The following is a 230686-nucleotide window of genomic DNA, read 5'->3' on the forward strand; positions in this document are numbered from 1 at the left end:
ACTCTCCGATGATGAGTTGCGCCAGCGCACAGAGGAAGTACGTGGCCGGATTGATGCCCATTTGAAAGGCATCGACGACCAGATTGCGAGCCTGCACCAGCAGATCACCGATCAGCCGAATCTGGATGTAACGCAGAAAGAGAAGATTTTCGATCAGATCGACGAGCTTGAAAAGCAGCGCAACAAAGATCTCGAAGTTGTGCTGCTGGAAGTGCTGCCGGTGTCTTTTGCAATCGTGAAAGAAACGGCTCGTCGCTACAAAGAGAACGGCCAGTTGGTCGTGACGGCTACGGACTACGACCGTGCGTATGCTGCCACCAAGCCCAACGTTCGCATCGAAGGCGACAAAGCTATTTGGGCCAACAAGTGGATCGCCGGCGGTGCCGAAATCACTTGGGACATGGTGCATTACGACGTGCAGCTAATTGGCGGCGTTGTGCTCCACCAAGGCAAAATTGCGGAGATGGCCACGGGTGAGGGCAAAACGTTGGTATCGACGTTGCCTGCCTTCCTCAACGCTTTATCGCGGCGCGGTGTACACGTAGTAACCGTCAACGATTACTTGGCCAAGCGTGACTCGGAGTGGAATGCTCCGTTGTTCGAGTTTCACGGCATCAGCGTCGATTGCATCGACAAGCACCAGCCCAACACGGATGCTCGGCGCAAGGCCTACTTGGCCGATATCACCTACGGCACCAACAACGAGTTCGGCTTCGACTACCTGCGCGACAACATGGCGCGCGACCCCGAAGAGTTGGTGCAGCGCAAGCACCACTACGCCATGGTCGACGAAGTGGACTCCGTGCTCATCGACGATGCCCGGACGCCGTTGATCATTTCCGGCCCGGTACCGCGCGGCGACATCCACGAGTTTTATCAGCTGAAGCCCCGCATCCAGATGCTGGTCGATGCCCAGAAAAAGCTGGTGCAGGACTACTTGGTGCAAGCGCGTAAGCTCATCAAAGAGGGCAAAGATGGTCCGAAAGAAGGCGAAGGCGGCTTGATGCTGTTCCGTGCTTATCGGGGTTTGCCCAAGAGCAAGCCACTGATCAAATTCCTGTCGGAAACAGGGATGCGTGCCATTCTGCAGAAGACGGAGAACTATTATTTGCAGGATAACTCGCGGCAGATGCCCGAAGCCGATATGCCGTTGTACTTCACCATCGACGAGAAGAACAACCAAATCGAGCTTACCGAAAAAGGCATTGACCTGATCACGGCGCAGGGCGAAGATCCGCACCTGTTCATCATGCCCGATATTGGCGCTGAAATCGCTAACATCGAAAATAGCAAGACGTTAGGTAACGAAGATAAGCTGCATCAGAAAGAACATCTGATGCAGGAATACCAGGAAAAGTCGGAGCGGGTGCACACCGTAAACCAACTCCTGAAAGCGTATACGCTGTTTGAACGCGACGACCAATACATCCTGACCGACGACGGCAAGGTGAAGATCGTGGACGAGCAAACGGGCCGTGTAATGGAAGGCCGGCGGTATTCCGACGGTTTGCACCAAGCCATCGAAGCCAAGGAAAACGTGCGCGTCGAAGACGCCACGCAAACCTACGCTACCGTAACGCTGCAAAACTACTTCCGCATGTACCACAAGCTGTCCGGCATGACCGGTACGGCCGAAACCGAGGCGGGCGAGTTCTGGGAAATCTACAAGCTGGACGTGGTGGTAATTCCCACAAACAGAAGCATTTCCCGCAAAGACGAGCACGATAAGGTATACAAGACGGTGCGTGAGAAATACAACGCCGTTGCCGAAGAAATCCAGACGCTGGTGCAAGCCGGTCGGCCAGTACTCGTCGGTACGACGTCGGTAGAAATCTCCGAGCTGGTGAGCCGCATGCTGAAGCTGCGCGGCATCCAACACCAAGTCCTGAACGCCAAGCAAAACCAGCGTGAAGCCGAAATCGTGGCCAACGCCGGCTACCCCGGCACCGTAACCATTGCTACCAACATGGCTGGTCGGGGTACTGACATCAAGCTGAAGGAAACTTCGCGCGAGTCGGGTGGTCTGGCCATCATTGGTACCGAGCGCCACGAATCTCGCCGCGTCGACCGCCAGTTGCGTGGTCGTGCCGGTCGCCAAGGCGACCCAGGTTCTTCCCAGTTCTTTGTGTCGCTGGAAGACAACCTGATGCGTTTGTTCGGCTCTGATCGCATCGCCAAGCTCATGGACCGCATGGGTCTGGAAGAAGGCGAAGTGATTCAGCACTCCATGATTACTTCGTCCATCGAGCGGGCGCAGAAGAAAGTGGAAGAGAACAACTTCGGCACCCGGAAGCGTCTGCTGGAGTACGATGACGTGATGAACGCCCAGCGCGAAGTAGTGTACAAGCGCCGCCGCAATGCCCTGTTTGGCGAGCGTCTGGAGCTGGACATCTGGAACATGATCTATGACGTGTGCGAAGACATCGCAACGGGTCATAAGCTCACCAACGACTTCGAGGACTTCAAGCTGGCCGTGATTCGTGTGTTCGGCTACGATACGCACCTCACGGCGCAGGACCTCAGCAACTTGCAAGCGCCTGCGCTCACGCAAAAGCTTTATGATGAGGCACTTGGCTATTACGAAAGCAAAAATGACCACATCGCTGGCAACACGCTGCCGCTCGTCAACGATTTGCTCTCGCAGAATGCCCCATACGAGAACATCGCCATTCCTTTCACAGATGGTCGCAAGCAGGTAACGGCCGTAGCCAATTTGCGCAAAGCGCAGGCCAACGGTGGTCACGAGGCGCTGCGGGCGATGGAAAAGGTTGTGGTTCTGTCGGTTATCGATCAGGCCTGGACGCAGCACCTGCGCTCCATGGACGACCTGAAGCAAGTGGTACAGAATGCCGTGTACGAGCAGAAAGACCCGCTTTTGGTGTACAAGTTCGAGTCGTTTGAGCTGTTCAAAAACATGATTGGCAAGGTGAACGAGGAAACGGTTTCGTTCCTGTTTCACGCCGATATTCCGGTGCAGCAAAGCCAAGACGGCTACGCTGAGCCCGAATACTTCATGGAAGATGAAATGCCCAAGCCTGCGCCGGCTCCCAAGCTGAAAGCGCAGAAGGAAGTATCTTCGGTATCACTTGGGGCGGGCCCTGAAGACATAGCGCCGGAAGCGCCGGTGCTGGAAAAGCAAGTGCCCATCCGAGCTCATAAAATTGCCAACCGCAATGAAAAAGTAAGCGTGCAGTACATGGACGGCCGTATCGTGCGCGATGTGAAGTACAAAACCGTGGAAGACGACGTGCTTAACAACCGTTGCGTGCTGGTAGACTAGCATTTTGGCTTCGCGAGAAACCAACTTTTAAAGGTGGCAGGCAGATTCCTCAGGATTTCTGCCTGCCACTACTAGTTTTAAAACGATTGATTAGCGTATAAGCCTGAGCTTACGTAGGTTGGGAAATTATTGCTCACGCTCTCCTGGCCACCTTATTGCTAACCACCCTCTTCCCATGATTCCATCGTTTACGGACCTCGCCTCGCGCATCGACCACACGCTACTACGACCTGATGCCACCCGCTCACAGATCGTGCAGTTGTGCGCCGAAGCCGCTTCCGCCCAGTTTGCTACGGTATGCGTGCCGCCTTGCTACGTACGCTTCGCCGCCGACGAACTCCGCGAAACGAGCGTGCTGGTGTGTACGGTAGTTGGGTTTCCGCTGGGGTATCAGATCACGAAAGTGAAGTTCTTCGAGGCTCACCAAGCGCTGACGGACGGAGCCAAAGAGCTGGACATGGTTATGAACATTGCCGCGTTCAAATCGGGACGGCTGGAGGAAGTAGAGGAGGAGATCGGGCAGTTGGCGGAGCTTTGTCATTTCAAGAATGCCCTTCTCAAGGTCATCATTGAAACGGCTCTGCTGAATGAAGAAGAAATTGTAACGGCCTGTAAACTATGCGCTTCGGCCGGTGCCGATTTCGTGAAGACGTCCACGGGATTTGCTAGTCGGGGTGCGTCGCTGGCCGACATCGAGCTGATGCGCCGCAGCTTGCCCTCCAACATTCGTATCAAAGCGGCCGGGGGCATCCGTACCCGCGTGGCCGCGCTGGCCTTGCTGGCGGCCGGTGCCGACCGTCTGGGTTCGTCCAATAGCCTAGCTTTGCTGGAAGAAAATGAAACACCTGCTTTGTAAATTGCTGACTATCTGCATATTGTATTCTTTGTCGGCCTGCGCGGCATCCGCTCCGAGTGCTTCTTCGCGTAGCACTGCATCCGGCGATACCACCAAAAGCCGCCCGGCCCAGCAAGCGGCACCCGCGGAGGATCTGAGTCGTTACCGGCCTGTGTTTACGCAGCCGAAAACTACGGTTGCGGCGAGCGCCGCTGCCAAACCATTGGTGGTGCCCACCAACCACGTAAACGCCCAGATTGAGCAGCGTCTGCGCGACCAGGCCTACACCAACCAAAACGTGAAGTATGCCCAGGGATTTCGTATTCTGGCGTATGTGGGGCTGGAGCGCGATCAGGCTATGGCGACGCGCCGGGCCATCATTAGTCGGTACCCGGAAGAGACCGATTACATGACTTTTAAGCAACCCGTGTTTCGCCTGTGGATTGGCGATTATCTAACCCGCCTCGAAGCCGAGCAAGCCATGGTGCGCATCCGGCCGTTTGCACCCAAAGCTGAGCTGCAACCAGCGCAGGTAGTATTAAACAAAACGACGTTCTAGCGTCTGATTCCCCTAATTTCGTGGAGCACCTCATTCCTCGCATTCACCAATTGGCTACCCAGGTGGCGGCCGATGTTGTGGCGTTGCGCCACCACCTGCACGCGCACCCTGAGCTTTCGTTTCAGGAATTTCAAACGGCTGCTTTCGTAACCGAACAGCTTCAGAATCTTGGGCTTAAGCCGCAAGCTATGGCCACAACCGGCGTGGTGGCCCTGATTGAGGGGCGCAACCCCGAAAGCCGCGTGGTGGCCTTGCGTGCCGACATGGACGCGCTGCCCATTCAGGAGCAAAATGAAGTACCGTACCGGTCGCAAAACGCCGGGGTGATGCACGCCTGCGGCCACGACGTACACACGTCGTCGTTGCTGGGCACGGCGCGCATCCTGTCGCAGCTACGCGACGAATTTGAAGGCACGGTGAAGCTTATTTTTCAGCCCGGCGAAGAAATCGTGCCTGGTGGCGCTTCCATTATGATTGAGGAGGGCGTGCTGGAAAATCCGGTGCCGGACAGCGTGTTTGGTCAACACGTATTCCCGATGCTGCCTGCTGGCAAAATCGGCTTGCGCAGTGGCCGCTACATGGCCAGCGCCGACGAGTTGTACCTGACCGTTCGCGGCAAAGGTGGCCACGGCGCCATGCCCGACATCAACATCGATCCGGTATTGGTCACGGCCCACCTGATTGTGGCCATGCAGCAGATTGTCAGCCGGCGCGCCAATCCCAAAATTGCGTCGGTGCTGTCGTTTGGAAAAGTGATTGCCAACGGCGCTACCAACGTGATTCCCAACGAGGTATACGTAGAAGGTACCTTCCGCACGCTCGATGAGAAATGGCGTGAAGAAGCCCATGTGCACCTGCGTAAGCTGGCCGAAGGCTTGGCTGAATCGATGGGCGCTACTTGCGAGCTCGAAATCCGGCGCGGTTACCCGTGCCTCGACAACGAGCCCGAGCTGACGGCCCGCGTAAAAGCCGCTGCCGAGGAATATTTAGGTGCCGAAAACGTCATTGAAATTGACCAGTGGATGGCAGCCGAAGACTTTGCGTATTATTCGCAAAGCGCCAATTCGTGCTTTTATCGCCTCGGCACTCGCGCCGACGACGGTCGCTTTGCCTCATCGGTGCATACACCCACCTTCGACGTCGACAGCAAGGCTTTGGAAATTGGGCCGGGCCTGATGGCGTGGCTGGCTGTGCGCGAACTGACGGCTCCAAGTAGCACCGAAAAGGCTTCTTTATAAATATCTGTATATCAATTATTTGTGAATAATACTTATTCGTTCCTAATCCCATTTCTCATTATTGCCAGCTGTTTCACTTGCGTTGAGCGCAGCCAAGCGCAAACCCGGCGGGCAGTAAACGAAACGCAGCTCCAGCCGGAAGCACAGGCAGAAATAGCGCTGGAAGGCGACGATTACGTGTACGGCGCAGTAAACCTGTTGCACTCGACCGGCAACAGCGCCTCCAATAAGTTCGAGCAAACGCAGTTGCACTTCGGCTACGAGCACTTCTGGAACGACCGCTGGAGCTGGGGCGCTACGCTACGCGGCGTGTCCTATGGTAGCGGAAGCAACGGATTGGATGGTGCAGTACTACCCGAGTTGCTGATCCGACACTGGAACGCCTTGGGTGGCTTTAACTTCCGCCAGCGGCTGGGGCTGCGTTATCTGGTGCCTTTGCAATCGGGATCGAGTCGGGCACAAACGGCCCTGCGCTTCGAACTCGATCGGCTGGTGCCCTTGGGGGAGCGCGTGGCGTTACGGCCCCGGCTGGCATATGAAGGAGTCGTGTACCTGCGTTTGCAGCGCGACCTCGACGTGCCCAAGGAACGCTTCATCGACTTCTCAAACTGGCGGGCCGAACTGGGCGTGCGGCTAACCGATCACGTTGATTTTACGCCTTGGTTTGGCCACCAAACTACCTACGCCTTCGCCCTACCCCAAACCGACGGCACTGGCAAAGTAGTGATCCCCGGCGGCCGCCTGAATCTGGTAACACCAGTCGTGGGGTTGGATGCGCGTTTTACCATTTTCTCGGGTGCGCTAAACGCAGTACGACGCCAGTTGCCTACCCAACACTAGTGGAATGCGTCATATTGGCATGAGCTTGGGTTTATACAATATGGCGTTTAAATATGTTGGGCTGACAAAATCACACTTGGGGCTATTAGTGTAATTTTCGCAATTCTAGCTTTCCAGACTTTATGGCAGTCGTTAGAGTCTGTTTTTGCCTTGGTACAGATTTTATAGAAGTAGGGCGTACCGACAACGGTACACTCAACTTCTGACTTTGAAATCTGCTTATCACCATGGCAACTCTTCTGTATAACAACCGTCCTGCTCTTCGCCCTTCGCGCGCTTTCAATTCTGTGCTAAACGAGCTACTCCGCGACACCTTACCAGCCGTCAACGAACCCGGCAAAAGCTTTGTGCCACAAGCCGACGTGCTCGAATCGGCTCAAGGTTTTGAACTGCAATTAGCTGTGCCCGGCGTAGCTAAAGAAGACGTTAAAATCGACTTTCAGGAAGGCCGCCTCGTAATCAGCGGCGAGCGCAAGGCGCCTGCAGCCGATGAAAATGCTCCCAAATTCCGCCGCGTAGAAACGGCCTACGGCACCTTCACACGCTCTTTCCGCCTGCCCGAAACGGTGGACGTATCGGCCATCAACGCCGAACTCACCGACGGCATCCTGCGTGTGAGCTTGCCCTTCGATACCAACAAGGTAACAAAGCACCACATTGAAGTGCGCTAAGCGCCTTCGGAAGTAAAAAAAAGGCACCGCTTTGGGTGCCTTTTTTATTCGCTCCGTTGTTGTACGCATGCAACCACATACTAGTCTTTTAGGCTCTTGCGTTAGTGAAGTACGAATTCATTCGGAATTCACGATTGTATTGTAACTTAAGGCGACTTCTTTCTAAATAAACCATCATTATTACCCATGCAAGCAAAACAAATGATGCTCGGCCTGCTCGGTTCCGCTATACTGGGCGGCGGTGTGGCCGTAGGTGGGTACAAGCTGCTGGAACCCGAGCGCATCAACGCGCCACAGGTGATAGCTGCTGACCCCAACGTTCGGTATACCAGCGAGTTGCGCAGTAGCAACTACGTGGTGCCCGAAGGCCTGAACTTTACGGCGGCGGCAGCCTCCGTGACGCCGGCCGTAGTGCACGTGATGACGGAGTATGCGCCCAAGATGGGTGACAACAGCACTGCCCGCATGGACCCCTTCCTGCGGCAGTTCTTTGGCGACGACATTGAGCAATACCACGGCCGTTCGCAAGGCGCGCAGATGGGCTCCGGCTCGGGCGTTATCATTGCCGCCAACGGCTATATCGTTACTAACAACCACGTTATCGACAAAGCCGACAAAATTGAGGTGGTGCTCGACGACAAGCGCAAGTTCAAAGCCGAACTGGTCGGTACGGACCCCAACACCGATTTGGCGCTGCTGAAAGTGCAGGCCGACAACCTCCCTTTCGTGCGTTACGGCAACTCCGACGACGTGAAAGTAGGGCAGTGGGTACTGGCCGTCGGCAACCCTTTCAATCTGAACTCTACCGTAACCGCAGGTATTATTTCGGCTAAAGGCCGGAATATCAACATCTTGCGTCGTGAAGATAACATGGGCATCGAGTCGTTCTTGCAGACCGATGCTGTCGTGAACCCTGGCAACTCAGGCGGGGCGCTCGTCAACCTCAACGGCGATCTGATCGGCATCAACTCGGCCATCGCTTCCCAAACCGGCGTGTTTGAAGGCTACTCGTTTGCCGTGCCGTCTTCAATCGTGAGCAAGGTGGTCGACGACCTCCTGAAATACAAGGTGGTACAGCGGGCGTTGCTCGGCGTAAACATCCGCGAAGTTGATGCTACGCTGGCTTCGGAGAAGAAGCTGAAAAACCTCAACGGCGTGTACGTGGTAGGCCTGGGCAAAAACAGCGCGGCTGCCGACGCTGGCTTGCAGGAAGGCGACATCATTACCGAAATCAACGGCGTGAAAGTAAACACGGCCTCGCAATTGCAAGAGCAAGTGGCCCGCTTCCGTCCCGGCGATAAGATCAAAGTAGCGTTCCTGCGCGACGAGAAAGCCCGCACCGTAAGTGCAACCCTGCGTAATGCCACCGGCACAACCGAAGTCGTGCGCGAGGAAGTTGCCAAGGCCATCAAGTACGAAGGCGCGACGCTGGCCCCAGTTAGCCGTCAGGAAATGAACAAGTTGGGTTTGGAAGGCGGCGCTAAAATCAGCGGCGTGAAAGACAGCAACTTCCGCGAAACCGGCATCGACGAAGGCTTTATCATCACCCGCATCGATAAGAACAAGGTGACTAAGCCTCAGGATGTGCAGCGCTACCTCGAAGCCGCCAAGGACAACCAAGGCGCCTTGGTAGAAGGCATTTACCCCGACGGCCGGAAAGCCTATTACCCAATTGGGCAATCTGAGTAACTGTTTAATAATCAGATATTTGCAAATAAAAGCCTTCGCCTGTCAGCGAAGGCTTTTTTGTTAGCTTTGTTTGACCAAAACGATCGGCCTTTGGCCTTGTTGGAGCGAAACAGGGCATTTTACAAACCAACCACCCCATGAAACAAGCACTCGAAGAAGCTACCGCTACCGGCGACGCGCCTGCGCACGCCGACCCGCACGGCATCCAAACCATTCTGCGCGAACTCGGCATTCGGGCGGAAAATCCTGCTTACAGCACCGGCCTGAACTGGGGCGGCGAGCACGACCGGCAGCAACGCACCATCACGTCGCCAGCCGATGGCAAGCGCATCGCCACCATCAACCTGGCCACCACCGAAGATTACGACCAAGTGGTGCAGACGGCGCAGGAAGCTTTCAAAACGTGGCGCTTGGTGCCCGCCCCGAAGCGCGGCGAAATTGTACGCCAAATCGGCAACAAGCTGCGCGAATTTAAGGAGCCGCTGGGCAAGCTGGTGAGCTACGAAATGGGCAAAATCCTGCAGGAAGGCCTAGGCGAAGTGCAGGAAATGATCGACATCTGCGACTTCGCCGTGGGGCTTTCGCGGCAGCTGCACGGCTTCACGATGCACTCCGAGCGCCCCGCGCACCGCATGTATGAGCAGTACCATCCGCTGGGCGTGGTCGGCATTATTTCGGCTTTCAACTTCCCGGTGGCTGTGTGGAGCTGGAACGCCATGCTGGCCGCTGTATGCGGCGATGTCAGCATTTGGAAGCCTTCGGAAAAAACGCCGCTGGCCGCAGTAGCAGTGCAGAGCATTATTCGTAATGTGTTGCAGGAGAATGAGATACCTGAAGGTGTATTCAGCCTTGTGCTGGGCGATGCTACCGTAGGCGCGGCCATGGCCGCCGACGTACGGGTGCCGCTGGTATCGGCAACGGGCTCTACGCGCATGGGCAAAAAAGTAGGCGAAGTGGTCGGGGGCCGGTTGGGCCGGGCGCTGCTGGAGTTGGGCGGCAACAATGCCATCATTCTCACCGAGCACGCCGACCTGGAAATTGCGATTCGGGCCGTAGTATTTGGTGCGGTGGGCACGGCCGGCCAGCGTTGCACTACTACGCGCCGCCTCATCATCCACGACTCGATTTATGAGGAGGTAAAGCAACGTTTGTTGGCCATTTACCCGAAACTGCCCATTGGCAATCCGTTGCAGGAAGGCACGTTGGTCGGCCCGCTGATTGATCAGGAGGCGGTAGCCGGCTTCACCAAGGCGCTGGAAGCCGTGCAGCAAGAAGGTGGCAAGGTGTTGATCGGCGGCGAAGTACTCGCTGGCGATGCTTATCCTAGCCCCACATACGTGCGGCCCGCGCTGGTAGAGGCCGAAAATCACTACCACACAGTGCAGGAGGAAACGTTTGCCCCAATTCTGTATCTCATTAAATATCAAGGAGATGTAGAAGCCGCCATTGCGCTGCAAAACGGTGTGCGCCAGGGTCTTTCGTCGGCTATTTTTTCACTGAACATGCGCGAAACCGAGACTTACCTCAGCCATGTCGGCTCCGACTGCGGCATTGCCAACGTAAACATCGGGACCTCCGGGGCTGAAATCGGCGGGGCATTTGGTGGTGAGAAGGAAACCGGCGGCGGCCGCGAGTCGGGCTCCGATGCTTGGCGCATCTACATGCGCCGCCAGACAAACACTATCAATTACTCTACGCAATTGCCTCTTGCACAGGGAATTAAATTTGACGTATAAACTCAGTGACTACTTCGAGCGCTTGTCTTTGGGTGAGCGCTCGAATTGTTTATTGGGTGGTCTCTTGTTATATTGAAAATTAAAATTAGATTTGTACAGTATCAATAACCTATTGCAATTGCTCAGAGCGGTATGATCTTGCTGTTGCTGGCAGGCATGTATGCGACGTTAGTGCCGTTAGGATGGGGCGTGTGGTTTGTGCAAGCCATTCGCCTAATCTTTCGTGGCCGCTTGCCCGATGCACCCGTTTCGGCCCTGACAACCTGGCTAGGCGGGCTGGCGTTGCTGACCGTGCTGCTACAGCTGTGGTCGGTGGCTGGGCCTATCCATACCGGCGCCCACATTGTTGCCAGCCTGCTTGGGGTCGCCGGACTGCTTCATTCGGCCGGCCGGCGCCTGCTTCAACAGCTCGTGACCCGCGTGCAGGAAATGCACAGATTAGTACAGGGTTTGAGTATATTATTGATATTCAGTGCGTTGCTGGTGAGTAGCATGCCACCCCTCAACGTCGATACTGGCCTGTACCATGCCCAAGCGGTGCGGTGGCTGGAAGAAGTAGGGGTAGTGCCCGGTCTGGCCAACATCGACATTCACATCGGCTACAATCCCGCGTGGTTTGTGCCCGAGGCCCTGTTTAGCTGGGGGCGCTACGTGGGCTACCCCTTGCACCTGCTGGATATGGTGCTGTTCTGCCTGTTCGGCGTGTACGGGCTGCTGGGCTTGGAGGGGCTGATTCGGGGGCAGTTCCGACCGGTGGATGTGCTGCGCGTGGCCCTAACGGCCACCATGACGCTCTGGCTGTTAGAGGAGTTGCCTTCGCTGTCGCCCGACCCGCCCGCGGCCATCATCGTGTTCTTTTTGCTCCTGCAAGCTATTCTGCTGCCGCTGCCTGCGAAAGGCGACCTAACCATAGCGCACGTCGCCGTCATGCTGCTGTGCGTATTTGCAGTTACGCTGAAGCTGTCGGTGGTTCCGGTATTGCTGTTGCCGGCGTGGTGGCTTTTTCGCTCCCGGCAGGGTAGGTCGGGCTATTTTCTGGCGATGATGGCGGCGCTGTCGCTCGTGATTGTGGCGCCGTGGTGCATTCGCAACGTACTCATTAGCGGCTATCTGATTTTCCCGCTGGCGGCCATTGACCTGTTTAATCCCGACTGGAAATTTCCGGTGGCCGAGCTAGAAAAGCACGTCGTATATATCCGCGAGTTTGCCCGCAACGAGCAGTTTTACAGCGAGATAAGTATTCACGGCAAACCCATGAGCTTCTGGCTGCCCTTGTGGTGGGTACGCCAGAGCTTACACAATAAGCTGCTGGCTGTGGCTCTACCGCTGCTGTTGGTGATTGCCGTACCGTTTGGCGTTCGGCAATACCGACAAGGGCGTTTTCCGCAGGCCAAGGCCCACTTGGGCATGTTGGCAATCGCAGTAGGCGGGATTGTTTTTTGGGCGGTCTCGGCGCCTTCGTTCCGCTTTGGTTACGGCTTTTTGCTGTCTACACTGTGCCTGCTGCTACTGCCTTTCATCTGGGAAATCGCGTTGCGCAACAGCCGGCTGCTGGTCAAAATGTTTTCCGGGGCCCTGGTGAGCATCATCGTCGTGATTGTATTCAGCATCGAATACCGCAATTTTCTGCTGCCCAAAACCCTAACGCCGCGCGAATACACCACTTTGCTCAGAGGCATTGTGCCCACCCCCGACCGTACCTTTATTCAAACGCACTACCTCTACGTTCCGGCCAACCACCTGTTTGTGCTTGATGCCCTGCCCATCCGGACGAAAATGCACAGCATCGGTATTCTCATTAATAGCGGTAAGATCCATAATACCAAGGGGTTAATGAGTATGGCGAATTATTGGTTTCGGCCCGCGCCGTATTCGGTCAATGAGTTTCGGCCCTTGCAACTGGGCTCGTTGCACCTGTGGCAGGTCAAAATAGACGAGATTCCCTGGTATGCGCCGTTTCCGTACGTGGCGCGCCCGCAGCTGTGCTATTCCAGAGGCAACAGCATCGCGGCTGGTTTTCGGCCGCGCGAGAAGCCCAACATCCGAAACTGGCAGTTTGAGTGCAATTGGTAGCCCACGGAGGCACAAAGCCCGCTCCATAAGGTGGGCGGGCTTTGTGCCGGATTATTTATCGATTTTGATGTCGCCGTGGCCTTTCTGATACAGCGTACCATCGGCGCCGTAAAACGCATAGTACATGCGGTAGACGTGGCCACTGCTGAACTTGTCGGGTGGGAAGGCCTGCATAAACGATAAGCGCGGGGCGTCGATGGCAATCTCCTGATTCTGAATGACTTTGTATTGTTGATCGACAAAAACCAGCTTGGCTTTGATAGCCGTCATTTTGGAGTCGAAGTGAAATTGCCCAGCGCCACCCGCCGCAACGGGGTTCGGAAAGAAGCTCATGTTGGTGAGGCCACCGAGTTGGCTGCCGTTCAGCTCGATCTTGGTGGCGAAGGAAAAGAGGGCCTTTTCTTTCTTGTTCCAACTGCCGTCCGAAGTCCAGTCGGTGGGATCGTCACCATGCGGATAATTGTGCGCGTCGCGGTACGTAATGCCCGCATCCGGGCCGAAATCTATCTTCTCGGCGCAGGTGGTCAGCAGGGCCAAGGCGAGCAGAAGCATACAAGGTCTTTTCACTAAGTCCTGAGTATTAAAACGTTGTAAAATACCAAAGCAAGCCCGCAAGATAGCGCCTGGCCGGAAGAAGTGCGCGCCGGGGTGCAACCTTGCGGAGCGGTGGGTTGTCTTTTCGTTGCTTACTCGCCTAGGTTAGCAGCTTCGCCCGAAAAGCGGTAATTTACCGTTCCTCATTCTCATCACCGCAACCACGTATTGCATGGAAGCAGTTGCGTACACCGACATCAATGCCCCCCTGGTGGAGCGCTGCCGCTTGGGCGACCGGCGCGCCCAGGCCGAGATCTATAAACGCTACTCCAAGGCCATGTTCAACGCGAGCCTGCGCATCACGGGCGACTACGCCGAGGCCGAAGACGTGTTGCAGGAATCATTTTTGAGCGCCTTTCGGGAGCTACACAGCTACAAAGGCGATTCGTCGTTTGGAAGCTGGCTGAAGCGTATAGTTATCAATAAGAGTATCAACTGCTTACGCAACCGACGTCTGCAACTGGTGCCTTTAGCCGAGCAGCACGACGGCGTAGCGATCAGCGACGAAACCTTCGGCGGGCCCGATGCAGAAGAAATCAGCTGGCGGGCCGATGTACTGCGCCGTTGCGTGCAGGAACTCCCAGATGGCTACCGCGTTGTGTTGTCGCTGTACCTGCTGGAAGGCTACGACCATGCCGAAATCGCCGACATTTTAAACATTACCGAGTCCACTTCTAAATCGCAGTACAGCCGTGCGCGTAAGAAGCTTTTGGAACTCGCTCGCCAACACGGATTATAACCTTGCCATTTGCCGGGCCTCGCTCACTGCCCGCCCCACCTCCTCGACGGTGAGCGAGTGACCTGATACCAACTGCGCGTTTGACCACCTATATGAACGAGAAGAAAACCGGACTTGAAGCCTTTGTCGAGCGCCAGCGCGCCGACTTCGATGCTTTTGAGCCGCGCCCGAATTTATGGGACGAAATTGAGAGTCAGCTTGCGGCCCCCGAGGCGCAGGACGAGGAATCGGTGCGTATTGTAAAGCTCGAACCCGAAATGGCTGCCCCAGAGAAGGCGGCTAAGCAGGGCTTCCGCTATCGCATTGCGGCCGCCGCCGCCGTGTTGTTGCTGGCGGGCGGTGGCTTCTGGTTGCAGCGCGAAGTGCCGTTGCAGCAAGTAGGCGCCATCTGGACCAAGAGCAAAACGGTACCTGTGGTGAAAACCCCGCCAGCTACCCAGCCCCAATCCTTCATGTACGTAGGGCCGCCGCCCGCCCCTATGCAAGCCGCTGAGGGCCCGGCTCAGCGCCTTACTTCGGCGGTACAGCGCATGGAGACCTACTACGCCAACCAGATTACGGAACGCCAAAGCGAGCTGCGCCAGCTGGACAAAGAAGCCGCGCTGACCCCCGGCGCCGATTGGCGCAACGAATTGGCCGAGCTTGATTCGACGTATCGGCAGCTCAAAGTTGAGCTCTACCGCAACCCCGAGCCCGACGTGGTGCTGGATGCCATGAACCGCAACCTGCAGATCCGGCTCGACATTCTCAATCAGCAATTGCGCACCCGTGAGCGTATTCAGGATTATCATTCCCCTGCCACTGAACCGGCGGCTACCGCTGCTGCCCACTAACCCATATGAACTCCTTGCTCATCAAGTGTAAATTCTGGGCTATAGCAGTGGTAGCGCTGCTGGCTTCTGCCCCTGCGGGCAAGGCGCAGGGGCAGGAGGTAACCCCGGCTCTCTCGAGCGCCACCCAGATACAGTACTATTGCGACCCCAGTCCGGAAGGTCCTACGCTGATCTTGACGGAGCAACCGCATGCGATTCAAAGCGATAACCAACAACCCAGTACCGAAGGCCCCGACCAAGATGGCGCCGGAACGGTGCCGGCTGTAGAGAAATCACGCCACCTGAGCCGCACGTTTCCGGCGGTGGCCGGCCGGCTCTACGCCTTGGATACGCGTTACGGCCGGGTTCAGATTAATACTTGGGGCCGCAACGAGATCCGGACCGATGTGGAAATCATCACCCGGGCCGATACCGACGAGAAAGCCCAGCAGCTTCAGGACATGATTCAGGTGCTGCTGATCGCCAACGACCCCGCTACCGGCGGCATTTCGGCCAAGTCGCGCTTCGGCCTGATGCCCCGCGCGTGCTGGAGCCGGCTGCGGCTGTACGAAGTGAACTATACCATCTGGATGCCCAAAAACACGCCGTTGCGGGCGTATACCAGCTTCGGCGAGATCAGCATCAACGGCGACCTGACCGGCCCTACGGAGCTAGCCGTCGAATACGGTGTGCTCCATACCGACCGCCTCGAAGGCGCCCAAAACCTGGTGCGGGTGGGCAACGGCCAAGGCACCATCGCTTACGCCCGCAAAGCCGGTATCGATGCCTCGTACTCCAAGCTGCATCTGGAAGCAGGTCAAACCGTGGATTTGCGCAACAACTACTCTGATATTGACATTGGTTCGGTGCAGAACCTGACTGTGCACAGCAAGTACGGCGAAGTCGCGCTGGGCACCGTGCACAACCTGAGTGGCACTTCGGGGTACAGCAAGTTCAGCATCGACAAGCTGCGCAATCAGCTGGACATGACCCTGCAATACTGCCCCGCCTTTGAAGTGCGCAACACCGGCAAAAACTTCCAGCGCATCAACCTAGCCGGCGGTTTCAGCACCATACTGCTCAACTTCCCCGACGACGCCGGCTTCAATTTCGACGTGAACACCGAACACGGCAAAGTGGACATCGATAAGCGGTGGGTACAGTTGCAGCCCACGGCCATCAGCGCCTCCGCCAGCGACCTGCAAGGCAAATACGGCGCTGCCCTGACCAAAAACTCCGGTAACGTCAACATCAAAGTACACAACGGCACGGTGAGCTTTAACAAGTAATTGATTGATAATCAATGGGTTGTGTGTTTAAGATATTGTGATATTTCCTCTGAAAAGGCCGGCTACACCCGGCCTTTTTCATTGTAGTGCGGCTCGCGCTACAGCTAAAAAGCGCTATGTTTAGGCGGCCGGAAGCGTACGGCATTCCTGCGTTTCTGAGCCCGAAACTGATTGTATGCGTTGTTTCATTGTGGTAGTGTGTTGGCTGGGGCTCGGTGCTCCGGCTGTTTTGGCTCAAAAATCTATGTCTACGCCTGCTACTGCGGTTGCCTTGCCTTCGTCGATGCGCACGTTTTCCCTGCGTTTGCAGCCGGGGCAGGATTTGCAGAAGGAGCTAACGGCTTTCGTGGAGGTCCATCAGGTGCGGGCCGGGGCCGTTGTAACGTGCGTGGGCAGCCTTACCACTACCACCCTGCGGCTGGCTAACCAACAGGGGGCCAGCGTGTACCGCGGGCATTTCGAAATTGTCTCGTTGGTGGGCACGCTCTCCGTAAACGGCAGCCACCTACACCTGGCCGTGTCCGATTCGACGGGGCGCACCATCGGCGGGCACCTGTTGCCGGGCAACATCATCTACACCACCGCCGAGCTGGTGATTGGCGTACTGGACGAAGTAGATTTTCGGCGCGAGCTCGATCCGGTTTCGACGTATAAAGAGTTGAAGATCTATCCGTTGCCGGATAAAAAACGTGCGGCCAAAAAAGGTACTCCGTAGACTCGCTAGGAGCCGAGGGAGTCAGGAGCAAGTAATTGAGAATCAAGCGGTATCTTATTGTATGACCACCACCGATACTCCCCAGGCCGTTGCTTTCCGGCGGACCATCCAGAATCCGACCAAGTTGCGGCTGTTTATGCTCCGCAGCTTGCCGATGGCGTACCTGGCCGGCCTGCGTGTGAAAGAAATGACGCCTGAGCACGCTGTTATAACGGTGCCCTTTAAGTATCTGACCAAGAACCCGTTCCGTAGTATTTATTTTGCGTGCCTCGCTATGGCGGCCGAGTTGGCCAGCGGCGTGCTCTCGATGATGTACGTGAGCAGCGGCTCGCCCGTGTCGATGCTGGTGGTGAAGATGGAAGCCGAGTTTAGCAAAAAAGCCGTCGGCCTGATTTCCTTTACCAGCTCCGACGGAGCCGCCATTGGGCAGGCCATCGCCGAAAGTCGGGCCACAGGCGAAGGCCGCACCGTGGTGTGCACCAGCACCGGCACCGACGAAGCCGGCGACGTGGTGGCCGTCTTCCGGATTACGTGGTCGTATCGGGCCAAGAAAGGATAAATCTGTTCTACCCTGGGCTTGTCTTATGGCCACTCGCCGCCACTTTTTGCACACCGCCAGCTTGGCTACGGCCAGTCTCATCCTGGGCCTGCCCGCTGTGAAAAGCATGGCCAAGGAGAATTTCACGAGTCGGCGGCCCGCCCCGCCGGATCGTAATTTCACCAGCGAAGCGGTTGAAAGCACCATCCGACGAGTTCGCAAAGACATTAAAAGCGAAGAGCTAGCCTGGCTTTTCGAAAACTGCTTCCCTAATACCCTGGACACGACCGTGCGCACGGGCACCCGCGCCGGCAAGCCTGATACCTTCGTCATTACCGGCGATATCGACGCGATGTGGCTGCGCGACTCGTCGGCGCAGGTGTGGCCGTATCTGCCTCTGGCTAAGCAGGATAAGAAGCTCCGGACTTTGCTGCAAGGCGTGATTCACCGGCAGGCCGCTTGCATCCTGCTCGATCCGTATGCCAATGCTTTCTATGCCGATGCCACCAAGGTAAGCGAGTGGAAAGACGACGAAACCACCATGAAGCCCGGCGTACACGAGCGCAAATGGGAGGTCGACTCGCTTTGCTACCCCATCCGGCTGGCCTACGGCTACTGGAAAGCCACCGGCGATACATCGCCCTTCGATGCCGAATGGCAAAGCGCCATGCAATTGGTGCTGCAAACCTTCCGGGAGCAGCAGCGCAAAACCGACCGCGGGCCTTATAAATTTGGCCGGCGCACGAGCTGGCAAACCGATACGTTGGCTGGGGGCGGCTATGGCAATCCCGTGCACCCCGTTGGCCTGATTTGCTCGATGTTTCGCCCTTCCGACGACGCGACGCAGTACGCTTTCCTTATTCCCAGCAACCTGTTTGCGGCGGTGAGTTTGCGGCAGCTTGCCGAGCTGTTTGGGCAGCTGAAGCAGGCCCCGGCTTTTGCCGCCGATTGCGTAGCACTGGCTCAGGAAGTAGAAAATGCAGCCCGCCAACATGCCCAAGCTGAGCACCTGCGCTACGGCCGGATATATGCCTACGAAGCGGATGGGTTTGGTAATCAATCGTTTATGGATGATGCCAACGTGCCTAGCCTGTTGGCGTTGCCGTACCTGGGGGCCGTCGCCGTTTCGGATCCCGTCTATCAGGCTACGCGCCGCCTAGTGCTCTCGCCCGACAATCCCTATTTCTACCGCGGCAAGGCGGCCGAAGGCGTCGGCGGGCCCCACGTCGGGGCCGGGCAAATCTGGCCGTTGGGTATTATCATGCGGGCGCTCACCAGCCAAGACGCGGCTGAAATTCAGCAGTGCCTGACGTGGCTGCGCACCACGCACGCCGGCACGGGCTTCATGCACGAGAGCTTCGATCAGGACAACCCCAGCAAGTTCAGCCGAAAGTGGTTTGCGTGGGCCAACACGTTATTTGGCGAATTGATCTTGAAAGTGCACGCCAACCAGCCCCACTTGTTGCAAGCCTAAGCAGTGGAAGCAGGGAAATTATCGGCTTTATAACACCCGGAGGCGCAATCCTGCGTACACCGGAGCTTGTTAGAAGCAATCGGCCGTGGAGAAAGCCAAGGCTTCGCCTTACACCTATAACTGCACTGATAATGAGCGCAAAGCCAACTGAGTACACGTTCGGCATGATCGGCCTGGGAACCATGGGCCGCAACCTGCTACTGAACATGGCCGATCATGATTTTGCCGTAGCCGGCTACGACAAAGACGCCAGCAAAATTCAGCTGCTGGCCGACGAAGGGCAGGGCAAGCGGGTACAGGGCTTCACGGCGCTGCCCGAGTTTATCCAGAGACTGCACGTGCCGCGGGCCATTATGATGCTGGTGCCCGCGGGCGTCATCGTGGACAGTGTAATCAACGAGCTGCTGCCGCTGCTCACCCCCGGCGACATTCTCATCGACGGCGGCAACTCCCACTTTACCGACACCAACCGTCGGGCTGCTGACTTAGAATCGAAGGGCTTTCACTTCTTCGGAATGGGCATTTCGGGTGGAGAAGAAGGCGCTCGCCGCGGCCCCAGCATGATGCCGGGCGGCGACAAAGAAGCCTACCAGATCATGAAGCCCACGCTGGAAGCCATCGCCGCCCGCGTCGACGGCGTGCCGTGTGTCACCTACATTGGGCCAGGAGCCGCAGGGCACTTCGTCAAGATGGTGCACAACGGCATCGAATACGGCCTCATGCAGCTCATTGCCGAAACCTATGAAATCCTGAAAAAAGGCTTAGGTATTGATAATGAGGCCATTGGCAAAGTGTTCAGCAGTTGGAACGAAGGCCGCTTGCAGTCTTTCCTGCTCGACATCACCAAGGATATTTTTGCCTTCGTCGCGCCCAACACCGATCACCTGCTGCTCGATGACATCAAGGACGAAGCCCGCGCCAAAGGCACCGGCAAATGGACTTCGCAGGTGGCCATGGACCTAGAGCTGCCCATCCCGACCATCGACTCGGCCGTGGAAATGCGCGACTTGTCGAAATACAAAGCGCTCCGCGAAAAGCTCGCCGCCCTGTACAGCCCCGAAGAGCCGCATCTGGAAGTTGACAAAGATGCTTTTCTAACTAGCTTAGAGCAAGCCTTTTACTTCAATATGATCATCAGCTATGCCCAGGGCATGCATTTGCTTTTGAAGGCGTCGAAGGATTACGAATATGGGTTGCAGCTAGGCGAGATTGCTAAAATATGGCGCGGCGGCTGCATCATCCGCTCGAGTTTTCTCAACGATATTTTCAATGCCTACCAGCAGACGCCCGATTTGGATCATTTGCTGCTCGACGAACGCGTGAAGGCGTTGGTGACGGAGGCCGTCCCCGGCGCGCGCGCGGTGGTGTCGCAGGCAATAGCGGTGGGCCTTGCAGTGCCGGCTTACGCGGCTTCGCTGGGCTATTTCGACGCGTTCCGCAGCGCGCGCATGCCTTCTAACCTTATTCAGGCGCAGCGCGACTACTTCGGGGCGCACACGTACGAACTGGTCGGTCATGAGGGCGTATTTCACACCCAGTGGACGCCGGAGCACGAAGATGCGGCTCACAAAATGGATACGCACGAAACGTCGAGCACCGGCAACGAGAAGAAAGTCATTCCGAACAAGTAGGCTTCTGGCCCTTACCCCATCTTCTGCCCCAACCCGCGCATGATTACCAACAAGCAAATCGCGCCCACCATCTTCGTCATTTTTGGTGGTACCGGCGACCTGAATGCCCGTAAGCTGGCCCCGGCGCTGTACAATCTGTATCTGGAAGGCTGGTTGCCCGAGCAGTTTTCTATTATCGGCACGGGCCGCACGCAGCTTCAGGACGAGGATTTTCGCAAGAAGCTCCTGGAAGATATCAACCAGTTTTCGCGCAGCGGCAAAGCCGAAAAAGAGAAGTGGGAAGCGTTTTCGCAGCACCTTTTCTACCAGGTTTCCGACCTGAACGACTTCAAAACCTACAAGGAGTTTGGCACCCGCATCAAGCACTTGGAAACGGAATGGGACACCAAAGCCAACGTGATTTATTACTTGGCGGTAGCTCCCAACTTCTTTCCCATCATTGCTGACAACTTGGCTAAGAGTAAACTGGCCGACGATTCGCAACGGGTGCGCATTGTGATTGAGAAGCCGTTTGGGCACGATCTGGAGTCGGCGAAGGAGCTGAACCAGTTGCTGATGCGCACCTTCGACGAGCGCCAGATCTACCGCATCGACCACTATCTGGGCAAGGAGACAGTGCAGAACATCATGGCCTTCCGGTTTGCCAACTCCTTGCTCGAACCGACCTGGAACCGCAACTACATCGAGCACGTGCAGATTTCGGTGACCGAGCAGCTGGGCGCGGGCGAGCGCGCCGGGTATTACGACGGTTCCGGCGCCCTGCGCGACATGATTCAGAACCACTTGCTACAACTGCTGTGCTTGGTGGCAATGGAGCCGCCCATCAGCTTCAACGCCGACGAAGTGCGCAACCGCAAAGTGGACGTGCTGCGCGCCATGCGTCGCTTCTCACCCGACGACGTGCGCCTTTCTACGGTGCGCGGGCAGTATGGCAACGGGTGGCTGGAAGGCAAAGAAGTGCCCGGCTACCGCGAGGAGCTGAAAGCTGAGTCGAACACCGAAACCTTCGCGGCCGTGAAGTTTTTCGTCGACAACTGGCGCTGGCAGGGGGTGCCGTTTTACCTGCGTACGGGCAAGCGCATGCACCAGTCGGCTTCCGTGATCAGCATCCAGTTTAAGGAGGTGCCGCACTTCATGTTTCCGCCCGAAACGGCCGATAGTATTCACAATAACCGTTTGATTATCAGTATACAGCCGGAAATGAGCATTCGGCTGCAAGTGCAAGCCAAGCGGCCGGGTCTGGATATGATTCTGAACACCGTTGACATGGTGTTTGACTACAAAGGCACCTATTCCAGCGAAGCGCCCGAAGCCTACGAAACGCTGTTGCTGGATACGATGCTGGGCGACCAAACGCTGTTTATGCGCGGCGACCAGGTAGAGGAGGCTTGGGATCTGATTATGCCCATCCTGACCACGTGGCAAGGGCGCAAGAGCCTCAACTTCCCCAATTATTCCGCCGATTCGTGGGGGCCCGAAACGGCCGAAGCCCTCATTGCCCGCGATGGCTTTCACTGGTTTACGCTGCCGCTCAACGGCAAAAAATAATCGCCGATGAAGCTTACTATTTTTGCTACGGTCGAGGAGCTGCTGCAAGGCTTCGCGGAATATTTTGTGGCTACGGCCAACCAAGTCATCGCCGAGCGCGGCCAGTTTGCGGTGGCGCTTTCCGGGGGCAACTCGCCCAAAAAGCTGTTTGAGCTGCTGGCCTCGGATGCGTTTAAGGCGCAGGTAGCGTGGGAGAAGGTGTATTTCTTCTTCGGCGACGAGCGCTACGTGCCGCATACGTCGCCCGACAGCAACTACCTGATGGCCAAAAAGGCCCTGCTAGACCCACTAAACATCGACTCGTCGCATATTTTTCCCGTCGATACCAGCGTACCTCCCGTGCAGGCGGCGCAGCGCTACGAAGCGACCATTGACCAGTTTTTTCGGGGGCAGCCGGCGCGCTTCGATTTGCTGTTGATGGGGCTGGGCGACAATGCGCACACGGCGTCGCTGTTTCCGCACACGCCCGTGCTGCACGAAGAAGCCGCGGGCATTCGGGAGGTGTATCTGGAAGACAAGAAGGTGTACCGCATCACCATGACAGCCCCCCTCATCAACCAAGGCCGCAACGTGGCTTTTTTGGTGTACGGCGCCGACAAAGCCGCTGCGCTACGGCGGGTGCTGGAAGAAGCGCGCAACATCGAGGAGTATCCGGCGCAGCTCATCGCGCCCACCGACGGCGACTTGCACTGGTTCGTAGACCAAGCCATCGCTTCGGAGTTGAAAAATAGCTATAATACATAAATTATTGATAATCAAGTATTTATATATTATGCATTACCTAAATTCCGCAGTGCTTAACGACTGAAGCAGATGGTTACGCTTGCTCTGGATCTCCGTTTTGAGCATCCCATTATCCAAGCGCCGATGGCGAGCGTCTCTACGCCGGCGCTTGCGGCAGCGGTATCGCAGGCGGGTGGGCTTGGCTCAATTGCGGGCGGTATGTCGTCGGTAGAAGCGCTGCACCAGGCGATTGCGGCCGTTCGGGAGGCCACTGACCGGCCGTTCAACGTGAATTTGTTTTGCCACCGGCCCGCCTCCCCCGATCCGGCGCGCGAAGCTGCGTGGCTGGAGTATCTGCGACCCTTCTTCGCGGAGTTTGGCAGTGCGCCGCCTGCCGTCTTGCAGGAAACCTACCCCAGTTTCGTTGCCAACGATGACATGTTGGCCATGCTTCTTGAAACAAGGCCACCGGTCATCAGCTTTCATTTCGGTTTGCCGCCCACTGATAAGCTTGCTGCCTTGCGGGCTGCCGGCGCTACGTTACTGGCCTGCGCCACCAGCCTTGCCGAAGCACAACAGCTAGAAGAAGCAGGGGTGGACGCCATCGTGGCGCAAGGCGTGGAAGCGGGCGGACACCGCGGGTTATTTGAGCCCGAACAAGGCGATGCCGGCCTTTCAACCTTCGCGCTCACGCGCCTGTTGGTCCGCCGGTTGCGCACGCCCATCATCTCCGCTGGCGGCATCATGGACGGCGCCGGAATAGCCGCTGTGGTGCGCCTCGGGGCAGTAGCGGCCCAAATGGGCACTGCTTTCGTCGCATGCCCCGAGTCGGCGGCCGATGCGGCCTACCGGACCGCGTTGCTAAGCGATCCGCCCGCGGCTACGGCTATTACGGCCGTTATTTCCGGGCGTCCGGCGCGCGGGCTGGTCAACCGGTTCGTGCGTGAAGTAGACCAGCCTGGCCGGCCCCCTGTAGCTCCATATCCGCGCGCTTACGATGCCGCGAAGGCCTTGATTACGAGTGCCAAACAGCACGGAAATCTTGGCTTTGCCGCGCAATGGGCCGGGCAAGGTGCGCCGTTGGCCCGCGCGTTGCCTGCTGCCGAACTTGTGCAAGTGCTTGTCAGCGAAATGCAAGCGGTTATTTAGCTTATAACAGTCTGTATAAAAGAGGTTTATAGCGAAAGCTAATCGCCTCCTTCCAAGCTTTCTTTCGTAATCACATCCACCAAGCCGTCTTCACTGACCACGATGGCCATGCACGGATACGGGCTGCTCTCGACGTAGCGAATGGCCGAGTTGTAGCGGGCGCCGCGGGTGCTGGTGCCCCGGCCCGAAGCCTTGCCATCGAGAATGACGCCAATGGAATAGCAGTACGATTCGGGATCGACGAGCACGGCCCCGTCGATGGACGTGACCAGCCGCGTGATGAGCGGCGTAAGTGGAACGGGCTCAATCAGTGTGCATTGCAGTTTGAGCCGGTCGGCTTCGGCGAGGGCTTCCGTAGTCACCACCACCAAGGTGCCGTGGGGCTGGCGGCTGGCTTCCACCATCACGTCCCAGAGCCGCTCTACTTTGGCCGGGTCGGTGAGGTTGAAGGTAGTGCGCAGGTCCTTGCGGAATTTGGTCCGGTTGAGGCGCGCGCGCGACAAACTAGGTAGCCCGTACACAGCGCGCATCAATACCTTGCTATCGTGCTGAAACTCCCAGGCGTAGTGGTTGATGAAATTAACCACGAACAAGTCTTCCCGCGCCGGGTCGTAAGAGCCGATCTGGCGGCCGAGCGCATACACGTTTTCGCCATCAGCGAGCAAGCTCACGTCGGCCGTGGTCATTTCCAGCAGCTTGCGCACGGCGCGGTAATCGGTAAGCGGGGTAGGGCAGGTGAGGGCAAAAACTTCCTCCAGATTGGGGTGGCGGCGCCGGGCCAGTATCAGCTTGCCGACGCCCTCGGCGCCCTCGTAGCGCAACGACGAGATGGTGTTGCAGGTCGCAAACAGCTTGGCCGTGGCCGGGTCCATGCCCAGGGCCTGCGCCGGCGTATCCATAAACAGCTTGCCCGCCGCCCGGATGAGTTCGTCGGTTTCGCGGGGGCGCAGCATCAGGCCCGAACCCGGTTCGGGCTCCGTCAGGGATTTCATGCACTCCTCGTGAAAGCGTGCTGCCGCTGCCACCAACAGCGACGAGGCCAAGGGCTTGCCATTGGTGTAGTAGCGGTTGGGCTGAAGAGAATTATGGGCCTTCAGAACCTTCCGATAGAGGCGAAGCACCGTCACGACGTAATATGAACCAACCTGAATGGGCCAGCCTGCAAAAGAAAGAATCTTGCCTTTCGGGGCATCCAGCGTATCCAGAACCTCCTGCACGGCCAGGCGCAGCCCTAAGCTGTGCAAGCGACGGTGCAGTACCTCCTCCGGAATCTGGTCGCGGTCCCAAGTGGGCGTCCACAACTGCAAACGCTGCAATTCCTTGCCGCGGGCCAGCACGTTGCCGAAATGCGAAAAATCGAGGCCGCAGTCGGCTGGTTCGAGGCACACGGCCGGTGGCTCGGCGTGGTCATGCGCTTCAACCGGAATGCCCAACAGCAGCACAGAGGGCTGCAAGTCATCGTCGAGCGCATCAAACAGGCTTACCGCAATGGCGTGCGCCGCCTGCTGGAAGCGCGTTTGGTAAGGCCAGATTACCTGTTCAGTCACCAGAAAAGGCAACGTAGGCGCTACGGGTGGCGCAGAGAGCAGGGGCAGCGGAGTAAGCATAGCTGGAAAGGGAAAGGCGGAAAGAAAGGAGGTGCGCAGCAACAGATCGGGGAGAGGCGGCAACAGGCCTCACAAAAGCAGACCCTCTAAAGAGGCAGACGGATGAGCGGCGGTTGCACTTTAAAAATTCTTCCGCGCTGCCAAAAATTACAGCTGAAAAACCACTGGTAGAACCATCTTCTGCCGCATTGGTTGTCCCTGATAATGAGCAGGTTGCCATTTGGGTGCTGCTTTGAGCAAGCGAATGGCTTCTTCGTCGCAGCCCGAACCCAGGCGCTTGGTAGGTTTTATGTCGGTGAGCGTGCCGTCTTTCTGCACGATGAACTCCATCATCACGCGGCCTTCTACCTTGCGTTGGCGGGCCAAGGCTGGGTAGCGCTGGTTTTTCTGAATCCACTCAAAAAAAGCGTCGGTGCCGCCCACGGGCCGGGCAGGCTGGTCGGGCTTTACGGTCTGGGGTTGGTCGGGGGTGCCACCGGCAGTTGCCGGGGCACTGGCGGCGTCGGCCGCGCCCGCCGGAATGGCGAAGGTGACGGGCACCGTCACGCGTTGGCGCACGTTGGCGTTGCGGTGCTGAGCGGGCTTCCATTTCGGGCCACCTTTAATCAGGCGAATGGCTTCGGCGTCCAGCTCCGGGGCCAACGGCTTGTCGACGGTAACGTTGGAGATCACGCCGGTTTTCTCCACCACAAACGTGACGGGCACCGTGCCCTGTACGCCTTTTTGCAAAGCAGCAGTCGGATATTGCTGATGCTCAGCCAGATACTGGGCATAGGCCTCGACGCCGCCCAAGGGCACGGCGGGCTTCTCTACGGCATCAAAAATCTCATCGGCCTGGGGCTTGGGGTATTTCAATTTTTGTTGGGCCTGAGCGGTAGTCAGGCCGGCGGCGCTAAGGGCGAGGAACAAGGCCAGTCGGCGGGCAGTAGAACGCATACGAAACAAGATAGAGAGGGAGAGCGGGAGTCAGAAACAGCAAGCTGCCTAGGCACAACAACCGCACCAGCGGACGCGCAAGTTCAGTAGCGGCACGATGCGTCCGAATTGGGTAGATTTGGCACTATGGCAACTGACGAAACGGCAACCCACTTTCATTCTTCCCGCGCTCCCGAACCGGTGGGGCTGTATCCGCACGCCCGGCGCGTGGGCAATCTGTTGTTCTTGTCGGGGGTGGGGCCGCGCCAACGGGGCCAGAAACAAGTGCCCGGCGTAGCGCTGAACGCCGATGGCAGCATCCAAAGCTATAACTTCGAGCAGCAGTGCCACGCCGTGTTTCAGAATGTGCGCTACATTCTGGAAGAAGCAGGCGCCCGTTGGGAAGATCTGGTGGATGTGACTGTCTTTCTGACGAATATGAAAGACGACTTTCCCACGTACAATCGGCTCTACGCCGAGTATTTCCAACGCAATCAGCCGTGCCGCACCACCGTGGAGGTCAACTGCCTGCCCACGCCCATTGCCATCGAGCTAAAGTGCATTGCGGCGCTAAGCGCCTAGGCGAGAGCTTGGGTGCGGGCCGCAGCGGCTGCAGCGTTATATCTTTGACGGAAACCTGCTGTTATTGTCTGTGCCCAACGCTACCGCTTTTCGTCCGCTCAGCATCGCCCCCGCTGAAATCTTTGCTGAAAATCTGGCTGCCCATTCGACCCAGGAAAAGCAGTACGCCGCTCGGCATCAGGCTGTGGCCTGGCTACGCATCGTGGTGTTTGGCGTCACGATTGCCGGCGGGTACGGGCTCTTCAGCCGCGGGCATTACGAGCTGGGCTTTGGCTTGCTTTTCTTGGCGTACCTAGCTTTTCTGCTGCTGGTGCGCTGGCACAGCAAAGTAGGCTACCTGCGCGAGCATTACCGCCTCCTGGCCCAGCTCAACCGCGACGAGCTGGCCCGCCTGGAAGGTAAGCTCACCCAATTCGACGCCGGCACTCGCTACCTCACCGTCGAGCACCCATACGCTGCCGACCTCGACGTGTTTGGGTCGCATTCGCTGTACCAGTTGCTCAACCGCGCTACCTCGCGCCTGGGCCACGATTGGCTGGCGGGCTGGCTGCTGGCTGCTACACCGCCCGCGGGTATCGTGGAGCGGCAGGCTGCTGTCGCTGAGCTGGCCCCCGACTTGGCGTGGCAACAAGAATGGCAGACCCGCGCCCGTCACTTTCCCAAGCAAGATGCCGACCCGCGCTACTTCACGGCTTGGCTCCAGCAACCCGATTTTTTCAGTGGCAAAGGCTGGCTGAAAATCTGTTTGCTCGTGCTGCCGCCTTTGATTGCGGTGAGCCTGGGGCTGTGGTTGCTGGGTTTTTCAGCGTGGCCGGTATTGGTGCCGATTCTGCTGATCAACGCCCTCAACTACACGTTTCGGCAAAGCATTCAGGAATACTCCCAGCACAGCGCGGCCATGCGCGATGCCCTGCGCGCCTACCACGACCAATTGGCGCTGTTCGAAGCCCGCACGTGGCAATCGTCATTGCTGCTGCGCCTGCATCGCACGCTGCACGCTGCCGCTGGCTCGTCGGCTTCGGTGCTGATCGGGCAATTGTCGCGCATTGCGGGGCAGTTTTCCTTGCAACACAGTCCGTTGGTGGGAGTTGTAGCTAACAATCTGATATTGTGGGACTTACATTGTATGTGGCGATTGGAGCGCTGGAAAAGCCGTTTGCAGGGCCGCCTCGACGTGATGCTGGAAGTAGGGGCCGAGGTAGAAGCCTTGGTTAGTCTGGCTGGCTTTCAGTTTGCCAACCCCGCGTACGTCGTACCCGAAATCAGCACGGCGGCTCTGGAAGTGACGGCCGAAGCGCTGGCTCACCCGTTGATCTTTGCTTCCGAGCGCATCAGCAACGATTTCAGTACGATAGGGTTGGGGCGCACGGCCGTAGTGACGGGCTCCAACATGTCGGGCAAAAGCACTTTCCTGCGCACCGTCGGGCTGAATATGGTATTGGCGCAAGCGGGCGCCGTGGTCAGTGCCCATCGGATGCGGGTGAGCCCGGCGCAGGTGTACACGGCCATGCGCACCCAGGATAATCTGGCCGAAAGCACATCGTCGTTTTATGCCGAGCTCAAGCGCCTGCGCCTCTTGCTCGAACTCACGGCTACGGGTCAACCGGTGTTTTACATGCTCGACGAAATCCTGAAAGGCACCAACTCCCGCGACCGCCACCGTGGTGCCCGCGCCCTCATCCGCCAGCTGCACCAGCGCCCCGCCAGTGGCCTCATCAGCACCCACGACCTGGAGCTGGCCGCCATGGAAACCGAACTGCCCGGTTTCGTGACCAACTTTAGCTTCAACAGCACCATCGAAGGCGACGAAATTCTCTTCGATTATCGCCTTACGCCCGGCGTGTGCCGCAGCTTCAATGCCAGCAAGCTGATGCAGCTCATGGGGATTGTAATTGAGGAAAACTAAGTGCCTCGCCTCGTTGCAACCTTTCGGCGCGCAGGAATCTCTTGAGAACAGTTACGTATTGTTTGTCAAGTAAATACCTCCGCGTATGCTGCGAAAATTACTCTTACCGGCGCTGCTTTTGCTAGCACCGCTTTTGCAAAACTGCGAAACCAGTTCGGACGAAACTGCGCCGGCTTCTGGCGGCGCAATGTATTCGGCCGCGCCATGCCCAAGTTGTGGGGGCACCACTGGTTCGTCGGCGCCCGGCGGCACGGGCTCACCAGCACCAGGCGGCTCGCAGGCGACCGCGGGCGTGCTGACGGCCGGCGAATGGAACGACTTGGCAAACTGGAGTTTCTGGCAAGGCCTCCAGAAGAACACGGAGTGGGAGGGCTACCAGAACAAGTGGGGCCTGTATACGGCGGCGCATTACAGCGTCACGCTCACGGATGAGTCCGGCTTGCCTCTGTCCGACGCGCGCGTGATTGCTAGCACTTCGCCTACCGGAACGCCTTTGTATGAAACGCGCACCAATCAGGAAGGACAAGCCGACTTGTTTCCGGTGTTGTTCCAGAAGGAAGCCGAGCCACCTTGTTTTCTGCGGGTTGAATACCAAAACCAGAGCTTCGATTTGGGCGCGGCCTCGGTCGGGCAAGCGGAAAAGCACCAACTGCCCGTGCAAAGCACTGCGCTGTCGGCCGTGGACCTGATGTTTGTAGTGGATGCTACCGGCTCGATGACCGACGAAATTAATTACCTGAAAGCCGAGCTGCGCGATGTTATTGCGCGGGCACACGCCCAATTGCCTAGCGCTCAGCTCCGCATGAGCAGCGTGTTTTACCGCGATAAGCAGGACGAGTACCTAACGCGGGTGCAACCCTTCAGCAACGACGTGGACGCCCTGCTGAACTTCGTAAATGCGCAACGCGCCGATGGCGGCGGCGACTTCCCCGAAGCTGTGGAAATTGCCTTGCAGGAAGCCCTAAAACAGTCGTGGAGTAGTTCGGCCCGCTGCCGGTTGCTGTTTCTGGTGCTCGATGCGCCGCCACACGACGAGGCCAAGGTGCAAATGCAAGAGCTTATGCAAAAGGCTGCTAAACAAGGTGTTAGAATTATTCCCGTGGTCGCCAGCGGCATCGACCGCAACACCGAATTTCTCATGCGCGCCACAGCGATAGCCACCAACGGCACCTATGTATTCCTGACTAACCACAGCGGCATTGGCGATTCGCACCTCGAGCCGACAATCGGCAGCTACCAGGTAGAATTTCTGAACGACCTGCTTGTGCGTCTGATACTTAAGTACAGCAAATCCTGAGTCCAGTGTTTCCCCTAGTGTGTGCCCGGAGATTGCCGAACGTGGCAATCTCCGGGCTTTTTGATGTTACGGAAAGGCCGCTATCCGCAAATTTTCGGCGCTACCGGCAGCTTCTTGGGCAGGTCAACCGTAGGTAAAGACCTAATACGGTCTTTATGTATGTTCGGAATAATCTTCGCTGGCGGGTCGTCTGGAAATATGCTTGGCGCAACGTCCTGATTTTCACTGCCTATTCTTTGCTGATTTGCCTTGTGTACGGGCCCGTCGGTTTCAGGTCACTCTCGATTCCGTGGCAGCCGGTGGCCACGCTCGGCATCGCGGTTTCGTTTTATGTGGGGTTTAAAAACAACGGTTCTTACGACCGTTTCTGGGAAGGCCGCCAGCTGTGGGGCGGCATCGTCAACTACAGCCGCACGTGGGCGGTGCAGTCGCTGGAATTCATCACTTCCCGCGTGGATGCCCCCGACGTGGAAGCGCCCGCCGCTTCGGCTTCGGAACTGAGCGACCGCCACCGCCGCCTGCTTTACCGCCACATTGCCTGGATAAATGCGCTGCGCCTAAACCTGCGCCGCCAACCCGACCAATGGGATGCTGCCGTTGCGCCGTTTCTGGACCCGGACGAGTCGGAAAAGATGCGCGCCCGGCAAAATCCGCCCGCGCATCTGCTGCGCCAGCAAGCCGCCGAGCTGCGCAAGCTGCGCGAGGAGCGCGGCCTGCTCAACGATTTTCAGCACGTAAACATGATGCAGACCATCGAGCAGCTTTTCAACCTGCAAGGCGGCTGCGAACGCATCAAAAACACGCCGTTTCCGCGGCAATACGCGTTTTTTAGCTTCGTTTTTGTGTGGTTATTTGCCGGGCTGCTGCCGCTGGGCCTTATCGGCGAATTTGAAAAAATGGGCCCCGATCACATCTGGCTGACGGTGCCGTTTTCGGTGTTGGTATCGTGGGTGTTCAACACCATCGAGATTGTGGGCCACACCAGCGAAAACCCGTTTGAAAACGAGATGAACGACATCCCCATGACGGCGCTGTGCCGCAGCATCGAAATTGACCTGCGCGAGATGTTGGGCGAAACGCTACTGCCATCCAAGCTGGAGCCGGTAGACGATATCCTGTATTGATGCTGTAGGCAGCGCTCTTTGGGTTATTTGGGCCTTAGTTGTAAAGGCTAAGAAGCGCATTTCAGCAGGCATTTGTGAAAGTAAATAAGTAGAAATGCGGAGGCGCTTTATCGGTAAATACGGAGTTGCTTGGTTTAACTACACGGGCTTGCTGGGCGTACACGAAGCAGCTACAACTCCGTCATTCTACACCCATCCGCTATGTCCAAAAGCCTCACGCCCAACCAGTCTTCAGGTACCACCCCAACGTCGTGGTTTGCTACCGCACCCAGCCTTCCGGTTTTCGGGGCATTGGAGAAAGATATGTCGGCCGACGTAGTCGTAATCGGGGCCGGTATCGCGGGCCTGACCACAGCTTATTTGCTTGGGCGCGAGGGCAAAAAAGTGATTGTGCTGGAAGATGGGGAGATAGCCAGCGGCGAAAGCGGCCGCACCACGGCCCACCTGTCCAACGCCCTCGACGACCGCTACACCACGCTCGAAGAGCTGTTTGGGAAAGAAGGCGCAAAACTGGCGGCCGAAAGCCACGGCGCAGCCATCGACCAGATCGAAAAGATTGTGCTGGAGGAAAAAATCGACTGTGACTTCACGCGCCTCGACGGCTACTTGTTTTTGCCTCAAAACGGTACCGAGAAAGAGCTGGTCGACGAGCGAGAAGCCGCCCACCGCGCCGGCCTCACCGATGTGCACCTAATGCCCGATGCCGGCGTGATTGGATTTGAAACCGGCCCTTGCTTGGTATTCCCGAACCAGGGCCAATTTCATATCCTCAAGTACCTGAGCGGGTTAGCAGAGGCTATTGGGCGGCAAGGCGGCCAGATTTTTACCTGCACGCACGCCACCGAAGTGCACGGTGGCAGCCCGGCGCGCGTCACGACGGCCAAGGGCCATGAAGTAACGGCCAAAGCCGTTGTGGTGGCCACGAACACACCGTTCAACGACCGCGTTGTCATGCATACCAAGCAGGGGCCTTACCGCACCTATGTGGTCGCGGCGAAGGTGCCGAAAGGCTCGGTTACCAAAGCCCTGTACTGGGACACGGCCGATCCGTATCACTACATCCGGGTGCAGGAAGTGGCGGAGGGCCCGCGCGGCGGCCAAACCGATTACGACCTGCTCATTGTGGGCGGCGAAGACCACAAAACCGGGCAGGAAGACAACCCCGAAGAGCGCCTGCGGTGCCTGGAAGAATGGGCGCGCGCGCATTTTAAGGCCATCAAAAGCATTGAGTACCGCTGGTCGGGGCAGGTGATGGAACCCGTTGACGGTCTGGCGTATGCGGGCCGCAACCCCCTAGACGATGACAACGTGTATATCGTCACCGGCGACTCGGGCCACGGCATGACGCACGGTACTTTGGGGCCCATGATCATCACCGATCTCATCCAGGGGCGGTCCAATCCGTGGGCGAAGCTCTATGATCCGGGCCGGGTCACGGTAAAGCCCGAATCGGCCAAGGAATTCATCCGTGAAAACCTCAACGTGGCCAGCGAATACACCGATTTGCTTACCAGCGGCGATGTGTCGAAGGAAGAGGAAATCGAGCCGGGTACCGGTGCGGTACTGCGGCGCGGCATCACGAAAGTAGCCGTGTACCGCGACGAAAAGGGCGCTACCCACGAGTGCTCCGCCATTTGTCCGCACTTGGGCTGCGTGGTGCATTGGAACAAGCTGGAAACCAGCTGGGACTGCCCTTGCCACGGCTCGCGCTTCGATGCTTTCGGCAAGCTGCTCAATGGGCCGGCTAACTCAGATTTAGCGCCTGTTAAGTAAATATTTGATTATCAAGTATTTAACAAAATAGCTTTGTTTCTGGCTAATCCACCCACTTTCCTCTGCTGAGGATATTTGTATGCCAACCAAAAAGAAAAGTGCCGATCCCCTCACCAACACGCACTGTCCGCAGCCCAAGGGCACGCTGATTGCCATTGGCGGACACGAAGAAAAAGAACGCACCCAACAAGACGACGGCAAGAGCCAGACCGACGAAATGGCGAACGACGCCATTCTGCGCCGCTTCGTCGACGAGCTGCGAAAAAAGGATCTGGTGGTCGTCATTCCTACGGCTTCCAGCGAACCGGAAGAAGCAGCCCAAGACTACGTGAACGTATTCACCGACCTGGGCGTGAAGCGCGTAGAAGTGCTTAACATCAAGACGCGCAACGAAGCCGAAAGCATGGAATGCATCGGCCTGATCAAGGAAGCCGACGGCTTTATGTTTACGGGCGGCGACCAGCTGCGGCTAACGGCGCTGCTGGGCGGCACAGCCATGCTGATGTGCCTGAAGCAGCGCTACGCCAACGAGCGCATCGTGATTGCGGGCACCAGCGCCGGTGCCACGGCCATGTCGACGCCGATGGTGTACCAAGGCCGCGACGATGCCGGCATTCGGAAAGGCGAAATTCACATCACCACGGGTTTGCAGTTTATGCACGACGTGGCCATCGATACGCATTTTGTGGCCCGCGGCCGCATCGTGCGCATGGCCCAGATCATTTCTACCAATCCCGGCTGTTTGGGCCTGGGGCTGGAAGAAGATACCGGCGTCGTCGTGACGGAAGGGCGCGAGCTGGAAGTCATTGGCAGCGGCATCGTTGTCATCGTCGATGGCACGCACAGCACCTACACCAACATCCACGAAATCGCGCCGGAAACTCCCTTCACCATCCGCGATCTGCGGGTGCACCTGCTCAGTTGCGGCGAGCGCTACACGCTTCCCATTCAGGAGCAGCTATACCTGTAGCGCCACCGTTCTCTTCTGCCCAGTGCTTCAAGCCTCAGCCCGCAAGTGCTGGGGTTTCTTTTTGGGTGGGGTTTTTGCCAGCACCTTGCCCGGCTGGTAGCGCCAAAATGCCTTACTTAAAGCAACTATTCCGGGCCGAACAGCTCAGCCGGTACAGCGTATAGCTGAAACAAAGTTGGCGCCGATGCCCGGCGCTTTTCTACCGTTAAACACTCCATTTTGTCAATCCGAACTTTTGAGTATCCGAACGCGGAGATGAAAGAGCAGACGCGAAAAATCCAGTATTTCCTCTTTAGTCAGGACTTTTCGGATGGTTTGCGCATCACACTTTCGGTCCTGATTCCGGCGCTGCTGTTCGCGCAGTTCGGCCAGCTCGAAACCGGCCTTACTCTTTCCGAAGGCGCTCTGTGCGTGAGCATTATCGATACGCCAGGCCCGGTGCTGCACAAGCGCAACGGGATGCTGCTGGGCAACCTCTGCATTTTTGTGGTGGCCGTGCTCACGGGCTTTGCGCGCCTCCACGTCGTCACGATGGGGCTGGAGGTGCTGGCGCTTAGCTTCTTGTTTACGATGGTGCAGGTCTACGGCAACCGGGCCTCGGCCCTAGGCTCGGCGGTACTGCTAATCATGATTCTGACGATGGACAAGCCGCTGGAAGCGCCCAAGGTGCTAACGCATGCCTTACTGGTGCTGGCTGGCGGCGTGTGGTACATGCTGCTGGCCTTGGCGTTTTTCGAAGTGCGGCCCTACCGACCGGCCCAACAGGCGCTGGGCGAGTGCATTCATGCCATTGCCCAGTTTATGAAAGTCAAGGCGGCGTTTTACCGCAGCGATACCGATCTGGAGGAAGACTACCGGCGGTTGGTGGCTCAGCAAGTTATCGTAAACGAAAAGCAGGACGCCGTGCGCGAAGTGCTGTTTAAGAGCCGGCAGGTAATAAAAGAATCGACGAATACCAGCCGCCGGCTGGTGCTCACGTTTGTGGACGTGGTGGATCTGTACGAGCACATTACGGCCACCTACTACGATTATGCCGCCCTGCGTGAACGCTTCGGCCGGTCGGGCGTGCTCGACGATGTGGCCGAGCTTATTCAGGTGATGGCCAACGAGTTGGATCACATCGGCGTAGCCATCCAGTCCAATCGCCCCTACAAAACCCAGATCAACCTGAGCACCCCGTTGGAGCGGTTCAAGGCTCGTATTGATGCCACAGCTGATGAGGAAGGTAACAACTTGGTGCTCAAGAAGATACTAGTTAATCTGCGCAACCTGACCCAGCGCGTCAATGATATTCTTAACTACTTCAATGCCAAGGAGGTAGCCAAAGAAATCGGCAGCTACGATCTGGAGTATTCGCGGTTTGTGTCGCACCAAGACTACAGCCTGAAGGTGCTAGCCGACAACTTCACGTTCAGCTCGGCCGTGTTTCGGCATTCCATCCGGATGGTGCTGGCCTGCGGCGTGGGGTTTCTGGTGGCCAAGTTGCTCTTTGCCGGCCACCACAGTTACTGGATCGTGATGACGGTGGCTTATATGCTGAAACCCGCCTTCAGCTTCACCAAACAGCGCAATTACGAGCGCGTAGTTGGTACGCTCGGCGGCGGGGCCATTGCTATTTTCTTTCTGGTATTGGTGCACGACAAAACAGCGCAATTCATTGTGTTGCTGTTCTTTATGGTGATGGCATATAGCTTTCAGCGCAAAAACTACATCGTGTACGTCACCTTCATGACGCCCTTCATCCTGATCCTGTTCAGCTTCCTGGGCGTGGGCTACCTCACCATCGCGGAAGAGCGGGTGAAGGACACGGTGATCGGTTGCGTTATTGCGTTTGCGGCCGGCTATCTGCTGTTTCCGAAGTGGGAATCGGAGCACCTGACGGACTTTATGCGCGACGTAATCCGGGCCAACGTCAAGTACTTACAGAAACTGGCGGAAACGCTGGCCGGCAAAAGCATCCACATCACCGATTATAAACTGGCCCGCAAGGAAGTGTATGTGAGTTCGGCCAACCTGGCTGCGGCTTTCCAGCGCATGCTTTCCGAGCCCAAAAGCAAGCAGCGCAACAGCAAAGAAGTGCATCAGTTTGTGGTGCTCAACCACATTCTCTCGTCTAACATCGCCACCATCACGTCCACGATGATGGCGAAAAACGCCCCGTCGGCATACCCCACTGAGGATTTGCGTGCCGTGCGGCGCTCGCTCAAATCCCTGAACAACAGCCTCAAAAAGCTCGACCCCCAATACGCCGAACCCGCTGCTGAAGCTGCGGCGCCTGCTTCGGAGGCCCGCCAAAAAACCGAACCCTCCGCCGACGACCGTCTACTGATGGAACAGCTGGAGTTCATCCAAAAAGTAAGCAGCGACATCGGCAAGGTGACGGAAGCAGTGGTGGCGTAAGCTGCTGGATTTCGCCGCGAAGCACAGCCAACGCCCAAGGTTTTTTGTTACACATATTCCAGCGAAAACCTGCTCCACGTGCGTGTTCCTGTACTCAAAGAAAGTGTCGGGCTGCGATACTTTACGTTTTTCTATCTCTACGTCATGCAAGGCATTCCCGCAGGGTTTGCCCTAACTGCAGTATATAACTATTTGATAGGCAATGGGTTATCTGCAAAGGCGGTTGGCTCCTTCGCAGCTGTTGTGGGCATTCCCTGGACGTTTCAGTTTGTGTGGGGGCCGTTGATTGACAAATTCCAATACTCCATCATTGGGCACCGCAAGCAGTGGGTGGTACTTACGCAAACGGTAGCGTTTCTGGCGTCGCTGTCGCTGTTGTTGGTGCGCAATCCGGTGGCGCAGCTGTCCCTGATGGGACTGGTATTTTTTGTGCACAGTGTGTTTGCTTCCATCCAGGACGCCAGCGTCGATGCCATCGCCATTGCCACCGTGCCCGAGGCCGAGCGGGGGCGCGTGAATGCGTTTATGCGCGGCGGCTTTTTGCTGGGCTGGGCAGCAGGTGGCGCGGTTTTGGCTTATATGCTGCACCACGGCAGCTTTTTCAGGGCGGCTTTGTTGCAGTCGTTGGCATTGCTGGTATTCACAGTGCTGACGTTCTTTATCAAGCTCGATCGCCACGACCGCTTGCTGCCTTCCTTTGGGCGGCATCCGCGCCCAGTGGTGCCGGGCACCGACCTTAACGAGAATCCGTCGTTGGGCTGGCTGTTTCGAGAGCTCTACCGCGCCATGACCGAGCGCTACAGCCTGCGGGCTTTCGGCATCATTCTGCTGGCTTATTTGAGCAGCTACGTGTTCGGGGCGGCCTATTCTTTCCATTTGATTCACAATCTGCACTGGCCCGACCGCGACGTGTCCATTTTGCAGGGGAGCTGGGGCAGCCTGGCCTCGTTTGGTCTGCTGCTGGGCGGCGGGTTCTTGGTCGACCGTTTGGGAACGGCCCGCCTACAACGCTGGATTATGATAGGCTTGGGCGTTTTTTTGCTGATGTTCAGTTGCTTAGCTCCGTTCTGGCACTACAAGCCGTTGGCCTTTGGCGGGTTAGTGCTGCTGAACATGGCCGATCCGCTCATCAGCGTGGCGGCTATGCCGGCCTTGATGGCGTTTTGCCAGCCCAAAATCGAAGGTTCGCAGTTTACAACTTACATGGCTCTGGTCAACTTATGCGGTGTGACCAGCAGCTACCTCAACGGCTGGCTGCTGGAAGTGACCACAGCGCCCATGATTGGCTTGGCTTGCGGCACGCTGGTGCTGGGCTTGCTGATAGTGTTGTGCCTTCAGCCGCAGCGGCAACTGGCGTAAAAGCGTGAAATGAAAAAAGGCTCGTTCAAGTTTAACGAGCCGTTTTTAGGTGGTTACTTTGCCGTTTCCGGCTTCAGATACCGCGCCAGCCAATCGTAAAATACTCGATTCCAGAGTACTGAGTTTTGCGGTTTTAATACCCAGTGGCCTTCGTTGGGGAAATACAAGAACCGACTCGGAATACCGCGCATCTGGGCCGTACCGAAGGCTTCCATGCCTTGCTCAACCGGCACCCGGAAATCGACGCCGCCGTGGATGACGAGGATGGGTGTGTCCCAGTTTTTGGCGAACAGATGCGGGTCGAACTCCTGGTAGGTTTTATTCAGCGATGCATCCCACGGCGTGCCGCCCATGTCGTGCGTGGCAAAGAACATTTCTTCCGTCGTCGGGTACCAGCTGGCCAAGTCGTAGAGCCCGTCGTGCGAGATGAAGGTTTTGAAGCGGCCCTGGTGATGCCCGGCCAGATAATACACCGAGTAGCCACCGTAGGAAGCGCCCACGCAGCCGCGCCGGTCTTTGTCCACGAAAGGCTCTTGGCTCACCGCATCAATGGCCGAGAGGTAGTCGCGGATGGGCTGGCCGCCCCAGTCGCCGGAGATGCTGTTGTTCCACTCCGTGCCGAAGCCCGGCAAGCCCCGGCGATTTGGTGCCACAATAATGTAGCCGTTTGCCGCCATCAGCTGAAAATTCCAACGATAGCTAAATGCTTGTGTGATAGGTGATTGTGGGCCGCCTTGGCAATACAGCAGGGTAGGGTACTTCTTGCTCGGGTCGAAGTCGGGCGGGTAGATGACGTACACCTGCATCCGTTTGTTGTCGGTGGTAGTCACGCGACGATCTTCGACTTTGCCCATTTTGATGCCCGCCAATTCCTGCTGGTTGAGGGTAGTCAGGGGCGTAGCGCGGCCGGTTTTCAGGTCGACGCGCACCAAGTCGGCGGGGCTGCTGATGGTGGTGCGGTTGCAGATGGCAACGCTGGGGCCGGCCAGTTCAAACGAGTTGTAATTCTGCTGCCCTTTGGTCAGCTGCTTGAGTTTGCCGCCCTGGCTCGGCACCGAAAACAGCTGCTCAGTGCCTTGCAACACGCTCACAAAGTAGATTGTCTTGCCATCGGGGCTCCAGCGAATGTTGCTGGCCGTCTGCTCCGAACCTGCCGTGATGTCCGCCCGCTTCTTGGTTTTGAGATCGTAGACCACAATGCCGTTGCGGTCCGACTCGAAGCCGGGCGTAGCCATGCTCAACCACGCCACTTGGGTGCCGTCGGGCGAGAAAGCCGGCTCGGTGTCGTAGCCGCCCAAGCCTTCGGAAAGGTTCTGGGTTTGGCCCGTCCGGATGTCGTAGAGGTAGATGTCGGAGTTGGTGCTTTCCGCTTCGGCCTTGCCCGTGAGCTTGCGCGAGGTGTAAGCCAGCTTGTAGCCATCGGGCGCAAAAGCCAACTGCTCGGCACCGCCCAGCGGCTGCAACGGCGAATCGAATTTCTCGCCCGCCATCACGTCCTTGCCGTAGCCGGTGAGCGAGCCGTTGTCGGCGACGGGCTGGAAGAAAACGTGACTGGCTTTAAAGTCGTCCCAAGTGTTCCAGTGGCGGTAATTCAGGTCGTCGATGATGCGGGCGTCGGCTTTGGGCAGGTCGGGGTAGAGGTCCTGCACCGATTTGCCCACTTTCACGTCCTGCGAGTAGAGGACAAACTTTCCCGTCGGCGCGTACTTCAGGTTGGCAAAACCGGCCTCCGAAAACTCACTGATTTTCTGCTTCCCCGATCCGTCGGGGTTTATTTCGTAGAGCTGATCGGTGCCGCTTTCGCCCGATACGAACGTGAGCTTTTTGCCGTCGGGGCGCCAGTTGATCGTGTTTTCGCTGCCGGGCGTGGTGGTTAGCTGCTTTACTGCGCCACCCGCCACAGGTACGGTGTAAATGTCGGCGTTGCCTTTGTTGGCCGCTAAATCATAGCGCGTGACGGTGAAAGCCACGGTTTTGCGGTCGGGCGACACCTGGGTTTCGCCCAGCCGCCCCAGCTTCCAGAGCAATTCCGGCGTGAGCACATCAGACGGGGCAGATTGGGCGGCAGCGACCAGCGGCAAAAACGCGAGCGCCGTGAAAAAATGCTTTTTCATCGAAACAGAAAGAAAGAAAACAGGCCGGGAAAGTTAGGCAGGAAATGCGCAGGAAAGAACGCTCTGCCCCCCAACCGGCGTACCGCTAAGCCGCCTTCAGCGCTGAAACAACCGGCGGGACAGGTGGCTGTATGCATTTATTAAGTATCTTATAATCAAATATATATAAGATATGGCCTTCGATGAATTCCTTCATCTTGCCTCAAGCTTTACCACTATGAAAGCCTTCGTTATAAGCCTAGTGCTGCTGCTCGAGGTGTCGGGAAGCGCCGCGGCACAACAGCCTACGCCTCAGCAACAAACCGAACTGGAGCGGCAACGGTGGAACAAAGTGCTTACCGGCAAGCAGCCGGGCTACGTGTTCAACCAACAGCCAAATGCCCTGTTGGCCGAAAGCATCAAGGGGCGCACGCCCGGCGCGGCCCTCGACGTCGGGATGGGGCAGGGGCGCAACGCCATTTATCTGGCGACGCAGGGCTGGGACGTCACCGGCATCGACATTGCCGACCAAGCCGTGGCGCTGGCGCAAGAAAAGGCCAAGCAGGCCCACGTCACCATCCATACCGCGCTCCAAAGCGACGCCGACTACGATTTCGGTACCAACCGCTGGGATTTGGTGGCTTTTATTTATGCGGGTGGCCGGCAGTACGTCGAAAAAGTGCGGCAGTCGTTGCGGCCCGGCGGCATTGTCGTAATCGAAGGCTTTCACCGCGACGCTACCCAAGGCCGCCGCATCGGCGAAGACGTGGTATTTGATACCGACGAGTTGAAAAAGCTCTACGCCGCCGCAGGCTTCAAGATCCTACGCTATGAGGAGCCCGAAGGCATCGGCGATTTTGGAATGCAGCGCGTGCGCCTCGTGAAACTGGTAGCGCAAAAACCTTAGCCTGAGGCTGCCTTGCGCGTACGCCCGGTCCCTGTCATCAAATAAGAATATTCTGATAAGTATTTGGTAGATAGATGCTTGTAAAAAAGCGCCGGACTCCTACGCGAGTCCGGCGCTTTTGCTTTTCGCCAAAGTAGGCTTAGGTCTAGCTCGATTTTTTACGGCCGGAGCCGCTTTTCTTGCCGCCACCATCGGCTTTGTTGACGGTGGCCCAAGCCCGACGTTCGGCTTCGTCTTCCGAAACGCCACGCTTTTCGTAGCCTTCTTCAATGTGTTCGGCTTGCCGTTTTTGCTTGTCGGTATACGCCGATTTATCTCCTCTGGGCATGATGTGGTAAACTAGAGAGTGAAACAAAAAAGTACGCAGCTTGCTAGTTTACGCAGCGGGTGCGGGTCTGTTTCGCAGGCTGCCGACGAAGTAGTAGGGCGGGGGCGCTATCTTCGCCTTTTCCTTGCTATTAATTGCTCCTGCCATGCGTCACGTTGCCGATATTCCGCATCCTGCGGCCAAAATCACGCTGTTTTCGTGGAACGGCAAGTACCTCATCAAGCTGGAAAAAGGCCCGCTGGAACAAACCTACAAGGTGAGCGAGATGGACGTCAGCAGCGATGCCGACGTGCGCGAGCTGCTCGACGAAGAGTTTCTGCAAGCTGCCGTGCAACGCTTCGACCTGATGTGGCAGGATTTGCAGGCGGCCATGGAGCGGCACGACCTTTTTTAGCTCGACCGTAAAAAGTAGCTTATCTTAAGCTTCAAAACGTATCAATTTGATTATGAAACACTTGTATTTTCTGGTATTCGGTTGCCTTCTCGGGTGCATTTCGGCTACATCGGCTTCGGCGCAGCTCTACGACGTGCGCACCAACAGCGTCAACTACGAACGCAAAGAGCGCGACGCCCTGAAAGTGCAGGTAGAAGGCACCGCCCAATGGACGCGCGATTTCTGGGTGTCGTGGCTGAAGGATACCTATAGCATCAAGCTGAAGGGCGAGGGCGTGTTCGGCGTGGGTAAAAAAGACCTGTTAGTGGCCAAGCAAGCACCCGTGTCCAGCGTCTCGGGCAAGCTGCTGGATCTGTATTCCACCGTTACCTCGCCTTCCGATACGGTTTCGGAGCTGTCGGTGTGGGCTGCTATGGGCCCGGACGCGTTTTTGAGCCCCGACCGGACTCCATCGGAATTCGCGGCCCTGCGCAACATCACGCAGAACTTCGCTACGGCGGCCCGGCTAAAAGCCTTTCGTGAGCAGATAGCCGCCGCCGAAAAGCAGTTGAAAGACGCAGAAAAAGAGAAGGAAAAGCTGGAAAAGGAACGCGTCAGTCTGCAAAACAACACCACCAGCAACCTGGCCAAGATCGAATCGCTGAAAAAGCAAAACATCGAAAACACCCTCAAAGCCCGCGAAGACTCGGTGAAGCTCATCACCAACGCCCAACTGCTGGACCTGCGCAAGGCCCGGCTGCAAAGTCGGCGTGACCGTTTGTCGGCCCTCGACCGTAAATAGTCCGCATGCATTTTGCATTGCTTCTCCTAACGCGCCGCTTTTGCCATGGAAAAAGATCCTTCGCCTCTCGACACCCTGCGCCAGCTCAAAGAATGGCTGGATGCGGGCGCTATTACGCAGCAGGAGTTCGATACGCTGAAGCGCAAATTGGTCTTCAGCGATACGGAACCGACTTCGCCCGCTTCGCCTCCTGCGCCGCCCATAGCATCTACTCCTGCTTCGACTCCGCCGCCCGCCCCGGAATATCCTACGTTGATTCCGCCCGTGGAAGAGAGCTTTTTGCCGCCTTCCGCAACTCCAAAAGCGGAGGAGCCCACGTTCTTGCCGCCCAAGCCCCTGACACCGCCCCCGTCCGCTACTGTGCCGCCATGGGAGTCAACTGCCCCGTTGAGAACGCCATCGACCTTCACGCCGCCTTCGCCCGAAGTGCCAAAAGATGAGCCACTTACGCCTCGTGCTTCCTCGCCCGGAACTCCGGTCTCGCCGATTGATTCATTTATTCGGGAGCAGCAGGAAGCCAAAGCGCCACGTCCGACCGAGCCCGTGCGGCCTATAGTGCCTCCGCCAGCTCCCGAAACTACGTTTCGGCGCGCTCCACAGCCCATTGTGGAAGAGGAGGAACCGTATGTAGCGCCCCCATCCGGTCGTAGCCCTTTAAGCACGATCCTGATTGTTGGTGGCATTGTGGCGCTGCTTGCGTTGGTGGCGTATCTGGTGCTCGGCAATCGGCAATCGGAAAGGCTCACCAGCACCTCCAAAACCGAAGCCGACAGCGTGGTAGTGCAGCCAGAGGTGGGGCCACAGGATGCGCAAATTGATTTGCCAGCGGCCACGGGGCCGGAAACGGTACGCGTAAGGCCCGCCATCCCCCCAGCTGTTTCGACGCCTGCCACCCGTGATTCGGTCAAGGCACCCGCTACGGCTCCGGCGCCCGCTACTACTCCGGCGCCTGTGCAAACGCCTGCTAATGAGCCTGATACGCCCGCGGCTGAAGACAGCGCTACTAAGAGCGATGCATCTGTCACGTCGCGGGTGCAGAGCCTCTTAGCAGCGTATTACGAAGATTTGAAAGCGCCGCCCTTCGCAGCCGCGCAATATCTTGCGCCCAATGTAGAGCGCTTTTACACGCTGCAAAACGTGACGCCAACCGCCATCAACGAAGAGTTGACGCGCAGTCATTTCCCTGAATTTCAGGAGGCACAAACGCAGATTGAGCCGGGAAGCCTAAAGGTAGGTCCGGTTGCCAACGACGGCTCCCGCGTGATTACTTTCCTGGAAAAAAGCAGTGCTTTTCGGACGTCGCTGAACAAACACCAGCAAACCCGGGCTCAGGTACGAATGCGCCTCGACCGGAATATGAAAATCTCTTACCTCCGGCAGGAGCGGCTGTTGGAGAACACTTTTACTGATTAACTAGAATATTCCCGCGTCATTTGGCTCTTCGTCGCGGTTTTTGAGCTTTCCATGTTTCGTTCTTGCTCTATCCTGATTCAGTTGTTGCGCTCATCGGCGCTCGTCCTTCCCTTACTGCTAGCTTCCTGCATTGGCGTTATCCGGCCTAGTCGCGATTTCACGACGTATCAGCCGGCGGCCGAACCCGATTATGCCATGGCGGCCAACTGGGCGGCGCTGCCCGATCGCCGTGATTCGGCCGACGCGGTGCCGCGCAATACCGATTTGCACGACCGCCAGCGCGACGCGCCAGTAGATGTGTTCTTTGTTCACCCGACTACTTTCTATCGCCGCGGCGCTTGGAACGCTGATTTGAGCAATGAATCCGTAAACAAATTCACCGACGCCAGCACCATTCGCAAGCAGGCAAGCGTCTTCAATTCCACGGCCCGAATCTACGCGCCGCGTTACCGACAGGCTACATTGTTCTCCTTCTTCGACGACAAGAGCGAAAGCGGCAAGCGGGCGCTCGACTTGGCATACAGCGACGTAAAAGCGTCCTTTCAATATTACCTGAGCCATTATAATATGGGTCGGCCGATCATCATTGCCAGCCACAGCCAAGGTACCTTGCATGCTACGCGCTTGCTGCACGAGTTCTTCGACAACGATCCGAAGCTGCGAAAGCAGTTGGTCGCCGCTTACCTCATTGGGTTCAACGTCAAAAACAATGAATACCAGAGTATTAAGCCCTGCGAAGATTCGACGCAAACCGGTTGTTACGTAAGCTGGAATACGGTAGAGTGGGGCAATGATTATCCGCCCTTCGAGGGCGGCGTAGCGACCAACCCCCTCACTTGGACCCGCGACACTGCTACCGCGCCCACCGCCCTGAACTTGGGCGGTACCCCCTATAGCTTCACGGGCCTCGATAAAGCAGTGGTAGATGCCAAAGTGCACAACGGCTTGGTGTGGGTGCATCCGCCCAAAGCTGCGGGCTATCCGCGCTTCTTGCTGCCGGGGCGCCCCGAGTTGCGTCATTCCTTCCACATCGCCGACTACGCGTTATTTTACCTGAATATCCGGCAAAATGCGGAAGCAAGGGTACGAGCTTATCGGATGCACATGGCAGGTAATTAACTAATAATCAAATATTTGTGATGGGAGGCGAAATGAATCTGTCGGTGCTGCTTATGTCGATGCAGCCGATCTTGCGGGAGGAAGAATTTGTTTTCTGTACTACACGTAACGCACCGTCTACCGCTTTGCAAGAGGCTATCTGCTGGTTTCGCGAAGAGGAAGGCTCGACACTTATCCTGACTCGGGCGCAAGCCGATGCCGCGCAGCTTTCTTATGCTTCTGCATTCCGGATGATTACGTTAGCAGTGCATTCTAGCCTCGAAGCCGTCGGCTTTTTAGCTGCCGTCACCGGAAAGCTTGCGGCAAATAGCATCAGCGTAAACACCGTTTCTGCTTATTATCACGATCACTTATTCATCCCAATAGATCGCGCCGCCGAGGCGATGGAGGTACTCTGGGAATTATCACGCAACTCGCTCCAAGAGTAAATAAAAAAGCCCGCTGGTATTACACCAGCGGGCTTTTTTAGTAAGTACGGATTCTAAGCTTAAGCACCAATAACTACGCGCTTGAAGTCGCTGACGGTCATGCCCTTCTGCTTGTTGTCGAGCAGTTTGGCGATAGTTACCGAGTTGTCCTTCACAAACTCTTGGTTGAGCAGGGTATTGTCTTTGTAGAACTTGTTGAGCTTGCCCTGAGCGATTTTCTCCAGCATAGCTTCTGGCTTGCCTTCGGCGCGAGCTTGCTCTTTGCCGATTTCAATTTCGCGCTCTACAGTAGCCGAATCTACACCGTCTTTGTCAACGGCAACAGGCTTCATCGCCACGATCTGCATTGCTACGTCGCGGCCTACTTCGGTAGTGTCAGCACCACCTACGTTCTTCAGTCCTACCAACACGCCTTTCTTGTTGTCGGAGTGGATGTAGGAAGCAACTTTCTCAGCGGTCAGTGTTTCGTAAGCAACTACGTCGATCTTCTCGCCGATTTTGCCCATCAGGTCGGTGATGTGCTCCTGTACCGAACGGCCATCCGATTCTTTAGCAGACAATAATTCTTCTTTCGAAGCTGCATTGCTCGATACGGCGGCGTCCATTACTTGCTTAGCCAAATTGCGGAAGTCTTCCACTTTGGCCACGGGCTCAGTTTCGCAAGCCAAAGCGACCAACTTGCCTTGAGTGCCATCTTCGCTAACGCTTACCAATACAATGCCTTCGGCAGTAGCATTTTCAGCACGCTTGTCGGCAATTTTCTGACCTTGCTTGCGAAGAATGTCGCGAGCGGCTTCGAAATCGCCGTCAGCTTCAGTCAACGCTTTTTTGCAGTCCATCATGCCTGCGCCGGTCATGGCGCGGAGCTTGTTCACGTCTTGGGCGGTAATAGCCATTACTGTGAGATTATGGGTGAGGAGGTTTTAAATCTTTTCAAGCCGCAGATCCTTTTGCGAAAAGGAAGCAGTTGGCCCCGTATTCCACGGATTGTACCAACTCTGCATTTCCGTCATTCTGACAGGTTGCGGGTAAAGAAAAAGGGAACACCGGAGCCGAGTGCTTCGCATGTTCCCTTTTTATAATGGTCAGCAAGCCTATTCGTCGGCGTTCTGCTTTTCTTTGATGCCTTCTTCTTCTGACTGCTTCTTGTCAGCCTCTTCCTTGTCGACTTTGCGCTCCGACAGGCCTTCTTCAATTGCTTTAGCCATTGCGCCAACAATCAGCGAAATAGACTTAGAAGCGTCGTCGTTAGCAGGAATTGGGAAGTCTACCAACTCCGGGTTCGAGTTGGTGTCGCAGATTGCAAATACCGGGATGTTCAGCTTTTGCGCTTCTTTCACGGCAATGTGCTCGCGCTTCACGTCTACCACGAACAGAGCGGCAGGCAGGCGGCTCAGGTCGGCAATGCCACCCAGAACGCGCTCCAGCTTTTCGCGCTCGCGCGACAGCATGAGGCGCTCGCGCTTGGCCAGTGCCGCGTAAGCTGTATTTTCTTTCACCATCTTGTCGATGGTGCTCATTTTCTTCAACGACTTGCGAACCGTAGCGAAGTTAGTGAGCATGCCACCCAACCACCGGTCGGTTACGAAAGGCATTTTCAGGCGCTTGGCCTCTTCGGTTACAATTTCCTGAGCCTGCTTCTTCGTTGCAACGAACATGACCTTACGGCCGCTCTTTGCAATGTTGCGGATGGCGTTGGTAGCCTGGTCCAGCGAAACAAGAGTTTTGTTCAGGTCGATAATATGGATGCCGTTCTTCTCCATGAAGATGTACGGCGCCATTTTCGGGTCCCACTTGCGCGTAAGGTGACCAAAATGGGCACCTGCGTCGAGCAGGTCTTTATAAGTGGTGGACTGAGCCATGATAGATTTCCTCTGGGATTAGCGTTTCGAGAACTGGAACGAGCGACGAGCCTTGCGACGGCCGAACTTCTTGCGTTCTACCATGCGGGGGTCACGGGTCAAGAAGCCTTCTTTCTTCAACGCTGGCCGAGACTCAGCAGTTTCTTCCACAAGGGCTTTCGAAATGGCCAAGCGGATGGCTTCAGCTTGGCTAGCGATTCCGCCGCCGCGCACGTTCACCTTTACATCATACTGCCCGAGTTTCTCGAGCGTAGCGAAGGGCTGGTTCACGATGTTTTCCAGGAGTTCGTTGCCGAAATAGGCTTTCATTTCCCGGTCGTTGATAGTGATATTCCCTTGCCCGGCCTGCATGTAAATGCGGGCCACCGAGGTTTTTCTTCTACCAGAGGTGTTGGTAATTTCCATTAAATGAAGAAGTTAAGAAAAAGAAAGTCAACTGGTGACTTAGAGGTTCGTTAGTTCAACAGCTTTGGGCTGCTGGGCTTCATGTGGGTGCTCAGCACCGGCATACACAAACAGGTTACGGAACTGCTCACGGCCCAGACGGTTGCCTTGCAGCATGCCTTTTACTGCGTGCTCAATTACGCTGGCCGAGTTTTTGGCCTTCTTATCGCGTAGATTGATACGCTTCTGGCCGCCCGGATAGCCCGAGTGCGTTACGTAAATTTTGTCGGTCATCTTCTTGCCGGTCACGCGCAGCTTGTCGGCGTTGAGAACAATGACGTTGTCGCCGCAATCGGAGTTGGGCGTGAACGAGGGCTTGTGCTTGCCGCGCAGGATGTTTGCAATTTGGCTAGCCAAGCGGCCAAGCGGTGCAACACTGGCATCAATCACGACCCAGCCCTTATTGGCGTTGGCTTTGTTGACGGATTGCGTCTTGAAGCTCAGATGATCCATTGGGGAGGAGGATAAGCAGTTGGAAATGAGAAGAATCCGGATACGGTCCGGCAAAAACGGACACAAAGTTACGGTCTTTCGCTGGATATGCAAGTCAGTGGTTAAGAATTGTATAGTGCAGCAAACGCCAAAGCGCGTTCTACTTGTACTGACGTAGGTTTTCGACCAGCACGCGGAAGTCTTTTGGGTAAGGAGCCTCCACCGTAATCGGCTCACCGTTAAGCTTGGCGAAGCTCAATTTAGCGGCGTGCAGGGCAAAACGCTTGATAAAAGGCTGCTCTTCTTCGCCTTCCTTCATATTGAATTTCTTCTTGATGGAGGATAGGTAAAAGTCCTCGCCACCGTAGAGTGTATCCCCCACGATGGGCGCCTGTAAGTACATCAGGTGCAGCCGAATCTGGTGCATGCGGCCCGTAACCGGAACGCATTGTACCAAGGTATGCCGGGTATAGGTTTCGAGCGTGGTGAAGTAGGTTTCAGCGGGTTTGCCTTTGTAGGCCAAACGAGCTTTGCCTTTGGAAGTTGTTTCGATGCTGCGATCAACCAATTGGTTGTCAAACTGATGGATGCCCCAAGCGACGGCATGGTATAATTTGCTGACCTCGCGGTTTTCAAACTGCATCGAAAGGTGACGATATGCCTCTGGGTTTTTGGCCAGCGCCAAAGCCCCCGAAGTTTCCTTGTCTAAACGGTGGCAGGCCTGCACGTCGTCGTGGTACTGCCGGGCCATGCGCAAAATGTTAGGGGCCGTTCCGATGCGCTCGTCGAGGGTAGCCAGGTAAGGCGGCTTGTTGATGACGATGTAGTCTTCGTCTTCAAACAGAATTAAGTCTTGAAAATCAGGATGCTTCATAGCGGGCCGCAAAGGTACGCCGAAGTCACGGAAGCTTATGCCTCGGTTGGGGTATCTTTGGGAGGCGCCGGGATATTTTTGGGCCGTGGAAGCTTGAATTCCAGCGTGGTACCGTGCCCAAGCTCACTGTGCACCCGAATGGCCGATTTGTGCGCTTCTACAATATGCTTGCTAATGGCCAAGCCTAAACCCGAACCGCCCGAATCGCGCGACCTGCTTTTGTCGATGCGATAAAAGCGCTCGAAAATGCGGTTTTGGTGTTGCTTCGGGATGCCCTCTCCGTCGTCGCGCACCGAAATTTTGACCACCTTGTTTCCCTCAATGAGGGTGACAGTTACGTGGCCGTTCTCACGTCCGTATTTGATGGCATTATCTATCAGATTGACAAGCACTTGGCGGATTCGGTTGCGGTCTGCGAGCACGTAGATACCCGTAGCCGGAATCGTCGGTGGAAAGAGTACCAGTTCGACGTTGCGCTGGGCTGCTTTCAACTCTAGTAGCTCAAAGATTTCCCGCACCAGTGCCGCTAAGTCGAAGGCCTGGCGACGCATGCGCACAACGCCCTTTTCCAGCTGCGATATCGTCACCAAATCCTGCACCAAGGCATCGAGCGCGTCGAGGCTGGCGGCGGCTTTGGTCAGGAATTTCTTGCGCGTAAAATCGTCTACCTCATCGTCGTCCAGAATGGTGTGTACGAAGCCCTGCGCGGCAAAAATAGGTGTCTTCAATTCGTGCGAAACGTCGGCTAGAAATTCGCGCCGCAGGGCTTGCAGGCGCTTGAGTTCGTCGATTTCCTTCTGGCGGCGCTCGGCCATTTGCAGGATTTCGTCGCGCAGGCGCTTAAGGGGCTCGGGGCGGAACAGAAATTTGTTGGAAAGGCGCTTAAATTCCTTGCGCTTGACGTTTTCCAGACTTGCGTAAATGTTGTTGATCTCGCGAAAAATCAGCGCTTCAAACGACAGATACACCAGCAGAAAACACGCTGCTACCGTAATGCCCCCAGCCAGAAAGGCTTCCCGAAAGGCCATGGCGGGCACCACCCACGCAAACGTAGTCAGCACGCCGGCTACCAGCAGCGCAATCAGGATGGCAATAGACCGCGATGAAAGGTCCACTTTGGAAGGTTAAATTACAAGTGTCTTATAATCAATATGTTATAAGCAGGTATATTAATTTGCGTCGGCTTAGTCGGTGTTGAATTTATAGCCCACGCCCTTGATCGTCTGGATGTGGTGATCGCCTACTTTCTCGCGCACTTTGCGCACGTGCACGTCCACGGTGCGAGCCAGTACAAACACGTCGTTACCCCAGATATTTTGCAGTAGCTCGTCGCGGCCAAACACTTTGTGCGGTGTGGCCGCCAGAAAGGCGAGAAGCTCAAATTCCTTTTTCGGCAGCACAATTTTGCGGCCGTCCTGGTACACGGCAAAACCCGTGCGGTCGATGGTGAGGCCGTTTATCTCAATGGTGTCCTGCACGGCCTGGGGGTTGCGGTCGCGGCGCATGAAAGCGGCGAGGCGGCTAAGCAAGGCGCGCGGCTTGATGGGCTTGGCAATGAAATCGTCGGCACCGGCTTCGAAGGCCGCTACCTCCGAAAACTCCTCGGCGCGGGCCGTCAGGAATACGATATACGTGTCTTTGAACAACGGCTGCTCGCGCAGCAACCGGCAGGTAGCGATGCCATCAAGGTGCGGCATCATCACGTCGAGCAAAATAATATCGGGGCCGAACTGTGGAGCTACTTCCAAGGCCTTGCGGCCGTCGGTGGCGCTGGCTACTTCATAGCCTTCTTTGCGCAGGTTGTACTCCAGCAATTCGACGATGTCTGGGTCATCATCTACCACGAGAATCTTGTAGGCGTTGGGCGAAGGCGTAGGCTGCTGCACGGTACGAGGGGATTGGGGGTAGAAAAATATACGCGACGACAAAAATACCGTCTGACGGGCGGCAGGACGTGTTACCATTTTGTGAAGCGTTTGCGGTTCGGGCATAAAAAAAGCGACTCACCAGAGTCGCTTTACTAAAAGGGTCAGTTTTGAGCCACCAGATTCAACCGGTTCCTCAGGCCTTGGTATTTATACATATCCACTTTCACGGAGCCTACAAACATCTCGGCCTGAATGAGTACCGGAATCTTGTTGCGGTCGTCGGAAAGGTAAACGGAGATGGCATTTTCGCCGCGGAAAAGCTTGTTGCTTGGCATTTTCGGTACCAGCTTGATGGCGCGGATGTTGCCGGCTTTTGTCTCCACGGTTTCCCGGCCTTTGTAAATGACATCCATGTTGAACACTTCTTCGTCAAAAAAACCTTGCACCCGGATGACTTCGCCAATGCGGCGCTGGTCGTAATTGATGGTGCGCAAAAAGTAGACGCCGCTGACTAAGTCCTGCACGTTGTTGGGAACTTTATAGGTACCCTGCTTGGGCGGGTCCTTCTCTTTTTTCCGTACTTCCACCATCACTACGTCCCGGGCGTGGTCGAAATCTACGGTTTCTTTTTTACGGTAATGGTTTTCTTCGATGTTGCGAAAAAAGCGTTGCGGCAGAATGCTGGTCGTATCGATATACGAACGCCACGTATCCCGGATGCGCAGAAACAGGTCGAAGGAGCCGGTTGTGCGGCCAGTCACGGTGGCCTTGTAGCACGGCCGATCGTTGATGCGGTGAATGTCGTTGGCTACTTCAATGGTCGCTTCAGCGGCATTAATTAGCCCGTAATGAACTTTATAATTGAGTACTTCGCCGCGGGTAAAGCTGGTATTGGGCACAGCCCGCATTACATCATTCGGGCCAAAAGAAGTCAACAGACCCGCTACGAGGGTCAATAGAGAGACAAGCGCAAGCCAGCGGCGATTCATAGAGGCGGTAATGATAGTTTTAGCCGGGGCTTACTCAAACGCGATGCCAGCAAATATAAGCAGCCGACCTCATACCCCTTCCGAATTCAGCAGGAACGCAAACTGAGCAGTGAGGTTGGCTAAAATTCCCTGACCGGCTTGATACCAAGCAAACAACGGAAGCCGGGAAAAAGATACAAACACAAGTATTTGATAGTCAATTGGTTGTAAAAAAGCCTCCCCAGCTAGCTGGGGAGGCTTTTTGAAGGAAAGCGTCGAGGTTTATTCGTCTTCGTCCGCGATCGACTCGTCGGTAGGAATCGCAGCTAAGGCAGCAGCAGGCTCGCCTTTCACCATGTCGCGAATCTTCTTCTCGATTTCGTCGGCCAGTTCGGGGTTGTCGTGCAAGATGGTTTTCACACCTTCACGGCCTTGGCCCAAACGGTCGCCGTTGTACGAGAACCACGAGCCCGACTTAGCAATAATGCCCATGTCAACGCCCAGGTCCAAGATCTCACCGATTTTGGAGATGCCTTCGCCATAGATGATGTCGAACTCGACCACTTTGAAGGGCGGCGCTACTTTGTTCTTCACCACCTTCACTTTCGTGCGGTTGCCGGTTACGTTGTCTTTGTCTTCCTTGATTTGGCCAATCCGACGGATGTCGAGGCGCACGGAAGCGTAGAATTTCAGGGCGTTACCACCGGTCGTCGTTTCGGGGTTGCCGAACATCACGCCGATCTTTTCACGCAGCTGGTTGATGAAAATGCAGCAGCAGCCGGTTTTGTTGATCGTACCAGTAAGCTTACGCAGGGCTTGGCTCATCAAACGGGCGTGCAAACCCATTTTCGAGTCACCCATGTCGCCTTCCAGTTCGCCTTTTGGCACCAGAGCAGCTACGGAGTCAATTACAATGATGTCGATAGCGCCCGAAGAAATCAGCTGGTCGGCGATTTCCAGCGCTTGTTCGCCATTGTCAGGCTGCGCGATGAGCAGGTTTTCGGTGTCGATACCCAACTTTTCAGCGTAGCTCTTGTCGAAGGCGTGCTCGGCGTCGATGAAAGCGGCAACGCCACCTTTTTTCTGCGCTTCTGCAATGCAGTGCATCGTGAGCGTAGTCTTACCCGACGATTCTGGGCCGTAGATTTCAACAACACGGCCTTTGGGCAAGCCGCCAATGCCGAGCGCAATGTCGAGGCCGAGTGAGCCCGTGCTAATCGACGGAATGTCGCCGATCTTATTGTCGCTCAGCTTCATCACGGTGCCTTTGCCGAATGCCTTGTCCAGCTTATCCATGGTGAGCTGAAGGGCCTTCATTTTCTCGGAGACCGGATTGGCAACGGCTTTGTCTGTGGTTGCAGCCATTTGGGAGGGGGTTATAGAATTTCTTAGGTTTGGTGAAATTACGCTTTTTTGGCCGGTCGTCCAATCGCTCGGTACATCTCATGTACCGAGTGCAGCCGCTGTTTCGGGCCGGCTTTTGTTAACACGGCGGCTCTATATTTTGTGCCCGCAATGCTAAAAAAATTTGCCCGAATTGAAGGTAAGCTTCTATGCTAAAATTTTTGTCAAACCCGCCGTTGCGTACCATCTTGATACTGACCTTGCTAGGTTGGTTAGGCAACTCAAGGGCAGTTTTGGGACAACTGGACAACCGGGCATTTGTCGAACCCAGACCAGGTGCAGCGCGGCAAATACACTATACGCGCGATCCGGATTATGGTCAGCAGGTAGCAAAAGATTCTGTAGGCGGCGTAATTCCCAAAACATATCCGGTGGCAGAAGCCGGTGACTTACGGCTCTCAGTTTACTGCTTCACCTTTTTTAAAGACAACGAGTATTTCAACAAAATAGCCGATGGCTACACGCTTTTCGGCACCCAAATCAATCCGCAGCTTGTTTATTATCCGACGCCTAATTTGAGGCTGGAAGGTGGCGTGTTTCTGTGGAAAGATTTTGGCAACCCGCGGCTGCAACAGGTAAGGCCCACATTCAGAGCGACCTACACCAAGAACCGCAGCGAGTTCCTGTTTGGCAACATTCGGCCGCACCTTAGTCACGGATACATCGAGCCGTTGTTCAACTTTGAGCGTGTGATTCTGCGGCCGCTGGAAGAAGGCTTGCAATACCGCTACACCGGCGCCCGGGTTGGACTGGATGTGTGGGTCGATTGGCAACGGCAGCAATACCGCTACAGCAACTACCAAGAAGAGATTGCAGGCGGACTGAGCGGCAACATCCGCCTTACCAGCGACGACAGCCGCGTAACTCTGACATTGCCCGTGCAATTCACCGCCACGCACCACGGCGGCCAGATTGACACCATTGACCGACCGTTGCAAACGCTATTCAACGGTGCTACGGGTCTTGTTGCGCGATATCAGCCCAGAAACAGTAAAACCGCCTATCGTATAAATGCTTATGTAACAGGGTATTACGACAAGTCGTTTGCGTACTTGTTGCCCTACAAGCGCGGGGCCGGCCTCTATCTCAACGCCACCGCCGAGACACGCTACCTCGATGTAATGCTCAGCTATTGGCAAGGCAATAAATTTATTGCTCCCCTGGGCGGCGACTTATACCAGTCCGCGTCGCGCACGGTGGCCAACCCCACGTACACCGAAGCCAACCGCCGCATCCTGATTCTGAGGCTAATGCGCGACTTTTCGTTGGGCGAAGCGGCCGCCATCACAGTGCGCGTAGAACCGGTATACGACTTCCAGGCCCGTAGCACCGAGTTTGCGGCCGGCATCTACCTGAACTTCCGGCAGGAATGGCTGCTGGGGAATATCGGCAAGCGGGTTCGCTTCGCTCAGTGAGCCTGCTGGTAAGCGGCTTTGTGGAGAGAAAAATGCAGAATCTCCGGTTTGGCATCCGAGCGTAACGGCCAAAGCCGCGGCCTGATTGCCAATTGCTTAAAGCCTGCATGCAGCGCCACCGCAAAGCTGCGCGGGTTGTCGGCGTAGCACCGGATGGTAAGCCGCTCGGCGCTGATGGTGCTGGTGAAGCCGAAATGCACAGCCGCTTCGAGGGCTTCGCGGGCGTACCCGTTTCCTTCGGCGTCGGCGTCGAGGTAGTAGCCAATCTCAGCCGTAACTGGCCGGGCCCAGTTTGGCTTCAGGCTGATATCACCTATATATTGAGCAGTGGCTGCGTTCCAGATGCCAAATGCATACAAACGACCTGCTTGCCAGTCATGCGCAAAACTGCGCAGCACGCGCTGGGCATCTGTAACGGCTTTTACCGCCGCCACCCGCGACGGAAAAGCGCGGTGCAGCCGGCCCCGATTCCTATCGAGCAAGGCAAAAAATACGGCTTCGTCCAAGGCCGTATAAGGCCTTATCGTCAGGCGCGACGTGTGGATGGGCGACAGCGACGGAACTGGAGGAGGCGAGACAACAGAAGGCATAGAAGATGACGCGCGGGTCCGTTTGCTTACGTCTAAACAAGGCGTTGGGGGCAGAAATGGTTTGGGCCAACTCAGTAACCTGCCGTGCGCCTGCCCGTTAAGTTCTACGGTTGGCGGCGCTTTCGGCTCGCTGATTTTATACGCATCCTGTTCTACCAAACCTTAAAAAACACTAATATGACTATGCAGGGAAGACTCGAAGGCAAAGTCGCCATCGTTACGGGCGGCGGCGCCGGTATTGGCGAGGCCATTTGTAAGAAATTTGCGCGCGAAGGGGCGGCCGTGGTGGTCGCAGGCTTCGTGGAAGATCCGGTGCGGGCAGTAGTAGATGAAATTACGGCCGCTGGCGGCCGGGCTGTGGCGTTCACTGGGGATGTTTCGCATCAGCAGACGGCAGAAGCGTGCGTAAAACTGGCCGTTGAGCAGTTTGGCAAGCTGGATATCTTAATTAATAATGCGGGTGTTTTTCCAACTACTTCTACCATAGATACTTATCCGGTGGAAGCATTTGAGTATCTCATCAAAAACAACGTGTATTCGACTTTTATGATGACCAGAGCCGCTATGCCGCATTTGCAGAAAACCCGCGGCAACGTCGTGTCAGCCGGTTCCGAATCAGGTGAGATCGGGCTGGCGCAGAACTCGCCTTACGGTGCCTCCAAAGGGTGGGTTCACGCGTTTATGCGCGGCGTAGCCGTAGAGCAAGCCCGCAACGGCGTACGTGCCAACTGCGTGTGTCCAGGCCCTATTGATACCGCCTGGACGCACAAAGAAACTGGCCCCATGACTGCCAAAATGGAAAAAGGACTGGTGGCCGGTACGCCTATGGGCCGCCGCGGCACTACCGAAGAAGTTGCCAATGTGTACGCATTTATCGCTTCCGACGAAGCCAGCTACGTGACCGGTGCCCTTTACTTCGTGGACGGCGGCACTACCGTATCTAAAGGTCCCGACGGCGACGAAGTACCAAGCGAACTAAAGCAAGAACCAGAAGGTCAGTTGGCCGTCGAACATTCCAAAGATGGGCACACCAAAATCCGCGAAGCGGATGCAGGGCACATGGTCTGAACCGCGGATTGGACGGAATTCGCGAATTTTGTAGCTGTCTTATTTTTATTAACCCTACGTTGAGAAACAAAAAGCCACTGCATCCGCAGTGGCTTTTTGTTTAGCATAATGTGCATAAGACACTGGCTGGCAACTGATTGCGAATTAGTCACAAAATCCGCGAATTCCGTCCAATCCGCGGTTCAGACTACTTTTTCACAGCCAGCCCCTGCAAATGGGGATGTTTGTATTGCACAGGGCTGCCCAATGCCTGCTGAGTACGCATGACGTTGACGAGGCGCGCCGTTTCGTTGAAGTACTCGAGGCGGCGAATGAGCATTTCCTTCGTCAAGACGCGGCCTTCGGGCGTGCGCATGAAAGACTTTTTATCTTCCAGAATGCGACGCATAATGGCCTCGGTTTCGGACTCATGCTGCATGTACTGTTGCTCAAACTCAGCCAAACGGGCTAAACCGTCTGTAGTGAGGCGGTATTGCGCGCCACCAGCGTTGAGCACTTCGCAGAGCACGTATACTTCCAGCGGCAAAGACACTTCCAGTGGCGTAGTGCGCACATCGAGCCCGGCACGCAAAGCATCCAGAATGATTTCAACGTTGCGCTCGAACTGTTGGTAGTAACCGGGAACTTCCATGAAATTTTTATTTAACTGTTTGCAGGTGACTGCTAACTGGCTTAAAGCAACTCTTTTATGATTTGTTCTACGGTAATGCCCTCGGCTTCGGCTTTGAAATTGCGCACCAAGCGATGACGCAAAATAGGCAAGGCCACTGCGCGTACGTCCTCAATATCCGGCGAATATTTACCGTTGAGCAGTGCATTGCATTTGGCCCCCACAATGAGATGTTGCGAAGCCCGTGGACCAGCGCCCCATTCTAACAGTTGACTTACGCGTGCGCCTGCCCGATCGGTATTGGGCCGCGTTTTGTGCACCAAGCTTACAGCGTATTCCACCACATTATCGGCTACCGGCACGCGGCGCACCAAGTGCTGATACGCCTGAATATCATCGGCGTGCAAAATCTTGCTGATCGTGGGCTTGGTATCGGAAGTGGTGTTCTTTACAATCTGAAGCTCAGCTTCATAGCTCGGATAGCCCAGTTCGATGTTGAACATAAAGCGGTCGAGCTGAGCTTCGGGCAGCGGGTACGTGCCTTCCTGCTCAATGGGGTTTTGCGTGGCCAACACAAAGAACGGGCGCTCCAGCGAATATCGCTTGCCGGCCACCGTCACGGCGTATTCCTGCATGCTTTCCAGCAGCGCCGCCTGCGTTTTGGGCGGCGTCCGGTTGATTTCGTCGGCCAGCACGATGTTGGCAAACACTGGTCCGTGCACGAACTGGAAATCGCGCTGTTGGGTAAGTGTCTCAGAACCAACGATATCCGAAGGCATCAGGTCGGGCGTGAACTGAATGCGGTTGAACGAAAGATCAAGCGAGTCGGCAATGGTCTGGATAAGCAGCGTTTTGGCCAAGCCCGGCACGCCTACCAGCAGGCAATGACCCTGCGAAAAAACGGCCGTCAGCACGAGGCGCACTACTTCGTCTTGGCCGATGATAACTTTGCCGATTTCCTGGCGCAGCGTACGATACGAGGCAGCCAGCGCGTCGGCGGCTTCTTTGTCAGAAGAGAATGTGCGCATCCGGGGTAGTTATCGGTAAGTAATTGCTAACAGTCAGAAAATAAGCAGGTTGTGGGTAGCGGGTCAGAAGGCTTCTGACCCGCTACCCACAACCTGCCGTGTAACTTAAAGCGCAGAATTCAGGAGCTTACAATCGGCGTATTGCGGATCGACGTCGATGAATACGCCGGTGCGGTTCTTCTCAAACCACTCGTCCAACGCCTTGTTTTTCTTCTCGTTCAGAGCGGCGGCGGCTATTTTCTGGTAGTCGTCGGTGAGGTTGGCTTGGTGCGGCGGGCGGTTTGCCTTCAGCCAGATGATGCGCATGGCATCTTTGCCGTCGTCGGTACGATAGGGCAGGGGCTTGGTGATGTGCCCCACTTTCATCGTGTCGATGGTGAAGAAAATAGCAGGATCGATCTTGTCGAGCGGCAAGTAAGAGCTGTTGTCGGCGCGGTTTTGCAGCAAACCGCCATTGCCGCTGGTGCTTTTGTCGTCGGAGAAATCCTTGGCAGCTTTTGCAAAACTAATGCTGTCGGACAGGATGCGCTTCCGGATCTTTTCGAGCTGGGTAGCGGCTTCGTTGACATCGTTGCCGCCCGTTTCCGGCTTCAGCAAGATATGTCGTGTGCTAAATGTTTCGCCCTTGCGCTCAATGAGTTGGATAAGGTGGAAGCCAAACTGCGACTCTACTACCGGCGACATCTGACCGGGCTCTAAGCGTAGCGCCGCTGCTTCGTACTCCGGTACCAGTTCATGGCGCTTGAAGAAACCCAGATACCCGCCTTCTGCGGCCGAGCCGGGGTCTTGCGAAAACTGCTTGGCCAGCGTAGCAAAATCTTCTCCTGCTTGGATGCGGGCGCGTAACTCGTTGAGTTTGGCAATGGTAGCCTGCTTGGCTTTCTGATTGACCTGCGCAAACTTAATAATCTGACCTACTTCTACTTCCGTAGAAAAATAAGGCAAGCTGTCTTTCGGAATGCGGTTGAAGTACTGTTTTACTTCGCGAGGCGTCACGGTGACCTTGCCCGCAATTTGCTCTTGCATTTCCTGCTGCACGAGCTGTTCCTTAACCTGCGGGCGCAAATCCTCCTTCAATTGCCGCAACGGCTTGTGATAGTATTCTTCCAGCTTCTGCTCCGAGCCGATCTGCTGCACAAAATACGCCATCCGACGATCGAGCTCGCTCTTTACTTTGTCGTCGCTGACGACCACGGAGTCGGTTTCGGCCTTGGCTAGCATGAGCTTGTTGAGCACCATGCCCTGCAAAATGCGGCACTGGGTATCGGGGGGAAGCGGTTTGCCTTCAGCCCGTGCAACTTCTTGAGCGTAAGCACCTTCCAAATCGGAGCGCAGTACAATCTGGTTATCGACCTTCACGATGATGCCGTCTACGATTTTGCGCCCCACCGGACGACCCACGCCGAGCTGCGCAAAGCTTGTAAACACCGTGCCAGCTAGCAGCCCCACACTGAGCAGAACCACACGAACCGACAAACGAAAAAATTGAGTCATGGAATCTAAAAAAGTAATGATCGTGCCGGTGAGTTTGCCGCACGAACCGACCAGCTTTTGAAACGCAAAAAGCCGCCCGTAAATTTCAACATAAATCCTTTCTCTGACAAAAACAGCAAGTTAGGCTCCAATGCGGCTCGGGCTACTTTAGTAAAGAGACCGCCCTTTGCGTATTCGTTGCACGGAAGAGTATTACCTATTCGCTGCTCCATAACAAAAGAGCTCCGGCATTTGTCGGAGCTCTTTTGTAAATTATTGATTATCAATCAATTACTTGGTAATTAATTTATCTGCTTCGGCCTGGTTGATGGTAACCGGGTAACGCTGGCGTAACTGCGCAATCCATTCCTTCTCCAGATAATTCTGGTAATCGGAAGTGGCCTGGCCACGGGCCTCCGCCAATGTTTTAGGACCGGCGGGCAATACCTTTTCAATCGTGACAGCGTAGTAACGTCCGTCTTTCTGCACGTTGTAAGTGCCTGGACCTTTGCTTGTTACTTCGTCTACGGCTTTGTTATCGCCCTTCTGAAAGCTGCGCTGCATGATCTGCACAGCCAGCGGGTTCTGCTTATTCAAAGCGTCTTCCAAAGCAGCTGTGTTGGTGCTGGTAAGCGCAAATGAAGTGGTGGCTACAGTCGATTTTGTTGCCGCAACCGTCCGGATACGCGTTTTGTCAACTCCCTTTGTGGTCAGATAAGCGGCTACTTTATCGGCCCGGCGACGTGCTAAGGCAGGGGTTTCGCCGCGCTTTACGTGGCCGGTTATCTCTACCATAAGTGCTTCGTCGGTGGCCAAGCGGTTGGCGAGTTGGTCGAGGTTGAGCGAGCTACCCGAGGCTAGGTCCGTGCTTCCGGTTTTGAAAGTAGCAACAGCCGGCACGTTGCGCACTACCTGATAGCGGCCTACGGCAAGCGATGACTTGGCTTGCGCCAGTATTTGAGGCGTCGCCGCACTGATTACGGTAGCCTGCACGCGGGGCTCCCATTGGTAATTAGCTTGGTTGGCGGCGAAGAATTTTTGCAGACCTACCGTGTCTTCAATCGCCTTCGACCACACCTTCTCATCCATGAGCTGGAACAGCAGAATGCCGTCGCGGTACTCTTTCACCAGCATGCGATAGTCCTGGTACTTATTTTCGAGGTTGGCCTTTTCAAAATCCGTCAGGCTCTGATCAACATACTGATCATAAAGTAGTTGCATGGCATAGCGCGGCTCTGAGCCTGCGCGGGGACGCTGGTTTTGCTGTGCGTAGGCCAGAAAGTCTTTCGTCAAGTAAGGTTTGCCCTTAATGGTGAAAAGCGAGGCATTAGCCAGCTTATCTTTTGGGGCTGGCGTGTACTTAAATCGGCCGCTGGTCAGCGTAGTGTCGGCTTTCGCAAATACGTAGTCTTTGGCCGCGGCATTCTCTGTGAAGTTGTTCTCCGTGCGAATGCGCTTGAGGAATGCCGTGCGGTTAAGCTCAGAGCGCGAATCTTTGGAAACCTTGCTTTTTAGCGTCGGCTCCATGGCTTCGAAACTCGGAACGGTCTGTTTTTCAATGAGTTTGATGATGTGCCAGCCATAAGGCGTTTGCACCGGAGCCGACAAATCCCCTTTTTTCTGGAGCTTAAAAGCCGCTTCTTCAAAGCTCGGAATCATGCGATTGGTGCCGAAAGGGGGCAACTCGCCGCCGTTGGTCGCGGAGCCGGCATCTTCCGAAAACTGCGTAACCAGCTTGTCCCAGTTTTCGCCGCGCTTGAGGCGTGCATACAGTTCGTCAATCTTCTTCTTGGCCGTAACCGAGTCGGCAGCCGGCATGCCCGGCGTCGCCCGAATCATAAGATGCGCTACTTTGATCTCGCCCTGAGCCGGGCGCGCATCGTTGACTTTAATGATATGGTAGCCGTATTTCGTGCGAATGGGCTGCGAAACTTGGCCTACCGGCGTTTTATAAGCCGCCGTTTCAAATGGATACACCATTTGCATAGCCGTGAAATAACCCAACCGGCCGTCATTTTCGCGGGCCGAAGGGTCTTCAGAAGTTTCGCGGGCCACTTTGTTGAAATCCTCGCCGCCAAGCACGCGCTGCCGCAAGGCCACCACTTTCTGATAAGCCGCCAGCGTGTCTTTGGGGTCGGCGTCGGGCGTAACCCGGATCAGGATATGCGAGGCGTTGATTTCCTTGCTCATCCGGTCGTAAGCTTCCCGCACCAGTTGGTCGGTGACGCTTTTCTCGGTCAGGTAAGGTTGGGCCAGCTGTTGCTTGTAGCCATCCAACTCTCGCTTAAAAGCCTGGGTGGTGTCGAGGCCGCGTTGCTCGGCTTCCAGCACTTTCAGCTTGAAGTTGGTATACAGGTCCAGATATTCCGTAACGCTGGCCCGCGTGCCGAAGTCGGGTGCGGTGCTGTTGTTTTTGCGGTAGACGTAAGCAAATTCCGCCGCTGGCACCGGTTGGGTACCCAGAGTTTCGATAACAGGCTGTTTAGCGGTGGTAGATGACTTGGAAGCCTGGCATCCGGCCAGTAGCGCGCCGGCCATGAAGCCAGCGTACAGAACGCGTTTGTGCATACAGGGAAGAAGAAACTTCGATGTGCCAAGCACTCCGGCAGCATACGCCGGACTACTGACTGATGCAATTTTACGGATTTTTTTCGGGCCGGCGCGGCCGAAAGATCAGCTACTTAGATACAAAACGAGCACCCCGTAGCTGAGGTGCTCGCCATAAGCAATGCCTGTAAGTAGAGTTAGCTTATCCGTTTGTACAAACGGCAGACGTTATGGGTTCCCGTTGTGACGAATTCTACGCGGTCCATGATGCGGTTGACCAAGGCCATGCCTACTCCGCCTTTGCGCCCCGTGCGGATGTACTCCTGTAGGTCGGGATCGCGGAAGGTAGAAGGCACATAGGAAATAGTGCTGTTGTCCTCGATCTCAATCTCAATGGTCTGATTATCAACGTCTAGCGTTAAATTCAGAAACTTGTTTTCATCTTCGCCATTCGCATGGATGATGAGGTTGGCCACTACTTCATCTACGGCCAGCACGATTTGGTTGATGTGCAAATCCGACAGCTTGTAAGTCGATAAATATTCGCTCACAAAATCGCGCACGACCTTCAGGTTTCGGCGTGTGCAGCTTACTCGGATTGCATTTTTCATTCCCGCGATACCCCTCTGGTAATTAAATGGCGGTAGCCTCGGCCTGCGATGGAACGATAGTCATCAAAGAATCCAGCCCCAAAATCTCGAACACATTGTGGACCTTTTCCTGCATATTGAAGAAGATCAGCTTTACAGACGCGTCCTGAAAGCGCTGCAAGTGAGAGATAAACACTCCCAATCCGGCAGATGAAATGTAGTTAAGGCGTTGACAGTCAATCAGAACCTTCTTGTTATTCAGGATTTCAGATTTCGAAAGCTCAGTATCAAGTAGTACGGACGAGCTAGCATCTAGTTCGCCATCCAGGCTGAGAATAAGGGTGTCGTCGGTGGGTTGTTGCGTTATTTTCATGCCTCGTCTCTACGTTAACTTAAACTATCGGGTTGAGCCGCTCTGAACTTGATAACCAGCAGCGTTTGGTCGTCGTGAATGGGCTGGCCGCGGCTAAACTCGGCCAGATCGGCCAGAATGCGTTGTTTGATCTCGTCGGCCTCTAAATAATAGGCGAGCTCCAGCATTTTTTTCAGCCGTTCTTCGCCGTATTCTTCTTTGTTGGCACCTCGCGCCTCCACAATGCCATCGGTGTAAATCACCATGACGTCGCCGGGGTTGTAATCGTAGAACTGGTTTTTGATGTGCTTCTCGTAGCTGTCGTTGCGAATGATGCCCAAGCCCAGCCCCGCCGTACGGAAATACGAGACTTCTTCCTTAATGGAATGGTAGTACAACGTATGGCAGTGCCCGGCGCGGGCAAAGACAAAGCCACCGTTTTCATAATCAATGATGTACAGCGCCGCCGTAATAAACGACGAACGCTCTAGGCAATGTACCAAGGCACGGTTGGCCTGTGACATAAACTTGCTGGGCGCCAGAAACTTTTCGCGTTCGTCGCGGGCCAGTGGGTTTTCCTGCATCAGCGCGTGGAAGATGCCTTTCATCTGAGCCATGTGAAAAGCCGCCGTGATACCTTTCCCCGAAACGTCGCCGATGAGGATGGCCAGCCGTTGGCCGGGCAAGTGCAGAAAGTCGTAGAAGTCGCCACCTACTTCTTTGGCCGCCAAGGCGTGCGAACTGATCTCGAACCAGTTGTCGATAGGCAAATCCTTGGGTATCAGGCTTTCCTGAACGGAAGAAGCAATTTTAAGCTCCTCCTTTACGCGCTCGTTCTGGATGGAAGCTGCCACGAGTTGCAAATTCTCAATACTCAGAATGGTCTGACTAGTAAAGGTTTGCAAAATCCCTAGGTTTTCCCGGTCAAAGCCCTGCCGTTGCTCCTTGAGCATGTACAGTGACCCGTATTGCCGCTTCGACGACCGCAAGGGCATGACAATCAGCGACCCAAACGGCAACTCCAGGGCTCGAAAGCCGGTGCTGTTGGTCAGGTCGTTGTTGAGGTATTCGATGTGGCCTAGGTTGTAGTCGGCGAGCAGGGCCCGGATGGCATTGCTTTGCTCAATGCTGATGTTGTAATGCTGGCCGCGGTAGGTGTCGCTTTCGTCTACATCAAGCCAAGCCGCATCGGCGTCCACCGTCTGGATCGCCGAGTCGAAAAGCATGCTGTACACTTCCTCTTCGGTTTGGCCTTTCTGAATGAGTTGCGTAAGGCGCTGCAAACTCAGGATCTCTTCCCGCTTCTGTTCGAAAACACCCGCCGTCGGCAGATTGAAGAACGTGACCAGCAAGCCCGTCAGAGAATAGAAAGCGGCAAAAAATACCGTGAGCAGCAAAAAGGCATGCTGCGGCGCGGGTGCCACAAGCTTGGGGTCGTGTTCGATGCGCAGGAAATACACTACGAATACGCCCATGCAGAGCAGCAAGGCCAGTTGCAAAAATACCACCTCCCACTTCTGCCGCCGGTTCAGATAGGCAACCCACTTTTGGTTGCCGCTCAAATACACGCCATACAGGGCCAACCCGCTAACAATGGTGTATGCGATTGGCGCTGGCGGTGCCCAGTTGAGCAGGCGAAACAGAAGCGTAGCACCCAGCAACAATTCAAATAGCTCCCATTCGCGCCGCAAGCGCTGAGTAGAGCGAAACAGAACCAAACAGCGCCAGGAGTAAGTGGTGTAGGCCAGCAGCACCACAAATAACCCTAGGTTAACGGTATAGATAATAGAGAAGAATACCTTGCTATCGGTTGGTAGCTTATACTGAATCAGGCGCTCCAGCAGGTGCAGTCCTACGCATACGCTTGCCAGCAGCCCCGGGCCTAACACGAGGCGCCGCAGCAACCCCACGAAATCGGTGCCGCGAAGAGTTTCGGGCTGACTGCGCTGGTATATGAAAACGCCGGCGGCAAAAGCTGCCTGCGCCACCAACGTCACCCACTCCGGAGATTGGCCGAATCGACTGGCCACCGCAGAACTGGTGTGAAGCAGCGTGCTGATTAACAACACCATCCAACTCACAACCGTGAACGGCAGCATTGCATTACTCAGCGTCTTGCGAAAAGGCATCGAACTAAATTAAGTGCAATAGGATGCACAGAGCAGAGGAAAAGTTTAAAAGGACTGCCAAGATACAGCGTCTGTACCAATTCAGCAGTTGTTAAAGGCAGCAATTGCTTGAAGCTAACAGGAGGACAAAACTAAAAAACCGACGGCTTTGTCGGCCATCGGTTTTTTAGGCGTTACACAGAAGTGAGTTTAACGGCTGCTGTAATTTGGGGCTTCGCTGGTGATTTGTACGTCGTGCGGGTGGCTCTCCCGCAATCCGGCATTGGTAATGCGCACCATGCGCGCTTGTTGAAGCGTTTCGATGGTGGCGGCGCCGCAGTAGCCCATGCCAGCCCGCAGGCCGCCCGCCAGCTGGTAAAGCACTTCGCCGGCACCCCCTTTAAACGGTACGCGGCCCACAATGCCTTCCGGCACTAGTTTCTTGATGTCGTCTTCGGCATCCTGGAAATACCGGTCTTTCGAGCCGTCTTCCATGGCCTCTACTGAGCCCATGCCGCGATACGACTTGAACTTGCGGCCCTCGTAAATAATAATATCGCCGGGAGCCTCCTCAGTGCCCGCTAGCAGCGAGCCGATCATGATGGAAGAAGCGCCTGCGGCCAGCGCTTTCACGGCATCGCCGGAGAATTTTACGCCACCGTCCGCAATCAGCGGAACGCCAGTGCCTTCCAGCCCACGAGCGGCTTCGAGCACGGCCGAAAGCTGCGGCACCCCAATGCCGGCAATAATGCGGGTGGTGCAAATAGAACCTGGCCCTACGCCGACTTTCACGGCATCGGCGCCGGCATCGGCGAGGGCGCGAGCGCCTTCGGCCGTGGCCACGTTGCCGGCAATTACTTCGAGGTTGGGGAAGCGCTGCTTGAGATTGCGCACGGCGTCGAGCACGCCTTTGGAGTGGCCGTGAGCGGTGTCAACGCTCACCACATCAACGCCAGCCTCAACCAGCGCCGTGACCCGCTCCATCAAATCAGCCGTTACGCCCACGGCGGCGCCTACGCGCAGACGGCCGTAGGTGTCTTTGCAGGCGTTAGGGGTGCGGCGGCGCTTGCGAATGTCTTTGTAGGTGATGAGCCCGGTGAGGCGACCGTTCTGATCAATGACCGGAAGCTTCTCGACCTTAGACTCTTGCAGAATGTCCTCTGCCACAGCCAGATCGGTGCCGGTGGCTGCTGTGACCAGATTTTCTTTGGTCATCACTTCCAACACCGAACGCCCCATGTTCTTCTCGAAGCGCAGGTCGCGGTTGGTCAGAATGCCTTTGAGGCGGTGCTGCTGATCCACAATCGGAATGCCGCCGATCTTGTGTTCGTGCATGAGCTGCTTGGCGTCGCCGATGGTGGCGTCTTCCTGTAGCGTGAAGGGGTCCAAGATCATTCCGCTCTCCGAGCGCTTCACCCGGCGCACCAACTCGGCTTGCTTGCGGATGGTCATGTTCTTGTGAATAATGCCAATTCCACCTTCCTGCGCCATGGCAATGGCCATGTCCGCTTCGGTCACGGTGTCCATGGCCGCCGAGACAAACGGCAGCTTCAGGCGAATATTCCGGGTGAGTTGGGAGCTGGGATCGGCGTCGCGGGGCAATACCTCCGAATAGGCAGGTAGCAGGAGAACGTCGTCGTACGTGAGGGCCTCGAAGGCAATTTTGGCGAGCTGGTCAGCCATGGCAACAAGAAGGTTAGGTTCCGCTTATTGCCGGGTAAAGCTACGGCGAAAAGTTGGCTTCTTCATTATCAACCTGTTGTCTTCATGCGCAAACCAACATCATTCGGCCGGCCGGCCGTGCTGGTTACACGTAAAAAACCAGCTTCGGTGGGGTGCGAAAACAGGCTTTGCCGAAGGCAATCGGAATGAAAAGAAGTCGCTACTGCTAAACCGATTTGAATAACCCAGTAAGCCTGTTCAAATCGGCTTATTAGATAACGAAGCATTGTATATAAATAGTTGATTATTAAGTAGATGTGTTAAGTGCTGAAACTTGCTTTCTCTCCCAGAGTTTAACTTACCGGGTTAATCTTTTGAGAGCTTTTACAGGCTCTTCATCCAACAATAGCTTTTTATTTCAATGGCAACCGATTCTAAAGTTTGGTTTATCACGGGAGCTTCTTCCGGTTTTGGCGAGGCGCTCACCCAAGTATTACTCGAAAAGGGCGACCGCGTGGTGGCTACCTTCCGCAAGCCTGAACAGGCGGAAGAATTCACGAAAAACGCCAAAGGCAACGGCCGCGGCGTAGTGGCTGACGTCACCAACCCGGCTCAGGTAAAAACAGCTGTGCAAGAGGCGCTTGATGCGTTCGGTCACCTCGATGTGGTGGTCAACAATGCTGGCTATGGCTCGTTGGGAAGCATCGAGGAAATCTCTGAAGAAGAAACGCAGCGGCAATTCGACGTCAACGTGTTCGGACCGTTGCGCGTGCTCCGGGCCGTGTTGCCACACCTGCGTGAGCGCAAAACGGGGCATATTCTCAACATTACTTCCGTTGGGGGCCTCATTGGGCTGGCGCACGCGGGCATCTACAACGGCTCCAAGTTTGCCTTGGAAGGCATCGGCGAGGCACTGGCCGCGCAGGTTGGGCCGCTGGGCATACACGTTACCAACGTCGAGCCGGGACCCTTTCGTACCAACTGGGCCGGGGGCTCGGCTACTTACACTCCCAATACCATCGCTGATTACGAAAGCACTGTAGGCGAAGGACTTAAGGCCTCGCAAGCGCGTAGCGGAAACCAAGTCGGTGACCCCATGAAAGCGGCTGAAGCCATGTACGCCCTCGTGCGCCTCGAAAAGCCGCCGGTGCATTTGGTGCTCGGCGGCCCAGCCTACCAAATGGCCCGCAAAAAACTCCAGGACATCACCCACGAAATCGAAGCCTTCGCTCATCTGGGCGAGCCTACTGATTTTTCGTAATAAATACTTGATTGTCAGATGTTTAACAAGAAGCCCGGTTCAATGCAGAGCCGGGCTTCTTGCTGTTCCAGTAGGCTCCGCAGGATACTCCTGCGATCTTCTAAGCAAGATTGCTGTAAAGGCGTGACAGTTAGTAAAGCAACGCGATAAGGGCGTCTTACTTCATTCCGTTTTGCTTTTTCGTCCCGCGGATGGGCTCGGCCTCCAGCGGATTTTCGGGCCAATAGTGTTTGGGGTAGCGGCCGCGTAAGTCTTTGCGCACTTCGAAGTAGCCCGTGGCCCAAAAACTGCGCAAGTCGCGTGTGACCTGTACCGGCCGTCGGGCCGGCGAAAGCAAATGAATCGTAAGCGGAACGCTGCCACCCCCCACCCGCGGCGTATCCAGCAGCCCAAATACCTCTTGCAGACGCACGGCCAGCACAGGAGCGGCGGGCTCACTGTAGTCTAAAGCAATGCGGGAGCCCGTCGGGACTTCGAGGTGCGCGGGCGCCAAGCGGTCGAGCTCCTGGCGTTGTGACCAGCCACCGGGCAACCAGTTGAGTAGCGCTTCGCTCAGGTCGGTTTTATTGATGTCAGTTAAGGTGCGGGCGTTGGTGAGGTAGGGGCCAAGCCATTCGGGAAGGGCCGCGAGTAGCGCATCGTCGGCCACATCGGGCCAAGCAGCAGGCTGCCAATGGTGCATAAACGCCAGACGTTCGCGCAGTTGCTGGGCCGTTTCGCTCCAGGGTAGGCGCGCAATACCGCGGCTGCGCAACCCATCGAGCAGGGCGGCCGCCAAAGCCTCGGGATCGGGTTGGGCCAACTGATTTTCGGAAAGAACCAACGCCCCCAATCGCCGAATGCGGCGGGCCACTACCCGGCCGTTCTGCTCGTCCCAGCGCACTTCTTCCTGGTTTTCAATCAGATCGGCGAAATACGTTTCTAGCTCCGCCCGATCGAGAGGGGCCGCCAAGCCTGCGCGCGGTGCGTGTGGTGGTCCATCGATGTAAGCTGCAGCAAAAAATACATCGCTTGGGCTGAAATACTCGGCGGGCAGCGCCGCACGCTGCCCCGTGACCAAGCGCACGCGCTCCGGCGTTTCGCGCTGGGCAAGCCGATCGGGGTAGGCGAGAGCCGCCAGCAACCCGGCTATATCGGGTTCAAGAGCCGCGCCGGCCGGCACGCCCGCGCGCTTGCTCAGAACTGCTGCTGCTTCGCGTACTCGGCGTAAGGCCCCCGCATCGGGCACCAAACCGGGCAGGGGGGGGCGGCCCGTAGCCAGAGCTTCCAGGCGCAGGCGCAAGTCGGGCGGCGTGGGGGTGCCGTCGTTGAGCCGCAAAATGTCGCGTTCGGTCAGGAGTGCGGCCAAGGCACAGGCCGTGGCGCCGTAGCCTGCCTCCCGGCCTCGCACCACCAAATGCCCAAGCCGCGGAATTAGTCCCAAACCTGCTAGCATGCGGCCGTGAGGTGTCGGTTGGCCGGTAGGCAACAGCGCACCCAATCGCACCAATAAGTCACGGGCCTGGGCCAGCGGTGCCGACGGCGGGGCATCGAGCCAGCGCAACGTGTTGGCATCGTAAGCGCCCCACAGCGCCAGCTCGATGGCTAGGCTGCTGAGGTCGGCGGTAAGAATTTCGGGAGGCAGATGCGGCGGTAGCAGTGCGTGTTCGGCCTCCGTCCAGAGGCGGTAGCAGGTCCCGGGGCCCAAACGCCCGGCCCGCCCCCGGCGTTGGTCGGCGGCGGCTTGGCTAACCGGAACGGTAACGAGCGTAGTCAGGCCCGTGCGCGGCTCAAACTGCGGCACCCGGGCGTAGCCGCCATCTACTACTATCGTAACCCCTTCGATGGTGAGACTGGTTTCGGCAATGCTTGTGGCCAATACAATTTTGCGTCGGCCAGCCGGCGCGGGGCGCAATGCGGCATCCTGTTGCTCGGCTGGCAATTCACCGTGCAACACATGCAACTCGACGGTAGGCGGCAGCGTGCCTTCCAGCCGCTCTGCTACGCGGCGCTGATCGGCAAAACCAGGCAAAAACACGAGCACGTCGCCGGTAGCGTGTCGTTGGAGGGCTTCGCGGATGATCTGCGGCGTGAGTGTGGCCAGTCGCTCGTGTGGCCGGTTGCTCACGGCCGCCGCGCGGGTAGGAGTGAGGTATTGCGTACCGACCGCGTGCTGCAAGCCCGCGCTGCGTACTACGGGCGCCTGAAGCCAAGTGCCTAGCCGTTCGGCTTCCAGGGTGGCGCTCATTACTAGCAGGCGCAGATCAGGCCGCAGTACTGCCTGCGAATCCAGCGCCAGCGCCAACCCCAAATCGGCCTGCAAGCTGCGCTCGTGAAACTCATCGAACAGCACTACCGCTACGCCTTCCAGCGCCGGGTCGTCCTGCAATTGCCGGGTCAGAATAATTTCCGTCACGACCTCAATGCGCGTCTGGGCTGAAACCCTGCTTTCCAACCGCATCCGATACCCGACCGTCTGCCCCACCGGCTCGCCCAACAGCTTGGCCATGCGCGCCGCCGCCGCCCGCGCCGCCAAACGCCGCGGTTCGAGCACAATGATGCGGCCCGTAGGCGGCATCCACGGCGCTTCGAGCAACGCCAGCGGCACCACGGTAGTTTTGCCGGCGCCAGGCGGCGCCTGCAAAATCACGCAGTTGGCGGCGCCTAGCGTAGCCAGCAGCTCGGGCAGGGCCGCCCGGATGGGAAGATCAGGTAAGTGCAAGAAAATGAACTGGTTAGAGAAACAGCCAATTAATAGATAGGCACCGAAGAATCGACGCGTACGGACCACGCGTGAATGCCGCCGCGCAGGTTGAGCAGGTTCGTAAAGCCATGACGATGCTGAAGATAAGCCAGCGCCTGCGCCGACCGCACACCGTGGTGGCAGATTAGCACGACGGGCCGGTCGGTGGCGATCTCCTCGATATGCTGTGGCAAATCGCTTAAGCTAATCAATTGACTGTCTGATAGTTGGCAATACTCGTATTCTTCTGGCTCGCGCACGTCGATGAGCTGAATGGATTCGCCGTTTTGAAGGCGAGCGTGCAGGTCTTCGGGCGTAAGTTCGGGGAGCATGGACAAAGGAAAAAGCGGTTGCAAAGGCAAAAATAGTCCGTGGCTCGTTAGCTTTGGCGTTGCCCGACCGCTGGTGTGGCGGGCAACGCTTCATCCTCTGAACTTCTGGTCTTGCTGCATTCGCTCTACGAGTTTTGGACTTCTGCCGCCGGCAACACTCCGTTGGAGTGGGTAGCCGTGCTCACCGGGCTGGCCTGCGTGTGGCTGGCGGCCAAAGAATCGATCTGGAATTTTCCGGTGGCAATATTTAGCTGCGCACTCTTCGTAGTGGTTTATCACCGCGTCCACTTGTATGCCGATCAGGGTTTGCAGGTATTTTTTATTGCCATGAGTGTCTACGGTTGGTACGAATGGCTTTACGGCGGTGCTCGCAAAACCGAGTTGCCAGTTTCACGCACCCGGTTGGTAGAGTGGGCCTGGCTGGTACTAGTAGCCGTCGGGTTCACTGTCGCGTACGGATATTATTTACACCATTACACGGATGATTCCGTACCCTACTGGGATAGCTTTACCACTGCTGGCAGCCTCGTGGCACAGTATCAACTTACGCGTAAGCGACTGGAAAACTGGCTGTTGTGGATAATGGTGGATGTTATTTATGTGCCCATTCTATGGTATAAGCATCTGTACTCGGTCAGTGGGCTGTACGCTGTGTACCTGGTGCTGGCGATTTATGGCTACTTCGAATGGCGCAAAACCATGCGCAAGGAGCAACTGGCGGCGCAAAGCGCAGTAGCAAATTAACTTCTGGCCGCCCAAAACGTATCTTGGCCTATGCTGCGCGTCGCTCTTACTGGCCCCGAATCGACGGGCAAAACAACTCTTAGCCGCCATTTGGCCGAGCACTACCACACCACCTGGGCTCCCGAATACGCCCGCAAATACCTGGAAGAGCGCGGACCGCACTACACCCTTGATGACCTGGAGGCCATCGCCCACGGCCAGCTCGCCACCGAAGAAGTAGCAGCGGCCGGGGCTTCGCGTATCCTCTTCTGCGACACCGATTTGTTGGTGATCAAGGTGTGGGCAGAACATGCCTTTGGGCATTGCCCCGAGTGGATCAAGGACGAAATTCAGCAGCGCCACTACGACTTGGTGTTGCTGCTGAACGTGGATCTGCCCTGGGAAGCCGACCCCTTGCGCGAGCATCCGCACCTGCGTCACCATTTCTTTGCCGTCTATCAGCAGGAGCTGCGCCAGCTACACGCTCATTTTGCGGAGGTCAGCGGCACGCCGGAACAGCGCCTAGAGCAGGCTTGCCGCTTGGTCGATGAGTTGCTAAAAGTATAGGGATGCGCCTCACCAAGCCCCGCAATTTTCGTTAAGCCCACCATGACCTACACCCTCGAAAACGACCTCTGCCGCGTAAGCGTAAATTCGCACGGTGCGGAGCTAAGCAGCTTTATCCGCAAAAGCGTCGACGAACGCGCTGAGCTGGAGTACATGTGGCAGGCCGACCCAGCCATTTGGGGCCGCCACGCGCCGGTGCTGTTCCCGATTGTCGGGCGCTTGCCACAGGACACGTATTTGTATAACGGCCAGAGCTACAAGCTGTCGCAGCACGGTTTTGCCCGCGACCGCGAGTTTGCCTTGGTGCGCCAGACGCCCACGCAACTGCGCTTCGAGCTGCGCGCCGACGAACAAACTCGCGCTGTGTATCCGTTCGATTTCCGCTTGGCCATCACCTACCAGCTCCACGACCGCACGCTTACCGTAGGTTGGGACGTGCAAAACCCGGCTGCCGATCAGGATTTGCTGTTCAGCATTGGCGCGCACCCGGCGTTTCGGTGCCCGATATTGGAGGAAGAAGAGAAGTTCGAGGATTACTTTTTCCACTTCGATCACCCTGTCACTGTCGAGCGACATGTGCTAGAAGGCGGCCTGCTCAACGGCCAAACCGAAACCGTGCTTCGTGAGCAAACGGAGCTGCCGTTGACTTACCAGCTTTTTGAGCAAGACGCGTTGGTGCTCAAACACTACGATTTTACGCACATCACTTTGCGCAGCTTCCGCTCCGATCGCAGCGTTCGGATGCGGTTTGATGGTTTTCCCTACCTCGGCCTCTGGACCAAAGGCGAAGGCGCTTCATTTGTGTGCATTGAGCCGTGGCACGGCGTGGCCAGCGCAGTAGGCGAAGTGCAAGAACTGGCTGATAAAGAGGGTATTATGACCCTGGCGCCCGGCCAGAGTTTTTCCGCCAACTACGACATCACCGTAGTATAAAGCCATCAGCTAAAAGCTAGAAAGCTGAGCTCCCCTCCTTTTTTCAAGGAGGGGCTGGGGGTGGTTGGGCTAGAGTTAAAAATTAGGTCTAGCTGTCGTTCTAACCGTTTTACCACCCCCAGCCCCTCCTTGAAAAAAGGAGGGGAGCTTAGCTTTCTAGCTTTAGTTTTAAAATGCATATAGATTTGATAATCAAAAGCATATACCCGGAGGATACTTATGATTTGCGGCACTCAGTCTTGTGGCCCGACAAGTCGCAGAGCTACGTCATGATCGCGGAAGATGCAGAGGGGTATCACTACGGCGCTATTCGCGGCGAGGAGTTGGTGTCGGTGATTTCGTTGTTTTTGGAGGGCGACGAGGCGCGCTTTCGCAAGTTTGCCACGCAGCCCGATTGCCAGCGCCAAGGCATTGGTTCTGCGTTGCTTACGCATACCTTGCAGGAAGCGCGGCGCTTGGGCGCCCGCACGATCTGGTGTGATGCGCGGGCCGAAGCGGCCGCGTTTTACCAGCGGTTTGGGATGGCTGTGGAAGGCGAAAGGTTTTACAAAGGCCCGATTCCGTACGTGCGAATGCGCAAAAGTCTCCCGTAGTCTGCTTCCCACACACAAGCGCGACCCTCTCTACTTTGCTTCTGTTTCAGCCACGATGAACAGAAGGCAAAAGGTAAAGAGGGTCGCGTTTTTGTAAGTGTTTGTTAGTTAAATAGTTATAAGAGCATTGGCTCTGAAGGCTGAACGGGCGATTTGGGGCGGCGGTTGTAATCGGGCTCCCAATCGTTGATGGGGCGTGTAATGCCAGGGGGCAAATCCAGGTCGGGGAGGCCATCATCCAGTGGTTCGCCGCCATCGTCGTCGTTGTCCGGGTAAGGCGGACGTTGAAAACGACGGCGCGGAATCACCATGAAGTAGGCCAGAATGGCAAGGACCACGAGCGTATAAACAAGGCTGATCATGGCGAGGCGAAGTGTAAGTCGACAATAGCGTAAATCCGACGAGCGCTGCTGAGATAACGATGCCGGGGGCAGAGTTGTTTTCGCAAAATCATGCTTTTCGCTTCGCCTCCCTGCGGTATATCTTATCTCCTAAGATAGTTGATTCTCAAGCGAAAGTAAAGTATACGGGCCGGTAGTTTGGAACTGGCCCAGGCAGGCTCTAGCTTTGCAACAGAGTTTAGGGGTGCCCGGAATTTCAGATGGAATCGGCCGGGCTGAGATCATACCCATTGAACCTGATCCGGGTAATGCCGGCGAAGGGAACAAACGATCCGCGAACGTACAACCTGTTGCGCCGACCCCTGGCGTTGGGTCCGTTCCACCTTTCCATTTTTACCACTTGAAAAAAGTACTGGGTTTCGGAGCCGCGCTGCTAGCGTTGCCTCTGACCACGGCATGGGCGCAAGGCCCCGTGTCCGGCTCCATTACCGACGCCCGCACGGGGGCTGCATTGCCCGGTGCGAGCATCGTGCTCGACGGCACTGCGACCGGCGCCGCCACCGACGCCAGCGGCGCGTTTACGCTGCCTGCGGTGCCTGCCGGGGCGCACGAGCTGCGCATTTCATTCATCGGCTACCGGCAGCTGGTGCAAGCAGTGCAAGGCCAGCCAGCCGCGCAGCAAGTGCGGTTGGCCTTGGCTCCCGCCGACTTCGTGACCGGTGAGGCCGTTGTGACGGCTACGCGCGCCAACGAGAAAACCGGCACCACCTATACCAACGTGTCGAATGAGCAGCTTCAGGCCCGCAATTTTGGGCAGGACCTGCCGTACCTGCTCGACCAGACGCCTTCCGTGGTGGTTAATTCGGATGGCGGCACAGGTGTAGGCTACACCGGCATTCGGGTGCGTGGCACCGACAACACGCGTATCAACGTGACGCTCAACGGGGTGCCGGTCAACGAAGCAGAATCGCACGGTGTGTTTTTCGTTGATTTGCCCGATCTGGCTTCTTCGGTGCAAAGCATTCAGGTGCAGCGCGGCGTGGGCACCAGCACCAACGGCGCGGGCGCGTTTGGTGCCAGCCTGAACGTCGAAACTACCGGTTTGCGCACGCAGCCCTACGCCGACGTCAACAATTCGGCCGGCTCGTATGGCACCTGGAAAAGCACCATCGCCGCCGGTACCGGCCTGATTAATAGCCACTTTACACTGGATGCGCGCGTATCGCGTTTGCAGTCAGAGGGTTATGTAGATCGGTCAGCTTCGCGGCTGGGGTCGTTGTATTTGGCGGGCACGTATTCGGGCAAAAACACGCTGGTACGCGCCATGGTCCTGACCGGGCGCGAAAAAACCGGCCAGGCCTGGTACGGTTTGGCCGATTCGCTGCTGACCAAAAAGCGCCGTTTAAACGAAGCCGGCACCGATTACGGGCAGCACTTCCCTGCGTATCGCAACCAAACCGATAACTACCAACAGGATTATTACCAACTGCTTGTCTCTCATCAGTTTGGGCCGAACTGGAACTTAAGCGTCACGCCTTTCTGGACGCGGGGCGGCGGCTACTACGAGGAGTATAAAGTGGGTCAGGATTTTGCCAAATACGGCATTAGCGGTCCCGTGTACGCGGCGCGTGCGGCGGGGGGGCTCGATACGATTACCTCCACGGATGTCATTCGTCGGCGCTGGCTCAAAACGGATTTGTACGGTGCCACCTACTCCCTGCAATACCGCCCCGAAACGGGCCGCCTGACCGAACTTACGCTCGGCGGCGCGACCATCGGCTACCGCGGGCAGCACTTCGACGAGCTGACGTGGGCGCAATACGGCCTGAATATTCCCGAATCGGGTTACCGCTACTACAGCGAGCCGAACGCCCTCAAGACGGATGCAAATGGCTATGCACGAGCCGTTTATCAGTTGGCTGAACCGCTAAGTGCGTTTGTCGATCTGCAATACCGTTACGTGAAGTACACTTTCTTTGGTCCGCTCGCCAGCGGCGAAAAGGGGCAGCAGAGCACGTATTTCCACTTTTTTAATCCCAAAGCCGGGCTCACGTATATTTTACCGCACAGCATTACGGCATACGCCTCGTACGCCGTTGCCCAACGCGAGCCTACCCGCACCGACTATACCGATACGCCCGCTGAGCGGCGACCGGTTTCGGAGAAGCTGCAAAACGTAGAAGCCGGTTTGCGGCGCAACGCGGGCGTTTTCCAGTGGTCGGCCAACTATTATCTGATGCTTTATCGCAACCAACTGGTGCTGTCGGGCAAGCTAGATGACGTGGGCAACCCCATTCACAACAACGTGCGCGACAGCTACCGCACGGGCGTAGAGCTAACCAGCGCTGCCCAGGTGGCTAAGCAACTCACCATAAGCGCAAACGCGACGTTTAGCCGCAACAAAATCAAGAACTACATCGACTACCTCGCCGACTACGACAACGGCGGCGAAGCAGCCACGCGCTATCGCGAAACGGATATTTCTTTCTCGCCGGCCGTGATAGTGGGCAATACGCTTGAGTACCAGCCGGTGAGCGGGTTACGCTTGGCGGTGCTGAGCAAATACGTAGGCAAGCAATACCTCGACAACACCGCTTCCAACGACCGCAGCATCGACTCGTATTTTGTCAATGATCTGCGCTTGCGGTACGCTTTCCAGCCCGGAAAACTAGGGCTGCGCAACGTGGAAGTGGCGCTGCTGGTGAATAACATCTTCAGCACCCGATACGAGAGCAACGGCTATACCTACGGCTACATCGAAGGCGGGCAGGCGCAGTATTTCAACTATCACTACCCACAAGCGCCGCGCAATTTTCTGGCGTCGTTGAACCTGCATTTCTAACAGCGCTGCTGTTGTAGGCTGCACAAAAAAATAAGGTCCGCGCTAAATACTTAGCGCGGACCTTATTTTTTATTTTATCATAATGTATTGATGATCATATAATTAGCCTAACGCCACCCAGTTCGGAGATTTGATACGGGAAGCGGTCGCCGGGGGAGCCGATGAACATGAAGTTCTTGGGGATTTGCCACTCGTAGGACAGCTTGTTGATGAGTTCCGGACCGAATTCGCCGTTGAGGGAGACAAATTCCACTTCGATTTGGTCGTAGGCGCGGTCAAGCACGTCGATGTCGGTGAGCAATTCTTCCGAGTAGCGTTCGCCGTCCTTGAGCAGCGTCACGATTTTTAGGCGGTTGGTAAACTCGTTTTCCACTACGTAGGTCATCACCTTATTCAGGTTCGCCACGTTGTCGCCTTTGGTGAAAAACACGAATTCCTGCTTGGCCAGCTCGCGCAGCTGCCGCCGCACCACCACGCGGCTCACCCGCGAAAACCGGGGCAGGTGCTCGGCCAGCGACTCGGCCGCGATCAGGGCCAAATTGAGAATGGCCATGCGATTGAGCATTACATACACGATCACGATGGCAGGCACAAAGTATTGCAGAAACACCACCAAGTAATCGGGGTGAATCTTGATGTTGCCATACAGCGCCGTTAGCACGCCTGCTAGCGCCAGGGCTACGGTTACAATGCCCGCGTACACGGGCCGTGGGAGCTTGGGCCGCTTACTTTTCAACAGAAAATTGCCAATGGCAAAGAACGCCATCACCGACAGAAACGAGATGGTGTACACGCCCGCCAGCGGCCCTAGTTCGCCCTGCGTGATGAGGAGCACCGAAATGCACAGCACGAAGAAGGTAATGAGAATGATGTAGTTGCTTTTGCGCCGGTTTTCTTTCAGAAAGGCCTGGGGCAGAATGCGGTCGAGGGCCATGCGCTGCATCAGGCCGCTGACGCCCACAAAAGACGTCAGCACCGCCCCGCTGAGCACAGCTACCGCGTCCACCGAGATTAGCATGCCCAGCCACGGGCCGCCCGTCTTGGTGCCCATGTACGACAACAACGTTTCGGTATGCGTCCCGACCTCGGCCAGGGGCAGCGCCGCAATGGCCAGAAAAGCAATCAGGGGGTTGAACACACTCACCACGACCCACATGTTGCGCAGGGTTTTCTGAAAAACGCCAGGCGCCTGCTCTTCCACGAAGTTAGCCGAACTCTCGAAGCCCGAAATGCCCAACATGGCCGCGCTGAAACCATAAAAAAGAGCGGTGGGCAGGCTGCCGCCTTTGATTGAGCCGCTAAAGTTAAAATGCAGATTATCAAATCCTTGTGTGAATAAGAACCACGCCGCAAAGCCCACTAGCAGCGTTAGCGACACAATGTGCGTGAGGAAAATAGCCACCGCCACCTTCGCCGACTCCGATATGCCCATAATTGTGAGCAGCAGAAACAGCCCCAGCAGGCCGATAGTGGCCGTTTGGATGGGCAGCGCGCTCCACAAATTGTGCAAGTAGTGCATGGCTTCGCTGGCCGAAATCACGGCCGTGGCCATGTAGGAAAGGATGGTTAGGCAGGCTGCTACAGCGGCGTTGCGCTTGCTGGTGGTGTTGAGCAGCACGTTGTAAGCGCCCCCGTTGAGCGGCAGCGCGCCCACGACTTCGCCGTAAATTTTGCGAAACAAAAACAGCACGGCACCTACCAAAATCAGCGCCAGCCAAGCGTACTGGCCGGCGTAGGCAATGGCCAACGCCGACACGTACAGGCAGGAGGAAGAAATGTCGTTGCCGCAAATCGCCGTGGCTTCGAGTTCGTTGAGTTTCTTCGCGTGGCTCATTGGGACGGGTGGGATGGGTTGACAAAAGCACTGTACGGCAGAAAACGGAAAGTGAATAGCCCCGCCCGTCAGCACAGCACCGGCGGCCGAACCAACCCCGGCCAGGGCCTGTTGTCCGAGGCAAATATTCTATCTTTGGAATCATTGCCCACCCACCCCATCGCTATGTCATCGCAATCCGACGTTCTCTCGCCTAAGGCCAAAGCCAGCCAGCACCACGGCTCGACCAACGCCGCCGGCTTCACCGATTATTTCGACCTCGACGGCCTGCTCACCGAAGAGCACAAGCTCATCCGCCAGAGCATCCGCGACTTTGTGAAACGCGAAATCTCGCCCAGCATCGAAAAATGGGCGCAGGATGCGCATTTTCCTTCCGAAATCGTGCGCAAGTTTGGCGACGTGGGCGCATTCGGCCCGACCATTCCGGTCGAATACGGCGGGGGTGGCCTCGACTACATCAGCTACGGCCTGATCATGCAGGAGATCGAGCGCGGCGACTCCGGCATGCGCTCTACGGCCTCGGTGCAGGGCTCGCTGGTGATGTTCCCGATTTACCAGTACGGCTCCGAAGAACAGCGCCGCAAGTACTTGCCCAAGCTGGCCTCCGGCGAGTGGCTCGGCTGCTTCGGCCTCACCGAACCCGACCACGGCTCCAACCCCGCCGGCATGGTTACCAAGCTCGAAGACAAGGGCGATTATTACCTGCTCAACGGCGCTAAGCTCTGGATTTCGAACTCGCCCGAATGCCAAATTGCGGTGGTTTGGGCCAAAAACGAACAAGGCCGCGTGAAAGGCGTGATCGTGGAGCGCGGCATGGAAGGCTTCACGACCCCCGAAATTCACAACAAATGGAGCCTGCGCGCTTCCTGCACCGGCGAGCTGGTGTTCGACAACGTGCGCATTCCGAAGGAAAACGTGCTGCCCAACATCGAAGGCCTCAAAGGTCCGCTGAGCTGCCTCGACTCGGCCCGTTTTGGCATTGCGTGGGGCGCCATCGGGGCCGCCATCGACTGCTACGAATCGGCGCTGAAGTATTCGTTGCAGCGCGAGCAGTTTGGCAAACCCATTGCCTCGTTTCAGTTGCAGCAAAAGAAGCTCGCCGAAATGATCACCGAAATCACGAAGGCGCAGCTAATGGCTTGGCGCTTAGGGGTTTTGAAAAATGAAGGCAAAGCCACCTCGGCCCAGATTTCCATGGCCAAGCGCAACTCCGTGGACATGGCCTTGCAGGTAGCCCGCGAAGCCCGCCAGATTCACGGCGGCATGGGCATCACCGGCGAATATCCCATCATGCGCCACATGATGAACCTGGAGTCGGTAATCACTTACGAAGGCACCCACGACGTACATCTGCTAATTACAGGTGCGGATATAACTGGTATTCAGGCATTTAAATAAAATTTTCTTGCCAAAAAGATACAAAAAAGGGCCGCTCCATTTAAGGGCGGCCCTTTTGCATGGCACATACTATGCTTACTGCTTCTGCAGCAGGTAAATAGTTTGACTGAAAACAGTAGTGCCCGCCGTTGCTACGCCATTGGGAGCCGTGCTCACCAAGCGCCAGCCGTTGCGGGTGTACTCGTTGATGGTGGCAAGGGCCGCTTTGTGCACTACCGTCGTGTTGGCGGCTAGCTGCTTGGCGCTGCCCCGGCTGAAATCGATTTCTTTTTCCTGCTGCGTGCCATCGGGGTTGATGGTCACGATGGAAGCTTGTGCGTTGAGGCCAAACGACAAGTTGCTGATCACCATCATGCTGTTGCCGGTTTCGGCTGGCTTCGGATAAAATGCCCAGGAGCAGATGGCTACGAGCAGTAAAGCGGGGAGATAGTAGAGCTTTTTCATGCAGCAAGAAAACCAGATTTTCTGCGACCGCAAAAAAAGTATAGCCTCTCTCGGCCCGACAAACAGTGCCGCCCTTGGCCCTCGAGAGATCAAATAAATTCTGGCCTACTGCTTGGCCTTCTGATAGCGGCCGAACGTTCGCACAACTGCAGTCAGGCCAAAGAAGATCATGAAATAGATGCCCACGTTGCTTTGGCTAAAGCCTTCCGTAGCAAACCCCAGCAACCCGACGCCAAGCAGCCAAACGGCAGCCATGAGGATAACGGTTTTCTTAGTCGGGTTACGGAAAGCAGAATCCAGAAAATTCATCGGAATAAGGCAACGCGTGAAACAGGTATTGCAATCAAAAGAACCGGTTTTCGGGAAAACGTGCAACAGTCCCCGCAACTAAAAAGGGAAATCTGCGGCAGCGTTGTATTTTGGCCCCATGAACACTGCCGACGCCTCCGCTCCCCTCGTGCTGCTCGAATGCCTTGTGGCCGGCACCACGCACCGCCCCAACCTCAAACAGCACGAGCCCGGCTTGTACCTAGGGCAGCCTCTGCGACTCATCCGCGAGGCCGACAGCAAATACGACGACTGGGCCGTGCAAGTACATACCGAAGCCACCGACTCGGTGCCATCGGTGTGGCTTGGCTACCTGCCCGAAGGTCGCAACGAAACAGTCGCGCGGCTGTTGGAGGCTGGCAAAAACATCACGGCACGCTTGGTGCACAAATCCTGGGAAGAGGATTGGCTGTACCTGGAAATTGAAGTTTTGTTAAACGATTGATTAGCAATAACTTATAAATACAACGCCTGCCCGATTTTTCGGGCAGGCGCTTGCAAAAAGGGGCGAAGTAGTAGCTATGGTTAGCGGGACGACGTGCCGGCCCGGCCGAGCGCTTCCTCGTTTTTCTGCAACAGATAGCGCACCGTGGTTCCTTCCTGAAGGGTGTTCACCAATACCCAACCCTGCGTACCCAGTTCGTTGAGTTTTTTTACTTCTGCCTGGTACAGCAGGTTGCTGACGTAGCGGTTGCGGCGGAGGAGGTTTGTAGTGGAGTCGATGCGGCCACTCATGGAGGCATTAACTACCTTCTTCGAATAAGTACTGCCGCGAAGCGTAGGTAGTTCGACGGTCGTGAAAGTTCCGTCCTCAATTACCGTCAGGGTCGGCTTGGTTGCCAAACCACCAGCATCGAGATCTAGGTCGCGCACTAGCATCAGATAACGTGGCGTGGAAGTGGATTTTTGCGCATGGACGGGCGCCAAGGCCACGAGCGATAGCAAACAAATTGAGCAAAGTAGTTTTAGCATAGCTGTAAGGATTTAGGGAACGGAATATGTGGTGGAAAGGCAGTTGCGGCCTGTAAAACGTATACAGTTGAGCTAAATATAAGTGTATATCTAAGAATATTGTTATTCTAACGTAGGTCTTCGAATGCGTATTGCGCATTGCTCCAAAACTCGTCCAGCGCGATCAGGCGCGGCTTAAAAAAGGAGATTAGTTGCGGCCAATCGTCGCGGTTGAAGAGGTTGACGGGCTGCAACTCCCGGAAGATACGGGCGAGTGGCTGGCCGTTGGCGTCCAGCGCGTCGGGTACCCACTGCCAGGGCTCGCCCACCGATTCGTGCAAAACATTTTTCAGCGCCTGAAACTGCTCAAAAAACAAGGCCCGTATGTCGGCATCGGGGTGCGTCAGCTCGATGGCGATGGCGGCGCGCCGACCGTCGGCGTGCATCCGAAACTGCACGTGTTTGAGGCCCGTTTTGTAGTTGATCCAGTTGGTGCGCACACCTTCCGCCGAGGGCACGGGCAGCATATACTGGCCGAACGTAGTCCAGAAAGCCTGTCGGAGCTGAGCAACTTCGGTTTTGCTATACATTTATAAAATATTGATTATAAATTAGTTATAAAAGATCGGTGAGCGCTGCGACCTCTTGTCGGGCCTGCTGCACCTGCGGTTGGTGGCCAAACTCCCGCTGCACCCAATTGGTAAAACCGGCTACCAATGCCCCCACCGCCTGTCGGCTGGTGCCGAGCGGCTCGGCGGAGGTTGTCGGGGACTTTGCATCGGTCGGAAAAGCGTTTTCCAGCCCCAGAATGCTCAGGATATCCGACACAAAAACTAGCCCGCACACTTGCATGGCTTGGTAGAGCAGCGTCAGTTCGGGAAGTGAAAGACCCAGTCGTTCGTTAGGCTGCACGGCCCCGAAACGAGCCAGCAGCGCCGCCACGGCGTCGGGCCGAAAGCTGGACAGCCGAGCTACCGCTTGCACAAACGGATGATCGGTTTCGGATTGCGGCAGCGTTTCGGCCAGCAGCAAGGCCAGCCGCAGCATTTGCAAGCGCGCCTCGTCGAAACCCAGCGTCACGACGGACGGCAACTGCGGGTGCAGGGTTGCTTCAAATTGCGTAAACACGGCTTGTAATTGCTGCTGTCGGCGGCGCAAAGGCGCCAGCGCTGCTGCTCCGCTCGGCCCGGCAAGGTGTTGTTCCAGAGCATGTTGCAATTGCTCGCTCAGGTGCAGGCAGTACGAGAGCAACGTCTGTAGCTGCGTGCCATCGATTTGCATCTGGTGCTGCACAAAGGCCAGCACCGGCCCTTCCAAGGGACTGCGCAAACTTAGCTGGCCGACCAGCACAAAATCGTAGAGGCGCAACGGCCGTTGTAGCAACAGCTGTTGCAGAACCGGAGTCGAGTCGATGGCATTTAGGTCGGCTACTACGCTGCTATTCAGGCCGGTAAGCGCTGTTACATGCTCCGGTACGGGGCCGTGCGATTGGCTGAACAGGTGCGTGCACGCCATGCCCAGCAGCGACAAACAAGGCGACAGCCGCTGATAAGCATCGGGCGGAAGATTGTGAAGGGAAACCAGCGGTTGCTCAGACGAAAACATGCAGAAAAATCAGAAAAACGAACGCAAAGAACGGAGCTTGCGCGCATTCGCGTTCCCAAGCGCTTCTTTTAAGGTTGAAAGGTGGAGCTTGAGCCTAAGTAAAACGTCCAAAATACCATAGGCAACCAGGTTTTACACTGGTTTTTGCTAATGCAAATAGCAAAACATCGATATGAACAGATTTTTTGCTAAAAACGGAGCTATTTCCTTGCTCTAGGTGTTACCTTCCCGCTACCAACTTCTCAATTTCGCCGTCTTATGCGTGAAACATACCTGACCGGTGACAGCAGCCACATGGACGCCACCGACAAAGAAATAGACAAGGCCCTTCGCCCGCTTAGCTTCGAAGATTTCACGGGGCAGGAGAAAATTCTGGATAACCTGCGCGTATTTGTGGCCGCCGCCAAGCAGCGCGGCGATGCCCTCGACCACGTGCTGTTGCACGGGCCTCCCGGCTTGGGCAAAACGACGCTCTCGCACATCATTGCCAACGAGCTAGGTGCCGGCATCAAAATGACGTCGGGGCCGGTGCTCGATAAGCCTTCCGATCTGGCGGGTTTGCTCACCAACCTCGAGCCGCACGACGTGTTGTTCATCGACGAGATTCATCGCCTCAACCCCGTGGTGGAAGAATACCTGTACTCGGCGATGGAAGATTACCGCATCGACATCATGCTCGATTCGGGTCCGAATGCGCGCTCGGTGCAGATTTCGCTCTCGCCGTTTACGCTCATCGGCGCCACCACGCGGTCGGGTTTGCTAACGGCTCCGTTGCGGGCGCGCTTCGGCATCAATGCCCGTCTGGAATACTACGACTCGAAACTGCTCACCACCATTGTAAAGCGCTCGGCCGAAATTTTGGGCACGCCGATTTACGACGACGCGGCCTTTGAGATTGCCCGTCGTTCGCGGGGTACGCCGCGTATCGCCAACAACCTGCTGCGCCGCACCCGCGACTTTGCCCAGATCAAAGGGACCGGCACCATCACCGTCGATATTGCGCAGTTTGCCCTGAACGCTCTTGACGTCGACCACCACGGCCTCGACGACATGGACAAGCGCATCCTGACCACCATTATCGATAAGTTTAAGGGTGGCCCCGTGGGCATCAGCACCATTGCCACGGCGTGTGGCGAAGAAGCCGAAACCATCGAGGAAGTGTACGAGCCGTTCCTGATTCAGGAAGGCTACATCATGCGCACGTCGCGCGGCCGCGAGGCTACCGAGGCAGCGTACCGGCACCTGGGCAAGCTGATGCCCCAACATTTGCGCGGCAACACTACTGACTTATTTGATTCGCAGGTATAAATAACTGATTATTAAGTATTTGTGTATAATGGAACGCGCCGGCAACCCCGGCGCGTTTCTTTTTGCTCCTGCGCCTCTAATGCTTCGGCCTGGCTTTCTGCCGATCTTTACGCACTCATTCTGGTCGTCATGCTCCCAACTGCTGCTTATACTGCCTTCATCAAGCGCCGCGCGGCGGAGCTGGGCTTTATGTATTGCGGCGTGTCGAAGGCAGAGTTTCTGGAAGAAGAAGCCCCACGGCTCGAAACCTGGCTTAGCCGCCAGATGAATGGCAAAATGGCCTACATGGCCAACCACTTCGACAAGCGCCTCGATCCGCGCCTGCTCGTGGATGGCGCCAAGTCGGTGGTCTCACTGTTGCTCAACTACTATCCGCCCCAAGATGAGCAACAGCCCGACGATACGCTTAAAATCAGTAAGTATGCGTATGGTCGTGATTATCACTTTGTTATAAAGGACAAGCTCAAAACCTTGCTAGCCGATATTCAGGCCGAAATCGGAGAAGTCGGTGGGCGCGTGTTCGTCGATTCGGCGCCAGTCATGGACAAGGTGTGGGCGAAGAAAAGCGGCTTGGGGTGGGTCGGTAAAAACAGCAACCTCATTACGCCCGGCGTAGGCAGCTTTTATTTCATCGCCGAGCTGATTTTGGATTTGGAACTGGAATACGACGGTCCCATCAAAGACTACTGCGGCACCTGCACCAAGTGTATGGACGCCTGCCCAACGGATGCTATTTCAGAAGCCTATGTAGTAGACGGCAGCCGTTGTATCAGCTACTTCACCATTGAGTTGAAAGACCAGATCCCGACCGAAGTGAATGGGAAGTTCGGCAACTGGGTCTTCGGCTGCGACATCTGCCAGGATGTGTGCCCCTGGAATCGATTTGCCAAGCCGCACGCCGAGCCACAATTCAACGCGCATCCGCAACTCAAGGAAATGCGTGCCAGCGATTGGCAGGAAATTACGCACGAGCTGTTTTCGGAGCTGTTCCGCCAATCGGCCATGAAGCGGACGGGGTATGCCGGTTTGGTACGTAACATTCAGTTCGTAACCGACGGGCCGGAGCCTGTCGGGCCGGGCGAAACCAACAGCGCCGAACTGCTCTGAGCAGTTCGGCGCTGTTGGTTAAGAGGCCTTGTTGTCTAGGATTAGGCCGTGGTAGATTGCGTAAACACGCGATTTAAAATACGGCGATACAGCCGGGCAAATTGTTGATAACACCATTCCTTCAACTCGACTAACTCGGTAGGGGCCAGCATGCGCAAGGCTTTGCGCAGTTCCTTTTCGAATAAGATTTTGTCGAAGCTGACCTTGAGCAGGATGGTTTTTGCGTATTCCAGCATCGTAATAAGAATGTTTTCTAGCGGGGTGTAAGGTTGAGTGTGGTTGGTTGCAGTACGTATACGGCTGCCCTGTAAAAAGGCTTCCGACCAAGGAGCGGCATAAAACTGATCTACTGAAATATACAATAAATACTCATGCCAGTGCAACTATTCGAAGAATAATTGCTTCAGCAAACGTTTGCTGTGTATAACAACAAAGGAACGGTTTTGGCCGTCCCTTTACTGTATAAATTATGTTAATTCGGTGTTAAAAAATGAAAGCCGACGCCACCGCCGTAGCAGAGGCGGCCGTCAGGGGCTCATCGAAGGCTTCGGCTACTTTTACTAAGATTGCCGTACCAACTTTGTCAATGTCAATAGGCAGGCTGCTGCCCGAATTATCGAAGGGCACCAAGATGTTGCGGGTCGAGCCATCGGAGCTGGCCAAGGTTACAAGCTGCTTAGTAGACTCTTCGCCAGCATACGCCGCGTCCGTTTTGCCCGGCACCGTAATGACCTCGTCGTTGCTGCTGATCCAGCTTTTGACGTTGGCCCCGCGTCCGCGCCGCAACGTGCGAATGTGGGAGGCATGCCGTGCTTCCATGCTGTGAATGCGCACCGCAGCTTCGACGATGGCGTTGTCGTAAGCAAGGTTGGCCACTTGGCCTTTGTAGGCCCGCACGCCGGTATCTTCCAGCGTCTGGGCTACTTTCAGAAACGTATCGAAGTTGGTAAACACGTCGCCAAACGGTGCCGACTGGCTGCCGTTTTTGCTGCCCGTAAAATCGAAGTTGGGCTTAGCAGGCAAGTCGCCACCGGAAGACTGAATTACAAGCTTCAGTGTATCAACGTGTTGCTGCTCGTGGCGGTAAATCGTTTCGATGCCTGCTCGCGCATCTGCCGGAATGAGTCCTGCTGCTACGGGCGAGTTGCTGGGCAATACACCCAGAGCCCGACCGTAAAATTCACTCTCTAGGTATTCCAGGGTCAGCGCCAAACGCAGGGCATCGTAAATCGTGTCTTTGGGCCCGCCATAGGCTTGTTGCAACAGGGTGCCAAAAGCCATCGGGAGGGCTGCCACCGCCGTTTTACCGCTGAGCTTGCCTAAACGGTTGAGTACGTCGCGGCGCGGACTGAGGCGTTCGGTTATTTCCGGGTCAACTTCGGCCAGATCGGCCAGTAGCTTCAGAATGTTCATAGGAGAAGAAAACCGCCCTTACGAGGTAGGTAAGCTGGCAACGGAATAGGTGATTTTGAAAAAAGGCTTTGCCGCTTCGAGTACCTGCGTCGGTGTCAGCAGCAGGTCGAGGCCAGCGCCGTCGCCGCTCACCGGCGATACGGTAGTGTCGGCAAACGCACCGGGTTGCTGCAAATCACGGATCAGGGCGGCGTGGCGGGCTTCCACCGACGAAATTTTGCTGAGCATGGTCAGTACTACGGTGTTAGCGACCAACTTGCCCACGCCGTTGTAGGCGGCTACGCCCAAATCTTCGATTGTTTTGGCTGCTGCCAACACTCCCGCGCGGGTTGTGAGAGTGAGCGTGCTGAAATCGAATTCCTGCGTTTGAATAGCATCGGTAGTGCCCAAAACATACTTGAAGAACTCGCGGTGAATGACTTCGTGATCGCGCAGGTCGATGAGGTAGGCCAACTCGCCCGTCCGCAGATCGGAAGGGGGCGTGTCGATGATTTTTTGGTAGAATGCCGCTTCCAGCTGTTCCAACAGGTAAGCGTAGTTCATAATGCCCGTGTCGCCGCTGCCCAAACTCAACACAGGATCGGTGGCAACGGGCGTCGGGGTGTTGGTGTCGCAGCCCGCCAGCACCAGCGCGGACGTCACGGCCGTGGCACCGGCCACGCGAAAAAAGGAGCGGCGGCGCATCACGCGGTCCGCAAAAGAAGCAGAATCAGACATCAGCAAAGGTTACTGGCAAGCAATTGGCCCCGTAGCGGCCTCTACAAAGATACTCCGATAAACTCGGATGCACCAACGACAAGAGAGGCACGCGCGGGAAAGGGTTGCGTGGTGGCAAAACAAAAAGGACTGATCCGAAGACCAGTCCTTTTTAATAAGCGGAAACAAAGGGGCTGCGTATTAGCTAAACAACGTGCTACCCGTAATCGTGAACGTGCTGGCAATAGCCGACACCGTAGGAACGGGGAGAGGCTCATCGAAAGCTTCCGAAAAGGCCAGCGTTGGGAAGTTCAGCGACGACAGAGCCGTTTGCAGGTTTACACCGCCTTGGGTTACATTGTCCTCAGCCGGAAATGTAATACCGGTTGGAGTGTAAGAGGGAGCAGTGCCGGCGTCGTAGATCGGCGCCGTTTGGGTTGGCGAGGCACCGCCGTTGTCTTTGCCCGAAATCCAGCTTTTGGGCGATGCGTTGCGGCCGGCTTCGGTAGTACCAGCAGGTGCTACAGCAGAGGCCGTGTTGTTGTTAGCACCAGCACGGCGCATCGTGCGCAGACGCGAAGCGTGACGAGCTTCTACTGAGTGAATGTTCAACGCAGCTGTCAATACATCTTTGTTGCTCATCAGATAAGGAGCACCGCCTTTGTAGGCCCGCACCCCGGTGTCCTCCAGCGATTGCGCAACTGCCAGGAACGTGGCTGGATTCAGGAATACGTCTGCGAAAGGACCCGTGCCAGAGCCCTTACCGCCTGTAAAGTCAAATTGCGTGCGCGCCGGAGCTGCGATCGCGTTGGCACCCAGCGCAGTAGCCAGATACTTTACATGGTTGGCTTCGTCGGTGCGAATCTTGTCGAGGGCCGACAGGTTGGTAGCGCTAAACAGAGCCCGGAAAGTGGTCTGAGCGGCAGTAGCCGTGGAACCGGCAACGCCTAAGCCCGCATCGTAGAAATATGATTCCAGATACTCCAGCTTTAGGGCGAAGTTGAGTACGTCGTTTACGCTGGGGGCCGAAGTCGTCTGGCCGTAGGCTTTGTTGAAGATGGAGCCCAGCGCCAAAGGCAACGCCGAAGCCGCCAGCGTCTTACCAAAGCCGGTCATGTGTTTGAACACGCGGCGACGCGAGTCGAAGCGTTCGAAAACCTCCGGATCTGTTTTCTCGAGCTCAGAAAGTATTGCAAAAATATTCATAGTGAATGTGCGGTTTGGATGTGGGAAAGGGCCGAAAGCGACCTGCCTTACTTGATGCCGGAAACGTCCAGCTTCGAACCGTCTTTGAGGAACGTGTTAGCCGTAGCTACCACTACCGAAGGCTCTTTCGAAAGCTCTAAGCCCGTCGAGCCGATTGCAACAACGTCGGAATCGACAAACGAAGCTTCGGCAACCAAGTCACGGATGATAGCCGCATGGCGCGCTTCCACCGATACAATTTTGCCGGCAATCACCAGATACTGAGCCGATTGAATATAACGTCCTGCTCCATTATATGCCGCAACACCGAGGTCCTCAAATGCCTTGGCCGTTCCTAGTACACTGGTGCGGCTGTTGAAATCGATTTTCGAGAAATCAGGCTCCAATGCCTTGATGATCTGGGTAGGTGCCGCCGCCGTGATAGCCGCCTTGAAGAACTCGCGGTGAATAACTTCGTGGTAGTATAGGTCGTCCAAGATCTGCTTCTCGGCGCTGGTAGCCGCTAAGCCAGTGTAGTAAGTACCTGTACGGACTTGCGTGTAAAAACCGGCCTCGAGCTGCTCCAGGGCGTAAGCGTAGTTCAGAACACCTACGTCGCCGGTTCCGACGCTTACCATGCCAGGGGTAGTAGGAGCAGCCACGTTGTTGTCTTCGTCTTTGCAACCTGCTAATAGCAAGGCAGTGGCACCAGCGGTGGCACCGGCGTACATGAAGAAAGAGCGGCGTTTGATCGGTACATAAAGCGGCTTGGCGAATTCCGCTTCGTCCGTCCCATTTTGGGTGATTTTGGACATGAGAACAGAGGTTAAAGTGAACAAAAGAACTAGGTGGATAATACGCTACCAGCACACTCCCAAAAGGCCGTTTTGGAGGTTGCCAAATCAAAAAGTACTAGTAGCTGTATGTCACTTACGGTGCAGGTAGGGCCGGAGGTTATGTTTTTTAGGTAAACTTTATAGGTGGGTATGGTTTTCTGAATATTCATGCTGCTTGAAACGCACCCGTGCATATGGCCTTAAGCAGAACAATAAATCTATAGTAAATTACAGTTGATGAGGCCTTATGCCTTTGTAATTATTTGATAGTAAATGTGTTATGTAAGTATTTGTTCTTGGGCATAATTATAAAAGCAAGAGCTGCAAGAGGCAGGCTACAACCGAGTATAGAGGGCAAAACAGAAGAGGGGTAACGCTAAAGTGTTACCCCTCTTTTAAACCTAAATCTTGGTGTGTGCCGACGCAAAAGCGCCACCTCACGCCATAATGGAAAAATGCTATTGTGTAGCTTTTAGGTGTTTGTTGATAAAAGACTCATGGAATCCATAGCTCAATCACCTCGTTCAAAAATCACAAGTGGCAAAGAATTTTCCTGTTATAAAAAAAGGACCAGCAACACGCCAGTCCTTTTTTGTCGTTAAGTAAGAAATGCAAGGATCTAGCTTTGGACCAAGCCGCCAGCGCGCGACATATCGAGCACTTCGGCTTTGGTCAGGATTTCGTCGAATGCTGCAGCGGCATCGTCGGCCGAGTATTTTAGCGCCGATACTACTTCCACGCCGGCTTGCGTCGTGTTGCTTTCCGGAGTAGAGCCCGTGTAAACCGGACCAAGGGGAGCAGGCAACGCAGAATCCGAGGCCGGAATCCAGGCGGGTTGCTGGCGCATACCGCGAATGTGGGCCGCATGACGTGCCTCTACCGAGTGGATCTGCAAAGCAACAGTCAGCAAATCGGTGCCCAGCAATTCACCGGCCCGGCCTTTGTATGCCCGTACGCCTGTGTCTTCAAGTGCTTGTGCTACAACAAGTTGTGTTGCGTAATCGGCGGGGAAAGCAGATTGCTTAAAGGTCACGCCCGTAACGGGAGTGCCGTTGAGGCCTTTGATGGCGTTCGTCAGCAAGGTGACGTGCGCATCTTCGTGCTTCTTGATCTGCGTAATGGCCCCAAGCGGAGCGCCGGCCGGTATCGTGCCGGCGGCCAAGAATTTCTTGTAAAAGTCAGCTTCCAGCAATTCCAGCGTCAGCGCATAGTTCAGGATCTGAACTGGCGTTTCGGCCGCGGTTTGAGCATAGGCTTTCTGGAATAATGCTCCCAAAAACAACGGCGTGGCCGATAAAGCCGTCCGCTTGGCCATAGAGCCCAGCGAGTTGAACACAGCCCGGCGCGAGTCAAAACGGTCTAGGACGTCCGGGTCAACGGCGGCAAGCTTATCGATGATTTGAAATATATTCATGGCGAGTGTTTCTTTATTCGGTGGGAGAAATTACATGCCGACTTTTGAGCCGTCGATCGTCTGCTTGATGTACTTCTGCGCGATACCGAGCACTTCGCTGGGCGTACGAGCCTTGTCCAAGCCTGAAGTGGGGTCCACAATGTCGTCGGCGGCAAAGCTACCGGCCGTCATCAGGTCGCGTACATAAGCAGCATGGCGCGCTTCCACCGACACAATTTTGCCCGCTACCAGCAGGTAATCTACCTTTTTGATGAGTTTGCCGGCCCCGTTGTAGGCCGACACACCCAAGTCCTCGAATGCGACTGCGGCGGCCAATACGCCGGAGCGCTTCGTAAAGTCAATGGACGAGAAGTCAGGCGTCAGGTCGGCGATAATTTGGCCGGGCGCATCGCGGTTGATGGCAGCTTTCAGGAAATCGCGGTGCAGCGCCTCGTGTGAAGCAATATTGGTAAAGTACGCTTTCTCAGCCGTAGAGAGGTCGGCTGCAGGATTGGCTTTTACTTGCGCATAAAATGCGGCTTCGAGTTGTTCTAAAGCATAGGCATAGTTCAACACGCCTACATCGCCCGAACCCAAGCTAACCGAGTTGCCATTGGTAGGAGAAGGATTGTTATCGTCATCTTTACAGCCAGCCAAAAGCAACGCAGTAGCGCCAGCAGTGGCTCCGGCATACATGAAGAAGGAACGGCGCTTGATCGGTACATAAAGCGGCTTGGCGAACTCCGCTTCATCCCCACCGGTTTGGGTGATTTTAGACATGGGAAAAATGTTAAGGGTGAATTGAAAAGTTTAGGCAATAGAGTTCTAGCACGCGCTAAAAAGCCGTTTTTTGAAATCTGAGCCAGAAGGTTTCGGGTATTTGAAAGGCACTTACGGCGGTGCTGAAAGTTCGGATTGAACTCAACCATAAATTTTCGAGATGCCAAACCGTTCGGCTAAGGTTGTGCTTAACTACTTCCCTTGAGCAAAACGCGATTCAACTGCTCCGCTTGGGTTTTTGTGTAGTTTTAAGAGTGCTGAGAATGCTTCCGTTTATTTTTCGCTTCCTGCTGCTTTGTGTGCTCTTAATGGGGTCATATTGGGCGGAGGCACAAGTTGATGCCACCGGGCAAGCCGAAATCGAGCTGGGGAAAGTTGCTTTCCCGGTTAACGAATATTTCACCATCAGCTTCCACCTGCGCGGTGCGCCGCTGGAGCGGTATTCGGCCTTTCCCGACCTCGAAGGGTTCAAGAAAAGCGGCAAGTCGAGCACCACCACCACCCGCATCACCGGCGGACAAACCACTACCGAGCTGACCATTACGCAGCGGTACGCCGCCTTTGCCGAAGGCGAGTTTGTGGTTAAGCCCTTTACCATGACCGTCAATGGGCAGGTGGTACGCTCGGCAGGCGCTACGCTGAAGGTAGGGCCGGTAGCTGCGGCGCAGGCGCCCTCGGCTACTGCACCGCCCGGGGCGGGACCGTTGCAGGGCATTGGGTTGTTAGATCAGCTTTTTGGCAAGCCACGCCCGCAGGACTACATCGAGCCGCACGACAACGCTTTTCTGGCATTGGTGGCCGACAAAAACAGCGTGTACGTAGGCGAGGGCGTGCACATTGGGCTGTATTTCTACCTCACGCCCAGCGATCAGGGGCTGCTCGATTTCCACAATTTTGCCGGCCAGCTCCCGGATCTGTTGCGCCGGATGCGGCAGCGCACGGCATGGGAAGAGCCCTTCGAAGAGCAAGAGATTCTGCCCGAAACCATTGTCGCAGGCGGCAAAACATACCTGCGCTATCGCCTCTATGAAGCTGAATACTATCCGCTTAATAATCAGTCACTTGTATTTCCGGCTTTGCCCTTGCAAATGGTGAAATACCGCGTCGCCAAAAAGCCCGAGGCAGGCTCTGATAACCGCTTGGAGGGCTACAAAATCTATTACTCAGATGCCCGTACTGTGACCGTGAAACCATTGCCGCCTCACCCCTTGCGCGATCAAGTGCCGGTCGGTAATTACCAGTTGCGCGAGGCCATCGACCGCACGACTTTCCGCACGGGGCAGGTGTTTACGTACACTTTTCGGGTAGAGGGCGAAGGCAATCTGGCGGCCCTCTCGGCGCCGGTTTTGCGTGCCCGGCCCAAGCTGGAGGTCTACGGGCCGGATGTGCAGCAGGACCTGACGCGGCAGGGCGGCCGCGTGGGCGGGGCCAAGGTATTCAGCTACCGCATGGTGGCCCAACAGCCCGGCGTGTTGCCGCTCGACAGCGTGTTGTCGTTGGTGGTGTTCAACCCCAGCACGGCCCGCTACGATACGCTGCGCCCGGAAATTCGCCCCGACATTGGAGGTAGCGCCAAGCTGGCTTCGGGCTTTCACGGCAATCCCGATGACCCATTTTACGCCGACGTGCTCAACAACGCCGACAACCACTTACAACCGCTGGACGAGTACCGCAATGTGCGTCTGTACGCCAATTTGGTGCTGGTGCTGCTAGCGGCCATCGCCGGATTTGGCTGGTGGAGAAAGAAAATGTAGCGTTAGCTTTGCCGGCGCTGTCACGCTATTCTTTTGCTTATGAACTCTTTCGGCACTCTTTTCCGCATAACCACCTTCGGCGAATCGCACGGCGTGGGCATTGGCGTTACCATCGACGGGTGCCCGGCTGGGTTGCCTGTGACCGCCGAAACCATCCAGACGGCTTTGGATCGGCGGCGGCCCGGCCAGTCGGACCTGACTACGCCGCGCCGGGAGGCCGACCGCGTGGAAGTACTCTCGGGCCTGTTTGAAGGCCAAACTACAGGAACTCCTATTGGGCTTTTCATTCGCAATCAAGATCAGGCCAGCCACGATTATTCGCACATCGAACACGCTTACCGCCCTTCACACGCCGACTACACCTACGACGCGAAATACGGCCGTCGTGATTACCGCGGCGGCGGCCGAAGCTCAGCCCGCGAAACGGCGGCCCGCGTGGCGGCCGGGGCCGTTGCGGCCGAGCTGTTGGCGCATTACGGCATCAAAGCGAGCAGCTATGTGTCGCAGGTAGGCGCTGTGCGCGTGCCCGTAGGCTACGAGGAGCTTGATCTGGGCCTTATCGAAAGCAACACGGTACGCTGCCCGCACCCCGAGACTGCCGAGCGCATGGCCGAACTCATCCGCCAGACTCGCGACCGGCACGACACCGTTGGGGGCATCGTAACGGGCGTGGTACGCGGGGTGCCCGCCGGTTTGGGTGAGCCCGTTTTCGACAAGCTACACGCCGATCTGGGCAAAGCCATGCTGAGCATCAACGCTGTGAAAGGCTTCGAATACGGGTCGGGCTTTGATGGTACGCTGTTGTTTGGCTCGGAACACAACGATGCCTTTTATACCGACGAAAGCGGCGCCGTCCGGACGCGCACGAACCACTCGGGTGGCATTCAGGGCGGTATTAGCAACGGGCAGGATATCTACTTCCGCGTTGCTTTCAAGCCCGTTGCCACAATTTTACAGCCCCAAACCACCATCAACGACCAAGGCGAAGAGATTACACTGGCCGGCAAAGGCCGCCACGACCCATGCGTGCTGCCGCGTGCCGTGCCCATCGTCGACGCCATGACCAACCTTGTGCTCGCCGATATGCTGCTGCGCAGCCGCAGCAGTAAGTTGTAGGTTTTTTATGTAAGTAATTGATTGAAAGGCATTTGTGTTTAAAAAGCGCCTCTGGCCTAATCGCGATCCACGGATAAATTAGGGCGGGCGGTGCTCGGCCAGATTTACAGTAGGCGAAAAAGGACATGGCAAGCCGCGATGCATAACCCCGGATGGGCAAACGCTGCTGTAGCTAGCGTAAAAAGCGCCCGTCCGGTTGCGCTTGCCTACGTAGGTGCTACCAAAGCGTTAACAACCAACCGATTAGCAATAGCACAAGCAGTAGATACGGAATGGCGTATCGGACGATGTAGCCAAAAAACGAAGGCATGGGTACCCCTTCCTTTTCCGCAATGGAGCGCACCAAAAAATTGGGTCCGTTGCCGATGTAAGTGAACGCGCCAAATAAAACCGCGCCGCTGGAAATAGCCCGCAACAGCGGCATAGTCAGATACGATAAGGCAAAGGCCTGTACATCAGTGTCTTGGTTTATGTTGAGATGATGGCTAGCCATACTCAGCGACAGGAAACTGGCGTACGTGGGCGCGTTATCCAGAAAAGCGGAAAGGCTGCCCGTTAGCCAATAAAGGGCAGTAGGCGTCAGATGACCGGCCACCGAAGGCTTGGAGGCAACGGCCGCCGCCGTCTGCAAGGCGGGCATCATGGTCAGGAAAATGCCGAAAAAAAGAAAAGCCACCTCGTGCATCGGCTCGAAAGTGAAGTGATTGGCACTTAAGGCTTTGCGGTCGGCGGTACGGTAGCAGCCCCAGGCGGCCAATAGCTGGAGCATTTCGCGCACGAAGGAGAGGTGCAGCCCAAAAACATGGAGCGCCGGTACCCACGACACGCGCGCAGGGTCTAGGAAAACGCTGACCAGCACCAACAGCAGCCACGGAAGGTTTTGTGCCCCGTTGAAGTCGTAGAGCGGCAGGCCTTTTTCTTGCCGTTGGCGGCGCCTTTCGTTGCGGGAGAGGCGGCTGGGGTAGGGGTTACGGCGGTCTTTCAGCCAAAATAGCAGTAAAAGCGCGCCGGTAGCCACCAGCCACGGCAGCAACAAGTGCCAGGCAGTCCAGAAAAAAGGCACGCCGCGCAGGTACCCAATAAACAGCGGCGGATCGCCGAGCGGCGTGAGCAGGCCTCCGGCATTGCTGACCAGAAAAATGAAAAAAACGATCTGGTAGGGCTTAACTCGTTGGTCGTTGAGCCGGATAAATGGCCGAATAAGCACCAGTGAGGCGCCGGTGGTGCCAATGACGCTGGCCAGTATAGCCCCAGCCAGCAGCAAAATCACGTTACGGCGAGGCGTGGCTTCTAAGTTGATATTCAGATACATAGTGCCGCCGGCCACGTATAATGCCGTGAGCAGCACCACGAACGAGGTGTATTCGGCCAAGGTCTCGACGGTGGTGTGCCAGTCGTGGCGGACGAAGCCGTAGTAGCCCAGCATCAGCAGGCCCAAGCCAACGGCAATGGACGCGTACCAGCGCGCCCAGAACTTAGGAAAGAACAATGGCCCGGTGGCAATCAGGGCTAACAGACTAAAAAAAGGCAGCAACAACCAGTAAGCCACTGGCCAAGAAGCGCCAGCATCCAGGAACATCGGCGCAAAACCAGGGACGGCACGGTTAAATTCGATCATAGACCCGGCAAAAGTATCTTATTCTCAAAAGGCAGAGGTACTGCTGCGAGGATGGGATATCGCTTATATATAGCATTTCTAAATAAAGCTTCCGGTTGTTGTGTAACTTTGCAACTTCTGGTGCCGATCTTGGTTTTATAATCGATACCAGCCGCAAATCCGTATGAGGAGGCGCGCACTGTACTCACGTTTTCAAGACCACTACCATGGCTGATCATATCACCACTCCCGCTGCGCCCATTTCGATCTACGCTGAGGCCAGCCCCAACCCCGAATCCATGAAATTCGTGCTCAATACCACGCTTCTGAGCGAGGGGGTGAGCGTCGATTACCCGAATGTGGAGGCGGCGGCCAACTCGCCGCTGGCACAGGAGCTGTTCAATTTCGACTACGTAGGCCGCGTTTTCATCGCCGCGAACTTCGTAACGGTTACCAAAACCACCGATTTGCTGTGGGCTCAGCTCATCCCGGAGCTGCGCACGTTCCTGAAGTCGTACGTGGAGTCGGGCGGCCCGATTTTCACCGTCGATCCGGCTGCTGAGCAGAAAGCTGCGCAAGCCGCTGCCGCCGGCGACTCGTCGGAAGCCGACCAGCAAACCAGCCAAAAAATCATCGACCTGCTCGATAACTACGTGCGCCCCGCCGTAGAGCAAGACGGTGGCAACATTACCTTCCGTAGCTACCAAGATGGCGTCGTGACTGTGAACCTGCAAGGCTCGTGCTCGGGCTGCCCTTCGGCGACGGTTACCCTGAAGTCGGGCATCGAAAACCTGCTCAAGCGTATGGTACCCGAAGTAAGAGAAGTGGTTGCAGAAGGCGTTACGGCTTCTTTCTAAACAACCTCAAGTCAGAAACTAAAAAGCCCGGCCAATTTTGGCCGGGCTTTTTAGTGGGCATAGCTAAACGGATATTTACACAAGTATCTGAAAATAAGATAGTTAATAAAGCGCTGGGAAAGGGTTGAGAACGGCGGGTTCGAGAGAGGCGGGCCAGAACTCGGGCTATCTGGCCGGGCCTCGCGAAGCGTCTGGGCCGCAAGCGCTGCAACGAATCGGCTACAGACCTTCGCGCAAGGCAGGCGTACCTGCGGCACCGACCATTCCCAACCCACTTCCACAGCACACCTACTTGGTGTAGAAAAAAGCACAGTAGCGCAGGCTCGCCGTCCGCGTCCGTCGGATAGCATCCGGCGGCGTGGGGCACGCAGACCAACAAGTCCGCACTACTGGCTTAGGAGAGTATAGGCGTGGTATTTGATTGTTTATCAAGCCTTTGGTTTAAGCGTAAAGGCCCTGGAAATATTAAAGCCAAAGTAGATGTCGCCTTTCTGCCACTTGCCGGTGGTTTGGGGAATGAAAAACTTCTCGATCATGCCGCGGGAGTTGGTGAAGTGCAGCTGAAACACGTGCCCCCCGGTCTCGATGTCGAAGCCCGCCGACAAGGAATTGCGAAACTCATCGGCCGTGTGGCCGGGCAGTAGGTAGTAATATTCCATCGTGAGCGCCACGCGCTTGGTCAGCTTTTGGCGGCCTGCAAACCCCAGCGCGTACACGTCGTTTTGCTCCGCGCGGGTATCGACCAGGTTGCGGTGCACCAGCGTGGGCATCAGTTGCAGCGATAAATTGGTGCTGAACTTCCGCGCAATCAGCGCCTGGTACGTATAAGTGAAACGCGTATCGGTGGGGTGCTCCGGCCCCGTAAATTTCAGCGAATTCAGTGCAGCGCTGGCAAATACCGTTACCGAAACGGGCATGGTGTGCAGGCCGGTGCTTTGGCGCAGCAGCCGGTATTTGCCAAACCCGTCGAAGGTTTTCTCCAGCGAACTGCGCCCGACGCCCACCGTCAGCTTGTCGGTAAGCCCATACTCCAGGCCCAGACGAATCGTGGCTTCGTCCAGGCCGAAGAAGTTGTAGGCGCCGCTGTTGAGCGTCCCAAATCGGTGCGAAATCAGAAACAGTAGCGTGCCCTGCCCCGGCGTTTCCACCGAGTGCCCATTGATGACGCGCGTGCCCTTGAAGGTGGCCTGCGTGTAGTCGGTGTGGAGGCTGTCGGTGGTTTGGGCTTCCAGCTTTTGCAGCAGGTCATCCTGGGCCCGCGCTTTGCTGCTGCACATCAGCAGCAAAGCCACTGCCAGCCCATACGCGCCAAATGAAGAAAAAAGGTACTTCATATCTCGTTGATATTAAGGCTGTTGTGGAGCAGGGTCGCAGGCCAGCGACACGGTTACTTCCACAGTTTTGGCAATGTTTTCGCGGACCAGCGCCGGAATCTCGATGTTGTAATCGGCAGGGGCCACGATGAACTTCGACTTGGCCAAGAGCTGGTTGCCCTTCAGCTCCAGCGTGCCCGGTACCTTGATGTGGCGCTTCACCCCATGAATGGTCAGATCGCCTTCTACCTGCACCTCCTGCGGACCCGGCTGGTTGAGTTGCGTAGGCTGAAAGTTGAGCAGCTTGCCTGCAAACGTCGAACGCGGAAACTTGTCCGATTCGATGTAGTTCTCGTTGAAATGCTCCTGCATGAGCGTGCGCTTAAACTGAAACGCCTTCATCGTCACCGAAAAAGCCACTTGGCCACTTGTCAGGTCCAGCAGGGCACCCACTTGGTTGTTGTGGGCTTCAATATCTTCGATGAACGTGCTGGAGAAGAAGGAAATCATCCCGGTTCGGGTCGAATATTTACTCGCCGCATCCGGACGCGCAAGCGGGAGCAGATACAGCACCAGTAGCAACCAGTAGTTCATAAGCGTAGCCGTTAGGGTGAGTTTCAGTTATTCGGAGCGCCGTCGTCTACCCACTTCTTGATGCGGGCAATGTCGCAGTCGGCGAGCTTGGGCAAGCCAAAAGGCATCTGCTTGTAGCCCGGCGCGTGGCTGACGACGCCCACCAGCAAGCCGCTGCTAGCGATGCGCTTCACGTCGGCGTAGTTTTCCAAGTTCACATTGCCATTTGTGATCTGACTGTTGTGGCAAACGCGGCAATTCTGCGTCAGAATCGGAGAAATGGTGCTCGCGTACGTGACGGCCGAAACGTCGCAAGTGACCGCGGGCTGGTCTTTGAAAAGATCCTCGGCGTTGTCGTAGGCACAGCCGGCCAGCACCGCCAGCGCACCCAGCAACAACCCGCGTATTGAGCGACGGCTTCCAAATGGCTTGTTCATAATTATTTATAAATCAATTAATTATGGAGCGGCCGCAAACCACAGATCACCCGATTCATTCAGGTCATGCCCTTCGACGCGCCCGCGGGTGTCGTTGTCGGCGATGTAGTAATAGAGGGGTCGGCCCTTGTAGGTCAGCTGCAAATTGGCCTTGCTGGTATTGCCGTAAGGCCCGGAAGCAGAGCCCGCATCGGTGCGCGTAATGGTGCCGAAGTCGCTGGCTTTCAGCGAGGAAGGCACGGTAGGCGCGCTCATGTACACAGGCGGCCAGGTAGTGGCGCAGCTGCCGGTGCAGTTGGTCGCGAGCGTATTGGGGTTTTTGGTGTCTTTGGCAAACACGTACATCGTACGCCCTTGTGTGTCAGTTAGATAGGTGCGGCTAACGGTCGCATTGGTAGTTTTGTCAACCACGCTCTTGCTGGCAATCACCACCGAATACCCGGGATTTACGACGTGCCAGATGGTACCCACGCCGTTGCCGCGGGTTTCGCCCGGTAATTCGCGCACGTTCTGACCATTGACCGCTGGAGCGTAGTAATACAAAGGCCACCCTTTGTAAGTCGTTTGTTGGCGCCCATCGGGAGTAGTTTTGGAGCCAAAATCCGAGGTATTCAACGCCTTTGTAACCAGTACGTTAGGCTCGTAGTACACGGGCCAGGTAGGCGTGCAGCCGCCAGTGCAAGCATTGGTCCCGTCGACGTCGCGGGCAAAGAAGTACAGCGTGTTGCCTTGCGAATCGGTGAGGTAAGGCCCGAGAGTAGCGGAGGTTGCCAGCTTCACTGTGGCTTGCGCATCGGTGATTTCGACCGGCTTGTTGTCGTCCTTGTCGTTGCAGCTAACAACCAGCAACGAAACCGAGCTAAGTAGTGAGGCGCCTAGTAAGAAGGTGAGGCAGCGCATCAGAGTAAAATAAGAGAGTCTTGACATGGCTGGTGGATTAATTGTCTGTAGCTCAATGGTTTGGAGGTGAGTCGCTGGCCTCGGATAAGGCACAGCAAGGACTGCTCGGGTGCACACAGAGTGTCCGGGGAAGCAGGCTTTGTCGCGAGCAAAGCCAAGGCAAGAGTTAGGAAAGTGGGTGGCAGCGCTACGGCTGCACGAGGGGCTGCATGGGTAGCAAGCTGTATTTAAGCGAGAAGAAAGCGCCGGCGCTGCTGAGCTTGACTTTGCCAAAGCCCACCCCGCCCAGTGGGATTTTCACGTAGGGTTCGCCCTGCACCGACCACCGGCCGCCCAGCGCCCGCTCGTACCCCGCCGACAGATTGAGCACGCTGAAGAAGTGGTTGGAGCCGTTGTGGCGGGTCCACTCGCGGTTCAGGAGCTGCCCCGCCGAGTAGTATGCATAACGGTATCGTTCGTTGCGCATCAGCAAGGACGACAGGCCCGCCCCGGCAAACAGCGCGTATTGTGGCCGGCTCACGACGTCGTAACGCAGGTTGAGCGGCAAATCCAGGATGCGGCAGTTAGCATATACATCCGTGAGCTTGAGGTAGTTAGTCCAGTAATGCTGCGGTGGGTGGTAGTCGCTGCCCTTGGCGTCGTATTTTTTCACTGACTTGATCAGGCCGGCCGCTACCCGCAGGCGAGGCGTGATCCGATACTCAAGCATCAGGCCCAGGTTGCTGCCCGGCGACGTCAGGCTGGAGGAGCGTACTTTACTGAGTTCAGGGGCGTATAAGAAGTTGGCACTGAAGCGATAACCCAAGCGTGGCGCGGGTTTTTCCGGCTCTTTACGAGTCGCCGAGTCCGGTACGGGCGCGGTGGGCAGCGGCCGAGTACGAGCTACGGAATCACTGCTGACACTAGCCGGCAACGCTTTGTTTGACGCTTCGGAAGGTTGGTCGACCGTGACCAGCGTTTCCGAAGGGGCCGCCGCTGTAGTTGGGTTTTCGTCAGCTTCAGTAGAGGCTTTCGAAGCCGCTGCGGTTTGCGAACTGCTTGTATAAGAAGGTTTTGGGGATAAGTCGGATTCCTTTTTTTCTAGATCAGATCGTGACCGCGATGCTTTACGGCTGCCAGTTGCCAGTGCAAAAGTTGGCGAGCGCCGAACAACCGTCCGATTCGAGCCGGTAACTACGCTGGGTTGAACCGTAGCCTTAGCCGATTCTACGGCCGGTTGCGTTGGCGTTGCGGGCGTGATGGCCCTACTACCAATCCCTGGGAGCGGTGGCTGAGTCGGGCGGCCGGATTTTGCTTTTGTAGAAGAAGCAACAGCAGCGGAGGCTAACTTCTTGGTAGTGACGGCTTTATTATGGTTATTGACAACTATTTGGTTATCAGGCGCTTGTGTATTAGGAGAAGGGCTGATTCTCGGGCTGAAATGTACCCAGAGCACTGCCAATAAGGCGATCAAGGCTATTTCAGCGGCAAAAAAACCGGCGATTTTCCGGTAGACAAGTTGTTGAACAGCAGCTGCTTCCAGCTTTTGTTCCATTTGCAACCACGCGTTGAGGTTGTGTTCCTCCGGGTAGTTTTCCGCGCCCTGTCTGAACAGAGCGTCAAGCTCTTCATCCGACATTTCCGGCGTATGCATGGTGGCTAGTTTTTTTTAATAAATCCTTGAGGTGTGCCCTCGCTTTCGACAGGTTCGACTTCGAAGTGCCCACCGAAATGTGTAGGCGGTTGGCAATCTCTTCGTGCGTGAAACCGTCGATAACGTACAGGTTGAATGCAGTGCGGTAAGCCGGAGGGAGTTGGTGAATCATATGCAGCAGCTCGTCGTAAGAAAGCGAGTCCAGGGCTGAGCCTCCTTCGTCGGCGAGGGCGTAAGCAGTTTTGTCCAGATCCTGCTGATGTTGGTGCTTTTCTTGGGCGCGGTAGTGGTCAATGGCCGTGTGAATCATGATTTTGCGAAGCCAGCCGCGGAAAGAGCCGCTGGTTTCGTGCTTCGTGGGATCGAAATGGCTCACGTCGCGGAATACTTTCATAAACCCGTCGTTGACCGCTTCCATCGCTTCGTCGCGCGTGCCGGCGTAGCGTAGGCAGATGCTCATGCTGTAGCTATAGTACAGCGAGTACAGACGGCGCTGACTTCCCCGGTCAGCACGCCGGCACCCGGCCAGTGTGGCCAGTAGCATCTCGAGGTCGTGTTCAGGTTGGGGCACGGTCGCGGGGTTTATATCTAACGACTCGGACGGACGGACAAAAGGGTTGCCTGTAGCTACACAAAAGATAGCGAAATAGTAATTCTTTATTTCAAGCTGTTGATAATGAAATAGTTGTGGCGTAAAGTTGGAATGCTGTTTATTCAGGATGAATTTGACTACAACAAAAAAGGCCGCTCCCAGTGTGGGAGCGGCCTTTTAAAAGCCGGAAATCGGGACTGCTTACTTAACAGCCGTCGAGAGCTTGGGAGCGTCGGCGCTGGCTACGCTAGGCGTGTTGGAAGTGCCACGTTCGCGGGCTTCCTTGCGGCCATAGGTGTCGAGGATCAGCGGGGTCGCAATGAATAAGGACGAATACGTACCGAAGACGATACCCACCAACATGGCAAACGAGAACGAACGCAGCGTTTCGCCGCCGAAGATGTAGAGCACCAACACCACCAAGAATACCGTGGTGAACGTGATCATCGTGCGGGAGAACGTGCTGTTCAGGGCCGGGTTTACAACCTGCGCAAACGTCAGGTTGGGGTTCTCACGCAGATATTCCCGGATGCGGTCGTAGATAACCACCGTGTCGTTCATCGAGAAACCAATAACCGTTAGCACAGCCGCCACGAATACTTGGTCCATTTCGTAGTTCAGACCCAACGCGCGGGCAATTGGGAAGGCCGCAATCACGAGCAACGCATCGTGAAACAGCGCTACTACCGCTGCCATGGAGTACTGCCACTTTTCGAAGCGCAGTAATACATACACGAAGATGCCCAACAAGGTCAGGCCCAGGCTCAGAATCGAGGTTTTCTTGATGTCGTCGGCAATAGTAGCACCTACTTTCGAAGTGCTGAGCACTTTCGGATTGTCGGCGCCATATTGCTTCAGGCCGGTAGTCAGAGCAGCCAGCACTTTCTGGTCGCCGGCAGTGCTTTCGTCTTCCGCCAAATAGCCCGTGGTGATGCGCAGACGATTGGCGGCGCCAAAGGTTTTTACCTCCGTACCCGCACCTTTAAAGTCATCGTTCAAGGCTTCTTTTACATCCGAAGCCGCTTCTGATTTGCTGAACTCGACGAGGTAGCTGCGGCCACCGCGGAAGTCAACCCCTAGGTTCGGGCCGCCTTGGATTGCCATCAGCACGAAGCCAACCACGATAACAGCGGTTGAGAAGGCGTAGGCGATTTTGCGCTTGCCCACGATGTCGAAGTTGACGTTCTGGAACAGGTTACGCGACAGGAACGTGCTGAAGGTGATCTTCGACGTGTCCTTGCCTTTAGTCAACCACTCAATGATGAGGTGGGAAATGTAAACTGCTGACAGGAAGGAAGTTAATACGCCAATACCCAGCGTGATTGCAAAGTTTTGTACCGGGCCCGTGCCGAAGAAGCCGAGAATCACGGCAATCAGCATCGTGGTTACGTTGGAGTCGAAGATGGCCGAGAACGCCCGCTTATAACCGGCGTTGATGGCATCTTTCAAGCCGTGGCCGTGGTTGAGTTCCTCGCGAATCCGCTCGAAGATCAACACGTTGGCATCCACCGACATACCGAAGGTCAGTACCATACCGGCAATACCCGGCAGCGTGAGGGCCGTGCCAAACTGCGCCAACACACCCAGAATCAGGAACATGTTGAACAACAGAGCAGCGTCAGCTACCAAGCCCGCGCGGCCGTAGTAAATGGCCATGAACACCATGATGATGATCAGACCGGCAACCGAGGAGTAAAGACCTTGGTTAATAGCTTCTTGACCCAATGACGGACCAACTACCGCTTCTTCCACAATGCGCGTAGGAGCAGGAAGTTTACCGGCCTTAAGTACGTTGGCCAAGTCTTGCGCTTCTTCAATGGTGAAGTTGCCCGAGATGCTGGAGTTGCCACCAGCAATCTCTGACTGCACAACCGGGGCCGAGTACACATAGTCGTCGAGCACGATGGCTACCTGACGGCCGATGTTGGCGGCGGTCAACTTCTGCCACTTATGGGCACCGTTTGGCGACATCTGCATCGACACTTCCGGGCGACCGTTCTGGTCGTAGTCCTGACGCGCGTCGGCCACTACATCACCAGCTAGTGGCGGCGTAGCTGCGCTCGATTTGCGGATAGCATACAGTTGGAGGTACTCCTGGCCTTCGATGGTCGTCGGCTTCACGTCCCACAGGAACGTCAGGTTTGGAGGCAATACAGCGCGTACTTCCTGTGTTTTGAACAGCGAGTTTACGCGAGCCGTGTCGCGGACATTACTGCCCAACGCGCCTGGCATCGTGAACAAGCGAGCTAACAGGCTGCTTTGCTGAGGATTAGCTGAGTCGGCTTTCGCAACGTTTTTCGCAGCATTCTTCTTGGCCAATTGGCTAGCCAATGAAGTCGAGTCGCCCGTGGCAGCGGTGGCGGCAGTAGCCGTGGTATCCTTTTTTGCGGTTGGAGCGGCGGCAGTGCCTTGCAGCTTGTCAGCTTCTTCTTTGGCCGACAATACGCTGTTGAGCTGGTTGAAATACGGTGCGAACTCATCCGTGCGCCACACTTCCCAGAACTCCAATTTGGCTTGGCCCTGGAGCAGTTTGCGAACGCGGTCGGGGTTGTCGACGCCGGGCAGTTCGATTTGCAGACGGCCTGTGCCTTTCACACGCTGAATGCTGGGCTGGTTTACGCCGAACTTGTCGACGCGGGTACGCAGGATGTTGAATGAGCGGTCGATGGCTTCTTCTACTTCCTTATCGATGGCGCCGATCACTTTCTCGTTAGTCGAGTTGATGTCGATGCCGCGGCTCTTGTTGGTAGTGTTGGCAAACAAGCGAGCGAGCTTGTCGTTAGGCGCTACCGTGCGATAAGCCTGCGCAAACAACGCCGTGAAAGGCGTCGAAGGATTGGTTTTCTGAAGCTCCTGTGCTTGGGCCAACGCCTTGTTGAAGTTGGCATCTTTGGAGTTGCCGGCCATCGCTCGTACAATCTCCACGGGAGATACTTCCAGCGTCACGTGCATGCCGCCCTTCAAGTCAAGGCCCAGGCCGAGCTCGCTGCCGCGAACGTCGCGGTAGGTATAATCAACACCCAAGATGTTGGCAACAGGCGCGCGCCATACCGAATCGAGGTAGTGCTGGCGTTGTTGCTGATCCACCGTGCCATTGTGCGTGGCATAGGTCACGGCGTTGGCTTGCACCCGCCGCGAGATAAAGGTGAATGTGAAAAAGTAGGCGCACAGCAACGACACGATGAGTGTCAAAGCAATGATAAGTCCTTTGTTACGCATTTATAATAAAGAAAGGTGGTTACCTAAGAATGCCGAAGACGCATCGTCTGGCGTAGTTAATCTGCTTATAAATCAGGCGCTTATGAATGGCTAAATGCCAATTCATCGTTTTTAATTCCTGACTTCGGTGCGAAAGCTAGGGCGCCTGCGGCGACAACGCCGCGAGCAGCAACCGCGAGCGGAACAAATCCGGCACGGCACACGGGCGGGGACGCGGCGCAGCCTGGCTGCGAACGGCTACGGCCCAGGTTAGTGGTTCGGGAGCAGGCAACCAAGCCTCAACGGCTGGTGCCAGCCACGGGGCCAGCGCGGCCGTGGCTTCCAGGGTAACTTTTTGCTTCACCACGGCTGCCTTCGGAGCAGCGCCCACGTGCGCAGCCTTGCCCACCGGAACCCGGAAGGTAGCCACGGCCTGGTGGTTCAGCGACAGCACAAACAGCAGCGTGGCTGTGAGCATCGCAAAACGCAGGCGGGGTAAAAACGTGGTGACGGACAAGAACATGGTTAGGGTAATGGCTACAAATATAGCCAATTGCGCGGGCCAACGAAATAAGAACCTGTAGGCGGCGGCTGGTTTGGGGGTAAACGCAAGGCGTGGGTGGGGCGCCGGTAAACAAAAAGCGAGCGCTGCCGGTCCGGCAGCGCTCGCTTTGGCAACAGCCTAAAGCTGCTTGCCGGTGCTTGCTACTTTGATTTGGTTTTGGTCGGAACCTTGCTTTTTAAGAAGGTAACGAGCACTTCCAGCCCCTTATCAAAATGCCGATTGTTCGGGATGATAAGGTCGGCGTCGTGCTTAAACGGTTTGATGTATTTCTCGTACGTGGGCGCTACGTGGTTGGTGTAGCGGTAGAGTACGTCCTCCAGATCGTAGCCGCGTTCGTCGCGGTCGCGGACGATGCGGCGTTGCAACTTCACATGCTCGCGGGCATCGATGTACACTTTCAGGTCGAGCAGTTTGGCTACTTCTTCGAAGTAAAAAACGAAGATGCCTTCCACAACCACAATAGGAGCCGGATGAAAAACAAGTTCGCTAGGCGTGGCGTTGGGGTTGTTAAACGTGTATTCCGGTCGGCGTACCTCCTGGCCCTGGCTGATGCGCAACACGTCGGCGGCGTAGGCTACGGAGTCGATAGAAGAAGGCAGATCAAAGTTTGTAACTCCTTGAGAATCAACCTGTTGTGTTTCGCGTGGGTGGTAATAATTATCCTGCGAAATTAGACAAATGTCTTCCGATGGGAAGGCAGCCAGCAGCCGGCGCAAAAACGTGGTTTTGCCGGAGGCGCTGCCGCCCGTAATACCGACGATGAAAGGATGTTGCATGGGGTGGGGAAACGGCCCGTACCGGAAGGGCCAACCGTGCAAATTTACGAATGCGAAACGAGGAATTAGAAATTCGCCGCAAACTGCCCCTTATTTCTCTGCCCCAACGCTGCCCGCCGTCTGGGTATTGAGAAAGGCAACCAACTGTTGCACAGCCCGGGCGCGGTGGCTCATCGTATTTTTTTGCGCCAAAGTCATCTCGGCAAAAGTTGCGTCGTGGCCTTCCGGCCGAAACACAGGATCGTATCCAAAACCATCTTTGCCCTGTCGTGTGTCGGTAATCGAGCCGCGCACTTCGCCGGCAAACTCATGCACTTCGCCGCTTGGCAGTATCAAGGCAATGACCGTCCGGAACTGCGCGCTGCGGTCGCTGGCCGTGCCCAACTCGTGCAGCAGCTTCGTCACATTATCCGCAGCCGAGCGCTGTGGCCCCGCATAGCGCGCCGAATACACACCGGGTTCTCCGTGTAAGGCGTTTACTTCCAGGCCGGTATCGTCGGCAAAGCAGGATACGCCATAGTGCTCCCACACGTATTCGGCCTTTTGGCGAGCATTGCCGGCGAGCGTGTCGCGGGTTTCGGGCAACTCCTCTTCACACCCGATGTCGCGCAGGCTGACTAGTTCGATGAAAGCAGGCAACAGCGGACGTACTTCGGTCAGCTTGTGCTCGTTGTTGGTGGCAAAGCAAATGCGCATACTTGTTTAGAAGTAAATAAGGGTAATTAGCCGCGTGAAGGCACAAAAATTGGCGGCACCAAACTACAACCTCAACTTGAAATGCCTTGCGCATCGTGCGCTCATACGCCGCGTAACACAGGATAGCGCGCTTGCACCAGCATGTAGAAGCCATACGCCATCAAGCCCAGCGCTACTACCCCGAGCACAGCCGGCCCCATCGTTGCCAGCAAATCAAAGGCTTCGTCGGTGGCACCGACTGCCGATGCTCGGGACTCACGGCCTGCTTGCACGAAGAAGTACCCGATAATAACCAGCACAATGCCGCGGGCTGTGTAGCCAATTTGCCCGGCACGGTATACAACGTTCTGCTGATTCGGCGGGAGGTTGCTGGCGTTTATATACTGTTGAAACCTGCCGGAGTAAGCATTGATGAGCTGATAAATGCCAACGCCGATAATAATCAGGCCTAACAACAACACCAGCCAGTCGCCACCGGGCCAGCTGAGCACTTTGGCTGTGAGCGTTTGTTGGGTGTTGCCGCCACTGTCGGCGGCCCCATTCCAAGCTAGGCGCGCGGCAAACCACGCCAAACTAGCGTACACCAAGCCGCTGCCAATGTAGCTAAGCCGTTGGCCGATGCCTTTAGCACCGGAACCTTTGCTTTCCGTATCGCGCACGGCCTGCACGATTCGCCAGATGATGTAGCCAAGCAGCCCAAACGCAATCAGGCCCAAAAGCACTGGGCCGCCGGGTAGGCCCTGTAGCGTCTGCACGGCTTGTTTTTTATCGGCGGTTTGGCCACCCCGTTGGCCCAAAGCCGCTAGCAAAGCCAGAATGCCCATCAACAGATACACCACCCCAATGGCCGCAAAACCAAAGCGGGCCAGCATCCGGATGCCAGGGGAAGGGGAAGCCGGAAGCGCAGACGAAATGGAATCGGTTATGGACATAGGTAGGAGATCTGGCAGAAGGTGCCTCCTCCCGTACGCAGAAATCCCATAGCAAGGTTAAATGGCCGCCTGCCTGATACGCAGCTTGATTTCCCAGATCACACCAGCCTGTATCGAAAGCGTCTTACGTTAATGAAATAACCACTTGATAATTAAACAGTTGTATCTACTTGAATATAAGCTTGATACTGGCCCAAGAGCGCTGCACGGCTCTGGGAGCCTTTGCTAGCACGCTGGTATACGATCGGTCGAGAGGCACGCTGCGCACCACCAAACGGTAGGCGACCGGGCTGGCTATCGTCGGGCCAACATCGAGGTAGCGGTAGTGCTGCTGGCCCGTAGGTGCAACAGAAGCCAAACGGATATAGCCGGATTCGTGGTTGGTTTTGCGGTACAAATCGTAGGCTTGCACCACCGGCTCGCCGGCTACTTGCCACTCCAGCTGCACGTTGTTTCCCACGTATTTTGAGTGGAAGGCCGTAACGGTCGCAGTCCCAAACAGCATGGCCACGCTTGCCAACACAAGGCCTGCTACCAGCAAAAGTTTGAAGGTGAAATGCATACGCTCCGCAATCTGAAACCAAGAAGATAACGCCAGCGCAGGATTAAAAGTATGTAAGTGCCGGGTGTGGCCTTGGTTTACAAGCAGTTTCGGGGAGCTTTGGTACGAAATCGGGTGGTAGGTTTTTGATTTACAGGGATAACACGTACTTTTGCAATCCCTTCCGCAAAATCGGCAGGCCCTGAAGGTTTTAACGGTATTACGACCATGAAAAAAGACATCCACCCCGAGTATCGCGAAGTCGTGTTTCAGGACACGTCTAGCGACTTTAAATTCATCACGCGCTCGACGATGACCTCCAACGACACTATCACGATGGAGGATGGCAAAACCTATCCCGTCATCAAGGTGGAAGTTAGCAGCGCATCGCACCCTTTCTACACCGGCAAAAACGTGTTCATCGACACCGCTGGCCGTGTGGAGAAATTCCGCAACCGCTACCAGAAGAAGTAATTATTTGGTTGTCAGCTTGGAGCGGCAACCCAGTAAGCAAAATATTTGGAACTCCCGCTGGCAAGTCTGGCGGGAGTTTTTATTTGTGCCAACTTGCCGTTGCTAGGCACGCGCAACCCGGCGCCTGCCTCCGGAAACGAACCACAGTCGATTTATTGCCATGACCGTTCTGCTCTTCGACGACCCCGACATTCGGCAAAATCTGTTGCCCTTTACCTTCACGCGTCCGGTAGCGGCTCTGCGTTGTGGCATCCTGACAATCGCTGAAAAGTGGCAGCATCGCTTGCGCCAGGAAGTTCATTACCTGACGGAGCCTTACTTGCAGGCAAAATACCCCGCCGGCCCCGTGGCAGGTGCCGCGCTGGTTATCAACGGCGCCATTTGCCCCGACGACGTGCTCGTGCAGCAGATCGAAAACCTCCAGCCGGGACAGGCCCTTTTTTGCAGCGAAACCCTAGTGGCAGCGCACTTATCCGACGCCTCCAAGGTGGCAGAGCTGATCCAAGATGGTTTTGCAGACGAGAAGGAAGTTGCTGAACCCGTGACACTTATTCGGGAGGTGTGGCATTTGTTTCTGCGCAACGGCCGCGAAATCCGGGAAGATTTTGACATGCTCACCCGCGGTCGGCAATCCCAGCCGATCACCGATCCGCATACCATCGTCTACGGCGCCGAGAATATCTTCCTTGAAGAGGGCGTGAAAATCCGCGCCGCCATTCTGAACGCCGAAGACGGCCCGATTTACCTGGGCAAGAACTCGCAGGTACACGAAGGAGCCATTATTAAAGGGCCGCTGGCATTGGGCGAAGGATCTCATATCAATGCCGGCGCCAAAATGCGCGGCGACAACACCGTGGGGCCTTATTGCAAAGTAGGCGGCGAAGTCGGCAACTCCATCTTGTTTGGCTATTCCAACAAAGGCCACGACGGCTACCTCGGCAACTCCGTGATTGGCGAATGGTGCAACCTGGGTGCGGATACCAACACCTCCAACCTCAAGAATAACTACGCGCCGGTCAAGATCTGGAGCCACGCCAGAAGCCGTTTCGTGAACACCGGCCAGCAGTTTTGCGGCCTAATGATGGGCGACCACAGCAAGTGCGGCATCAACACCATGTTCAACACCGGCACGGTAGTAGGCGTGGGCGCCAATGTCTTCGGAGCGGGCTTTCCGCGCACGTTTATTCCCTCGTTCAGTTGGGGCGGGGCGGCTGGTTTCGAAACCTTCAAAATGCCTAAAGTAGCCGAAGTAGCTGAGCGCGTGATGGCCCGTCGGCACTTGGCATATGATGCTGTGGAACAAGGCATTATGCAGCACGTCTACGATGCCACGGCAAAAGATCGGGTGTGGGAGCGGGCCAGTTAAAGCCTGCTGTCTACTTTCGCTACCCCAACCTTTCTTTGCGCTGAGCACAGCAAAGGTACTTTTTCGATTCGGGATGGCAGGTTGTGGTAATTTATTGATAATCAATTGATTGTAGTATAATGCGTTTTGCTGAAATTCCGGGCCAGAATGCGGTGAAGAAGCTGCTGGTGCAGTCGGTGCAGCGGCAGCACGTGGCGCACGCACAGCTGTTTCGCGGGGCTGAAGGCTCGGCGGCAATGGCGCTGGCTTTGGCTTACGCTACGTTTCTGAACTGCGAGGCCCGCCAACCCAACGACGAAGATTCATGTGGGCAATGTGCTAGCTGCCAGAAGATTGACAAGCTCATCCACCCCGACCTGAATTTCATCCTGCCCGTTACTTCAACCAAGCAAGTGCCGAAGGACGCGGTCAGCAGTAAGTTTGCGGCCGAGTGGCGCAGCTTTGTGCTCGAAAATCCCTACCAAGGTCTCAACGACTGGATGCAGCACATTGGCGCCGAAAACAAACAAGGCAGCATTTCGAAAGAAGAAAGCCTGCAATTGCTGAAGCTCGTGTCGCTGAAGGCGTTTGAAGCTCAGTTCAAGATTGTGGTGATCTGGCTACCGGAACTGATGCACCCGGCCGCGGCCAATGCCGTGCTCAAACTGCTGGAAGAGCCGCCGGCCGCTACCATTTTCTTGCTGGTGAGCCACGCGCCCGAGCAACTGTTGCCCACCATCGTGAGCCGCGTGCAACCCGTGGTAGTGCGCGCCTACTCAGAAGAGGAACTAGTTGATTATCTGAGAGATGTGCAAAAAGTGCCCGAGGTGAAAGCCCGGCAGTTGGCGCAAATTTCCGATGGCAACCTGGGTGCCGCACTCGCCGCCCAAGATTCGGCCGACAGTGACTATTTCGCTTTGTTTGCCGAGTGGATGCGGTACTGCTACGGTCTGAAAGTAGATAAGCTGCTCGCCACCAGTGACGAATTTCAGAAGATGGGCCGCGAAAACCAGAAAGAGTTTCTGCAATACGCGCTGGGCCTGTTGCGCAAGGTGCTGCTGTTTGGGATCGACGCGAAGTTTGTGCCGCATCTGCCCGCCGCTGAGCAGCAGTTTGTCACGGGTTTCAGCCGCTTTGTGAGCCTGCACAATGCCGACCCGATTACGCGCGAACTTAACGAGGCTCACTACCACATCGAACGCAATGCCAACCCGCGAATGGTGTTTATGGATACCTCGCTGCGGGTGGCCGAATTGCTAAAAATGTAGGCCTAAAGGCTTCAAACGCCGAAAATACAGTTTGGTAAGTTGCTATAGCTAGTGCTAAATCAGCTATAGCTTATGCAAAGCGCGGGGGTGTTGTAGCTTTGTATTTCGCGGAAGCGTAGGCAAGAAACGAAATGCTATTGGTTTGGCCGCGGCATTATTTTGGCCTCCGTGGATGTTCAGGCTTCTGTATTGATTGAAGACTTATTTATGCCTACTACTCGTCCGATTCGCATTGGTACCCGCGGCAGCAAGCTTGCGCTGTGGCAAGCCCACCACGTTGCTGCGTGCCTGGAGCAGGAGCAGATTGCTTCTGAAATCGTCATCATCACGACTACCGGCGACGTGATTCAGGATCGCTCACTAGCCAAAATCGGGTCGAAGGGCGTGTTCACAGAGGAGTTGGAAGAAAGCCTGCGCACCGGCCACATCGACGTGGCCGTGCACAGCGCCAAGGACGTGCAAAGCACCATTCCCGACGATCTGGAGCTGCTGGCCTTTATGAAGCGCGAACGGGTCAACGATGTCGTCCTGAGCTTCGATTCGACATTTTCTTTAGATCGGCCGGGCATTACATTGGGCACCAGCAGCACCCGCCGCAAGGCGATGTTCCGGCGTTTTTATCCCAACGCCAGCACGGCCGAAGCGCGCGGCAACCTGCAAACGCGGCTGCGCAAGCTCGAAGAAGGCCAGTACGATGCCTTGGTGCTTGCCTACGCCGGCGTGCATCGCATGGAGTACGACAAGCTTATCCGGCATATGCTGCCCGAAAAGCAGTTTGTGCCGGCAGCGGGCCAGGGCAGCGTGGCCATCGAGTGCGCCCGTTCCCTGGACGGTAAGCTGAAAGCTACCCTGCAGCGCATCCTCGACCACCCGGCCACGCACACCTGCCTGCTGACTGAGCGCGCGTTTCTGCGCACTATGGAAGGCGGTTGCAGCATTCCTTCGTTTGCGCTGGCCACTTTCACTACGGCCGGCACGCTACAACTCCACGGCGGCCTCATCAGCCTCGATGGGAAGCAGTACATCGACGAAACCTTTTCCACCGTTGACGCCCAACAGGCTGAGGCCATGGGAGTTCGGCTCGCGGAAAGCGTGCTAAGCAGGGGCGGCCGGGAAATACTTGACGCCATCCGGCATCACCGCACCGAAGCCTAAATTCTGGTAATTACTTACAAAAAAGCCGTCTGACATCAGCCAGACGGCTTTTTTTGTAAGTAATTGATTGCTAATTATTTATGATTATTGGAAGATTTGCTTCGTAGCCAATAAATAATCAGGGCGAAGACAGCGCCACTAGTATCGGCGAGCATATCTTTTTGGGCATCCCAAATGTCGCCTTGGCTACCCAGGAATGCAGCGCCGGCCGATGGATCGCTTAAATCGGCGTATAGCCACTCGATAAGCTCGTAACTCATGGCGATGGTGGCAATGGCGAACAGCGCAAACAAATACGAAACCGCGCGGCTGCGGATGGTACCGTTGAGGTCGGTGAGCTCGATGATGGCAAAGGCGTAGAAACCCACGCTGAAATGCGCTACGCGGTCGTACATGTTGCGCTTGAAGCCAAAAAGGTTGTTAAACCAATCAAAAGGCACCTTTTCGAAAGTGTAATAACCGCCAATGGTGTGCAGAAAGAGCAGCACGCTCATCAGCACATACGCCAAATTGGAGAAGCGCACGCCACGCATATACAGCACCACTAGCAGCACCACAATCGCCACGATGGGCGTATTTTCGGCCACCCACGTCCCGCGCTCTGCCGGGTGAATAGCCAAAGCAGTAAATAAGAGCACGTAAAGGCCAAGCAAAACTTTGGGCAGCCACTGGGGCTGAGCGACGGGCGTAGAGCGTTCGGGCATCAATAGGGGAGTTGGGTACGGTGCAGCTTACGTGGATTTTGGCATTTCGCCTCGGTTTGACGCGCGGCCAACCCGGGATTTTCTCGCCTCTCCGGCCGAAAGCGCGTAATTTCGCTGTGTTATCTTTCAACTCTTACGCCTTTATGAAATCAATATTTCGCGTTACGGTGCTGCTGTGGGCCTTGTGGCTGGCGGCATCACCGGCAGTGTTCGCTGCGAAAGCCCCGAAGAAAACCAAGAAAGACGAGGTGGTGACCATCAGCACTTCGTTGGGTGACATCAAGCTGATTCTGTTCGATCAAACGCCGCGGCACAAATCTAATTTTCTGAAACTGAGCAAAAGCGGCTTCTACAACGGCACTACGTTTCATCGTGTTATTCAGGACTTTATGATTCAGGGCGGCGATCCTAATTCCAAGGATGCGGATGCTGCCAATGACGGAGCCGGCGCTGATAACGAGAAAATGATCCCGGCCGAGATCCGGCCCGAGCTACATCATCAGTACGGGGCCGTTGCCGCCGCCCGCCAGGGCGATTTTGTGAATCCCGAGCGCGCGAGCAGCGCCTCGCAGTTTTACATTGTGCAAAACCACCGTGGCACGCCGCATCTCGACGGCGCCTATACTGTGTTTGGTCAGGTGATAAGCGGGATGGATGTGGTTGACAAGATCGCTATGCAGCCCAAAGATGAACGCGACCGCCCTACCACCGACATCAAGATGACGGTGAAAGTAGAAAAGCTGAAAAAGAAGAAAATCACGGAGCTGTACGGCTATCAGTATCAGTAAGCATGAAAAAGCGCATCCTGATTACGGGCTCGAACGGATTGCTTGGTCAGAAACTTGTGGCGCTACTTCGGGAGCATCCGGAGGCGGAACTCATTGCCAGCTCGCGGGGGCAAAACAAGCTTGCCGACCTGTATCCGGACGTGAAGTTCGTGGCGCTCGACGTGACCAACGGCCCGCAGGTGCAGCAAGTGTTGGCGCAGGCGAAGCCAACGCACGTCATCCACACCGCCGCCATGACCAATGTAGACGAGTGTGAGCTGAAGCAGGAAGCGTGCTGGCTGCAAAACGTGACTGCTGTTGAGAACTTGGTAGCGGCTTGCGAAGCCTTGCGCATTCACTTCGTACACGTCAGCACCGACTTTGTCTTCAGCGGCGAGGAAGGCCCGCTGACGGAAGAGGCGGTGCCCGCACCCGTTAATTTTTACGGTCAGAGCAAGCTGGCTGCTGAAAAGGCGGTGCAGGCCTGCAAAACGCCTTGGGCTATTGTGCGTACGGTGCTGGTGTATGGCATTGTGCACGAATACGGCCGTACCAACATTGTGCTCTGGGTGCGCGACTCGTTGCGGGCCGGCAAACAGATAAAAGTCGTCAGCGACCAGTTCCGTACGCCCACGCTTGCCGAAGACTTAGCCGAAGGCTGCTGGTTGGTAGCCAAGCACAATGCGACGGGCATTTACCACATCAGCAGCAGCGAACTGCTTACGCCCTACCAAATGGCGTTGCAAGTAGCCGATTACTTTGGGCTAGATAAGTCGCTCATCGTGGAGGTGGATGCTACCACGTTTACCCAGCCTGCCCGGCGTCCGGCTCGAACCGGATTTATCATCTCGAAGGCACAACAGCATTTAGGCTATCGGCCGCATACGTTTCAGGAGGGTATTGCTTTGCTGGCGCGTCAAACGCAGGATGTATAGCTTTGATAATCAAAAGTATAGACGCAAAAAAACCGCCGGCAAAGCCGGCGGTTTTTTTACACACCTATTGCAACAACCTTAAGGATATTGAAGCAGTCCGCATGTGGTGCGGCAACTTCAATCCTATTTTTTATCTTTAAAAGTAAGATCCTGTTGATCCTACCAGCAATCCTCCCACCATAATGGCGGTACCGTTGCGCAGCGCTGCCTCCGCCGACTCAGGTGATACTAGCTCCCCACCTAAAGTCAGGCAACCAGTAGTCTTTGTGCGTTGCCGTGAGGGCATATCCAGCAAAACCAGATCCAGAGCCAAGCTCCGACGACGACGAGTAAGCAAAGAGCAATTCATTATAAAATCACGAGCTGTGACAAGCAGTATTCAGAGGATTCTTGCTGTTATCTGTTACAAATATATAGTAGCAGTATAGCGAGATAAAGGAAGATATCGCAGCAGTTGTGACTACCCCACCAAGAGCGTTGGTAGCCTCAAAATCACATTCAACAATCTGTGGGTATTATACAATTGATTGACTAATAATTGGTTGTATTGCGTGCTGCTCGGTGTTCTCCTCAGTAAAAGTCTAGTTTCAGCGTGATTCGTGTGGCGATTGTGGAGTTAGTTTGTGACATTGCCTTGAGCAAGACCGGGAGATTTTATTGCCCTATTCATGCCGAGTTGCCGCAGCGCCAATACAGTCAAGACCAACGCCGCGCCGGGGAATAGAACCAGCCACCAGGCGGAGGTATCGAGGCGAGCGGTAGCCAGCGTTCGGCCCCAACTGGGCACTTCGGGCGGCAATCCAATGCCAAGGAAGGAGAGCGTTGCCTCCAGCGTGACTAATGCGGCCACACTCATCGGGAAACCAACCCATATCGGACGCCAAGCATTGGGCAGCGCATGACGCCACAACAGACGCCAAGTTGGCAAGCCAGCAGCTAGCCCCGCCTCCATAAAAGGCAGCGCACGCACGCGCAGCAGTTCCGCTCTTATCAGGCGAGCCGGTGCAGTCCAGGAAGTACCGATCAGGATTAAAAGCAAGCTGCCCAACGATGGTTGGAGCACAGCTGTGAGCGCCAACACCAAAATGAGTTGTGGCATTGACGAGAGCAGTGCCACAAGTCCCAAGAACAGGCTGTCGGTTGGAAGAGCCCAGCGTTTGGTAGCAAGTGGGGTACGCGATAAGATAAAGTATAGTATTGTATATAAAGTAATGATTGTCAATAATTTATAAAACAAACCAATAGGTGGTATAGATCCGACGGCTATAAGAATAATTGGTAAAATCAGGGCACTGGAAACCCACCAGGGTGCGGCGATTTTTAGCGTGTGGTCGCCCCAGAAACCGGACATGCTACCGAGTGCAATACCTAGAAAAGTAGCGAGTAAGGCAGCAGGCAAACTCACCAGCAGCGTCGTCCGGGCGCCGAAGAGGAGCATGGATAATACATCGCGGCCCAAGGGATCGGTGCCCAGCCAATGAGGTGCATCCGTTCCGGGCCTTACAAGGCTGGAAGGTGCCACCGAAATGGATTGCTGGTCTGATACGTCGGGTGGGTAAGGTATTGGTAGATAAGAAGTTGCGAAGGAAATAATAACAACAAACAGCAGCCAGCACCAAGCCAGCTTCTGCATCCCCGAAAGCGAAGCCCAGTAGCGCCTCATGCCTGCAGACGAATGCGCGGATCGGCCTGAACATACAACCAATCCGTTAGCAGTTGCGCTGCCAGTCGAACCAGCGTGGTCAGGACAACGCCCCCCATAAGTACTGGGTAATCGCGGGTGGCCGCTGCCTCGGCTAACAGCAGGCCCATGCCGGGCAAGGCGAAAATCATTTCGACGATCACAGCTCCCGCCACCAGCGACGGCAAAAATTCGGTGATCAGCGTGAGCGTTGGCAGAAGGGCATTGCGAAAGGTGTGCCGCCAAATCACTTGTGCTTCCGATAAGCCCTTGGCGCGCGCAGTAGTGGCATAGTCGGTGCCGCGCTCGTGTTGCAGGGCCGCCTCGAGCTGCACAACCAGCCCCGGCAAGCTCACCATCACCAAGCTCACCACTGGCAACACCAAATGATAAGCAAAATCAGCCAGCGCACTTAAGCTGCTTTCGTCTGAAGATTGGCTGCCTAATCCGTAGGCCGGAAACAGAAGCAGTGCATCCGGGTTAGCAAACAGCAGCAACAACGCCGACGCCACCACAAAAAGTGGCACCGCATCCAAAGCATATATGGTAGTCAGAACGGTGCGGCGCCCACGCCCCGGTTTGGCCAACCAGGTACTTACTTGAATTGCTAAGCCAATGGCGACGACCGCGGCAACCAGCGTAAGGGGCAATGTGTAGCGCAATGCATTGCCAATCGTTTCGAGCACTGGACTGTCGTCGCGGTAAGAATGGCCTAAGTCGCCCCGCATAAGGCTACTAAACCAAACATGGTATTGGTTAGCTGCGCCATGCCATCGCCAATGCCTGGTAGCTACGCTTTCCTCTAGAGTAATGTAAAATAAGGGCAAGTCAAGCCCTAGGCGGTGGATTAGCTGACGTTCGGCCGCCTGTTGTTCGGCGGCGGAAGGCGTAGATAGCCCACTGTTGTCGGAGAGGCTTTGAAGCTGCTGCGGAACCGACAAGGTTCGGCTTAACAAAAAGATGATCGACACAATACCCCATGCCGCAAGCAGGGTCCGCAGGAGCCGTTTGAGCAAGTAGCGCTTCATGGCTCTAATTGCTGGGGTCCGTCTTCGAAATGATGGTGGTAACGTAATAGTAGGGCTTCAGGCCCGATACGTTTAGCTGTGCCAAGTGCTTGGCAGCCGCCAACCGGTTACGCATAAAGTACAAGACCACAAGCGGGCTTTCCTGCTGCATCAACTTCTGAAAACGGCGTAGCAAAACCGCTTTGCGCGTAGAATCCTCCTCCTGGGCTATCGCATCGATCAGCTGGTCGCTGGCGGCAGTGCCAAAACGGGAGTAATTACCCAAGCCAATGCTTCGGGAATGGAGGATGGCAGCAAAGTTAAAGTTGAACGGATTGCCGTACAGCATACGTAAATATACGTCCACATTGCCCTTGCGAAGTTTGCTCGACATCAGTGTGGCCTCCGTAGGCTGTAGCTGAACCGGAATGCCAAGAGCGCCTGCCGCTGTTCTGAACTGCAATGCTGCCGCTTCAAAAGCTGGCTCGTTGATGCGGTAGCTGATAGTGAGGCTCAAGCGCTGGTCGGATTCGCCGGGTTTGGAACGCCGCACCCAACTGTTGTCGCTTTGTTTGCGCCAGCCAGCCTGTTGCAACAACGCAACCGTCCGATTGGGAGCGTAAGCAACCGGAGCCAAGCTATCGTTATAATACCGCTGATCGTGCGGATTAATCAGGCCTACACTTGGGTAAGCCATGCCCTGTTGCGAGCCTTGAATAAGAGAAGTAACGTTGACCAAATGGCTTAGCGCCTGGCGTGTATAGCGATCTTGCAGCGCCGGATGGCTGGTATTGAAGCCCAGTGCCACCATATCGTACGAGTCACTGGTGTAGAAAGCCAAGCGCTGGCTTTCCTCGCTTTGTTTCAGGCGGTTAAAATCTTTCGCTGGCAACATCGGATAAATGTCGATGTCGCCGCGGCGCAAAGCCAGGAGGCTCGTTGCGTTATCCGGAATTATCTGAAAATCAATGGATTGCGGGTTGGCCTGCAATTGAGGTGGGATGGGCTTTATTTTATGGCCCCACCAGTTGGCCTTCCTTTGAAATGTTAAGTAACGTCCACTTTGCCAAGCGGTTAGATTGTATGCCGTACAGCCCGGCAACCGTGAAGGGTTACGGCTAAGCTGTGCAGCCGAGTAACGCTGAACCAGAGCCGCCAACACAGGATTTGCTGCCGATTCGTGCTCTGAGAGAGCCTGCACCGCCCGGAGGCTAAAGCTTCGCAGCTGCCGTTGCGGATCTAGCGCGTGCTCGGGTAAAATAGGAAAGTCGCCAGAGGACAAAACATACTCCAGCGACCGGCCCTTACATAAAAATGTAAAATTCTGATAATCAGCAGTATCTATTTGAACATCTTGGATAAAACCAAATTTAGCCCTAGCTGCTTCGTTTGGCAAACCCGGCAAGTTCATGAGTTTCAGCGTGAAAAGCACATCAGCACCCTGCACCGGACGGCCATCGTCCCAAACCGCTGCTTTGCGCAAACGATAGGAAAGAAACGTAAATGAATCTTGGCGCTTTACTGTGGGCAGGGCTTCCGCCAGCCAAGGCACGTACGTCTGCTTCTTGGGGTCGACGGTGAGTAAGCTGCAGTATAACAAGTTGTTAGCTTGCAGCGCATTGCTGTTGGCGGTCAAAGTCGCCAGCGGATCAAGATTTTGAGGATCAGAACTCCACCGGATACGAACAGCGTGTGTTGAAGACGACGAAGGGGAGCAAGCCGTAAGTCCAACGCCGCTCAGTAGCAGCAAGGCAATAATCAGTTGCTTCATTACTGGGCAGATGAACGCAAGTAGTGCCTCGGCAATTTAGCCAAGATTTCTACAGCAAAGCTTCTGCCGGCCCGAAGTATCTAGTTACAATCTACGCAACATCACCACCCCAGCCGCCGGCACCGGTCTCAACGCTGGCGAGGTCACCGCCCCAGCCACCAGCACCAGTTCCTTGGTAGGCAACATCGCCACCCCAACCACCAGCACCCGTCTGAACGTGGGCGAAGTCGCCGCCCCAGCCGCCCGCGCCGGTTTCTGCACGGACGATATCACCACCCCACCCGCCAGCGCCTGTCTCAGCGCTTTTGTAATCACCACCCCAGCCACCGGCACCGGTATAGTTGGACGTCTGTTCGGAAGGCGCAACACTAGTCTGGGAAGTCTTGGCAGCTGAAGGCGAAGAAAGGCTCAGGAGCTGAAAGAAGGCGATGGCTAGGATGTCAAACATGACGCAGGTGATTTGATGTGTTTCAAGTAATTGAATGACACAAAGTTGGGCTGCGTCGCTGCGGAAGCAAAGGAAGAACCCCGTATAAAATAGACTTGTACTTTGCGGGCTTTAATTTATAATATATTTATTGTCTGTTAAGTTCACACATTACTTTCAGCACCATTACACCGCAGAGCTATCAATAAATATATATTTTTAAACTGATTTGTGACATTAATCGTACTAAAAGTCTATAGAATTATATTTTACAAAGATTAACTCAATAAATTCCAACGAAAAGGAAAAAAGGCGTTTTTTTGTGACACGAGCCGCCCTATCTTTTACCAGCTTAAAGCTTTTTAACGAACCTAAAGAGGCGTTTCCTGGATGGATGAACTGAATATTTTAACCCGAATTGTGACAGGAAGGAAAATACCCGTCACACCATTATTAGATTTCAGTGATCGGAAAGGGACTAATAAGGAAGTTCGTCTTATTAGGTTGCTGGAGAAGTCGCCAAATTGTACTCCTCTCCAACTTACGAAACTTTTATATACAAAGACAACTCCGGCCAGCCAAGCAGCATTTCGGAAGCTGAAATCGCGTGTCCAGCAAAAGTTGCTGAACAACCTGTACTTCCTAGAACATACCGACCCTCGGCACCCGGTTTGGCGGCGATACGAGCTCCAATGCACGGAACTCTACCACCAGGCAAACGTGCTCAAACTGGAAGGCGAGTACACGCTCTCGGAACGGATGATGCGCAAATGCTTGCGGATCGCGCAGGAGGCAGAGTTTACGCAGTACGCCGTCATGAGTGCGCAGGCCCTGCGGACTCTGTATGCCGAGCTGCGTCAACCGGCTCGTTACAAGACCATTAGCGCCGAACTGATGCGTTTGCAGACGCTGCTGACGTTGGAAGAAACCGCCGCTCAAGTGTACTGGGATACCAAAATTGCTCTTGCTCACTCGGTGAAATCCCGGCGGTTTTTGCTGAACGAATTGCCAGCACATATCAAGGAGTTAGAGAAGCTGCATCAGCAAGCTGGGAGCTTTACCACTTTTAACTACTTGTATAACAGCCTGTTGTTTCAGCAAGGCTTAGTGGGCGACTACGACGGCATCATTCGCCTAACCGCAACCACGGCCAAGGACTTTGCCAAAGGCAAGATCAATGCGAAACGCTTCGACAAGCGCTTTAATAACTTCATGAGCGTATATGCCCACCTGCGCTGCCGACGCGTGCAGGAAGGGCTGGTGCTGGCCGAGCATTACCTCCAAGATTTTCACCACTCTTCCGGCAACTGGTTTTATTTTCTGGAGCATTACCTGTTGTTGGCCATGCACGCCGCCAACTATGCGCAAGCGCGCGATCTGATTAATATGGCGCGCAAAAATCCATATTATCGAAAACAGCGGGTGGCGGCGCAACAGCGCTGGGATCTCTACGACGCGTATCTGCAGTTCGTGCTGCCGGATCAGTCGCCGTTGCGGGCCATGCACTTTGCCCAATTTGTGCAGACTGTTCCGGATTATAGCCGCGACAAGCAGGGCTACAACGTGGCAATCCTGATTTTGCAGTTTCTGCACTACCTGCGGCGGCGCGATATCGAAACCCTAATGGCACGCTTGGAAAGCTTGCGCAAATACCAGCAAACGCATTTGCGCGACCCAGCTACCTTGCGGAGTCAGCTCTTTTTTCGGCTGCTGGTACTTACTGTGAAGAAAGATTTTGATTCAAAAGCCAGCGAAAAGCACGGGCAGGCATGGCTGGCTCGCTTGCGCGAAGCGCCTCAGCCCGGCGAGGCATTTGCCGAAATCGAAATCATTCCTTACGAAGACCTGTGGGCCCTAACCCTCAACATTCTGCGTACAGCGGAAGTTAAACACTAGTTCATAACTATTTGATTCGCAAATTGTTATGAACTAGTGCTATGATTGATGAGCAGGTTTACGGATGCTGCTGCCAACGCGGGGTTTGGAAGGAAGATCTTTTGTAGGGGCAACTTTGAGCTTGGCTTGCGGGGCTGTTCTGGCTTTGGCTGGTGGTACAAGCGAAGTGCGAGATTTCTGTACTTGTTGGGTAGCAGGCGTTACTGCCACAGCCGGGGGCTGAATGGCTGCCGCAGCCGAAGGATTCAGGGCCAAGTAGCGACTAAATTGTGTTTCGTTGACCACCGTCTTGAGTTCCAGAGCGTAATCGTGCTCGATCTCGCGTAGTTTGTTGCTGCGCATGGCTGGGTCGTTGCTATATAGCTGCTGTACTTCCGATTCTTTGATTAACCGATCATAAATTAGGCGGCGAACCTTGATAGTGCGGGCATCGTCGAGCGAAATATGGCCTGCTAACTGGCGAGTTAGCTCTGTGGCCTGCGTACGCAACTGATCGGAATTCTGCTGGGCCAAACCAGCATGGGCAGAAAATAGTATGCCCGTCAGGAACAATAGAAAGTAGAGTCTTGGCATGTGAATATTCGTTAGAAAATAATGCAAACGCCCAGCCTAGCAAATACCGAACCTAAATAGAATAGAGAGGAATAAGGTGGCTTAATTATTTGTTAATCAAATAGTTATAATATAAAAAAGGACGGCTTTTTCCTTGCTAGGGCCAGTGCTAAACAGCAAGCCCACCCGCCAAAACGTTGGCGGGTGGGCTTGCTGTTTCAACAGTTATTTACCCGTGACTTTGAACTCCGTCCGGCGGTTGAGTTGGCGCCCTTGTTTATTGGTGTTTGGGGCCACCGGTTGGGTATCGCCGTAGCCCGCAAAAGTAAGGCGGCCTTTGTCAATGCCTTTGCCAATGAGGTAGTCAACTACCGCTTTCGCCCGCCGTTGCGAGAGGTCTTTGTTGTAAGCCGCATTGCCTACATTGTCCGTATGGCCCGAAATCTCGAGGCGCAACGCGGGCGTTTCGGTGAGTAGCTTTTGCAGCCGCTCCAATTCTGAGGTGCTTTCCTTGCGTAGAGTCGCCTTGTCGAAATCGAAGAAAATGTTGTTCAGAACGACTTTGACGCCTACTTCCAGCTTTTTCAGCGCAATGTCCTTCACCACTTCCGAATAAGCCGCGCCACTGGGCAGATCGAAGTTTTCGGAGTGGAACAAGTAGCCTTCCTGCCGCACCACAATGCCGTAGTTGACGCCCGAGGGCAGCGACACCAAGTAGCGGCCCGACTGGGCGTTGGCCCGGAAAGAGGCAATTACTTCATTGCGTTGATTATCAATTACATCGATGGTGGCTTCCAGTGGTTGCTTAGTCGCTTCATCGGTTACTACACCTTTCAGTATCGTTACCTGAGCCGACGCAATGGGCACCGGTGGGGCTAGCAGCGCCTCTTTCACCGGTTGAGCACGCGAAGCCAGCAACTGGTCTTCTTGGCTCAGCACAGGCGGTTTTTCGGGCCCTAGAAAGGTGATCTGGTAAATGTCTTTGCTGCCCAAGCCATCGTCGCGAAACGAGGAATAGTAGCCGTGGCGGCCGGAAGCAGAAATCACAAAAAACACATCGTCGTCGGGCGTATTGATAGGCCAGCCCAGATTCTCGGGCTCGCTCCACTTGCCGTTTTCCAACACCGATTTGAAGATGTCATAGCCGCCCATCGAGTTATGGCCTTCCGAACTGAAATACATCGTTTTGCCGTCGGGGTGCAGAAATACGCCTTCCTCGCCGTAGGGCGTATTGATGACCGAACCGACATTCTGGGCCGGGCCGCGCCCTTCAATCTCGATCTGGTAGATGTCACGGCTGCCCAAGCCGCCTTCCTTGTCACTCACGAAGTATAGGTTGCGGCCATTGGGTGTGAAGGCCGCGGATGATTCGTGGTACTTGCTATTGATGCGCGAACCGAGCTTTTGCGGCTTGCCCCACGTCGCGCCCCGCAGGTTCGATTCCTGCAAGTCGCCGCCGTTGTCTTCTACATACACCAGCATGCGTTGGCCGTCGGGGGCCAGGCCCACGGTGGCATCATGGCCTTCGGTATTGACGGGGGCGCCCAAATTGCGGGCCGGCGACCAGCCTGTGCTGGTGCGTGTGCTTTGGTAAATGTCCTCGAAGAAACCGCCGGTTTCTGGGTCGTTTTGCCCCCCTGTCGAATTGTTGCGGCGGGACGTAAACAGAATCACCGACTCGTCGGCAGAAATCACGGGGCCGTAATCGGCGTAGGGGGAGTTAACGCCAGGCCCTGCGTTGTCAATAAAGACGCGTGAGGGCTTCTGCATCAGCTTCTGGCCGTTTTCGCACTCCGTAATCTTCTTGCGGATATTGGTCATGAAGGCCGCCGTATTCTTGCCACCCGCAGCCGGTTGCGCCGCTTTGTATTCGACAATAGCCTCTTTCCACTTCGCATTCAAGTGTAGTCCACGTCCCAGTAAGTAGTGGATTCGCGGGTCAACATCCGCGTTCAGCTTATACGCTTTCTGCAAATACGCGAGGGCCCGCGGCTTGTAGCCCGAGTGCAAGTAGCAGTCCCCGATTTTCAGGTTTAGCTCGGCGTTGTTTGCGTTAAACTTCTGGGCTTCCAGGTAATGGGGCAGGGCCTGCTCGTAGCGGGGTGGGTCGTTTAGGTACCATTCATCCCCCTGCTTGAGCTCGCGCAACGCCGCCTTGAGGCCATCTTTGTCGTTGCCGAAGTGGTCCTTGCTGAACTCCACATCTTGGGCATAAGCCGCGTGTGTGAGTAACAGTAAGATTATCAAGTATTTATACATAGTATCGTGCTGTTGTTCAGCAGTCGCTCTTGGTAGAATTCGGCAAAGAGCGACTGCTGGGGTAGGCAGGGGTTATTTCCAATTCCTCACGTTATTCTGCACCACAACCCGAATTGGCCGCGTGGGTAGCTCCCACTTCGAGGCCGAGCTCAGCTGCTTTGCGCCAATCTTGGCAGGCGCCGTCGGCCTCGCGCAACATCTCCCGGGCGTGGCCGCGGTTGAGGTAGGCTTCGGCATACTGTGGGTTCAGCGCAATAGCTTTGGTGGCGTCGGCCGCAGCTTTCTGGTAGTCTTCCAGCTTGAGATACGCGGCAGCGCGGTTGTTCCAGGCGAAGCTGTACTTGGCATCGAGCTCTACGGCTTTGCCAAAATCCTCAACGGCCCCGCGGTAATCGCCGGCTTCGTAACGCGTGCTGCCGCGGTTGGTGTAGGCAATGGGGTTATCTGTTTTCTTCTGCACGTACTCATTGTAATCTGCCAAGGCGCCTTTCAGATCGCCGGCTCGCCGCTTGGTAGCCGCCCGGTTCAGCAGGGCAGGGAGCAAGTCTGGCTGTAAGCTGTAGGCATTGCTATAGTCCTGAATAGCAGCCTGATAATTACCAAGCTGGCGCGAAGCACTGGCCCGGTCGTGGTAGGCATACGCGTAGCTCGGATCGACTTTGATGGCTTGGTCGAAATCGGCGCGGGCAGCTTGGTACTCGCCTTTCTCAAAGCGCAGCGCGCCGCGGTAATACCACGCCGGCGCGTAGTCGGCTTTGGTTTCGGTGGTTTTGGTGTAGTCCTGTTGGGCCTCGTCGCGTTGGCCAAGCGCTTCGCGGGCTTGTGCCCGCCCGAAGTAAGAAGTGAAACTCGGCTCGAGGCGCAGGGCTTGGTCGTAGTCCTGAATGGCTTGCTGATACTCTTTCAGCTCGTAACGCGTGGTGGCGCGGTTGTAGTAGGCCTTCGCAAAATCGGGGCGTACGGCCAGCGCTTTGTCAAAATCCTGCAAGGCGGCTCGGTAGCTTTTGCTGTTGTACTTGGCTACTCCGCTGTTGTAGAGCTTCTCCGCCTGTTGGGCCGGGGGCAGGGTAGTAGCCCGCACAGAATCTACTTGGGCTTGTGCGGCTAAGCTGAAAAGGCAGCTTATCGCCAAAAGAAAAAGTTTTCGCATAGCTTCCCGCCGCTAATCATCGACGCAGGCTAAATGTAATTTTATTTGTCGGAAACCGGAACCTTAAGTTGAAAAATTAGTAGTCAGTATAATTTTATAAAGAATTGTTATTCTGGATTTTATAAAACCTGAACCATTGAAGTTGAGTCGAGGCCATCATTCTTTCTGTAGCTGCGCCAGTAGCATTTCCCGAAGCTCATCGGCTAAAGTTCCCTGAAACACAGGGCGGCTGGCTCGCCGGTACCAGTAAGCCGCGTTGCTTCGGTCGCCTTCTAGGCGGTGCAAATACGCGTGCAGCCAATTGTGAGCCGCATCCGATTCATTTTCCTGTGCCAACTCGTGCGCCTGTTTCCACTCTGAGCGGGCTGCGTGCCACAAAGCGCGCAAAAGAGGGGAGAAGCTGGCCGGAGGTGCCGAAGCCGTAAGCGAAGCCGAAAACTGGTCGTAAGTCATGGCAGAGCAAGTCAATCAAAAAATTGTACGGGTAGTATAACTAATGTGTGGCCGGTAGGGTTAAGCAGAAACGAAAAGATAGAACCGGACTTTGCGTATTTTTGCAGGGCCTCCGGGCAGTTACTCCTTACGTTTTCTCACTTTCAGTCCATTCTGTACCATTACAATGGCAACATACCCCGAATACATGGTGGCTCCCATCCGGCAAGACCTCGTCGAAGCTGGCTTTGAGCAACTGATGACCCCCGAAGAAGTTGATTCTGTGCTGCAGCAAGATGCTGGTACTGTGCTGGTTGCAGTAAATTCAGTATGTGGCTGCGCAGCCGGCAAAGCCCGACCGGCGCTGAAGCTGGCTTTGGCTAGCTCCGAAAAAAAGCCCGCGAAGCTCGTGACGGTTTTTGCCGGCATGGAGACCGAAGCCGTAGCCAAGGCGCGTGAGCACATGCTGCCCTACCCGCCTTCGTCGCCGTGCATTGCGTTGTTTAAGGACGGCGAATTGGTGCACATGATCGAGCGTTATCACATCGAAGGCAACGACATGATGCGCATCGTCGACAATCTGCAAGGCGCTTTCGAAGAGTATTGCTAGGTTAAGGTGCCAAATGCATTTTCCTGAGAAAACGGCCTGCGGTTGCTCCGCAGGCCGTTTTCTTTTTATTTAAGCGCTCGCTTATGTTAGAAGCCATCCGGCCGCTGGCCTGGGACAGTGAGTTTTTGGGGTTCCTAGTTGGGCGGATGCACGGCACACAGGTCGCGCGCCAAGAGCTAGAACAGTTGCTGGCCGTCGCGCATCAGCAGGGCTACCGGTTGCTGTATTACAGCGTTGCCCCCGATGACGACGAATCTGAGGCTAGTGCGAGCGCGCTTGGGCTGTTGCTGGCCGACCGCAAAGCGACCTTCGTGCAAGATATTGACTGTGAGATAGATACACTTTTGCCTCCTGCAATAAAACCTGTTTCCACTATCAGTACTGATGTCATAGCGCTGGCCCTGCAAAGCGGCGCCTTCTCTCGCTTCCGGCGCGATCCACACTTTGCGGCCGGGACTTACGAGCGGCTTTATACCCACTGGATCGAGCAATCAGTGGCTGGCGAAAGGGCTCGCGAGGTGCTGGTGTACCGTCAGGCCGCCGCCGTGTGTGGGTTGATTACCCTGAGCCCCTTGCCTGCCGCGCCAGCACCCAATTCGTGCGTAAGTATCGGCCTCCTTGCTGTCGATGCCAAGGTGCGCCGGCAAAGCATTGGTACACAGCTGCTTGTGGCTGCTCGGCAACGTGCCCAAGCTTGGGGCTACGGCCGCCTCCGCGTAGTGACTCAACTGGATAATGAAGCCGCCTGCCGTTTCTACGAGCATGAAGGCTTTCATCTGGAGCAAGTCGAACACTTATATCATGTTTGGCTATAACTAATTGATTGTGAATATATTATAAAAAGAGCCGCCGTCTGTATAGACGGCGGCTCTTTTTATATTTAGAAGATGCGCTTGGGTTAGTTTGCGTATTCGCTTAGAAACTTGATGCGCATCAGCCGCAAATCTTCCTCCGTATAATCGTCGGTGCCGAGCTCTTTCAAGGCCACCGCAATGTTATCGGTGTTGGCCTGCATGAAGTAGTCGATGATTTCGTCTTGGCGCTCCTCGTCCAGCACCCCGTTGATGTAGTAATCAAGGTTGAGTTTGGTGCCGGCGTAGCAGATGTGCTCAATTTCCTCAATCAGCTCCCGCATGTCGATGCCTTTGGAAGAAGCGATTTCTTCCAAATCCATCTTCTTGTCGATCTGCTGAATGATGTAAATCTTGATTTTCGACTTGTTGACGGCCGATTTTACCACCACATCGGCGGCCGTCATGATATCGTTGTCCTCGACGTACTTCTGAATCAGCGCCAGGAAGGGCTGTCCGAATTTCTGTGCTTTGCCATGGCCCACACCGCCCACGTGCGAAAGGTCGTCCATCTTCACCGGGAAGGTGGTGGCCATTTCCTTCAGCGACGGATCTTGGAAGAGGACGTAGGGCGGCAGGCCTTTTTCCTTCGCGATTTTTTTACGCAAGGCCTTCAGCATTTCAAACAGCGTGGCATCGTGGCCGGCTGCTTGCTGCACTTCTTCCTGCTCCTGCTCTTCCTTAACCTCTTCCTCGTAGTTGTGGTCTTTGGTGAGCTTAATGGAATGCGGGTTGTCGATGAAATCAAGGCCCTTCTGCGTGATTTTCACCACCCCGAAGTTGTCGATGTCTTTTTCCAGAAAGCCGTTGAGCAGCACCTGGCGCAGCAGCGAGTGCCAGAAAGCCGCGTCATGCGCTTTGCCCTGCCCGTAGATAGACAGTTTATCGTGGCCGTAGCTCTCAACATGGGCGTTGTTCATGCCCATGAGTACGGTGCCGATATGATCCAGACCGAAACGCTCTTCGGTTTGCACCACGGCTTTAAGCGCCATGATTACTTCGTCCTTGGCTTCGAAACGCTCTTTCGGGTGCAGGCAGTTGTCGCAGAAACCACAGTCTTTCTCGAAGGTTTCGCCAAAATAATGGAGCAGTTGCTTACGGCGGCACACCGCCGAATCGGCGTAGTTGGCCATTTCCTGCAACAGCAGCTTCGAGTTGTCGCGCTCGGTTACGGGCTTGTCCTTGTTGAATTTCTCCAGCTTCACGATGTCATCGTAGCTGTAGAACATCAGGCAGTTGCCTTCCAAGCCATCGCGGCCGCCGCGGCCGGTTTCTTGGTAATAGCCCTCGATGCTTTTAGGCGTATCGTAGTGAATCACAAACCGCACGTCGGGCTTGTCGATGCCCATGCCGAACGCGATGGTAGCGACGATGACGTCGGCTTCCTCGTTCAGAAACGCATCTTGGTTTGACATCCGCACGTGCGGATCCAAACCAGCGTGATAGGGGAGGGCTTTCACGTCGTTAACGCGCAGTAGCTCAGCGATTTCCTCTACCTTTTTGCGGCTCAGGCAATACACAATGCCCGCTTTGCCTTTGTGCTGCTTGACGTAGTGAATGAGCTGCTTTTTGGTGTTATGCTTTGGCCGTACCTCATAATAAAGGTTGGTGCGGTTGAAGGACGTTTTGAACACCGAAGCGTCGTCCATTTGCAGGTTTTTCTGGATGTCCAGCTGCACCTTGGGCGTGGCCGTAGCCGTGAGCGCGATGATCGGTACCTGCCCGATGTTGTCGATGATGCCGCGAATCTTGCGGTACTCCGGCCGGAAATCGTGGCCCCACTCCGAGATGCAGTGCGCCTCGTCGATGGCGACAAACGACACCGTAGCCTTCTGCAAAAAGTCGATGGTTTCGTCTTTGGTCAGCGATTCAGGTGCCACGTACAGCAGCTTCACGTCGCCGCTAATCACGTCACGCTTTACCTTGTTCATTTCGGCCTTCGACAGTGTCGAATTCAGAAACTGAGCATTTACACCGAACGCGTTCAACTGATCCACCTGATTTTTCATCAGAGCGATCAGGGGCGAAATCACAATGGCGGTGCCAGGAAGCACCAGGGCAGGCAGTTGGTAGCACAACGACTTGCCAGCACCCGTAGGCATTATGACGAAGGTGTTATTTCCTTCGATGACATTCTGAATTACGGCCTCTTGGGTGCCCCGGAACTGGCCGTACCCAAAAACTTCTTTTAACTTGCCTTTCAGATCAGCCCCTTGCTTGACTGCTTGTTTTACGGCTGGCATAGACATCCTCACTTGCTCGATTGGGGTTCAGACTTGAGCACCAACACCTCGGTGTTGCATTCTCAATCTAGACAAATTTAGATTGAAACAGCAGAACGATATCAATACAATTGCAAAAAAAGTGCTTCTGCTAGAAGCAGAAGCGGTTAGGGGAGTAGCCGATGCACTCGACCAAACACCCGATTTTGCACAATGCGTAGCTGCAATACTCTCTTTACGGGGTAGGGTAGTCGTGACTGGCATTGGGAAGAGCGCGCACATTGCCGGCAAAATCGTGGCTACGCTCAACTCTACGGGCACGCCAGCGCTGTTTATGCACGCCGCCGACGCCATTCACGGCGACTTAGGCATGATTCAGCCAGAAGATTTTGTCATTGCCATCAGCAAGAGCGGTGATACGCCCGAAATAAAAGTGCTGGTGCCGCTGCTCAAGCGAAAAGGCGTCCCGCTGGCGGCCTTGGTCTCGAATGCCGATTCGTACCTTGGCATCCAGGCCGACTACATTCTGCATGCGCCGGTTACGCGCGAAGCTTGCCCGCATAACCTAGCCCCAACCACCAGTACTACCGCAGCCCTAGCGCTGGGCGATGCTTTGGCAGTGTGTCTGCTGGAAAGCCGCGAATTTTCATCGGCTGATTTTGCGCACTTGCATCCGGGCGGTACGCTGGGCAAGAAGCTATATCTGAAAGTCGGCGATTTGAGCCGTCAAAACCAGATGCCTCAAGTTCAGGAAGATGCGCCGCTCAAGGATATTATTCTGGAAATATCGGGCAAGCGCTTGGGGGCCACGGCTGTGCTAAGCAACGGCGACGGAGCGCTGTTGGGCATCATTACCGACGGCGACCTGCGCCGGATGCTCACCAACTTTACGCGCCTAGAAGACGTAAGGGCCCGGGACATTCTGACCCCTTCGCCCGTAACCATCGACGTAGATGATTTTGCGGCCGAAGCCCTGGCTCGCATGCAGGCCCGTAACATCACCCAGCTCATTGTAACCGAGGGTGGCCGGTTCAGCGGGTTTATTCACTTGCACGATTTGCTGCGTGAAGGACTTGTATAATACCTATATTGTCATTTTTACGGCGCCTAGTTCTTCCTTCTAATTCCACTAATCCGTCTGTCGGCTGTTAAGTCGTTTGTTATGGAAAATACTTATCTCGTAGTAATGGCGGGCGGCATTGGCAGCCGCTTCTGGCCTTTTAGCCGCACGCATCATCCTAAGCAATTTCACGATGTGCTCGGTGTGGGCCGTTCTATGCTCCAACTGACCGTCGATCGCTTCCACGGCATTTGCCCGCCTCAAAACGTGTTTGTCGTCACCAACCGCGACTACACCGACCTCGTGCAGCAGCATCTGCCCGATTTGCCCGCCGATCAGATCTTAGGCGAACCCATTGGCCGCAATACGGCGCCTTGCATAGCTTATGCCAGCTACCGCATTATGAAGCGCGACCCCAAAGCCACCATCGTCGTAACGCCCGCCGACCATGCGGTGATGCACGAAGAGGAGTTCCGGCGCGTCATTCGGCAGGCCGTGGATGCCGCACGGGCACACGAAGTGCTGATTACGCTGGGCATTCAGCCTTCGCGGCCCGACACGGGCTATGGCTATATCCAGTTTATGGACGACGACACCAGCGGCTTGGCGGGCGGCCTGAAAAAGGTGAAAACCTTCACGGAGAAACCGAATCTGGAGTTGGCCAAAATGTTCGTTTCCAGTGGCGACTTTCTCTGGAACTCCGGCCTGTTTGTGTGGCGTGCCGACGTGATTGTCAACGCTTTCCATCAGTATCTCAGCGACATCGCTGAAGTATTCGACGAAGGTGCCCAACAGCTGGGTACTGACCAGGAAATCGACTTTATCTCGCGCGCTTATACGCGCTGCCGCAACATCAGCATCGACTATGGCGTGATGGAAAAGGCTGATAATGTGTACGTTCTGCCTGCTGACTTTGGCTGGAGCGACCTCGGTACCTGGGATTCGCTGCACCGCATGGGCCACCACGATGCCGACGACAACGTGGTCGATGGGGATGCCTTGCTCTACGATACCCGTGAGTGCGTGATCAAAACGCCTCTCGAACGCTTGGTTGTGGTGCAGGGTCTGGAAGGCTACATTGTGGCCGAGTACGACAACGTGCTGCTCATCTGCAAGCGTACGGAAGAACAGCGTGTAAAAGAATTTGTAGCGGATGTAAAGGCCAAAAAAGGCGCTGGCTACAACTAGAATAACTATCTGATTACTAAATATTTATTAAAAATTAAAATATAAAAAGTCCTTTCTCTGCTACGCACTACGCGAGCAGGGAAAGGACTTTTTATGTTGAAATGCGGCTTCTGAATTTGTGATTGCCTTCGGGCATTTTACGCCTTACGCAGGCGCTGACGAAGCACTTCAAAGAGCATAATGCCGCTGGCCACCGACACATTCAACGAGCTGATTTGACCCGCCATCGGGATGCGAACCTTGTAATCGGCCAGCTTGAGGTATTCGGGCGAAATCCCGTCTTCTTCGCTGCCCATCAGCACGGCTACCGGCCCGGTGAGGTCCACGGATTCGGCTTCTAGACTGGCCTCCGCCTTTTCAGTACATGCAACTATCTGTACACCAGACTGTTGCAGAAACGTGATTGTATCTTTCAAATTTGACTCGCGGCAAACCGGAATCAGGTTCAGGGCGCCGGCTGAGGTTTTGAGGGCGTCGCCGTTGATTTGGGCGGCACCGCGGCTGGGCACCACAATGGCGTTGGCACCCATACATTCGGCGTTGCGGGCGATGGAGCCGAAGTTGCGTACGTCCGTAATGCGGTCCAGAATCAGCAGAAGCGGCGTTTTGCCTTCCTCAAACAAGCCGGCCAGAATGCTGTCCAGCGGCGCGTAGTCGATGGGCGACACGAATGCCACGGCGCCTTGGTGATTTTTGCGCGTCAGGTCGTTGAGCTTCTCAATCGGAACCAGCGATATCGGGATCGTACGTTCGCGAGCTAACTCGTTGATTTCCTGCGTGACGCTGTTTTTGGTGCCGCGCAGCAAAAAAATCTTATCCAGGGTGCGTCCCGCGTGCAGTGCTTCCAGAATGGGACGCAGGCCAAACAGCATGTCGATGCTGCGGTCGGCGGCCGGACGCTGTTGGTACCGGGGCTTTGCGTTGTCGCGGTCACCGCGGTTTTCGCGCCGTCCTTCGCCGCGGTTGTCGCGGCCGACGGGGCGATTTTCGGCATCATAGTATTGCCGCCGCTCGTTCAGCGGCTGGTCTGGGCGATCAGTCCTTTTCTCCATTGCTCGACGGCGGCATACCAGAGCAATTCGTACTCGGGGCGGCGCACCAATTCATAGTGTTCGGCCGCAAAGGTACTGGGTTTGGAGCGGAACACGTACGTACCGCCGCTGACTTCCACGTTGCGGTACATCCATTGCTCTTCGCCGGCACTTCTATACACGACATCGGGCGGACCCAACACGACGTACAGCATGCCCCGATCCGTCATCCAGCCGTCTTTGTGCGCCGAAAAAAGCTGGTTGGCCTCGGCCACGCGGCCGTAATAGGTCCGGATGAGCAGTTTCGCTACACTCTGCTGTCCAGCGGCCAAGTCAAGCCAGAAGCGATCGACGGCGCGTTTGGGCTCGGGCGCGTCGTAGAGCTTTTTGCGCTCGGCGGACGTAGTAAGGTAAATAAGAGGCTGAATCAGTTCGGCAGCGGACGTGAGCGCCGGGAAAGAAGAGTCCTCAACCAACAGCCCCGTGGACGTACCGTCGGCTGTGCGCAGGTTGTAAAGTCCGGCCGTGGACAGCACCAGCAGCTGGCCTGCCCGGAACGCCAAGGTGTCCTGAACGCCCAAGGTCGGTGGCGGGGCAGGCTGCGTTTTGGGGTCGGTCATGGGAGGCAATGCTGCCCCAAAAGTAGCCGTGTACCGCTTGGCCGCAATGGGCTGGTCGGGACCGTAAGTATCCAACAGAAAAGGCTCTTGCACGCGCACGTAGCGGCGCAGCAGGGGCGAACCAGCCGAATCGGTCAGCACAAAGGTGCGCCCGAGGGTTTCCGGAGTCACTTGCAGCCACGCCGAATTCTCAACGGCTTCGTCCTTGCTAACCGGGCTCGAACTTACCTGTACCACTTGGCCCGGCACAAGCCGAGCGACGGGCAAGCAGAACTCGACCCAAGTTGCCGTTTCTGCACGGCGTATCCGCCAAGCCGACTGCCGAACTGAATCTAGGCGCATCGGCCGTTTGGCGTCGAAGCTGCTCCAAAAAGCAATGTACAAAGCCCGTTCTGGGGGCAGAACAGTGCTTTCCGGGAAGCGCAGATAAATTCGAACGCTGTCGGCCTCCCGGCGAGTATCAACAGCTACCCGCTGCCCCAACCGATACAAAAAGGCAAAATTGCGGCGAGGCGCTGCTTGCAATGGGTTGATTACCAGAATGCTAGTAATGCAAATCAATGATAAACACAACCAATTGATTGTCAGATGTTTATAAGAGAAATTGGCAAAGTTGCCAAGCCAAACAGCAGGTCGGAAAATTGAATTAACGCGCATACCTCAACCGAAACTGTTTTCCTGACAACGTTCAGGATATCTATAACATACGTGTGAAAACAAGAAAAGCCAGTTTCCGGCCGGAAACTGGCTTTTTTAAGCATTGTCGTAATCTGCGTGCGGCTTATTGCTGCTGACGCGGATAGTACTGATTGAGTAGCTCCACCGCCTTAGAAGCCCGCTGCTGATCCTTGATTTGGTCGGCCGCGCGGTACACATTTTGCAGCGTAATCAGGTTCATCGTGATCTCCGAATCGAACAAGCTGCTGTTGTGCGTGCTGTAGTACGCCAACGCTTGCTGTGCCCGGCTGGTCATCAAATCCATGATCTGATTAGCCTGTTGCTGCTCACCTACTGCTACCATGATGGGCACAAACTGTGGCACATAATAGTCGTAAGGGATTGATTTATCGGGCATTACCGCAAAGCTCTTATCCACAATCTCTTTGGCTTTGGCCTTGTCGCCGGCTACCAAATACGATTGTGCCAGCCGCGCCAGCTTGTCGCGGTAGTTGGACGGAAAACGCAGGCTGTTTTCGTCGTAGTATACCTTCGGGTTGTCGAGGCTGCGGTACGCGAACTTCTTCATGAGATTCTCGAACATCAAATCCTTCTCCACAAACCCATCATCCTGACCTTTAGGGTCATAGTTCGGATCTTTGGCGGGCAAAATACGGTACGCCATGCCCTCGAGCTGGAAGTACGGCATCAGGTTCATGAAGTCGGCCGCGAACACCGTGCTGGAGAAGTAGATGGGCCGCTTCCAGTTGTTGGTCGCCAGCATATCCAGGATTACCAGATTCTTCTTTTCGATAGCCCGCTTGCCCATGTCCCACTCCATGCGCGTGACAAGCTGCTTGCGACGATCTTTGGGAATGATGCCAGTGCTAGCCACCGCCGCCGTGTCTACGTTCAGGAAGAATTTATTCGTAGGGAAGGAAGTGAGGGTCGGGCCGCCTTCGCCATAGCTTACCTGTAGGAGTGGGCTTTTTTGGTCAACTAACTGAATGAATTCCTGTAAGTTAACTTCGCTCACGGCTGGGTTGGCGGCGTAGGGCAAATAGTCGTTGGTGCCCTGCGTGTAGCTTTCGCTCTTCATCGAAATGGGCAGCGGCTGCGAGGCGTAGCTGCGGCGCTTCATCTGTTCGATGTACCAATCGGTGTTGAGGTAGCTCAATACAGCCACGCGCACGTCGGTGCGGAAGCCTTCCACCTCCTGCGCGTACCACAACGGGAACGTGTCGTTGTCGCCGTTGGTAAACAGAATCGCGTTGGGCGCGCAGGAGTTCAGCAGGTTCTTAGCCGAATCGACGGAGATGTAGCGGTCGGAGCGATCGTGGTCGTTCCAACCTTGCGCTGCCATCAGCCCTGGGGCCAACAACGCCAAAACGGTGGCCACGCCCGCGCGCGTCGTATCGGATTTGATAACGGCACGCAGCATTTCAGCTAACCCAATGACACCCAGGCCAATCCAAATGGCAAAGGCGAACGTGGAGCCTGCAAATGTATAGTCACGCTCGCGCGGCTCGATGGGCGGCTGGTTGAGGTAGAATACAATGGCGATGCCTGTAAACAAAAACAGCAGCCCCACGATAAAGGCGTTGCGTCCGTCGCGGCGAACGTGGAAGAATAAACCTATCAGCCCCAGAATCAGGGGGATAGCAAAAAAGTTGTTGCGGGCTTTGCTATCGGCCACGCGCTCGGGCAGGCCGTTTTTGCTCGCATCCCAGGGCCAGACTACGCCGGCTTGCTGGATGTCGCTTTCGCGTCCCACATAATTCCACAGGAAGTAGCGCCAGTACATGTGCCCGATCTGGTAACGGAACAAAAACGCCAGGTTCTGGCCCATCGTCGGTTTCACACCCTCCTGAATATCAACCCATTTCTTGTAGTTGTAGATATGATCGGGCTGCGAACTGTAGAGGCGCGGGATCAGCATTTTGTCCTCGTCGCGGTAGATGGTTTCCAGGCGGCGCTCGGCTACCACGTACTTATCGCCCTTGCGCACGTAACGCGGCGCGCCTTCCACCTGATCAATAGGCTGGGCGTTGAACTGCGGCCCGTAAAGCAGCGGACGGTCGCCGTATTGTTCGCGCTTTAGGTAGCTTACAAACGACAGAATATCCTCTGGATCGTTCTCGTTGATGGTTGGGTGGTAGCTCGACCGGATCGGCACGATTAGGTACGATGTATAGCCGATCAGAATAAATACCAAGCAGAGCATGGCCGTGTTTACCAAGCGGTTGCCTGTGCGGAACGAATAGCGGAAACCAAACCAAAGCAGCCCGATGAACAACAGCAGGAAGAAGATCAGGCCGGAGTTGAAGGGCAAGCCGATGCTGTTGACGAAGAACACCTCAAACCAGCCCGCCAGCGACGGCAATCCCGGAATGATGCCAGCCAAGATGAGCCCGACAATTACGCTGCTCACTACCAACGTAATAATGCCACCCAAGAGCGTAGGGTTGGCATGCCGACGGTAGTAATAGATAAAGCCCAAGGCCGGTACTGCCAACAGGTTGAGCAAGTGTACGCCGATGGAAAGGCCTATTACATAGGCAATTAGGATAAGCCATTTGTCCGAATCAGCTTCGTCGGCGCGGTTGTCCCACTTGAGCATGATCCAGACCACAACTGCGGTGCACAGCGATGACATGGCGTATACTTCGCCTTCAACGGCATTGAACCAGAACGAATCGGAGAAGGCGTAAGCCAACGCCCCGACGGCCCCGGCGCCCAGGACCAATAGAGTTTGGCCGAATGTTGGTTCGAGGCCGCGATCGTCGTGCATGCCCGGCCGGTTGAGCACCAGCTTTTTGGCCAACATGGTGATGGACCAGAACAGAAACAACACGGTAAAGGAGCTGCTCAGAGCCGATAACGTGTTTACCAACACCGATACCTTCGTGACATCACCGAAGGAAAAGAGCGAGAAAATGCGCCCCAGCAGCAGAAAGGTAGGTGCCCCCGGAGGGTGCGGAACCAAGAGTTTGTAGGAACAAGCAATGAACTCGCCACAGTCCCAAAAGCTGGCCGTGGGTTCGAGCGTGAGCAGGTAGGTGACGGTGGCAATGGCAAACACCAACCAGCCGACCAGATTGTTCAGGCTTTTGTAATTACGCATAGATGCTTAGTCAGAGAAGGGCCAAAAGTAGGCAATAAATCCGGCTGAGCCGCACGCCTTTTGCGGCTCTGGTAGGCCGGGCGGGCCTCACGGGCATAAAAAAAGCAGCCGAAAGAAACGGCTGCTTTGGAAGGCGAAAACGCACGAAACAGTAGATCAGTTCTGTAAGACGAGGCGTTTGGTAGTCAGTACTTTATCGTTGAGGAGCAAGCTGTAAAAATACATGCCGGCCGGCAGATCGGAGAGGTTGACGGCCATGGCATTGTTGGAAACTTCCGGCAAAACCGTGATGGTGCGCACTTCGCGGCCGATAATGTTGCTGAGGCGCAGCTTGTAGGGCTGCCCCAAGTGTTGGCTAACCGATATCATCACCATGCCACGGGCTGGGTTGGGATATAAGCTGAGCGTCGGCGTCAGGGTGCGTGAGCCCAGCGAGGAAACGGTATTGCTGGCACTGGCCGGCGAACTTGTTTGAAGCTGATGCGGAAGGGCGCCAAGCTTACCCGCTGTTAGGGCAGCAGCCACGGCAGCAAATTGCGCCGACAGCAGCAGTACCATGAGCGTAATACGAGTAAAGGTTTTCATAGCATGTGGGAAAGTAGGAGTGGCGATGAGCCAAGAGCTTCGTTCAAATATAGCGGTTATGCTTTGAATGAGTAAATTCATTGTCGGCATGTTTATATAAAAACAAGCACCGTGCCTGAATTTTTTCTGTCAGCTACGACCGCACTTTTGGCTCAGCAATTTTATAGATACTTGGTTGGAGAAAATGGTTGCATTCGGAGTGCCGCATTTCCCTTTTCGAATATGGATGTTGTGCTATGAATAATTTATGAAGTTACAGAATATACTTAATCTCTTGTAAATCAAATGATTGTAACTTGCCCTCGATTTCTACCGTCAAGCGTCCGTTTTCGTCTGTGCCTACAATCTGACCGGTTACGCGCGTGCCATTTATTTCGTATTGGTGCCACTCCCGATAGCGGAACAGCACCTGTAAATAGTCGTGGCGCAGTGCGTTTACATTGCCGGCTCGCAGCTGTAAGTACCGCCGCTCCAAGCATTCGAGCAGGCGTGCGGCGAGCGTAGGAAGGGAATAATGGCGACCAGTAAGCCGAGACAAAGACGTGGCCGTGGACACGCCGAAATCTTGTTGGTTTATATTCAATCCGATTCCGGCGATACTAGACTGAATTTTCGCGCCGTTAAGCGTGTTCTCAATCAGGATTCCTCCTAGCTTTTGATCACCGAAAAAAATATCATTGGGCCATTTCACCCGCAGCGCCGGATCGGGGCCCAGCAAGGCCCGCCCCCAATCGTGTACGGCCAAAGCTACGGCCATGCTCAGGTGAAATTGCTCGGAAGCGGCCAGAAACGTTGGCCGCCACACCACCGACAAGGTGAGATTCTCGCCTGCGGCAGCTTCCCAGCGGTTGCCACGTTGGCCGCGGCCAGCGGTCTGTTTGTCGGTAATGACGGTGCAGCCATCGGTGGCGCTGTTTTTGACTACTAACGCCTGTGCTTCTGTGTTTGTGGAAGCACATTCAGGCAACCAGACAAGCTGTTGGCCCGTGAAAAGAGTTTGCGGGGAAATTGCCTCCACCTGATTTTGTAAGTTGTGACGTTCAAACCTAATAATACCCTAATGAAAATTACCTCGGTTCGGCAGGATTCGGACAGATTGGCAGATGTAGTAGTACGCGGCATGCAGGAAAAAAAAGCGGCCGATATTGTAGTACTCGATCTTAAGGAACTTAAAAACGCCGTGGCCGATTATTTCGTCATCTGCTCGGCTTCATCCGATACTCAGCTCGACGCCGTAGCCCGCTCGGTGGAAGAAGAGGTAGAAAAGCTGACCGGCCAGAACCCTTGGCAAACCGAAGGCCGGATGAACCGCGAGTGGGTGTTGCTCGACTACGTTGACGTAGTAGTGCACATCTTCCTCCGCGACCGGCGGCAGTTTTACGCACTCGAAGAACTCTGGGGCGATGCCGATATCAAATATATTACCGAGGAAACGGCAGTTCTGTAAAGTATAACGGAACTGAGCGCGTCTTAACAATTAGCGCAGACGGCGTGTTCCGTCTATGTTTATCGCTTTCGTAATCCTTTTTTCATGCCTGATAACACGCCCAAAAAGAAAAAGAACATGTTGCCCTCGCCTGCTCCGCGGCCGAGCATGCAGCTGTGGGTGCTGGCCGGCTTGGTAGTATTCATCTTCGGGATGTTTTACTTCAACAGCAGCAATTCAGCAATCAAAATCAACCAACAGCGGTTTGAGCAGATGCTGACAGCTGGTGACGTGCGCGACATTACGCTCGTCAACGAGAAGCTGGTAGAAGTAACCCTCAAACCTGAAGCTGCTCGTAACGCCAAGTATACCCAGGACTTAACCCGCCGTGGCATGCTGGCCATGGACCGCGGTCCACAATATTATTTCCCTGTTGTCGATGGCAAAACCTTTAAGGAAGACCTCGACAAGGCCCAGGCCAACCTGCCCCCCGAGCAGCGCATTGGCCTCAACATCGACTCGCGGCAGGGTTACGGTGACCTCATCACGAGTTGGGGCTTCATCATTATTCTGTTCGTAGGCTTCTGGTTCCTGATGCGTCGCATGAGCGGCGCGGGTGGTCCTGGCGGTCAGATCTTTAACATCGGCAAGAGCCGTGCTGCTCTTTTCGAAGGCGGTGACAAAGTGAAGATTACGTTCAAGGACGTAGCCGGTCTGGAAGAAGCCAAAGAAGAAGTAGAGGAGATCGTGGAGTTTTTGAAGAACCCCTCGAAGTTCACGGTCCTAGGCGGCAAGATCCCGAAAGGCGCTTTGCTGGTCGGACCTCCTGGTACAGGTAAAACCCTGATGGCTAAGGCAGTAGCTGGCGAAGCAGACGTTCCGTTTTTCTCGCTGTCGGGTTCCGACTTTGTGGAGATGTTTGTGGGCGTAGGTGCAGCTCGCGTACGTGACTTGTTCAAGCAAGCCAAAGCCAAAGCGCCTTGTATCATCTTTATCGACGAAATCGATGCCATTGGTCGTAGCCGCTCGCGTGGCAACGTACCCGGTGGCAACGACGAACGCGAAAACACGCTTAACTCGCTGCTGGTAGAGATGGACGGCTTCGGTACCGACTCCGGCGTTATTATCCTGGCTGCTACCAACCGCCCCGATACGCTTGACTCCGCGTTGCTGCGTCCGGGTCGTTTCGACCGTCAGATCTCCATCGACAAGCCCGACATCAACGGCCGTACGCAGATTTTCGACGTGCACTTGAAGCCTCTAACGCTCGGCCCCGACGTGGATGCCCGTAAGCTGGCTGCTCAAACTCCGGGTTTTGCTGGTGCTGAAATTGCCAACGTTTGCAACGAGGCAGCCCTGATTGCTGCTCGTCGCGACAAGAAAATGGTAACGATGCAGGACTTCACCGATGCCGTTGACCGTGTGATCGGTGGCTTGGAGAAGAAGAACAAGATCATTTCTCCCGACGAGAAGCGCATTGTGGCCTACCACGAAGCGGGCCACGCCATCGCGGGCTGGTTTTTAGAGCACGCCGATCCGTTGGTGAAAGTGAGCATCGTACCGCGTGGTGTAGCGGCGTTGGGTTATGCCCAATACTTGCCCCGCGAGCAGTTCCTCTACAACACCGAGCAACTCACCGATGAAATGTGCATGGCCCTGGGCGGTCGCGCTGCGGAGGAGTTGGTATTTGGCAAAATCTCGACCGGCGCCTTGTCCGATCTGGAGCGCATCACTAAGATGGCGTATTCCATCGTGACGATGTACGGCATGAACAGCAAGCTTGGCAACATCTCGTATTATGATTCGAAAGGGCAGAACGAGTACGGCTTCAGCAAGCCCTACTCAGAAGCTACTTCGCAGATGATTGACGAGGAAGTTCGTAACATTATTTCGAATGCGTACATCCGCACCAAAGAACTGCTGACCGATCGCCGGCACGAGCTGGAAGTAATCGCGAAAGAGCTGCTGGACAAGGAAGTACTGCTTCAGGAAGACTTGGAGCGCCTCGTTGGCAAGCGTCCTTACGACACCAAAACTTCGTATCAGGCGCACATGGCCGGTACCGACCGCAGCGAAACGCTCAGCGAGCGCAAGCAGGAGCACCCGATTCCACTCAGCGACGATCTGCCGGACATGAACCTTCCCGGCGTCGATGACGAATCAGGCGAAAGCCAGCGTGATGTTCCTACAGGTAGCTCAGTTGCCCCTGTATAAATTATTGATTATCAAGTGATTGCAAAACGCCGGTTTCCTAAGGAAGTCGGCGTTTTGTTTTATAGACGAATAAGCTTCTTTACATTCCAGCGCTGTTTTTACCCAGTGTAGCTTCGCAACTGCCTATCTTTATCGCGCCGCTTTCACCACATTCCGGCTTTCTTATGTCCGAAACTTCCCGCGACATTATTCTGCGTCGAATCCGCGAATCCTTGCAAAAGCCTTCGCCTCAGCCTTCCGCCCCCGATTTTACGGCGCCTTTGCATCCTGCTGCCACCGAAGACTTGGCGGTGGCATTTGCACAGAGCTTTCGCCGCGTAGGTGGCGAATTCTATTACTGCGCGACGGAAGAAGATTTCTACGACCAGCTCTTCACTTACAAAAAAGAGAAAAGTCTGGATAACCTTTATGTGTGGGAGCCGGAGCTGAAAAAGCTGCTTCACGCCGGCGGAATCGTGTTTCTGGGCGACGAGAAGGATTTCATTCAACACGCCGATGCGGGGCTTACTACCTGCGAAGCCTTGGTGGCACGTACGGGCAGTGTGCTAGTAAGCGCGGCAACTAGCAGCGGTCGGCGGCTGAGCATTTACCCCGATCAGCATTTGGTAGTGGCTCGTACGTCGCAGGTGGTAGCCGACATTGGCGACGCGCTGCAAATCGTGCGGGAGCGGTATGGCGACAAATTGCCGTCCATGATTTCGCTCACGACCGGCCCAAGCCGCACCGCCGACATTGAAAAAACGCTGGTACTCGGTGCCCACGGCCCACGCAGCATCGCTTTGTTTTTAATTGATGACGCGCCCGACGCAACTGCCTGATCTTGCGCTGCCACCCGGTCGCAACGTGTATTTCGCTTCCGATTTCCACCTGGGCGCCCCCACTGCGGCCAGCTCGGCGGCGCGTGAGCGTAAAATCGTGCGTTGGCTCGACCAAGTAGCCCCCGACGCGGCCGCCATTTATCTGCTCGGCGACATCTTTGACTTTTGGTTTGAATACCGGCACGCCATCCCGCGCGGCTTCATCCGGTTGCAAGGCAAGCTGGCCGAACTAACCGACGCCGGTGTTCCCGTCACGTTCTTCACCGGCAACCACGACATGTGGATGTTCGACTACTTTACAAAGGAGCTGGGTATTCCAATTCTGCGCAAACCGGTTAGTCAAGTAATTGGCAATCAATTATTTCACATTGGCCATGGCGATGGACTGGGGCCAAAAGACTACACGTATAAAGTACTGAAGCGCATTTTTGCCAGCCCAGTTGCGCAGTGGCTTTTCGCCCGTATTCATCCCAACTTGGGCATTGGCATTGCCAACAAATGGAGCCAGCGCAGCCGCATTCAGAACGCGGCATCGGACGAAAAATACTTCGGTGACGACGAATGGCTGCTGGTGTATTGCCGGGAGCTAGAACAGCAGCAACACCACGATTACTACGTGTTTGGTCATCGGCACTTGCCCCTTGATGTAGCCGTGGGCGAGCACAGCCGCTACGTAAACCTTGGCGAGTGGGTCAATTATTGCTCTTACGCGGTTTATGATGGCAAGCATTTGGCCCTGCGGCATTTCGAGCAAGCGTAACCGCTACAAGCGTCTTTTGCAGAGGCTGCTTATAGCAGGGAGCTGTATTGCCGCTGCTACTGCGCAAGCCCAAACAACTGTGCCTCAGGCCGCTTCGGTAGCTCCCCCTTCTAAGCAAGCGCCGGTATCGACAACGCCTACCAGCAACGGCACTGCTGCTCTGAACGCAGCCAACTCCTGGACGCTGGTGCGTACCATCAAGCTACCGCAACCCGGCGTCGCGTCCGTCGATCGGCGGGGCACGCTCTATGTGGCTGACCAGCAGAACAATATTCACCAATACGGCCCCGATGGGCAGCCCCTCAACACGTATTCGCCGCCTTTGCCAGGGCACGTAGCGCAGCTAGAAGCTTGGAACACCACCAAGATGCTGGTCTTCTACGACGACCGGCAGGAAGTGCTGCTGCTCGACCGTTTTTTGGCCCCGATTACGCAGGTTCGCATTGCGGATTTTCTGGATGGCATGGTGCGGGTGGCCACCCTCGCGCCCGACGACAAGCTGTGGCTCTTTAACGAAAGCGATCTGAGCTTGCAGCTCTACGACCCCACGCCGCAACGCCTCACGCTGCGCACCCCACTCGACCTCATTATCGGGCGTACCAAACCTGATTTTCGCTTTCTGCGGCAGTACCAAAACAACCTTTACCTAGTCGATCGGACAAGCGGTATTTATGTGTTTGATAACTTAGGCAATTATCGTAAGAAGCTGCCATTCACTGGGTTAAGCTTTGTGGGCTTCCGTGGCGATGAGCTGTATTATGTAGGTAGCGACAACGCCCTGCATTTCTTTCAACTCTACACCTTCGCCGAGCGCTTGCTGCCGCTGCCGGCCGTCGCCGATGTGCGGCAGGTGGTGTTGGGGGAACAATACACGTATGTACTTACCGCGGCTGGGGTCTTGGTATACCGACTCTAGCGCTGCCTTGGGCACAACGGAACCAACGGCAAACGCCTCGTCTATAAGTCTGTAGACGAGGCGTTTGCCGTTTGTGAACTAGCTACTGGAGCTCGGCAGTAGTAACCCGGCCGTAGAGCGGTGCGTTAGTCAATACCGTGGTCTGCCAGGCCATTTTATGCCACCCCATCTCCAAAACCAAACCCTATTTTTATGAAAGCACTCGTGTATCATGGAATGAGAGACGTCCGCGTCGATACAGTAGATGATCCTAAAATTGAAGAGGCACGCGACGCTATCATCCGCGTTACCAGTACTGCCATTTGTGGTTCCGACCTGCACATTTACAACGGTAGCATTCCGCAACCCCGTCCAATGGTACTGGGGCACGAGTTTATGGGCATCGTTGAGGAAGTTGGCAAAGGCGTAGGCAACTTGAAAGTGGGCGACCGCGTGGTAGTGCCCTTCCCGATTGCCTGTGGTACGTGCTTTTTTTGCAACCACGAGTTGCCCGGCCACTGCGAAAACTCTAACCCCGACCATTACGGCCCCGAAGGTGGCCTCATGACACAAAAAGGCGGTGCCTTGTTTGGCTACACCGACCTGTACGGTGGCTACAACGGCGGCCAAGCTGAGTATGTACGCGTACCGTATGCCGATTTTGGCCCGCGCGTGATTCCGGATAGCCTCACCGATGAGCAGGCCCTGTTCCTGACCGATATTTTCCCAACGGGGTACTCCGGCGTAGACTGGGGCGAAGTGAAAGGCGGCGAGTTCGTGGCCATTTTCGGTTCGGGCCCAGTCGGGATTATGGCGGCAAAGTCGGCGTGGTTGCGTGGCGCTGCTCGCGTGGTCATCGTGGATACGCTTCAGTATCGCCTCGACAAAGCCCAGCATGCCACCCATTGCGAAACCATTCTGTGGGAAGATGCCAAATCGGTAGTGGAGCAAATTCGGGCCATGAGCAACGGCCGCGGCGCCGATGTATGCATCGAAGCCGTAGGATTTGAGCCCGATCGTGATCTTCTTGATCGCGCCAAGGCTGTAATCAACTTTGAGAAAGGCTCACCCAAAGTGCTCGAGACCTGCATGAGCGCCGTGCGGCGCGGGGGCATTGTATCGGTACTGGGCGTGTACAGCTCGCCTTACGACAACTTCCCCGTGCACCAGTTCTTTGACAAAGGCATCACGTTGCGCGGTGGCCAAGCACCTGCCCAAAAGCACATCGACAAGCTGCTGCAATACGTGATCGAAGGCAAAGTAGTGCTGGATGACATCATCACGCACCGCCTGCCGCTGGCCGAAGCCGCCCACGGCTACGACATCTTCCGCAACAAGAAAGACAACTGCGTGAAGGTAGTGCTAAAACCATAACGTCTCAACGGCGCTCATGTCGCTGCAAAAGGGCCTGCTTTAAGCAGGCCCTTTTGCGTTTTTACACGAGTGTTTACCTGTTTTTCACCGCGCATAAAGTTTGATTCAGTTGTGCAATACATTAATTATTAGGTGTTTATATAATAATACTCGGCTTCTTACGATTGCGGGCTTTCCTTATCTTTGGAAAGGACTGTTTTGATCCGGCAGCCCCTCTTATCCGTTCCCACCCACCGTTTCGTCAATGCGCGATTTCTACTGTTTGTTCTGGTGCCAAACCAGCCGAAAGCTGTTGGTGCTGGTGTTCTTGCTGAGTTACGGTAACAATCTATTTGCTCAGAAGCGGCTCCAAGATGTTCCGCGAGACAAGATGGCTCCATCATTGCGTAATGCATTAAGTGAGAAGGGGTTACAAAGCGTTCGGGTAAGCGTGCAGGATGCCGCCAGCTTTCGGCAGTGGCTGCGCGAGTACCTGCCAACCGCGGAGATTACCCAACCGGCTTCATCTAGAGGTGTGCTGGCATTAAGTAAGCTGAGCCCGGCCCAAGTGCAGCAAATAGCCGCGTGCCCGTTGGTCGAGTTTGTAGATGTGACCAACCGCCGCGCGCACGAAGAGAGCCAGCAGAACAAGTCCGATCTGAGCCTGAACAAAATAACGGCTGTGCACAGCCGCTTCCCGCAGTTGGCGGGCCAAGGCATGACTGTGTCGGTAAAGGAAGGCCAGTTCGACGCCGCCGACATCGATTTCAAAGGGCGTGTGCTCAATGCCAATCGGTTTTCGGGGTCACCTTCGGCGCACGCCACGGCTATGGCTACGTTTATGGCCGGCGGCGGCAACTCGGCCCCCACAGGGTTGGGCGTGGCTTGGAAGGCTCAGCTTGCCACTTCCGATTTTGCGCAATTGCTTCCCGACGATGCCCAGCAACTTCTGCGAACTGGTGTGTCGGTCCAAAACCATTCTTACGGTGTCGCTATCGAAAATTATTACGGCCTCGAAGCCCGTGAATACGACCGCAGCACCTGGCAGAATCCGACGTTGCTGCACGTGTTTTCGTCGGGCAACGACGGCGACAAAGCCAGCGCCGATGGACCGTATCGGGGCATTGCGAACGTCGCCAATCTCACGGGGCAGTTCAAAATGTCGAAGAATACGCTCAGCGTGGGGGCGACCGGTGCCACGGGCCAGGTTTCGCCGCTTAGCTCGCGAGGCCCTGCCTACGACGGCCGCATAAAGCCAGAGTTAGTCGCCTACGGCGACGGCGGCACTTCCGATGCTGCCGCGCTGGTATCGGGGGTGAGCTTGCTGGTGCAACAGGCTTACCAACAGCACCATAGCGGCGCGTTGCCGCCTGCTGCTCTGGTGAAAGCTATCCTGCTCAACAGTGCCGACGATGCGGGCCGGCCCGAAATTGATTTCGAATATGGCTTCGGCCAAACGGACGCGCTCGGGGCCGTCCAGACCGTGGCCGACAATCGTTTTTTCGCCGATGCGCTCACCCAAGGCAGCGATAAAGTGTTCCCAGTGACCGTGCCGCCTGGCGCGCGGCAGTTGAAAGTGACGCTGGCCTGGCACGACCCGGAAGCAGCAGCCAATGCCGCTCAGGCTTTGGTCAACGACTTGGATTTGGAACTGGTGCAAACCAGTACAGCTGCGCACTGGAAGCCTTGGGTGTTAAGCACTTACCCTCATGCCGATTCGCTGATGCTGCCCGCCCGCCGCGGCCCGGACCATTTAAATAACGTCGAGCAGATCACGGTTGCAGTGCCGGAAGCGGGTCAATACGAGGTGCATGTGCGCGGCCACCGGGTTGCGACTGGCCCGGCCCAGCCTTTCAGCGTTGCTTACGAAACCAGCAGTGGCTTCGAGTGGGTGACGCCACTTCAGGAAACCACTATTCGTCCCGGCGCGGCTATGCTTTTGCGCTGGCAGTGGAGTGGGCTTGCTACTACCGGCCGCCTTGAGTATCAGACCGTTGGTAGCTCAACGTGGCGGCTCGTCAATGCCAACGTCGGCTTGGCCCAGGGGTATTATTCCTGGACTGCACCCGATACGGCGCAGTTGGCGCAGGTCCGCCTGCTAATTGATGGGGTAGCGTACCCGTCGGAGTCGTTTCTGATTGCTCGCCCACTGTCGTTGCAGGTTGGTTATGCCTGCGCAGACGAAGCGCTACTGTATTGGCGGCGCGTGCCAGAAGCCTCTGGTTATCAAGTATATAAAATGGGGGCAAATTCTCTGGAGCCGGTTGTGCTCGCCACCGATACCACTTTGGTCATCAACCGCAGCCAGTCGCCGGCCTTGCAGTATGCGGTAGCTCCGGTGTGGCAGGGCCGGGAGGGCGCGCGCAGCATCACCATCGACTATACGCTACAGGGCACAGGCTGCTACGTCAGAAACTTCTTGCCCCGCCAAGCCGTGACCGATACCGTGTTGCTCGACCTAGAGATCGGCAGCCTGTACCAATTGCAAGCGCTACGCTTGGAAAAGCGGATCAACGGCACGTATCAGCCCATCCAAACGATTACGCCGGTGACGCAGTTGCGGATGGCCCTAACTGACCCGACGCCCGCCCCAGGTCAGAATCTGTACCGCGTACAGCTCGTAACAGCCGACCGCCGCACCTACTACAGCCAACCAGAAGCAGTGCAGTTTGTGCCGACCAACGACGTGCAAGTGTACCCCAACCCAGTAGCGGCCGGCCAACCGCTCAGCATAATCAACGGCGAAGACACGCCCGTGCACCTGCGCCTCTACGACAGCATGGGCCACTTACGCCGCACCGCCACCGACAACGGCATCACCAAGACCTTCGATACTTCTGGTTTAGCCAAAGGCCTCTACTTCCTGCAAGTGCGCACCCAAGCCGGCCGCCAAACCACCCGCAGGGTAGTGATTCTGTAAGTATCAGACTGTCAATTGGTTACGGGTAAACAAAAAACCCTGGCCCGTAATGGGCCAGGGTTTGTCTTTCCTTTACCTAGAGTTTACAAGCTGGAAGGCCGATTAATACAGGTAGTTGAGGGCCGTGCGGTCGTTGGTGTTGAACGGACGGTTTACGCCAGTACCGATGCAAGCCAGCATCCACGAGTTCGGATCTGGGCCGGAAGGAGTGCCGGGAATCAGCACGGCACCTACGGTGCTAGCGCCTTCGTTTACAGCTGAGCCACCGCAGCTATACTGCCGGCTCATGTAGTCGGTGTGGCGGAAACCGATGCAGTGACCGATTTCGTGAGCCAGTACGCTGGCAATGGTCGTGGTGGCATAGCTGGTGCCTAATGCATCGGAGTTGACCAATACTTGGCTGTAAGGATTGCCGCCCGAAGGGAAGCCCGCCGAAGCTAGGTAAGAAGAGCCACTGGGCGCTTTGGTAAGGGTAATGTTAGCGCCCGAAGTAACGCGGCGCATCGTAATGCGCAATCCCTCAGCGTTATAGCGACGAATGGCTTCGTCGGCGGCCGTTACATAAGCCGATGGCAACGTGCTCGACACGGCCACCGTGATGGTGCGGGGCAGGCCGGTTACCAAGTTGTTGGTGCGGTACTGCTCTTCTTCGCCAACACGCATGAGCTTATACTCGGGGGTCGTGCCCAGCTGTGCTGCGTCGATGCGGATATCGCCTTCTACTAGATACGAATCGCCTTCGCGGGTAATATTTTGGGTGCTGAAGCCTAATTGTTTAATTTGAGCCAGCGCTTGTGCCGAAACCTCTTCTTTTTTGGGAGAGTTGGTCGCAACGCCTTCTTCTTTCGAGCAGGAGGCCAACGCAACCAGCGAGCAGGCGCCAATAGTAAGGGTGGAAAGTAAGTGGGTGAATTTCATAAGGGACTGTGGTTGGATGATGTGGGTGAAGGGAGATAGGTAAGTGAAAGAGTGGTCAAAAAGTATTGCGATATTTTCAAAAATCAACCGCAACTTTTAAAATATTTATACGTACCGGCCTGTTTTATTGTGAAAAACGCAATAATTGGGTAGAAAAATATTTTCCTGAGCGCAATAATGTTTTGTCCAGTTGGGTGGAAATTGCTACTGCCGGTATTGGGAGCGCGCTACTTCACCGGCTGCCCAAGGCATTTGGCAATGCGCGTAGTACCCTCGGCTAGGCAGGACAACCTATTATCAGGGATAGCGAGCAATTACGGTCCGACTAAGAATTATTTTTGTGTACATAATATATTGACAATCAATTTGTTATGGCTTTATAAAACTCGTCCGTATTGCTTCAGCGTTTGAGAAGCCGTATAAAGGTGAGGGAAAGGTTACTCGAAGCGCCCCAGGAAAAGCCTGGGCAGGGGGGAGGGCTTTGAAATTCCTATCTTTGTAGACAACCGATTTCGTGCGGACGCTTGTCCGCCTCACGATATATATATTCTCAAGCCGTGGCTTGTTCTTCTTGTTCTTCCGGTGGCGGTTGCTCCACCACCGCTGCCGGCTGCGGCTCCAAAGGGAGTTGTAGCTCGGGCGGGTGCAACCGCCTCAATGTATTCGACTGGCTTCAGGACCTTGACCTGCCCAGCGATTTTAAAGAGTTTGATTTAGTGGAAATCCGCTTCAAGGGCGGACGCAAAGACTTTTTTCGCAACGCCAGCCGGCTGCCCCTCGTCACCGGCGATCCCGTAGTGATTGAAGCAGCCGGCAACGGTTGGCATCTGGGCCACGTCTCGCTGAAAGGGGAGTTGGTGCGCCTGCAAATGCGCAAGAAAAAAGTCCCCGTCGACTCCAAGGAAATCCGCAACATCCTGCGCGTCGCTTCTCCACAGGACGTGGAGCGTTGGGAAGCCGTACGCGACCTCGAAACCGGCACCATGTTCCGGGCCCGTTCGGTGGTCGAAGAGCTAAAGCTGAAAATGAAGCTCTCCGACGTCGAGTACCAAGCCGACCGTTCGCGCGCCACGTTCTTCTACTCCGCCGACGACCGCGTGGACTTCCGCGACCTGATCAAGCGCTTGGCCGATGAGTTTCGTATCCGCGTGGAAATGAGGCAGATATCGCTTCGTCACGAAGCCGGCCGCTTGGGCGGCATTGGCTCTTGTGGCCGGGAGCTGTGCTGCTCTACGTGGCTCACCGATTTCAAAAGCGTAAGCACAACGGCGGCTCGTTACCAAAACCTGAGCCTCAACCCGGCCAAGCTTTCGGGTCAGTGCGGCCGCCTCAAGTGCTGCCTCAACTATGAGCTCGACACCTACCTCGACGCGCTGAAAGACATTCCGCAGGTGTCGCGGGCATTACAGACCGAAAAGGGCGAAGCCTTTTTGCAAAAGACTGACATCTTCAAGAAGCGCATGTGGTTTGCACTGCGCGGCGACAACAACTGGGTGATGCTCGACACTGCCCGGGTGCGCGAAATTCAGGAGATGAACAAGCGCGGCGAAAAGCCTGAGAGCCTGCTGCCCCCGGTGCGCGAGGAAGACAAAGCGCCCGAAGTTTCGGCCATTGTGGAAGGCAACCTCGACCGCCTCGACGACAAAATCAAAGGCGCCAAGCGGGCCAAACGCAAAAAGAAAAAGTCGGACAAGCCGGCTAGTTCCATTGTCGGCACGTCGATGATTGGAGTGCCCAACACACCTTTGCCTTCTGCGCAGGTGGTCGTCAAAACCCCCGGCACTACCAAAGCCCCCGACGCTCCAGCCGGTACTGCTAACGCTGCCGAAGAGCCGCGCCGGCCGCGCGGAGCTGCTGCCCGGCCCCTCAACCGTCGGAACAACCGCAACCGCAACACCGACGGCAATCGCCCCGAAAAAGGTGAAACCCGTCCTGATACCCCCGCCGAGGGCCGGCCACCCCGTCCAGAGCGGACATCGGAGCGCCGCCCACGGCCCACGCCGCCGGCTGGCCCGGAAGGTTCGGGTCGCCCAGCAGGTGAGCAGGGTAGTGGCGAGCGCGGCAACCGCGAAGGCCGCTCCTCTCGCCGTGGGTCGCGCTCGTCGCGCTCGGGCGGTAATGGCGCGCCAGGTTCCACTCCTTCGTCCTCAGCTTCCTAACTGGTTATGGTTCAAGTACTTCGTGCACTACCATTTTTGGGGTTGCTGCTGATGCTGGCGTCTTGCGATCCTAACCAGATCTACGAGAAAAACACTGATTTCAAGGACTTTACGTGGGCCGTACAGGAAAAGCCCGCGTTTGAGTTCGAGATCAAGGACACCACGCAGCGCTACAACGTTTACTTCAATATCCGCAACGCCTCGGCGTACGGCTATTATAATCTCTACGTGAAGCACACACTCTCCGACCCCAACGGCAAGCGCGTCTCGCAGCTCCTGCACCAAATGGTGCTCATGGACCCGCAAACCGGCGAGCCCCGTGGCAGTGGCACCGGTGATATTTTTGATCACCAGTTCTTGGCCCTGCCCAATCAGCGGTTTCACGTGGCCGGCACGTATAAGCTTGTCTTAGAGCAGTATATGCGCCAAGATCAGCTGCCTGGCATTATGGCCGCCGGAGTACGCGTGGCCAAAACGGAGGCCAAATAAAGTACGCGCCCTAGCGCTACCACAACCCCACACCGCCCGCCTGCTTACTCCCTAAGCAGGCGGGCGGTGTGCATTTGGGAGCAACTGGCCCAAAAAAATCCCGCTCCGGCATAGGCCGAAGCGGGAAGGCAATAAGTGTGTAGGATCGAGCTACTAATGTAGTAATTAAATACGCTCTACTTTCACTGCGTTCAGACCTTTTTTACCCTCAATAACTTCAAACGATACACGGTCGTTCTCGCGGATCTCGTGGATTAAGCCTGTCTGGTGTACGAAGATGTCTTGGTTAGTGTCATCCTGGATGATGAAGCCGAAGCCCTTGGACTCGTTGAAGAACTTCACTTTACCTGTTTTCATGGAAGCTGTACTGGTTGTATGGTTAGAATGTAAGATTAGGGTAAAAATATGGGTATTTCAAAACTTCGGTAAAGGAAAAGTGCTTTGATGAGTTTGTTTCGCCCTATTTCCGGCCGCTAACGATCGGTGGGACAAGGTAAAAAGAGCAGCGTAGAAAGTTGTAGTCGCGTAGCCGGACGTGTTGCGTCGGGCCTCTTGGAGGCGTCGTGCACCAACTCTGCTTTGCCGGCCGCGTATGGAGTGACTAGGCATTCACTGACTTTTCTAACCTCCGATTTTATGGCCGATAATCAAGAAAAACAATCCGATAAAAAATCTGAATCGGCGGCTGCCGGCACTGAGCGTCCGGCGCCGCAGGATTCTGCCGCGCCCGTTGCCTCTGTATCCAGCGAAGCTTTGGCCAGTGCCGAAACAAGCGTCGGCAAAGGTGCCGTAGCCGGCGAAAACGACACGCAGGAAAACAAAGAAGCCGACCCTAATACGCTGCACTAAGCGCCCGGCGGCTTTGAGCGTCCGCGCAGGTTTGGCTCCGCAGCTAGCAAAAAACTCTGCTTTCGGCGGTGCGTATGGTGTATCACTAGGAAGCGCCTTGCTGCTTCCTTTCTTCAGACTCGCAAGATTATGGAAAACGACAAGTCCACGGAAGGCAGCCAGCCTGCGCAGGCGCCCAAAAATGCCGAGCCGCAGGTCGGCGACGGCGCCACAGCCAGCGAAACGACGCAGGACGCTAAAATGGGCCCCGGTGCCAGCAATACCCTCGCCAACAGCCGCACGCAACCCGAAACGCCCGGTATGCAAAACGCCGGCGCTCATGGCGCCTTGGAAAGAGCAGACAACCCTTCGGGGCAAGTATCTGACAGCCAAAAGGATATAAAAACAAGTACGGGCGAGGGCGGGCCCGATGCGCCGAAGAACGCACCAGCCAGCTACGGCGGCAACTTCGGCAACAGCGTGCAGGATATTTTCGATGACCCCGACCGCCTCGAAAACCAGTTGAGTGGCCCAGCCCGCGGCGAATTTGGTAGCCACGGCTCCGGCACTACCCAAGGCGGCTACGGCAACCAATACCGGGCCGACGATACGTATGCTGGGCATTTGGGCACGCAACATGCTTCCAGCGGCGGATACCAGGGCGGCCGGGCTGAGAACAACACCAGCTCGCTGGAACAGGAACCCGGCACGGGTTTCACGCTCCAGCCCGACAACAGCACGTTTGGTACTCAGCCGGGCACACCGCTAACGGGCACCACCGTCGATCCGCAATTTCACAACGACAATGCCTCGCCCCACGGCGAAAGTGCCGGCTACAGCGCCGATTACGGGCACACGTCACTGGGCGGTGCTCAGGCGCCGGCGCAGCCAGCAGCAGCGGAAGTAGGCGATGGCCAGCGCAACCAACGCGAAGACTACATTCCATCGCAAACTGACTCCGACCGCGACGGTTTGGCTTTCGACGCGCAGCCGGTTGGTACGGCCCAACGCCAAGCCGCCGACAACGGCGGACGCGATGAGCCCGGCCCGGCCGGAGCTCCCGAAACGCCAGCACCCGGTCCTGATCCGGCGTCGCGCACTGGATATACCGACACCAAAGGCCAGCAGAGCTACACCGGCAACAGCAGCCAAGGCGTAGGGTCGCGCGGAGGTTCTTACAACGACCCCAACGACAACCAAGCCGGTACCGACACCGACAAGCCGAGCCAAGAAAGCTACGGTCGTGCCGCCGACAACCAAGCTCCCGTACCCCCGAAACCCGCCGACGACTCCGACTACGGAGCGGCTCCTCGCCGCAACGCTGGCCGTGACAACGACGAGGCTCGTTCTTAGAAGTTGTTGATAGTCAGAATATTATAGTAGTAAAGCAGAAAGGCCTCCCGCTTACGGGAGGCCTTTCTGCTTTACTACCGTTCGTCAAGACTTGAAGTAGATTCCGTGGCTTACTGCGCGGGAAGGAAATCGATGCGGTTGGCTTGGGCAAAATCCCGGATGGAAAACGGAGCCCGGCCGAGGATGTTCTGTACGTCCGGAGAGGTTTGCGAAGCGTAGCCAGCTTGGCTGATGTGGTTTAGCTCCATGAGCGCATCGGTCATCCAGGCCGGGGCTTGCACCATGGCTTGGCGAGCGGTCTCTTCCGAAATAGCTACGTACTCTACGGGGCGGCCGGTCGCTTCTCCTAAAGCTTTCGCAACCTCTTGCATATCAATGGCTTCGGGGCCAGTAAGCATATACGCCTTGCCGTTGTGCTGCTCCACGTCATTGGTCAGGATGGCCGCGGCTACTTCGGCAATGTCGCGTACGTCTACATAGGCCACCTTGCCTTCGCCCACGGCGGCATACAACTTGCCTTCGTGGCGGATGGAGTCGGAGTTGTAGTTAATGAAGTTTTGCATGAAGCCGCCCGGCCGCAGAATGGTGTACGGGATGCCGCTCTGCTCGAGGTACTTCTCAATTTCGCGGTGCCAGCGCCCCAACTGAATCCCGGGCTCACTTTCGGCACCGGCGGCCGACAAACGCACGATCTGTCGGACGCCCGCCTGCTTGGCTGCGTCGATAAACTGCTTGCTGATGGCCACCTGGTCTTCGGTGAAGGGCGTGATCATAAACACCCGCTCCGCACCCGTCAGGGCAACGTGCAGCGTTTCAGGTTTATGAAAATCGACCTCGACCAGCTGAATATCCGGGTCGAGGTGCTTCAAACGATCGCCTTTGATAAGCGAATGTACCCCGGCCCGCACCGTCAGTCCTCGGTTGGCCAACGCAATCACCGCTTCCGAGCCGACTGTGCCCGTCGCGCCCGTAACAAGAATAGTGTGAGACATTCTTTTGATAATTAGAGAGTTATATAAGTCAAGAAACTAGGTGCCGCCAGCAGAAGTACGCGTAGAACAGGCGAGCGTTCGATTTGCTTTTCGGCCGTTTTGCTGCGCGGTTCCGTCGTGGTGGGTAGCGGTTAGGGTTTGTAAGTAGCGCGGTAAATGCGGCCTTTTTCGTTGCTGATAAGAAAGTCGTGATTGTTGACGAACACCAGCGCCTCGGCCTGTCCGCTTTCCGGAATTGGGAGGCAGCTTTTGGCGCCGTCGAACAGTTTGCGGCCGGGCTCCAGCCCGATCAGATATACGTGCCCGTAACCCAGCAGCGCCACCGTGTGCCCGTCCGGACTGATGTCGGCCGCCGTAATCCAGGTATTAATCTGCACGCTGTCGACCAGCCGTGCCGTGTAGCGGCCGGGCTTGGCGGGCAGCACGTATTGCTTTACCCAATGGCCCTCACCGCGATTTTTGGTGAACAAGTACAGACTGTCTTGGCGGTAAAAAAAGGCTTCGCAGTCGAAGTTGCGCTTGGACTTCTTGGGCGGGAAATCGTGCTGGTCGGGGTACAGGAAGCGCGTCGTGTCTATTTGGCGCAGGTCGGGGCCGCTGAGGCGGTAGATGACCAGGTTGCGGCGCTTGTTTTGGTTGTTGCCGAAGTCCCCGATATACAAGCGTTTCTCGTCGTCCTGGGCCAAGTCCTCCCAGTCGTTGTTAATTAATGGGGCCAAGTCCAGAGTGCTTAGTAAGTCGCCCTGCGGCGTCACTTTGTAGAGGCGGGCCGTGTTGCCGCCGTCGCCGTGGGTCCAGAGGTCACCTTCGTCGTTGGCCAATTCAAACCCGGAGCTTTCGACTACCTCGCCCTTCCGCATCCGCCCGACCTGCTTTACTTCGTACGACTGGTTGACGTTATCGAAACTGCCCCGGCCCTTGTCTTTGGAGCAGCCACAGATAACGGATTGGAGAAAGACCAGCAGCGGAAAAAGCTTGTCGCGCAAAAGAAACAGCATAAAAATTAGGTGAGATGAAACCGGCCGGCGCGGCCGCGTGCATAGCCCCTGCATACGGAAGGCCGAATGCCAAGGGCACCTCCGCGCCAAAAATGTACGCTAAGCAACTAAGAGTCTGCGCTTTTGCCTGGCAGAAAGGCTATCTTGCTCTGTCGTTTTTCTCATTGTTTTCGCTGATGCGTTTCTTGTATTGCTTGTTGCTAGCCAGTAGCCTGCGGGCCGGAGCGGCGGAAGCTCAGGGCTTGCTGCCTACTGCCGCCGATACCCTCCAGCCCCAGCCTGCGTCTGTGCCTTTCCTGAAACGGCCAGGTGTATGGCGCACGGCTATTCCGCTGAGCCTCATTGGCTTGAGCTATGCCGGGCGCAACGAGAATTTCATTGACGAACTGAAAGAGGAAGTGCGCGAAGAAAGCCGCGAAAACTACCCGCGCTTTCGCACTCATGTCGACGATTACTCGCGCCATGCGCCTTTGGTGGCAGCCTATGCCTTGCAGGTAGTAGGCCTAAAAGGCGAGCGCGGCGTCATTCCGTTCACCATCACCTACGGGCTTTCGCACGCGCTGAGCACAGGCATCGTCAGCCATCTGAAGAAGTGGACCCGTGAGCCCCGCCCCGATGTGGCCACTGATTTTAGCTCTTTCCCCTCGGCTCACACCACCGAAGCTTTCCTGACCGCGACTTTGCTCCACGAGCAATACGGTCGCCAATACCCGTGGCTAAGCGTGGCCGGCTACTCGGTCGCCACAGCCACCGGCGCCATGCGCGTGCTCAACGATCGCCATTGGGTGACCGATGTAGTAGCCGGCGCGGGCATCGGGTTTTTGTCGGCCGAAGCCGTGTGGCGCTTGTATCCGTTGGTAGCACGTTGGGTGCCGGGGAAAGTAGGCAAGCTGCTGGTCGTCATGCCGACGTATGCGCCGGGCGGGGCGATAGGCATGGTGCTGGCTGTGCGACAGTAAGTTGCTACATAAGTACCTGATTATTAGATACTTATGTAAAATACAAAAATTAAAAGCGAAGATAAGGCTGCAACTTTGCGAAAGCTGCGTCGTCGAGAATACGAATCTGGCGCAGGTCGCTGGCTTGCCGGAACGGGCCGTGCTGCTGCCGAAACGCCACAATCACGCGCCCCAAGCGCAGGCCCACGTACGGATGCTCTTTCAGCTCGGCCAGCGATGCATTGTTTACGTCGATAAACGCCGGGGTAAAGCCTTGATTGACAAATGTATACTTGCGCAGACTGTCTACGAGGTCGGGCGCCAAGTTGTAGATTTCGCCCACCTGCTCTTCGCGGATGAAGCCGCCCAGCCGCTCGCGGTACGCCACCAGCCGCGCCGAAAGCCGGCTGCCAATGCCGCGAATCTGCTTAAACTGCGTGGTGTCGGCCGCGTTCAGGTCGAAGGGCGCGAGGTGCGTAGGCTTGCGCGCAAACTTGTTGGGCGGGTAACTTGCAAACGACTTGTTGGCGTTGCGATCAGGCCCGGCCGCGTAGTCCCGAAACTTGCTTTCACGCGCCGGTAACTGCTCCGGCAGCTGTATGTAGGGCGCCAAGCGCGCGTACACCGAATCGGGGAGGCCATACGTGCGCCGAATTTGCTCTTTGGCCTTGAAGCCCCCAATTACATCGCGAAAATGCACGATGCGCTGCGCCACAAAATGCGGCAAGCCGCGGGCCTCCCAGCCTTCCGGCGTCAGGGAGTTGGGGTCGAAAGGAGACAGCGCCACCCGCGGCACCGCCGTTCGGGCAGCATAGCTCCGGCGCGGGTACCGCGAATCGAAAGCTCGCGGCTGGCGTTGCGCTTCCAACTCGGCGGCCCAGCGGTTGAGCTGCTGTTGGTCGGCCTGAGGGTCGTAATGCGGCAGGGCGGGGCGCAGTAGCCATGGCAACACCAGCCACAGCAGCATCAGGAGAAATAACACGACGAAACCGGAGGTTTCGCGGCGCGAAAACCCAAAGTAACGCCGTATCCAACGTAGCAAAGCGTTGGGTCGGCCGGGCTTTCCAGCAGCAGGATCAGACACGGAAGATGACTCGGAATAAGAATAGAAGCTCTAAAATTACGGGCTGGCCTGCATTTGACAATAACCTGCAAAATGGGCTTGGCCTTCGATAGCAGTGGCTTATAAGTAAGATGTTATATATCAATAGTTTGCATGCAAAACGTTCCTTGCCGCCCACGGATGCTATTATTCTCATTCGGAGTGAGGGGTCAACGAGCAGCGACTTTGTTGTTTCAACGCAATACGCAAGGAATGAGAACGTTAGAATGTATGGTGCTGCAAACGCCCGTCGCGGGCCGTGCTAAAAAAGCCGGGAGTTGTGAAGAATATCGGGATTTGAAGGGAAAGGCGCCTTAACTTGCCAAAAACCAAATCCGAACCGTATCATTACTGTGCGTTCTGCACTTTTTGACTTTACCCTGTTGCCTGCTATGAGCCAACCTGTAACCCGTACTGCCGATTTCCTGGATCAGCTCACGGCCGATTTGCAGGCGATGCGTGACATCACGATGCGCCGCTTTCGTCCGCTTACCGACGAGCAACTCAATCGTCGTCCGGGTCCAGGAAAATGGAGTGTGGGCCAGTGCCTGGAGCACCTCAACATCATCGGCGGCCACTATTTGCCCGTCATGACGCGCAGGCTGAAGCAGGCGCAGGAGCGCGGCTCGCGGCCCTCCGAAACCGTCAAGCATGGTATCATCGGGCCGCGGCTGACGGCTGCCATGCGGACGCCTGCTTCGCAGAAAGCGCTCAAGGCGCCCCAGCAATACGCCCCCAGCGGCAGCCGCCTGCCCCGCACTGTGGTCGAAGTGTTCAGCCGCCAGATCGACGAACTGCTGCAAATGGTGCAGCAAGCGCGCGCAATCAATGCCAACGCTGTACGCATCCCCAACCCGCTGATTCCGCTGATTCGCCTGCGCCTTACCGACCAATTTGAATTTATGGTGGCCCACATCCAGCGCCACGTCGCGCAAGCCGAGCGCGTGTTAGATGGCGAAACCCGGCCTAGCCACTTGTCCGAAAGCTTGGTGTAGATTGTAAGCTGTTTATTAAAGGAGTTATCCTTAGTGATGGTGTTCTTCCGGCGGCGGGGGTAACTCAGCCGCGGCCCGGTGCAGCAGCGCCGTCGGGACGCGCGGGTAATGGTGATGCACGTGGTGAAAAGCGAAGGACGACACCACCGGCGTCCAAATTTGGGCCATCGCCGCCGCGACGCGGGCCGCCGGATTGCGAGAAGCTACGTGGTGCGGCACATATGAAGCCCAAATGGGCATCGTGGCGCTCATCAGAAAAGCTACTGCCCAGTATACCAAGCCAATAGCCGAATCGAGATAATAATATAGGCCCACAAAAACGGCCAATATAAATACCGTAGCGGCCGTTTCGAGCAGCTGCCGGTTGCGGGTTTTGGGCGCAATGCGCAACGACTCGCGGCGCAACATCAGGATGTGGTATGGGCCCTGCCAAAGCACCCGCGCAAAGCTCCACGTAGCTGGCGCACCTTCGGGGTCATCGTCGGTGAGGCAACGACCGTGGTGACGCAAGTGCGTGACCTGCATGGCTTGGCCGCTTTTCAGAATTAGCAAAGCGCTGAGCGTCAGCACGCGTTCGTTGTTCTTTTTCGACAAGCCCAGAGCGTTGTGCATGGCATCGTGCATTTGCACAAAGGCCGCTAGGCACACGGCCACGGCCAGCGGTACGGCCAGCCACCAAGCGCCCGCTACTGCTGTCCCAATATAGAGAGCCACCAGCACCCACGGGCGCGCCAACTCTACCACTCGCTGACGCGGCGTGAGTTGCAGATAAGCAGCAGCGGTATTAGGGTTCATGTGCTTATAAATACTTGACTATCAATATTTTGTAAATATGAATTCGGGGTAAATTTCGCTTACTCCCGTACTTCTTCGCGTTGTGGTAGGGCATAGGCCGGAATTTCGGGCTGCGTGACCGTGCGCCAAGTCGGGCGAAAGGAGCCATGATAGCCGAAAAGCTTACCAAAAGCGGGGTTAAGCACTTCCACCTTGATGCGGTAGCAGTCGGCATCGTCGTCATACCATTCTTCTACATCGGCCAGGCCCGACATGAGCATAGGAAACCGAAACTTGATGGGGCCTTCGTAGAAGCGCTGTTCGCCGGAACGCAGGCGCAAGCCGCCTCTTTCGGTCACGGCCAAATCGATATCCACGGCAAGGTGCTGGTGCGTGCCCAAGTAATCGACGATGCAATTGCGGGAAGCGCTGCGTATCATGGTGGCGTCGAAGCAGCGTGTGCAGTTGGGGAAGCTGAAGCGACGAATCCAGGTCACGGTTTCGCGGCCGAAGGAATCGCGGTACGCGTAGTTCTCGATGCGAAACGGCACGTTCTGACCGGCATCCGGAAACATGATGTTGCGTAGCAGCCCGACGCGCAAAAAAGGCAGCGTGTAAAACGGTCCGTGCCACACGCGCTCCATGGTGCCCTCGCCGATGAAAGCCCGGTTGTCGGCGCTGGAAAAAGCCAGCCGCTCCTGAATGCGGGGGTGGAGCTTCTGAAAATCGGCCCCAAGTTGTTGCTGATAAATCGATTGCATAAGTAACAGATTAGTAATCAGTTATGGGGATATGCAGGAGGTTGACGCAGGCAGCGAGTCGCGCTTGGTAAGTCATCGGACAAAGTCAGCAAGCCCGCACCGGCCAGCGTCACCATCGCCAGATTCAGCGTCAGGGGGTTGAAGGGCGCTGCAAAAACGGCCGGCTGACTAAACAACGCGCCTGCGCCCAAGACGACCAAGCCTACCATATTTAGCCAGTACACGGGCCGCAACAGGCGCACTGGCCGCAGCCAAAACAATAGGCCAAACAAAATCTCGCCGATGCCTACCACTGCGGCCACGCGGTGCGCTGCCGCGGGCGAAAAGCCCGCGCCTTGCAAAATGCGTAGTTCGCCGGTGTCTGGGTACAGCAACTTCGGCACCACGCCCTGGTACACCCAGATAAAGCCCAGCGACACCCGCACCAAAAGCTGAATGAGCGCCAGCCGCAGCGAAGCCGCGGGCGAAATGCCTTTTTCCAGCCACAACCGCAAGCAATCGAAGCTCCAAGCCGTGGCCCATCCAATGAGCGGCCGAAACGCCAGCCGGTCGAGCCAGCGGCCGGGTGCCCCGAAGCGCGTCTGGTAGTCGTAGCCGGTCAGAAAACGCAAGCCATCGGTGGTCGGGATGTATTTCCAGTAGCCCGAGCCGGTACGGATCAGTGACACCCATTCATCAGACCAAAACTTCAGTACCGAAGTCCGTTCGCCGTTTTTCTCCTTCGTGCCCACGCTTTCGCCCCGGCCCGCAATGCCCAACCCAAAGCCAATGCGCGTGGCGTACAGAAACTGCTGCGGTGCGGTTTCGGAGGGGCGAGGCAAGTATTCAATTTCCGTGAAGCGCAAATCCCATTGCTGGTGCAGCTCGGGCCGCTGCGTGTGCTCCCAAAGATCCTCCATCGGGCATTGGATGAAGGTTTCGACGTAGATTGGCGGATTTTTCAAAACGACAGCGCCGGCGGCGCGATTGTATGAAGAAAGGTAGTTCAGGTCCGTTGGTATCGCAAGGAAAAACAGGGAAGAAAACAGCGGAAATAAATATTTCTATAATGAGATGAGTGTGGGGGAGTTATGAGGCCGAAGTCAGCGCAAACCCAAGCACAAAAAAGCCTGCAATAGCGAAGATTGCAGGCTTTTGCAAACAGGAGATCAGGATTACTCACCGCCGAAGAAATACGGGAGCGTCAGCTGAACTGCCCAGTTTTTTGGCTTGTAGCTCTGGTCGCCGACGTAAGTGTTGGCGCCTGGGGTGAAGGCGCAGCTGTAGCCCAGCTGCCCCTGCCAAGAGCCCCGTTGGTAGCTTACGCCCCATTAAGGCCCGCGTTCGGCAGCGGTACAAGCAGTTGCAGCCCTCCAGGTGGTTTCTTCCGAGGTAGTAACCGCGATCGTCCGCCATCCTGAGCCGATAGCGGGCTAGTCAGGCTGCCAGCGTAATTCTGATACCGCTGGCGGCCGCCCACGCATGCAGCCACGTAGGGCCCGGCAAAAAGTTGTAGCCCCATGGGTCCACTGAAGGTGTGCACAAAGTGGATCGGCAACTCCAAGTAGTTAAGTCGGGTGGTGGTCACTGACCGGGCGTGGTAGACCGGCTCATCGATGTTGTCAACAATGTAGGTGTTGTCTTCGTGGTAGCCGCGCTGCGAAAACACCAGTGCCGGCTGTAGGGCCAACTTCCCAAATTGAGCTTGAAAAACGACGCCAGCTTGCGCGCCCAGCACCGACGAGCGGCCAGGAATGCTGGTTTGGGTAGAATAGTTGCCCCCCCACACGCACACCAACACGCACTGGGATAGGCGCCATTCGAATCTGAATTTGGGCTTGAGAAACAGTTGAGCCACTCAAAACGCGAGTGAAACATAATAAGCTGATAAGTAAGGATTTGCATATTTTTATAATGTAATTGAGGAAAGAATCCGTCTTAGAAAGCTAAAAAAGGGAGGCAATACAGTGGGGCTCATCACACGTTTTTAAGCATAACAATACAAATAGTCGGGAGGCGCGTGTGGAATTCAACTCAGCAAGGCATCTGATTTTTGACATCTTGCTTTCGCTTTCAAATTTCTGCTGCTATGCGCTCCCTACCTTTGTTTTTGCTGCTATGCGTGTTGGTTTTCACGGTCGGCTCGTCGGCGCCCGTGCCGCCGGGTGCGAACGCCAAAAAGTGGAAACAGATCGATGCTTTCCTGAAGAAAAACCAGACCGCTTCGGCCGGCAAGCTCGTGGAGGAAATCTACCAGCAGGCGCGCCGGCAGCAACAGACGCCGGAGTATCTGCGGGCCTTGCTCTATAAGCTGCGACTGCTGGAAGCCAAAGAGGAAGATTCGGATGAAAAATCTATCGATTTGATTCAGAATGATTTGCAAACGGCGCAGTTTCCGGCTCGTCCTATTCTGCATTCGTTGCTGGCGCAGCTCTACGCCACGTACTACGATCAGCACCGCGGCCAGCTCTACGACCGCACGCCCGGCGCCACCGGCCCCGCCACCGACACCACGGCCACTTCCGGCCTGGCTACTTGGGATGCGGCTCGCCTTGGCGCTGCCGTAGTCGAGCACTACCACGCTTCCCTCAGCGACGAGCCCCAACGCCAGCAACAGCTGCTGCTCAAGGACTTAGGTGACGCCATCCGCGGCGGCGATGCCGAAGGCCGCCAACTGCGCCCCACGCTGTATGACCTGCTCGCGCACCGTGCCATCGATGGTTTGCAGAATGACGAATTCTATATCACGCGGCCTGCCGAGCAGTTTCGCCTGGCCAACCCGGCTTTGCTGGCGCCCGCCGCCGAGTTTGCGCGCCTGCCGTTGGAATTCCCCAAAGCCGATTCGCTCAACGGCCAGTTTTACGCCCTGCGCGCGTTGCAACAACTCACCGCGTTCCGTCTGAAAGACGCCCAAAACCTGCCTGCACTGGCCGACGTGGACCTGAAGCGGCTGCGCTTGGTGCAAGAGCACGCCGAATTTGCCAACAAAGATTCGCTGTTTCGGCAGGCCTTGGCCCGCGCCGCCGACACGTACAAAGCCTTATCCATCAGCACAGAATTTCTCTTTGCCGAGGCCGACAATGTGGAGGAAAGCTCGCCGGCGCAGGCCCTGATCCTGTGCCGCGAAGCCGTGCGGCGTTTCCCCAAATCGCGCGGTGCCCAACAAAGCGAGGCTTTGCGCAAGCGTATCGAGGCGGTTGAGCTGCGTTTCGCGACGGAAGAAGTGGTGCTGCCCAACCAGCCGTGGCTGCTACGCTTGGAGCAGCGCAACGTGAAGCGGCTATACGCTAAAGCATATCGAATAAGTACGGCTCAGATAATAAACAATTTTAATCAAAACTCTAATAATCAAGAGTTTGCCAAAAGATATGCCCGTGCTTTAGCTGCCAAGCCAGTTGCTGCCTGGTCCCTCGACGTACCCGGTTCGCAGGATTACAAGTCGCATTCGGTGCAGCAGGCGGGGCCGGCGCTGCCACTGGGGCGCTATCTTATCGTGGTCAGCACGGCCGAAGAGAACCCGGTGAAAGCGCGCGGCGGCCTGACGACGGTGTATAATTCACTGCAGGTAAGTGCTTTAAGCCAAGTGAAACGTGGCAGTGCCGACAGCGAAGGCCCCGAAGTTTTGGTGCTGCATCGCCAAAGCGGTGCGCCGCTCGCGGGAGCCCACGTGCTGCCGTTTTACGAATACTACGACCAAAAATCCCGCGAATACAAGCCCCGGCGCGGTACTGCCGTAACGACTAATGCGGAAGGCGTAGCGCAAATTCCGGTAGGTGTCAAGACGGGCGAGAACACGCAGCTTCGGGCCCTGCTACTCACCCAAGGCACTGATTCTCTGTTTGAAACGGGCTACAGTTACTACCGCCCGCGGCGGCTGGAAGTGCAGGACGATCAAGCGCAGCGCCGCACGTTTCTCTATACCGACCGCGCCATTTATCGTCCCGGCCAGACGCTATACTTCAAGGGCATCCTGACCGAAAGCCGCGCCGGCAAAAGCCAGCTGCTTACGCAACGCGCTGTATCCCTGCGCTTTGTGGATGTGAACGGCCAAGTCGTGCAGACGCTGCCCTTTACGACCAACGACTTCGGCTCTTTCCACGGCTCCCTGGTGCTGCCGACTAGCTTACTGAACGGCGAGATGTCGCTGCAAACCGACGACGGCAGCGTGTCGTTTGCGGTGGAAGACTACAAGCGGCCCATGTTTCAGGTTGCGTTTGAGCCGGTGAAGGGCGCGCCCCAGCTTGGCAAATCGGTGACGATGCAGGGCAAAGCCACCGCCTACGCCGGTCAGCCCATCGACGGCGCCACGGTGCGCTACCGCGTGGTGCGCCGCACCGTGTGGCCCTTCTTCCGGCCGTATGGCGACGCCCTGATTCGGTTTCCAGAGCCCGTTGAGCGGCAGGATGTTGAGATCACCAACGGCACGGCCCAAACCGATTCGGCGGGCGGCTTCCGGGTCACGTTCACGGCTCTGGCCGACGAAGAGGCGCAAAAGCAGCGCGGCTGGCGTCCCGGCTACGTGTTTGAAGTGACCGCCGACGTGACCGACGCGGCCGGCGAAACCCGCACCGGGCAGCAAAGCGTGAGTCTGGGCACCAGCGCACTCACGCTGCGCCTGGAAGTGCCGGAACTTCTAAATCGGGCGCAGATTCCCGCGCTAAGCTTAATCACCCAGAATGCCGCGGGCGAAGCCGTGCCCGCGCAAGGCAAGCTGCGCCTCTACCGCCTGACGCCGCCCGCGCGAGGCCTGCGCCCGCGTCTTTGGGAAAAGACTGATGTTGAGGCTTTAACGAAGGAGTTGTTTGTGCAGAAATTTCCGCATGATGCCTACGCCGACGAAGCTGACGAAAGCAAATGGTCCCGCACATTGGTGTTGGAACAGGGTTTCGACACCGAAAAATCGCCTTTGCTGCTGGCGCTGTCGGCGCCGCTGGCCCAGCAAACGCCCGGCCGCTACGTGCTTGAAGCCACCGCTGAAGATGCTGACAAGCAGCCCACAAAAGCCGAGCGTTACTTTACACTCTACGACCCCGCTGCCAAAGAGCTTCCGGTTCCGACGCCCGACTGGTTTGTGACTGTGCAGGACAGCGTGCGGCCCGGCCAAACGGCGCAATTTCTGGTGGGCAGCAGCGAGGCCGAAAGCCGCATTCTGGTAGAAGCTGAAGCCAAAGGGCAAACGCTTCTACATCAATGGCTTACGCTTGCGGCGGGAGAACAGCGCCTCGTGGCCGTGCCGGTGCCAGCAACGCTGGGCGAAACCCAGCTGTACTTCCACGCCACGCAGGTGCGCGACAATCGCCTGTATATGCACACGGCCACGGTGCAAATTGCGACGCCGCCAGCACCGCTGCGCCTGAACATCGCCACCTTCCGCGACCGCCTCCAACCCGGCCAGAAGGAAACTTGGCGCGTCACAATTCAAAACGCCGACGGCAAACCCGCTGCCGCTGAGCTGCTAGCAACGCTTTACGATCAGTCCCTAGACGTATTTCGGGTGCATGCATTTGAGAATCTGAGCTTTCCGAAGTCGTATTTCCCGGCTTTGCTAGCGTGGAATGGGCAGTTTGAAACGGAGAATTCCAAGGTTCTTTTCTTCGCCAATGACGGGTATGAAATCATAAGCGAGAGTCGCTATTATCCTTTGTTGAATAACTGGGAATATGATGGCGTTCCGGAAGCTGAATTGCCTCCTGCACCCGGAACACGGCTGTATGGCCGATTTAGCATCATGGGCAACACAGATAATGGCGCAGACTTAGAAATTGCCGACCAAGAAGCACTGCCTAATAAAGCTGCGTCAGCACCAAGAGCTAGTGCCAGCCGCTCGGTGAAATTTGCCGCGCCGATGGTCAAAAAGGATGAAGAGATAAGCGCAGCTGCCGGTGGCGTAGCTAATTCTGAACGCAAGTCATCTGGCCGTGAACCCGATCTCTCACTGATTCAAGCCCGCAAAAACCTCCAGGAAACCGCTTTCTGGCAGCCCGACCTGCGCACCAACGACAAGGGCGAAATTGTGCTGGAATTTCAAATGCCCGAAGCCGTCACGCGCTGGCAGCTGCTGGCCCTGGCCCACGACCAACAGCTGCACAGCGGCCTGCTCCGCCGCGAGCTGGTGACACAGAAGCAGCTGCAAGTCACGCCCAACGCGCCCCGCTTTTTCCGCGAAGGCGACCAGCTGACGCTCACGGCCAAGCTCAGCAACCTCACGGCTAAAGCGCTGAGTGGCAACGCACAGCTGTTTCTGTTTGACGCCCGCACTCAGCAACCCATCGAGGCAAAGCTGTTGCAGGGCAAAGCCCGGCAAAAATTCAGGCTGAAAGCCAATCAAAGCCTGGCGCTCGGCTGGAATTTGCAAGTGCCAGAAGGCCAGGAAATTCCGTTGGAAGCGGTTACGTACCGCGTAGTTGCGCAGGCCGGCGAATTTTCTGACGGCGAGGAAAACACGCTGCCCGTGCTGCCCAATCGGTTGCTCGTCACGGAGTCGTTGCCGCTGTCGGTGCGGGGCGCGGGTGCGAAGGAGTTCGAGCTGAAAAAGCTCACGAGCACCACGTCAGCTACGCGTCGCAACTACTCGCTTACACTGGAAATGACCCAGAACCCAGCGTGGTACGCGGTGCAGGCGCTGCCGTATCTGATGGAGTATCCATATGAATGTAGTGAGCAGACATTCAGTAGGTTATATGCCAACTTGCTGGCCGCCCGTATTCTCACCCAAAACCCGCGTATCCGGCCGGTGCTGGAGGCGTGGAAGCGGGCTGCCACCAGCGGCGACAAAAATGCCCTGCGCAGCAAGCTGGAGCAAAACCAGGAATTGAAAAACCTGCTGCTCCAGGAAACGCCCTGGGTGCGCGACGGCCAAACCGATACCGACCGTATGCGTCGCCTCGGCGAGCTATTCGACGAAAACCACCTGCGTACCGAAACCGCCAAGGCCCTCACCAAATTGGCCCAGCTGCAACAGCCCAACGGTGCTTTTCCGTGGTTCGAGAAGATGCCCGACGACCGCTACATCACCCAGCTCATTGTGGCGGGTTTTGGCAAGCTGCAACGCCTCGGCGCCTTCGATGCCGCCCAGGACGAGCGCGCCCGGCCTATTCTCACCAAAGCCCTGCACTACCTCGACGCGCAGTTGCAAAAAGACTACTCCGAACTGCGTCGCCAGAAAGGTATTGATCTGAAAAAGAACCATTTGGGTGATATACACATTCAAGCGCTGTACGCCCGCAGCTTCTGGTCGAAGCAGCCCGTTGCCAAAGCCGATCAGCCGGCTTTCGAATATTACCGCCAGCAAGCAGCTACATTTTGGCCGACCCAGAATCGTTATTTGCAGGGCTTTATCGCACTAACACTGCATCGGGCTTCTGCGCAATCGTCTGTCAGTCAAAATATTATGAAGGCATTGGCAGAGAACGCCTTGCACAGCGACGAGCTGGGTATGTACTGGAAAGAAGTGCGCAGCGGTTACTACTGGCGCGAAGCCCCAACCGAGACTCAAGCCACTCTGATTGAGGCCTTTGACGAAGTCGCCAACGATCAGAAATCGGTTGACGAAATGAAGCTGTGGCTGCTGCGCCAAAAGCAAACTCAAAACTGGGAAAGTACCCGCGCGACTGCGGATGCCTGCTACGCCCTCCTGCTACGCGGCTCCGACTGGCTCCAACCTGCTCAGCCGCTGGAGGTTGCAGTCGGTGGCGCGGTCGTGAAACCCAACGCCACGGAAGCGGGTACCGGCTATTTCAGAACGACTTTTTCCGCCGAGCAAATCAAGCCTACGCAGGGCCGCGTAAGCATCCGCAAGCCCGATGCAGGCGTGGCGTGGGGCGCATTGTACTGGCAGTATTTCGAGCAGCTCGATAAGATTACGCCTGCCGCTACGCCGTTGCAGGTGGAGCGGCAGCTTTTTCGGGAGCAGCGCACGGCGGGCGGTCCGGTGCTCGAGCGCCTCACGGCTACTACGCCGCTACGCGTTGGGGATGCGTTGGTAGTGCGCCTCGTCTTGCGTACCGACCGTGACTTAGAATACGTGCACCTCAAAGACCAGCGCGCCGCCGGCTTGGAGCCCATCAGCCAGACGAGCGGCTACCGCTACCAAGGCGGGCTGGGCTACTACGAGAGCCCGCGCGATGCGGCTACCAACTTTTTTATGGGGCAGCTGCCCAAGGGTACGCATGTATTTGAGTACCGATTGCGGGCGGCGCAAAGCGGCAATTTTTCGGGTGGCTTAAGTCAGATTCAGTGCCTTTACGCGCCCGAATTCACCAGTCATTCGGCCGGCGAGCGGCTTCGGATCGAGCCGGAAAAGGCTCGGTAAGGGCAATTGCATTTTTCAGGAGTGAATGTTGCCTGACGCTGCGGAAAGCCGCTTTCAGGGCGGCGCGGTAAGGGCCTGGGTTGTCAATATGCTCAGGCTGTGGTACTTTTGCTCTTTCCAATCCCTTTGCAACGATGCCGCTACGAAAGATATATGTGCTCGCCGGTCTGCTTTTGTGCAGTGCGCCGGTCTTCGCTCAAAGTGCGAAAAAGAATTCCGGTCCGTCCGTTCCCGAAGGCAAAGTAGCGTTACCCGTAACGCCAGCGCTACCCGGCGAAGAAAAGCTCACCGCCCGCGAGCGGGCCGAGCGGGACTTCCTGATGCCCGTGCGCCGCAAGCGCGCCGCGGCGCTCAAGCCTTCTGCTACCGACCAGGCCTCGGCTACCGACATAACCGCGCATGCCGCCGAGGAAGCCGAAGAAATTGCCCCAGCCGAAGAAGCTGCTGCGTCCAAAACGACTGCTACCCACAACTCGCACCGTCGTCGGTCTAGCTCGTCGCACGGCCGCAGCACGGCCGCGCACTCGTCCGCCAGAAAGAAAACGAGTGCCAAGAAGTCGAGCTCTAAAAAGTCTTCATCGAAGAAATCAACGGCCAAGAAGTCAACGACTCACCACAAAACTACCAGCTCCCATCGGCGGCGCTAAACGCCCTACCCATTGAAGAGTAGCCCAAACACAGAAGGCGCGCCACAATGGCGCGCCTTCTGTGTGTAACAGCGATATGGTGAAACCAGAATCTGTTATGTAAGGAGTTGGTTCTAAGCCATTTGTGGCATGAGTCGCACCACCAGCCCATCGAGGCGCGGGGTAATGCGGATCTGGCACGAGAGGCGGCTGCCTTCGTTGAGGATGGGCAGGCTCTCGAGCATATACATCTCGTCGTCGCTGGGCTCGTCGAGGGCGGGGCCGGCCAGCACTTCCACGTGGCAGGTGCCGCACAGGGCCATGCCGCCGCAGGTAGCCTGAATGTCGTAGCCGCTGGCTTTAAGCACTTCCATGAGGCTCAGGTTCATATCGGTAGGGGCCTGAATCTCAATGCGTTGACCCGGTGCCTCCTCAACGTAAATGCGTACTTCAGTAAAGTCTGGACTCATATCTTAGGGCTTGTCGGTAGGAAAAGGGTGGTTGCCAGTGGGTGACTAGCTAAGCAGTCTGTTTGCGTAGCAAACTAACCACCTATTTTCAACTTCTGGCAACCACCCTCCCAAAACCGGCTTACAGCGTAGGTACACCGTTGACGGTGGTGTACTTCAGCACGTATTTCTTGTCGGGGAAAATGTATTTGTAAGCACCCTGGGCCATGAGCGCGGCTTCGTGGAAACCGCACAGAATGAGCTTGAGCTTGCCCGGATACGTGTTGATGTCGCCGATGGCGTACACGCCCGGCAACGAGGTAGAATAATCTACGGTATCGACTTTCACCGCGTCATCTTCCAGTTCCAAGCCCCATTCGCCAATCGGGCCGAGCTTAGGCGTCAGGCCAAACAGCGGAATAAAGGCATCGGTGGTGACGGTTTCGGTGGTGCCGTCGTTGGCCGTGATGGTCACGGCTTCCAGCGTTTCCTGGCCGTGCACATGGCTGACATTCGAAGACAGCACCAGCCGCACCTTGCCGGCTTCGTGCAGCGCCTTCACCTTCTCAGCCGAGTCGGCTGCGCCGCGGAACATGGTGCCGCGGTGTACCAGCGTAACTTCCTTAGCCACGTCGGCCAAGAAAATCGTCCAGTCGAGCGCCGAGTCGCCGCCGCCGGCAATCACCAGGCGCTGGTCGCGGAAATGCTCGGGGTCGCGCACCATGTAATATACGCCGCGGCCGCCTTCGTATTTCTCCAGCTCATCGATGGCAGGCTTGCGGGGCTCAAACGAGCCGAGGCCGCCGGCAATGGCAATAGCCTTGCACAAAATCTCGGTACCGTCGGTGGTGAACAGCTGAAACGAACCGTCTTCGAGCTTGGCAAAACGCTCTACCCGTTCGCCCAAAGTGAAGGTAGGGTGGAAGGGTTCGATCTGACGCATCAGGTTCTGCACCAGGTCGCCGGCCAGTACCTCGGGGTAGCCCGGGATGTCGTAGATGGGTTTTTTGGGGTAAATCTCGGAAAGCTGACCCCCTACTTGGGGCAGGGCATCGACTACGTGGCAACGCAACTTCAGCAATCCAGCTTCGAACACAGCAAACAGCCCCACTGGGCCGGCCCCGATAATGCAGATATCGGTGGAGATAGAATTCATCATGAATAGCAGGTACAGGAAAATGGCTTCATGCCAATCTAATAACAACGAAAACCGCAGAATCGTTGAGGATGTTGGCCGACCGACCAAAAATCAGTCCGCCAACGCATTAGGCGCGTTGCGCCGCGCGAAAGGGGTCCGCGCGGCCGTCGCCAAACTTCTGCGGCATACCGGCTCTGCCGGCCCGCAAAGATACGCACGAACCCGAGGGCAATAAATAATGCCAAATGTTTGTTTTGCTGGCTATCGTAAAAAATTGATTAGCAATTATTTACGATAGGGACGTCGGTTTGCCACAGGACTTTAGCAAGAAAACGTAAGTGTCAACTAGCTTCTTAAGCGAGGACAAAATGTGATGAGTACAGTAATATTGCTTTGATATAGGATTATAGAGATAATAAATATAATATTTATTATTTAAAATTTTTGTCATTCATTAGAGAATCGCTATTTTAGATAGCGTTATGGAAGTAGCAGATGACGTTGTTTTTCGTCTGCAGTGGTTTGGCTATCAACCTTTTAATTCTTGCGGTGCCATGAACAATGCTACCCGTTTTTTGTGGCAGCCTGTACGGCTCATTCTATTACTAATTTTGTGCTGGTCGCTTGCGACTCCCGCTTGGGCGCAGACTCCAGCCTGGCAGTGGGCGCAGGCAATAAGCCCGGTTACGCTGGTTGAAAAACCCACCGCCGATGAGGGCAGCGTGGCTGGCCAGAAAGTAGCCGTCGATGCCCTCGGCAACGTGTACGTGGTGGGATCATTTATTGGCAACGCCCGTTTTGGCACTCTCACGCTCACTGCGAGCGAAAGTTCAGCCGACGTATTCGTGGCCAAGCTCGACCCCGCTGGGCAATGGCAATGGGCTGTGCGAGCGGGCGGCACCAGCATCGATGCTGCCACCGGCGTGGCCGTGGACGCAAGCGGTAGCGTGTACATCGTCGGCAATTTCCTGAGCCCTCGCGCCGACTTCGGTGCCACTACGCTCACTAATACGGGCGGCTCCGACGTGTTTGTGGCCAAGCTCGACCCGGCCGGCCAATGGCAATGGGCGGTCGGGGCTGGTGGGGTAGAGGTTGAAAGAGTAAACGAAATTGCCCTCGATAAAAGCGGTAACGTGCTGATAGCCGGCGACTTCTTTAGTCCTAGTGCACGTTTTGGGCCTATGACCCTCACCAACAACACCCTGATGAGCCTGGATCTGTTCGTAGCCAAACTCGACCCCGCTGGGCAATGGCAATGGGCCATCAGGGCGGGCGGCACGGGCAATGAAAGCGCTGCTGGTGTAGCCCTCGACGGCAACAACAATGTGTTCCTGACCGGAGAATTCAACAGCCCCGACGTGCGCTTCGGCGCGACTTCCCTTGCTGCTGAAAACGGTTCCACGGACGTGTTCGTGGCCAAGCTAAATCCGGAAGGCGAATGGCAATGGGCCACCAAAGCAGGCGGCAGCGCCGGCACCGATGTCGGCAATAGCGTCGCCGTGGACAAAAGCGGCAACGTGCTGGTAACGGGCTATTTCCTAAGCCCGCGCGCCGACTTCGGCACCACCACGCTTACCAGTAGTGGGTCTTCCGACGTATTCGTGGCCAAGCTCAACCCCAGCGGCCAGTGGCAATGGGCCGTAAAAGCAGGTGGCCTCGCCGACGACCGTAGCAATTGTATTGCCGTAGATGGCGCTGGGAATGCGGTCGTAACGGGTTATTTCTTGAGTCCTAGTAGCCTTTTCGGCCTGAGCAATTTGACCAATAGCGGTCCGTTGGGCGTTGATTTGTTCGTGGCCAAGCTAAATCCGGAAGGCGAATGGCAATGGGCCGCCAAAGCCGACGGCACCGCCGACGATACCGGCCGAGGTTTGGCCGTTGACGCTAGCGGCAACGTGCTGGTAACGGGCTATTTCCTGAGTCCCAGCGCCCTTTTTGGAACCACTGCTCTTACCAACAGCGGCTTGTATACGGGGTTTGTGGCCAAGCTATTGGGCGGAGTAACCACGGCCCAGACCCGTTCAACTACGCTGGAATGGCGGGTCTTCCCTAACCCCGCCGCCGAATCCGTGACAATACAGCTAGCCAACTGGAACGGCGCAAACCTGCTTAGCCTAGTCGACAGCCAAGGCCGCTGCGTTCGGAAAATGCAGCTGGTCAATCAGCGCGGCCCCCTGGACATTTCGCTCCGCGGGCTGGCACCTGGTTTTTACCTAGTGCAAGTGACTTCAACGGCCGGCATCGCGAGCCGCCGACTCGTTGTTCAATGAGCCTGAGAGGTTAGCGGCTGTAAAATACTTATCCGGAAAATAAAAAAGGCCCTCAACATGCTGTTGAGGGCCTTTTTGTGGTCGTGTAAGGAGTCGAACCTTAAACCTTCTGATTCGTAGTCAGATGCTCTATCCAATTGAGCTACACAACCATTTTTCCTTTGCGGAGCACAAAGATAGCAGGTAAAAGTTTAGTCGGGCAAGAGACAGGGTAGTTTTAAGCGAAAATTTCCACTGTCAGTCCCGCAACCTGCTGAAAGTCAGTTTTAATTTTTTTTATGCTGCTCGGTAGCGCTTCGGCCAAGGGCGCGCTTCAGAGCTTGGTTGAATACGTAGTAGAGCCCAAACAGCGAGACCACCACTAGCCCCAGCAGCAGCAGTTTGCCCGCCGTACCTGTATCAGGATTGCGCACCAGCGCGAATACATCCTGCGCTTTGGTGCCCAGCCAGTAGAAAAACAAGCTGCGCGGCAGCATACCTACTACCGAGGCCAGCAAAAAGCGCCGCGGATTGACGCGCATCACGGCCAGCACAAACGTCATCAGGGCGAAGGGCAGCACGGGCGAGATGCGCGTCAGCAGGATGAGCTGCCAGCTTTCGTGCTTCAGTTCGCGCATGACGGCATCTGCCTTTGGGAAATGGCTGAGGAAGGCGAGCATTTTGCCGTGATCGAGGGAAGTGGCGATGCGGTAGCCAACTGCCGCGGCCAAGGCATAAGCCGCTACCATGCCCGGAAGCCCCGACCAGCCGAAGTAAAAGCCGGTCACGAGCGCCACAAAGGTGGTGGGCGTGAAGGCAAACGCCATAGTGAAGGCAATCACGATGAAATAAAGTATTGATTGCCAATTGCTTAGATGTTGAAGTAGCGCTTGGTGCCGGTACAGCAGGATCGTGAGCGAAGAGCTGCCGAGCAAGGGCAGGGCTACCAGCAAAAACATGGAAAGCAGGGTGGAGGCGTTTTTCTGGAAAAGCTCTTTCAGGAACATAAGCAGCAACAAAAGGGGCCTGCCACAACCGCCGGCCCGAACTCGAAGGTAAACGTAGGAATCAACTCGGCGGCTATGCTTCGGGTTCTATTCCTGACTTACGCGTGGGTGTTTCGAAGAATTACGGACGTGTTTGCGGTGGTAAAATAATGTCTCGTGGGCCTTCTTACCTTTGAGGCCGTAGTAACAAGTCGCGCAAAGTGCCCATGTGGCCTTTCTAACCACCTACTTATGAAATTCGGTACCAAAACCATTCATGCGGGCGTGCACCCGGACCCCACAACCGGCGCCATCATGACGCCTATTTACCAGACTTCGACCTACGTGCAGCGCTCGCCTGGCGACCACAAAGGCTACGAATATTCACGGACACACAACCCCACCCGCACGCAGTTGCAGGATGCGCTGGCCGCCCTTGACAACGGCCAGCACGGCTTGGCGTTTGCCAGCGGCATGGCCGCTACCGACTGCATCGTGAAGTTGCTCAAGCCCGGCGACGAGGTAATCTCAACCAACGATTTGTACGGCGGCAGCTATCGCATTTTCACGAAAGTGTATGAGCCCCTGGGGATTAAGTTTCACTTCGTGCCGATGCACGACATGGCCAGCGTGCGCGAAAAAGTAAACGAGCGCACCAAGCTGATCTGGGTAGAAACGCCCACCAACCCGCTGCTCAACGTGATCGACATTGCGGCGGCGGCGGCCGTGGCCAAAGAGGCTGGCGCGTTGCTGGTCGTCGACAACACGTTTTCCACGCCGTATCTGCAAACCCCGCTCGACCTCGGCGCCGACTTGGTGGTGTATTCGCTGACCAAGTATATGGGCGGCCACTCCGACGTGGTAATGGGAGCCATCGTGCTGAAAGACGACGAGTTGCACGAGCGCCTGCGCTTCCTGCAAAACGCTTGCGGCGGCACGCCCGGCCCCCAAGACTGCTTCCTGGTGTTGCGCGGCCTCAAAACCCTGCACATTCGGATGCAGCGGCACTGCGAAAACGGCCGGGCCATTGCAGAATATTTGCAGGCACATCCTAAAGTAGGGAAAGTGTATTGGCCTGGTTTTGAGCAACATCCCAATCACGAGGTGGCGGCTAAACAAATGCGCGACTTCGGGGGCATGATCTCGTTTGTGCTGGACGGCGACCGGAAAGAAGACGCCATCGCAGTGCTCGAAAAACTCGAGCTGTTTGCCTTGGCCGAAAGCCTGGGCGGCGTCGAGAGCCTGTGCGGGCACCCGGCCACCATGACGCACGCCAGCATTCCGGCCGAAGAGCGCCTGAAAGCCGGTCTCAGCGACTCGCTCATCCGTTTGAGCGTGGGCATTGAAGATGTGGAAGATCTGATCGAAGACCTGAAGCAAGCCATCGGGTAACCGAGCCGCCCGATAAGTCATTTCTAAAACGGGGTGCTGTAAATTGCTGTCGGTCAGTAGTTTACAGCACCCCGTTTTTTATTTCAGGGCTTTCTGTAACATTTAAACGCAATTAATTGATTGTCAATATTTTATGGTTTAATAGATAGTCTGAAACGTCACTTGTAGCTTGCTGCTTATGCCTCCCGAGCACCCAAACGCCAGGGAAAATTTCCTCTATTTTTGTCCGGATGGCGAGGGTAGTACCGAGCACTAGTTGTTGTGCTGTACTCTCGCGTTGTTGTTACGTCTGTTGTTGCCCTTCTTATGAAGCTAAACTACCAGTACCCAGTGCTTTATCTAATGCTGTTCATCCTGCTGCTGCTGGCTGTGCCACACGCGGGCTTCGAGTCAGACATGTTCTACTGGGTACACTGGAGCACCACCATCTTCGAGCGCGGGCTTGGCAACGTGTATGGGCTCGGTAACAACGACTATAATCCGCTGTACCACTACATCTTATACCTGTTTGGTAAGATGGCTGGCAGCGTCGAAAAAATTCACCATTACCCTCATTTGCTCAAAGGCTTTACCCTGCTCTTCGACTTTGCCGGGGCTATTTTGGCGGCTTCGCTGGTTTCGGATCGGGACCGGCGGTTTATGCTCTCGCTGTTGCTGCTTTTCAACATGGGGTACCTCTACAACACCTTGATCTGGATTCAGGTGGACAGCATTTTCACGTGCCTTGTTTTTGTGGCGGCGCTGTTAGCTGTGCGGGGGCAGCCAGTCGGGAGTGCCCTATTTTACGTGCTGGCCCTCAATGCTAAAGCGCAGGCCATTATTTTCCTGCCGCCGTTGCTGTTTCTGTGGTTTCCGCAGTGGGTGCAAGCCCCCAAAAAACTCCTGCTTACGGCGGGCGCGGTCGTGGCGCTGCAAGTGCTTATTCTCGCGCCTTTTATCTGGGGCGGCGACGCCAATTACCTAAGCCGGATCATCGAGATCAATACCACGGCCGTCGATCGCTACCCGTTCATCACCATGAACGCCGCGAACGTCTGGTATTTGCTGATACCCAATAGTCCGCTACGGGATATGCCTGATACTGGGACGTTTATGAACATAACCTACAAGCACTGGGGCCTAATCATGTTCTTCCTCGCGGCGGGGCTGGCGCTGTTGCCGTTGTTTGTAGCGGCGGTGCGGAGTGTGCTCACGGGGCAGCGGCCGGGCAAAGAGCAGCTGGCGCTGGTGTTGCTGAGCTTCGGGTTGGTTCCGCTACTGTTTACGTACTTCAACACCCAGATGCACGAGCGGTATTGGCATGCCGCCGTTCTGTTTTTGGCGGCTTACGGATTCGTGACGCGCGAATACGTGCTTTACGCGATCACGTCCATCGCCTACTTTCTGAACCTAGAGTCGGTGATGCATTTTCTGGGGCTCAAAAAATACGGCATTCTGTTCTTCGATTACCGTTTTTTGGCGGGGCTGTTTACCCTGGTGATCGTGTTGGGCATCTGGAAAATTTACCGGCGTGCCCCGCTGAAAGAGCATTGGCTGGCGATGTGGCACAGGCAGCCGCAGCCCGAATCGCTAACGGCGGCCTTTTAGGAGCTACAGAAAAGTAAGCTTATCCGAGTTTGAAGTCTGCACGGTCGCGCTTCCGCGACCAGGCTTCGCCGTGCCCAATAAAAATGGCCGACAGCAAACGATTGAATAGCTAAAAATTTCATTATTAGGATTTTAAGCTGTAATATTTCTCTACATTACGAAGCTGGTAAGGCTGAGCTTCGATCAATAGACCTGAAAGCAGTGTTGTTGGCTGCTACATTCTGAGCAGCTCGAACTCGTTCTTTTAACCTATTAACTCTCCCTGACTTTTATGAAAAAACAGATACTATTTCCCTTAGTCCTGCTGCTAGTGCTCATATCGATGAGCCAGGCGTGGGCGCAGAACCTTACGGTGACGGGCCGCGTGACCGGCGCGAGCGGCGCGGCGCTTCCCGGCGTGACCGTGTTGCAGCGGGGCACGACCAACGGCACCTCCACCGACGGCGAAGGCCGTTACAGCATCGCGGTGCCTGGCACGGCCACGCTGGTTTTTTCGGCTGTAGGGCAGGTTTCGCAGCAAATTGCCGTCAACGGCCGCACTAACCTCGACGTCCGGCTTTCGGAAAGCCAATCGGAGCTGAACGAGGTGGTAGTAACTGGTTCGCGGGCTACGGAAGGCCGTTCCAACATTCTGACCACCTCTCCGGTCGACGTAATTTCGGCTCGCGAAATAAAGGCATTTGCACAAACAGATGTTAGTCAGATACTTACTTATGTGGCGCCTTCGTTTCAGTCGTCGCGCCAAGCAGTATCGGATGGCACCGACCACGTAGACCCGGCTAGCTTGCGTGGCCTCGGTCCCGACCAAGTATTGGTGCTGGTAAACGGCAAACGCCGCCACACTTCGGCGCTGGTCAACATCAACGGAACGGTAGGCCGCGGATCGGTCGGCACCGACTTGAACGTGATCCCAAACGCTTCTATCAAGCGCATTGAGGTCCTGCGCGACGGTGCCGCCGCCCAGTACGGCTCCGATGCCATTGCGGGCGTCATCAATATTCAGCTCAAAGACGACAGCACCGGCGTGCAAGCCAGCAGCACCGTGGGGCAAACCTACGAGAGCGACGGCCGCCTTTACCAGGCCGATGCCAACGTGGGCCTGGGGCTTGGCGGCCGGGGCTATGTGGACGTCAGCGGCCAGTTTAGCAACCGCGGCTACACTAACCGCTCCGGCATCGACACCACGCCGCTCATTTACTTGGGCAGCGGCGGCACGTACCCCAGCAGCGCCAACACCGAAGACAAGCGCCGCGCCCTCAAAGCGGAAGACGATGCTTTGGTTGCCAAAAATGGCTTTGATCGGAAGGACATGCGTGTGGGCCAATCGGAGTCGCGCAACTACGGCGGCTTCCTGAACTCGGCTTACCGACTGGCCCCTTCCATTGGCTTGGAGGCGTACCTTTCGGGGGGCATCACGCACCGTACGGGCAAAGCAGCCGGCTTTACGCGCTTGCCCAACCAACCCACTCAAATTGATCTGGGGCTTTATCCGAATGGGTTTCTGCCGTTCATCAACACCACCATCAACGATCAGTCGTTTATTGTGGGGCTGCGGGCGAAGGTGGCCGGCTTTGATGCCGACCTGAGCAACACCTTCGGCCGCAACGAAATCCAGTTCGACATCACCAACACCCTCAACGCTTCGCTGCCGCTGGGCACCAGCCCCACCGAGTTTTACGCCGGTCAAATTGCGTTTCGGCAAAACACTACTAACCTAAACTTTACGCGTCGCTTTACCGACGTAGCTTCCTTGAGCACGCTCAACGTCGCTTTTGGCGGTGAGTTTCGCAGCGACAATTATCAAATTGAAGCCGGCGAAGAAGGTTCCTATGTAAACGGTGGCCGCGTGGTAGTGCCCGCTTCCGGCACTACGCCCGCAACTTTTGCGGCGGCTGGGGCGCAGGTGTTTCCCGGTTATCAGCCTAGCGATGCGCTAAATAAGTCGCGCACCAACATTGCCGGGTATATCGACCTGGAAAGCGACCTGACCGAGAAGCTGCTCGTAGGTGCCGCCGGCCGCGCGGAGCGCTATAGTGATTTTGGTGGTAACGTAAGTGGCAAACTGTCAGCGCGTTACAGCATTTTGCCTGATGTTGCTATTCGGGGCACGCTGGGCAACGGCTTCCGGGCACCTTCGTTGCAGCAACGGTATTTCACCAACACCAGCACCCAGTTTGTGAGCGGCGTGCCGCAGCAGGTACTTACCGTCAGCAACGATAACCCCGTGGTGCGCAACCAGTTCACCGACACGCCCAAGGGCTTCGGCGTATCGTCCCTGAAGCAGGAAAAATCGACTAACTACAGCCTCGGCCTCACGGCTCGCCTCTTCAAAACGGGGACGTTGACCGTAGATGCCTACCGCATCAACATCCGCGACCGCATTGTGCTGTCGTCGCAGTTTGCGCGCAGCGGCGTGGCGACGGGCACCGTCGATCAGATTCTGGCCTCTTATCCGGAAATTGGTCGCGTTCAGTTCTTTGCCAATGCCATCGATACCCGCACCCACGGCGTCGATGTGGTGTTCAATGAGCGCCTGACGTTTGGTGAAAGCAGGGTAGGATTCACGGCTGCGGCCAACTTCAACGAAACCAAAGTGCGGAAAATCCGCAGCTCCTCGACCATCGACAACGCGCCGGTGACGGCCACGCAAAACCTGCAAAACACGCTCTTCGACCGTCAGCAGCGCAACCGCATCGAATCGGCCCAGCCGCGCAACAAAATCAACCTGTCCGCCAACTACGGCTACAAGATTTTCAACGTGGAAGTCCGGACCGTACGCTTTGGAGAAGTGCAGTACAAAGACGCCGACCCGGCCCGCTCGTTCATCGACCAAACCTTCTCGGCCAAGTGGGTTACCGACCTAACCGTAACCGCGCAAGTGCTTAAGGAACTGGGAATTACCTTCGGCGTGAACAACATTTTCAACGTATACCCCGATAAGTTCATCGCCAACCCGCGCAACAACCCGTTGAACTTCTCCGTGGACCCAACTACGAGCTACAGCTCGTCGCTCGACAACACCAACCGCGGTCGCATCGTCTACAACCCCAACCAGTTTGGTTACAACGGCGGCTTCTATTTCGTCCGGGTAGTGGTAGCGCTGCCCACCAACTAACGGCGCTTGACGTTCCGTTTCGTTGGCTCATTTAATAAAAAGGCCCGTTCTCAGCGAGAACGGGCCTTTTTATTAAATAATTGATTATCAATCATTTGGCTTCTGAAGTAGAATTAGTGTCCAGAATCTTGAAGAGTTCATCCAGCTTGGGCGTCAGGATAATTTCGGTGCGGCGGTTCAGGGCTTTGTTGGCGGGCGTATCGTTCTTAGAGACAGGCAGATACTGCGAGCGGCCCGAAGCCGTGATGCGTTCGGGTGCTACGCCGCCGGCGGTGAGCAGCCGCGAGATTTCGGTGGCGCGCAAGACGCTTAGGTCCCAATTGTCCTGCATGCCTTGGGTGCCTTTTACAATCGGCACATTGTCGGTGTGGCCTTCCACTACAACATTCACGTCGCGTTGCTCTTGCAGCACAGTGGCCAGTTTTTTCAGGGCTTCCTGGCCTTTCGGATCGACTTTGGTAGAGCCCGATTTAAACAGGAGTTGTTCGGAAAGCGACACGTACACTTTGCCATCTTTCATTTTTACCTGCAAATCGCTGGCCTTGAAGCTGAGCAATGCGTTGCTGACCTTGGCTTTCAAGTCGTTAACGGCTTTGTCTTTGGCGGCCAAAGCTTGTTGCAGCTCAGCCACTTTGGCTTCCCGAGCTTTCAGATCGGCGTTGGTCTTTTGCAGGCTGGCGTCGAGTTCGCCGAGTTCGGCTTCGCGGCGCGCCAAATCTTTCGCCACTTTGTTGTAGTCAGCCGACTTATCGGCCATGGCGCGGTCGCTGTTTTTGAGCAGCTTATCGTAGCTGTCGGTCAGTTGATTGTAAAGCGTGCGCGTGCGGCGCAGGGCAGTGCCAGTCTGCGTTGAGTCGTCGACGAGGCGGCGATTGGTGAGGCGCAGCTCGGCCAGTTCATCGGAGGCCTTTTTTAGCTCGGCTACGGCTTGGCGTTGCTGGCGCTCTACGTCGGCTTTGGCTTCTTCGGTGGCCGTCTGGCGGGCTCGCAAATCGTCGTATTTCTTGGAGGCCACGCAGCTAGGAAGCAGCGTGGAGGCCGCTAACGCCAGCGAGGTCAGGAGCAGAGGGGAGGAGTACTTCACAGAGAAAACATCTGGTAAAACGAGGTTCGGGCCCGGTAATCGACCTGACTACACAGACCCGCGACAAGGTAGCCACTGGAGGCCGCATCTTCCAACCCACGGCCTCCGGCAAACCGATTTTCGACCTATATTTGTCCACTGATCTCTGCCTCTTTTCCCCAACCCAACCCTAAATGGCTTCTGCAACTTTCACCCGCTCGGCCGAAGTGGAAGCACTACTGCAGCACGAGTGCAAAACCGTGGCGAAGGACCTGCTGCACCAGCCCGGCCCCGATTTTCTGGATCGCTGTTTTGTGCCTTCCAACCGTACGCCGCAAGTGCTGCGCGCGCTGGGGCAGCTTTACCACCACGGCCGCCTGGCGGGCACGGGCTACATGTCAATTTTGCCCGTAGACCAAGGCATTGAGCACACGGCCGGCTCTTCGTTTGGCCCCAACCCAATCTATTTCGATCCGGAAAACATCATTCGGCTGGCCGTCGAAGGCGGTTGCAATGCCGTCGCGACTACGTTTGGCACCTTTGGCACCGTTGCTAGAAAGTACGCGCACAAAATCCCGTTCGTGGTGAAAATCAACCACAACGAATTGCTTACGTACCCCAATAAGTTCGACCAGATTCTGTTTGGATCGGTGGAAGAAGCTTGGAACTTGGGCGCAACGGCTGTGGGAGCGACGATTTATTTTGGCTCCGACGAGTCGAACCGGCAAATTCAGGAAGTATCGGCGGCTTTTGAGCGGGCGCACGAGTTGGGCATGGCCACCGTTTTGTGGTGCTATACCCGCAACAACGCCTTCAAAACTGCCGACAAAGATTACCACGTCGCGGCCGATCTGACGGGCCAAGCCAACCACTTGGGCGTGACCATCGGGGCGGACATTATCAAACAAAAGCTGCCGGAAAACAACGGCGGCTTCACGACCCTCAAATTTGGCAAAACCCACCCGGCCATGTATGAGTCGCTGTCGTCGGATAATCCGATTGATCTGACTCGTTACCAAGTCGTTAACTGCTACATGGGCCGCATTGGGCTGATCAACTCCGGCGGCGAAAGCCTCGGCGCCGGCGACCGTGATCAGGCCATCAAAACGGCCATTATCAACAAGCGAGCGGGCGGTCAGGGCCTTATTTCGGGCCGGAAAGCATTTCAACGGCCTTTTGCCGAGGGAGTGGAGTTGCTGAACGCGATTCAGGACATCTACCTCGACGAGTCCATCACATTGGCGTAACGAAAAGAGTTATCCTTTGTTTATGCAAACATCAGTAAATCAGATAGTTAACAATTAGGCTTTTGAATGCCGGATTCGTCTGACTTACTCGCAACTTTGCTACCAACTGTAGGGTAACGGATACACGATAATTTCAACAATATGTCTTGGTTTAAGCGCGTAGAAAAGGGCATTGTCACGCCGACGGAGGAAAAAAAGGAAACTCCCGATGGCCTGTGGTACAAATGTCCCGAGTGCAAAACGGTAGCCACCATGGCCGAGCACAAGCGGCTGCTCTATACCTGCGCCAAATGCAACCACCACGATCGGATCGACTCGGACGAGTACTTCGAGATTCTGTTCGATAACAACCAGTTTGTGGAGCTGGACGCAGAGCTAAGCTCGGCCGATCCGTTGCACTTCGTCGACACCAAAGCCTACCCGCAGCGCGTGGCCGCCACGCAGAAGCAAACGGGCTTGCGCGACGCCGTCCGCACGGCGCACGGCCACCTAAACGGGCTGGGCCTGGTAGTGGCGTGCATGGATTTCAAATTCATCGGCGGCTCGATGGGCTCGGTGGTAGGCGAAAAGATTGCCCGCGCCATCGATTACGCGCGCCAAAACCGCCTGCCGTTTCTGATGATCAGCAAATCGGGTGGGGCGCGCATGATGGAAGCTGGCTACTCGCTGATGCAGATGGCCAAAACGTCGGCTAAGCTGGCATTGCTGTCGGAAGCAGGTCTGCCCTACATTTCGATGCTCACCGACCCCACCACGGGCGGCGTAACAGCTTCGTTTGCCATGCTGGGTGACTTCAATATTGCCGAACCCGGCGCCCTCATCGGGTTTGCAGGGCCGCGCGTGATCAAAGAAACGATTGGCAAAGACCTGCCGAAGGACTTCCAAAGCGCCGAGTTTGTGCTGGAACACGGATTTCTCGATTTTATCGTCGACCGCAAAGAGCTGAAGCAGCAACTCACCGACCTGCTGCTGCTGCTGCGCCCCGCGGAAGTGTCGGCGGCGGCCGAAGCCACTGCCCCGCGGACGAAACAGCGGGTATAGCGCCGTTGCGTTTTCGGCAAGCTTTTTGGAAAGCCTGACAATCGTGTTCTGAGCGCGAATGTTGGGCTTTTCTGGCTTTGTGGCTGGTTATTAGTTCACTCCCAATCAGTTGCAGGCATCACCTGCTGTGCTAAGAACATTTTTAGCCAAAGCGGAGTAAAGCACCAACGGAAGCGAACTCCACTGTTCTTTTTCTTTCCACCAATTTTAATCTGATGAAATCTCCCAAATCCATTCTCTCTTTCTTCATGGCACTCACGTTGCTGTTGGGCTCTTGTGCTACCTCCCAGAATGCGGGCAGTAACACGGGCAACACCAGCAACTTACCCGAAGGCAACGGCACTGGCGCTCGCAAAACGGGCATGAGCAAAACGGCCAAAGGTGGCTTACTAGGTGCTGGTGGCGGAGCGGTAGCAGGAGCTGTACTGGGCCGCGTGATCGGGGGTAAATCGGGTACGGCAGCCGGAGCCATCATCGGAGCCACTGTGGGTGGAGCCGGCGGTGCACTCATCGGACGCAAGATGGACAAGCAGGCCGAAGAGCTGCAAAAGGACATGGCCAACGCCAAAGTTGAGCGCGTAGGCGAAGGCATCAAGATCACCTTTGATGCCGGCATCCTGTTCGACGTAAACAGCGCCACGCTGCGCCCTGCTTCGATGACGGAAATCGAGAAGATGGCCGTCACGCTGCAGAAATATCCCGACACCAATATCCTCATTGAAGGCCACACCGACAACACCGGTAGCGACGCCATCAACCAGCCGCTGTCGGAGCGCCGCGCCGAATCGGTAGCTGCTTACACGCGCCAGAAAGGTGTGGATGCGGCCCGTATTTCCACGAAAGGATACGGCTCTACGCAGCCGATTGCTGACAATACTACTGCTGAAGGCCGTCAAGCCAACCGCCGGGTAGAGGTAGCAATCTATGCCAACGAAAAGATGAAAAAGGCAGCCGAAGAAGGTCGCTTGTAATTATCTAAAAGTCAGTAGTTTAGTAGAAAGGCCGCGCAGATTGTGCGGCCTTTTTTTGTAGAAATCCAAGTGAGTGCTGTGAGGTAGTGTAGGATAATGGCTGGTAGCTTGTGCTTCAGCTTTCGTGTAACCTTGGACCCGGCTACTTGCGTTAGAGATGCATAATCCCATTGTTCATTTTCATTAAATCAAGAAGTCATGAAACCCTTCAAGTTATATTTGGCCATGATTGTGGCCATGATTATGCTGAGCACCAACTTCGCCCACGCCCAAACCACCAAGAAAGGTTGGAGCAACAAAGGCAAAGGAGCGGCCATCGGGGCGGGTAGTGGTGCCGTAGCCGGCGCCGTGATTGCCGGTAAAGGCGATCGGGGCAAAGGTGCTTTGATCGGCGGCGCGGCTGGTGCCGTAGGCGGCGCCATTATCGGCCGCAAAAAAGACAAGAAGAAAGACCCCGTGCGGTACAGTGCTTATAAAAAATAAGGCTGTCAAGCCGTCCGGGCACCGCTTTAAAGACTTCGATTGCCAAGGCCACATCAAAAAGATGTGGTCTTGTTTTTTGTTGTAACCGCGTTGTTTCTCAGGGTTTTTGAAGAAATCTCCGACGGCAAAAAACCTTGTTATTCTCTTGATAATGGGTTTTTATGCAATTTTGGGGCGCGCTTCCCGTTTTTGGCAAGGTGGTTGCAATTCATGTGACCGCAGCTGGTAGCCACCGCAAAATCCCTTTAGGTGGCCAAGCGCTTTCCCCAACTGCTTCCCAATTCATACCAAAACAAACCCCAAGATTATGACAACGTTCCGCTCATATTTCGTAGCTCTGCTCGCCTTGCTGTTGCTCGGTAGCAACTTTGCGGAAGCTCAAACCACGACCACCACGGCGAAGAAGCCTTGGAGCAAAACGGCCAAAGGCGGCCTGATCGGGGCCGGTGGCGGTGCCGTAATTGGTGGCGTACTCGGCCGCGTGATTGGCGGCAAGAACAGCACTGCCGGTGGTGCCATCATCGGAGCCGCAGTAGGCGGTGGTGCCGGTGCCCTGATTGGCCGTCGGATGGACAAGCAAGCTGCTGAGCTGAAGAAAGACATGGCCGGCGCCACTGTAGAGCGCGTAGGCGAAGGCATCAAGATCACCTTCGATTCGGGTATCCTGTTTGCCAAAAACTCTTCCAACCTGACTTCGACTGCGCAGGCCAATATTGCTAAGCTGGCCGCTACGCTGATCAAATACAAAGACACCAACGTGCTGATCGAAGGCCACACCGACAACACCGGTAGCGATGCCATCAACGATCCGTTGTCGGTACGCCGCGCGCAGGCCGTTGCTAACTATGCCCAAGGCCAAGGCGTGGAGTCTTCGCGCTTTGAGGTGAAAGGTTACGGTTCGCACCAGCCCATCGCCGACAACTCGACCGAAGCTGGTCGGGATGCCAACCGTCGCGTGGAAGTTGCCATCTATGCCAACGAAAAGCTGAAGAAAGCTGCCGAAAAAGGCCAGATCTAAGCTTAGACAATTTCGCACTACACCTATTGCCAACCCGGCGGCGTCCTTGTGATGTCGCCGGTTTTTTTGTGTAAGCCGAAAGGATGTCATGTTTTATAAATATTTAATAGTCAGTACATTATGTAAATAAGCCGTACAGACTTGAAGTGCTGTGTAACCCCGGCAATACCCCGGCGGTACAACCGAGCATGACCGATGCCTACACGCTTACCCCCGCCCAAAAAGCCTGGCAAGACCACGAAATTCTAAATCAGTTCTTCGGCCCTTTGCCTTTGGAACCACGCCGCATTCCCATGCGCGAACTGATTTCGACGCTGCTTTCGCACCGCACAACGCACGTTGATGAGGAACTGGCGTACGACCGGATGCTCGAGACCTTTGGCGATTGGGAAGGTGTGCTGGCCGCGCCGGTGAAAGAACTGGCGCACGCCATACGGACCACGCGCTGGCCCGATACGCAGGCGCCCCGCATCCAGGAAATTCTGCGACGCATCAAGGCCGAGCGCGGCGAGTTTACCCTCGACTTTCTGGCCGAATGGCCCGTGGAGCAAGGCTTGCAATGGCTCACCGACATGCCCGGCATTGGGCTGAAAACGGCTTCGCTGGTGCTGCTTTTCAATTTCCAGAAACCGGTATTGCCCGTCGATACGCACGTGCACCGCGTGGCTCAGCGCGTCGGGATGATCGGCCCGAAAGTATCAACCGACAAAGCGCATCAGGTTCTGCTCGCGCTGCTGCCTAAAGATTCGGTGGTGCTGCTTAATTTTCACAAACACAATTATTGGCTCGGGCAGCACATCTGCTTCTTTACAAGGCCCGATTGCCCGCGGTGCCCCTTAAAAGGCTTCTGCAACTATTATTTGGAGCATTATGGGCCGGCGGATGCCGCTGCGCTGGCTGCCACTCCGGCGCGGTGGGAGCGAAGCTGGGGTGAGCTTCAGCATTAAGCTGAGCCGGCGCTTCCCCGCATTGCCCTACCTTTGCGAACATGCGCCTCGTTCGTCATCCGGTACTCTGCAACTATTACGTTACCTACCGCTGCAACGCGCGCTGTTCTTTCTGCGATATCTGGGAGAAACCCTCGCCTTATATCCAGCTTGCCGACGTCGAGCAGAATCTGCGCGACCTCAGGCGCTTGGGCGTAAACGTGGTCGATTTCACGGGTGGCGAGCCGCTCTTGCACCGCCAGATTCATGAGTTTGTGGGCCTGGCCCACGACATGGGCTTCATCACGACGCTCACCACCAACTGCTTGCTGTACCCCAAGTACGCCGAGCGGCTGCGCGGCAAAGTGGACATGCTGCACTTCTCTTTGGATGCCTCCGAAAAGGAAGTACACGACCGCGGCCGCGGCGTGGCATGCTTTGATTTTGTGCTGGAAAGCATTCGCGTCGCCAAAGAGCTGGGCGAGCGGCCCGACATCCTGTTTACGGTCTTCCGCGAGAACCTCGCCGATCTGGAAGTCGTCTACCGCGAAATAACGCAACCCAATGATTTAGTGCTGATTATAAATCCGGCATTTGAGTATAACAGCGTCGAAACCGGCGAGCAGTTGACGGACGCGGAACTGGATTATCTATCGGCTTTCGGCAAAAAGAAAGGCGTGTACCTCAACGAAGCGTTCATCCAGTTGCGCAAAGACGGCGGTAACCACATAGCCGCGCCCGTATGCCGCGCCGCCAGCACCACGCTGGTGATATCGCCAAGCAATGAATTGGTGCTGCCCTGCTACCATTTGGGCGAGCAAAAATTTCCCATCAACGGCGAGCTGCATACGCTCTATACCTCGGGGGAAGTGCAGCGGCTGGCCGCGCTGGAAGGCCGTTTGCCGCAATGCGAAGGCTGTACCATCAACTGCTACATGCAGCCCAGCTTTGCCGTAGAAGTAAACAAATACTTCTGGCAAGCTTTACCCAGCACCCTGAAATACAACTTCACCAAAGGTACTTGGAAGCGCATGCTGACGCGTTAGAACGATTTTAGCAGGCGGGTAAGCGCCGGTGTTGAGCCCGGCAGCTACTGATGCAGAAATAGCTCGCCGGGCTCGGTCCGATGGGTTAGGTGTAGGGTGAGTGATATCTAGAATTCTGCCATGTCTCGGTTGCTCCGAAAGGCTTTCATGCTGGCTTCTGTATCCAGATACGCTTGAAAACGTGCCACTTTGCCATCCTGCATGATGAAGGAGTGCGCCCATTCTTCCTCATCAGTTCGCCCGGTAGCGCGCACTTTGCCTTTAGAAAATCCCAGCACAACTAAGCGGTCGCCCTGAGCGATATAATTTTGGGGCTCAAATCGTTCGTAATCTATGGCATCGTGGAGCTTGGCAAAAAACGTCGCTACTTGTTCCTTGCCCCGATACACGCCCGCAAAAGGAACAGTTTCGGCTGAGCCCGGAATGATAAACTCAACGTCGTCTGTGTAGAGGTTCAGCAGGTTCGGAATGTCGCCTTTGCCGAAAAGCGCGTATCCTTCCTGCACCGTTTGGGTGTTTTGCTGTTCGTTCATGATTGTAGCAGCTTTTTGATTGAGGAAGGGCTGCAAACCAAAGCCATCTCTCGCCGCAGCCCGATAGGCAACAGACGCTCATCCCGGCTAAGGGAATGTCGTAATAAGCTGATGCACAGCACCCATCAGCTTCTATTTAATTTAGCGAATATTTACCTGACTTCCATGCCTGCTCTCATTCTTCCTGTCAAAGGGGTGTTGCCCCAAATTGGTCCCGATTGCTTCCTGGCCGATAATGCTACCATCGTCGGCGACGTGGTGCTGGGTGCCCACTGCACCGTCTGGTTTACGGCCGTAGTGCGCGGCGACGTAAACGCCATTCGTGTCGGTGACCACACCAACATTCAGGACGGCGCGGTCATTCATTGCACCTACCTGAAGGCGGCCACGACCATCGGAGCCCGCGTGAGCATCGGCCACCGCGCCATCGTACACGGCTGCACCGTAGAAGACGACGTGCTGATCGGGATGGGCGCCATTGTGATGGACGGCGCCGTGATCGGGCAGGGCTGCATCGTGGCCGCGGGTGCCGTGGTGCTGGAAAATACACAGTGCGAACCGGGCTACCTCTACGCGGGCGTTCCGGCTCGTAAAATCAAACCGGTAAGCGCCGAACAATTAGCCAACCTGCGCCGCACCGCCGATAATTATGTGCTGTATGCTAGTTGGTTTGAGCCAGCGGCAGAAGTGCCGGCAAAAGGTTAGGCACAACGGGGACATACAAAGAGAGCCGACTACGTGTAGTCGGCTCTCTTTGTATATGTTTGATTGTCAAGTGTTTATGTTATAAAGACAATCCATCGTCCGAAACCTCTTCGCGTTCTTGCGGAACGGTTACGCGAAGCTGCACCAGCTCCACCGACCGCCGTGAGCGTTTCAGCACCCGAAACTCGTAGTTGTCAAGGACAGCCACGTCGCCGACTTCGGGAATGTTGCCGTAAATCACGTTGAGCAAGCCGCCAACGGTCTCGTAGTCTTCACCTTCCGGTAGCGGATAGGGAAGGTATTCGTTGGCGTCGGGGATGGGCGTGGAGGTATTGACGCGGTATTCGGTTTCGGAGACTTTCTCCACCACCGGCACCTCGTTATCGTACTCATCCTGAATTTCGCCAACTAGCTCTTCGATGATGTCTTCGATGGTAACGATGCCCGACACGCCGCCAAACTCGTCCGACACGATGGCGATGTGCATGTGTTTGCGCTGAAACTGGCGAAGCAGCCGGTTGATCTTTTTGGTTTCGGGCACAAAGTAGGCCGGCCGCATAATCTTGGGCAACACGATGGTTTCGTTGCGCCGGATCAGTTGCAGCAAGTCCTTCACGTACAGGATGCCCACAATGTTGTCGATGTTGCCTTCGTAGACTGGCATCCGCGAATAGCCCTCGGTGTACACGGCTTCGAGCACTTGTTCCTGCGGAGCATTCACGTCGATGGCCGCCAGCTTGGTGCGCGGCACCATAATCTGCTTCACCATCCGATCGTTGAACTCGAACACGTTCTCGATCATCTCGTGTTCCGACTCGTGGATCTCGCCGCTCTGCTTACTCTGGTCGAGCAGCAGCCGGATTTCTTCGGCTGAGTGCACATCGGCAGCGTGCGTGGCCTGTCCGCCGAAAAGGCCAGCTACCAGGTTGGAGAGCTTATCGAGGAGCCAGATGAGCGGAAACGTAACTTTCGCAAATGCCCACAGCGGCACGGCAATGGCAATGCTGGTAGTTTCGGGTTTCTGAATGGCCAGTACCTTAGGCGCCTGCTCGCCCAGCACAATGTGCATAATGGTAATGAGCGAGAAAGAGGTGGCCAGCGCTACGTTGTGCACCGTACCCGGCTCAAGCTTGAGCCCAAGCTGATGAATAATGGCCAGCACAACCTCGGCCACTACGCTTTCGCCAACCCAGCCCAGTGCCAGCGAGGCCAGCGTAATGCCGAGCTGCGTAGCCGATAAGTAGTAGTTGAGGTCGTGCAGCATGCTCTGCACAAGGCGCGCCAAGCGATTGCCGCTCTGTGCTTTAACCTCAATCTGCGAGAGGCGAACTTTGACGAACGCAAACTCCGCCGCCACAAAAAATCCGTTCAGCAACACCAGCAGAACGGTGAAAAAAATGTTTAAGCCCATAGATGCGGAAGCTTCGACTCGATCGGTCCGGCTCCCTTTGCTTCACAAAAGTACGAGAATATGCCCAAGCGGTTCCCGCTCCCGTAAACTAAGCCACTTCGCAAGACGTTAGGCATTCCAAAATAGTAGTAACTCCAAGGACGCGCGCAGGGTTCATTGCGGCTTTGTGACACTTCCTGCCGTTCTTTGTTTGTTGATCTGGTTCCCCGCAGGGAAAAATCAGACTTATTCCGCTGAACAAATTATTTTCCATGTTCGCCCCCCGCAAACTTCTTCTGTTGCCGCTGCTGCTCTGGCTTAGCCTATTGTCGGCTGCCGCTCAGATCCTTACGCCCACCAAGCTCGCTACGGCGGTCAGCAACCCCACGGCGAAAGTGGGGGAAGAGCTGGACCTGATCGTTAATGCCCGCATGAACGATACGTGGCACCTCTACGCCACCGACTTCGATCCGGATCTGGGACCGGTAGTCTTCACCTTCACTTTTGCCACAAGTCCTGCCTACGCGCTTGTGGGCGCTCCCAAATCCATCGGCGCCAAAAAGAAATTTGACAAAGTCTTCGGCGGCGACGTTACGTACTTCGAAAAAACCGGCCAGATTAAGCAGCGTATCAAAGTGCTGCAGCCAGGCGCCCTCAGCATCAAAGCCGACGTTGAATACCAAACCTGCTCCGATACCGATGGCCGTTGCGTTCCCGGCAACGAAACGCTCACCTTTGGCCCCATCGAGGTAAGTGGAAAAGCTACAGGCGCAATTCCTGCTCCGGCTTCCCCGGCTACTGGCGCTGTTCCAGCACCTGCCGCCCCCGCTGCGACAGCCGCGACAAATGTTGCTTCTGATCAATCAGCACCAGCCCCCGCTTCCGATACGATAGCTGCTGCGGCTACGGTAGTTTCCGTTGAGCAGCAGCCCACTACGCCCATCACTACCGTAGGTCCTGGCGCGCCTATTACAGCTGGGGTTGCCGCCTCGGCCAGCAACACGAGCGGCGGCTTATGGAGTTTTGCCGTGCTGGCCTTCATCTCCGGCCTAGCAGCCCTCCTTACGCCCTGTGTCTTTCCGATGGTGCCCATGACGGTTTCGTTCTTCACCGGCGGCTCCGATACGCGGGCGCGCGGTATTCTGAAGGCGCTGGTGTATGGTCTCTCTATCATCTTGATTTACACCATAATAGGTGTTGTTGTGGCTCGGCTGCTGGGCGAAGATGGGCCAAACTTTATGGCTACGCACTGGCTGCCTAATCTGCTGTTCTTTGTGGTGTTTGTGGTATTTGGCTTGTCTTTTCTGGGCCTATTTGAAATCACGTTGCCGCACGCCTTGGTCAACAAGGCTGATGCCCAAGCCGACAAAGGCGGTTGGCTCGGCGTATTCTTTATGGCCTTCACGCTGGTGCTGGTCTCGTTTTCGTGCACGGGCCCCATCGTGGCAACAGTGCTCGGCTTGGCCGCACGCGGCGAAACCATGATGCCAATTGTAGGCATGTTCGGCTTTTCGCTGGCGTTTGCGCTGCCGTTTACTTTATTCGCCATTTTCCCATCTTGGTTGAAAGGCTTACCTCGCTCAGGCGGCTGGCTTAATACAGTAAAAGTGGTGCTAGGCTTTGTTGAACTGATGCTGGCGCTTAAGTTCCTGAGTATGGCGGACTTAGCTTACCACTGGAACCTGCTCAGCCGCGACTTGTACATCGTTCTTTGGATCGTGCTTTCGGCGCTGCTGGGCTTTTACCTGCTGGGCAAGTTCCGCCTGTCCCACGACAGCGAGCTGACGCACCTGAGTGTGCCTCGCCTGCTGATGGCGGTGCTCTCGTTTAGCTTTATGGTCTATTTGGTGCCGGGCTTGGTAGGGGCGCCGCTGCCCTTGCTGGCGGGCTACTTGCCGCCGCAGTCAAATCACGATTTCTCTTTGGCCAACGCCAGTCCGGCCGTACCAGCCGTTAATAGCTTATGCGAAACACCGCGTTTCGCCAGCTTTCTCGAGTTGCCACACGGCTTACAAGGGTACTTCGATCTGGAGCAGGCCAAACGTTGCGCCCGCCAGCAGAAAAAACCCATTTTCATCGATTTTACCGGCCATGCCTGCGTCAACTGCCGCAAGATGGAAGCTACGGTGTGGAGCGACCCACAAGTGCTGCAGCGCCTTCGCAATGACTATGTAGTGGTCGCCCTCTACGTAGATGACAAAGCTGAACTGCCCAAAAACGAGTGGTATACTTCCAAGCGCGACGGCCAGCAGAAAACTACATTAGGCAAGCAAAACGCTGATTTTCAAATAGATGCCTACGGTGTGAATGCACAGCCCTATTACGTGCTGCTAAACCCCGATGATGCAGGCAATAAGCCTTTGGTAACGCCTGTTGCCTATGAGCCTGATATTGAGACCTTTGTGAAATTTCTGGATGCTGGCCTGCAACAGTACCGCCAACAAACCCAACCAGTAGCTGTGCAGCAGCACTAACGAAGGGGGCGGTTAATCTCAGATCCCGAAATCAACTGCCGAAACAACGTGATACTTGGCTTAACGCAACGGTTTTGGTAGACAGTCGCCGTAAAAAAAGCAGAGCCCCTCGTGCAACTTTTGTTGCGCAAGGGGCTCTTGATCTTTTGGAAGAAGTATGTTTTACAACTGGAAAAAGCGAGCTTTGCCCGATTTTTCACAAGATTCTCACGCTAGTGAACCAGCTTTGCGGCCTGATTATACCTGATGCCGCGCCAAAAAGAAAGGCTGCACCCACCCAGATGCAGCCTTCTGAAAAGAGACGCACCCACCCAGATACGTCCCGGTTTTTCCCCTCTTCGGTATTCCCAATTTTCAGCTGTAGAAGAAGGGTTCGAACCTCCACGAAGCAGTTAGCCGGCCGCCGGACCAGTTTATCCCAAATCTTCACCCCCGAGAGAGGAGGGCTTGTCTGCCAATTCCAACATTCTACAAGTTGTTTATCTTTCCCCCGCCGTTCGCGTTGGATTATGACAAATGTAGTAGATGATTCTTTATTATAAAACTTTGGCAAACTTATGATTGAAAATTTACATACTTTTTAATATTCGTTCTGAATCATTGCCAAATCGATAATCAACCTGTTGCAAAATGGCCCGTAATTACGAACTTGACGACACCGACCGCAAAATCTTAGCGCTCTTGATTGACGACGCGAAAATGCCCTATACCGAAATCGCCCGCAAGGTGCATGTTTCGGGGGGCACCGTGCACGTGCGCATGGCCCGAATGGAAGAGCTCGGCATTGTGCAGGGTGCTACGTTACGCATTGATTATCAGAAGCTTGGGTACGGTGTCATTGCCTTTCTAGGCATTTATCTGCTGAAAAGCTCGATGTATAACAACGTGGCCGAGCAACTGCACAAGATCCCGGAAGTCGTGAACATCAACTACACAACCGGCAACTACAGCATCTTCGCTCGGCTGGTATGCCGCGATACCCAGCACCTGCGCGACGTTCTGCATGACCAGATTCAGCTCATCGACGGAATCGAACGCACTGAAACCCTCATTTCTCTGGAAGAAAGCCTGAACCGACCGATTCAGTTGCAATAGTTTCACAAAAAAGGGCTCTCAATTCTGGGAGCCCTTTTTTGTGAAATTGACAATTAGCAGTGTTAATCGTTGCGACTTTCTCAATCGGCAATTCCTGTGGCGCTATAAATCTTTTTTGGTAGTAGTTGTGGTAGTCGTAGTGGTTTTTTTGCCAGGAGTAGGTTTGGCAGGCGGACTTGTCCGCTTGACGGTAGTGGTACGCTGCGCGGTTGTGCTCGGCGCCGGCACTCCTACTTTGGAAGTTGTCGTCGTTCGAGTCGTTTTTTTGGCTACGGCGGGCTTGGTTACCTTTTTGGTAGTAACTGCTGAGGTGCTGTGTTGCACGGCCGTTTGCTTATGCACGGCGGTAGTGTCTTGGGCCTGAGCGACTAGGCTCGCGAAAGCCAACGGAAAAAGGAGCGTGAGAACGCGGTTCATAGGGAATAGGGTGGGAAAAAAGAGTGAATGAAACTGACTACTGCTTATGAAATATAGCATTTTTTTAAGTAACCGATAGGCTTTTTTGGCTGCTGTCGAGCCTGTTCCTATCTTTCGTAAGGCCCTGATTACCTTGAATTGCCTGCGCGTATGAAAACCCGTCTCGTCGCATTATTTGTCTGCCTAGTTGCTCCGTGGGCCGCGGCAGCGCAGAACATGCCCGCCGTTTACCTCAACGACCGTGACGAGGCCACGGTGCCCGACAGCGCTACTCATTACCGACTTATCGAGCGCAAAAACGAGAGCGCGGGCACGTACGCCATTCAGGAATATTCGTTGGCGGGGCAGTTGCTGTTGCGCGGCACTTTTTCCACCATCGAGCCTCCGGTCCGCAGTGGGCAGTTTACGTGGTATTACGCCAACGGCGCTCGCGCCAGCCAAGTGCATTACCGCGACGACGAAGCCGATGGCGTGTATGTCGCGTGGTACGAAGATGGCAAAGTGAGCAACCGCGGCGAATACGACAACGGCCAGCGCGTGGGCCGTTGGGTATCGGTGCACCGCAATGGCCAGAAGCGCTCCGAAGGGCACTACGTAGCCGGCCGGCCGCACGGCGAATGGCGCTACTATTACAACACGGGCCAGCTCAGCGCCATTGAGCAGCTCGACAAAGGCCGGTCGATGGGCACTGTATTCTACAACGCCGACGGCACGCACGCGGCCGCTACCGTGGAGCGCCGGCAGGTGCCGCAGTTTCCGGGTGGCGAGGCAGGGCTGTTGCAGTATCTGGCCCGCAACGCAGAATATCCGAAGGCCGCGCGCCGCAAGAACATCACGGGCAAAGTCTACGTGTCTTACACAGTGGGCGAAGATGGCCGGGTGAGCCACGTGCAGGTTGTCCGCGGCCTAGCTCCCGACGTCGACAACGAGGCGCGTCGTGTGGTGGCAAATATGCCCGCCTTCCTGCCCGGCCGCGAATACAACGTGCCCACGGCCATGACGTTTACACTGCCCATTTACTTTGCCCCCAACTTTACCATCTTCGGCGGCACCCGGCCACGACAAGTTCCGCCCACGGAAGCCTTGGCGGGCATTCCCGAAGAAATTTTCTAACCCTATTCTATCGGTCAATTCGCGCTATCTGTCGATTGCTTTTGATATGGTTTTGTGCAAATGTTTGATAGTCAAATGGTTATATATATAGCCCGATTTAGGGTTTCGGGGAGCTGGCATTAGGCTTGCCTAAGGGATATCAGCAGCGTATTATACGCTGCCTCAGCAGTAAGGCTTTGATAGCCAACCTGTTTTGTTATTCTGGCAATCCTTCCTAACCGCTTTCCCATGAAAACTTCCTTGCTTTCGTTTGTTGCTGCTGTGGGCCTGTTGGCCACCACCAATTCTTTTGCTGCCACCATCATTCCGGATCACGAGCGTGACGGCCGCCGTACCGAAGAGTATAGAAACAACGACCGCCATACGTCGACTGGTGAGCGTGCCCGCTACGAAGCTTCGCAACGCAAGAACCAGCGCGAACAAGAACGCCGTGTGGCTCAGGAGCGCGCCCGTTATGAGGCACAACGCCGCGCCGACCAGCAACGCGCTGCCGAACGTGCCCGCTACGAGGCCCAACGCCGCCACAACGACCACGGCCGCGACCGTGACCGTGGGTATGGCTACCAACGCTAACCTCTGAGCGGGCCAAATGCAAAAAGCCCCGCTGCCAAATCTGGCAGCGGGGCTTTTTGTCTGACTATGCAACTGGTAATTAGGCAGTAACCTGAGCGTCTAGTTTTTGGGCCAGAACGTGCTTCGGTACGGCGCCTACTTGCTTATCTACGATTTGACCGTTCTTAAACACCAACAGTGTCGGGATGCTGCGGATGCCGAACTTAGCGGAAGTCTGAGGATTGGAGTCGACATCGACCTTGCCCACCACAACGCGGCCTTCGTATTCGCCGGCCAGCTCTTCTACTACTGGGCCTACCATGCGGCAAGGTCCGCACCATTCGGCCCAGAAGTCTACGAGCACGGGCTGATCGGAATTGATAATTTGATCGAAGTTAGCATCGGTGATTTCGATGGCTTTGTGTCCCATAACAGTAGGGGTTTTGTGAATTACGTTAAACTGCTTCTTACGAGCAATGGGGATGCAAGGTAGCAGATTGCGTGTTCAACAAGATGCGAGCCGGAAAGTTCAACCGGCCAGAGTGGCAGAGTTTCGAAAAGTTTAAATCAGTTGGCAAGCGTCAATTTCCATCTCGCGCATCTTCCGGATAAATTCTTTCGGCTCGATGCGGTAGCGCCGCGAATACGTGTCCACTGTCAGGTGTTCGTGCGGCTCCGCAAACTTGATTTCCAGCTTCTTAGAGCCCGGCGCTTCTTCCACAGCCGCCATAAACCGGTCCATAAACGGCTCGGTAATAGTGCGCAGATCGAGCTGCACGCGCACACCATTCGATAGCTTTTCGGCTACGTTGAAAAGCGGCTCCATGGTAAGAACCTTAAATTCAAACTGATCCGAATCGCGGAATCGCTGTTGGTATTTGCCCCGGATATACATGGGCGGCACCTGCTCTTTGTCGTAGTTGCGGGGGTTAATCAGGCCCGAGAACTTCGAATAATCGTCGCGGAACAAGGCTAGGTTCAGCGACGAATCGTAGTCTTCGATGTTGAACGACACAAACGGCTGCCCTGTCTTTGTCGTCTTGAATAGCACGTTCGAGATCAGCCCGGCCACCGTGATATCGCGGTTTTTATACGTCTCAATTTTGTCGAGGCCGCAGGTGCAATACGAGTCGATTTCGAGCTTGAAGTCATCCAGCGGATGGCCCGAAAGGTAGAAGCCCACTACTTCCTTTTCGCGGCGCAGCTTCTCGGTGGGGCTCCACGGCTCCATATCCACAACTTTGGGCAGCGGCGCGGCCACAGCTCCGAAAGCCCCAGCGCCGAATAAGCTGTGCTGCGCCGATTCTTTAGCCGCTTGGTGCTGCTGGCCCATGCGCATCGACTTCTCGATGAGGTTCTGGTCGCCAGCAGGCGCTTCGATGAACTGCCGGCGGTGATAGCGCTCAAACGAATCGAACGCGCCAGCCTGAGCCATGCTTTCGAAGGTTTTCTTATTGACAGCCCGCAGGTTCACGCGCTTGGCGAAGTCGAAAATGTCGGAGTACGGCCCCGCGTTTTCACGCTCCCGCACGATTTCTTCCACGGCCGCTTCGCCGGCGCCTTTCACGGCGGCCATGCCAAAGCGAATCTGACCCTTGTCGTTCACGTTGAACTTCAGGATAGATTCGTTTACGTCGGGTCCTAATACCGCAACTCCTTGTTTACGAGCCTCTTCGATGAAGAACGTTACCTTCTTTATGTCGCCCATGTTGTTTGTGAGCACGGCGGCCATGTACTCGGCGGGGTAGTGGGCCTTGAGGTAGCCAGTCTGGTAGGCGACTACTGAGTAGGCGGCCGAGTGCGAGCGGTTGAAGCCATAGGCCGCAAACTTCTCCATCACGTCGAACACCTCGGAGGCTTTCTTAGCGGGAATGCTATGCAGCTTCTTGGCGCCCTCCACGAATTTCTCGCGCTCCAGGGCCATCTTTTTCATGTCCTTCTTACCCATCGCGCGGCGCAGCAGGTCGGCGCCGCCGAGCGAGTAGCCGGCCAAGATCTGGGCCGTCTGCATGATCTGCTCCTGGTACACCATGATGCCCTGGGAGTAGTTCAGGATGGGTTCCAGCAACTCGTGCGGGTACTCGACGGGCTCGCGGCCGTGCTTGCGGTTGATGAAGTTTGGGATGAACTGCATCGGACCCGGCCGGTAGAGCGCGTTCATCGCGATCAGGTCCTCGATGTTGGTCGGCTTGAGGTCCTTGAGGTACATGCGCATGCCCTCGGATTCAAACTGGAACGTGCCAATCGTGTCGCCGCGCTGGTAGAGCTGGTAGGTTTTCTCGTCGTCGATCGGAATATCGTCGATGTCGATCTTGACGCCGTGGTTCCGTTCGATCAGGTTGATGGCGTCGACAATGATGGTCAGGGTTTTGAGGCCCAGGAAGTCCATCTTCAGCATGCCCGCCGACTCGATTACCTTGCCGTCAAACTGCGTAACAAGCAGATCCGAGTCCTTCGATGTCGAAACCGGAATGTACTTCGTAATGTCGTCGGGAGCGATGATAACGCCGGCGGCGTGAATGCCGGTGTTGCGCACCGAACCTTCGAGACGCTCGGCCAAGCGCAGGATTTGTCCGCGCAGGTTGTCGGGCGCCTCGTCGCGGCGAATCATGTCGAGCTCCTGGTTTTCGGCAAAGGCCTTGGCCAGCGTCGTGCCTACTTGCTCGGGCACCATCTTGGCCAGATCGTTGGTCTGGGGCAGCGGCAGCTCCATGGCCCGCGCCACGTCCTTAATCGACGACTTGGCCGCCATCGTACCGAACGTAATGATCTGGGCGACCTGCGTTTTGCCGTATTTACCTACTACATAGTCGATTACCTTTTGGCGGTTCACGTCGTCAAAGTCGATATCTATATCGGGCATCGACACACGTTCCGGATTCAGAAAGCGCTCGAACAACAGCGAATACTTGATCGGGTCGATATTCGTGATGCCGATGCAGTAGGCCACCGCCGAGCCCGCCGCCGAACCCCGGCCCGGCCCTACAGCCACGCCGATGTTACGGCCGTGGTTGATAAAGTCCTGAGTAATAAGAAAATAGCCTGCAAAGCCCATCGTCTCGATCACGCGCAACTCGTAGTCGAGGCGCTCTTCGATTTCGGGCGTGCGCTCTGAATACCGGGGCCGCGGACCTTCGAAAGCGCCCTTGTAGGTAAGAAAGCGCAGGAAGGCGTCGGCGGTAGGGTGCTCGGGCGGCAGCGGAAAGTTGGGCAGCAAAATATCGCGCTGCAGCTTGGGCGGCGTGATTTTGTCGACGATGTGGTTGGTATTGTCAATCGCCTCGGGCACGTCGGCAAAGAGATGGATCATCTCCGCCTGGCTCTTGAAATAAAACTGGTCGTTGGGGAAACCGAAGCGGGAGCGGGGCTTGGGCATCTGCTGCTGCTCGTCGATGCGCATGAGCTGGCGCCGCATGATCTCGTCCTTGTTGCCGAGGTGGCGCAGCTTGTCGAGGTGGTCGTAGTGCACCTCGTTGTTGGCCGACACCAAGCGGAAATACTGGGTCTGAAAGTCGCCCACCGGAATGCTGTGCTCCTCGCCCGTATTTACGCACAAGAGCAAGTCGTGCGGCGCAAAGTCTTGCTGCTCAACATAATGCGAATCGTTGGTGGCAATGGTTCTGACGTTGTACTTCTTGGCCCACTTCAGCAACACTTGGTTGATGTCTTCCTGGCTTTTGCCGGTGTTGTCGATGTTCATCAAGCCGTGGCGTTGCAGCTCGATGTAATAATCGTCGCCAAACACGTCGATCCACCACTTCAGAATTTCTTCGGCTTCGTCTTCGCTTTTCCACAAAATCGCCTGCGGTACCTGCGCACCGATGCAGCAGGAAGTCGCGATCAGGCCTTCGTGGTATTGCAGCAGCAGCTCCTTATCGATGCGCGGATACTTCGAGTACACGCCCTCGATAAAGCTCATCGAGCAGAGCTTGGCGAGGTTGTGGTAACCGGCTTGGTCCTTGGCCAGCAGCAGTTGGTGGTAGCGAATGTCGCGCTCGCCTTTCTCGCGGCTGAAGCTCTTCTTGTGCCGGTCTTCGACCAAGTAAAACTCGCAGCCCACGATAGGCTTCACGTTGTACTTGTTTGCCTCCGCCACAAAGTTAAACGCCCCGAACATGTTGCCGTGATCGGTGAGGGCCACGGCGGGCATGCCGTCGGCTTGGGCCTTTTTCATCAGCGAAGCGATGCTGGCTTGACCGTCGAGAAGCGAATATTGCGTGTGGCAGTGAAGGTGCGAGAATACAGGCATGGGAGCAAAGGTTAAACAGACCGGCGCGAAGCGTTCTGTAAAGTTACCGCCGAAGCGCGGGAAAGGAAAGTTGCGAAAGCCGAGCTTTTTGTGTAGTCAAGTAAGCCGCCGCCGCAGCCAGTGTGGCCAGAGAAATGGTTGCTTTTGAGCCGGCCGATCAGTCGCAGCCCGCCTAAGTAGAACCAGGGTAAGCGGCGCAAGCTCAGGCGTACCAGTTATTAAAGCGCTACCTTAGCCGACGACACGGCTCAGATGTACAAAATAAGCTCCACTATACGGAACTAAACTGGACAGTATTGCTGTAGTCGAGTTATATAAGTTATTATTATCCAGATAGTTATATAAACTAAAGAATGTCCTGGACGCTCTCGAAGAGGGTCCTATCCTGTTTGTTGCATTTGCCCATGAAAACATTGTTGCCCTCCACGGACCCCGTCTACCAGAAGATAGAACACCCCTCGTGGCTTGATGAAAAACTACTCACCTTGTGCCAAGACCCTCGGGACTTGCCTTTTTTGCATCTTATTATTGCTCTGAGTGTTACGTTGCTCCCGCTGGCTATTTTGCTGTTTGTGCCCGGCGTTACGGGCTGGCAATGGTGGGTGGTAGCCATTGCTTATCAGGGCCTGAACAACTTTTATTTCAAAGGACCTTTCGGGTTGATGTTGCATTGCACATCGCACCGAATCCTGTTCAAAAAGCAATACAAGTTTCTCAACAATTACATTCCGTGGGTGCTGGGTCCCATGTTTGGCCAGACGCCGGAAACCTATTTTAGCCACCACATGGGCATGCACCATCCGGAAAACAACCTGCCGGACGACCGCAGCTCCACCATGTTCTACCAGCGCGACTCACTGGCTGGTTTTCTGCACTACCTCAGCGATTTTATCGTGTTGGGGCTGCCGCGGCTCTTTCATTACTTCATCATTATGAAGAAGAAAAAGCTGCTTATGCGCTCGGCGCGGGGCGAGTTTGTGTTCATCGCGCTGTGCGTAGCGCTGTGCTTTGTCAACTGGCAGGCTACGGTCACGGTTTTTATTCTGCCTTTGGTGATTTCGCGGATCGTGATGATGCTCGGCAACTGGGCCCAGCACGCTTTTATCCGCTCCGAAACGCCCGGCAACTGCTACACCAACAGCATCACTTGCATCAATACCAAGTACAACCATAAGTGCTGGAATGACGGATACCACATCAGCCACCACCTCAAGCCCGCCATGCACTGGACTGAACACCCAATCAGCTTTCGCAAGAATATAGCGCAATATGCTGATAATGAAGCAATTGTGTTTGATGGTATTCACTTCCTGCACGTCTTCTTTTACTTGATGACCAAGCGCTACGATTTGCTCGCCCGCAACTTCGTCAACCTAGGCGATCGCTATGCCAGCGATGCGGAAGTAATCGAACTGCTTGAGTCGCGCACCCGCAAAATCTCCCGGCAGGACTACGCTTTTGCGTAACCCAATTGTCTAAGTTACGGACAGCAAAAAGGGCAGCCACATGGCTGCCCTTTTTGCTGTCCGTAACAGGTGTTGTAGAAGCTATTTGGCTACCTGAATTGTCAGGACTTCGCCGGGGTGTACGTTGAAGTCGGGCTTGCCATTCCACTCCATGATCTGCTTGATGGTGACGCCGTACTTGCGCGAGATGCCGTACATCGACTCGCCGGCCGCTACAGTGTGCCGAACAGTGGTAACTGCCGTCGGAGCAGGAGTTGAAGCTCCTGACGCTGGCTTGGGAGAAGGCGCTGGAGTGGCTGGAGTAGCTGGTTTTGGCGTTGGCGAAACCGGTGCAGCCGCCGCAGCAGCTGCCACAGGCGGCGTCACCCGGAGCGTCTGGCCGAGCCTGAGCGAAGGGTTAGCTGGCAAGTCGTTCCAAGCAGCAAGGTCGGCGGGACGAATGCCATAGCGCCGCGCCACGCTGTAAAGCGATTCGCTTTTCTGCACAATATGGATGCCGTTCGCAGGCAGAGGCTCTACAGCAGCGGCAGGTACAACTACCGAACTCGGCTGGGGAGAAGCTGATGCAGTCGCAGCGGCAGGTTTGGGCATGGCTACCGGGGCCTTGGCCGGAGCAGGATCGCGCAACACAATTTTTGGGTTGTCCTTTACAACGGGTTCCACTTTTGCCGTTGTGTCAACGACTGCTGGTACAGCTGCTGCTGTAGTATCCATGGATATTTCGGTTGCGGGCTCAGCAGCTACAGGGGCAGGGGCCGGTTTTGAAGCGGGCTGACCCGAATATACCCGTGCGTTGGCCTGTTGAGGAGCCGGCTGCGTTTGGGCAGGGGCTGCATTGGGCAAATCATTGAGGTTTTCCATCCCCGCATCGTTTACGCTATCCGTGGGCGCCGCCACCGATTCTGTCGCTAAGCTATCCGAATCGGATGCTTCTTCCAGCGCACGACTTTGCGAGGAAACGCGGCCTTTATATGGCTCTGCCTCTGCGGTACGGGATTTGGCAGGCTTGGCCACCGAAGTCGGAGCAGGCGTCTGGGCGGCTGCCGGACGCTCAAAAGCAGCCATTGCTACTTCATTTTTTCCTTCGGCGTATTCCACGGCCACATCGCGCGGACGCGTATGTTGAAGCCACAACACGCGCCCCACCCGTAGATCCTCGTTGCGGGCCATGCGGTTTTTGTTGAAAATGGCTTTTGCGCGCACCCCGTACTTCTGCGATACCGTCGCGACGCTCTCGCCGGATTGGGCAACGTGGTACTCTACGGCAGCCTTATCGCGCTTTTTCTGCACGAAATAAGGTTGGCCTACCACGATGTTGTCGAATGCGAATAAGTCATTGAATTGCATGAACTTACGCATCTTCAGCTTAGCACGCTTGGCAAGAGTTTCCTTGGTGTCGCCGGGGAGAGCCACAATGGCACGCAGCCCGTTGATGCGGACGAATTCGGCATTTTCGGGGTCAATCTGGGGTTGGTTCAGAAGCTGGCCCGCCGTAGCCGTGCGCTGCTGGGCAGCAATGGCGGTCAGCTGAATTTCGTCGGTGATGGGCACCAGTACCGTGTAGGCGCGGTCGCTGGGAATGGCTGCGCCATTGAGCAGCCACCGATTGTGCTTGGCAAGTTCGTTGGGGTCGGTTTGTAAGGATTGGGCAATGACGGGCAACTGCTGCCCGGCCAACGCCGGAAATTCCTGCAAGATCATCGGGGGTTTCGGATTCTGCCCCACCGCCGATTCAAAGGCGATTTTGTGCGCCAAGAATGTAAGTATGTAAGGATGAGTCTGTTCCGAAATCTCCATTTCCGAAGCGTTTGCATCGGTGGGCAGGGTGTAGGGCTTGGTGCCGCTTAGCCCGAGGTTGTAGCTCAGCAGCGTATTGGCCCAATTGTGCAGCGCTGCATTGTTGCGCAGCAGATATTTCGCCGCTGCGTGCGAGGAGGCCACAATGTGCTTGCGCTCGTCTACCACATCGTTCATGACCAGCCCAAAATCCAGGGCTGCTTCGCGCTTGAACTGCCAGTAGCCAATGGCATCGTGAATGGACTGCGCCTCGCCCTGCAAGCCGCTCTCTTGAAGCGCGAGGTAATGAAAATCCTGCGGCAGTCCTTCGGCCTGAAATACCCGGTCGATAATCGGGAAATACGCATCGGCCAGATCCACGCGAGCCTGAAAAGACGGCTGATAGCGGCGTAGGGCGTCTACTTTCTGCTGCACGGCCGTCCGGCCGCCGGGCGTGAAGCGCAGGTGCAAACCCGCAAAATCAAGGGTATTGGGAACCGTAACGCTCTGAGCAACTGCCAGAAAGGGCAGCAGGCAAAGCCACGTAAGCAAGAGTTTTTTCATGGATGCGCAAGAACTGACAGCGGTCGCGTACACCATGTTCACGGCCGCTGTCAGTTTACAAAATAGCGGAAAAATCCTGGGGTGGCGAGGCGCTCACCCGCAAATTCCCATGCGCAGCCCGGTTTTAGCCACCGCCGGGTGGTGGGCCACCTGTGCCGCCACCGCCTGGGCGCCCGCCCGGAAAGCCGCCGGGGAACCCACCGCGCTGGCCATCGCGGCCCTCCGGACTGGCCGGGGCGGCGTTGCCGTTGCGCAGGTTGTAGGTAAACATCACCATGAAGTATTGCTGCAAAATGTTGGTGGTCACGGTTTCGTTGTACGCCGCCGAGATATTGTTCTGGATGCTGCGGTTCTGCTTCAGGATATCGAAGGCGTAGAGTTTGAATTCACCGCGCTGATTCTCAAATACTTTCTTGCCCAGGCTGGCATTCCAGAGTACGTATTGCTGCGTGCCACTGCCGGAGAGGCCCTTGTTGTACTGGTGCGTCACGTCGGATTGCAGCGTGAAGCCCGGCCCCACAATCCAGCTCAGGCGCAGGGCGCTGTTCTGCACGTAGTAGTTGGTGTTGAGGCGGGTATTAACCGTGTTACGAGCGTAGGTCAGGTTGCCGTTCGACGAAAGCGTGAAGTCTACTTTGGGGCTAATGTTGCTGCTGAGCGTGGCGCCCAAGCCCCCGGAAGGCGACTGCGAGTAGTTGACCACGTTGTTATTAAGACCGGGCGTGCGCGAATACCCCACCGAACCGTTCAGGTTCAGGTTGGATTTGATGGCGCTTATGGGCCGCCCGTACACCGCAAACGCCCGTACCGAATACTGCTGCCCCAGGTTGATGGGGCGGGTCAGCTGGCCGCCTACGGGCAAAAGCACCCGTCCGCCGTTGATGTTGATTACGGTGTCCTGGGGCGCTACAAAAGTGCTGTTAGTGATGTAATTATTTGTAAATGAGCCAAATACGCCAGCAAAGAAAGATGTCGAGCTTTCGGGCTTAGCAGCCGAATAGCGCAGCGTGGCCGTGTGCTGAAACTGCTGGTTCAGGTTGGGGTTGCCGGTAGTCAGTTGCAGCGGGTTGGCGTTGTTTACGACTTCCTGCAACTGGCTGATGCTGGGGGCCGCCGTGCGGCCGTTGTAGTTGAACCGCAGGTTCTTCTGCCGCGAAAAGTTGTAGCGCAGCATGGCGTTCGGCAGGAAATTGTAGTAGGTGCGGTCGAGGTTGCCGGCGGCGGGGAACTGCTGCCGGTTGTTCAAATCTGCCCGTTGGCCCGTGACACCAATCATCGCCTGAAAATCACGCGTTTGTCGCCGGATACTCGCCCCGATACCTTGGGTTAAGTAGCTGCTGGTGAATACGTTACTTAGGCCTTGATTCAGGCTGGTATAGTCGCCCGTGTCATTGGCGAAGTCGTAGGTTTTTTTGTCCGAATCATTCGGGGCGTACGACACATTGTAGTTCAGCTGGAGGATATCCGTTTTGCTCAGTGGCTCGGTGTACGAAACCCCCGAACTCAGCTGCCAACCCGTCTGCAACAGCCGCGAATACTGGTCGAGGCGCGTTTCGATGGTGGTATCGCGCAGGGTACCAGCAATGCGCGATACACTGCGCGAATTAGAAAAGAGGTTGTTGTTGCCGTCTTTGTCGTTGTAGTTGGCGTTCAAATCCAGCGAAATCGTGCGACCAGCTTTGGCGAAGCGGTGCCGATACAACAATTGGTTCGACGAGGTAACGCCCGTCAGATGCGAGCGGTAGTTGCTGACCACGTTGCCGCGCTGCTGATCGCCGAGCAGCGTAATGCCGTCGAGGTTGCTGGTGCCGTTGTTTTGCTGCACCGACAGGCGCGGAATAAACAAAATGGAGTTGGCCGTGTCAATCTTGTGCTCCAGGCGCAGGCTAAACCGGTGGTTGATGTTGCGGCTGCCTTCCAGCGAGTTTTCCTGATACGTCTGGCCTTGGTTGGTGCCCGCATACCGCCGAAACGTGTTGCTGTTGTTGGTGTTATTACTCAGGTTGAAGAAATAGCTGGCGGTTACCTGCGTTTTTTTGCCCCATAAGTCCGAATAGTTGACGCCGATGGCGTTGGTGCGCGTGATGCCCCCATTCTGGTTGACGAGGAAGTTGCTGGCGCCCGCGTTGCCCCCGCCGCCACGGTTGCCCCCGCCGCCCGGTCCGCCACCTCCACCGCGGTTGCCGCGTCCGCCGCCCCCGCTGTTGCCTACCACGCCCAGCAAGTCCTCAGTGCCAAAGTTCTGCTCGTTTACGTTGTTGGACTGCGCCACAATGGAAATGCGCTGGTTGTTGCGAAACATGTTGTAGCTGCCGCTCACGCGGTAGCGCTCGGCCCAACTGCTGTTGCCCGTTTGGGAGCCGCCGCCCACGCCGGCCACAAATCGCCCAAACTGCCCGTTGCGAAACTGCGGCTTGGTTACGATGTTGATGGTTTTCTGCGTGTTGCCATCGTTGAAACCCGAAAACTGCGATTGATCGCTCTGACGGTCGAAGACTTCGATCTTGTCGATGATCTCGGCGGGCACGTTCTTCAGAACCGCGTCGGGGTCGTTGCCAAAAAACTCCTTGCCGTCTACCAGCACGCGCTGCACGTCCTCGCCTTGGGCCTGCACCTTGCCGTTTTGGGTCGTGACGCCCGGCATCTTCGTGATCAGGTCCTGCGCGTTGGCGTCGGGGTTGGTTTTGAAGGCGTTGGCGTTGTACTGGGCCGTGTCGCCTTTCTGGACGGCGGCGGGCGTTTTGCCCACCACTTCAACGCCCTTTAGCGTCACGCCGCCCGTTTGCAGAGTTATATTACCTAATGCAAGTGGCTGTGTCCCAACCTCTACAGGTCGGCGCAGCGTCTGATATCCCAGGAAGGAAACGGTGAGCACGTAGCGGCCCTGCTCCAGCCCGGTGATCTCGAAAGCGCCGGTGGGGTCGGCGGCGGCTCCCTGCTTCGTCGAATCGGGCAGGTGAATTAAGACCACGTTGGCCCCGATCAGCGGCGACTGGTCAGCCGCATCCAGTACCCGGCCGGCCGCGGTGGTTTGCGCTTGGGCCGACCAAACAGCGCCCAGAAAAAATAGAATTGATAACGCTGTTCTCATAACATCACAGGCAAATACATGGTCGCTTAGACGCCCTATTGCCCGAAATGTTTAACACCCGCAGAAGCTCGACTTCTGCTTCACGATGTCTTTATATACAAGTAATTGATTTACAATAATTTACGGATCAATAAAATTCCGTCTCGAATTGGCAGAAGTACGTTCTCCACGCGACTGTCCTGCTGAATTTTGTCGTTGAAAGCACGCACGGCGTGGGTGTCTTTGTCGGCAGGCTTGGCTTGGTGCGAGTCGAGGGCTTTGCCGCTCCACAACACGTTGTCAACCAGCACGAAACCGCCCGGCCGCACCTGATTAATGACCAGCTCGAAGTAGGCGTCGTTGTTGATTTTATCGGCGTCGATGAACACCAGATCCCAGGTTTCGGCGAGCGTGGGCAGAACGTGCAGCGCTTCGCCGATGTGGACGTGAATACGGTCGGAGAGGCCCGCTTCGGTAATGTAACGACGGATGCGGCTCTCCAATTCGGGGTTTTGCTCGATGGTATGGAGTTCACCCTCCGGTGCCAGGCCTTCGGCCAAACACAGCGCCGAATAGCCCGTGTACGTGCCAATTTCGAGGATGCGGCGCGGCCGGATCATGTGGCTGAGCATGCTGAGCACGCGCCCTTGCAGGTGGCCCGAAAGCATGCGCGGCGCCAGTACCTGCACATGCGTTTCGCGGTTAAGACGCTGTAATACCGCCGATTCGGGCGAAGTATGCGCCTCAGCGTAGGCGTGATTTTCGTCCTGGATCACGGAGCGAGTCGGATGATTTGGTGGAAGAATGGGCGCTGCGCCAGGGATTGCGCAAAACAGCCGAAGACAGAACCAGCGCCGCGGCACTGGCGCTGATGCCGGACACGATAATGGGCACGATCAATCGGTGGCCTTCAATTTGGTTGATGAGCAGAAACACCACCCAGATCACCAGCATCAAAAAAAAATTGACCCGCCAGAAAGCTTGCCGATGAATGTGATCCAGCCGCTTGGGGCCCGTCACTTTGGGCAGCCGCCAAATGGCCCACCCCACCACCAGCAGGCCCAGCACCGAAGAGATGAGCTGGAGCCAGCCCAAAAGTTGTCGGCCCGCCACGATTTTTTTCAGGAAAGGCAGCAAATCCGCTATGTAGCCTATGTGCGTGAAGCCGTCCCAGAGCAAGTGCGACAAACTGCCGATCGCAATTGCCAGCAGCACCCGCGCGCTCCAAAGATTGGTGAGGGGCCATGGCTTTTCGGCCATCCAGCCGAGCCGGTCGTGGAGCACGGTGGGCAAGCAGCGCACCAAAGGCTTGCGCACAACGCCGTGCACCAGCGCGATCACCAGCAAACTCAGCGGCAGATCAAACCACACCAGCGCCAGCAGGTTGTGCGCGTGCCCACGGTTGGAGCGCAGCCGAAAAAAATACTCGAAGTCGGGCGCCATCGACCCCACCACCAAACCGGTGGCCGACAACCACCGGCGCAGCGGCCGAATCAGGGGCAGGACTAAGGCAGGGTGAGCAAGGGTAAACGGCACGCTACGAAAGCTTGGTACTTATTCGGGGACGTACTGCAATACGCTCAAATTGTCTTCGCGTAGCACGTCATTGGCCAATTCGCATAATTCGGAGGCCGTAATGCGCTTGATTCGGTCAAAAATCTCGGTCAGCGGCTCTACGCGCCCGATGTCGAGGGTGCTTTTGGCGAGTAACTGCATCAGGCCGCCGTTGCTTTCCTCGGCCATTGCCAGCTGGCCCATGAGCTGCTCTTTGGCCGTGTGCAGTTGGAGCGAGCCCAACGGCTTTTCGCGTAAAATCCTTAACTCTCTGTTAATCAAAGAGATAGTACGCTTGACTTGGTTTTTCTCGGTGCCGAAGTAAATGCCGAATAAGCCCGTATCGGTGTAGGGGCTGTAGGTGGCGTCGATGGTGTACACGAGGCCGTATTTTTCGCGCACGCCCAGGTTGAGGCGCGAGTTCATGCCAGGGCCGCCCAGAATGTTGGACAACATGAAAAACGGAATCCGGCGCTCGTCCTGAATGGCGTAGGCCGGGCCACCGATCAGGCAGTGAGCCTGCGTGATGGGCCGGCGCTCCAATTGCTCCAGGCGTTGGTAATGGTTGAAGGGCGTACGCGGCCGCTCGCCCAGGCGAGAGGGCAGCGGAGCCAGGTATTTTTCGGCCAGGCGCAGCACCTCTTTAAACGGTAGATTGCTCACCGAGCTGAACACCAACCGATCGGTGCGCACGTTTTCGGCCAGAAACTGTCGGAAATCGGGCTGCTGGAAGCTGGATACGCTCTGGCGCGTGCCCAGAATGTTGTGGCCCAAGGCGTGCTCGCCGAAAATCACGCCGTCGAAATCATCGACGATGGCATCTTCGGGCGCATCCTGGTACATCGACATTTCTTCCAGAATCACGGTGCGCTCCTTCTCAATTTCGCGCTCCGGGAATATGGAGTTGAATGTCAGGTCGGTCAGCAGCTCAAAAGCGCGCTCGAAATGCGTGCTGAGCAACGACGCGTAGAAGCAGATTTTCTCCTTGGTCGTGTACGCGTTCAACTCGCCGCCCACCGTTTCGAGGCGGTTGAGGATGTGAAACGAGCGGCGCTTTTCGGTGCCTTTGAAGGCCATGTGCTCCCAGAAGTGAGCCAGACCAAGCTGATGGGTTTTTTCATCGCGCGAACCAATGTCGAGCATGAAGCCGCAGTGCGCAATTTTGGTGTGTAGAACTTGCTTATGGAGAACACGAATGCCGTTGGGCAACTCATGCAGGTCGTAATCAGGCATCGGATCGGAGCGAAGAATAGAATCTGCAAAGGTAGCTAAAACCGGCCCCAAAGCAGAAGGTTTAGGAGGTTACACTTGGCCCGCGGCCCAAGCTTCGGCTTCGGCTAGCGCTTCGGTAAGCTGCTCAAGGCGAATGCCGTGGGCACAATAGAAGTGGCCGAGAGGGCATTGGCGGTAGCCGTGCAGGCCACAGGGCTTACAGGCCAACGGTTCCTTGAGTTCCACAATGCGGGAGAACGGGCTGAGCGGGCCAAAACCGAAGTACGGTACTGTAGAACAATATACGGCGCACGTAGGTGCCCCCATCGCCGAACACAAGTGCATGGGCGCCGAATCGTTGACGTAATTAAGCACCGCGCTGCGCATCAGGGCCGCTGAAGCCAGCAACGATAGTTTGCCGGCCAGATTCACGACGTTGGCGCGGCCGCTGGTGAGCCGCAGTCGCTCGCAGGCCTCCACATCGGGTGGGCCCCCGATTAGATATACCGTGTATTGGGACGGCAAGATGTGCAGCAGTTGCACCCATTTCTCCTCCGGAAACTGCTTGGTAAACCACACCGACGTGGGCGCGATGCAGATATAGCCGCCTACCGCCGCGTACGGCGCGGCCGCGGCCTCGTCGGCGGGGGTAGGGTAGAGGCGCGGCGGCGTCAGCGGAACCTCGTCGGCGGGGTCGAGCAGGTTCAAATTGCGCGTTACCTCGTGCACGCCCGCATCAAAAACGTGCGGAATGGCCATCGTAAACAGAAACGAAAGCGGGTTTTTGTCGAACCCGATGTGCTTCTTTGCTCCCGAAAAAGCCGTCAGGAAACCCGTGGAGGCAAAGCGCTGCAACGTAATAACGCGCTCGTAGCGCATTTTTCGTATTTGCAGGAGCAACCGCAAAAGGCCCAAGTACTTAGCCTTCTTCTTGTCCCACACCAGCACGTTGCGCACATACGGGTGGCTTTTCACCAAACCTTCATTGCCTTTGCGCACCAGTATATCGACGGGCGTATGCGGTTCGGTGGCGTGCAGGCGCTCCAGCAGGGCCGTAGCCAGAATGACGTCACCGATAAAGGCGGTCTGAATGAGCAGGACGGCGCGGTCGGTGGCTGGCATAGCAAGCGAAGCTAAACGGAAGGGCGGCAAAAATACAGAACCTGCCGTCAGGCGGGGCAGCTTTTTTCGGGTGCCGATGCGGTCCCGCCGTCGCCGGCTCGATTGTTAAAGTAGCGGATGCCAAGCGAGTTTTTAACTTGCGTCCGTCAACCCAACCATTATCGCCCATGCGTTACGGCTCCATCGCCCCAACTTTGTTTACTCACAACCGGCGCAACTTCACCCAGCAGCTGTTGCCGGCGTCGTTGGCAATTTTCCATTCTAACGACATCATGCCCACCAACGCCGATGGGACGATGGCCTTCCGGCAGAATAACGACCTTTTCTACCTTTCTGGTGTAGATCAGGAGGAAAGCATCTTGTTGCTTTTTCCCGATGCCAAGCTGCCCCAGCACCGCGAAATCCTGTTTTTGCGCGAAACCAGCGACCTGATTCTGGTTTGGGAAGGCTACAAGCTCACCAAAGACGAGGCGCGCCAACTGTCTGGTATTAAGACGATTATGTGGCTCGATAGTTTCAAGCAGGTGCTGACTGCCCTCATGAACGAAGCCGAGCACGTGTACCTCAACTCCAACGAGCACATCCGGTCGGTGGTCGAGGTCGAAACCCGCGATGCGCGCTTTATCAAGGAAATCAAGGCCCAGTACCCGCTGCACGACTACCGCCGCGCGGCGCCCATTATGCACCACCTGCGGGCCATCAAGTCGGAAGAAGAAATCCGGTTGATGCGCGAGGCCATGAACATCACCGAAAAGGCCTTCCGGCGTGTGCTGGGCTTTGTGCAGCCCGGGGTGTGGGAATACGAGATCGAGGCAGAGATCGTACATGAGTTTGTACGCAACCGCTCGCGCGGGCCGGCGTACGGCAGCATCATTGCCTCGGGCGCCAACGCCTGCATTCTGCACTACGTTTCCAACGACCGCGAATGCAAAGACGGCGACGTGCTGCTGATGGACTTCGGCGCCGAATACGCCAATTACGCCGCCGATCTGTCGCGCTCCATCCCCGTTAACGGCACGTTTACCAAGCGCCAGCGCGACGTGTACGAGGCCGTGCTGCGGGTCATGAAATTTGCTACTTCCAACCTGCTGGCCGGCAACAACATCGAAGACTACCATGCCGCCGTGGGGCGCACCATGGAGCAGGAGCTGATCAAGCTGGATTTGCTCACCGAATCGGACGTGAAAAATCAGGATCCGAGCGCGCCGCTCTACAAAAAATATTTCATGCACGGCACTTCGCATTATCTGGGCCTTGATGTGCACGACGTCGGCGCCAAGTACCGGGTATTTGAGCCTGGTATGGTATATACTTGTGAGCCAGGTATTTACATTCGGGAAGAAGGACTGGGTATTCGGCTTGAAAACGATATCCTGATCACGCGCAGCCAGCCCGAAGACTTGATGAAGAATATCCCGCTGGAAGCCGACGACATCGAGCGGCTGATGCGTGAAGCTCGGGCGTAACTGTCTGATTCGCTGAGGCAACTGAAGAGTCCTGGGGCAGCAAAGCGAGCTTTGCTGCCCCAGGACTTTGTATTTTACAAGGATACATCAGCCCATATTTATAAATATCTGGGTAATTAGATATAGGTTTGCTACCGCAGAATAAGGCATATAAACAGGGCGAAACTCGGCAGAAACCAAGTCCGCGCTTCCGCCGTAGGTTGGTGTAATCTGGATAGAAGATTGACATAGCTACAACTTTATTGCACTACAGGAAGTATAGGCCCTTAGTCGTGCTTTACTGCCGGAGTTGTTAGCCGAAGTAATGCGTACCAAAGATTCCCAAAACGTTCTAACTTATGAAACACCTCTTAACAACAGCAGCGGCCTTCGGGCTGGCGCTCCTGTCGGCCGTGCCAGAAGCTCAGGCGCAGAGCGCTGACAAGAAGACCGGCATTAGCCTTTACGGCAGCGGCCTGCAGTACATCGGAGACCTCGGTACTGGCGCCTACAAGTACAACCGGATCGGTTACGGTGGCGGCGTCACCATTAGCCGGTACATCACGCCGGGCATCGATATTGGCTTGGCGGGTAACTATGGCATTCTGAAATATACCGGCAAAAACGGTACGGCCCACGACGGCGTCGGATTCGAAGCCGATGCAACTACCATCAACATTCCGATCAAGCTGAAGCTGAACAACGGCTGGGCCCTGAAGGAAGACGCGGTGATTGCTCCTTACCTGCTGATTGCACCAGGTGTTTTGATTGCTAGCTCCGACCATTACCAGCCGGAGCGCCGGTTGGTTGACAACGTAAACTATAAGGCGTTCGATCTGCACGGTGCAGCAGGTGTCGCCTTCCAGTTTTCGCCAGGCTTTGCAGTGTTTGTTCAGACTGGCATTCACCAGCAGTTTGGTACTGATATGATTGACGGCGTTAGCGGAGGCCACAAAGACCGCTATCTGCAACACTCGGCCGGTATCACCATCAACCTCGGCAAAGCCAAGGATACCGACATGGACGGCGTTCCGGACCGGAAAGACAAATGCCCCGATACGCCTGCTGGCGTAGCTGTTGACGAAGCCGGCTGCCCACTTGACGGCGACAAAGACGGTGTTCCGGATTACCAAGACAAGTGCCCAACTGAAGCTGGTACGGCCGCTCTCGAAGGCTGCCCAGACCGTGACAACGACGGCGTGCGCGATTCGGAAGATGAATGCCCAGACCAAGCTGGAACAGCTGCCCTCAAAGGTTGCCCCGACGCCGACGGTGACGGTGTAGCTGACAAGAACGATACCTGCCCGAACACGCCGGCCGGTACTCAGGTTGACGCCACGGGTTGCCCAATCGTACTCGACAAAGACGGTGACGGTGTCCTCGACAACGTAGACAAGTGCCCTGGCACCCCAACTGGTGTCCCGGTTGACTCGACGGGTTGCCCCATCATCGATCCGGCCATCCGCAGCCTCGAGAAGCCAATCACGTTCGAAACCAACAGCACCGTGATTCGGAAGAGCTCGTACCCAACGCTGAACAAGATGGTTCAGGCGCTGAAAGATCACCCAGAGCTAAGCATCCGCATCTCGGGCCATGCTGACAGCCGCGGTACCGACGAGTACAACCAAGGCCTGTCGGAGCGTCGTGCTGAGTCTGGCAAGAAGTTCTTCGTAGGTCGCCAGATTGATCCGGCTCGGATCACGACGGAAGGCTTCGGCGAATCGCAGCCAGCTGCTCCGAACACGACCAAGGCAGGTATGGCGAAAAACCGCCGTGCAGAATTTAAATTCGAATTCTACATCCCAAGCCAGCCCCAGCCCTAATCGGCACTGAGGCAAACTGAAAAAGGGCGAACCGCAATGGTTCGCCCTTTTTTTGTGCCTACAAAAGACAGCAGTGAAGAGTATGGGCTGCGGAAAGCGTATGAGCCGAGCCCAACCCACCGAGCCTCGGACCAAGAGTATCAACAGCAGGCCGTACTTTTGATCTATGTCATTACCCGATTCTTTGATTCCTGCCAACGATATCCAGCGCTTGCACGCGTTAGCGCCCTATCAAGTGATGGGAACTGCCCCCGACGCCGTGTTCGACGAGGTGGTTCGGCTCACGGCTAAGTTGTTCGGGGTGCCCATTGCCTTGGTTTCTTTGATTGAAGAGGACAGCGTATGGTTCAAGGCCAACTTTGGCTTGGCCAGTGCCGAACGGGTTGCCCGTAACGAAAGCATTTGTTCCGTGGCCATTTTGCAGGAGGAAACGACGATCTACGAAGACTTGCGTGCGCAGCCCTGCCACCTCACCAATCCTGGCGTAGCCGAAGCATTGGACCTGCGCTTTTACGCGGGGTACCCATTGCGTACTACCGAAGGCCACTCGATTGGTGCCTTGTGCATCATCGACCGGCAGCCCCGGACTCTTTCTCCGATTGAACAAGAGCGCTTGCAAAAGTTGGCGGCCGTGGTCATGAAAATGCTGGACCTGCGGCTGGCTCTTAAGCAACAACCTACACAAGCGGTTGTAACCTGGTTGCAACTGTATCACCATCTGGATCAGTCGCTTACGCGGCTGGATACACTGGGGAAGCTAATTCAGTGGGAGACTTCGCCCACCAGTGTGGCAGCCCTCGATTACCAGCAGTCTATCCAAGAAGAGGCTACGTTGGTGACCCGCGTGCTTGACGAACAAACCACAGCCGCACTGTCGGCTTTGCAGCGCAGCTAATTCGCCGCTTAGGCGAAGAACAGCTTACAGGTTTTTGGAAACCGACCGCTAAGAGTGGCAATAGATAAGCATTTGATAGTCAGATATTTATGAAAAAGGCCCTGTCGTGCAAACGACAGGGCCTTTTTACTTTTATCATGGTTAAGCGTACGTGCTACTTAGTAGTCTCGCTGATGACGCCCGGCAAAAACTTAGTCAACGCAGTTACCTGCTCGCGGGTGAAGTTGCCGGAAATAGAAGCCAGCACGAACGAATCCGGAGCGCCATCGACGTGGCCGGATGCCGCAATCTCCTGCACCTTATCGCCCGACTGGCGCGTGGCGTAGCGCATGGTAGTCGAGCCACCCGATTCGGCTAGGGCCGTGTAGCGCTCATTTTGCAGCAAGCCATCGACCTCCTTGGTCAGGCCTTCGGCAACCAACTTCTGCGAGCTGGCCGAGGCGGGCGTAAACGTGATGATGCGAAAGCTGCGAATGGACGTCAGGGCTTGGCTAAGGTCGTTGTCGCCTCCAAACTTGCCCAGCTTACTGAGCAGCAGGCGCGTGGTCAGTCCCGCCGACCAGTCGGTGGTTTTGAAGCCGGGGCGGCCCTCGTATTTATTGAAGAAGGCAGCAACCGTGCGGGCAGGTGTACCGGGGCCGGCAGTGCGGCAGCTGCCCAGCGCGAGAAGCGCCAGCACAGTGCAGATGGTGATCAGGCGAAGTTTCATGGCGGTAAAATGAGCGAAAAAATTATGATTCGCTCACCCATACGCAGCTACTCCCGCCTAGTTGGCTGCCGCAGTGCTAGTCGAAGGCAACGGAATTGAGGAAAAACACGTCGCGGTCGCTGCCGCGGTCGGCGTGCACGTGCTGGTAGCCGAAGGCCAGAAACCGGCTTCCGTACCACGGCAGCAGCCCTTCCTGGCTGGCATTGTTGGCTTTCTCCTTCGTGCCGATCGAGGAAGTCTGAACCGGAACCTCCAAGTCGTTGGGCGAAGAAGTCGTGTGATCGACGATTTTGTAATGGATCTTGTTGTCTTCCATATAAGCCAGCACCAGCCGCTTGCCGTCGGGCATGGGGCGCAGACGCACGGTTTCTTCCAAGTCGCCGTGAGAGTTGTCTTTCAGCACGAAAGTGTTGTCCCACAATAAGTTGCCTTTTTTATCGAAGCCGCATACGATGGCATGGCTGGAATAGTACCCCTCGAAGCGACGCAACGACGGACCCATGGTCGAGTAAGGATAGGTGTACCCGTAGCTGTAGCTGTTGCTATAGCCGTAGCCATCGTAGCGGTAGCGCGGGTAATACACCTCGGCCACCATTACGTAGCCATTCTGAAACGGCACCAAGTCATGAATCATGAGGCGGAAGTGCAGGCGCAGCTGGCGCTCGGTGGCCCGCAGTCGCTCGCCGCGCTGCCGCAAGCGGGCTTCGCGGGCGGGCTTCATGTAATCGAAAAAGTGCTTCAGGTTGAGGAAATCGTAGAAGCGCAACGAGGGACGCCCGCCGGTAGGCGAAGTACCGGCCGCCAAATCAGCGGCAAACAGGCCCTGCGAATACCGCGAGTCGCGCAGGGTGTAGGTGCCCGTCAGCAGGCGCTGGTCGTCTTCGCCGGGGCTGATTTGCGCGGTGAGCAAGCCGCGTTCGCTTTCGGCCTGCACGTATTCCGAGTGCAGCAAGGTGCCTTTATCGGAAAGCTGCTTGACCAGCAGGCGCGATTTGAGCCCATTCGATTGACTCATCACAAACTTGGCGCGCTTGCTGGTAGAATCGGCCAGGAAGGTGAAATTGGTCGGGATTTCTTCGTACACCGACGGCAAAAACCGGTACTCGTTGTGCTGCAAATCGAGCAGGAGCACGGTCATGTGGCGTTCCAGCAAGACGGTCACAAACAGGTTGCCGTCGAGGGCCTTTACGTCGTAGAGGTCGCGGGTATCGGTCATGCCGCGCGAGTTTTTCATGTCGAAGGTGGTGGTGTGCACCATGCCCGTCCGGCCGTTGAGCGTCGCGACCAGAAGCCGCCGCGCCGAGTACTCCGACTGAAACAGCGCGTACACGCTGGTGCCCTCGAAGGTGGTGCGCACGAGCCGAAACTCCTGGGGTACTTCCAAAGGCGTTTCCCAACGCTGCCGCAGCTGAGAATCAAACTTTTGGAAGAAATAATGATTGCGGCTGGAGCTGTACGGGTCGCGGTCGACGAGCAGGACCACGCTGCTGTCTTCCAGCAGGGGGTGCACCTGCACATCGCTGTTGTAGGTTTGCAATGCCAGCTCGGCGCGGGCGGGCTGAGTAGGGGTCGGGTGGTTCTGGGCGACGCTCCATCTCACCGACCCTGTGCTGAGCGTCAGGAGCAGGACAAGGAATAGAATTTGTTTCATAGCAGTGCGAGAAAACGGTTCCCAGTGACGTACAGTAAGATACGATAAACCCTAGGCAATTGCACAGGGTTTTCAGCCCACCAAATGCTTTTTCAGCATTCCTGACCAAAAAACCAGCGAAATCCAAGTACCACTTGCCTAGAACATGAAAAACCTGCCTTGCTTACGCAAAACAGGTTCTGAAATGACTAAAACCGGAGTTGCAGAATCAGCTGCCCAGTTCCAGAACCGTATCGAATTCTTCGGGGCGCAACGGCATCACCGACAGCCGCGATTGCCGCAACAGGCCGATCTGGTGCAGGCGGGCGTCTTGCTTGATTCGCGTTAGGGTTACGGGGTGCGCGAGAGCCTCTTGCGGCTGCAATTCTACGGCTACCCAGCCGCTGCCGGGCTCAGCGGTAGCATCAGGTGCGGCCGCCTTGCTGACTGCAGCGACGCCAACTACCGTTTTGTCGGATACGCTGTGGTAGAACAGCACCAGGTCGCCGGGTTGCATTTGTTGTAAGTAATTGCGAGCCTGATAGTTACGGACGCCTGTCCAATCGGTGTAACCATCACGCAGAAAATCGGTCCAGGAGTATTTTTCGGGTTCGGATTTGACGAGCCAGTAGTTCATGGCCGCAAACCTACACAGGAATGCCTGGAGATCGGAAACAACAAATCGCCCCTTCTTTTGCCCCTCGATTTGCTTTGCCCGGCAGAAATGAAGCTTGGCGTTATTCGATGCGCCTCACTTTCAGGACGTTATTTTCTAGAGACAGAATCTCAAGCTTGTAATCCGGGTCGCGCTTGTCGTCGAGTGAAATCCGGATAATGCGGTCGCCTTCGGCCGTCCAAGTGCCTTTGCGGCCTTCTAAGCCGTCGGTAGGAGCGATGTCGTATTGGGTAAACAAGCCGTTGTGCGTGAAGCTGAAGCCCGTACGGCCCCGCGAAGGCGGGAAACTGTAGGTATTGGGCCGGTACACGCGCACATCGCCTTGGTCTTCTTCGTGGGCGTGCAGCCAAGTGCCTTCCAATTCCTTAAACTCGGCCATTTTGTGAGTATCGGGTTTGCAGGTCCCGGCCAGCAGCACAACGCTTAGGCAAACCAAGAGGGTGAACAGGCGCATACGGTGGCACGAACAAAGATGGAAGGAAGCACGAACAAGGCGCGTAACGCGCCGTAAAGCGAATGTACGACATTGCCCCGTACCTTTACCTGCCCGCTCCGACCCACCTTCCGGCTTTTATTTGTCTACTCTCTTGGATAACCGCGCCCTCATTCGTGCCTTCCGGCTAGCTGCTTCGTTGCTGGAACTGCACGACGAAAATCAGTTTAAAATCCGGGCGTACGAAGGCACCGCCGCTGCTCTCGAACGCCTCGAATTCCCGGTAGCCGACCTCGACCGCACCGGCTTGCCCGACCGCACCGGCTTGAGCAAAACGGCCGCCGCTCGTGTCGCTGAGCTGCTCGATACCGGGACTTTCGACGAGCTTACACGCCTGCTTAGCATCACGCCCGCCGGCGTGGTAGAGATGCTCAATATCAAGGGCATCGGCCCAAAAAAGATCCGGGCGTTGTGGCGCGAGCTGGGCATCGAAAGCCCCGAAGCCCTGCGCGAAGCCGCCGAGCAAGACCGCGTGAGCAAGCTAAAGGGCTTTGGCAAGAAAACGCAAGATGCTATCCTCCAGGTACTTGAGTTTACGCAGCAAAGCCGGGGCAAACTGCTTTTTCCGCAAGCCGAAGCCTTAGGTGAAGACTTGGCGGCCCGCCTGCGCGAAACTCTCCACACCGACAAAGTAGCTGTGGCCGGAGAGATCCGCCGCCGCTTGGAAGTAATTGAGACAGTGGCTGTTGTGGCCGCTACCGCGCAGCCTTGGCAAGCGCACGCCATGCTGAATGCCCTCGATGGCCTGACGCATGATGCAGCGCGCTCCGGACCTTTTGCGTGGCGCGGCACCGCCACCGAATCCGGCGTGAAAATCGATGTGCGCCTCGTTTCCAAGGAGGATTTTACCAATCAGCTTTTCTTGCTCACGGGCACCGAAGCCCACCTGTGCGAACCTTTGGCTGAGGCGGACCCCGGCCAGCCCGCCACGTTGCGCCAACTCGTGAAGCGCGAGCGGTTTTATCAGGAATCGGCTATCTATCAGAAAGTTGGCTTACAATATGTGGAACCTGAACTGCGGGAAGGACTCGGTGAGTTGGCCTTGGCCAAAGACCAAAAACTGCCGCAGTTACTGGAAGAAAGCGATCTGAAAGGTTCGCTGCATAACCACAGCACTTACTCCGACGGGTCGCACTCGCTGCGGCAGATGGCCGAATGGCTGCGCGACCACGGCTTCGAGTATCTCGGTATCTGCGACCACTCGCAAGCGGCGCATTACGCCAACGGCCTCAGCGTCGAGCGTGTGCGTCAGCAGCACCGCGAAATCGACCAATTGAACCAGGAATTAGCGCCTTTTCGCATTTTTAAAGGCATCGAAAGCGATATTCTGGGCGATGGCTCGCTCGACTATTCGCCCGATGTTCTGGCCTCGTTCGACTTTATTGTAGCCTCGATCCACAGCAATCTCAAAATGGACCAGCACCGTGCCACCGAGCGCTTGCTGCGCGCCATCGACAATCCGTACACCACCATGCTGGGCCACCCAACCGGTCGGCTGTTGTTGCGCCGTGAAGGATATCCTATTGATTATAAAGCGGTTATAGATGCCTGTGCGAAACGCAACGTCATGATCGAAATAAATGCCAACCCCTGGCGCCTCGACCTCGACTGGCGGTGGGTGCATTACGCGTTGGAGCAGGGCGTGCGCCTGAGCATCAATCCCGATGCGCACCACACCGACGGCTACGCCGACATGCGCTACGGCGTGCTAATGGGGCGCAAGGGCATGCTCACCAAAGAGATGACGTTCAATGCCTTATCGGGGGACGAAGTGGCGGCCTATTTTGCCGAGCGCAAAGCCAAAATCAAGCCGCCGGAAGCGTTCAAAGCAACCTTGTTCGGATAGCGAAGGCGCTTATGAAAATTCTTGTTCTGCGCTTTTCCTCCATCGGCGACATCGTGCTGACCACGCCCGTCGTGCGGGCGTTGAAGCAGCAAGTGCCTGGGGCACAGGTGCATTTCTGCACCAAGCCTGCTTACCGGAGCATCGTCGAGCCGAACCCCTACATCGACAAAGCGCACTACTTGACGGGTTCGCTGAACGAGTTGGTGGCCGAATTGCGCGAAGAGCGTTTTGACTTCATAATCGACCTGCACCGCAACCTGCGAACGCTGCTGCTTAAGGTGCAACTCGGTGTACCCAGTCGCAGTTTCGATAAGCTGAATTTTCAGAAATGGCTGCTCGTCAACTTCAAAATCGACCAGTTGCCGCGGCTCCATATTGTAGATCGTTACTTGGCGGCGGCCAAATCGTTGGGCGTGCGCAACGATGGGCAGGGCCTCGATTATTTTATTCCGGAGGCGGAAGAAGTAGACATAAACACATTGCCTTCTGGTTTTCAGCACGGGTACGTAGCCTTTGCCATCGGGGCCCAGCACGCGACCAAGCGCCTGCCCGTCGAGCGTATCATCGAGTTATGCGCGTTGCTGCGGCGGCCCATTGTGCTGCTTGGTGGCCCCGAAGATGAAAGCACCGGCCACGTCATCGAGCTGCATTTCGACCATACCCCAGCCGTGGCGGAGGCCCCGCGTACCGTTCCGGTCAGCCCGTATTATTTCCCCAAAACCTCAGGTGTCCAAGTTCCCAAGACCATAATCTATAATGCTTGCGGGCATTTTTCACTTAACCAATCGGCTTCGTTGGTGCGGCAGGCGCAGTTTGTTGTGAGCCACGATACCGGGCTGATGCACATTGCGGCCGCGTTTCAGAAGGAAATCTTTAGTGTGTGGGGCAACACGGTGCCGGAGTTTGGGATGTACCCGTATCGTACGGAGTTTAAAGTCTTGGAAGTAAGGGGGTTATCGTGCCGGCCGTGCTCTAAAATCGGCTACGCGAAGTGTCCGCAGGGGCATTTCAAGTGCATGCACGACATTTCCTTTGATTTGGAGCTGCCCCCTCCGCACGACGGGCGATAAACTCAAGGGGGCATTTGCGGCAGGAGAGCGAGAATATGATTTTTGGAATATTGGCATAAGACTTGTGTTATTGCCGGCCTATTATTGCTGCTGCGGTCAGGCAGAGCCTTTATTCCTCACTTCCTTTTCTTACTCTATGCAGTTTTCTACCCTTCGAATGCTAGCCGTAGCGCTGGTGTGCACTCTTCTTACGGCTTGTGGCCCCAATATTTATTTAGCTAACGATTTTCGGTCTTATGCGCCTAAGCATAAAACGGTAGCCATTTTGCCCGCTACCGTAACCATGCAATTGCGCCCCAATCAGGCTCGTAATACAACAGCCGAGCAGCAGCGCGACCTAGAAGCAAAAAGCGGCATTGACTTTCAAGAGAAAATTTACGCTTGGCTGCTGCGTCGCAGTCAGCAACGAGGCTACACTGTGCAGTTTCAGGATGTAATGAGAACGAATTCCTTGCTGCGCGAAAGCAACATTCCGTATGGCGAGTTGCGCACGCATTCGCCCCAGGAACTAGCCAAACTCCTCGGGGTAGATGCTGTCCTGACTACCAGTGTGCGCACCAGCAAACCGATGAGCGATGGCGCCGCTGTTGCCGTAGGTCTGTTGGTAGGGGCCTGGGGTGCCACTAACCAAGCCAACATCACCGTAGACATTCACGAGGCCGACGCCGGCAAGTTGCTGTGGAAGTACGACTACGTGGCTTCTGGCTCGGTGGGTAGCTCTACCGAAGGCATGGTAGGCGCACTGATGCGCAATGCGTCCAAGAAATTCCCTTACACACCTAAATCATAAGTAGCAACGCCTGACCGCTCCTTATCGAAAAGGCTGTTTCTCCCGCAGGAGGAACAGCCTTTTTGTTGAAAAAAGGCTAATATTTAGCCCGCAAGCATCAGCTTAAACGCACTGATGCTTAAGCCCTGTGCTACTCGGCAGCAGGCCATACTGCGCAGTAACTTTTGCAGAATATTAGTGTTGAGCTAGTTACACCATCCAAAGCTTACGGTTATGGCTGCGAATAAAGATGTAGTGGTTCGGGTTGCGCAAGGCGCTTTACTGGCCGACGTACAGGCTGGTCGCCACACTTTCCGGGTAGATGAGCCCATCGAAGTAGGAGGGCAGGACACCGGCCCTACGCCTTACGACTTGCTGCTTAGTGCGTTGGGCGCGTGTACGGCCATTACGTTGCGCCTGTACGCCGACCAGAAGAAGTGGCCGCTGGAATTGGTTGAAGTGCGCCTGCGTCACCAGCGGGTGCACCGCGACGACTGCGTGCAGTGTAAGATGGCGAGTGCCATGCTGGAGGAAGTGCAAAAGGAATTGCGGCTAATTGGCCCCCTTACGCCGGAGCAGCGACAGCGGCTGGAGGCGGTTTCGCAAAAATGTCCTATGCAGAAAACCTTGGCGGCGGGCATTCGCATTGTGTCGCGCCTAGTACCCGAAGGCGCCGAATTTGCGGCTTAACTTGTTGCCGACAGAGAAATCTTTTTATTTATTAACTTATTGATAATCAAATATATATGGAGCCGGTCTGTACGCATCTCGCCAGCCTAGATCATTTGTATGTTGCCACTGAGCACATCTGCCCTGAGTGCGTAGCACTAGGCGATAATTGGGTGCACCTGCGCGTGTGCCAAACCTGTGGCCACGTCGGGTGTTGCGACAACTCCAAAAACAAACACGCTACCAAGCATTTCCACGCCACACAGCACCCCGTTATCACCTCAGCCGAACCCGGCGAGCGCTGGGCCTGGTGCTACGTGGATAGTGAGATTATGGAATATTAACTGTAGTCGCCTGCAATGCAATTCTGCCCTGCGTCTTGCCCTGTACGGAGCGTCGGACAACGACTTTCCTGAATACACAAAGCCCTGTTTCAAGGTGCCGTTGAGCAGCCGAAACAGGGCTTTGTAACAAGCGGTAGCGGCAGGAATAGCGTTACTTGATCAATCTTACTCTCTACCCAATCTTGCTAAAGCCGCAGTAGCTGTGCAGGACTTCGGGTAGTCGGATGCCGTCTTCTGACTGGTTGTTTTCCAGCAGGGCCGCCACGATGCGGGGCAGGGCCAGGGCCGAGCCATTAAGTGTGTGCAGAAGTTGCGTTTTGCCACCTTCGGTGCGATACCGCAGCTTGAGGCGGTTGGCTTGGAAGGTCTCGAAGTTGCTGGCCGAACTTACTTCCAGCCAACGACCTTGCGCGGCGCTCCACACTTCTAGGTCGTAGGTGAGAGCTGAGGTAAAGCTCATGTCGCCGCCGCACAGGCGTAGCACCCGATAAGGCAGCTCCAGCTTTTGCAGCAACCCTTCGATGTGCGCTACCATGCTGTCTAAGGCGGCGTAGCTCTGCTCAGGATGCGTTATCTGCACGATTTCAACCTTGTCAAACTGGTGCAGGCGGTTGAGGCCGCGCACGTCGGCACCCCATGAGCCGGCTTCGCGGCGGAAGCAGGGCGTGTAGCCAGCATTGCGAATGGGCAGCTTTTCGGCCGGAATAATTTCGTCGCGGTACAGGTTCGTGATGGGTACTTCCGCGGTCGGAATCAGGTAGAGATTGTCTTGCGCGTCGTGGTACATCTGGCCGTCTTTGTCCGGCAACTGGCCCGTGCCGTAGCCCGAAGCTTCGTTAACCAGAATAGGCGGCTGCATTTCGGTGTAGCCAGCGTTGCGCGCTTCGTCGAGGAAGAAGTTGATCATGGCCCGCTGCAACCGCGCGCCTTGCCCTTTATACACCGGAAAGCCCGCGCCCGTAATCTTATTGCCGAGGTCAAAATCAATGATGTCGTACTTCTTAATTAACTCCCAATGAGGCAAAGCGTTAGCAGGAAGTTCGGGTTTTTGACCTTTTTCCGAAACAACTTCGTTCTCTTGGGGCGTACGGCCTTCGGGCACACTGCTGTGCGGCAGATTGGGTAGCTTTACCAAGGTTTGCTGCAACGCGGATTCTACCTGCGCTAGCTCATCGGCGTGCGCCTTGATTTCTTGCTTTAGTACGGCAGTACGGGCTTTCAGCGCTTCTGCCCCCGATTTGTCGCCGCTTTTCATCCGGCCCCCGATCTGGCGGGCCAATTCGTTGGCTTCGGCCTGGGCTTGGTCGTGCTCGGTTTGGAGTTGCCGCCGCCGCTGATCGAGATCCAAAATCGACTGCACATCGGCTTCGGCGTTGGCATAATGCTTTTTGGCCAGCCCGGCCAGCACCATTTCGCGGTGCTCTTTCAGAACAGAAACTTGCAGCATACAACTAAAAAACGCGGATTTGAACTAGGGCAAAAGTAGAGAGAAGTAGCGTAAGCTGCCGATCTTTCGATGCGCGTGGCCTCACCGAAGCCAAAAGGGCTCTGTGACACCGAAATGTTGAAATTTTGGTTGCAGAAAAAAGATGAATCCCATTTGGCTATTCGGGCGTATTAGCTTAACATTGCGTTAGCAAGCCGGCGTCTGATGCCGGGCCCGCAGTTGGTTTTTGCTCGCGTTTGGCCCGTTATTATTTCCAGCGCCATCCCCCTGTCGTACCATTCCGTTTTAGTTAGAATCTGTGCTCAGCGCCGTTTAGCGGCAGCCTCCATTGCTCGGCTTGGCTTTTGTTACGCCGCCTCCGGCCCCTTACCCCGATTTCTCTTCCCACTCCCTATATGTACACTATTGATGAATTGAAGGACCGTCTGCTTTCTGAGTTAAAGGAAATTGCAGAAGTACTTAACGTCGGTAACTTCAAGAAACTAAGCAAGCAAGATCTGATTTATAAGATCCTTGATCAGCAAGCAATTACCCCGGCCGACAAACTGCCGAAGAAAACACTTAAGCCCGGCGCTGCCAAAGGCGAAGACGAGCCTACAACGGACGAAGCCGTAGCAGCTCCAGCCGTTGTGCGGGCGGCCCCTGCACCCCGAGCCAATGGCCGCCAGAGTGCCGCACCGCGCGAAAACCGCCGCGCTGCCGCACCTACCTCTCAGCCGGCGTCCGCGCCAGAAGCCGCCGTTGCGGAAGCGACGCCCGCTCCGACGCCAGAACCTGCCCCAGTCATCGCTGAAGTGCCGGCCGAAGCGGTTACCCCGGCACCTACCGAAAACGGCGCTGCTACCGATCGTCCGGTAAGATTATATCAGCGCCCTGAGCGCCGCAGCCGCAATGGGGAACGCCCACGCAATGCCCCTGATGGACAGCCAATTGCTGTCAACGGCCATGAAAATGGCGCTGCAAGTACTCCAGCCGTCGCTGCTGCCGTGGTAGAAGCGCCAGTTCTGGCGGCTCCCGCAGAAGCCGTTGTTGCAATGCCAGCGCCCCGCGAAGCTCGCCCCGAAACTGCGCCTACCGCTTTTGTGCGTGAGCCGCGTGAAAGCCGCGAACCCCGCGAAAACCGGGGCGACCAGCCGCGGGAATTCCGCGAAAACCGTGAACAGCGCGCCGAGGGCGTACGCGAAGGCCGTGAGTACCGCAACGATCAACCACGGGAGGCGCGTCCGTTGCGCGATCAGCCTCGTGACCGCGACCAGCGCCGCGACGACCGCTTTGCAGCCCGCGAACAGCAGCGTCAGCAGCGCCAAGGCGAGCCGCGCGAACCCCGGGAGCCACGGCAAGGCGCTGAGCCTCGTCAGAACGATCAGCAGGCCCAACGCCCGCGCAACGATTTCGAAATCAGCATTCAGAGCGAAGGCACCCTGGAATTGATGCCGGATGGTGGCTACGGTTTCTTGCGTTCGCCATTCTATAACTATCTCTCGTCGCCCGACGACATTTACGTGGCGCCGCAGCAAGTAAAGCAGTATGCTTTAAAAGCTGGTGACACCGTAAAATGCACGATTCGGCCACCGCGTGAGGGCGAAAAATACTTCGCGCTGATCAGCGTAGAAGGCATCAACGGCCGCACGGTGGAAGAAGCCCGCGATCGCATCCCGTTCAACAATCTTACGCCGCTGTTTGCGGAAGAGCGCCTCAAGCTGACTACCAAGCCTAACTTGCTCAGTACACGCATCTTAGACTTGTTTGCTCCGATTGGCAAAGGTCAGCGTGGCCTGATCGTGGCCCAGCCTAAAACGGGTAAGACGGTGCTGTTGCAGGAAATTGCCAACGCCATTTCTGAAAACCACCCGGAAGTTTACCTGATCATCTTGTTGATCGACGAACGCCCGGAAGAAGTAACGGACATGGCGCGTTCGGTAAAAGCCGAGGTGCTAAGCTCTACCTTCGACGAAACGGCCGACCGCCATGTCAAAATCGCCAGCATTGCGTTGGACAAAGCCAAGCGTTTGGTAGAATGCGGCCATGACGTGGTCATTCTGCTCGACTCCATTACGCGCTTGGCGCGGGCTTACAACACGGTACAGCCCGCTTCCGGCAAAATCCTGTCGGGTGGTGTGGATGCCAACGCGCTGCACAAGCCAAAGCGCTTCTTCGGAGCTGCACGTAACGTGGAAAACGGTGGTTCTCTGACCATTATCGCTACGGCTCTGATCGAAACCGGTTCCAAGATGGATGAAGTGATCTTTGAAGAATTCAAAGGCACTGGCAACATGGAATTGCAGCTCGATCGCAAGCTGGCCAACAAGCGCGTGTTCCCGGCCATCGACGTACCGGCTTCCGGTACTCGCCGCGAAGACTTGCTCATGGGCAAAGACGAGCTCAACCGTATCTGGGTGTTGCGCAAGTTTATGTCCGACATGACGGCTACTGAGGCCATGGAATTCCTCAAAGACCGCATGAAAGGCACGCAGAGCAACAGCGAGTTCTTGGTGTCGATGAACGGCTAAGCGTTTGTAATCCGTTAAAAAAGGCCACTTGGGAATATCCAAGTGGCCTTTTTAATGTTCAGCTGTTACTGCAACTGTACAGTTAAAATTCAAACCATCCTGCCAGCTTCTGGTTTTTGCGTCTATGCAACTTGCCTCTTCCGATCGCCCCGAAATCCTTTACATCTACGATCCGCTCTGCGGCTGGTGCTACGGCATGATGCCCGTAATCCAACGCATTCGCGACGAATACCACGATCGGCTCGACGTGTCGGTGCTGAATGGCGGTATGGTCGTGGGGGAGCAGGTAGGGCCTCTTCGGGAAATGTGGGACTACATTGGCGGTGCTCTGCGAAACGTGGAAGCGGTTACCGGCGCCACGTTTGGCGACCCGTATCGTGCGCTGGGAGAGGAGGGAAGCTACGTGCAGAACTCGGAGCCCCCTTGCCGCGCGCTTACCGTTTTTCGCCAGCTCGACACCGAGGGCCGCACCGTTGATTTTGCGCACGCTATTCAACAGGCGCTGTTTCGGGATGGGAAAGACCTTAACCTGCGTGCTACGTACGAAACGCTATTGAAACCGTATGGCTTAGACGTAGCCGAGTTTGGCCGTCGCTTTGAGGCCCCCGAAGCGGCCGCAGCCACCCGCCAGGAATTTGCTGCCGTCGCCCGGATTGGCGTGCAGGGCTTCCCGACTGCCGTTTTGCGTGTGGGCGAACAAGGCTATGTGCTGGCGCGCGGCTTTCAGCCCTACGATACTTTTGCCAGCGGTTTGCGAGCCGCATTACGCCAATCTTACTCGGAAAATGGGTTTTAGGCCGTATTTATAAGTAATTGATAATCAATTTATTATAAATATACCGATTTTAGCCGCCCGAACTATGGAGCTTGATGACCTGCTTCTTAAGCGGCGACCAAGCAATGCGGCGGCGATCTTCCTTGCCCACCAAATAGTCGAAGCCGATGGCGTCGGGGCGACGTTGCAGATCATCCCAGGTGGTGCGGTCGAGCGAACCGCCGGGGTATGTATCCTTAGCGGTGAGAGCCGGTCGATGGAAGTTTTTATCCGCAAAAAACTCGTCCATGCGCCGGCGGACAAAGGC

Annotated in this window: 198 protein-coding genes, 1 tRNA gene and 1 riboswitch (2 of these 200 cut by a window edge); of the genes, 101 read left to right on the forward strand and 98 right to left on the reverse strand. The window is 55.9% G+C overall.

What is annotated here, in order from left to right; all coding sequences use genetic code 11:
- The 9 genes from secA to FHG12_RS11990 form a co-directional block, all read left to right on the forward strand.
- Positions 1 to 3280, forward strand: partial view of a preprotein translocase subunit SecA gene (secA, locus tag FHG12_RS11950; RefSeq protein WP_139515946.1) — the 3' portion only. 119 nt of this gene lie to the left of the window's left edge; the window shows 3280 of its 3399 coding nt (coding positions 120-3399); its start codon lies beyond the left edge, outside the window; it ends in the stop codon at positions 3278 to 3280.
- 175 nt (positions 3281 to 3455) lie between these two features.
- Positions 3456 to 4136 carry a deoxyribose-phosphate aldolase gene (deoC, locus tag FHG12_RS11955; RefSeq protein WP_139515947.1) on the forward strand — a complete coding sequence of 227 codons (681 nt, stop codon included), beginning with the start codon at positions 3456 to 3458 and terminating at the stop codon, positions 4134 to 4136.
- Positions 4117 to 4674 (forward strand): sporulation protein, encoded by a 558-nt coding sequence (locus FHG12_RS11960; RefSeq protein ID WP_139515948.1) that lies wholly within the window; start codon positions 4117 to 4119, stop codon positions 4672 to 4674. Before deoC ends, FHG12_RS11960 begins: the two co-directional genes overlap by 20 nt.
- A 20-nt stretch (positions 4675 to 4694) precedes the next feature.
- Positions 4695 to 5912: a M20 metallopeptidase family protein gene (locus tag FHG12_RS11965; RefSeq protein ID WP_139515949.1), complete on the forward strand. Its 1218-nt coding sequence runs from the start codon at positions 4695 to 4697 to the stop codon at positions 5910 to 5912.
- Positions 5913 to 5933: 21 nt separating this feature from the next.
- Entirely contained in the window at positions 5934 to 6752 is an 819-nt protein-coding gene (locus tag FHG12_RS11970; protein WP_139515950.1) for a hypothetical protein, read from the forward strand.
- Positions 6753 to 6979: 227 nt separating this feature from the next.
- Complete coding sequence (locus FHG12_RS11975) at positions 6980 to 7423, forward strand: Hsp20/alpha crystallin family protein (RefSeq protein ID WP_139515951.1); 444 nt, start codon at positions 6980 to 6982, stop codon at positions 7421 to 7423.
- A gap of 186 nt (positions 7424 to 7609) precedes the next feature.
- Complete coding sequence (locus FHG12_RS11980; RefSeq protein WP_230471102.1) at positions 7610 to 9112, forward strand: Do family serine endopeptidase; 1503 nt, start codon at positions 7610 to 7612, stop codon at positions 9110 to 9112.
- A 137-nt stretch (positions 9113 to 9249) separates the two neighbouring features.
- Positions 9250 to 10848: an L-piperidine-6-carboxylate dehydrogenase gene (gene amaB, locus FHG12_RS11985; RefSeq protein ID WP_139515952.1), complete on the forward strand. Its 1599-nt coding sequence runs from the start codon at positions 9250 to 9252 to the stop codon at positions 10846 to 10848.
- A 132-nt stretch (positions 10849 to 10980) separates the two neighbouring features.
- Positions 10981 to 12921: an LIC_10190 family membrane protein gene (locus FHG12_RS11990; RefSeq protein WP_139515953.1), complete on the forward strand. Its 1941-nt coding sequence runs from the start codon at positions 10981 to 10983 to the stop codon at positions 12919 to 12921.
- 51 nt (positions 12922 to 12972) lie between these two features.
- Here FHG12_RS11990 and FHG12_RS11995 read toward each other — a convergent pair whose 3' ends face one another.
- Complete coding sequence (locus tag FHG12_RS11995; RefSeq protein WP_139515954.1) at positions 12973 to 13473, reverse strand: hypothetical protein; 501 nt, start codon at positions 13471 to 13473, stop codon at positions 12973 to 12975.
- Between the two features lie 214 nt (positions 13474 to 13687).
- On the opposite strand from FHG12_RS11995, the gene FHG12_RS12000 reads away from it, so the two are divergent.
- The 10 genes from FHG12_RS12000 to FHG12_RS12045 all read left to right on the forward strand — a co-directional run bounded on the left by FHG12_RS12000 (position 13688) and on the right by FHG12_RS12045 (position 24133).
- Positions 13688 to 14254, forward strand: coding sequence for an RNA polymerase sigma factor (locus tag FHG12_RS12000; RefSeq protein ID WP_139515955.1), 567 nt, complete (start codon positions 13688 to 13690; stop codon positions 14252 to 14254).
- A 92-nt stretch (positions 14255 to 14346) separates the two neighbouring features.
- Positions 14347 to 15087 (forward strand): hypothetical protein, encoded by a 741-nt coding sequence (locus FHG12_RS12005; RefSeq protein WP_139515956.1) that lies wholly within the window; start codon positions 14347 to 14349, stop codon positions 15085 to 15087.
- 5 nt (positions 15088 to 15092) lie between these two features.
- A complete protein-coding gene (locus FHG12_RS12010; RefSeq protein ID WP_139515957.1) occupies positions 15093 to 16355 on the forward strand; it encodes a DUF4097 domain-containing protein in 1263 nt (420 codons plus the stop codon).
- A gap of 244 nt (positions 16356 to 16599) precedes the next feature.
- The gene (locus FHG12_RS12015) at positions 16600 to 17070 is read left to right on the forward strand and encodes a PPC domain-containing DNA-binding protein (protein ID WP_230471103.1); all 471 of its coding nucleotides are present in this window, start codon (positions 16600 to 16602) and stop codon (positions 17068 to 17070) included.
- A 61-nt stretch (positions 17071 to 17131) separates the two neighbouring features.
- A complete protein-coding gene (locus FHG12_RS12020) occupies positions 17132 to 17629 on the forward strand; it encodes a PaaI family thioesterase (protein WP_230471104.1) in 498 nt (165 codons plus the stop codon).
- Between the two features lie 25 nt (positions 17630 to 17654).
- Positions 17655 to 19082: a glycoside hydrolase family 125 protein gene (locus FHG12_RS12025; protein WP_139515958.1), complete on the forward strand. Its 1428-nt coding sequence runs from the start codon at positions 17655 to 17657 to the stop codon at positions 19080 to 19082.
- A gap of 131 nt (positions 19083 to 19213) precedes the next feature.
- The gene (gene gndA, locus FHG12_RS12030) at positions 19214 to 20713 is read left to right on the forward strand and encodes an NADP-dependent phosphogluconate dehydrogenase (protein ID WP_139515959.1); all 1500 of its coding nucleotides are present in this window, start codon (positions 19214 to 19216) and stop codon (positions 20711 to 20713) included.
- 39 nt (positions 20714 to 20752) lie between these two features.
- Positions 20753 to 22261 (forward strand): glucose-6-phosphate dehydrogenase, encoded by a 1509-nt coding sequence (zwf, locus tag FHG12_RS12035; protein WP_139515960.1) that lies wholly within the window; start codon positions 20753 to 20755, stop codon positions 22259 to 22261.
- A gap of 6 nt (positions 22262 to 22267) precedes the next feature.
- Positions 22268 to 23005 carry a 6-phosphogluconolactonase gene (pgl, locus tag FHG12_RS12040; RefSeq protein ID WP_139515961.1) on the forward strand — a complete coding sequence of 246 codons (738 nt, stop codon included), beginning with the start codon at positions 22268 to 22270 and terminating at the stop codon, positions 23003 to 23005.
- 123 nt (positions 23006 to 23128) lie between these two features.
- A complete protein-coding gene (locus FHG12_RS12045) occupies positions 23129 to 24133 on the forward strand; it encodes an NAD(P)H-dependent flavin oxidoreductase (RefSeq protein ID WP_317129667.1) in 1005 nt (334 codons plus the stop codon).
- A gap of 38 nt (positions 24134 to 24171) precedes the next feature.
- On the opposite strand, the gene FHG12_RS12050 is transcribed toward FHG12_RS12045, so the two are convergent.
- Both FHG12_RS12050 and FHG12_RS12055 read right to left on the reverse strand, forming a co-directional pair.
- Positions 24172 to 25740: a diadenylate cyclase gene (locus FHG12_RS12050; protein ID WP_139515963.1), complete on the reverse strand. Its 1569-nt coding sequence runs from the start codon at positions 25738 to 25740 to the stop codon at positions 24172 to 24174.
- A 147-nt stretch (positions 25741 to 25887) separates the two neighbouring features.
- Positions 25888 to 26676: an energy transducer TonB gene (locus FHG12_RS12055; protein ID WP_139515964.1), complete on the reverse strand. Its 789-nt coding sequence runs from the start codon at positions 26674 to 26676 to the stop codon at positions 25888 to 25890.
- Between the two features lie 126 nt (positions 26677 to 26802).
- Here FHG12_RS12055 and FHG12_RS12060 point away from each other — a divergent pair, with 126 nt between their 5' ends.
- The 8 genes from FHG12_RS12060 to FHG12_RS12095 all read left to right on the forward strand — a co-directional run bounded on the left by FHG12_RS12060 (position 26803) and on the right by FHG12_RS12095 (position 38066).
- Positions 26803 to 27237 (forward strand): RidA family protein, encoded by a 435-nt coding sequence (locus FHG12_RS12060; protein ID WP_139515965.1) that lies wholly within the window; start codon positions 26803 to 26805, stop codon positions 27235 to 27237.
- 70 nt (positions 27238 to 27307) lie between these two features.
- A complete protein-coding gene (locus FHG12_RS12065) occupies positions 27308 to 29143 on the forward strand; it encodes a MutS-related protein (protein WP_139515966.1) in 1836 nt (611 codons plus the stop codon).
- An 85-nt stretch (positions 29144 to 29228) separates the two neighbouring features.
- Positions 29229 to 30440 (forward strand): VWA domain-containing protein, encoded by a 1212-nt coding sequence (locus tag FHG12_RS12070; protein WP_139515967.1) that lies wholly within the window; start codon positions 29229 to 29231, stop codon positions 30438 to 30440.
- A 155-nt stretch (positions 30441 to 30595) separates the two neighbouring features.
- Positions 30596 to 31564: a bestrophin family protein gene (locus tag FHG12_RS12075; RefSeq protein ID WP_139515968.1), complete on the forward strand. Its 969-nt coding sequence runs from the start codon at positions 30596 to 30598 to the stop codon at positions 31562 to 31564.
- Between the two features lie 201 nt (positions 31565 to 31765).
- Positions 31766 to 33337, forward strand: coding sequence for an FAD-dependent oxidoreductase (locus tag FHG12_RS12080; RefSeq protein WP_139515969.1), 1572 nt, complete (start codon positions 31766 to 31768; stop codon positions 33335 to 33337).
- A gap of 79 nt (positions 33338 to 33416) precedes the next feature.
- A complete protein-coding gene (locus FHG12_RS12085) occupies positions 33417 to 34307 on the forward strand; it encodes a cyanophycinase (RefSeq protein WP_139515970.1) in 891 nt (296 codons plus the stop codon).
- Positions 34308 to 34526: 219 nt separating this feature from the next.
- Positions 34527 to 36707 carry an FUSC family membrane protein gene (locus FHG12_RS12090; protein WP_317129668.1) on the forward strand — a complete coding sequence of 727 codons (2181 nt, stop codon included), beginning with the start codon at positions 34527 to 34529 and terminating at the stop codon, positions 36705 to 36707.
- Between the two features lie 78 nt (positions 36708 to 36785).
- Positions 36786 to 38066: an MFS transporter gene (locus FHG12_RS12095; RefSeq protein ID WP_139515971.1), complete on the forward strand. Its 1281-nt coding sequence runs from the start codon at positions 36786 to 36788 to the stop codon at positions 38064 to 38066.
- Between the two features lie 53 nt (positions 38067 to 38119).
- On the opposite strand, the gene FHG12_RS12100 is transcribed toward FHG12_RS12095, so the two are convergent.
- Positions 38120 to 40180 carry a S9 family peptidase gene (locus FHG12_RS12100; protein ID WP_139515972.1) on the reverse strand — a complete coding sequence of 687 codons (2061 nt, stop codon included), beginning with the start codon at positions 40178 to 40180 and terminating at the stop codon, positions 38120 to 38122.
- Positions 40181 to 40397: 217 nt separating this feature from the next.
- Here FHG12_RS12100 and FHG12_RS12105 point away from each other — a divergent pair, with 217 nt between their 5' ends.
- Positions 40398 to 41066: a class I SAM-dependent methyltransferase gene (locus tag FHG12_RS12105; RefSeq protein WP_165699378.1), complete on the forward strand. Its 669-nt coding sequence runs from the start codon at positions 40398 to 40400 to the stop codon at positions 41064 to 41066.
- A 145-nt stretch (positions 41067 to 41211) separates the two neighbouring features.
- Here the strand turns inward: FHG12_RS12105 and FHG12_RS12110 are convergent, their stop codons facing one another.
- Positions 41212 to 41394 (reverse strand): hypothetical protein, encoded by a 183-nt coding sequence (locus FHG12_RS12110; RefSeq protein WP_139515974.1) that lies wholly within the window; start codon positions 41392 to 41394, stop codon positions 41212 to 41214.
- A 145-nt stretch (positions 41395 to 41539) separates the two neighbouring features.
- Here FHG12_RS12110 and FHG12_RS12115 point away from each other — a divergent pair, with 145 nt between their 5' ends.
- Genes FHG12_RS12115 through FHG12_RS12135 form a run of 5 tightly spaced genes read left to right on the forward strand, consistent with a single transcriptional unit; the run spans position 41540 to position 45529 of the window.
- Complete coding sequence (locus FHG12_RS12115) at positions 41540 to 41788, forward strand: hypothetical protein (RefSeq protein WP_139515975.1); 249 nt, start codon at positions 41540 to 41542, stop codon at positions 41786 to 41788.
- 52 nt (positions 41789 to 41840) lie between these two features.
- The gene (locus FHG12_RS12120) at positions 41841 to 42569 is read left to right on the forward strand and encodes a hypothetical protein (protein WP_139515976.1); all 729 of its coding nucleotides are present in this window, start codon (positions 41841 to 41843) and stop codon (positions 42567 to 42569) included.
- A 45-nt stretch (positions 42570 to 42614) separates the two neighbouring features.
- Complete coding sequence (locus tag FHG12_RS12125; protein WP_139515977.1) at positions 42615 to 43982, forward strand: SHOCT domain-containing protein; 1368 nt, start codon at positions 42615 to 42617, stop codon at positions 43980 to 43982.
- Between the two features lie 51 nt (positions 43983 to 44033).
- Positions 44034 to 45101 carry a DUF3089 domain-containing protein gene (locus FHG12_RS12130; RefSeq protein WP_139515978.1) on the forward strand — a complete coding sequence of 356 codons (1068 nt, stop codon included), beginning with the start codon at positions 44034 to 44036 and terminating at the stop codon, positions 45099 to 45101.
- A gap of 20 nt (positions 45102 to 45121) precedes the next feature.
- Positions 45122 to 45529 carry an ACT domain-containing protein gene (locus tag FHG12_RS12135; RefSeq protein WP_139517788.1) on the forward strand — a complete coding sequence of 136 codons (408 nt, stop codon included), beginning with the start codon at positions 45122 to 45124 and terminating at the stop codon, positions 45527 to 45529.
- A gap of 59 nt (positions 45530 to 45588) precedes the next feature.
- On the opposite strand, the gene tsf is transcribed toward FHG12_RS12135, so the two are convergent.
- The 9 genes from tsf to recA form a co-directional block, all read right to left on the reverse strand.
- Complete coding sequence (tsf, locus tag FHG12_RS12140; protein ID WP_139515979.1) at positions 45589 to 46425, reverse strand: translation elongation factor Ts; 837 nt, start codon at positions 46423 to 46425, stop codon at positions 45589 to 45591.
- Positions 46426 to 46623: 198 nt separating this feature from the next.
- Positions 46624 to 47391 (reverse strand): 30S ribosomal protein S2, encoded by a 768-nt coding sequence (gene rpsB / locus FHG12_RS12145; RefSeq protein ID WP_139515980.1) that lies wholly within the window; start codon positions 47389 to 47391, stop codon positions 46624 to 46626.
- Positions 47392 to 47409: 18 nt separating this feature from the next.
- A complete protein-coding gene (rpsI, locus tag FHG12_RS12150; RefSeq protein WP_139515981.1) occupies positions 47410 to 47796 on the reverse strand; it encodes a 30S ribosomal protein S9 in 387 nt (128 codons plus the stop codon).
- A 39-nt stretch (positions 47797 to 47835) separates the two neighbouring features.
- Complete coding sequence (gene rplM / locus FHG12_RS12155) at positions 47836 to 48288, reverse strand: 50S ribosomal protein L13 (RefSeq protein ID WP_139515982.1); 453 nt, start codon at positions 48286 to 48288, stop codon at positions 47836 to 47838.
- Between the two features lie 139 nt (positions 48289 to 48427).
- Positions 48428 to 49141, reverse strand: coding sequence for an RluA family pseudouridine synthase (locus FHG12_RS12160; RefSeq protein ID WP_139515983.1), 714 nt, complete (start codon positions 49139 to 49141; stop codon positions 48428 to 48430).
- A 35-nt stretch (positions 49142 to 49176) separates the two neighbouring features.
- Positions 49177 to 50256: a sensor histidine kinase gene (locus tag FHG12_RS12165; RefSeq protein WP_165699379.1), complete on the reverse strand. Its 1080-nt coding sequence runs from the start codon at positions 50254 to 50256 to the stop codon at positions 49177 to 49179.
- A 69-nt stretch (positions 50257 to 50325) separates the two neighbouring features.
- Complete coding sequence (locus FHG12_RS12170; RefSeq protein ID WP_139515984.1) at positions 50326 to 51105, reverse strand: response regulator transcription factor; 780 nt, start codon at positions 51103 to 51105, stop codon at positions 50326 to 50328.
- Between the two features lie 65 nt (positions 51106 to 51170).
- Complete coding sequence (locus FHG12_RS12175) at positions 51171 to 51998, reverse strand: DUF3108 domain-containing protein (protein WP_139515985.1); 828 nt, start codon at positions 51996 to 51998, stop codon at positions 51171 to 51173.
- A 261-nt stretch (positions 51999 to 52259) separates the two neighbouring features.
- Complete coding sequence (gene recA / locus FHG12_RS12180) at positions 52260 to 53342, reverse strand: recombinase RecA (RefSeq protein WP_139515986.1); 1083 nt, start codon at positions 53340 to 53342, stop codon at positions 52260 to 52262.
- Between the two features lie 272 nt (positions 53343 to 53614).
- Here recA and FHG12_RS12185 point away from each other — a divergent pair, with 272 nt between their 5' ends.
- Positions 53615 to 54796, forward strand: a complete 1182-nt coding sequence (locus tag FHG12_RS12185) for a hypothetical protein (protein ID WP_139515987.1) — start codon at positions 53615 to 53617, stop codon at positions 54794 to 54796.
- Here the strand turns inward: FHG12_RS12185 and FHG12_RS12190 are convergent.
- The gene (locus FHG12_RS12190) at positions 54790 to 55386 is read right to left on the reverse strand and encodes a GNAT family N-acetyltransferase (RefSeq protein WP_139515988.1); all 597 of its coding nucleotides are present in this window, start codon (positions 55384 to 55386) and stop codon (positions 54790 to 54792) included. The genes FHG12_RS12185 and FHG12_RS12190 overlap by 7 nt on opposite strands.
- Before the next feature lie 183 nt (positions 55387 to 55569).
- Here FHG12_RS12190 and FHG12_RS12195 point away from each other — a divergent pair, with 183 nt between their 5' ends.
- The gene (locus tag FHG12_RS12195; RefSeq protein WP_139515989.1) at positions 55570 to 56454 is read left to right on the forward strand and encodes an SDR family NAD(P)-dependent oxidoreductase; all 885 of its coding nucleotides are present in this window, start codon (positions 55570 to 55572) and stop codon (positions 56452 to 56454) included.
- Positions 56455 to 56641: 187 nt separating this feature from the next.
- On the opposite strand, the gene FHG12_RS12200 is transcribed toward FHG12_RS12195, so the two are convergent.
- The 8 genes from FHG12_RS12200 to guaB all read right to left on the reverse strand — a co-directional run bounded on the left by FHG12_RS12200 (position 56642) and on the right by guaB (position 66845).
- Positions 56642 to 57085 (reverse strand): hypothetical protein, encoded by a 444-nt coding sequence (locus FHG12_RS12200; protein WP_139515990.1) that lies wholly within the window; start codon positions 57083 to 57085, stop codon positions 56642 to 56644.
- 41 nt (positions 57086 to 57126) lie between these two features.
- Complete coding sequence (locus tag FHG12_RS12205; protein WP_139515991.1) at positions 57127 to 58092, reverse strand: AAA family ATPase; 966 nt, start codon at positions 58090 to 58092, stop codon at positions 57127 to 57129.
- 105 nt (positions 58093 to 58197) lie between these two features.
- The gene (locus FHG12_RS12210) at positions 58198 to 59586 is read right to left on the reverse strand and encodes a peptidylprolyl isomerase (protein ID WP_139515992.1); all 1389 of its coding nucleotides are present in this window, start codon (positions 59584 to 59586) and stop codon (positions 58198 to 58200) included.
- Between the two features lie 270 nt (positions 59587 to 59856).
- On the reverse strand, positions 59857 to 62133 hold the full coding sequence (locus FHG12_RS12215) for a peptidylprolyl isomerase (RefSeq protein ID WP_139515993.1): 2277 nt from the start codon (positions 62131 to 62133) through the stop codon (positions 59857 to 59859).
- 176 nt (positions 62134 to 62309) lie between these two features.
- Positions 62310 to 62723: an ATP-binding protein gene (locus FHG12_RS12220; protein WP_139515994.1), complete on the reverse strand. Its 414-nt coding sequence runs from the start codon at positions 62721 to 62723 to the stop codon at positions 62310 to 62312.
- 22 nt (positions 62724 to 62745) lie between these two features.
- On the reverse strand, positions 62746 to 63075 hold the full coding sequence (locus FHG12_RS12225) for an STAS domain-containing protein (RefSeq protein ID WP_139515995.1): 330 nt from the start codon (positions 63073 to 63075) through the stop codon (positions 62746 to 62748).
- 14 nt (positions 63076 to 63089) lie between these two features.
- Complete coding sequence (locus tag FHG12_RS12230) at positions 63090 to 65183, reverse strand: PP2C family protein-serine/threonine phosphatase (RefSeq protein ID WP_139515996.1); 2094 nt, start codon at positions 65181 to 65183, stop codon at positions 63090 to 63092.
- 189 nt (positions 65184 to 65372) lie between these two features.
- On the reverse strand, positions 65373 to 66845 hold the full coding sequence (gene guaB, locus FHG12_RS12235) for an IMP dehydrogenase (RefSeq protein WP_139515997.1): 1473 nt from the start codon (positions 66843 to 66845) through the stop codon (positions 65373 to 65375).
- Between the two features lie 400 nt (positions 66846 to 67245).
- Between guaB and FHG12_RS12240 the strand changes: the two genes are divergently transcribed.
- Entirely contained in the window at positions 67246 to 68085 is an 840-nt protein-coding gene (locus FHG12_RS12240; protein WP_139515998.1) for an oxidoreductase, read from the forward strand.
- A 157-nt stretch (positions 68086 to 68242) separates the two neighbouring features.
- Here FHG12_RS12240 and hrpB read toward each other — a convergent pair whose 3' ends face one another.
- On the reverse strand, positions 68243 to 70786 hold the full coding sequence (hrpB, locus tag FHG12_RS12245; RefSeq protein ID WP_139515999.1) for an ATP-dependent helicase HrpB: 2544 nt from the start codon (positions 70784 to 70786) through the stop codon (positions 68243 to 68245).
- Between the two features lie 29 nt (positions 70787 to 70815).
- Entirely contained in the window at positions 70816 to 71139 is a 324-nt protein-coding gene (locus FHG12_RS12250; protein ID WP_139516000.1) for a rhodanese-like domain-containing protein, read from the reverse strand.
- 111 nt (positions 71140 to 71250) lie between these two features.
- Between FHG12_RS12250 and pnuC the strand changes: the two genes are divergently transcribed.
- The 4 genes from pnuC (at position 71251) to FHG12_RS12270 (ending at position 73955) form a co-directional block, all read left to right on the forward strand.
- Positions 71251 to 71883, forward strand: a complete 633-nt coding sequence (gene pnuC / locus FHG12_RS12255; RefSeq protein ID WP_165699380.1) for a nicotinamide riboside transporter PnuC — start codon at positions 71251 to 71253, stop codon at positions 71881 to 71883.
- Between the two features lie 30 nt (positions 71884 to 71913).
- Positions 71914 to 72429: an AAA family ATPase gene (locus FHG12_RS12260; RefSeq protein ID WP_139516002.1), complete on the forward strand. Its 516-nt coding sequence runs from the start codon at positions 71914 to 71916 to the stop codon at positions 72427 to 72429.
- A 42-nt stretch (positions 72430 to 72471) separates the two neighbouring features.
- Positions 72472 to 73362: an aldose 1-epimerase family protein gene (locus FHG12_RS12265; protein WP_139516003.1), complete on the forward strand. Its 891-nt coding sequence runs from the start codon at positions 72472 to 72474 to the stop codon at positions 73360 to 73362.
- A gap of 224 nt (positions 73363 to 73586) precedes the next feature.
- Complete coding sequence (locus tag FHG12_RS12270; protein ID WP_317129669.1) at positions 73587 to 73955, forward strand: GNAT family N-acetyltransferase; 369 nt, start codon at positions 73587 to 73589, stop codon at positions 73953 to 73955.
- Between the two features lie 116 nt (positions 73956 to 74071).
- Here FHG12_RS12270 and FHG12_RS12275 read toward each other — a convergent pair whose 3' ends face one another.
- Complete coding sequence (locus FHG12_RS12275; RefSeq protein ID WP_139516005.1) at positions 74072 to 74317, reverse strand: hypothetical protein; 246 nt, start codon at positions 74315 to 74317, stop codon at positions 74072 to 74074.
- Positions 74318 to 74526: 209 nt separating this feature from the next.
- A riboswitch (TPP riboswitch) is annotated at positions 74527 to 74638 on the forward strand.
- A gap of 58 nt (positions 74639 to 74696) precedes the next feature.
- Between FHG12_RS12275 and FHG12_RS12280 the strand changes: the two genes are divergently transcribed.
- Positions 74697 to 77138 (forward strand): TonB-dependent receptor, encoded by a 2442-nt coding sequence (locus tag FHG12_RS12280; RefSeq protein WP_139516006.1) that lies wholly within the window; start codon positions 74697 to 74699, stop codon positions 77136 to 77138.
- A 94-nt stretch (positions 77139 to 77232) separates the two neighbouring features.
- Here FHG12_RS12280 and FHG12_RS12285 read toward each other — a convergent pair whose 3' ends face one another.
- Positions 77233 to 78972 carry an APC family permease gene (locus FHG12_RS12285; protein ID WP_139516007.1) on the reverse strand — a complete coding sequence of 580 codons (1740 nt, stop codon included), beginning with the start codon at positions 78970 to 78972 and terminating at the stop codon, positions 77233 to 77235.
- A gap of 165 nt (positions 78973 to 79137) precedes the next feature.
- Between FHG12_RS12285 and FHG12_RS12290 the strand changes: the two genes are divergently transcribed.
- Positions 79138 to 80370 carry an acyl-CoA dehydrogenase family protein gene (locus tag FHG12_RS12290; protein ID WP_139516008.1) on the forward strand — a complete coding sequence of 411 codons (1233 nt, stop codon included), beginning with the start codon at positions 79138 to 79140 and terminating at the stop codon, positions 80368 to 80370.
- Between the two features lie 75 nt (positions 80371 to 80445).
- Here FHG12_RS12290 and FHG12_RS12295 read toward each other — a convergent pair whose 3' ends face one another.
- Positions 80446 to 80814, reverse strand: coding sequence for a hypothetical protein (locus tag FHG12_RS12295; RefSeq protein ID WP_139516009.1), 369 nt, complete (start codon positions 80812 to 80814; stop codon positions 80446 to 80448).
- Positions 80815 to 80919: 105 nt separating this feature from the next.
- Positions 80920 to 81123, reverse strand: coding sequence for a hypothetical protein (locus FHG12_RS12300; protein WP_139516010.1), 204 nt, complete (start codon positions 81121 to 81123; stop codon positions 80920 to 80922).
- Between the two features lie 118 nt (positions 81124 to 81241).
- Here FHG12_RS12300 and FHG12_RS12305 point away from each other — a divergent pair, with 118 nt between their 5' ends.
- The gene (locus FHG12_RS12305; protein ID WP_139516011.1) at positions 81242 to 81586 is read left to right on the forward strand and encodes an HIRAN domain-containing protein; all 345 of its coding nucleotides are present in this window, start codon (positions 81242 to 81244) and stop codon (positions 81584 to 81586) included.
- An 80-nt stretch (positions 81587 to 81666) separates the two neighbouring features.
- Here FHG12_RS12305 and FHG12_RS12310 read toward each other — a convergent pair whose 3' ends face one another.
- The 3 genes from FHG12_RS12310 to FHG12_RS12320 form a co-directional block, all read right to left on the reverse strand.
- Positions 81667 to 82086, reverse strand: a complete 420-nt coding sequence (locus FHG12_RS12310; protein WP_139516012.1) for a hypothetical protein — start codon at positions 82084 to 82086, stop codon at positions 81667 to 81669.
- A gap of 134 nt (positions 82087 to 82220) precedes the next feature.
- A complete protein-coding gene (locus FHG12_RS12315; RefSeq protein WP_139516013.1) occupies positions 82221 to 82682 on the reverse strand; it encodes a DUF4268 domain-containing protein in 462 nt (153 codons plus the stop codon).
- 25 nt (positions 82683 to 82707) lie between these two features.
- Positions 82708 to 83697: a hypothetical protein gene (locus FHG12_RS12320; protein ID WP_139516014.1), complete on the reverse strand. Its 990-nt coding sequence runs from the start codon at positions 83695 to 83697 to the stop codon at positions 82708 to 82710.
- A 258-nt stretch (positions 83698 to 83955) separates the two neighbouring features.
- Between FHG12_RS12320 and ruvB the strand changes: the two genes are divergently transcribed.
- Both ruvB and queG read left to right on the forward strand, forming a co-directional pair.
- Positions 83956 to 85005, forward strand: a complete 1050-nt coding sequence (gene ruvB, locus FHG12_RS12325; protein ID WP_139516015.1) for a Holliday junction branch migration DNA helicase RuvB — start codon at positions 83956 to 83958, stop codon at positions 85003 to 85005.
- Between the two features lie 129 nt (positions 85006 to 85134).
- Positions 85135 to 86112, forward strand: coding sequence for a tRNA epoxyqueuosine(34) reductase QueG (gene queG, locus FHG12_RS12330; RefSeq protein WP_139516016.1), 978 nt, complete (start codon positions 85135 to 85137; stop codon positions 86110 to 86112).
- A gap of 41 nt (positions 86113 to 86153) precedes the next feature.
- On the opposite strand, the gene FHG12_RS12335 is transcribed toward queG, so the two are convergent.
- From FHG12_RS12335 to FHG12_RS12365, 7 genes are all read right to left on the reverse strand, one after another.
- Positions 86154 to 86348: a hypothetical protein gene (locus tag FHG12_RS12335; RefSeq protein ID WP_139517790.1), complete on the reverse strand. Its 195-nt coding sequence runs from the start codon at positions 86346 to 86348 to the stop codon at positions 86154 to 86156.
- 247 nt (positions 86349 to 86595) lie between these two features.
- On the reverse strand, positions 86596 to 87525 hold the full coding sequence (locus FHG12_RS12340; protein ID WP_139516017.1) for a ferritin-like domain-containing protein: 930 nt from the start codon (positions 87523 to 87525) through the stop codon (positions 86596 to 86598).
- Between the two features lie 18 nt (positions 87526 to 87543).
- Positions 87544 to 88242: a ferritin-like domain-containing protein gene (locus tag FHG12_RS12345; RefSeq protein ID WP_139516018.1), complete on the reverse strand. Its 699-nt coding sequence runs from the start codon at positions 88240 to 88242 to the stop codon at positions 87544 to 87546.
- A gap of 180 nt (positions 88243 to 88422) precedes the next feature.
- Positions 88423 to 89427 (reverse strand): ferritin-like domain-containing protein, encoded by a 1005-nt coding sequence (locus tag FHG12_RS12350; protein ID WP_139516019.1) that lies wholly within the window; start codon positions 89425 to 89427, stop codon positions 88423 to 88425.
- A 47-nt stretch (positions 89428 to 89474) separates the two neighbouring features.
- The gene (locus FHG12_RS12355) at positions 89475 to 90221 is read right to left on the reverse strand and encodes a ferritin-like domain-containing protein (RefSeq protein ID WP_139516020.1); all 747 of its coding nucleotides are present in this window, start codon (positions 90219 to 90221) and stop codon (positions 89475 to 89477) included.
- 640 nt (positions 90222 to 90861) lie between these two features.
- Positions 90862 to 91656 (reverse strand): ferritin-like domain-containing protein, encoded by a 795-nt coding sequence (locus FHG12_RS12360; protein WP_139516021.1) that lies wholly within the window; start codon positions 91654 to 91656, stop codon positions 90862 to 90864.
- Positions 91657 to 91686: 30 nt separating this feature from the next.
- The gene (locus FHG12_RS12365; RefSeq protein ID WP_139516022.1) at positions 91687 to 92415 is read right to left on the reverse strand and encodes a ferritin-like domain-containing protein; all 729 of its coding nucleotides are present in this window, start codon (positions 92413 to 92415) and stop codon (positions 91687 to 91689) included.
- Between the two features lie 263 nt (positions 92416 to 92678).
- On the opposite strand from FHG12_RS12365, the gene FHG12_RS12370 reads away from it, so the two are divergent.
- Positions 92679 to 94169, forward strand: a complete 1491-nt coding sequence (locus FHG12_RS12370) for a BatD family protein (RefSeq protein ID WP_139516023.1) — start codon at positions 92679 to 92681, stop codon at positions 94167 to 94169.
- Between the two features lie 39 nt (positions 94170 to 94208).
- Positions 94209 to 95285, forward strand: a complete 1077-nt coding sequence (aroC, locus tag FHG12_RS12375; protein WP_139516024.1) for a chorismate synthase — start codon at positions 94209 to 94211, stop codon at positions 95283 to 95285.
- A 217-nt stretch (positions 95286 to 95502) separates the two neighbouring features.
- Here the strand turns inward: aroC and FHG12_RS12380 are convergent, their stop codons facing one another.
- Complete coding sequence (locus tag FHG12_RS12380; RefSeq protein ID WP_230471105.1) at positions 95503 to 96903, reverse strand: sodium:proton antiporter; 1401 nt, start codon at positions 96901 to 96903, stop codon at positions 95503 to 95505.
- A 206-nt stretch (positions 96904 to 97109) separates the two neighbouring features.
- Between FHG12_RS12380 and FHG12_RS12385 the strand changes: the two genes are divergently transcribed.
- A complete protein-coding gene (locus FHG12_RS12385) occupies positions 97110 to 97739 on the forward strand; it encodes a NifU family protein (protein WP_139516025.1) in 630 nt (209 codons plus the stop codon).
- Positions 97740 to 98167: 428 nt separating this feature from the next.
- Here the strand turns inward: FHG12_RS12385 and FHG12_RS12390 are convergent, their stop codons facing one another.
- The 12 genes from FHG12_RS12390 to FHG12_RS12445 all read right to left on the reverse strand — a co-directional run bounded on the left by FHG12_RS12390 (position 98168) and on the right by FHG12_RS12445 (position 109916).
- On the reverse strand, positions 98168 to 99073 hold the full coding sequence (locus FHG12_RS12390) for a DUF5777 family beta-barrel protein (protein ID WP_139516026.1): 906 nt from the start codon (positions 99071 to 99073) through the stop codon (positions 98168 to 98170).
- 12 nt (positions 99074 to 99085) lie between these two features.
- Positions 99086 to 99646 carry a YceI family protein gene (locus FHG12_RS12395; RefSeq protein ID WP_139516027.1) on the reverse strand — a complete coding sequence of 187 codons (561 nt, stop codon included), beginning with the start codon at positions 99644 to 99646 and terminating at the stop codon, positions 99086 to 99088.
- A gap of 23 nt (positions 99647 to 99669) precedes the next feature.
- Positions 99670 to 100062 carry a hypothetical protein gene (locus FHG12_RS12400; protein ID WP_139516028.1) on the reverse strand — a complete coding sequence of 131 codons (393 nt, stop codon included), beginning with the start codon at positions 100060 to 100062 and terminating at the stop codon, positions 99670 to 99672.
- Positions 100063 to 100083: 21 nt separating this feature from the next.
- Positions 100084 to 100989, reverse strand: a complete 906-nt coding sequence (locus FHG12_RS12405) for a hypothetical protein (RefSeq protein ID WP_139516029.1) — start codon at positions 100987 to 100989, stop codon at positions 100084 to 100086.
- Between the two features lie 160 nt (positions 100990 to 101149).
- On the reverse strand, positions 101150 to 101767 hold the full coding sequence (locus FHG12_RS12410) for a hypothetical protein (RefSeq protein WP_139516030.1): 618 nt from the start codon (positions 101765 to 101767) through the stop codon (positions 101150 to 101152).
- Positions 101768 to 102569: 802 nt separating this feature from the next.
- Entirely contained in the window at positions 102570 to 103166 is a 597-nt protein-coding gene (locus FHG12_RS12415; RefSeq protein WP_230471106.1) for an RNA polymerase sigma factor, read from the reverse strand.
- Positions 103167 to 103388: 222 nt separating this feature from the next.
- On the reverse strand, positions 103389 to 106406 hold the full coding sequence (secDF, locus tag FHG12_RS12420) for a protein translocase subunit SecDF (RefSeq protein ID WP_139516031.1): 3018 nt from the start codon (positions 106404 to 106406) through the stop codon (positions 103389 to 103391).
- A 136-nt stretch (positions 106407 to 106542) separates the two neighbouring features.
- A complete protein-coding gene (locus FHG12_RS12425) occupies positions 106543 to 106908 on the reverse strand; it encodes a hypothetical protein (protein ID WP_139516032.1) in 366 nt (121 codons plus the stop codon).
- Between the two features lie 182 nt (positions 106909 to 107090).
- The gene (locus FHG12_RS12430; RefSeq protein WP_139516033.1) at positions 107091 to 107726 is read right to left on the reverse strand and encodes a uridine kinase family protein; all 636 of its coding nucleotides are present in this window, start codon (positions 107724 to 107726) and stop codon (positions 107091 to 107093) included.
- Between the two features lie 90 nt (positions 107727 to 107816).
- Entirely contained in the window at positions 107817 to 108422 is a 606-nt protein-coding gene (rdgB, locus tag FHG12_RS12435; RefSeq protein ID WP_139516034.1) for an RdgB/HAM1 family non-canonical purine NTP pyrophosphatase, read from the reverse strand.
- Positions 108423 to 108523: 101 nt separating this feature from the next.
- Positions 108524 to 109354 (reverse strand): DUF1206 domain-containing protein, encoded by an 831-nt coding sequence (locus tag FHG12_RS12440; protein WP_139516035.1) that lies wholly within the window; start codon positions 109352 to 109354, stop codon positions 108524 to 108526.
- A 166-nt stretch (positions 109355 to 109520) separates the two neighbouring features.
- Positions 109521 to 109916 carry a hypothetical protein gene (locus FHG12_RS12445; RefSeq protein ID WP_139516036.1) on the reverse strand — a complete coding sequence of 132 codons (396 nt, stop codon included), beginning with the start codon at positions 109914 to 109916 and terminating at the stop codon, positions 109521 to 109523.
- A 207-nt stretch (positions 109917 to 110123) separates the two neighbouring features.
- Here FHG12_RS12445 and FHG12_RS12450 point away from each other — a divergent pair, with 207 nt between their 5' ends.
- From FHG12_RS12450 to hemC, 4 genes are all read left to right on the forward strand, one after another.
- A complete protein-coding gene (locus FHG12_RS12450; RefSeq protein WP_139516037.1) occupies positions 110124 to 110369 on the forward strand; it encodes a type B 50S ribosomal protein L31 in 246 nt (81 codons plus the stop codon).
- Positions 110370 to 110529: 160 nt separating this feature from the next.
- A complete protein-coding gene (locus FHG12_RS12455; RefSeq protein ID WP_139516038.1) occupies positions 110530 to 111735 on the forward strand; it encodes a GlmU family protein in 1206 nt (401 codons plus the stop codon).
- A 119-nt stretch (positions 111736 to 111854) separates the two neighbouring features.
- Complete coding sequence (locus FHG12_RS12460) at positions 111855 to 112982, forward strand: DNA polymerase III subunit (protein ID WP_139516039.1); 1128 nt, start codon at positions 111855 to 111857, stop codon at positions 112980 to 112982.
- 207 nt (positions 112983 to 113189) lie between these two features.
- A complete protein-coding gene (hemC, locus tag FHG12_RS12465) occupies positions 113190 to 114137 on the forward strand; it encodes a hydroxymethylbilane synthase (RefSeq protein ID WP_139516040.1) in 948 nt (315 codons plus the stop codon).
- A gap of 74 nt (positions 114138 to 114211) precedes the next feature.
- Here hemC and FHG12_RS12470 read toward each other — a convergent pair whose 3' ends face one another.
- Positions 114212 to 114841, reverse strand: a complete 630-nt coding sequence (locus FHG12_RS12470; protein ID WP_139516041.1) for a DUF2238 domain-containing protein — start codon at positions 114839 to 114841, stop codon at positions 114212 to 114214.
- Positions 114842 to 114984: 143 nt separating this feature from the next.
- Here FHG12_RS12470 and FHG12_RS12475 point away from each other — a divergent pair, with 143 nt between their 5' ends.
- Together FHG12_RS12475 and FHG12_RS12480 are read left to right on the forward strand one after the other, a co-directional pair.
- Positions 114985 to 115629, forward strand: coding sequence for a peptidylprolyl isomerase (locus FHG12_RS12475; RefSeq protein WP_139516042.1), 645 nt, complete (start codon positions 114985 to 114987; stop codon positions 115627 to 115629).
- 2 nt (positions 115630 to 115631) lie between these two features.
- Complete coding sequence (locus tag FHG12_RS12480; RefSeq protein ID WP_139516043.1) at positions 115632 to 116543, forward strand: SDR family oxidoreductase; 912 nt, start codon at positions 115632 to 115634, stop codon at positions 116541 to 116543.
- 616 nt (positions 116544 to 117159) lie between these two features.
- Here FHG12_RS12480 and FHG12_RS12485 read toward each other — a convergent pair.
- The 4 genes from FHG12_RS12485 to FHG12_RS12500 all read right to left on the reverse strand — a co-directional run bounded on the left by FHG12_RS12485 (position 117160) and on the right by FHG12_RS12500 (position 121450).
- Positions 117160 to 118176: an ABC transporter permease gene (locus FHG12_RS12485; protein ID WP_165699382.1), complete on the reverse strand. Its 1017-nt coding sequence runs from the start codon at positions 118174 to 118176 to the stop codon at positions 117160 to 117162.
- A gap of 26 nt (positions 118177 to 118202) precedes the next feature.
- A complete protein-coding gene (locus FHG12_RS12490; protein WP_165699383.1) occupies positions 118203 to 118952 on the reverse strand; it encodes an ABC transporter permease in 750 nt (249 codons plus the stop codon).
- Positions 118953 to 119256: 304 nt separating this feature from the next.
- Positions 119257 to 121002, reverse strand: coding sequence for an ABC transporter substrate-binding protein (locus FHG12_RS12495; protein ID WP_139516046.1), 1746 nt, complete (start codon positions 121000 to 121002; stop codon positions 119257 to 119259).
- Positions 121003 to 121093: 91 nt separating this feature from the next.
- Complete coding sequence (locus FHG12_RS12500) at positions 121094 to 121450, reverse strand: hypothetical protein (protein ID WP_139516047.1); 357 nt, start codon at positions 121448 to 121450, stop codon at positions 121094 to 121096.
- Positions 121451 to 122149: 699 nt separating this feature from the next.
- On the opposite strand from FHG12_RS12500, the gene FHG12_RS12505 reads away from it, so the two are divergent.
- Entirely contained in the window at positions 122150 to 123325 is a 1176-nt protein-coding gene (locus FHG12_RS12505; RefSeq protein ID WP_139516048.1) for a hypothetical protein, read from the forward strand.
- Positions 123326 to 123364: 39 nt separating this feature from the next.
- Here FHG12_RS12505 and FHG12_RS12510 read toward each other — a convergent pair whose 3' ends face one another.
- The 4 genes from FHG12_RS12510 to FHG12_RS12525 all read right to left on the reverse strand — a co-directional run bounded on the left by FHG12_RS12510 (position 123365) and on the right by FHG12_RS12525 (position 127739).
- Positions 123365 to 123898, reverse strand: a complete 534-nt coding sequence (locus FHG12_RS12510; protein WP_139516049.1) for a hypothetical protein — start codon at positions 123896 to 123898, stop codon at positions 123365 to 123367.
- A 204-nt stretch (positions 123899 to 124102) separates the two neighbouring features.
- Positions 124103 to 126124, reverse strand: coding sequence for an OmpA family protein (locus tag FHG12_RS12515; protein WP_165699384.1), 2022 nt, complete (start codon positions 126122 to 126124; stop codon positions 124103 to 124105).
- 103 nt (positions 126125 to 126227) lie between these two features.
- Positions 126228 to 127286 carry a tetratricopeptide repeat protein gene (locus FHG12_RS12520; protein WP_139516051.1) on the reverse strand — a complete coding sequence of 353 codons (1059 nt, stop codon included), beginning with the start codon at positions 127284 to 127286 and terminating at the stop codon, positions 126228 to 126230.
- A gap of 156 nt (positions 127287 to 127442) precedes the next feature.
- Positions 127443 to 127739, reverse strand: coding sequence for a hypothetical protein (locus FHG12_RS12525; RefSeq protein WP_139516052.1), 297 nt, complete (start codon positions 127737 to 127739; stop codon positions 127443 to 127445).
- A gap of 166 nt (positions 127740 to 127905) precedes the next feature.
- Here FHG12_RS12525 and FHG12_RS12530 point away from each other — a divergent pair, with 166 nt between their 5' ends.
- Positions 127906 to 128328, forward strand: a complete 423-nt coding sequence (locus tag FHG12_RS12530; protein ID WP_139516053.1) for a BrxA/BrxB family bacilliredoxin — start codon at positions 127906 to 127908, stop codon at positions 128326 to 128328.
- 83 nt (positions 128329 to 128411) lie between these two features.
- The gene (locus tag FHG12_RS12535) at positions 128412 to 129143 is read left to right on the forward strand and encodes a GNAT family N-acetyltransferase (protein ID WP_139516054.1); all 732 of its coding nucleotides are present in this window, start codon (positions 128412 to 128414) and stop codon (positions 129141 to 129143) included.
- A gap of 83 nt (positions 129144 to 129226) precedes the next feature.
- Here the strand turns inward: FHG12_RS12535 and recQ are convergent, their stop codons facing one another.
- Positions 129227 to 131422 carry a DNA helicase RecQ gene (gene recQ / locus FHG12_RS12540; RefSeq protein WP_139516055.1) on the reverse strand — a complete coding sequence of 732 codons (2196 nt, stop codon included), beginning with the start codon at positions 131420 to 131422 and terminating at the stop codon, positions 129227 to 129229.
- Positions 131423 to 131504: 82 nt separating this feature from the next.
- Here recQ and FHG12_RS12545 point away from each other — a divergent pair, with 82 nt between their 5' ends.
- Together FHG12_RS12545 and FHG12_RS12550 are read left to right on the forward strand one after the other, a co-directional pair.
- Positions 131505 to 132482, forward strand: a complete 978-nt coding sequence (locus tag FHG12_RS12545) for a KpsF/GutQ family sugar-phosphate isomerase (RefSeq protein ID WP_139516056.1) — start codon at positions 131505 to 131507, stop codon at positions 132480 to 132482.
- 81 nt (positions 132483 to 132563) lie between these two features.
- Positions 132564 to 133649 (forward strand): mannose-1-phosphate guanylyltransferase, encoded by a 1086-nt coding sequence (locus tag FHG12_RS12550; RefSeq protein ID WP_139516057.1) that lies wholly within the window; start codon positions 132564 to 132566, stop codon positions 133647 to 133649.
- A gap of 137 nt (positions 133650 to 133786) precedes the next feature.
- Here FHG12_RS12550 and rlmB read toward each other — a convergent pair whose 3' ends face one another.
- The 5 genes from rlmB to FHG12_RS12575 all read right to left on the reverse strand — a co-directional run bounded on the left by rlmB (position 133787) and on the right by FHG12_RS12575 (position 140684).
- Complete coding sequence (rlmB, locus tag FHG12_RS12555) at positions 133787 to 134701, reverse strand: 23S rRNA (guanosine(2251)-2'-O)-methyltransferase RlmB (protein WP_139516058.1); 915 nt, start codon at positions 134699 to 134701, stop codon at positions 133787 to 133789.
- Positions 134665 to 135861 (reverse strand): GWxTD domain-containing protein, encoded by a 1197-nt coding sequence (locus tag FHG12_RS12560; RefSeq protein WP_165699385.1) that lies wholly within the window; start codon positions 135859 to 135861, stop codon positions 134665 to 134667. Before FHG12_RS12560 ends, rlmB begins: the two co-directional genes overlap by 37 nt.
- Before the next feature lie 220 nt (positions 135862 to 136081).
- Positions 136082 to 139081: a glycosyltransferase family 117 protein gene (locus FHG12_RS12565; RefSeq protein WP_139516060.1), complete on the reverse strand. Its 3000-nt coding sequence runs from the start codon at positions 139079 to 139081 to the stop codon at positions 136082 to 136084.
- 156 nt (positions 139082 to 139237) lie between these two features.
- Positions 139238 to 139666, reverse strand: coding sequence for a T9SS type A sorting domain-containing protein (locus FHG12_RS12570; protein WP_165699386.1), 429 nt, complete (start codon positions 139664 to 139666; stop codon positions 139238 to 139240).
- Positions 139667 to 139919: 253 nt separating this feature from the next.
- Complete coding sequence (locus FHG12_RS12575; RefSeq protein ID WP_165699387.1) at positions 139920 to 140684, reverse strand: biotin--[acetyl-CoA-carboxylase] ligase; 765 nt, start codon at positions 140682 to 140684, stop codon at positions 139920 to 139922.
- 42 nt (positions 140685 to 140726) lie between these two features.
- On the opposite strand from FHG12_RS12575, the gene rsfS reads away from it, so the two are divergent.
- From rsfS to FHG12_RS12610, 7 genes are all read left to right on the forward strand, one after another.
- Positions 140727 to 141113 (forward strand): ribosome silencing factor, encoded by a 387-nt coding sequence (rsfS, locus tag FHG12_RS12580; RefSeq protein ID WP_139516062.1) that lies wholly within the window; start codon positions 140727 to 140729, stop codon positions 141111 to 141113.
- An 84-nt stretch (positions 141114 to 141197) separates the two neighbouring features.
- Positions 141198 to 143306: an ATP-dependent zinc metalloprotease FtsH gene (ftsH, locus tag FHG12_RS12585; protein ID WP_139516063.1), complete on the forward strand. Its 2109-nt coding sequence runs from the start codon at positions 141198 to 141200 to the stop codon at positions 143304 to 143306.
- Between the two features lie 164 nt (positions 143307 to 143470).
- Positions 143471 to 144124: a LutC/YkgG family protein gene (locus tag FHG12_RS12590; RefSeq protein WP_139516064.1), complete on the forward strand. Its 654-nt coding sequence runs from the start codon at positions 143471 to 143473 to the stop codon at positions 144122 to 144124.
- Positions 144099 to 144884, forward strand: a complete 786-nt coding sequence (locus FHG12_RS12595; protein WP_139516065.1) for a UDP-2,3-diacylglucosamine diphosphatase — start codon at positions 144099 to 144101, stop codon at positions 144882 to 144884. The genes FHG12_RS12590 and FHG12_RS12595 overlap by 26 nt, the downstream gene beginning before the upstream one ends.
- Positions 144885 to 144963: 79 nt before the next feature.
- The gene (locus tag FHG12_RS12600; protein WP_139516066.1) at positions 144964 to 145800 is read left to right on the forward strand and encodes a hypothetical protein; all 837 of its coding nucleotides are present in this window, start codon (positions 144964 to 144966) and stop codon (positions 145798 to 145800) included.
- Between the two features lie 192 nt (positions 145801 to 145992).
- Positions 145993 to 147153 carry a zinc-dependent alcohol dehydrogenase gene (locus tag FHG12_RS12605; RefSeq protein WP_139516067.1) on the forward strand — a complete coding sequence of 387 codons (1161 nt, stop codon included), beginning with the start codon at positions 145993 to 145995 and terminating at the stop codon, positions 147151 to 147153.
- Positions 147154 to 147523: 370 nt separating this feature from the next.
- Positions 147524 to 150052, forward strand: a complete 2529-nt coding sequence (locus FHG12_RS12610) for a S8 family serine peptidase (RefSeq protein WP_165699388.1) — start codon at positions 147524 to 147526, stop codon at positions 150050 to 150052.
- A gap of 102 nt (positions 150053 to 150154) precedes the next feature.
- Here FHG12_RS12610 and FHG12_RS12615 read toward each other — a convergent pair whose 3' ends face one another.
- The gene (locus tag FHG12_RS12615; RefSeq protein ID WP_139516069.1) at positions 150155 to 150970 is read right to left on the reverse strand and encodes a M57 family metalloprotease; all 816 of its coding nucleotides are present in this window, start codon (positions 150968 to 150970) and stop codon (positions 150155 to 150157) included.
- Between the two features lie 557 nt (positions 150971 to 151527).
- On the opposite strand from FHG12_RS12615, the gene ricT reads away from it, so the two are divergent.
- Together ricT and FHG12_RS12625 are read left to right on the forward strand one after the other, a co-directional pair.
- Positions 151528 to 153129, forward strand: a complete 1602-nt coding sequence (ricT, locus tag FHG12_RS12620; RefSeq protein WP_165699389.1) for a PSP1 domain-containing protein — start codon at positions 151528 to 151530, stop codon at positions 153127 to 153129.
- 6 nt (positions 153130 to 153135) lie between these two features.
- A complete protein-coding gene (locus FHG12_RS12625; protein WP_139516070.1) occupies positions 153136 to 153618 on the forward strand; it encodes a gliding motility lipoprotein GldH in 483 nt (160 codons plus the stop codon).
- 165 nt (positions 153619 to 153783) lie between these two features.
- On the opposite strand, the gene FHG12_RS12630 is transcribed toward FHG12_RS12625, so the two are convergent.
- Entirely contained in the window at positions 153784 to 153975 is a 192-nt protein-coding gene (locus FHG12_RS12630) for a cold-shock protein (RefSeq protein WP_139516071.1), read from the reverse strand.
- A 279-nt stretch (positions 153976 to 154254) separates the two neighbouring features.
- On the opposite strand from FHG12_RS12630, the gene FHG12_RS12635 reads away from it, so the two are divergent.
- Entirely contained in the window at positions 154255 to 154467 is a 213-nt protein-coding gene (locus tag FHG12_RS12635) for a hypothetical protein (RefSeq protein ID WP_139516072.1), read from the forward strand.
- Positions 154468 to 154596: 129 nt separating this feature from the next.
- The gene (locus tag FHG12_RS12640) at positions 154597 to 155799 is read left to right on the forward strand and encodes a hypothetical protein (RefSeq protein ID WP_139516073.1); all 1203 of its coding nucleotides are present in this window, start codon (positions 154597 to 154599) and stop codon (positions 155797 to 155799) included.
- 110 nt (positions 155800 to 155909) lie between these two features.
- Here FHG12_RS12640 and FHG12_RS12645 read toward each other — a convergent pair whose 3' ends face one another.
- The gene (locus tag FHG12_RS12645) at positions 155910 to 156791 is read right to left on the reverse strand and encodes an SDR family oxidoreductase (RefSeq protein ID WP_139516074.1); all 882 of its coding nucleotides are present in this window, start codon (positions 156789 to 156791) and stop codon (positions 155910 to 155912) included.
- Between the two features lie 131 nt (positions 156792 to 156922).
- Positions 156923 to 157789, reverse strand: coding sequence for a hypothetical protein (locus FHG12_RS12650; RefSeq protein ID WP_139516075.1), 867 nt, complete (start codon positions 157787 to 157789; stop codon positions 156923 to 156925).
- Positions 157790 to 157965: 176 nt separating this feature from the next.
- On the opposite strand from FHG12_RS12650, the gene FHG12_RS12655 reads away from it, so the two are divergent.
- Complete coding sequence (locus FHG12_RS12655) at positions 157966 to 158748, forward strand: phosphatase PAP2 family protein (RefSeq protein ID WP_165699390.1); 783 nt, start codon at positions 157966 to 157968, stop codon at positions 158746 to 158748.
- 49 nt (positions 158749 to 158797) lie between these two features.
- Here FHG12_RS12655 and FHG12_RS12660 read toward each other — a convergent pair whose 3' ends face one another.
- Positions 158798 to 159811: a ComEA family DNA-binding protein gene (locus FHG12_RS12660; RefSeq protein ID WP_139516077.1), complete on the reverse strand. Its 1014-nt coding sequence runs from the start codon at positions 159809 to 159811 to the stop codon at positions 158798 to 158800.
- Positions 159812 to 160221: 410 nt separating this feature from the next.
- Here FHG12_RS12660 and FHG12_RS12665 point away from each other — a divergent pair, with 410 nt between their 5' ends.
- Positions 160222 to 160824 (forward strand): DinB family protein, encoded by a 603-nt coding sequence (locus tag FHG12_RS12665; RefSeq protein ID WP_139516078.1) that lies wholly within the window; start codon positions 160222 to 160224, stop codon positions 160822 to 160824.
- Between the two features lie 30 nt (positions 160825 to 160854).
- Here FHG12_RS12665 and FHG12_RS12670 read toward each other — a convergent pair whose 3' ends face one another.
- The 4 genes from FHG12_RS12670 to FHG12_RS12685 form a co-directional block, all read right to left on the reverse strand.
- A complete protein-coding gene (locus tag FHG12_RS12670) occupies positions 160855 to 161619 on the reverse strand; it encodes a fatty acid desaturase family protein (RefSeq protein ID WP_139516079.1) in 765 nt (254 codons plus the stop codon).
- A gap of 59 nt (positions 161620 to 161678) precedes the next feature.
- Positions 161679 to 162359 carry a DUF4166 domain-containing protein gene (locus FHG12_RS12675; protein WP_139516080.1) on the reverse strand — a complete coding sequence of 227 codons (681 nt, stop codon included), beginning with the start codon at positions 162357 to 162359 and terminating at the stop codon, positions 161679 to 161681.
- Positions 162360 to 162376: 17 nt separating this feature from the next.
- Positions 162377 to 163303, reverse strand: a complete 927-nt coding sequence (locus tag FHG12_RS12680) for a DoxX-like family protein (protein ID WP_139516081.1) — start codon at positions 163301 to 163303, stop codon at positions 162377 to 162379.
- Positions 163304 to 163659: 356 nt separating this feature from the next.
- On the reverse strand, positions 163660 to 164196 hold the full coding sequence (locus tag FHG12_RS12685) for an outer membrane beta-barrel protein (protein WP_139516082.1): 537 nt from the start codon (positions 164194 to 164196) through the stop codon (positions 163660 to 163662).
- Between the two features lie 231 nt (positions 164197 to 164427).
- Here FHG12_RS12685 and FHG12_RS12690 point away from each other — a divergent pair, with 231 nt between their 5' ends.
- Together FHG12_RS12690 and FHG12_RS12695 are read left to right on the forward strand one after the other, a co-directional pair.
- Positions 164428 to 170649: an alpha-2-macroglobulin family protein gene (locus FHG12_RS12690; RefSeq protein WP_139516083.1), complete on the forward strand. Its 6222-nt coding sequence runs from the start codon at positions 164428 to 164430 to the stop codon at positions 170647 to 170649.
- A gap of 134 nt (positions 170650 to 170783) precedes the next feature.
- Positions 170784 to 171296, forward strand: coding sequence for a hypothetical protein (locus FHG12_RS12695; protein WP_139516084.1), 513 nt, complete (start codon positions 170784 to 170786; stop codon positions 171294 to 171296).
- Between the two features lie 113 nt (positions 171297 to 171409).
- Here the strand turns inward: FHG12_RS12695 and FHG12_RS12700 are convergent, their stop codons facing one another.
- Together FHG12_RS12700 and FHG12_RS12705 are read right to left on the reverse strand one after the other, a co-directional pair.
- Positions 171410 to 171745 carry a 2Fe-2S iron-sulfur cluster-binding protein gene (locus FHG12_RS12700; protein ID WP_139516085.1) on the reverse strand — a complete coding sequence of 112 codons (336 nt, stop codon included), beginning with the start codon at positions 171743 to 171745 and terminating at the stop codon, positions 171410 to 171412.
- Between the two features lie 121 nt (positions 171746 to 171866).
- Positions 171867 to 172880, reverse strand: coding sequence for an NAD(P)/FAD-dependent oxidoreductase (locus FHG12_RS12705; protein ID WP_165699487.1), 1014 nt, complete (start codon positions 172878 to 172880; stop codon positions 171867 to 171869).
- Between the two features lie 536 nt (positions 172881 to 173416).
- Between FHG12_RS12705 and FHG12_RS12710 the strand changes: the two genes are divergently transcribed.
- Positions 173417 to 175132, forward strand: coding sequence for an SBBP repeat-containing protein (locus tag FHG12_RS12710; protein WP_165699391.1), 1716 nt, complete (start codon positions 173417 to 173419; stop codon positions 175130 to 175132).
- Positions 175133 to 175210: 78 nt separating this feature from the next.
- Here the strand turns inward: FHG12_RS12710 and FHG12_RS12715 are convergent.
- Together FHG12_RS12715 and FHG12_RS12720 are read right to left on the reverse strand one after the other, a co-directional pair.
- Positions 175211 to 175284: transfer RNA gene (locus tag FHG12_RS12715), tRNA-Arg, on the reverse strand.
- A 114-nt stretch (positions 175285 to 175398) separates the two neighbouring features.
- Complete coding sequence (locus FHG12_RS12720) at positions 175399 to 176118, reverse strand: TVP38/TMEM64 family protein (protein ID WP_139516088.1); 720 nt, start codon at positions 176116 to 176118, stop codon at positions 175399 to 175401.
- A gap of 231 nt (positions 176119 to 176349) precedes the next feature.
- Between FHG12_RS12720 and FHG12_RS12725 the strand changes: the two genes are divergently transcribed.
- The 3 genes from FHG12_RS12725 (at position 176350) to FHG12_RS12735 (ending at position 182191) form a co-directional block, all read left to right on the forward strand.
- A complete protein-coding gene (locus FHG12_RS12725) occupies positions 176350 to 177489 on the forward strand; it encodes a cystathionine gamma-synthase (protein WP_139516089.1) in 1140 nt (379 codons plus the stop codon).
- Between the two features lie 306 nt (positions 177490 to 177795).
- Positions 177796 to 179076, forward strand: a complete 1281-nt coding sequence (locus tag FHG12_RS12730; RefSeq protein ID WP_139516090.1) for a hypothetical protein — start codon at positions 177796 to 177798, stop codon at positions 179074 to 179076.
- A gap of 271 nt (positions 179077 to 179347) precedes the next feature.
- Positions 179348 to 182191 (forward strand): TonB-dependent receptor, encoded by a 2844-nt coding sequence (locus FHG12_RS12735; protein ID WP_139516091.1) that lies wholly within the window; start codon positions 179348 to 179350, stop codon positions 182189 to 182191.
- A gap of 91 nt (positions 182192 to 182282) precedes the next feature.
- Here FHG12_RS12735 and FHG12_RS12740 read toward each other — a convergent pair whose 3' ends face one another.
- Positions 182283 to 183275, reverse strand: a complete 993-nt coding sequence (locus FHG12_RS12740) for an OmpA/MotB family protein (protein WP_230471108.1) — start codon at positions 183273 to 183275, stop codon at positions 182283 to 182285.
- 173 nt (positions 183276 to 183448) lie between these two features.
- Here FHG12_RS12740 and FHG12_RS12745 point away from each other — a divergent pair, with 173 nt between their 5' ends.
- From FHG12_RS12745 to FHG12_RS12775, 7 genes are all read left to right on the forward strand, one after another.
- Entirely contained in the window at positions 183449 to 184501 is a 1053-nt protein-coding gene (locus tag FHG12_RS12745; protein ID WP_139516092.1) for a class I fructose-bisphosphate aldolase, read from the forward strand.
- 141 nt (positions 184502 to 184642) lie between these two features.
- Positions 184643 to 185542 (forward strand): acetyl-CoA carboxylase, carboxyltransferase subunit beta, encoded by a 900-nt coding sequence (gene accD / locus FHG12_RS12750; protein WP_139516093.1) that lies wholly within the window; start codon positions 184643 to 184645, stop codon positions 185540 to 185542.
- A gap of 215 nt (positions 185543 to 185757) precedes the next feature.
- Complete coding sequence (locus tag FHG12_RS12755) at positions 185758 to 186513, forward strand: OmpA family protein (RefSeq protein ID WP_230471109.1); 756 nt, start codon at positions 185758 to 185760, stop codon at positions 186511 to 186513.
- Between the two features lie 198 nt (positions 186514 to 186711).
- Positions 186712 to 186996: a YMGG-like glycine zipper-containing protein gene (locus FHG12_RS12760; RefSeq protein ID WP_230471110.1), complete on the forward strand. Its 285-nt coding sequence runs from the start codon at positions 186712 to 186714 to the stop codon at positions 186994 to 186996.
- Positions 186997 to 187303: 307 nt separating this feature from the next.
- Complete coding sequence (locus tag FHG12_RS12765) at positions 187304 to 188014, forward strand: OmpA family protein (RefSeq protein WP_139516094.1); 711 nt, start codon at positions 187304 to 187306, stop codon at positions 188012 to 188014.
- 146 nt (positions 188015 to 188160) lie between these two features.
- A complete protein-coding gene (locus FHG12_RS12770; RefSeq protein ID WP_230471111.1) occupies positions 188161 to 188961 on the forward strand; it encodes an endonuclease III domain-containing protein in 801 nt (266 codons plus the stop codon).
- 41 nt (positions 188962 to 189002) lie between these two features.
- Positions 189003 to 189986, forward strand: coding sequence for a radical SAM protein (locus FHG12_RS12775; RefSeq protein ID WP_139516095.1), 984 nt, complete (start codon positions 189003 to 189005; stop codon positions 189984 to 189986).
- A 107-nt stretch (positions 189987 to 190093) separates the two neighbouring features.
- Here FHG12_RS12775 and FHG12_RS12780 read toward each other — a convergent pair whose 3' ends face one another.
- A complete protein-coding gene (locus FHG12_RS12780) occupies positions 190094 to 190519 on the reverse strand; it encodes a nuclear transport factor 2 family protein (protein WP_139516096.1) in 426 nt (141 codons plus the stop codon).
- Positions 190520 to 190684: 165 nt separating this feature from the next.
- Between FHG12_RS12780 and FHG12_RS12785 the strand changes: the two genes are divergently transcribed.
- Positions 190685 to 191224, forward strand: a complete 540-nt coding sequence (locus tag FHG12_RS12785; protein WP_139516097.1) for a gamma carbonic anhydrase family protein — start codon at positions 190685 to 190687, stop codon at positions 191222 to 191224.
- Positions 191225 to 191303: 79 nt separating this feature from the next.
- Here the strand turns inward: FHG12_RS12785 and FHG12_RS12790 are convergent, their stop codons facing one another.
- On the reverse strand, positions 191304 to 192635 hold the full coding sequence (locus tag FHG12_RS12790; RefSeq protein WP_139516098.1) for a hemolysin family protein: 1332 nt from the start codon (positions 192633 to 192635) through the stop codon (positions 191304 to 191306).
- A 251-nt stretch (positions 192636 to 192886) separates the two neighbouring features.
- Between FHG12_RS12790 and FHG12_RS12795 the strand changes: the two genes are divergently transcribed.
- Both FHG12_RS12795 and FHG12_RS12800 read left to right on the forward strand, forming a co-directional pair.
- On the forward strand, positions 192887 to 195088 hold the full coding sequence (locus FHG12_RS12795; RefSeq protein ID WP_139516099.1) for a protein-disulfide reductase DsbD family protein: 2202 nt from the start codon (positions 192887 to 192889) through the stop codon (positions 195086 to 195088).
- Positions 195089 to 195718: 630 nt separating this feature from the next.
- Complete coding sequence (locus FHG12_RS12800; RefSeq protein ID WP_139516100.1) at positions 195719 to 196183, forward strand: Lrp/AsnC ligand binding domain-containing protein; 465 nt, start codon at positions 195719 to 195721, stop codon at positions 196181 to 196183.
- A 102-nt stretch (positions 196184 to 196285) separates the two neighbouring features.
- Here FHG12_RS12800 and FHG12_RS12805 read toward each other — a convergent pair whose 3' ends face one another.
- The gene (locus FHG12_RS12805; protein WP_139516101.1) at positions 196286 to 196600 is read right to left on the reverse strand and encodes a hypothetical protein; all 315 of its coding nucleotides are present in this window, start codon (positions 196598 to 196600) and stop codon (positions 196286 to 196288) included.
- Between the two features lie 150 nt (positions 196601 to 196750).
- Here FHG12_RS12805 and FHG12_RS12810 point away from each other — a divergent pair, with 150 nt between their 5' ends.
- Both FHG12_RS12810 and FHG12_RS12815 read left to right on the forward strand, forming a co-directional pair.
- A complete protein-coding gene (locus tag FHG12_RS12810) occupies positions 196751 to 197713 on the forward strand; it encodes a TonB family protein (protein WP_139516102.1) in 963 nt (320 codons plus the stop codon).
- A 228-nt stretch (positions 197714 to 197941) separates the two neighbouring features.
- Entirely contained in the window at positions 197942 to 198286 is a 345-nt protein-coding gene (locus FHG12_RS12815) for a hypothetical protein (RefSeq protein WP_139516103.1), read from the forward strand.
- Between the two features lie 79 nt (positions 198287 to 198365).
- Here the strand turns inward: FHG12_RS12815 and trxA are convergent, their stop codons facing one another.
- Together trxA and dnaE are read right to left on the reverse strand one after the other, a co-directional pair.
- A complete protein-coding gene (gene trxA, locus FHG12_RS12820; protein ID WP_139516104.1) occupies positions 198366 to 198695 on the reverse strand; it encodes a thioredoxin in 330 nt (109 codons plus the stop codon).
- Positions 198696 to 198827: 132 nt separating this feature from the next.
- Positions 198828 to 202514, reverse strand: a complete 3687-nt coding sequence (dnaE, locus tag FHG12_RS12825) for a DNA polymerase III subunit alpha (RefSeq protein WP_139516105.1) — start codon at positions 202512 to 202514, stop codon at positions 198828 to 198830.
- Between the two features lie 404 nt (positions 202515 to 202918).
- On the opposite strand from dnaE, the gene FHG12_RS12830 reads away from it, so the two are divergent.
- A complete protein-coding gene (locus FHG12_RS12830) occupies positions 202919 to 203980 on the forward strand; it encodes a fatty acid desaturase family protein (RefSeq protein WP_139516106.1) in 1062 nt (353 codons plus the stop codon).
- An 81-nt stretch (positions 203981 to 204061) separates the two neighbouring features.
- Here the strand turns inward: FHG12_RS12830 and FHG12_RS12835 are convergent, their stop codons facing one another.
- The 6 genes from FHG12_RS12835 to FHG12_RS12860 form a co-directional block, all read right to left on the reverse strand.
- The gene (locus tag FHG12_RS12835; protein WP_165699392.1) at positions 204062 to 206320 is read right to left on the reverse strand and encodes a LysM peptidoglycan-binding domain-containing protein; all 2259 of its coding nucleotides are present in this window, start codon (positions 206318 to 206320) and stop codon (positions 204062 to 204064) included.
- A 124-nt stretch (positions 206321 to 206444) separates the two neighbouring features.
- On the reverse strand, positions 206445 to 209411 hold the full coding sequence (locus FHG12_RS12840; protein ID WP_139516108.1) for a TonB-dependent receptor: 2967 nt from the start codon (positions 209409 to 209411) through the stop codon (positions 206445 to 206447).
- A 110-nt stretch (positions 209412 to 209521) separates the two neighbouring features.
- Positions 209522 to 210166, reverse strand: a complete 645-nt coding sequence (locus tag FHG12_RS12845) for an O-methyltransferase (RefSeq protein WP_139516109.1) — start codon at positions 210164 to 210166, stop codon at positions 209522 to 209524.
- Complete coding sequence (locus FHG12_RS12850; RefSeq protein WP_139516110.1) at positions 210135 to 210926, reverse strand: DUF4184 family protein; 792 nt, start codon at positions 210924 to 210926, stop codon at positions 210135 to 210137. The genes FHG12_RS12845 and FHG12_RS12850 overlap by 32 nt, the downstream gene beginning before the upstream one ends.
- An 18-nt stretch (positions 210927 to 210944) precedes the next feature.
- Positions 210945 to 212177: a M16 family metallopeptidase gene (locus tag FHG12_RS12855; protein ID WP_139516111.1), complete on the reverse strand. Its 1233-nt coding sequence runs from the start codon at positions 212175 to 212177 to the stop codon at positions 210945 to 210947.
- A gap of 69 nt (positions 212178 to 212246) precedes the next feature.
- Entirely contained in the window at positions 212247 to 213278 is a 1032-nt protein-coding gene (locus FHG12_RS12860) for a glycosyltransferase family 9 protein (protein WP_139516112.1), read from the reverse strand.
- 167 nt (positions 213279 to 213445) lie between these two features.
- On the opposite strand from FHG12_RS12860, the gene FHG12_RS12865 reads away from it, so the two are divergent.
- The 3 genes from FHG12_RS12865 (at position 213446) to FHG12_RS21435 (ending at position 217441) form a co-directional block, all read left to right on the forward strand.
- Complete coding sequence (locus tag FHG12_RS12865) at positions 213446 to 214744, forward strand: aminopeptidase P N-terminal domain-containing protein (protein WP_139516113.1); 1299 nt, start codon at positions 213446 to 213448, stop codon at positions 214742 to 214744.
- 338 nt (positions 214745 to 215082) lie between these two features.
- On the forward strand, positions 215083 to 216546 hold the full coding sequence (locus FHG12_RS21345) for an OmpA family protein (RefSeq protein WP_139516114.1): 1464 nt from the start codon (positions 215083 to 215085) through the stop codon (positions 216544 to 216546).
- Between the two features lie 166 nt (positions 216547 to 216712).
- Positions 216713 to 217441 (forward strand): GAF domain-containing protein, encoded by a 729-nt coding sequence (locus FHG12_RS21435; protein WP_139516115.1) that lies wholly within the window; start codon positions 216713 to 216715, stop codon positions 217439 to 217441.
- A gap of 154 nt (positions 217442 to 217595) precedes the next feature.
- On the opposite strand, the gene FHG12_RS12880 is transcribed toward FHG12_RS21435, so the two are convergent.
- The 4 genes from FHG12_RS12880 to FHG12_RS12895 all read right to left on the reverse strand — a co-directional run bounded on the left by FHG12_RS12880 (position 217596) and on the right by FHG12_RS12895 (position 220910).
- Positions 217596 to 218150: a DUF4252 domain-containing protein gene (locus tag FHG12_RS12880; protein ID WP_139516116.1), complete on the reverse strand. Its 555-nt coding sequence runs from the start codon at positions 218148 to 218150 to the stop codon at positions 217596 to 217598.
- 76 nt (positions 218151 to 218226) lie between these two features.
- On the reverse strand, positions 218227 to 219801 hold the full coding sequence (locus FHG12_RS12885) for a hypothetical protein (RefSeq protein ID WP_139516117.1): 1575 nt from the start codon (positions 219799 to 219801) through the stop codon (positions 218227 to 218229).
- Between the two features lie 208 nt (positions 219802 to 220009).
- Positions 220010 to 220417 (reverse strand): EVE domain-containing protein, encoded by a 408-nt coding sequence (locus tag FHG12_RS12890; protein ID WP_139516118.1) that lies wholly within the window; start codon positions 220415 to 220417, stop codon positions 220010 to 220012.
- Between the two features lie 100 nt (positions 220418 to 220517).
- On the reverse strand, positions 220518 to 220910 hold the full coding sequence (locus tag FHG12_RS12895; protein ID WP_139516119.1) for a lipocalin family protein: 393 nt from the start codon (positions 220908 to 220910) through the stop codon (positions 220518 to 220520).
- 121 nt (positions 220911 to 221031) lie between these two features.
- On the opposite strand from FHG12_RS12895, the gene polX reads away from it, so the two are divergent.
- The 5 genes from polX to FHG12_RS12920 all read left to right on the forward strand — a co-directional run bounded on the left by polX (position 221032) and on the right by FHG12_RS12920 (position 225647).
- A complete protein-coding gene (polX, locus tag FHG12_RS12900; protein ID WP_230471112.1) occupies positions 221032 to 222795 on the forward strand; it encodes a DNA polymerase/3'-5' exonuclease PolX in 1764 nt (587 codons plus the stop codon).
- Between the two features lie 11 nt (positions 222796 to 222806).
- On the forward strand, positions 222807 to 223865 hold the full coding sequence (locus tag FHG12_RS12905; RefSeq protein WP_139516120.1) for a glycosyltransferase family 9 protein: 1059 nt from the start codon (positions 222807 to 222809) through the stop codon (positions 223863 to 223865).
- Between the two features lie 136 nt (positions 223866 to 224001).
- Positions 224002 to 224655 carry a hypothetical protein gene (locus FHG12_RS12910; protein WP_139516121.1) on the forward strand — a complete coding sequence of 218 codons (654 nt, stop codon included), beginning with the start codon at positions 224002 to 224004 and terminating at the stop codon, positions 224653 to 224655.
- 213 nt (positions 224656 to 224868) lie between these two features.
- Positions 224869 to 225324 carry an OsmC family protein gene (locus FHG12_RS12915; protein ID WP_139516122.1) on the forward strand — a complete coding sequence of 152 codons (456 nt, stop codon included), beginning with the start codon at positions 224869 to 224871 and terminating at the stop codon, positions 225322 to 225324.
- Between the two features lie 56 nt (positions 225325 to 225380).
- Complete coding sequence (locus FHG12_RS12920) at positions 225381 to 225647, forward strand: UBP-type zinc finger domain-containing protein (RefSeq protein ID WP_139516123.1); 267 nt, start codon at positions 225381 to 225383, stop codon at positions 225645 to 225647.
- A gap of 172 nt (positions 225648 to 225819) precedes the next feature.
- Here the strand turns inward: FHG12_RS12920 and serS are convergent, their stop codons facing one another.
- The gene (gene serS / locus FHG12_RS12925) at positions 225820 to 227094 is read right to left on the reverse strand and encodes a serine--tRNA ligase (RefSeq protein ID WP_139516124.1); all 1275 of its coding nucleotides are present in this window, start codon (positions 227092 to 227094) and stop codon (positions 225820 to 225822) included.
- 395 nt (positions 227095 to 227489) lie between these two features.
- Between serS and rho the strand changes: the two genes are divergently transcribed.
- Both rho and FHG12_RS12935 read left to right on the forward strand, forming a co-directional pair.
- Entirely contained in the window at positions 227490 to 229604 is a 2115-nt protein-coding gene (gene rho, locus FHG12_RS12930) for a transcription termination factor Rho (RefSeq protein WP_139516125.1), read from the forward strand.
- A 124-nt stretch (positions 229605 to 229728) separates the two neighbouring features.
- A complete protein-coding gene (locus FHG12_RS12935) occupies positions 229729 to 230400 on the forward strand; it encodes a DsbA family protein (RefSeq protein ID WP_139516126.1) in 672 nt (223 codons plus the stop codon).
- A gap of 49 nt (positions 230401 to 230449) precedes the next feature.
- Here the strand turns inward: FHG12_RS12935 and FHG12_RS12940 are convergent, their stop codons facing one another.
- Positions 230450 to 230686: the end of a hypothetical protein gene (locus FHG12_RS12940; protein WP_139516127.1), read on the reverse strand. It continues 381 nt past the right edge of the window; only the last 237 of its 618 coding nucleotides appear in the window; its start codon lies off the right edge, out of view; the stop codon is at positions 230450 to 230452.

The sequence above is a fragment of the Hymenobacter jejuensis genome (assembly GCF_006337165.1).
GTDB lineage: Bacteria > Bacteroidota > Bacteroidia > Cytophagales > Hymenobacteraceae > Hymenobacter > Hymenobacter jejuensis.

Bases quoted from the DNA above. Each gene is read 5' to 3' on its own strand.
- FHG12_RS12340 (WP_139516017.1), bottom strand. From the start codon at position 87,525: ATGAACATTCTGAAGCTACTGGCCGATCTGGCCGAAGTTGACCCGGAA.
- FHG12_RS12595 (WP_139516065.1), top strand. From the start codon at position 144,099: ATGACGCGCCCGACGCAACTGCCTGATCTTGCGCTGCCACCCGGTCGC.
- FHG12_RS12510 (WP_139516049.1), bottom strand. From the start codon at position 123,898: ATGCCAAGACTCTACTTTCTATTGTTCCTGACGGGCATACTATTTTCT.
- FHG12_RS12485 (WP_165699382.1), bottom strand. From the start codon at position 118,176: ATGCAGAAGCTGGCTTGGTGCTGGCTGCTGTTTGTTGTTATTATTTCC.
- FHG12_RS12355 (WP_139516020.1), bottom strand. From the start codon at position 90,221: ATGTCCAAAATCACCCAAAATGGGACGGACGAAGCGGAATTCGCCAAG.
- FHG12_RS12100 (WP_139515972.1), bottom strand. From the start codon at position 40,180: ATGAAAAAGCATTTTTTCACGGCGCTCGCGTTTTTGCCGCTGGTCGCT.
- FHG12_RS12195 (WP_139515989.1), top strand. From the start codon at position 55,570: ATGCAGGGAAGACTCGAAGGCAAAGTCGCCATCGTTACGGGCGGCGGC.
- FHG12_RS12380 (WP_230471105.1), bottom strand. From the start codon at position 96,903: ATGATCGAATTTAACCGTGCCGTCCCTGGTTTTGCGCCGATGTTCCTG.
- FHG12_RS11980 (WP_230471102.1), top strand. From the start codon at position 7,610: ATGCAAGCAAAACAAATGATGCTCGGCCTGCTCGGTTCCGCTATACTG.
- FHG12_RS12475 (WP_139516042.1), top strand. From the start codon at position 114,985: ATGAAATCAATATTTCGCGTTACGGTGCTGCTGTGGGCCTTGTGGCTG.
- FHG12_RS12005 (WP_139515956.1), top strand. From the start codon at position 14,347: ATGAACGAGAAGAAAACCGGACTTGAAGCCTTTGTCGAGCGCCAGCGC.
- FHG12_RS12285 (WP_139516007.1), bottom strand. From the start codon at position 78,972: ATGAGCCACGCGAAGAAACTCAACGAACTCGAAGCCACGGCGATTTGC.
- FHG12_RS12530 (WP_139516053.1), top strand. From the start codon at position 127,906: ATGGCAACATACCCCGAATACATGGTGGCTCCCATCCGGCAAGACCTC.
- FHG12_RS11960 (WP_139515948.1), top strand. From the start codon at position 4,117: ATGAAACACCTGCTTTGTAAATTGCTGACTATCTGCATATTGTATTCT.
- FHG12_RS12250 (WP_139516000.1), bottom strand. From the start codon at position 71,139: ATGCTCCCCGAACTTACGCCCGAAGACCTGCACGCTCGCCTTCAAAAC.
- FHG12_RS12405 (WP_139516029.1), bottom strand. From the start codon at position 100,989: ATGTCAAGACTCTCTTATTTTACTCTGATGCGCTGCCTCACCTTCTTA.
- rpsI (WP_139515981.1), bottom strand. From the start codon at position 47,796: ATGGAAATTACCAACACCTCTGGTAGAAGAAAAACCTCGGTGGCCCGC.
- guaB (WP_139515997.1), bottom strand. From the start codon at position 66,845: ATGGCTGACCAGCTCGCCAAAATTGCCTTCGAGGCCCTCACGTACGAC.
- FHG12_RS12130 (WP_139515978.1), top strand. From the start codon at position 44,034: ATGTTTCGTTCTTGCTCTATCCTGATTCAGTTGTTGCGCTCATCGGCG.
- FHG12_RS12205 (WP_139515991.1), bottom strand. From the start codon at position 58,092: ATGCGCACATTCTCTTCTGACAAAGAAGCCGCCGACGCGCTGGCTGCC.
- ftsH (WP_139516063.1), top strand. From the start codon at position 141,198: ATGCCTGATAACACGCCCAAAAAGAAAAAGAACATGTTGCCCTCGCCT.
- FHG12_RS12855 (WP_139516111.1), bottom strand. From the start codon at position 212,177: ATGCCTGATTACGACCTGCATGAGTTGCCCAACGGCATTCGTGTTCTC.
- FHG12_RS12060 (WP_139515965.1), top strand. From the start codon at position 26,803: ATGGCAACTGACGAAACGGCAACCCACTTTCATTCTTCCCGCGCTCCC.
- tsf (WP_139515979.1), bottom strand. From the start codon at position 46,425: ATGGCTATTACCGCCCAAGACGTGAACAAGCTCCGCGCCATGACCGGC.
- FHG12_RS12615 (WP_139516069.1), bottom strand. From the start codon at position 150,970: ATGAAATTCACCCACTTACTTTCCACCCTTACTATTGGCGCCTGCTCG.
- FHG12_RS12450 (WP_139516037.1), top strand. From the start codon at position 110,124: ATGAAAAAAGACATCCACCCCGAGTATCGCGAAGTCGTGTTTCAGGAC.
- FHG12_RS12565 (WP_139516060.1), bottom strand. From the start codon at position 139,081: ATGCGTAATTACAAAAGCCTGAACAATCTGGTCGGCTGGTTGGTGTTT.
- FHG12_RS12220 (WP_139515994.1), bottom strand. From the start codon at position 62,723: ATGAAAAATGCAATCCGAGTAAGCTGCACACGCCGAAACCTGAAGGTC.
- FHG12_RS12610 (WP_165699388.1), top strand. From the start codon at position 147,524: ATGGCTCCATCATTGCGTAATGCATTAAGTGAGAAGGGGTTACAAAGC.
- FHG12_RS12635 (WP_139516072.1), top strand. From the start codon at position 154,255: ATGGCCGATAATCAAGAAAAACAATCCGATAAAAAATCTGAATCGGCG.
- FHG12_RS12645 (WP_139516074.1), bottom strand. From the start codon at position 156,791: ATGTCTCACACTATTCTTGTTACGGGCGCGACGGGCACAGTCGGCTCG.
- FHG12_RS12175 (WP_139515985.1), bottom strand. From the start codon at position 51,998: ATGAATCGCCGCTGGCTTGCGCTTGTCTCTCTATTGACCCTCGTAGCG.
- FHG12_RS12425 (WP_139516032.1), bottom strand. From the start codon at position 106,908: ATGTTCTTGTCCGTCACCACGTTTTTACCCCGCCTGCGTTTTGCGATG.
- FHG12_RS12010 (WP_139515957.1), top strand. From the start codon at position 15,093: ATGAACTCCTTGCTCATCAAGTGTAAATTCTGGGCTATAGCAGTGGTA.
- FHG12_RS12765 (WP_139516094.1), top strand. From the start codon at position 187,304: ATGACAACGTTCCGCTCATATTTCGTAGCTCTGCTCGCCTTGCTGTTG.
- FHG12_RS12390 (WP_139516026.1), bottom strand. From the start codon at position 99,073: ATGAAGTACCTTTTTTCTTCATTTGGCGCGTATGGGCTGGCAGTGGCT.
- FHG12_RS12470 (WP_139516041.1), bottom strand. From the start codon at position 114,841: ATGCCCGAACGCTCTACGCCCGTCGCTCAGCCCCAGTGGCTGCCCAAA.
- rlmB (WP_139516058.1), bottom strand. From the start codon at position 134,701: ATGGAGAAAAGGACTGATCGCCCAGACCAGCCGCTGAACGAGCGGCGG.
- FHG12_RS12725 (WP_139516089.1), top strand. From the start codon at position 176,350: ATGAAATTCGGTACCAAAACCATTCATGCGGGCGTGCACCCGGACCCC.
- FHG12_RS12665 (WP_139516078.1), top strand. From the start codon at position 160,222: ATGAGCCAACCTGTAACCCGTACTGCCGATTTCCTGGATCAGCTCACG.
- FHG12_RS12920 (WP_139516123.1), top strand. From the start codon at position 225,381: ATGGAGCCGGTCTGTACGCATCTCGCCAGCCTAGATCATTTGTATGTT.
- zwf (WP_139515960.1), top strand. From the start codon at position 20,753: ATGATTACCAACAAGCAAATCGCGCCCACCATCTTCGTCATTTTTGGT.
- FHG12_RS12775 (WP_139516095.1), top strand. From the start codon at position 189,003: ATGCGCCTCGTTCGTCATCCGGTACTCTGCAACTATTACGTTACCTAC.
- FHG12_RS12015 (WP_230471103.1), top strand. From the start codon at position 16,600: ATGTCTACGCCTGCTACTGCGGTTGCCTTGCCTTCGTCGATGCGCACG.
- FHG12_RS12800 (WP_139516100.1), top strand. From the start codon at position 195,719: ATGGCCCGTAATTACGAACTTGACGACACCGACCGCAAAATCTTAGCG.
- FHG12_RS12240 (WP_139515998.1), top strand. From the start codon at position 67,246: ATGGCAACCGATTCTAAAGTTTGGTTTATCACGGGAGCTTCTTCCGGT.
- rplM (WP_139515982.1), bottom strand. From the start codon at position 48,288: ATGGATCATCTGAGCTTCAAGACGCAATCCGTCAACAAAGCCAACGCC.
- FHG12_RS12790 (WP_139516098.1), bottom strand. From the start codon at position 192,635: ATGGGCTTAAACATTTTTTTCACCGTTCTGCTGGTGTTGCTGAACGGA.
- FHG12_RS12215 (WP_139515993.1), bottom strand. From the start codon at position 62,133: ATGCACAAACGCGTTCTGTACGCTGGCTTCATGGCCGGCGCGCTACTG.
- FHG12_RS12115 (WP_139515975.1), top strand. From the start codon at position 41,540: ATGCGTCACGTTGCCGATATTCCGCATCCTGCGGCCAAAATCACGCTG.
- rdgB (WP_139516034.1), bottom strand. From the start codon at position 108,422: ATGCGCATTTGCTTTGCCACCAACAACGAGCACAAGCTGACCGAAGTA.
- FHG12_RS12690 (WP_139516083.1), top strand. From the start codon at position 164,428: ATGCGCTCCCTACCTTTGTTTTTGCTGCTATGCGTGTTGGTTTTCACG.
- FHG12_RS12105 (WP_165699378.1), top strand. From the start codon at position 40,398: ATGAAAGCCTTCGTTATAAGCCTAGTGCTGCTGCTCGAGGTGTCGGGA.
- FHG12_RS12200 (WP_139515990.1), bottom strand. From the start codon at position 57,085: ATGGAAGTTCCCGGTTACTACCAACAGTTCGAGCGCAACGTTGAAATC.
- amaB (WP_139515952.1), top strand. From the start codon at position 9,250: ATGAAACAAGCACTCGAAGAAGCTACCGCTACCGGCGACGCGCCTGCG.
- gndA (WP_139515959.1), top strand. From the start codon at position 19,214: ATGAGCGCAAAGCCAACTGAGTACACGTTCGGCATGATCGGCCTGGGA.
- FHG12_RS12120 (WP_139515976.1), top strand. From the start codon at position 41,841: ATGAAACACTTGTATTTTCTGGTATTCGGTTGCCTTCTCGGGTGCATT.
- FHG12_RS12365 (WP_139516022.1), bottom strand. From the start codon at position 92,415: ATGTCTAAAATCACCCAAACCGGTGGGGATGAAGCGGAGTTCGCCAAG.
- FHG12_RS12520 (WP_139516051.1), bottom strand. From the start codon at position 127,286: ATGCGAAAACTTTTTCTTTTGGCGATAAGCTGCCTTTTCAGCTTAGCC.
- dnaE (WP_139516105.1), bottom strand. From the start codon at position 202,514: ATGCCTGTATTCTCGCACCTTCACTGCCACACGCAATATTCGCTTCTC.
- secDF (WP_139516031.1), bottom strand. From the start codon at position 106,406: ATGCGTAACAAAGGACTTATCATTGCTTTGACACTCATCGTGTCGTTG.
- FHG12_RS12430 (WP_139516033.1), bottom strand. From the start codon at position 107,726: ATGCAACATCCTTTCATCGTCGGTATTACGGGCGGCAGCGCCTCCGGC.
- FHG12_RS12730 (WP_139516090.1), top strand. From the start codon at position 177,796: ATGAAGCTAAACTACCAGTACCCAGTGCTTTATCTAATGCTGTTCATC.
- FHG12_RS12395 (WP_139516027.1), bottom strand. From the start codon at position 99,646: ATGAACTACTGGTTGCTACTGGTGCTGTATCTGCTCCCGCTTGCGCGT.
- recQ (WP_139516055.1), bottom strand. From the start codon at position 131,422: ATGCCAGCCGTAAAACAAGCAGTCAAGCAAGGGGCTGATCTGAAAGGC.
- FHG12_RS12890 (WP_139516118.1), bottom strand. From the start codon at position 220,417: ATGAACTACTGGCTCGTCAAATCCGAACCCGAAAAATACTCCTGGACC.
- FHG12_RS12275 (WP_139516005.1), bottom strand. From the start codon at position 74,317: ATGATCAGCCTTGTTTATACGCTCGTGGTCCTTGCCATTCTGGCCTAC.
- FHG12_RS12490 (WP_165699383.1), bottom strand. From the start codon at position 118,952: ATGCGGGGCGACTTAGGCCATTCTTACCGCGACGACAGTCCAGTGCTC.
- FHG12_RS12290 (WP_139516008.1), top strand. From the start codon at position 79,138: ATGTCATCGCAATCCGACGTTCTCTCGCCTAAGGCCAAAGCCAGCCAG.
- FHG12_RS12170 (WP_139515984.1), bottom strand. From the start codon at position 51,105: ATGGTAACACGTCCTGCCGCCCGTCAGACGGTATTTTTGTCGTCGCGT.
- FHG12_RS12400 (WP_139516028.1), bottom strand. From the start codon at position 100,062: ATGAACAAGCCATTTGGAAGCCGTCGCTCAATACGCGGGTTGTTGCTG.
- FHG12_RS12315 (WP_139516013.1), bottom strand. From the start codon at position 82,682: ATGTATAGCAAAACCGAAGTTGCTCAGCTCCGACAGGCTTTCTGGACT.
- FHG12_RS12080 (WP_139515969.1), top strand. From the start codon at position 31,766: ATGTCCAAAAGCCTCACGCCCAACCAGTCTTCAGGTACCACCCCAACG.
- FHG12_RS12160 (WP_139515983.1), bottom strand. From the start codon at position 49,141: ATGAAGCATCCTGATTTTCAAGACTTAATTCTGTTTGAAGACGAAGAC.
- FHG12_RS12935 (WP_139516126.1), top strand. From the start codon at position 229,729: ATGCAACTTGCCTCTTCCGATCGCCCCGAAATCCTTTACATCTACGAT.
- FHG12_RS12230 (WP_139515996.1), bottom strand. From the start codon at position 65,183: ATGCCTTTTCGCAAGACGCTGAGTAATGCAATGCTGCCGTTCACGGTT.
- FHG12_RS12865 (WP_139516113.1), top strand. From the start codon at position 213,446: ATGCGTTACGGCTCCATCGCCCCAACTTTGTTTACTCACAACCGGCGC.
- hemC (WP_139516040.1), top strand. From the start codon at position 113,190: ATGCCTACTACTCGTCCGATTCGCATTGGTACCCGCGGCAGCAAGCTT.
- FHG12_RS12695 (WP_139516084.1), top strand. From the start codon at position 170,784: ATGCCGCTACGAAAGATATATGTGCTCGCCGGTCTGCTTTTGTGCAGT.
- FHG12_RS12840 (WP_139516108.1), bottom strand. From the start codon at position 209,411: ATGAGAACAGCGTTATCAATTCTATTTTTTCTGGGCGCTGTTTGGTCG.
- FHG12_RS12910 (WP_139516121.1), top strand. From the start codon at position 224,002: ATGCAGTTTTCTACCCTTCGAATGCTAGCCGTAGCGCTGGTGTGCACT.
- FHG12_RS12300 (WP_139516010.1), bottom strand. From the start codon at position 81,123: ATGAATTTTCTGGATTCTGCTTTCCGTAACCCGACTAAGAAAACCGTT.
- FHG12_RS12760 (WP_230471110.1), top strand. From the start codon at position 186,712: ATGAAACCCTTCAAGTTATATTTGGCCATGATTGTGGCCATGATTATG.
- FHG12_RS12445 (WP_139516036.1), bottom strand. From the start codon at position 109,916: ATGCATTTCACCTTCAAACTTTTGCTGGTAGCAGGCCTTGTGTTGGCA.
- FHG12_RS12260 (WP_139516002.1), top strand. From the start codon at position 71,914: ATGCTGCGCGTCGCTCTTACTGGCCCCGAATCGACGGGCAAAACAACT.
- FHG12_RS12785 (WP_139516097.1), top strand. From the start codon at position 190,685: ATGCCTGCTCTCATTCTTCCTGTCAAAGGGGTGTTGCCCCAAATTGGT.
- FHG12_RS12125 (WP_139515977.1), top strand. From the start codon at position 42,615: ATGGAAAAAGATCCTTCGCCTCTCGACACCCTGCGCCAGCTCAAAGAA.
- trxA (WP_139516104.1), bottom strand. From the start codon at position 198,695: ATGGGACACAAAGCCATCGAAATCACCGATGCTAACTTCGATCAAATT.
- FHG12_RS12525 (WP_139516052.1), bottom strand. From the start codon at position 127,739: ATGACTTACGACCAGTTTTCGGCTTCGCTTACGGCTTCGGCACCTCCG.
- FHG12_RS12055 (WP_139515964.1), bottom strand. From the start codon at position 26,676: ATGCGTTCTACTGCCCGCCGACTGGCCTTGTTCCTCGCCCTTAGCGCC.
- FHG12_RS11975 (WP_139515951.1), top strand. From the start codon at position 6,980: ATGGCAACTCTTCTGTATAACAACCGTCCTGCTCTTCGCCCTTCGCGC.
- aroC (WP_139516024.1), top strand. From the start codon at position 94,209: ATGAACTCTTTCGGCACTCTTTTCCGCATAACCACCTTCGGCGAATCG.
- accD (WP_139516093.1), top strand. From the start codon at position 184,643: ATGTCTTGGTTTAAGCGCGTAGAAAAGGGCATTGTCACGCCGACGGAG.
- FHG12_RS12350 (WP_139516019.1), bottom strand. From the start codon at position 89,427: ATGAATATTTTTGCAATACTTTCTGAGCTCGAGAAAACAGATCCGGAG.
- FHG12_RS12670 (WP_139516079.1), bottom strand. From the start codon at position 161,619: ATGAACCCTAATACCGCTGCTGCTTATCTGCAACTCACGCCGCGTCAG.
- FHG12_RS12905 (WP_139516120.1), top strand. From the start codon at position 222,807: ATGAAAATTCTTGTTCTGCGCTTTTCCTCCATCGGCGACATCGTGCTG.
- FHG12_RS12075 (WP_139515968.1), top strand. From the start codon at position 30,596: ATGTATGTTCGGAATAATCTTCGCTGGCGGGTCGTCTGGAAATATGCT.
- FHG12_RS12045 (WP_317129667.1), top strand. From the start codon at position 23,129: ATGGCGAGCGTCTCTACGCCGGCGCTTGCGGCAGCGGTATCGCAGGCG.
- FHG12_RS11990 (WP_139515953.1), top strand. From the start codon at position 10,981: ATGATCTTGCTGTTGCTGGCAGGCATGTATGCGACGTTAGTGCCGTTA.
- FHG12_RS21435 (WP_139516115.1), top strand. From the start codon at position 216,713: ATGTCATTACCCGATTCTTTGATTCCTGCCAACGATATCCAGCGCTTG.
- FHG12_RS12135 (WP_139517788.1), top strand. From the start codon at position 45,122: ATGGGAGGCGAAATGAATCTGTCGGTGCTGCTTATGTCGATGCAGCCG.
- FHG12_RS12535 (WP_139516054.1), top strand. From the start codon at position 128,412: ATGTTAGAAGCCATCCGGCCGCTGGCCTGGGACAGTGAGTTTTTGGGG.
- FHG12_RS12265 (WP_139516003.1), top strand. From the start codon at position 72,472: ATGACCTACACCCTCGAAAACGACCTCTGCCGCGTAAGCGTAAATTCG.
- rpsB (WP_139515980.1), bottom strand. From the start codon at position 47,391: ATGGCTCAGTCCACCACTTATAAAGACCTGCTCGACGCAGGTGCCCAT.
- queG (WP_139516016.1), top strand. From the start codon at position 85,135: ATGCTCCCAACTGCTGCTTATACTGCCTTCATCAAGCGCCGCGCGGCG.
- FHG12_RS12630 (WP_139516071.1), bottom strand. From the start codon at position 153,975: ATGAAAACAGGTAAAGTGAAGTTCTTCAACGAGTCCAAGGGCTTCGGC.
- FHG12_RS12210 (WP_139515992.1), bottom strand. From the start codon at position 59,586: ATGACTCAATTTTTTCGTTTGTCGGTTCGTGTGGTTCTGCTCAGTGTG.
- FHG12_RS12755 (WP_230471109.1), top strand. From the start codon at position 185,758: ATGAAATCTCCCAAATCCATTCTCTCTTTCTTCATGGCACTCACGTTG.
- FHG12_RS12745 (WP_139516092.1), top strand. From the start codon at position 183,449: ATGGCTTCTGCAACTTTCACCCGCTCGGCCGAAGTGGAAGCACTACTG.
- FHG12_RS12720 (WP_139516088.1), bottom strand. From the start codon at position 176,118: ATGTTCCTGAAAGAGCTTTTCCAGAAAAACGCCTCCACCCTGCTTTCC.
- FHG12_RS12590 (WP_139516064.1), top strand. From the start codon at position 143,471: ATGTCCGAAACTTCCCGCGACATTATTCTGCGTCGAATCCGCGAATCC.
- FHG12_RS12455 (WP_139516038.1), top strand. From the start codon at position 110,530: ATGACCGTTCTGCTCTTCGACGACCCCGACATTCGGCAAAATCTGTTG.
- FHG12_RS12025 (WP_139515958.1), top strand. From the start codon at position 17,655: ATGGCCACTCGCCGCCACTTTTTGCACACCGCCAGCTTGGCTACGGCC.
- FHG12_RS12385 (WP_139516025.1), top strand. From the start codon at position 97,110: ATGGCTGATCATATCACCACTCCCGCTGCGCCCATTTCGATCTACGCT.
- FHG12_RS12830 (WP_139516106.1), top strand. From the start codon at position 202,919: ATGAAAACATTGTTGCCCTCCACGGACCCCGTCTACCAGAAGATAGAA.
- FHG12_RS12675 (WP_139516080.1), bottom strand. From the start codon at position 162,359: ATGCAATCGATTTATCAGCAACAACTTGGGGCCGATTTTCAGAAGCTC.
- FHG12_RS12710 (WP_165699391.1), top strand. From the start codon at position 173,417: ATGAACAATGCTACCCGTTTTTTGTGGCAGCCTGTACGGCTCATTCTA.
- FHG12_RS12020 (WP_230471104.1), top strand. From the start codon at position 17,132: ATGACCACCACCGATACTCCCCAGGCCGTTGCTTTCCGGCGGACCATC.
- FHG12_RS12335 (WP_139517790.1), bottom strand. From the start codon at position 86,348: ATGCTGGAATACGCAAAAACCATCCTGCTCAAGGTCAGCTTCGACAAA.
- FHG12_RS12550 (WP_139516057.1), top strand. From the start codon at position 132,564: ATGGAAAATACTTATCTCGTAGTAATGGCGGGCGGCATTGGCAGCCGC.
- ruvB (WP_139516015.1), top strand. From the start codon at position 83,956: ATGCGTGAAACATACCTGACCGGTGACAGCAGCCACATGGACGCCACC.
- FHG12_RS12360 (WP_139516021.1), bottom strand. From the start codon at position 91,656: ATGAATATATTTCAAATCATCGATAAGCTTGCCGCCGTTGACCCGGAC.
- FHG12_RS12780 (WP_139516096.1), bottom strand. From the start codon at position 190,519: ATGAACGAACAGCAAAACACCCAAACGGTGCAGGAAGGATACGCGCTT.
- FHG12_RS12440 (WP_139516035.1), bottom strand. From the start codon at position 109,354: ATGTCCATAACCGATTCCATTTCGTCTGCGCTTCCGGCTTCCCCTTCC.
- FHG12_RS12795 (WP_139516099.1), top strand. From the start codon at position 192,887: ATGTTCGCCCCCCGCAAACTTCTTCTGTTGCCGCTGCTGCTCTGGCTT.
- FHG12_RS12860 (WP_139516112.1), bottom strand. From the start codon at position 213,278: ATGCCAGCCACCGACCGCGCCGTCCTGCTCATTCAGACCGCCTTTATC.
- FHG12_RS12650 (WP_139516075.1), bottom strand. From the start codon at position 157,789: ATGCTGTTTCTTTTGCGCGACAAGCTTTTTCCGCTGCTGGTCTTTCTC.
- FHG12_RS12000 (WP_139515955.1), top strand. From the start codon at position 13,688: ATGGAAGCAGTTGCGTACACCGACATCAATGCCCCCCTGGTGGAGCGC.
- recA (WP_139515986.1), bottom strand. From the start codon at position 53,342: ATGGCTGCAACCACAGACAAAGCCGTTGCCAATCCGGTCTCCGAGAAA.
- FHG12_RS12495 (WP_139516046.1), bottom strand. From the start codon at position 121,002: ATGAAGCAACTGATTATTGCCTTGCTGCTACTGAGCGGCGTTGGACTT.
- FHG12_RS12815 (WP_139516103.1), top strand. From the start codon at position 197,942: ATGAAAACTTCCTTGCTTTCGTTTGTTGCTGCTGTGGGCCTGTTGGCC.
- FHG12_RS12880 (WP_139516116.1), bottom strand. From the start codon at position 218,150: ATGAAACTTCGCCTGATCACCATCTGCACTGTGCTGGCGCTTCTCGCG.
- FHG12_RS12625 (WP_139516070.1), top strand. From the start codon at position 153,136: ATGGTTCAAGTACTTCGTGCACTACCATTTTTGGGGTTGCTGCTGATG.
- FHG12_RS12895 (WP_139516119.1), bottom strand. From the start codon at position 220,910: ATGCGCCTGTTCACCCTCTTGGTTTGCCTAAGCGTTGTGCTGCTGGCC.
- FHG12_RS12605 (WP_139516067.1), top strand. From the start codon at position 145,993: ATGAAAGCACTCGTGTATCATGGAATGAGAGACGTCCGCGTCGATACA.
- FHG12_RS12705 (WP_165699487.1), bottom strand. From the start codon at position 172,880: ATGAATTCTATCTCCACCGATATCTGCATTATCGGGGCCGGCCCAGTG.
- serS (WP_139516124.1), bottom strand. From the start codon at position 227,094: ATGCTGCAAGTTTCTGTTCTGAAAGAGCACCGCGAAATGGTGCTGGCC.
- FHG12_RS12500 (WP_139516047.1), bottom strand. From the start codon at position 121,450: ATGTTTGACATCCTAGCCATCGCCTTCTTTCAGCTCCTGAGCCTTTCT.
- FHG12_RS12805 (WP_139516101.1), bottom strand. From the start codon at position 196,600: ATGAACCGCGTTCTCACGCTCCTTTTTCCGTTGGCTTTCGCGAGCCTA.
- FHG12_RS12320 (WP_139516014.1), bottom strand. From the start codon at position 83,697: ATGTTTTCGTCTGAGCAACCGCTGGTTTCCCTTCACAATCTTCCGCCC.
- FHG12_RS12885 (WP_139516117.1), bottom strand. From the start codon at position 219,801: ATGAAACAAATTCTATTCCTTGTCCTGCTCCTGACGCTCAGCACAGGG.
- FHG12_RS12305 (WP_139516011.1), top strand. From the start codon at position 81,242: ATGAACACTGCCGACGCCTCCGCTCCCCTCGTGCTGCTCGAATGCCTT.
- FHG12_RS12810 (WP_139516102.1), top strand. From the start codon at position 196,751: ATGAAAACCCGTCTCGTCGCATTATTTGTCTGCCTAGTTGCTCCGTGG.
- FHG12_RS11995 (WP_139515954.1), bottom strand. From the start codon at position 13,473: ATGCTTCTGCTCGCCTTGGCCCTGCTGACCACCTGCGCCGAGAAGATA.
- rsfS (WP_139516062.1), top strand. From the start codon at position 140,727: ATGAAAATTACCTCGGTTCGGCAGGATTCGGACAGATTGGCAGATGTA.
- FHG12_RS12480 (WP_139516043.1), top strand. From the start codon at position 115,632: ATGAAAAAGCGCATCCTGATTACGGGCTCGAACGGATTGCTTGGTCAG.
- deoC (WP_139515947.1), top strand. From the start codon at position 3,456: ATGATTCCATCGTTTACGGACCTCGCCTCGCGCATCGACCACACGCTA.
- FHG12_RS12655 (WP_165699390.1), top strand. From the start codon at position 157,966: ATGCGTTTCTTGTATTGCTTGTTGCTAGCCAGTAGCCTGCGGGCCGGA.
- FHG12_RS12050 (WP_139515963.1), bottom strand. From the start codon at position 25,740: ATGCTTACTCCGCTGCCCCTGCTCTCTGCGCCACCCGTAGCGCCTACG.
- FHG12_RS12110 (WP_139515974.1), bottom strand. From the start codon at position 41,394: ATGCCCAGAGGAGATAAATCGGCGTATACCGACAAGCAAAAACGGCAA.
- FHG12_RS12070 (WP_139515967.1), top strand. From the start codon at position 29,229: ATGCTGCGAAAATTACTCTTACCGGCGCTGCTTTTGCTAGCACCGCTT.
- FHG12_RS12915 (WP_139516122.1), top strand. From the start codon at position 224,869: ATGGCTGCGAATAAAGATGTAGTGGTTCGGGTTGCGCAAGGCGCTTTA.
- FHG12_RS12835 (WP_165699392.1), bottom strand. From the start codon at position 206,320: ATGAAAAAACTCTTGCTTACGTGGCTTTGCCTGCTGCCCTTTCTGGCA.
- FHG12_RS12460 (WP_139516039.1), top strand. From the start codon at position 111,855: ATGCGTTTTGCTGAAATTCCGGGCCAGAATGCGGTGAAGAAGCTGCTG.
- FHG12_RS12085 (WP_139515970.1), top strand. From the start codon at position 33,417: ATGCCAACCAAAAAGAAAAGTGCCGATCCCCTCACCAACACGCACTGT.
- FHG12_RS12295 (WP_139516009.1), bottom strand. From the start codon at position 80,814: ATGAAAAAGCTCTACTATCTCCCCGCTTTACTGCTCGTAGCCATCTGC.
- FHG12_RS12345 (WP_139516018.1), bottom strand. From the start codon at position 88,242: ATGTCTGATTCTGCTTCTTTTGCGGACCGCGTGATGCGCCGCCGCTCC.
- FHG12_RS12225 (WP_139515995.1), bottom strand. From the start codon at position 63,075: ATGAAAATAACGCAACAACCCACCGACGACACCCTTATTCTCAGCCTG.
- FHG12_RS12190 (WP_139515988.1), bottom strand. From the start codon at position 55,386: ATGCCTTCTGTTGTCTCGCCTCCTCCAGTTCCGTCGCTGTCGCCCATC.
- FHG12_RS12640 (WP_139516073.1), top strand. From the start codon at position 154,597: ATGGAAAACGACAAGTCCACGGAAGGCAGCCAGCCTGCGCAGGCGCCC.
- FHG12_RS21345 (WP_139516114.1), top strand. From the start codon at position 215,083: ATGAAACACCTCTTAACAACAGCAGCGGCCTTCGGGCTGGCGCTCCTG.
- FHG12_RS12570 (WP_165699386.1), bottom strand. From the start codon at position 139,666: ATGAAAACCTTTACTCGTATTACGCTCATGGTACTGCTGCTGTCGGCG.
- FHG12_RS12735 (WP_139516091.1), top strand. From the start codon at position 179,348: ATGAAAAAACAGATACTATTTCCCTTAGTCCTGCTGCTAGTGCTCATA.
- pgl (WP_139515961.1), top strand. From the start codon at position 22,268: ATGAAGCTTACTATTTTTGCTACGGTCGAGGAGCTGCTGCAAGGCTTC.
- rho (WP_139516125.1), top strand. From the start codon at position 227,490: ATGTACACTATTGATGAATTGAAGGACCGTCTGCTTTCTGAGTTAAAG.
- FHG12_RS12700 (WP_139516085.1), bottom strand. From the start codon at position 171,745: ATGAGTCCAGACTTTACTGAAGTACGCATTTACGTTGAGGAGGCACCG.
- FHG12_RS12370 (WP_139516023.1), top strand. From the start codon at position 92,679: ATGCTTCCGTTTATTTTTCGCTTCCTGCTGCTTTGTGTGCTCTTAATG.